At 72.3% G+C, this 226159-nt stretch carries 203 protein-coding genes, 2 pseudogenes and 2 riboswitches (2 of these 207 only partly in view); of the genes and pseudogenes, 105 read left to right on the top strand and 100 right to left on the bottom strand.

Annotated elements, in window-relative coordinates; genetic code table 11:
• Together E6W39_RS04230 and E6W39_RS04235 are read right to left on the bottom strand one after the other, a co-directional pair.
• A protein-coding gene (locus E6W39_RS04230; protein ID WP_141632324.1) for an ABC transporter substrate-binding protein crosses the window boundary here: on the bottom strand, positions 1-950 show its 5' portion. 391 nt of this gene lie to the left of the window's left edge; 950 of the gene's 1341 nt are visible here — the first part of the coding sequence; the start codon lies at positions 948-950; its stop codon lies beyond the left edge, outside the window.
• Positions 938-1471, bottom strand: a complete 534-nt coding sequence (locus tag E6W39_RS04235; RefSeq protein ID WP_141632325.1) for a hypothetical protein — start codon at positions 1469-1471, stop codon at positions 938-940. The genes E6W39_RS04230 and E6W39_RS04235 overlap by 13 nt, the downstream gene beginning before the upstream one ends.
• A 121-nt stretch (positions 1472-1592) precedes the next feature.
• Here E6W39_RS04235 and E6W39_RS04240 point away from each other — a divergent pair, with 121 nt between their 5' ends.
• The 6 genes from E6W39_RS04240 (at position 1593) to E6W39_RS04265 (ending at position 7269) form a co-directional block, all read left to right on the top strand.
• Positions 1593-2102 (top strand): hypothetical protein, encoded by a 510-nt coding sequence (locus E6W39_RS04240; RefSeq protein WP_228717955.1) that lies wholly within the window; start codon positions 1593-1595, stop codon positions 2100-2102.
• The gene (locus tag E6W39_RS04245; protein WP_141632326.1) at positions 2102-3937 is read left to right on the top strand and encodes an ABC transporter permease subunit; all 1836 of its coding nucleotides are present in this window, start codon (positions 2102-2104) and stop codon (positions 3935-3937) included. The genes E6W39_RS04240 and E6W39_RS04245 overlap by 1 nt, the downstream gene beginning before the upstream one ends.
• A gap of 56 nt (positions 3938-3993) precedes the next feature.
• Complete coding sequence (locus E6W39_RS41000) at positions 3994-4671, top strand: ABC transporter ATP-binding protein (RefSeq protein WP_228717956.1); 678 nt, start codon at positions 3994-3996, stop codon at positions 4669-4671.
• Positions 4668-5330 (top strand): ATP-binding cassette domain-containing protein, encoded by a 663-nt coding sequence (locus E6W39_RS04255; protein WP_228717957.1) that lies wholly within the window; start codon positions 4668-4670, stop codon positions 5328-5330. Before E6W39_RS41000 ends, E6W39_RS04255 begins: the two co-directional genes overlap by 4 nt.
• Before the next feature lie 153 nt (positions 5331-5483).
• On the top strand, positions 5484-6707 hold the full coding sequence (locus E6W39_RS04260; protein WP_228717958.1) for a serine hydrolase domain-containing protein: 1224 nt from the start codon (positions 5484-5486) through the stop codon (positions 6705-6707).
• 55 nt (positions 6708-6762) lie between these two features.
• Entirely contained in the window at positions 6763-7269 is a 507-nt protein-coding gene (locus tag E6W39_RS04265) for a hypothetical protein (RefSeq protein WP_141632328.1), read from the top strand.
• Positions 7270-7275: 6 nt separating this feature from the next.
• Here E6W39_RS04265 and E6W39_RS04270 read toward each other — a convergent pair whose 3' ends face one another.
• A complete protein-coding gene (locus E6W39_RS04270) occupies positions 7276-7647 on the bottom strand; it encodes a MerR family transcriptional regulator (protein ID WP_141632329.1) in 372 nt (123 codons plus the stop codon).
• A gap of 117 nt (positions 7648-7764) precedes the next feature.
• Between E6W39_RS04270 and E6W39_RS04275 the strand changes: the two genes are divergently transcribed.
• Positions 7765-8430, top strand: a complete 666-nt coding sequence (locus tag E6W39_RS04275) for a class II aldolase/adducin family protein (protein WP_141632330.1) — start codon at positions 7765-7767, stop codon at positions 8428-8430.
• 43 nt (positions 8431-8473) lie between these two features.
• On the opposite strand, the gene E6W39_RS04280 is transcribed toward E6W39_RS04275, so the two are convergent.
• From E6W39_RS04280 to E6W39_RS04300, 5 genes are all read right to left on the bottom strand, one after another.
• The gene (locus E6W39_RS04280; RefSeq protein WP_141632331.1) at positions 8474-9643 is read right to left on the bottom strand and encodes a wax ester/triacylglycerol synthase domain-containing protein; all 1170 of its coding nucleotides are present in this window, start codon (positions 9641-9643) and stop codon (positions 8474-8476) included.
• A gap of 37 nt (positions 9644-9680) precedes the next feature.
• Positions 9681-10913: a glycosyltransferase gene (locus E6W39_RS04285; protein WP_141632332.1), complete on the bottom strand. Its 1233-nt coding sequence runs from the start codon at positions 10911-10913 to the stop codon at positions 9681-9683.
• 4 nt (positions 10914-10917) lie between these two features.
• A complete protein-coding gene (locus E6W39_RS04290; RefSeq protein WP_181799093.1) occupies positions 10918-11709 on the bottom strand; it encodes an alpha/beta fold hydrolase in 792 nt (263 codons plus the stop codon).
• A 388-nt stretch (positions 11710-12097) separates the two neighbouring features.
• Positions 12098-13015: a phosphotransferase gene (locus E6W39_RS04295; RefSeq protein WP_141632334.1), complete on the bottom strand. Its 918-nt coding sequence runs from the start codon at positions 13013-13015 to the stop codon at positions 12098-12100.
• Positions 13016-13048: 33 nt separating this feature from the next.
• A complete protein-coding gene (locus E6W39_RS04300; RefSeq protein ID WP_228718610.1) occupies positions 13049-14434 on the bottom strand; it encodes a hypothetical protein in 1386 nt (461 codons plus the stop codon).
• 245 nt (positions 14435-14679) lie between these two features.
• Here E6W39_RS04300 and E6W39_RS04305 point away from each other — a divergent pair, with 245 nt between their 5' ends.
• Complete coding sequence (locus E6W39_RS04305) at positions 14680-15177, top strand: ATP-binding protein (RefSeq protein ID WP_141632335.1); 498 nt, start codon at positions 14680-14682, stop codon at positions 15175-15177.
• A 116-nt stretch (positions 15178-15293) separates the two neighbouring features.
• Complete coding sequence (locus E6W39_RS04310) at positions 15294-15842, top strand: carboxymuconolactone decarboxylase family protein (RefSeq protein WP_141632336.1); 549 nt, start codon at positions 15294-15296, stop codon at positions 15840-15842.
• Between the two features lie 69 nt (positions 15843-15911).
• Here E6W39_RS04310 and E6W39_RS04315 read toward each other — a convergent pair whose 3' ends face one another.
• The 5 genes from E6W39_RS04315 to E6W39_RS04335 form a co-directional block, all read right to left on the bottom strand.
• The gene (locus E6W39_RS04315; RefSeq protein ID WP_141632337.1) at positions 15912-18941 is read right to left on the bottom strand and encodes an alpha-mannosidase; all 3030 of its coding nucleotides are present in this window, start codon (positions 18939-18941) and stop codon (positions 15912-15914) included.
• A gap of 133 nt (positions 18942-19074) precedes the next feature.
• Positions 19075-20337, bottom strand: a complete 1263-nt coding sequence (locus tag E6W39_RS04320; RefSeq protein WP_141632338.1) for a glycoside hydrolase 5 family protein — start codon at positions 20335-20337, stop codon at positions 19075-19077.
• Positions 20338-20339: 2 nt separating this feature from the next.
• Positions 20340-21203 (bottom strand): carbohydrate ABC transporter permease, encoded by an 864-nt coding sequence (locus E6W39_RS04325; protein WP_141632339.1) that lies wholly within the window; start codon positions 21201-21203, stop codon positions 20340-20342.
• Positions 21203-22075: a carbohydrate ABC transporter permease gene (locus E6W39_RS04330; protein ID WP_141632340.1), complete on the bottom strand. Its 873-nt coding sequence runs from the start codon at positions 22073-22075 to the stop codon at positions 21203-21205. The genes E6W39_RS04325 and E6W39_RS04330 overlap by 1 nt, the downstream gene beginning before the upstream one ends.
• Positions 22076-22092: 17 nt before the next feature.
• A complete protein-coding gene (locus E6W39_RS04335; RefSeq protein WP_141632341.1) occupies positions 22093-23382 on the bottom strand; it encodes an ABC transporter substrate-binding protein in 1290 nt (429 codons plus the stop codon).
• A 139-nt stretch (positions 23383-23521) separates the two neighbouring features.
• Here E6W39_RS04335 and E6W39_RS04340 point away from each other — a divergent pair, with 139 nt between their 5' ends.
• The 5 genes from E6W39_RS04340 (at position 23522) to E6W39_RS40275 (ending at position 30577) form a co-directional block, all read left to right on the top strand.
• Positions 23522-24541: a LacI family DNA-binding transcriptional regulator gene (locus E6W39_RS04340; protein WP_141632342.1), complete on the top strand. Its 1020-nt coding sequence runs from the start codon at positions 23522-23524 to the stop codon at positions 24539-24541.
• Positions 24542-24715: 174 nt separating this feature from the next.
• Positions 24716-25642 (top strand): glycoside hydrolase family 18 protein, encoded by a 927-nt coding sequence (locus E6W39_RS04345; RefSeq protein ID WP_181799094.1) that lies wholly within the window; start codon positions 24716-24718, stop codon positions 25640-25642.
• Positions 25643-25677: 35 nt separating this feature from the next.
• Complete coding sequence (locus E6W39_RS04350) at positions 25678-29886, top strand: glycoside hydrolase family 38 N-terminal domain-containing protein (protein ID WP_141632344.1); 4209 nt, start codon at positions 25678-25680, stop codon at positions 29884-29886.
• Positions 29886-30281, top strand: a complete 396-nt coding sequence (locus E6W39_RS40270) for a DUF7158 domain-containing protein (RefSeq protein ID WP_456152136.1) — start codon at positions 29886-29888, stop codon at positions 30279-30281. Before E6W39_RS04350 ends, E6W39_RS40270 begins: the two co-directional genes overlap by 1 nt.
• Positions 30282-30376: 95 nt before the next feature.
• Positions 30377-30577: a hypothetical protein gene (locus E6W39_RS40275; protein ID WP_220140160.1), complete on the top strand. Its 201-nt coding sequence runs from the start codon at positions 30377-30379 to the stop codon at positions 30575-30577.
• Between the two features lie 180 nt (positions 30578-30757).
• On the opposite strand, the gene msrA is transcribed toward E6W39_RS40275, so the two are convergent.
• From msrA to E6W39_RS04380, 5 genes are all read right to left on the bottom strand, one after another.
• Entirely contained in the window at positions 30758-31264 is a 507-nt protein-coding gene (gene msrA, locus E6W39_RS04360) for a peptide-methionine (S)-S-oxide reductase MsrA (protein WP_141632345.1), read from the bottom strand.
• A 58-nt stretch (positions 31265-31322) separates the two neighbouring features.
• On the bottom strand, positions 31323-32786 hold the full coding sequence (gene pntB / locus E6W39_RS04365; protein WP_141632346.1) for a Re/Si-specific NAD(P)(+) transhydrogenase subunit beta: 1464 nt from the start codon (positions 32784-32786) through the stop codon (positions 31323-31325).
• A gap of 6 nt (positions 32787-32792) precedes the next feature.
• Positions 32793-34364 carry a Re/Si-specific NAD(P)(+) transhydrogenase subunit alpha gene (locus E6W39_RS04370; RefSeq protein ID WP_141632347.1) on the bottom strand — a complete coding sequence of 524 codons (1572 nt, stop codon included), beginning with the start codon at positions 34362-34364 and terminating at the stop codon, positions 32793-32795.
• A gap of 395 nt (positions 34365-34759) precedes the next feature.
• Positions 34760-35836, bottom strand: coding sequence for an alpha/beta hydrolase family esterase (locus E6W39_RS04375; RefSeq protein WP_141632348.1), 1077 nt, complete (start codon positions 35834-35836; stop codon positions 34760-34762).
• Between the two features lie 31 nt (positions 35837-35867).
• Positions 35868-36590 carry a FadR/GntR family transcriptional regulator gene (locus tag E6W39_RS04380; RefSeq protein ID WP_141632349.1) on the bottom strand — a complete coding sequence of 241 codons (723 nt, stop codon included), beginning with the start codon at positions 36588-36590 and terminating at the stop codon, positions 35868-35870.
• A gap of 30 nt (positions 36591-36620) precedes the next feature.
• On the opposite strand from E6W39_RS04380, the gene E6W39_RS41005 reads away from it, so the two are divergent.
• Positions 36621-37001, top strand: a complete 381-nt coding sequence (locus E6W39_RS41005; RefSeq protein WP_228717959.1) for an ester cyclase — start codon at positions 36621-36623, stop codon at positions 36999-37001.
• Positions 37002-37050: 49 nt separating this feature from the next.
• Positions 37051-37695 carry an NADPH-dependent F420 reductase gene (locus E6W39_RS04390; protein ID WP_141632351.1) on the top strand — a complete coding sequence of 215 codons (645 nt, stop codon included), beginning with the start codon at positions 37051-37053 and terminating at the stop codon, positions 37693-37695.
• 146 nt (positions 37696-37841) lie between these two features.
• Here E6W39_RS04390 and E6W39_RS04395 read toward each other — a convergent pair whose 3' ends face one another.
• The 9 genes from E6W39_RS04395 to E6W39_RS04435 all read right to left on the bottom strand — a co-directional run bounded on the left by E6W39_RS04395 (position 37842) and on the right by E6W39_RS04435 (position 49767).
• The gene (locus E6W39_RS04395) at positions 37842-38936 is read right to left on the bottom strand and encodes a PP2C family protein-serine/threonine phosphatase (RefSeq protein ID WP_141632352.1); all 1095 of its coding nucleotides are present in this window, start codon (positions 38934-38936) and stop codon (positions 37842-37844) included.
• A gap of 121 nt (positions 38937-39057) precedes the next feature.
• Entirely contained in the window at positions 39058-40836 is a 1779-nt protein-coding gene (locus E6W39_RS04400) for an ATP-binding cassette domain-containing protein (protein WP_141632353.1), read from the bottom strand.
• The gene (locus E6W39_RS04405; protein WP_141632354.1) at positions 40833-42578 is read right to left on the bottom strand and encodes an ABC transporter ATP-binding protein/permease; all 1746 of its coding nucleotides are present in this window, start codon (positions 42576-42578) and stop codon (positions 40833-40835) included. The genes E6W39_RS04400 and E6W39_RS04405 overlap by 4 nt, the downstream gene beginning before the upstream one ends.
• Complete coding sequence (locus tag E6W39_RS04410) at positions 42575-43849, bottom strand: cytochrome d ubiquinol oxidase subunit II (protein ID WP_141632355.1); 1275 nt, start codon at positions 43847-43849, stop codon at positions 42575-42577. Before E6W39_RS04410 ends, E6W39_RS04405 begins: the two co-directional genes overlap by 4 nt.
• Positions 43842-45200, bottom strand: coding sequence for a cytochrome ubiquinol oxidase subunit I (locus tag E6W39_RS04415; protein ID WP_141632356.1), 1359 nt, complete (start codon positions 45198-45200; stop codon positions 43842-43844). The genes E6W39_RS04410 and E6W39_RS04415 overlap by 8 nt, the downstream gene beginning before the upstream one ends.
• Positions 45201-45337: 137 nt before the next feature.
• Entirely contained in the window at positions 45338-46051 is a 714-nt protein-coding gene (locus E6W39_RS04420; RefSeq protein ID WP_181799095.1) for a YoaK family protein, read from the bottom strand.
• Between the two features lie 28 nt (positions 46052-46079).
• Positions 46080-47957 (bottom strand): amidohydrolase, encoded by a 1878-nt coding sequence (locus E6W39_RS04425; RefSeq protein WP_181799671.1) that lies wholly within the window; start codon positions 47955-47957, stop codon positions 46080-46082.
• Between the two features lie 73 nt (positions 47958-48030).
• Positions 48031-48666: an FMN reductase gene (locus E6W39_RS04430; protein WP_141632358.1), complete on the bottom strand. Its 636-nt coding sequence runs from the start codon at positions 48664-48666 to the stop codon at positions 48031-48033.
• Positions 48667-48684: 18 nt separating this feature from the next.
• Positions 48685-49767, bottom strand: a complete 1083-nt coding sequence (locus tag E6W39_RS04435; protein WP_141632359.1) for an LLM class flavin-dependent oxidoreductase — start codon at positions 49765-49767, stop codon at positions 48685-48687.
• A gap of 282 nt (positions 49768-50049) precedes the next feature.
• On the opposite strand from E6W39_RS04435, the gene E6W39_RS04440 reads away from it, so the two are divergent.
• From E6W39_RS04440 to E6W39_RS04455, 4 genes are all read left to right on the top strand, one after another.
• Positions 50050-50712, top strand: a complete 663-nt coding sequence (locus E6W39_RS04440; RefSeq protein ID WP_141632360.1) for a hydrolase — start codon at positions 50050-50052, stop codon at positions 50710-50712.
• A 32-nt stretch (positions 50713-50744) separates the two neighbouring features.
• Positions 50745-51227, top strand: a complete 483-nt coding sequence (locus E6W39_RS04445; RefSeq protein WP_141632361.1) for a DoxX family protein — start codon at positions 50745-50747, stop codon at positions 51225-51227.
• A gap of 295 nt (positions 51228-51522) precedes the next feature.
• Positions 51523-52164: an acetate uptake transporter family protein gene (locus tag E6W39_RS04450; RefSeq protein WP_141632362.1), complete on the top strand. Its 642-nt coding sequence runs from the start codon at positions 51523-51525 to the stop codon at positions 52162-52164.
• Positions 52165-52386: 222 nt separating this feature from the next.
• Positions 52387-53223, top strand: coding sequence for an alpha/beta fold hydrolase (locus tag E6W39_RS04455; protein ID WP_141632363.1), 837 nt, complete (start codon positions 52387-52389; stop codon positions 53221-53223).
• A 123-nt stretch (positions 53224-53346) separates the two neighbouring features.
• Here E6W39_RS04455 and E6W39_RS04460 read toward each other — a convergent pair whose 3' ends face one another.
• Both E6W39_RS04460 and E6W39_RS04465 read right to left on the bottom strand, forming a co-directional pair.
• Positions 53347-53922: a Dps family protein gene (locus tag E6W39_RS04460; protein WP_141632364.1), complete on the bottom strand. Its 576-nt coding sequence runs from the start codon at positions 53920-53922 to the stop codon at positions 53347-53349.
• Between the two features lie 36 nt (positions 53923-53958).
• Positions 53959-54681, bottom strand: a complete 723-nt coding sequence (locus tag E6W39_RS04465) for an alpha/beta fold hydrolase (protein WP_141632365.1) — start codon at positions 54679-54681, stop codon at positions 53959-53961.
• A 360-nt stretch (positions 54682-55041) separates the two neighbouring features.
• On the opposite strand from E6W39_RS04465, the gene E6W39_RS04470 reads away from it, so the two are divergent.
• Positions 55042-55959, top strand: coding sequence for a glyoxalase (locus tag E6W39_RS04470; protein ID WP_141632366.1), 918 nt, complete (start codon positions 55042-55044; stop codon positions 55957-55959).
• A 392-nt stretch (positions 55960-56351) separates the two neighbouring features.
• Positions 56352-56693 (top strand): hypothetical protein, encoded by a 342-nt coding sequence (locus tag E6W39_RS04475; RefSeq protein WP_141632367.1) that lies wholly within the window; start codon positions 56352-56354, stop codon positions 56691-56693.
• 102 nt (positions 56694-56795) lie between these two features.
• On the opposite strand, the gene E6W39_RS39075 is transcribed toward E6W39_RS04475, so the two are convergent.
• Positions 56796-56960, bottom strand: coding sequence for a hypothetical protein (locus E6W39_RS39075; RefSeq protein ID WP_181799096.1), 165 nt, complete (start codon positions 56958-56960; stop codon positions 56796-56798).
• 534 nt (positions 56961-57494) lie between these two features.
• Here E6W39_RS39075 and E6W39_RS04480 point away from each other — a divergent pair.
• A complete protein-coding gene (locus E6W39_RS04480) occupies positions 57495-57944 on the top strand; it encodes a hypothetical protein (RefSeq protein ID WP_141632368.1) in 450 nt (149 codons plus the stop codon).
• Positions 57945-58216: 272 nt separating this feature from the next.
• Here the strand turns inward: E6W39_RS04480 and E6W39_RS04485 are convergent, their stop codons facing one another.
• Positions 58217-58573 carry a hypothetical protein gene (locus E6W39_RS04485; RefSeq protein ID WP_141632369.1) on the bottom strand — a complete coding sequence of 119 codons (357 nt, stop codon included), beginning with the start codon at positions 58571-58573 and terminating at the stop codon, positions 58217-58219.
• A gap of 164 nt (positions 58574-58737) precedes the next feature.
• Here E6W39_RS04485 and E6W39_RS04490 point away from each other — a divergent pair, with 164 nt between their 5' ends.
• Positions 58738-61014 (top strand): helix-turn-helix domain-containing protein, encoded by a 2277-nt coding sequence (locus E6W39_RS04490; RefSeq protein ID WP_181799097.1) that lies wholly within the window; start codon positions 58738-58740, stop codon positions 61012-61014.
• A 7-nt stretch (positions 61015-61021) separates the two neighbouring features.
• Here E6W39_RS04490 and E6W39_RS04495 read toward each other — a convergent pair whose 3' ends face one another.
• Entirely contained in the window at positions 61022-62065 is a 1044-nt protein-coding gene (locus E6W39_RS04495; protein WP_141632371.1) for an AraC-like ligand-binding domain-containing protein, read from the bottom strand.
• A 229-nt stretch (positions 62066-62294) separates the two neighbouring features.
• Positions 62295-65027: a helix-turn-helix transcriptional regulator gene (locus tag E6W39_RS04500; protein WP_228717960.1), complete on the bottom strand. Its 2733-nt coding sequence runs from the start codon at positions 65025-65027 to the stop codon at positions 62295-62297.
• A gap of 336 nt (positions 65028-65363) precedes the next feature.
• Between E6W39_RS04500 and E6W39_RS04505 the strand changes: the two genes are divergently transcribed.
• From E6W39_RS04505 to E6W39_RS04535, 7 genes and pseudogenes are all read left to right on the top strand, one after another.
• Entirely contained in the window at positions 65364-65669 is a 306-nt protein-coding gene (locus E6W39_RS04505; protein WP_323808984.1) for a GNAT family N-acetyltransferase, read from the top strand.
• A gap of 162 nt (positions 65670-65831) precedes the next feature.
• A complete protein-coding gene (locus E6W39_RS04510; protein WP_141632373.1) occupies positions 65832-66803 on the top strand; it encodes an AraC-like ligand-binding domain-containing protein in 972 nt (323 codons plus the stop codon).
• 191 nt (positions 66804-66994) lie between these two features.
• Entirely contained in the window at positions 66995-68017 is a 1023-nt protein-coding gene (locus tag E6W39_RS04515; protein ID WP_228717963.1) for an alpha/beta hydrolase, read from the top strand.
• Between the two features lie 205 nt (positions 68018-68222).
• Entirely contained in the window at positions 68223-69197 is a 975-nt protein-coding gene (locus tag E6W39_RS04520; protein WP_141632375.1) for an alpha/beta hydrolase, read from the top strand.
• Positions 69198-69330: 133 nt separating this feature from the next.
• Positions 69331-69612, top strand: a pseudogene (locus tag E6W39_RS04525) (ferritin-like domain-containing protein); the annotation flags it as partial.
• A gap of 100 nt (positions 69613-69712) precedes the next feature.
• Entirely contained in the window at positions 69713-70603 is an 891-nt protein-coding gene (locus E6W39_RS04530; protein ID WP_141632377.1) for an alpha/beta fold hydrolase, read from the top strand.
• Positions 70604-70638: 35 nt separating this feature from the next.
• On the top strand, positions 70639-71100 hold the full coding sequence (locus E6W39_RS04535) for an SsgA family sporulation/cell division regulator (protein ID WP_141632378.1): 462 nt from the start codon (positions 70639-70641) through the stop codon (positions 71098-71100).
• Positions 71101-71260: 160 nt separating this feature from the next.
• Here E6W39_RS04535 and E6W39_RS43970 read toward each other — a convergent pair.
• A pseudogene (locus E6W39_RS43970) lies at positions 71261-71431 on the bottom strand (NAD-binding protein); the annotation flags it as partial.
• 260 nt (positions 71432-71691) lie between these two features.
• Here E6W39_RS43970 and E6W39_RS04545 point away from each other — a divergent pair.
• The gene (locus tag E6W39_RS04545; RefSeq protein WP_141632379.1) at positions 71692-72999 is read left to right on the top strand and encodes a S1C family serine protease; all 1308 of its coding nucleotides are present in this window, start codon (positions 71692-71694) and stop codon (positions 72997-72999) included.
• 453 nt (positions 73000-73452) lie between these two features.
• The gene (gene lnt, locus E6W39_RS04550; protein ID WP_181799098.1) at positions 73453-76620 is read left to right on the top strand and encodes an apolipoprotein N-acyltransferase; all 3168 of its coding nucleotides are present in this window, start codon (positions 73453-73455) and stop codon (positions 76618-76620) included.
• A gap of 89 nt (positions 76621-76709) precedes the next feature.
• On the opposite strand, the gene E6W39_RS04555 is transcribed toward lnt (E6W39_RS04550), so the two are convergent.
• Complete coding sequence (locus E6W39_RS04555; protein WP_101384205.1) at positions 76710-77468, bottom strand: AIM24 family protein; 759 nt, start codon at positions 77466-77468, stop codon at positions 76710-76712.
• A 360-nt stretch (positions 77469-77828) separates the two neighbouring features.
• Here E6W39_RS04555 and E6W39_RS42655 point away from each other — a divergent pair, with 360 nt between their 5' ends.
• Both E6W39_RS42655 and E6W39_RS04565 read left to right on the top strand, forming a co-directional pair.
• On the top strand, positions 77829-79379 hold the full coding sequence (locus tag E6W39_RS42655; protein ID WP_141632381.1) for an alkaline phosphatase family protein: 1551 nt from the start codon (positions 77829-77831) through the stop codon (positions 79377-79379).
• Between the two features lie 222 nt (positions 79380-79601).
• Positions 79602-81059, top strand: coding sequence for an LCP family protein (locus E6W39_RS04565; protein ID WP_141632382.1), 1458 nt, complete (start codon positions 79602-79604; stop codon positions 81057-81059).
• Positions 81060-81102: 43 nt separating this feature from the next.
• Here the strand turns inward: E6W39_RS04565 and E6W39_RS04570 are convergent, their stop codons facing one another.
• Complete coding sequence (locus tag E6W39_RS04570) at positions 81103-81534, bottom strand: HIT family protein (RefSeq protein ID WP_141632383.1); 432 nt, start codon at positions 81532-81534, stop codon at positions 81103-81105.
• Positions 81531-82616 (bottom strand): AI-2E family transporter, encoded by a 1086-nt coding sequence (locus E6W39_RS04575; RefSeq protein WP_228717964.1) that lies wholly within the window; start codon positions 82614-82616, stop codon positions 81531-81533. Before E6W39_RS04575 ends, E6W39_RS04570 begins: the two co-directional genes overlap by 4 nt.
• Positions 82617-82866: 250 nt before the next feature.
• Here E6W39_RS04575 and E6W39_RS04580 point away from each other — a divergent pair, with 250 nt between their 5' ends.
• The 3 genes from E6W39_RS04580 (at position 82867) to E6W39_RS04590 (ending at position 89400) form a co-directional block, all read left to right on the top strand.
• Positions 82867-84624 (top strand): glycosyl hydrolase family 8, encoded by a 1758-nt coding sequence (locus tag E6W39_RS04580; protein ID WP_141632385.1) that lies wholly within the window; start codon positions 82867-82869, stop codon positions 84622-84624.
• A 59-nt stretch (positions 84625-84683) separates the two neighbouring features.
• Positions 84684-87545, top strand: a complete 2862-nt coding sequence (locus E6W39_RS04585; RefSeq protein ID WP_141632386.1) for a glycosyl hydrolase 2 galactose-binding domain-containing protein — start codon at positions 84684-84686, stop codon at positions 87543-87545.
• 142 nt (positions 87546-87687) lie between these two features.
• Positions 87688-89400, top strand: coding sequence for a SpoIIE family protein phosphatase (locus tag E6W39_RS04590; RefSeq protein ID WP_141632387.1), 1713 nt, complete (start codon positions 87688-87690; stop codon positions 89398-89400).
• A 15-nt stretch (positions 89401-89415) separates the two neighbouring features.
• Here E6W39_RS04590 and E6W39_RS04595 read toward each other — a convergent pair whose 3' ends face one another.
• Positions 89416-90012: a TetR/AcrR family transcriptional regulator gene (locus E6W39_RS04595; protein ID WP_141632388.1), complete on the bottom strand. Its 597-nt coding sequence runs from the start codon at positions 90010-90012 to the stop codon at positions 89416-89418.
• A gap of 58 nt (positions 90013-90070) precedes the next feature.
• On the opposite strand from E6W39_RS04595, the gene E6W39_RS04600 reads away from it, so the two are divergent.
• A complete protein-coding gene (locus tag E6W39_RS04600; RefSeq protein WP_141632389.1) occupies positions 90071-90868 on the top strand; it encodes a class I SAM-dependent methyltransferase in 798 nt (265 codons plus the stop codon).
• Here the strand turns inward: E6W39_RS04600 and E6W39_RS04605 are convergent.
• Positions 90853-91524 (bottom strand): response regulator, encoded by a 672-nt coding sequence (locus E6W39_RS04605; protein WP_141632390.1) that lies wholly within the window; start codon positions 91522-91524, stop codon positions 90853-90855. The two genes, E6W39_RS04600 and E6W39_RS04605, sit on opposite strands and share 16 nt — an antisense overlap.
• Positions 91525-91529: 5 nt before the next feature.
• Positions 91530-93158: a sensor histidine kinase gene (locus tag E6W39_RS04610; protein WP_141632391.1), complete on the bottom strand. Its 1629-nt coding sequence runs from the start codon at positions 93156-93158 to the stop codon at positions 91530-91532.
• A 127-nt stretch (positions 93159-93285) separates the two neighbouring features.
• Here E6W39_RS04610 and E6W39_RS04615 point away from each other — a divergent pair, with 127 nt between their 5' ends.
• From E6W39_RS04615 to E6W39_RS04625, 3 genes are all read left to right on the top strand, one after another.
• A complete protein-coding gene (locus E6W39_RS04615) occupies positions 93286-94662 on the top strand; it encodes a cation:dicarboxylate symporter family transporter (RefSeq protein WP_141632392.1) in 1377 nt (458 codons plus the stop codon).
• An 85-nt stretch (positions 94663-94747) separates the two neighbouring features.
• Positions 94748-95188: a helix-turn-helix transcriptional regulator gene (locus tag E6W39_RS04620; protein WP_141632393.1), complete on the top strand. Its 441-nt coding sequence runs from the start codon at positions 94748-94750 to the stop codon at positions 95186-95188.
• A gap of 70 nt (positions 95189-95258) precedes the next feature.
• Complete coding sequence (locus E6W39_RS04625; protein WP_141632394.1) at positions 95259-95690, top strand: VOC family protein; 432 nt, start codon at positions 95259-95261, stop codon at positions 95688-95690.
• Between the two features lie 51 nt (positions 95691-95741).
• On the opposite strand, the gene E6W39_RS04630 is transcribed toward E6W39_RS04625, so the two are convergent.
• The gene (locus E6W39_RS04630) at positions 95742-96404 is read right to left on the bottom strand and encodes an NAD(P)H-binding protein (RefSeq protein WP_141632395.1); all 663 of its coding nucleotides are present in this window, start codon (positions 96402-96404) and stop codon (positions 95742-95744) included.
• Between the two features lie 127 nt (positions 96405-96531).
• On the opposite strand from E6W39_RS04630, the gene E6W39_RS04635 reads away from it, so the two are divergent.
• Both E6W39_RS04635 and E6W39_RS04640 read left to right on the top strand, forming a co-directional pair.
• On the top strand, positions 96532-97251 hold the full coding sequence (locus E6W39_RS04635; protein ID WP_141637539.1) for a Mut7-C RNAse domain-containing protein: 720 nt from the start codon (positions 96532-96534) through the stop codon (positions 97249-97251).
• A 56-nt stretch (positions 97252-97307) separates the two neighbouring features.
• Entirely contained in the window at positions 97308-98207 is a 900-nt protein-coding gene (locus tag E6W39_RS04640) for a S41 family peptidase (RefSeq protein WP_141632396.1), read from the top strand.
• On the opposite strand, the gene E6W39_RS04645 is transcribed toward E6W39_RS04640, so the two are convergent.
• A complete protein-coding gene (locus E6W39_RS04645; protein WP_141632397.1) occupies positions 98204-99466 on the bottom strand; it encodes an SPFH domain-containing protein in 1263 nt (420 codons plus the stop codon). The two genes, E6W39_RS04640 and E6W39_RS04645, sit on opposite strands and share 4 nt — an antisense overlap.
• A gap of 10 nt (positions 99467-99476) precedes the next feature.
• Positions 99477-99710, bottom strand: a complete 234-nt coding sequence (locus tag E6W39_RS04650) for a hypothetical protein (protein ID WP_220140161.1) — start codon at positions 99708-99710, stop codon at positions 99477-99479.
• 207 nt (positions 99711-99917) lie between these two features.
• Here E6W39_RS04650 and E6W39_RS04655 point away from each other — a divergent pair, with 207 nt between their 5' ends.
• Together E6W39_RS04655 and E6W39_RS04660 are read left to right on the top strand one after the other, a co-directional pair.
• The gene (locus E6W39_RS04655) at positions 99918-100388 is read left to right on the top strand and encodes a VOC family protein (protein WP_228717965.1); all 471 of its coding nucleotides are present in this window, start codon (positions 99918-99920) and stop codon (positions 100386-100388) included.
• A 7-nt stretch (positions 100389-100395) separates the two neighbouring features.
• On the top strand, positions 100396-100911 hold the full coding sequence (locus E6W39_RS04660; protein WP_220140162.1) for a pyridoxamine 5'-phosphate oxidase family protein: 516 nt from the start codon (positions 100396-100398) through the stop codon (positions 100909-100911).
• A gap of 252 nt (positions 100912-101163) precedes the next feature.
• Here the strand turns inward: E6W39_RS04660 and E6W39_RS04665 are convergent, their stop codons facing one another.
• Complete coding sequence (locus E6W39_RS04665) at positions 101164-103539, bottom strand: SpoIIE family protein phosphatase (protein ID WP_141632400.1); 2376 nt, start codon at positions 103537-103539, stop codon at positions 101164-101166.
• Between the two features lie 125 nt (positions 103540-103664).
• Positions 103665-105311 (bottom strand): APC family permease, encoded by a 1647-nt coding sequence (locus tag E6W39_RS04670; protein ID WP_228717966.1) that lies wholly within the window; start codon positions 105309-105311, stop codon positions 103665-103667.
• 233 nt (positions 105312-105544) lie between these two features.
• Here E6W39_RS04670 and E6W39_RS42660 point away from each other — a divergent pair, with 233 nt between their 5' ends.
• From E6W39_RS42660 to E6W39_RS04680, 3 genes are all read left to right on the top strand, one after another.
• A complete protein-coding gene (locus E6W39_RS42660; protein ID WP_267286670.1) occupies positions 105545-105670 on the top strand; it encodes a hypothetical protein in 126 nt (41 codons plus the stop codon).
• Positions 105671-105815: 145 nt separating this feature from the next.
• Positions 105816-107291, top strand: a complete 1476-nt coding sequence (locus E6W39_RS04675) for an AMP-binding protein (RefSeq protein ID WP_141632401.1) — start codon at positions 105816-105818, stop codon at positions 107289-107291.
• Entirely contained in the window at positions 107288-108295 is a 1008-nt protein-coding gene (locus E6W39_RS04680; RefSeq protein ID WP_141632402.1) for a hypothetical protein, read from the top strand. The genes E6W39_RS04675 and E6W39_RS04680 overlap by 4 nt, the downstream gene beginning before the upstream one ends.
• 7 nt (positions 108296-108302) lie before the next feature.
• On the opposite strand, the gene E6W39_RS04685 is transcribed toward E6W39_RS04680, so the two are convergent.
• The gene (locus E6W39_RS04685; protein WP_228717967.1) at positions 108303-108725 is read right to left on the bottom strand and encodes a MarR family winged helix-turn-helix transcriptional regulator; all 423 of its coding nucleotides are present in this window, start codon (positions 108723-108725) and stop codon (positions 108303-108305) included.
• A 144-nt stretch (positions 108726-108869) separates the two neighbouring features.
• Between E6W39_RS04685 and E6W39_RS39080 the strand changes: the two genes are divergently transcribed.
• Positions 108870-109316, top strand: coding sequence for an SRPBCC family protein (locus tag E6W39_RS39080; protein ID WP_181799099.1), 447 nt, complete (start codon positions 108870-108872; stop codon positions 109314-109316).
• 165 nt (positions 109317-109481) lie between these two features.
• On the opposite strand, the gene E6W39_RS04695 is transcribed toward E6W39_RS39080, so the two are convergent.
• Complete coding sequence (locus tag E6W39_RS04695; RefSeq protein ID WP_141632404.1) at positions 109482-109907, bottom strand: PPOX class F420-dependent oxidoreductase; 426 nt, start codon at positions 109905-109907, stop codon at positions 109482-109484.
• 274 nt (positions 109908-110181) lie between these two features.
• Positions 110182-110344: riboswitch (cyclic di-AMP (ydaO/yuaA leader) on the top strand.
• Between the two features lie 6 nt (positions 110345-110350).
• On the opposite strand from E6W39_RS04695, the gene E6W39_RS43415 reads away from it, so the two are divergent.
• From E6W39_RS43415 to E6W39_RS04715, 4 genes are all read left to right on the top strand, one after another.
• Complete coding sequence (locus E6W39_RS43415; protein WP_141632405.1) at positions 110351-111391, top strand: LysM peptidoglycan-binding domain-containing protein; 1041 nt, start codon at positions 110351-110353, stop codon at positions 111389-111391.
• A gap of 83 nt (positions 111392-111474) precedes the next feature.
• Positions 111475-111894 (top strand): YchJ family protein, encoded by a 420-nt coding sequence (locus E6W39_RS04705; protein ID WP_141632406.1) that lies wholly within the window; start codon positions 111475-111477, stop codon positions 111892-111894.
• Positions 111895-111923: 29 nt separating this feature from the next.
• A complete protein-coding gene (locus E6W39_RS04710) occupies positions 111924-112427 on the top strand; it encodes an NUDIX domain-containing protein (RefSeq protein WP_141632407.1) in 504 nt (167 codons plus the stop codon).
• Complete coding sequence (locus E6W39_RS04715; protein ID WP_141632408.1) at positions 112309-112683, top strand: YciI family protein; 375 nt, start codon at positions 112309-112311, stop codon at positions 112681-112683. The genes E6W39_RS04710 and E6W39_RS04715 overlap by 119 nt, the downstream gene beginning before the upstream one ends.
• Here E6W39_RS04715 and def read toward each other — a convergent pair.
• On the bottom strand, positions 112680-113402 hold the full coding sequence (def, locus tag E6W39_RS04720; RefSeq protein WP_141632409.1) for a peptide deformylase: 723 nt from the start codon (positions 113400-113402) through the stop codon (positions 112680-112682). The two genes, E6W39_RS04715 and def, sit on opposite strands and share 4 nt — an antisense overlap.
• Positions 113403-113480: 78 nt before the next feature.
• Here def and E6W39_RS04725 point away from each other — a divergent pair, with 78 nt between their 5' ends.
• Positions 113481-114029 carry a winged helix-turn-helix domain-containing protein gene (locus tag E6W39_RS04725; RefSeq protein ID WP_228717969.1) on the top strand — a complete coding sequence of 183 codons (549 nt, stop codon included), beginning with the start codon at positions 113481-113483 and terminating at the stop codon, positions 114027-114029.
• A 71-nt stretch (positions 114030-114100) separates the two neighbouring features.
• Entirely contained in the window at positions 114101-115003 is a 903-nt protein-coding gene (locus E6W39_RS04730) for a DMT family transporter (RefSeq protein WP_141632410.1), read from the top strand.
• Positions 115004-115085: 82 nt separating this feature from the next.
• Here the strand turns inward: E6W39_RS04730 and E6W39_RS41035 are convergent, their stop codons facing one another.
• A complete protein-coding gene (locus E6W39_RS41035; RefSeq protein WP_220140163.1) occupies positions 115086-116432 on the bottom strand; it encodes an ADP-ribosylglycohydrolase family protein in 1347 nt (448 codons plus the stop codon).
• A gap of 41 nt (positions 116433-116473) precedes the next feature.
• Here E6W39_RS41035 and E6W39_RS04740 point away from each other — a divergent pair, with 41 nt between their 5' ends.
• The 3 genes from E6W39_RS04740 (at position 116474) to E6W39_RS04750 (ending at position 118961) form a co-directional block, all read left to right on the top strand.
• A complete protein-coding gene (locus E6W39_RS04740) occupies positions 116474-117331 on the top strand; it encodes an isocitrate lyase/PEP mutase family protein (RefSeq protein WP_141632411.1) in 858 nt (285 codons plus the stop codon).
• Between the two features lie 92 nt (positions 117332-117423).
• The gene (locus tag E6W39_RS04745) at positions 117424-118128 is read left to right on the top strand and encodes a Clp protease N-terminal domain-containing protein (protein WP_141632412.1); all 705 of its coding nucleotides are present in this window, start codon (positions 117424-117426) and stop codon (positions 118126-118128) included.
• A gap of 143 nt (positions 118129-118271) precedes the next feature.
• Complete coding sequence (locus tag E6W39_RS04750; protein ID WP_141632413.1) at positions 118272-118961, top strand: SDR family NAD(P)-dependent oxidoreductase; 690 nt, start codon at positions 118272-118274, stop codon at positions 118959-118961.
• Between the two features lie 195 nt (positions 118962-119156).
• Here the strand turns inward: E6W39_RS04750 and E6W39_RS04755 are convergent, their stop codons facing one another.
• Together E6W39_RS04755 and E6W39_RS04760 are read right to left on the bottom strand one after the other, a co-directional pair.
• Positions 119157-120128 (bottom strand): DMT family transporter, encoded by a 972-nt coding sequence (locus E6W39_RS04755; protein ID WP_141632414.1) that lies wholly within the window; start codon positions 120126-120128, stop codon positions 119157-119159.
• Between the two features lie 94 nt (positions 120129-120222).
• Positions 120223-120474: a hypothetical protein gene (locus E6W39_RS04760; protein WP_141637544.1), complete on the bottom strand. Its 252-nt coding sequence runs from the start codon at positions 120472-120474 to the stop codon at positions 120223-120225.
• Between the two features lie 96 nt (positions 120475-120570).
• On the opposite strand from E6W39_RS04760, the gene E6W39_RS04765 reads away from it, so the two are divergent.
• Together E6W39_RS04765 and E6W39_RS04770 are read left to right on the top strand one after the other, a co-directional pair.
• The gene (locus E6W39_RS04765) at positions 120571-121131 is read left to right on the top strand and encodes a DinB family protein (protein ID WP_141632415.1); all 561 of its coding nucleotides are present in this window, start codon (positions 120571-120573) and stop codon (positions 121129-121131) included.
• A complete protein-coding gene (locus E6W39_RS04770; protein ID WP_228717970.1) occupies positions 121128-121742 on the top strand; it encodes a DUF3885 domain-containing protein in 615 nt (204 codons plus the stop codon). The genes E6W39_RS04765 and E6W39_RS04770 overlap by 4 nt, the downstream gene beginning before the upstream one ends.
• A gap of 53 nt (positions 121743-121795) precedes the next feature.
• On the opposite strand, the gene E6W39_RS04775 is transcribed toward E6W39_RS04770, so the two are convergent.
• The 3 genes from E6W39_RS04775 to helR all read right to left on the bottom strand — a co-directional run bounded on the left by E6W39_RS04775 (position 121796) and on the right by helR (position 127400).
• Complete coding sequence (locus E6W39_RS04775) at positions 121796-123076, bottom strand: threonine synthase (RefSeq protein ID WP_228717971.1); 1281 nt, start codon at positions 123074-123076, stop codon at positions 121796-121798.
• 42 nt (positions 123077-123118) lie between these two features.
• Positions 123119-124804: an NRAMP family divalent metal transporter gene (locus E6W39_RS04780; RefSeq protein ID WP_220140164.1), complete on the bottom strand. Its 1686-nt coding sequence runs from the start codon at positions 124802-124804 to the stop codon at positions 123119-123121.
• Between the two features lie 421 nt (positions 124805-125225).
• On the bottom strand, positions 125226-127400 hold the full coding sequence (gene helR, locus E6W39_RS04785) for an RNA polymerase recycling motor ATPase HelR (protein ID WP_141632416.1): 2175 nt from the start codon (positions 127398-127400) through the stop codon (positions 125226-125228).
• A gap of 486 nt (positions 127401-127886) precedes the next feature.
• Here helR and E6W39_RS04790 point away from each other — a divergent pair, with 486 nt between their 5' ends.
• Positions 127887-128996: a M48 family metallopeptidase gene (locus E6W39_RS04790; RefSeq protein ID WP_141632417.1), complete on the top strand. Its 1110-nt coding sequence runs from the start codon at positions 127887-127889 to the stop codon at positions 128994-128996.
• 7 nt (positions 128997-129003) lie between these two features.
• Here the strand turns inward: E6W39_RS04790 and E6W39_RS04795 are convergent, their stop codons facing one another.
• A complete protein-coding gene (locus E6W39_RS04795) occupies positions 129004-129462 on the bottom strand; it encodes a MarR family winged helix-turn-helix transcriptional regulator (RefSeq protein WP_141632418.1) in 459 nt (152 codons plus the stop codon).
• Between the two features lie 126 nt (positions 129463-129588).
• Between E6W39_RS04795 and E6W39_RS04800 the strand changes: the two genes are divergently transcribed.
• From E6W39_RS04800 to E6W39_RS04810, 3 genes are all read left to right on the top strand, one after another.
• Positions 129589-130476 carry an LLM class flavin-dependent oxidoreductase gene (locus E6W39_RS04800; protein ID WP_141632419.1) on the top strand — a complete coding sequence of 296 codons (888 nt, stop codon included), beginning with the start codon at positions 129589-129591 and terminating at the stop codon, positions 130474-130476.
• A 169-nt stretch (positions 130477-130645) separates the two neighbouring features.
• A complete protein-coding gene (locus E6W39_RS04805; protein WP_141632420.1) occupies positions 130646-131485 on the top strand; it encodes a class I SAM-dependent methyltransferase in 840 nt (279 codons plus the stop codon).
• Positions 131482-132000 (top strand): GNAT family N-acetyltransferase, encoded by a 519-nt coding sequence (locus tag E6W39_RS04810; protein WP_141632421.1) that lies wholly within the window; start codon positions 131482-131484, stop codon positions 131998-132000. The genes E6W39_RS04805 and E6W39_RS04810 overlap by 4 nt, the downstream gene beginning before the upstream one ends.
• A gap of 133 nt (positions 132001-132133) precedes the next feature.
• Here the strand turns inward: E6W39_RS04810 and pqqB are convergent, their stop codons facing one another.
• Positions 132134-133030, bottom strand: a complete 897-nt coding sequence (pqqB, locus tag E6W39_RS04815) for a pyrroloquinoline quinone biosynthesis protein PqqB (protein ID WP_141632422.1) — start codon at positions 133028-133030, stop codon at positions 132134-132136.
• 302 nt (positions 133031-133332) lie between these two features.
• On the opposite strand from pqqB, the gene E6W39_RS04820 reads away from it, so the two are divergent.
• From E6W39_RS04820 to E6W39_RS04830, 3 genes are all read left to right on the top strand, one after another.
• Complete coding sequence (locus E6W39_RS04820; protein WP_141632423.1) at positions 133333-134598, top strand: MFS transporter; 1266 nt, start codon at positions 133333-133335, stop codon at positions 134596-134598.
• Between the two features lie 132 nt (positions 134599-134730).
• Entirely contained in the window at positions 134731-135045 is a 315-nt protein-coding gene (locus E6W39_RS04825) for a DUF6191 domain-containing protein (RefSeq protein WP_141632424.1), read from the top strand.
• Between the two features lie 59 nt (positions 135046-135104).
• Positions 135105-135590 (top strand): GNAT family N-acetyltransferase, encoded by a 486-nt coding sequence (locus tag E6W39_RS04830; protein WP_141632425.1) that lies wholly within the window; start codon positions 135105-135107, stop codon positions 135588-135590.
• 13 nt (positions 135591-135603) lie between these two features.
• Here the strand turns inward: E6W39_RS04830 and E6W39_RS04835 are convergent, their stop codons facing one another.
• Positions 135604-135939, bottom strand: coding sequence for a PqqD family peptide modification chaperone (locus E6W39_RS04835; protein ID WP_141632426.1), 336 nt, complete (start codon positions 135937-135939; stop codon positions 135604-135606).
• A gap of 281 nt (positions 135940-136220) precedes the next feature.
• Here E6W39_RS04835 and E6W39_RS04840 point away from each other — a divergent pair, with 281 nt between their 5' ends.
• Entirely contained in the window at positions 136221-138296 is a 2076-nt protein-coding gene (locus E6W39_RS04840) for an elongation factor G-like protein EF-G2 (protein WP_141632427.1), read from the top strand.
• Here the strand turns inward: E6W39_RS04840 and E6W39_RS04845 are convergent.
• Positions 138293-139930 carry an AMP-binding protein gene (locus tag E6W39_RS04845; RefSeq protein ID WP_141632428.1) on the bottom strand — a complete coding sequence of 546 codons (1638 nt, stop codon included), beginning with the start codon at positions 139928-139930 and terminating at the stop codon, positions 138293-138295. The two genes, E6W39_RS04840 and E6W39_RS04845, sit on opposite strands and share 4 nt — an antisense overlap.
• A gap of 81 nt (positions 139931-140011) precedes the next feature.
• Entirely contained in the window at positions 140012-140878 is an 867-nt protein-coding gene (locus tag E6W39_RS04850; protein WP_141632429.1) for an Fpg/Nei family DNA glycosylase, read from the bottom strand.
• Between the two features lie 79 nt (positions 140879-140957).
• Here E6W39_RS04850 and E6W39_RS04855 point away from each other — a divergent pair, with 79 nt between their 5' ends.
• From E6W39_RS04855 to E6W39_RS04865, 4 genes are all read left to right on the top strand, one after another.
• Positions 140958-141866 carry a glutaminase gene (locus tag E6W39_RS04855; protein ID WP_141637548.1) on the top strand — a complete coding sequence of 303 codons (909 nt, stop codon included), beginning with the start codon at positions 140958-140960 and terminating at the stop codon, positions 141864-141866.
• A 91-nt stretch (positions 141867-141957) separates the two neighbouring features.
• On the top strand, positions 141958-142656 hold the full coding sequence (locus tag E6W39_RS04860; RefSeq protein ID WP_141632430.1) for a transcriptional regulator: 699 nt from the start codon (positions 141958-141960) through the stop codon (positions 142654-142656).
• 108 nt (positions 142657-142764) lie between these two features.
• Positions 142765-142926, top strand: coding sequence for a hypothetical protein (locus E6W39_RS39085; RefSeq protein WP_180356783.1), 162 nt, complete (start codon positions 142765-142767; stop codon positions 142924-142926).
• Positions 142927-142930: 4 nt separating this feature from the next.
• Positions 142931-143380 carry an SRPBCC family protein gene (locus tag E6W39_RS04865; protein ID WP_141632431.1) on the top strand — a complete coding sequence of 150 codons (450 nt, stop codon included), beginning with the start codon at positions 142931-142933 and terminating at the stop codon, positions 143378-143380.
• Between the two features lie 54 nt (positions 143381-143434).
• Here E6W39_RS04865 and E6W39_RS04870 read toward each other — a convergent pair whose 3' ends face one another.
• The 4 genes from E6W39_RS04870 to E6W39_RS04885 form a co-directional block, all read right to left on the bottom strand.
• Positions 143435-144457, bottom strand: coding sequence for an alpha/beta fold hydrolase (locus E6W39_RS04870; protein ID WP_141632432.1), 1023 nt, complete (start codon positions 144455-144457; stop codon positions 143435-143437).
• 14 nt (positions 144458-144471) lie between these two features.
• On the bottom strand, positions 144472-145731 hold the full coding sequence (locus E6W39_RS04875) for an esterase/lipase family protein (RefSeq protein WP_141632433.1): 1260 nt from the start codon (positions 145729-145731) through the stop codon (positions 144472-144474).
• Between the two features lie 128 nt (positions 145732-145859).
• On the bottom strand, positions 145860-146693 hold the full coding sequence (locus E6W39_RS04880) for an SAM-dependent methyltransferase (protein WP_141632434.1): 834 nt from the start codon (positions 146691-146693) through the stop codon (positions 145860-145862).
• A gap of 79 nt (positions 146694-146772) precedes the next feature.
• Positions 146773-148419: an APC family permease gene (locus E6W39_RS04885; protein ID WP_141632435.1), complete on the bottom strand. Its 1647-nt coding sequence runs from the start codon at positions 148417-148419 to the stop codon at positions 146773-146775.
• 518 nt (positions 148420-148937) lie between these two features.
• Between E6W39_RS04885 and E6W39_RS04890 the strand changes: the two genes are divergently transcribed.
• Positions 148938-149822 carry a hypothetical protein gene (locus E6W39_RS04890; RefSeq protein ID WP_220140165.1) on the top strand — a complete coding sequence of 295 codons (885 nt, stop codon included), beginning with the start codon at positions 148938-148940 and terminating at the stop codon, positions 149820-149822.
• Between the two features lie 115 nt (positions 149823-149937).
• Positions 149938-150813 (top strand): SGNH/GDSL hydrolase family protein, encoded by an 876-nt coding sequence (locus tag E6W39_RS04895; protein WP_141632436.1) that lies wholly within the window; start codon positions 149938-149940, stop codon positions 150811-150813.
• A gap of 32 nt (positions 150814-150845) precedes the next feature.
• Here E6W39_RS04895 and E6W39_RS04900 read toward each other — a convergent pair whose 3' ends face one another.
• From E6W39_RS04900 to E6W39_RS04915, 4 genes are all read right to left on the bottom strand, one after another.
• Complete coding sequence (locus E6W39_RS04900) at positions 150846-152099, bottom strand: alanine racemase (protein WP_228717973.1); 1254 nt, start codon at positions 152097-152099, stop codon at positions 150846-150848.
• Positions 152100-152201: 102 nt separating this feature from the next.
• Positions 152202-152837, bottom strand: coding sequence for an acyl-CoA thioesterase (locus E6W39_RS04905; protein ID WP_181799101.1), 636 nt, complete (start codon positions 152835-152837; stop codon positions 152202-152204).
• 29 nt (positions 152838-152866) lie between these two features.
• A complete protein-coding gene (locus E6W39_RS04910) occupies positions 152867-153118 on the bottom strand; it encodes a hypothetical protein (RefSeq protein ID WP_141632438.1) in 252 nt (83 codons plus the stop codon).
• Between the two features lie 233 nt (positions 153119-153351).
• The gene (locus E6W39_RS04915) at positions 153352-153840 is read right to left on the bottom strand and encodes a GNAT family N-acetyltransferase (protein ID WP_141632439.1); all 489 of its coding nucleotides are present in this window, start codon (positions 153838-153840) and stop codon (positions 153352-153354) included.
• 192 nt (positions 153841-154032) lie between these two features.
• Between E6W39_RS04915 and E6W39_RS04920 the strand changes: the two genes are divergently transcribed.
• The 3 genes from E6W39_RS04920 (at position 154033) to E6W39_RS04930 (ending at position 156439) form a co-directional block, all read left to right on the top strand.
• Entirely contained in the window at positions 154033-154227 is a 195-nt protein-coding gene (locus tag E6W39_RS04920; RefSeq protein WP_101384136.1) for a hypothetical protein, read from the top strand.
• A gap of 15 nt (positions 154228-154242) precedes the next feature.
• Positions 154243-155811: a hypothetical protein gene (locus E6W39_RS04925; RefSeq protein ID WP_141632440.1), complete on the top strand. Its 1569-nt coding sequence runs from the start codon at positions 154243-154245 to the stop codon at positions 155809-155811.
• A 253-nt stretch (positions 155812-156064) separates the two neighbouring features.
• Positions 156065-156439: an RNA polymerase-binding protein RbpA gene (locus E6W39_RS04930; RefSeq protein ID WP_101384134.1), complete on the top strand. Its 375-nt coding sequence runs from the start codon at positions 156065-156067 to the stop codon at positions 156437-156439.
• Between the two features lie 182 nt (positions 156440-156621).
• Here the strand turns inward: E6W39_RS04930 and fxsA are convergent, their stop codons facing one another.
• From fxsA to E6W39_RS04950, 4 genes are all read right to left on the bottom strand, one after another.
• Positions 156622-157218 (bottom strand): FxsA family membrane protein, encoded by a 597-nt coding sequence (gene fxsA, locus E6W39_RS04935; RefSeq protein ID WP_228717974.1) that lies wholly within the window; start codon positions 157216-157218, stop codon positions 156622-156624.
• Positions 157219-157366: 148 nt separating this feature from the next.
• Positions 157367-159025 (bottom strand): apolipoprotein N-acyltransferase, encoded by a 1659-nt coding sequence (lnt, locus tag E6W39_RS04940; protein WP_407658365.1) that lies wholly within the window; start codon positions 159023-159025, stop codon positions 157367-157369.
• 111 nt (positions 159026-159136) lie between these two features.
• Positions 159137-160747 (bottom strand): amidohydrolase, encoded by a 1611-nt coding sequence (locus E6W39_RS04945; protein WP_141632442.1) that lies wholly within the window; start codon positions 160745-160747, stop codon positions 159137-159139.
• 66 nt (positions 160748-160813) lie between these two features.
• Positions 160814-161254: an Lrp/AsnC family transcriptional regulator gene (locus E6W39_RS04950; protein ID WP_101384131.1), complete on the bottom strand. Its 441-nt coding sequence runs from the start codon at positions 161252-161254 to the stop codon at positions 160814-160816.
• Positions 161255-161458: 204 nt separating this feature from the next.
• On the opposite strand from E6W39_RS04950, the gene E6W39_RS04955 reads away from it, so the two are divergent.
• The 3 genes from E6W39_RS04955 (at position 161459) to E6W39_RS04965 (ending at position 165005) form a co-directional block, all read left to right on the top strand.
• Positions 161459-161938 (top strand): hypothetical protein, encoded by a 480-nt coding sequence (locus tag E6W39_RS04955; protein ID WP_181799102.1) that lies wholly within the window; start codon positions 161459-161461, stop codon positions 161936-161938.
• 106 nt (positions 161939-162044) lie between these two features.
• The gene (locus E6W39_RS04960; protein ID WP_141632443.1) at positions 162045-162641 is read left to right on the top strand and encodes a uridine kinase family protein; all 597 of its coding nucleotides are present in this window, start codon (positions 162045-162047) and stop codon (positions 162639-162641) included.
• Between the two features lie 384 nt (positions 162642-163025).
• Entirely contained in the window at positions 163026-165005 is a 1980-nt protein-coding gene (locus E6W39_RS04965) for an AAA family ATPase (protein WP_141637552.1), read from the top strand.
• Here the strand turns inward: E6W39_RS04965 and E6W39_RS04970 are convergent.
• The 14 genes from E6W39_RS04970 to E6W39_RS05035 form a co-directional block, all read right to left on the bottom strand.
• Positions 164975-166042, bottom strand: coding sequence for a hemolysin family protein (locus E6W39_RS04970; protein ID WP_228717975.1), 1068 nt, complete (start codon positions 166040-166042; stop codon positions 164975-164977). The genes E6W39_RS04965 and E6W39_RS04970 overlap by 31 nt on opposite strands.
• Positions 166039-167352, bottom strand: coding sequence for a hemolysin family protein (locus E6W39_RS04975; RefSeq protein ID WP_141632444.1), 1314 nt, complete (start codon positions 167350-167352; stop codon positions 166039-166041). Before E6W39_RS04975 ends, E6W39_RS04970 begins: the two co-directional genes overlap by 4 nt.
• Positions 167353-167519: 167 nt before the next feature.
• Positions 167520-167981, bottom strand: coding sequence for a PH domain-containing protein (locus E6W39_RS04980; protein ID WP_141632445.1), 462 nt, complete (start codon positions 167979-167981; stop codon positions 167520-167522).
• A gap of 53 nt (positions 167982-168034) precedes the next feature.
• Positions 168035-168880 (bottom strand): ATP phosphoribosyltransferase, encoded by an 846-nt coding sequence (gene hisG / locus E6W39_RS04985; protein ID WP_101384127.1) that lies wholly within the window; start codon positions 168878-168880, stop codon positions 168035-168037.
• A gap of 57 nt (positions 168881-168937) precedes the next feature.
• Positions 168938-169210 (bottom strand): phosphoribosyl-ATP diphosphatase, encoded by a 273-nt coding sequence (locus E6W39_RS04990; RefSeq protein ID WP_101384126.1) that lies wholly within the window; start codon positions 169208-169210, stop codon positions 168938-168940.
• 116 nt (positions 169211-169326) lie between these two features.
• Positions 169327-169803, bottom strand: coding sequence for a 6,7-dimethyl-8-ribityllumazine synthase (gene ribH, locus E6W39_RS04995; RefSeq protein ID WP_141632446.1), 477 nt, complete (start codon positions 169801-169803; stop codon positions 169327-169329).
• A gap of 48 nt (positions 169804-169851) precedes the next feature.
• A complete protein-coding gene (locus E6W39_RS05000; RefSeq protein WP_141632447.1) occupies positions 169852-171108 on the bottom strand; it encodes a bifunctional 3,4-dihydroxy-2-butanone-4-phosphate synthase/GTP cyclohydrolase II in 1257 nt (418 codons plus the stop codon).
• Positions 171105-171743, bottom strand: coding sequence for a nicotinamide mononucleotide transporter family protein (locus E6W39_RS05005; RefSeq protein WP_141632448.1), 639 nt, complete (start codon positions 171741-171743; stop codon positions 171105-171107). The genes E6W39_RS05000 and E6W39_RS05005 overlap by 4 nt, the downstream gene beginning before the upstream one ends.
• Positions 171740-172387, bottom strand: coding sequence for a riboflavin synthase (locus E6W39_RS05010; RefSeq protein ID WP_141632449.1), 648 nt, complete (start codon positions 172385-172387; stop codon positions 171740-171742). Before E6W39_RS05010 ends, E6W39_RS05005 begins: the two co-directional genes overlap by 4 nt.
• Before the next feature lie 172 nt (positions 172388-172559).
• Positions 172560-172687: riboswitch (FMN riboswitch) on the bottom strand.
• A gap of 248 nt (positions 172688-172935) precedes the next feature.
• Complete coding sequence (locus E6W39_RS05015; protein WP_181799103.1) at positions 172936-174480, bottom strand: FAD-dependent monooxygenase; 1545 nt, start codon at positions 174478-174480, stop codon at positions 172936-172938.
• 1 nt (position 174481) lies between these two features.
• Positions 174482-175675, bottom strand: a complete 1194-nt coding sequence (locus E6W39_RS05020) for a cytochrome P450 (protein WP_141632451.1) — start codon at positions 175673-175675, stop codon at positions 174482-174484.
• A gap of 173 nt (positions 175676-175848) precedes the next feature.
• Positions 175849-177429 carry an FAD-dependent monooxygenase gene (locus tag E6W39_RS05025; protein WP_228717976.1) on the bottom strand — a complete coding sequence of 527 codons (1581 nt, stop codon included), beginning with the start codon at positions 177427-177429 and terminating at the stop codon, positions 175849-175851.
• On the bottom strand, positions 177429-177752 hold the full coding sequence (locus E6W39_RS05030) for an NAD(P)-binding protein (RefSeq protein WP_141632452.1): 324 nt from the start codon (positions 177750-177752) through the stop codon (positions 177429-177431). Before E6W39_RS05030 ends, E6W39_RS05025 begins: the two co-directional genes overlap by 1 nt.
• 116 nt (positions 177753-177868) lie before the next feature.
• Complete coding sequence (locus E6W39_RS05035; RefSeq protein ID WP_141632453.1) at positions 177869-178732, bottom strand: DUF6777 domain-containing protein; 864 nt, start codon at positions 178730-178732, stop codon at positions 177869-177871.
• Positions 178733-179314: 582 nt separating this feature from the next.
• Between E6W39_RS05035 and E6W39_RS05040 the strand changes: the two genes are divergently transcribed.
• Both E6W39_RS05040 and E6W39_RS05045 read left to right on the top strand, forming a co-directional pair.
• The gene (locus E6W39_RS05040; RefSeq protein ID WP_141632454.1) at positions 179315-180958 is read left to right on the top strand and encodes a CoA transferase; all 1644 of its coding nucleotides are present in this window, start codon (positions 179315-179317) and stop codon (positions 180956-180958) included.
• Positions 180959-181054: 96 nt separating this feature from the next.
• Positions 181055-182632: a class I adenylate-forming enzyme family protein gene (locus tag E6W39_RS05045; RefSeq protein WP_141632455.1), complete on the top strand. Its 1578-nt coding sequence runs from the start codon at positions 181055-181057 to the stop codon at positions 182630-182632.
• A gap of 93 nt (positions 182633-182725) precedes the next feature.
• On the opposite strand, the gene E6W39_RS05050 is transcribed toward E6W39_RS05045, so the two are convergent.
• The gene (locus E6W39_RS05050; RefSeq protein ID WP_141632456.1) at positions 182726-183580 is read right to left on the bottom strand and encodes a helix-turn-helix transcriptional regulator; all 855 of its coding nucleotides are present in this window, start codon (positions 183578-183580) and stop codon (positions 182726-182728) included.
• A 175-nt stretch (positions 183581-183755) separates the two neighbouring features.
• Here E6W39_RS05050 and E6W39_RS05055 point away from each other — a divergent pair, with 175 nt between their 5' ends.
• Both E6W39_RS05055 and E6W39_RS05060 read left to right on the top strand, forming a co-directional pair.
• On the top strand, positions 183756-184610 hold the full coding sequence (locus E6W39_RS05055) for an NAD-dependent epimerase/dehydratase family protein (protein WP_141632457.1): 855 nt from the start codon (positions 183756-183758) through the stop codon (positions 184608-184610).
• Between the two features lie 166 nt (positions 184611-184776).
• The gene (locus tag E6W39_RS05060; protein WP_141632458.1) at positions 184777-186408 is read left to right on the top strand and encodes a cellulose binding domain-containing protein; all 1632 of its coding nucleotides are present in this window, start codon (positions 184777-184779) and stop codon (positions 186406-186408) included.
• 49 nt (positions 186409-186457) lie between these two features.
• Here the strand turns inward: E6W39_RS05060 and E6W39_RS05065 are convergent, their stop codons facing one another.
• On the bottom strand, positions 186458-187894 hold the full coding sequence (locus E6W39_RS05065; RefSeq protein ID WP_141632459.1) for a GuaB1 family IMP dehydrogenase-related protein: 1437 nt from the start codon (positions 187892-187894) through the stop codon (positions 186458-186460).
• Between the two features lie 475 nt (positions 187895-188369).
• Here E6W39_RS05065 and E6W39_RS05070 point away from each other — a divergent pair, with 475 nt between their 5' ends.
• From E6W39_RS05070 to E6W39_RS05080, 3 genes are all read left to right on the top strand, one after another.
• Positions 188370-189014, top strand: coding sequence for a dihydrofolate reductase family protein (locus tag E6W39_RS05070; protein ID WP_141637555.1), 645 nt, complete (start codon positions 188370-188372; stop codon positions 189012-189014).
• Between the two features lie 70 nt (positions 189015-189084).
• A complete protein-coding gene (locus E6W39_RS05075; RefSeq protein WP_141632460.1) occupies positions 189085-189870 on the top strand; it encodes an alpha/beta fold hydrolase in 786 nt (261 codons plus the stop codon).
• Between the two features lie 220 nt (positions 189871-190090).
• Complete coding sequence (locus E6W39_RS05080; RefSeq protein WP_181799104.1) at positions 190091-190906, top strand: hypothetical protein; 816 nt, start codon at positions 190091-190093, stop codon at positions 190904-190906.
• Positions 190907-191339: 433 nt separating this feature from the next.
• Here the strand turns inward: E6W39_RS05080 and E6W39_RS05085 are convergent, their stop codons facing one another.
• Both E6W39_RS05085 and E6W39_RS05090 read right to left on the bottom strand, forming a co-directional pair.
• The gene (locus E6W39_RS05085) at positions 191340-192068 is read right to left on the bottom strand and encodes a hypothetical protein (RefSeq protein WP_141632462.1); all 729 of its coding nucleotides are present in this window, start codon (positions 192066-192068) and stop codon (positions 191340-191342) included.
• 119 nt (positions 192069-192187) lie between these two features.
• Positions 192188-193231 (bottom strand): zinc-dependent alcohol dehydrogenase family protein, encoded by a 1044-nt coding sequence (locus E6W39_RS05090; protein ID WP_141632463.1) that lies wholly within the window; start codon positions 193229-193231, stop codon positions 192188-192190.
• A 111-nt stretch (positions 193232-193342) separates the two neighbouring features.
• On the opposite strand from E6W39_RS05090, the gene E6W39_RS05095 reads away from it, so the two are divergent.
• From E6W39_RS05095 to E6W39_RS05115, 5 genes are all read left to right on the top strand, one after another.
• Positions 193343-194254: a LysR family transcriptional regulator gene (locus tag E6W39_RS05095; protein WP_141632464.1), complete on the top strand. Its 912-nt coding sequence runs from the start codon at positions 193343-193345 to the stop codon at positions 194252-194254.
• Between the two features lie 495 nt (positions 194255-194749).
• Positions 194750-194908: a hypothetical protein gene (locus E6W39_RS39090; RefSeq protein WP_181799105.1), complete on the top strand. Its 159-nt coding sequence runs from the start codon at positions 194750-194752 to the stop codon at positions 194906-194908.
• A 162-nt stretch (positions 194909-195070) separates the two neighbouring features.
• On the top strand, positions 195071-196042 hold the full coding sequence (locus E6W39_RS05105; protein ID WP_228717977.1) for a trypsin-like serine peptidase: 972 nt from the start codon (positions 195071-195073) through the stop codon (positions 196040-196042).
• A 236-nt stretch (positions 196043-196278) separates the two neighbouring features.
• Positions 196279-196599, top strand: a complete 321-nt coding sequence (locus tag E6W39_RS05110; RefSeq protein ID WP_141632466.1) for a carboxymuconolactone decarboxylase family protein — start codon at positions 196279-196281, stop codon at positions 196597-196599.
• 320 nt (positions 196600-196919) lie between these two features.
• The gene (locus E6W39_RS05115) at positions 196920-199400 is read left to right on the top strand and encodes an ATP-binding protein (protein WP_181799106.1); all 2481 of its coding nucleotides are present in this window, start codon (positions 196920-196922) and stop codon (positions 199398-199400) included.
• 31 nt (positions 199401-199431) lie between these two features.
• Here the strand turns inward: E6W39_RS05115 and E6W39_RS05120 are convergent, their stop codons facing one another.
• The 3 genes from E6W39_RS05120 to E6W39_RS05130 are packed head-to-tail and all read right to left on the bottom strand — an operon-like array spanning position 199432 to position 201916.
• Positions 199432-200319 carry a glycosyltransferase gene (locus E6W39_RS05120; RefSeq protein WP_141632468.1) on the bottom strand — a complete coding sequence of 296 codons (888 nt, stop codon included), beginning with the start codon at positions 200317-200319 and terminating at the stop codon, positions 199432-199434.
• Positions 200316-201029 carry an HAD family hydrolase gene (locus tag E6W39_RS05125; RefSeq protein WP_181799107.1) on the bottom strand — a complete coding sequence of 238 codons (714 nt, stop codon included), beginning with the start codon at positions 201027-201029 and terminating at the stop codon, positions 200316-200318. The genes E6W39_RS05120 and E6W39_RS05125 overlap by 4 nt, the downstream gene beginning before the upstream one ends.
• On the bottom strand, positions 201026-201916 hold the full coding sequence (locus E6W39_RS05130; RefSeq protein ID WP_181799108.1) for a PfkB family carbohydrate kinase: 891 nt from the start codon (positions 201914-201916) through the stop codon (positions 201026-201028). The genes E6W39_RS05125 and E6W39_RS05130 overlap by 4 nt, the downstream gene beginning before the upstream one ends.
• A gap of 294 nt (positions 201917-202210) precedes the next feature.
• Between E6W39_RS05130 and E6W39_RS05135 the strand changes: the two genes are divergently transcribed.
• The 3 genes from E6W39_RS05135 to E6W39_RS05145 are packed head-to-tail and all read left to right on the top strand — an operon-like array spanning position 202211 to position 206355.
• On the top strand, positions 202211-204187 hold the full coding sequence (locus E6W39_RS05135; RefSeq protein WP_181799109.1) for an aminotransferase class III-fold pyridoxal phosphate-dependent enzyme: 1977 nt from the start codon (positions 202211-202213) through the stop codon (positions 204185-204187).
• Positions 204184-205092, top strand: coding sequence for an inositol monophosphatase family protein (locus tag E6W39_RS05140; RefSeq protein ID WP_141632472.1), 909 nt, complete (start codon positions 204184-204186; stop codon positions 205090-205092). Before E6W39_RS05135 ends, E6W39_RS05140 begins: the two co-directional genes overlap by 4 nt.
• A 9-nt stretch (positions 205093-205101) precedes the next feature.
• Complete coding sequence (locus E6W39_RS05145; protein ID WP_141632473.1) at positions 205102-206355, top strand: phosphotransferase family protein; 1254 nt, start codon at positions 205102-205104, stop codon at positions 206353-206355.
• Between the two features lie 6 nt (positions 206356-206361).
• On the opposite strand, the gene E6W39_RS05150 is transcribed toward E6W39_RS05145, so the two are convergent.
• Positions 206362-207207 carry an SDR family oxidoreductase gene (locus E6W39_RS05150; RefSeq protein ID WP_181799110.1) on the bottom strand — a complete coding sequence of 282 codons (846 nt, stop codon included), beginning with the start codon at positions 207205-207207 and terminating at the stop codon, positions 206362-206364.
• Between the two features lie 82 nt (positions 207208-207289).
• Here E6W39_RS05150 and E6W39_RS05155 point away from each other — a divergent pair, with 82 nt between their 5' ends.
• The 3 genes from E6W39_RS05155 to E6W39_RS05165 are packed head-to-tail and all read left to right on the top strand — an operon-like array spanning position 207290 to position 211529.
• Positions 207290-208315, top strand: a complete 1026-nt coding sequence (locus E6W39_RS05155) for a zinc-dependent alcohol dehydrogenase (RefSeq protein ID WP_141632475.1) — start codon at positions 207290-207292, stop codon at positions 208313-208315.
• A complete protein-coding gene (locus E6W39_RS05160) occupies positions 208312-210501 on the top strand; it encodes a beta-galactosidase (protein ID WP_141632476.1) in 2190 nt (729 codons plus the stop codon). The genes E6W39_RS05155 and E6W39_RS05160 overlap by 4 nt, the downstream gene beginning before the upstream one ends.
• Positions 210498-211529 carry an ROK family protein gene (locus tag E6W39_RS05165; RefSeq protein WP_141632477.1) on the top strand — a complete coding sequence of 344 codons (1032 nt, stop codon included), beginning with the start codon at positions 210498-210500 and terminating at the stop codon, positions 211527-211529. The genes E6W39_RS05160 and E6W39_RS05165 overlap by 4 nt, the downstream gene beginning before the upstream one ends.
• A gap of 42 nt (positions 211530-211571) precedes the next feature.
• Here E6W39_RS05165 and E6W39_RS05170 read toward each other — a convergent pair whose 3' ends face one another.
• Positions 211572-212174, bottom strand: coding sequence for a TetR/AcrR family transcriptional regulator (locus E6W39_RS05170; protein ID WP_141632478.1), 603 nt, complete (start codon positions 212172-212174; stop codon positions 211572-211574).
• A 104-nt stretch (positions 212175-212278) separates the two neighbouring features.
• Here E6W39_RS05170 and E6W39_RS05175 point away from each other — a divergent pair, with 104 nt between their 5' ends.
• Positions 212279-213811 (top strand): FAD-dependent monooxygenase, encoded by a 1533-nt coding sequence (locus tag E6W39_RS05175; protein WP_141632479.1) that lies wholly within the window; start codon positions 212279-212281, stop codon positions 213809-213811.
• A 102-nt stretch (positions 213812-213913) separates the two neighbouring features.
• Here E6W39_RS05175 and E6W39_RS05180 read toward each other — a convergent pair whose 3' ends face one another.
• The 5 genes from E6W39_RS05180 to E6W39_RS41040 all read right to left on the bottom strand — a co-directional run bounded on the left by E6W39_RS05180 (position 213914) and on the right by E6W39_RS41040 (position 217965).
• Positions 213914-215179 carry a copper resistance CopC/CopD family protein gene (locus E6W39_RS05180; RefSeq protein ID WP_181799111.1) on the bottom strand — a complete coding sequence of 422 codons (1266 nt, stop codon included), beginning with the start codon at positions 215177-215179 and terminating at the stop codon, positions 213914-213916.
• Positions 215180-215196: 17 nt separating this feature from the next.
• Positions 215197-215688 carry a hypothetical protein gene (locus tag E6W39_RS05185; RefSeq protein ID WP_141632481.1) on the bottom strand — a complete coding sequence of 164 codons (492 nt, stop codon included), beginning with the start codon at positions 215686-215688 and terminating at the stop codon, positions 215197-215199.
• A 133-nt stretch (positions 215689-215821) separates the two neighbouring features.
• The gene (locus E6W39_RS05190) at positions 215822-216535 is read right to left on the bottom strand and encodes a hypothetical protein (protein ID WP_141632482.1); all 714 of its coding nucleotides are present in this window, start codon (positions 216533-216535) and stop codon (positions 215822-215824) included.
• 271 nt (positions 216536-216806) lie between these two features.
• Entirely contained in the window at positions 216807-217559 is a 753-nt protein-coding gene (locus E6W39_RS05195; RefSeq protein WP_323808985.1) for an amino acid ABC transporter ATP-binding protein, read from the bottom strand.
• Positions 217552-217965, bottom strand: a complete 414-nt coding sequence (locus E6W39_RS41040) for an ABC transporter permease subunit (RefSeq protein WP_228717978.1) — start codon at positions 217963-217965, stop codon at positions 217552-217554. Before E6W39_RS41040 ends, E6W39_RS05195 begins: the two co-directional genes overlap by 8 nt.
• A gap of 225 nt (positions 217966-218190) precedes the next feature.
• Here E6W39_RS41040 and E6W39_RS05205 point away from each other — a divergent pair, with 225 nt between their 5' ends.
• The 4 genes from E6W39_RS05205 to E6W39_RS05220 all read left to right on the top strand — a co-directional run bounded on the left by E6W39_RS05205 (position 218191) and on the right by E6W39_RS05220 (position 223455).
• Positions 218191-219300, top strand: a complete 1110-nt coding sequence (locus tag E6W39_RS05205; RefSeq protein ID WP_141632484.1) for a TetR/AcrR family transcriptional regulator — start codon at positions 218191-218193, stop codon at positions 219298-219300.
• On the top strand, positions 219297-219929 hold the full coding sequence (locus tag E6W39_RS05210; RefSeq protein WP_141632485.1) for a transcriptional regulator: 633 nt from the start codon (positions 219297-219299) through the stop codon (positions 219927-219929). The genes E6W39_RS05205 and E6W39_RS05210 overlap by 4 nt, the downstream gene beginning before the upstream one ends.
• A 21-nt stretch (positions 219930-219950) precedes the next feature.
• A complete protein-coding gene (locus E6W39_RS05215; protein ID WP_141632486.1) occupies positions 219951-221642 on the top strand; it encodes a pyruvate, phosphate dikinase in 1692 nt (563 codons plus the stop codon).
• Between the two features lie 127 nt (positions 221643-221769).
• Positions 221770-223455: an IS1182 family transposase gene (locus tag E6W39_RS05220; RefSeq protein WP_141632487.1), complete on the top strand. Its 1686-nt coding sequence runs from the start codon at positions 221770-221772 to the stop codon at positions 223453-223455.
• A gap of 38 nt (positions 223456-223493) precedes the next feature.
• On the opposite strand, the gene fusA is transcribed toward E6W39_RS05220, so the two are convergent.
• Positions 223494-225536: an elongation factor G gene (gene fusA, locus E6W39_RS05225; RefSeq protein WP_141632488.1), complete on the bottom strand. Its 2043-nt coding sequence runs from the start codon at positions 225534-225536 to the stop codon at positions 223494-223496.
• 483 nt (positions 225537-226019) lie between these two features.
• Here fusA and E6W39_RS05230 point away from each other — a divergent pair, with 483 nt between their 5' ends.
• Positions 226020-226159: the beginning of a hypothetical protein gene (locus E6W39_RS05230; RefSeq protein WP_141632489.1), read on the top strand. It continues 190 nt past the right edge of the window; 140 of the gene's 330 nt are visible here — the first part of the coding sequence; its start codon is at positions 226020-226022; its stop codon lies beyond the right edge, outside the window.

The raw sequence follows: 226159 nt of genomic DNA on the forward strand, positions 1-226159 counted from the left end.
TTGCGGCTGGACGAGGTCGCCCACAGCACGGCGCGGCAGCCGGGCGCCGACTGGTAGTCACGGGCCACCGTCTGGGTCCAGTTCTGCACATTGGTCACCTTGGCGGCCAGCTTCACCCCGGCGGTGTCCAGGGCCTGGCAGAGCGCGGTGTTGCCCCGGGTGTCCATGGCGTCGAAGAGCAGCTGGGTGTGGTCGGCCGACAGTGCCGTGGCCACCGCCTGGAAGGCGGGCAGCGCCAGGTCCACCGTCCGGGTCAGCACGTGGTAGCCCTCGGCGGCGAGGCCCTGCTCGATCTGGTGCGCGTAGGAGAGCGACTCGGCCTGGTTGTAGGCGACCACGGCGGCGCGGTCGGCGTTCAGTCGCTGCTTGAAGAACCGGTAGACCTCGGTGGTCTGGTAGAGCGTGCCGTCCCAGCCGACGCTGCGCCCGTCCCGAGGAGCGTTGTTGCCGTAGATCTCGAACAGGTGCGGCCAGCGGTCGTACTGTGTCCCGATCGGCTGCCCGCCCACGTCCGGCACCGCTTTGCCGCTCACATAGGACGCCCCCGCGTAGTCCAGCGAGCTGCCCGCGGTGAGCGCGAACACCTGGTCGTGGTCGATCAGTTGGTGCACGCAAGTTTGGTTGCCGATGCCGCTGCCGCCGTCGTCGCAGGTGACCACCTGCACGGTTCGCCCGTGCAGCCCGCCGGCGGCGTTCAGCGCCTGGAAGAACGCCAGCGCCCCGTAGCGCGGCCCGGAGAGCACCTCGGCGCCCAGCGGGCTGGTGAGGGAGGTGATGATCCCGACCTTGATCTGGCCGGCCGTCACCCCGGTGTCGCTGGCCGTGTTGCCGCCGCCGGCCGGTGGGCCGGTGGGGGCGGCGAAGTCCTTGGCGGGCAGCCGGGTGCCGCAGCCGACCAGCAGGAGCAGGACGGCCGCGGCGAGGCGGGCGCGACGGGTCAGCTGCTGCAACCGGGCACCGCGCTGGCACCGGCCTGGGCGACCAGGGCGCACAGCGTCGAGTCGGAGACCTTCCAGGTGCCGTTCTCCAGCACCGCCTGCCCGGCCGCGTTGGGCTGCACGGTCTGCCCCTGGAGCGAGAGGTTGTAGGTGACGGTCGCCATGGTCGCCGAGGTGAACTGCACATTGGTCACCTGTGCGCTGATCTGGCCCACCCGGGGGTCGTTGGCGAAGCTCTGCAGCACCGGCAGCAGTTGGGTGCCGTTCTGCAGCAGGCCGGCCTTGGCGGTGATCGGGGTGCTGGGCGAGAAGAAGCTCTGCCAGTTCTGGGTGATCTGCTGGGTGGCCGCCGCGGTGTCGGCGGGTGCGGTCCCGGTGGGGCCGGCGGACGGGCTTGGCGACAGGCCGGCCGACGTCGGGCTCGGCGTGGGGCTCGGCGTCGTCGTGCTCTTGGTGCTGCTGGAGCAGGAGGTCACCAGCAGCGCGGCGCCGAGGACGGCACCGGCCGCTCTGATCACGAGGTCCTTGCGCATGGGGTCTCTCTCCGCCCGGTGGTACCGGTTCTCGGTCGTGGTGACACTGCGTCAGCGTGCGACACGGGTAACACTGACCATGTAGGCCGATCGGCGAACCACACGCAACAGGAGGCAACGGATGGACGACCCCGGCGCGGGCGCCTCCTCGCCGGGCCGGCGGGGACCTGGCCGGTCGGCCGCCGAGCGCCTGTTCACCGGGCCGGGCCCCGGCCTGCTGCTCGCCGTGGTCGGCGGGGCTCTCTGCGTCCTCGGCTGGTACGCGGTCTCCGGCGAGTCCGTGACGGCCCGCCAACTGCCCTACCTGGCGTCGGCCACCGCGCCGGGCGTGGCCCTGCTCACCGGCGGCCTGGTCTGGCTGGCCGTCCACACCGCCGCCGGCGGCACAGCCGACCGGCCCGCGGCGGCCGTCGAGTGGCAGGCACCCGAGGCGGCCGGGGAGCCGGGGGTGCTCGGCGGCGGGCTGGTCGCCGTCCCGGGGGGCACCCTCTGCCACCGGCCGGGCTGCCCGCTGGTGGCCGGCAAGGAGCAGGCCGTACCGGTCGACGCCGCCGCGGTGCGGCAGCGCGGCCTGGCCCCCTGCCCGGTCTGCGAGCCCGACATCCTCCCCTCCCCCGAAACTTCCCCCTGATGGCCGCACCCGGACTGGCGATCGACTTCGCGCTCGCGGGCGTGGCGGTCGGGAGCGCGGCGGCACTCAGCGGGGTCGGGCTGGTGGTCTGCTACCGGCTGACCGGGGTGCTCAACCTGGCGCAGGGCGGGATCGCCGTGTTCATCGCGTACCTGCTGCGCGAGCTGGCCGTGGTGCGCGGCTGGCCGCTGTGGCTCGCGGCGGCCGTCTGCCTGCTGCTGGTCGCGCCCGGGCTCGGGGTGCTGCTGCAATTCGGCGTCTTCGGGCCGCTGCGGCGGCGGGCGGCCGGAGTCGGTGAACAGGTGGTGGCGACCGTCGGGGTACTGGTGCTGCTGATCGGGCTGGTGGCGGCGATCTGGGGCACCGCGCCGCTGGCCGACGTGCCGTCGCTGGTCCCGGCGCGCACCTTCACGCTGCCGGGTGGGCGGCTGCTGCGGCTGGACACGGTGGCCCAGCTGGGCGCGGTGCTGGTGGTGACGTGCGCGGTGTGGGCGGTGGGCCGGTTCACCCGGTTCGGGGTGCGCAGCCGGGCGGTCGCGGACGACCCGGTGCTGGCCGAGCTGGCGGGGGTGAACGCCGAGGCGGTCGGCGCGATCGGCTGGGCGTTCGGGGCGCTGACGGCGGGCCTGGTCGGGGTGCTGCTGGCTCCGCTGGTGCTGCTCGACCCGTACGGTCTGCCGCTGCTGGTGCTGGAGACCCTGGCCGTGGCGGTGGCCGCCCGGTTCCACAGCCTGCCGGTGGCGGTGGCCACCGGGCTGGCGCTCGGCATCGCGCAGGCGGAGCTGGCCTGGCTGCACCCGCCCGGCACGCTGATGGCGGTGGTGGACGCCGCGCAGTCCAACCTGTTCGCGGTGGCCCTGCTGGTGGCGGCCCTGGTGCCGTGGGGTGCGGCGGAACAGGGGCTGGTCGGAGGCGGGGCGCTGCTGGCCGGCACGGGGGCTCGGCGCCATCGGGACGGGTGGACGCCGCTGCTGTGCGCGGTGGTGCTGCTCACCCCGCTGGCGCTGCGCGGTGGCGGGGTGCGCGCGCTGCTGACCGTGCCCGGGATCGCCCTGGTGCTGCTCTCGGTGGTGCTGGTCACCGGGAGCGGCGGGCTGGTCTCGCTGGCCCAGGGCGCGTTCGCCGGCCTGGGCGCGCTCGGCACCGCGCAGCTCGCCTCCGGGCAGGTGCCGGGCGGGGCGGCGCTGGTGGTGACGGTGCTCGGGCTGGCCGCCGCCGGGGTGCTGATCGGCTGGCCGGTGGTGCACCGGCGGGGCCTGGTGCTGGCCCTGGTGACCTTCGCACTGGCCGTCGGACTGAGTCGCTTCGTCTTCCAACAGCCCTATGCCACTGCGGGGTTGACAGCGATCCGACCGTCGTTCCTGCGCAGCGACCGGGCTCTCTACAGTGCCGAGCTGGCGGTGCTGGCGGTGGGCGCGCTGCTGGTGGCGGCCGTGCGCCGGGGGCGGCTGGGCCGGGCCCTGCTGGCCACCCGCGACCATGAGGCGGGCGCCTGGGCCGCCGGGGTGGCGGTGCCGCGGCTCAAACTGCTGGTGTTCGCCCTCGGTGCCGGGCTGGCCGGCGCCGGCGGGGTGCTGCTGGCGCTGGCGGGCGGTGCGTTCGACGCGGCGACGTTCGACCCGGTGCAGGGGCTGCTCTGGTTCGCCACGGTGGTGGTGACCGGGGTGGACAGCGCTGCCGGGGCGGTGCTGGCCCCGTTCGTGCTGGTCGGCCTGGACGCCGCCACGGTCCCTGGCATGTCGGCGGTGGCGGTCGGGGCACTGGCCACCGCCACCGGGCACCTGCCGGGCGGGCTCATCGGGTGGGCGCGCAGCCGGCTGGGGGCGTCGTCGTGACCGCTGCGCCCGCAGGGCCCGTCTTGAGTGCCCGGTCCGTTTTGAGTGTCCGGTCCGTGACCCGCCGGCTCGGCGGTGTCGCGGTGGTGAACGGTGTCGACCTGGACCTGGCGCCCGGTCAGGTCACCGCGCTGGTCGGCCCCAACGGCGCGGGCAAGAGCGTGCTGCTGGACTGCCTCAGCGGGGTGGCCCGGCCCGATGGCGGCCGGATCCTGCTCGGCGCTCGTGACGTCACCCGGGCGCCCTGCCATCGGCGGGCCCGGCTCGGGCTGGCCAGGACCTTCCAGCAGGTGGCCGTCTTCCCGGGGCTGACGGTGGCGCAGAACGTGCTGGTCGGCGCGGAGCACCACGGTGCCACGGGGGCCGTCGGGCGCACCCGGGTCGCGGGGGTGCTGCGGCTGCTCGGGCTGGCCGAGCTGGCCGCGCATCCGGTCGCCGGGCTGCCGCTCGGGGTGCTGCGGCTGGTGGAGCTGGGGCGGGCGCTGGCCGGCGGGCCCCGGGTGCTGCTGGTGGACGAGGTGTCGGTGGGCCTGGATGCGGCCCAAGTCGCCTGGGTGGCCCAGGTGTTGGCGATGACGGCGGAGGAGGGCGCCGCGGTGCTGCTGGTCGAGCACGATCTGGCCCTGGTGGCCCGGCTCGCGCACCGGGCGTATGTGCTGGACACCGGCCGGGTGGTGACCACCGGCACGATCGCCGAGGTGCTGGCCGACGAACGGGTGCGGAGGCTCTGGTGACCACGCCGCTGCGGCTCGCGCTCCTGGGGGTCACCGTGCACCAGGGCTCGGCGGTGCGCCTGGCCGGGGTGGACATCCGCTGCCCGGCCGACCGGCTCGGGTTCCTGATCGGGCGCAACGGCTCCGGTCGCACCGCCGTGCTGGAGACGCTGGCCGGGCTGGTGCGGCCCAGCGGCGGCACGGTGCTGCTCGACGGGCGCGACATCGGCTCCCTGCCCCCGCACCGGCGGGCCGCCCTCGGGGTGGTGCTGGTGCCGGCCCGCCGCGCGGTCTTCCCCGCTCTCACGGTGGCCGAGACCCTGGCCCTGACCGGTCGGCCGCCGCAGCCGATCGTCGACGCCTTCCCCGAGTTGGCTCCGCTGCTCCCCCGCCGGGCCACCGCGCTCTCCGGCGGGCAGCAGCAGCTCCTGGCCCTGGCCCGCGCGTTGCTCACCGACCCGGCCGTGCTGCTGCTGGACGAGCCGGACCGCGGTCTGGCCCCGGCGGTCAGCGCCCGACTGCATGACCAACTCGCCATCCGCACATCCCTGTTGACCGCCCGCACGCTCCCCGCCTGGGCACCGCCGACCGCGCTGGTCCATGTGCTGGAGCGCGGCCGGGTCGTCTGGCAGGGCGAGGCGGGCGAGCTGCGCGCGGGCTCGCGGTTCCGAGCACCCTGACGCCTGGTCAGCCGTTCGTCAGGGAAAGCCCTGATCTTGAAGCCGGGGTCCGATCAGGGCGGATCCCCGATGGCCGGCGCGTCGTTGATCGGCAGACTCTTCGACGAGCCGGAACGCAACCGGCCCTGATCCCTGACTCGGAGAGAATCCGCTGTGAAGAGCCCCGTCAGCCGTACTCGTTGGACCACCGCGGCCGCCGCCGCTGCCCTCACCGCCGCACTCGCCGTCGGCGTGACCTCCCCGGCGAGCGCCGCACCCGTCACCGGCGCGACCGCGTCGGCGAGTGCGTCGAGCACCGCCCTGCCGCCGCTGGACCCGGCGGCGATCCGGCAGGCGCTGGCGAACCGCCCGGCGGCGGATGTCTCCGGCGGGTTCGTCCAAGTCACCGGCAGCGCGGGGAAGTTCACCGGTGCCTCGGGCCCGGGCATCAACCCGGACGGCCGGTTCCGGATCGGCTCGATCTCCAAGGTGTTCACGGCCACCGTGATGCTGCAGCTGGCCGCCGAGGGCAAGGTGGACCTGGACGGCACCGTCCAGCAGTACCTGCCCGGCGTGCTGCCGGCCGGCTTCCCGCCGATCAAGGTGGGTCAACTGCTCAACCACACCAGCGGGTTGCCCGGCGGCTCGGTCGGCTGGGGCAACGGAGGCACCGGCTGGTTCGCCGACCACCGGTTCGACAGCTGGACGCCGCAGCAGATCGTCGCCGGGATGGCCGGTGAGCAGATGAGCTTCCAGCCCGGCACCGCGCAGCAGTACAACGGCATGAACACCTTCGTGGCCGGGATGATCATCGAGAAGGTCACCGGCCACAGCTACGCCCAGGAGGTGCGTCGGCGCATCATCCAGCCCATCGGCCTGCACGACACCTCCGTCCCGAAGGCCGACGACCCGCGCCTGCCGGACGCCGCGGCCCACCCCTACCTGACCGTGCAGGACCCCGACGGCGGCTCGCACCAGGTGGACGTGACCGAGCAGAGCCCGTGGCCGTGGGCCGAGGGCGGCCTGATCTCCAGCGCCCCCGACCTGTCCCGCTTCTACGACGCGCTCTTCCGCGGCCGCCTGCTCCCGCCCGCCCAGGAGCAGCTGCTGTTCACCGTCCCCGACGTCCCCGACTACCAGAGCAGCCACTGCAACACCGGCCCCACCGCCGGCCGCGCCTGCATGAGCATGGGCCTGGAGCGCGCCGAGCTGAACGGCCTGGTGGTCTGGGGCAAGACCGGCTCCCGTCCCGGCTGGACCAGCGGCGTCTTCGCCACCCGCGACCTCAGCCGCACCGTGGTCTACTCGGTCAACCCGACGGTCCTGGACGGCGCCGAGGCGCCGTACTGGTACGGAATCGCCACAGCTGCGTTCGGGATCGGTCAGCAGAAGCCCTGACGTCGCCGCGCTGACCTAGGGTGATCCCGGTCAGTTCACGCAGATGGGGGGACACATGAGGTCGCTCGGGACGGTCCGGATCACCAGATGGCTGACGGTCGGCCAACTGGTGGCCTGGTCAGCCTTCACGGTAGGCATGCTCGCGCTCTACTGCCGGTTGGTCGAGGAGACGTACGCCTACCACGAGGGGGAGGGGCGGTTCGCCGGCGAACTGGCGCTGATCATGTTCTTTCCGCCGCTGCTCGGCAGCATGCTGCCACCTCTCTTCTGGTGGTGGGCGCTGGCATCGTGGCATCACCGTGAGGTCGACGCCAGGATGAAGATCCGAGCCGCCGCGGTCCTCACCGCGGCCGTTCCGGTGCTGCTCACGATCGCCCCCAGGCGGCTGGTGCCGTACTGGGGGTACAGCGTGGTCGCGTTCGCTCTGGTCGGCGCCCTGGCCCTCACCGCCGCCTGGGCCGCACAAACCCCCGAGGTCGCCGCCCGGCTCACCGAGCCACCGAAGAAGGCGGGGCGTCGCGCGCCGATTCCCCAGTGGCCGGCGCCGGCCCGCCGCGACTGACCACGGCTACCAGGTCGCCATCTGCTCCCGGAAGGTCGGGCAGCTGACGATGTCCTGCTCGCCGCACTGGAGGGCGTGCGTCAGCAGCTGGTGCGCGTGCTCGAGGTCGAGCATGCGCTGCTCGACCTCGGCGACCTTGGCGCGGATCATGGCCTGTCGGCGGGGCCGGTCCTGCTGGAACTCGCCGATCTCGGCCAGGGTCAGCCCGGCCTGCTGGAACTTGCGCAGGATCACTATGCGCTCGGCGGCCTCCGGTGGATACCGCCGCTGCCCGCCCTGCCGTTCGGGCGCGGGCAGCAGGCCGTGGCGCTCCCAGAAGCGGATGGCCGACGCGGGCACCTCGGTGATCCCGGCGAGCTGACCGATCGTCATCCGCATCGCGGCGTGCCTCCTCGTGTGTCGCTTGACTTGAACCTTAGTTCAAGTCACACAGTTGCTGGTGCGCACGGCGGCAGCACTGGAGCGGCCGCCGGCCGAGCACGAGGAGATGATGGGATGACCAGCGCAGGCATGGCCCAGGAGCGGGCCGAGCAGGTCGTCGCGGCGGCCGGGCAGCTGTTCGCGGCAGGAGTGATGTCGCACTCCGGGCACGCCAACCTGAGCGCCCGGCTGGACGGCGAGCGCTTCCTGATGAGCCCGGGGTCCGTCCGCGACCTGGCGGCCGACCAGTTGGCGACCATCGGCCTCGACGGGCAGGTCCTGGCCGGAGAGATGAGCCCCTCCGCAGCGGAGGTGATCGCGATGCACGGCGTGGTCTACCGGGCCCGCCCGCAGGTGGGGGCGGTCATCCACACCCACTCGCCCGCCGCGACGGCCTTCGCCGTCGCCCACCGGCCGCTGCCGTGCCGCACCGAGCCGCTGCTGCGGTTCGGCCAGGCCGAGGAGGTGCCGGTGGTGCCGTGGGGGCCGCGCGGGTCGGACGTGTCGGTGCGGGGCATCGCCGCGATCCTGGCCGAGCGGTCGACGACGTCCGCCGTCCTGCTGGCCAACCACGGCCTGCTGGCGTTCGGTCCGGATGCTGCGGCGGCCGCTCACCTGGTGGTCGCGATCGAGGAGAGCGCCGAGGCGGAACTCGCCGCGCGTGCGCTCGGCGGCGCCGTGGACTTCCCCGAGGGTGCCCTGGAGGCCGTCCGGGCCTCGATGGCCCGGGTCACCCGGTGAGCTCCCGGGCCGCCGACTGGTGAGCGCTCCGCCCTGGGCGCCCTCACTTCGCCAGGTGCCGCAGCTGGTCGGTGATCGCGGCGTTGAGCGGGGCGGCCAAGGCGGCGCGGGTGCGGTCGGTGAGGGTGGTCAGGACGGCGCCGGCGGGGTGGTGGGTCAGGGAGACGGCGAATGGGTGGGAGGGGCCGAGGGGTGGGAGGAGGGCGGCGCCGGTGAGGCGGGCGGTGTCGAGGGTCGCGGCGGGGGCGGGCGCGGCGGGGAGGCTGGTACAGAGGAGGGAGAAGTAGTGGGGGGAATCGACATAACGGCCTGCTGCGGTGCCGAGAGCCGTGGTGCGGCGGGGGCGGGCGGCAACCAAGTCAGCCTGGAACAGGGCGCGTTGGCGTAGGTCGGTGCGGCGGATACGGTGATCGAGGGCGGCCAGGCGCTGCCGCGGGTCGGGGTGGGCGGGGAGCGGCAGGCGCACGGTGGCGTAGTGGTTGCCGAGCAGGGTGGGCTGGTCGGCGGTGCGGACGTCCACCGGGACCATGGCGCAGGCGGATGGGCCGGTCAGGCCCGACTCCCGGAGGGCGCCGGCGATCGCGGTGAGGAGCACGGCCGTGTTCGAGGTCTTCCGGGCGCCGAGTGCGTTTCGTGCGGCGGTCAGCAGCTCGCTCGGCAGCCCGGTGAAGGCGAGATGGCGGCCCGGGCCCAGCCGGCCGTGGAACGGAAGCGGCCGGGCCTTGGGGAGGAGGTCGTCCAGCACCCAGGCCACCTTCCGGGCGAGTGAGGGCGGCCAGGCCTGCGGCCGTGGGCGGTGCTCAGGGGCGGGGTCCAGCAGCGCGTTCAGCATGATGCTGAGCGACTGCCCGTCCAGCAGGGCGTGGTGGGCGCGCAGCAGCAGGGCGAACCCATCGGCGTCCGGGAGCAGATGCAGTTGCCATGGCGGCCGTACGGCGGGGAGCGGCTCAGTCAGCAGGGGGCTCAGTTCACCGGAGGCCGTGATGTGGTGGTCGGCCTTGAATGCCGAACCCTCTTGCCAGTGCGGCCACTTGTCGCCATCGGTCACCGGCGTGGCGCGCAACCTCCGGAACCGACCGAGGCGTTGACGGACCCGCGTCCGCAACTGAGCCAGGGTGGGCGGCGGGCCGTCGAACCAAGCCGCGTATCCGACCGTCATGCACGCCGCACCGCTGCTCTGCTGTCGGTGGAACCACGCATCCAGTGGCGGCATCGCTTCCGACTCCGCCGCACCCCTGCCGCCGGCCGGCTCACCCGAGTCGTGCGATGGCGTCCGCGACACTGCCGGCTCCGTCCTCCCGTTGCAGTGCTCGCGCGAGGCCGGCCGCGTTGCGCCGCAGCACCCCGTCCCGGGTCGCAGCCAGCAGCGCGTCGGCCAATCGGCTCTCGGTCAACTCACGGTAGGAGATCGCCTGTTCGCTCACTCCCAGCTCCACCAGCCGTGCCGCCCACCAGGGTTGGTCGGTCATCACGGGCACGGGTACGGCGGGCACCCCGGCGCGCAGGCCGGCGGCCGTGGTGCCCGCGCCGGCATGGTGGACCACGGCGGCGGTGCGGGGCATCAACCAGCCGTGCGGGACGGCATCGACGGTGATGATGTCGTCGTCGATCACGTCCAGACCGGCCCAGCCGGACTGGACGATGCCCCGCAGCCCGGCCCGGCGCAGGGCACCGGCGGCGAGGTGGCTCAGCTGCTCCGGGTCGCCGGGCATCATGCTGCCGAAGCCGATCAGCACGGGTGGCGGGCCGGCCGCCAGGAAGTCGGCGAGCAGGGCGGGTGGTTGCCACTGCGGGCACTCGTGCGGCCACCAGTAGCCCGCCACCCGCAGTCCGGACCGCCAGTCCGAGGGCCGGGCCAGCACGGTGGGGCTGTAGCCGTGCCAGATCGGCCAGTTGTCGCGCTCCCTGGTCGTGCGCAGCCGGTGGCTGCCGGCCGGCGCCAGGCCGAGCCGCTGGTGCACTGCGCGGACGGCCGCGTCGTAGAGGGAGTCGAAGGCGGCGTTCGCTAGCCGCGCCCGCAGCGGGTTGGCGCGGGCGGGCCCTCGCCAGGCCATCGAGCAGGGGGCGAACTCCCGGCTGGGCACGTCTGGTTGAAGGAAGGCTCCGATCGTCGGGATCCGGTGGTAGCGGGCCACCACCGAGCCGATCGGGGCCGCGAGGGTCGACAGCAGGATCAGGTCCGCTTTGGGGTCGACGGCGGTCAGGATCCCGTCGACGAGGTCGAGTGCGGCCCGTTGGCCGGCGCCCCGCAAGGCGCGCAGGGCTGGCAGTCCGCTGCCCCGCCGGCTGTGCGCGCCGAGCAGTGCCTCGAACGGATCCGCGTCGATCGGTCGGATGCGCAGCCCGCAGCAGGACACCAGGCTCTCGAACCGGGCGTGGGTTGCCAGTTCGACGTCATGGCCGTCGGCCAGCAGTCGGTGCGCCAGGCCGGTGTAGGGGGCCACTGAGCCGGTGGTGCCGACCGTGACGAGCTGGATCCTCATCCGGTCAGACCAGCACCAGCGGCGAGATGCGCTCGACGGTTCGGCAGTAGCCGACCTCGCCCATCGGCTCGCCGAGGAGGAACCGCCGGACCAGGTCGGCGAGTTCAACGGGCCGTTCGACCGGGAGCATGTGGTCGGCATCGGCCACCACGGCGAACCGGCTGTCGGGGCAGGTCCGTGCGAGGGCTCGGCAGCGCTCGGGGGTGGTGAAGTTGTCGTGCTCGCCGGCGATCGCGAGTACGGGCATGGTCGGCGGCTGGCGCAGGTCGAGGCCTTCGTGCTGGAGCAGGCGGCGGCTGTTGGCGATGAACTGCTGCTTGTCGCGGGGCGTCATGTTCAGCAGCCGGCGCTGCAGGAACCGCCGCACCCGGGTGCCGGCGACCACCGAGGCGACGGTGTCGGCGTTGATCAGCATGCCGAGCGTCACCTCGGCGAACTCGTCCATCTCCCCCGCCGCCAGCAGTTCGAGGCTGCGGCGGATCGGGGCGTGCGCCTGCTCGGGGATCCGCATCATGGTGCCGGCCAGCACCATCTTGGCCACTCGGTCGGATTGCCGCTGCGCGAGCCGGTAGACGACCGCGCTGCCGTAGGAGCCGCCGAGCAGGTTCACCTCGGTCAGTTCGAGGTCGTCGAGGATCTGACTGAGGGCGTCCGAGAGGAAGTCGGTGCCGTACTGCTCGGGAAGGACGGGGCTGCTCCCCCACCCCGGCAGGTCGACGGCGAGCACATCGGCGAAGGCCAGGAACTCGCGTTCCAGTCGGCCCCAGCCCTCCTTGGTCTGGAATGCGCCACCCACCAGCACCAGGGGTGCGGTCCGCGACGAGGCACCGCGGACATACCGCGCCTCATAGGAATGGCCGCGCCATTGGTGCCGCGTCACCACGACCTCGTGCCGGCCGTCGGCTCGACCGGCAGCGGCGGGTGCTGTCACTGACCTCATGTACCCTTCCCGACTTCAGGATTGGCATCATCATGGCAGCTTCACAAGGTCGGACTCCGTTGAAAATCGGCGTGTTGCACCGGCATGGAAATAATTTCCACGAACACCACCGGGCCAGCCAGAGATATTCAAATGACAGATCGTCAGATTGACTGCCGATATACAGTCATACAATGTGTGAAAGGGCGAGGAATGCCACGGAACCCCGGCCCGAGGGCGGGCGGGGTTCCGGGTGGGGCCGTTGTTAAAGGATCCGCCAGCGGAGCCCGTAGTCGTCGCGCCGCAGCCCGTCGACGCGCCGGATCACCTCCTCCTGGGTGAACGAGCCGATCACCGCCCGCTTGGCGTTGGTGGTGATCATCCGCAGCTCGCGCAGGTCCCGCAGCACCGGGTAGCCGTCCCAATGGGTGACGTTGAAGCCATAGGCCCTGGCGAACGCCTGGTAGTGGGCACGGCCGTAGCCGAAGCGGCGGCAGTGGATCTCGATGGTGACCAGGTCCAGCTCCGGTGTGCCGTAGCAGATGGTGTCCCAGTCGCAGAGGACGGCGCGGCCGCCGTCGTGCAGGGCGTTGCGGTGCTGCGGGTCGCCCTGCAGCAGCCCGGGCGGAAGCACGAACGCCAGGTCGGCGAGCTGCTTTTCAAGATGCCGCAGCCGGCGGGCGAGGAAGTCCACGTCCTCGGCGGGCAGCGCGGTGATCACGTCGAGGGAGCGCCGGATGGCACCGACCGTGTCCAGCTCGGGGATCCGGAAGGGCGGATGCGGGAGTTGGTGGAGCATGCGGAGCGGGGCGGCGAGTTGTTCCGCTTGGACGGGGTGGTCGGGCTGCGGTAGGTGTCTCCAGAAGGTCGTTGCCTGGCCGTCGATCACGACCGGCTGGCGGACCGGATGGAGCGGAACGGTCGGAAAGTCCAAACCGGCCAGCCACTCGACCAGTTGGACGCTTCGTTGGACCTGGGTCGGGCAGGACCCGCGTCGGGCGATCTTCACCACCACCGGAGCCGTGCGCAGCCGGAAGACCGCATTGGTGTGACCACGTAGCAGAGTTGCGCCCGTTGGATCGAGGCCGGCACGGCGACAGGCGGTGTCGAGGATGCGATGGACGTCGAGCTCGGCGAAACCGCCCACCAGGGGCGGTGCGCTCAACGAGGCGAGTGCGCTCATAGGGGTAAGGCTGGCCGATGAGCCACTCCACTGTCACCTCGTACCGGCCGGCAACATCAGGATCTCGCCCAACTCCCGCACCACCCGAACAGATCGGAACTGTAGCGGAACCATCTCGATCACATCGTTGGCTCGCGAGCCGAGGATATCCGTCCGGTGTGCGGCGGGGACCTGCAGATATGTGTGGCTCGCAAGTTCGCACGCCTCGGCCAGACTTCGCTCCTGTGCGAGGCAGATCGCCTCCTCCAGGCGCAGCAGCGCCGGATCGATGCCGGCCTGGCCCGGGTAGAGGCGCAGTGCCTGCTGCTGGGCGGCGCGCGCCTGGGCCGCCGCGCCGAGGTAAGTGTAGGTGCCGCTCAGATAGAGGTAGAGGCGGCGCTCGGGGAAGGCCCAGGCGTCGTCCACCTGACCGTGCCGGCAGCGCTCGAAGAGGTCCTGCGCCTGGCGGATCGCCGCCCGCGCCTCGTCCGCGCTGCCGCGCCGGGCCAGCGCCCGCGCCTCGGCGGCCGCCGCCAGGACACCGGTCGCGGTCGGCCGGTTGCGGTTGAGCAGCCGGGCCTGCCGGGCCAGGTCGACGGCGCTGTCCAACGGACCGTAGTAGTAGGGGAGCATGGCCGCCTGGGCGCGCACGCGGGCGCGCAACTCGCAGTTGCCGGAGTCATCGGCCGCAGTTCGCGCCGTCCCGTACCACCGTTGCGCCTGCTGCACCCGCCCGAGCTTCATCAGGGCGTCCGCGACCAGCGTGGCAACCAGGGCCGTCATCTCCGACAAGCGCACCTGCACGCCGGCCGGTTGGCGCTCCTCGGCGAGCGTCCTGATCTCCTCCAGGTCGCCCAGCAGTTGAGCGAGCATCTCGGTCGGTGGCGTGTACACATAAGCCTGACGCAGTCCGAGCAGGCGTTCGTCCAGCACCTCCAGCTGGGTCGCGCTGACCGTGGTGAGCGCGAGAGTCCGCTCGACCGAGCGGCGGACGGCGTCCACGACCACCTCGATCGAATCACCCGCCGGTGGCGGCGCGGCCGTGACGGGCGGCGGACAGGGCGGCGGGCAGCTGTCGGCCGTGGCTGGCGCGGCCGGACGGTCCTCGGGCCGGTAGTCGCCGATCAGGCCCAGTCCGGCCGGATCCGTGGCGTAGAGCCGGCAGAGCAGATCGACGGTGCGGGCGCGCGGTTGGCGCGCCGACGTCTCCCAGGCCCGGAGCTGCTCCTCGTTGGTGCCGGGCGCGGAGAGGCCGGTCGCGCGGCAGAGCACGCGCAGTTCGCTGATCGTCTCGGTCAGCGTCCACCCCCGGCCGAGCCGGTGCGCACGCAGTCGGCTGATGCCGCAGCACGCGGCGATCGCCTCGACGATCCGTTCGACGCCCCACTCCTCGGCAACCGCGCGACGGCGGATCTCCCGGGAGCAGGACAGGCTGTGCACCAACCCGTCTTCACCACCTTGTGTGACCGAATGACTCTCCAGAGTAGTGAGATGCCCCGAGGGATCATGCTAAATCCCGGGAAAATCGGGGATTTTGACGTCTTACCAGGAGAACCCCCAACTTCGCGGCGAAACCCCCAACTTCTTGCGGTTGCCGAGCAGGCCATGCCGCGGTCAACCTTGCCGAATCCGCAGCGGACCCTGCCCGGGTCAACTGGTACGCCCCTGGGAGGACCGCGATGCCCATGGTGAAGTTCACGACCACTGCTACCAGCTCGGAAGTCCGTGCGATCCGGGCCAGGTTGGCCGCCGATCTGCGCACGGCCGGTGTGCCGCTCTCCGATGACGAGGACTTCACGCTGCGCCTGCTGATCTCCGAGGTGGCGACCAACGGCGTGCTGCACGGCGCCGGCGGCGGGAACCCGGCCCAGTGGCTCACCATCGAGGCCGATCTGCACCACGACACCCACCGCCTGCGGGTCTCCGTCAGCGACCCCGGACTCGGTCGGCCGGTGCTCGGACCGTTCGACACGGACGACGAGCACGGCCGCGGCATGCAACTGGTCGCGGAACTCGCCGCGGCCCATGGGTGCGAGCCGGACCCGTACGGCGGCGGCAAACGCGTCTGGTTCGAGCTGCCGTTGCAGGGGCTCGACCGCCTCCCCGCACGTCACGCGACCCAGGAGCCCCCGCACGGGTGGCCGAGAACGGACACCCTCGCGCCGTTGGCCCTGCGCCCCTGACGGCCCGTCGTCCCTCACTCGAAAAGTTTTTCCGATCGGCTGTCACATCCGGTCGCCGCGGTCCGTCGAGGCAGTGAAGGCCACGACAACCGCACCGAGCGAAGGACATCACCACCATGGCGATCGAGACCACCACCACCGAGACCACCACCACCGAGACCGCCGCTGCCGAGGCCACCACCGCCCGCACCGTGACCGCCTCCCGGCTGTCCAACCCGGTCAAGCTGGTTCCCGAAATGGGCGCGGCGGCCGGCGCGTTGTACAAGGCCGTCGGCAACGGTTCGGTGCCGCAGGGAACCATCGACCTGATCCAGCTGCGGGCCGGCCAGATCGTCGGCAACACCTACCTGACCGCGCTGCACACCAAGAGCCTGCGTGCGGCCGGGGAGCCCGAGGAGCGCATCGACGCCGTCGCCTCCTGGCAGGACGCTCCGTACTTCACCGAGGCCGAGGCCGTCGCGCTCGCCCTGGTGGAGGCCGTGCTGCAGCCCGCCATCCACGGCGAGCGGGTCCCCGACGCGCTCTTCGCCCGCGCGGTCGCGCACTACGACGAGAAGGCCCTGGTCACCCTCGCCCTCGCGATCGGCCAGGTCAACTTCTTCATCCCGCTCGCCCTGATCGGCAAGCCTCTGCCGGGCCTCAAGCCCTCGGAGCAGTGGACCTGAGCCCGACCCGGGCGGCTTTCGCCACCGGCGGCTGCCTGTTGAGCAGGCGCGTGCTCAACAGGCAACCGGTCAACCGGTGGTGGTGCGGGTCAGCCGCAGCGTGACCAGCTCGAACGGGCGCAGGGTCAGTTCGATCCCCTCGCCGTCCAGCGGCAGTTGGTGCTGCGGGCGCTCCAAGAGGTCGCATCCGTCGACCCGGGCGACGGGGAACGAGGTCCGCAGCCGCGCCCGCGACCTGGCGCCGTGCGCTTCGTAGAGCCGTACCACCAGATCGCCGCTCTGGTCGTCGGCCAGCTTCACGGCGCTCACCACTACGGCGTCCTGGTTTACCGTCACCAGCGGCTCCACCGCGTTGGAGCCGCTGACTCGCCGCTCCGGCAGGTTGATCCGGTAGCCCTCGCGCACCGCGTCGGCGATGGTCGCGCCGGGCACCAGGGCGTGGTGGAAGACGTGCCGCCCCTGGTCGGTGTGCGGGTCGGGGAACCGCGGTGCGCGCAGCAGGGACGCGCGCAGCGTGGTCGTGGTGCCGCGGTCGGCGGTGCGCACGGTGCGGGTGACATCGTGACCGTAGGTGGAGGCGGTGACCAGGGCCACGCCCCAGTCGGGTTCGGTGAGATGGACGAAGCGGTGGTTGCAGGCCTCGAACTTGGCGGCCTCCCAGCTGGTGTTGGTGTGGGTGGGCCGGTGCAGATGGCCGAACTGGGTCTCGGCCGCGTACCGGTCGGTGTGCAGGTCGAGCGGGAAGGCGACCTTGAGGAACTTCTCGGTCTCGTGCCAGTCCACCTCGGTGTCCAGGTCCAGCCGCTTGGCGCCGGCGGTGAGCGTGAGGGTCTGCAGCACCGTTGACTTGCCGAACGACCGGGTCACCTGGACGGCGACCGCCTGCGGGCCGTCGGCGGCCAGCACCACCGAGTCGGCGTCCGTGAGGTCGGTGCCGGTGTTGCGGTAGAACTGGTCCACGTCCCAGGCGTCCCACATGTTGGGGAAATCGGGATGCAGTTGGAGCAGGTTCGCGGCTGTGCCCGGGGCCACGGCCTCCCGCCCGGCGGCCACGTCGTACAGCGAGACCACCAGGCCGCGCGCGTCGACCGCCACGCGCACCAGGCCGTTGGAGAGGGTGAAGCCGCCGTCGGGGGACGGCTCGGCGGTGCAACTCCCCGGTGCGGGCGCGACGGTGGCAGCCCCGCCGGCCGGCACTGCGCCGCGGTCGTGCGGGGCCGAGTTGAAGGCGATCTCTGACGATCCGTCACCAGCCAGTGCGCGCTGGGATGCGCCGATCAGCTCTTCCAGTTCCTCCGCGACCCTGGCGTAGGTCGCCTCCGCCTCCCGGTGCACCCAGGCGATGGACGAGCCGGGCAGGATGTCATGGAACTGGTGCAGCAGCACGGTCTTCCAGATCCGGTCCAACTGCTCGTAGGGGTACGGGAGTCCGCACCGCACCGCCGCTGTGGCGGCCCACAGCTCCGCCTCCCGCAGCAGGTTCTCGCTGCGCCGGTTGCCCTGCTTGGTGCGGGCCTGGCTGGTGAGGGTGGCCCGGTGGAGTTCGAGGTACAGCTCGCCGACCCAGACCGGCGGTTCGGGGTACTCCGCCTGGGCCTTGGCGAAGAACTCGGCGGGCCGCTCCCAGCGCACGGTGGCCGAGCCCTCCAGGTCGCGCAGCCGGGCCGCCTTGCCGACCATCTCGCGGGTGGTGCCGCCACCGCCGTCGCCCCACCCGGTCGGGGCGAGCGAGTGCGAAGCCCGTCCCTTCTCCTTGAAGTTGCGGGCGGCATGGGCGATTTCGCTGCCCTTCATGGAGCAGTTGTACGTGTCGATCGGCGGGAAGTGGGTGAAGATCCGGGTGCCGTCGATGCCCTCCCACCAGAAGGTGTGGTGCGGAAAGGTGTTGATCTGGCTCCAGGAGATCTTCTGGGTGAGCAGCCACTTGCTGCCGGCGGCCTTGATGATCTGCGGCAGGCCGGCGGTGAAGCCGAAGGTGTCGGGCAGCCAGGCCTCCTCGTTCTCCACGCCGAACTCGTCGAGGAAGAACCGCTTGCCGTGGATGAACTGCCGGGCCATCGCCTCCGAGCCCGGCATGTTGGTGTCGGACTCCACCCACATGCCGCCGGCGGGCACGAACCGGCCCTCGGCCACGGCCTTCTTGACCTCGGCGTAGACCTCGGGGCGGTGCTCCTTGATCCAGGCGTACTGCTGGGCTTGGGACATGGTGTAGATGAACTCGGGGTGCTCGGCGACCAGCGCGGTCATGTTGGCGCAGGTCCTGGCCACTTTGCGGACGGTCTCGCGGAGCGGCCAGAGCCAGGCGGAGTCGATGTGCGCGTGGCCGACGGCACTGATCCGGTGGGCGGACGGCACGGCGGGGGCGGCCAGCACGCCGGCCAGCTCGGCTCGGGCCGCCGGGGCCGTGCCGTTGACGTCCTGCAGGTCGACCGCGTCGAGGGCGCGTTCGACGGCGCGCAGCAGTTCCCAGCGACGGGCGCCGTCAGCGGGCAGCTCGGCCATCAGCTCGCCGAGCACCTCCAGGTCGAGCACCAGCTCGTACACCACCGGGTCGAAGACTGCGAGGTCCATCCGGGTGATCTTGTACTGCGGGGCGCTGCCGGCGGTCGCCTTGTCACCGAGGTCGGTGGGCAGGAACGGGTGGTAGTCGAGGATCACCGGGTTGGCGGCCGCCTCGATGTGCAGCTCGACCGTCTCGCCGCCTGAGGCCGAATCAACGATCCGCACCCACTGGTTGCGCGGGTTGAGGCCCTTCACCGGGGTGCCGTCCGTGCGGTACACCAGGCCCTCGCACTGGAAGCCGGGCATGTTCTCGTCGAAGCCCAGGTCGAGCAGTGCCTCGACGGTGCGGCCGGCCCAGTCGGCGGGCACGATGCCGCTGACGGTCAGCCAGCTGGTGCCCCAGGGTGCGCCCCAGGCCTGGCCGACGGTGAGCGGCGTGCGCGGGGCGGCCAGGCCCTCGGCGACCGGGACGGGCTCGCCGGGGGCCGTCCAGATGCCGACCTGGAGTGGCACCGACTCGGGGTAGACGGCGGGGCGGATCCGCTCGTCCAGCACCCGCTTGAGGCGGGCCTCGACCAGGGAGCGGTCATCGTGCATGGGCTGGACTCCGAATCCGTGGCTGAGGGATGTGGTCGGGGCGAGCTGGCGGGGCGACGGCTGCGGTGGCGGGGCGAGCTGGCGGGGCGGCAGGGCATCAGCGGTAGGCGGGGCGTCAGCGGTAGGCGGGGCGTCAGCGGTGGGCAGTGTCGACGGTGATCAGGTCGGTGATACCCCGTGCACCGAGGTGGTCGCGGTCCGACGCGCGGTCGGCCAGCACCACGGCGGGTCGCTCGCCGGTGGCGGCCAGGTCCATGAAGGCCTCGAAGAACGCGCCGCCGGGGGCGGTGACCGAGCGCTTGCTCGCCTCCGCCGGCAGGTCGAGCACCAGCGCGACGGCACGCGGGCGCGGGCGCGGCGGCTCGGCCCGCGCCGCCGCGACCAGTTCGGCGAGCACCCGGCCGGCCGGCTTGACCCGGCCCTCGTTGGTGAACAGGCCCAGCCCGTACTCCAACTCCGGGAAGTCGGCCAGCGCGCGGTCCACGTCGTGCGAGCACCACCAGGTGACGCCCCACAGGTCGGGGCAGTCCAGCACCGCCGCCACGGTGGCCTCGGTGAAGCGGCCGGCGTCCTCGGGCGCGATGTGCGGGGCGGGCGCGCCGACCTCCTGCAGCCAGACCTGCCGGTGCGGGTCGACGGCCCAGGCCTTCGCCAGCTCCACCAGGTAGGCGGCGTGCTGGGCGGTGGCCGTGGCGTACGGGCCGTGGCGCTGCGCGGTGCCGTTGAAGACCCAGGAGTGCACGGCGGTCACCGCACCGATCGTGGCGGCGTGCGCGGGCGTGAAGGGATGGTCGTCCTGGTACCAGGCGGCGTCATAGGCGGCGTGCAGGTGCAGCCGGCCCGGTGCGCCCGACTCGCAGGCGGCCAGCAGCCGGTGCAGCCAGTCGGCGGCCTGGCCGGGGGTGATCCGGTCCGGGTCCGGGTGCGGCTCGCCGGAGAACTGGTTGAACTCGTTGCCGATGGTCAGGCCGAGGAAGTTGGGCCGGTCGGCCAGCGCCGCGCCGAGCGCCCACAGGTAGGCGGCCTGGCCGTCCACCACCTCCGGGTCGGTGAAGAGGCTGCGCCGGTGCCAGGTCTGGGTCCAGGCGGGCAGGAAGTCGAAGCTGGAGAGGTGGCCCTGCAGCCCGTCCACCGCGACGGCCAGCCCCCGCTCGCCGGCGGCGTCCACCAGCTCCCCCAGCTGCTCCAGCGCGCGCGGCCGGATCAGCGTGCGGTTGGGCTGGAATAGCGGCCAGAGCGGGAAGACCCGCAGATGGTCCAGGCCGAGCCCGGCGATCGCGTCCAGGTCGGCGCGCACCGAGTCCAGGTCGAAGTCCAGCCAGTGGTGGAACCAGCCCCGGCTGGGCGTGTAGTTGACCCCGAACCTGACCTGGCGAGCCGTAGTAATGCTGTCCATCATTAACCCTTCACCGCCCCTTCGCCGACACCCCGGAAGAAGAACCGCTGCAACGCCGTGAACAGCACCAGCACCGGTACCAGCGCGATCATGGTCCCGGCCGCCATGGTGCGCGGGTCGGCCGAGAAGACACTGTGCAGATAGGACAGGCCGACCGTCAGGGTGAGCTTGTCGGGACTCTGCAGCACCAGCAGCGGCCACAGGAAGTCGTCCCAGGCAGCGATGAAGGTGAGGATCGCGATCACGCTGAGGGTGCCCTTCGCACTGGGCAGCCCCAGATACCGCAGCCGCTGCCAGACGTTGGCACCGTCCAGCACCGCCGCGTCCTCCAACTCGGCCGGAATCGCCAGGAAGGCGTTGCGCATCAGCAGCACGTTCAGCGCACCGATCATCGACGGCAGCGCCACCCCGAGCAGCGAGTTGCCGAAGCCCAGCCGGGTGACCGTCTGGTACTGCGAGATCACGGTGACCTCCCCCGGCAGTACCAGGGTGGCCAGGAACAGCCCGAGCACCAGGCGCCGCCCGCGGAACTCCAGCCGGGCCAGCGCATACCCGGCGGCGGTGGCGCCGACCAGGTTGCCGCCCACGCAGAACACCGCCACGATCAGCGAGTTGAGCGCGAACTTGGCGATCGGCACGGTCCGTGACACCTGGCCGTAGGCGGCCGTGCTGGGGTGGGCGGGGAGCAGCCGCGGGGTGGCGGTGTAGACGTCCTCGGTCGCGCTCTTCAGCGAGGTGGACAGCTCCCAGAGCATGGGCCCCACGGTGATCGCCAGCACCACCAGCAGGGTGAGGTAGCGGGCCGTCAGCCCGAGCGGCGTGACGGAGTCGAACACCGGTGATCTGCGCCTGAGTTGATGCTCCATCAATCCTCCCTGCGGTTCCAGCGGGCGAGCAGCAGCAGCGGGCCGACGGTGAGGAAGAAGAGCAGCACGCTCAGCGCCGAGGCGTAGCCGAGCCGGCCGTCGGCCCCGGAGGCCGCCTGCTGGATCAGCATCACCAACGAGACGTCCTGGCCGCCGATCCCGCCTGTGCGCCCGCCGAGCACATAGAGCTCGGCGAAGACCCGCATGGCGTTGACCGCGATCAGCATCGCCACCAGCGCCATGGTGCCGCGCACCCCGGGCACGGTGACCGACCAGAACCGCCGTACCGTGCCGGCGCCGTCCACCGCGGCCGCCTCGTGCAGCTCGCGGCGGACGTTCCCGAGCGCGGACAGGTAGAGCACCATGTAGTAGCCCAGCCCCTTCCACACCGTCAGCGCGATCGCGCTGAACAGCAGCAGCCAGCGGTCGGTGAGGAAGGGCAGCGCCGAGTGGATCCATCCGGCCTGCTGGGCAAGGCCGTTGACCAGGCCGCGGTCGTCCAGCAGCCACTGCCAGATCATCGCGACCACCACCGCGGAGGCGATCACCGGGAAGTAGAAGACGGTTCGGAAGAAGCCCATGAACGGCAGGGTGCGCTGCACCAGCAGGGCGAGCAGCAGTGGCAGGAAGGTCAGCAGCGGCACGCAGACCGCCATGAACACCAGGGTGTTGAGGATGGCGTCGCGCAGGTGCGGGTCCTGCCACATCAGCGAGTAGTTGCGCAGCCCGATGAAGGACCCACCGCTGAGCGTGTGCACATTGGTGAACGACAACACCGAGGTGTTGAGCGCGGGCCACAGGTTGAACACCGCCAGCCAGAGCAGTGCGGGCGCGACCAACAGCCATGGGGTGTACGAGCGGTGGGATCTCATCGGGCGACCTTCCAGGGCTACTGGGCGAGCAGTTGGTTGGCCTGGTTGACGGCGTTGTCCAGGGCCTGCCTGGAGCTCTCCTTTCCGGTCATGGCGAGCGCGATCTGCTGGTTGAGCGCGGTGTTCATGGCGTCGGTCCACAGCGGCGGGGTGAAGTTCACCGCGTTCTGCATGTCCTGGTACGCGTAGACCGAGGCGTCGCCCTGCGGGGTGCCGTCGCTCTTGCTGTAGGCCGGGTCGCCGGCGGCGGCCGTGGTGCCGGGCAGGTAGCCGGGGGCCAGCTTGATGAAGGCGACCTGGTTGGCGTTGTCGGTGGCGAACTGCGCGAAGGCCAGGGCCAGCGGCAGGTTCTTGCTCTTGGCGGCGACCGAGATGCCCTGGACGTAGAGCGGGGCGGTGTCCAGCGCGGGCGAGGGCACGATCTGCGGTGCCAGACTGGGGTCGGACTGCTGCACGCTCTGGATGTAGTTGCCGCCGGCCGTGGTCCAGGCGACCTGCTGCTTGACGAACAGCGCCGAGTTGCCCTCGTAGGTGCTGGTGAGCACATTGGACGGCAGATAGCCGGCCTTGTAGGCGGCGGTGTACTTGTCGAGCATCGCGGCGGCGCCGCCGGTGTTGAAGGCGAACTTCTTGCCGTCCGGAGTCATCAGCTGGGTACCGGAGTTGACGATGTCGCCGAGGCCCGGCGGGCGGCTCATCAGGTAGTCCTTGCCACCCGACCTGTCGTGCATCACCTTCGCCGCGGCCACCAGTTCGTCGAAGGTCTTCGGCGGCTTGGCCGCATCCAGGCCGTCGCGCTGCATCATGGCCTTGTTCCAGAACGACACGTCGGTGCCCAGGTACCACGGCAGGGCGTAGGTCGCGGTCCCCAAGTCGGCGTAGGTGTAGGCCTTCAGGCCGCTGTGCACGTAATCCTGGTTGAGCGTCGGCACGTTGCGGCCCAGGTCGAGCAGGCCGCCGGCCTTGGCGACGGCGTGCGCGATGTCGGGCGGCAGGTTGACCACGTCGGGCAGCGAGCCGCTGGTCACCTGGCTGGTCACCTTGTCGGCGTAGCCGTCGCCGGGCTGGTCGGTCCAGTTGACCGTGGTGCCGGGGTGCTGGTTCTCGAAGTCCTTGATCAGAGCGGTGAAGTACGGCGTGAACTTGTCGTTCTTCAACGACCAGGTCTGGAAGCTGATCTCGCCCTTGAGCGGGCTGTCGGTGGCGACCGTCTGCTTGGCCGCCTCGCCCGATCCGCCGCCGACTCCGCAGCCGGCGAGGGCGGCGACGGCGGTGGCGAGGGCCAGTAACGTGCGGATTCTGGGCATGGGGGGTCTCCGCTCCTGCACGGCTGGATGAGGGTGGGTCTGGAGCGCTCCGCGAAGCTTGCATCGGTTAGCTAAACCGGTACAGCGATGCGGTGGACTATGCTCGCCGCCGGAACGGGTGTCAAGGGAGGACGCACGAATGGGCAGACCCACGATCGCCGACATCGCCCGCCAGGCGGGCGTCTCCAAGGGCGCGGTGTCGTTCGCGCTGAACGGGCGGCCGGGGGTGAGCGAGCAGACCAGGGAGCGGATCCTGCGGGTCGCCCAGGAGATGAACTGGCGCCCGCACAGCGCGGCGCGGGCACTGGGCGGGGCCCGGGCCGGGGCGGTCGGCCTGGTGCTGGCCCGTCCGGCCCGCACCGTCGGGGTCGAGCCGTTCTTCGCACAGCTGCTCTCCGGCCTGCAGGCCGAACTCTCCACCCGCTCCACGGCACTTCAGCTGCTGGTGGTGGAGGACACCGCCGCCGAAATCGAGGTCTACCGGCGCTGGTCCTCGGAGCACCGGGTGGACGGCTTCGTCCTGGTCGACTTGCAGGTTCGCGACCCGCGGATCGCGGTACTGGAGGAGCTGGCGATGCCCACCGTGGTGCTGGGCGGCCCGCGCCGGCAGGGCAGCCTGCCGACCGTCTGGGCCGACGACCGGGCGGCGATGCTGTCGATCGTCGAGTACCTCGCCGCGCTCGGTCACCGCCGGATCGCCCATCTGGCCGGGCTGCCCGCCTTCCTGCACACCCAGCGGCGGATCCGGGCGCTGCGGGACGCGGCCCGCCGGCTCGACCTGGTCGAGGCGTACTCGGTGCCCACGGACTTCAGCGACGCGGAGGGCGCGGCGGCCACCCGGGCGCTGCTGGCCCGCCGGGAGCGGCCGACGGCGATCGTCTACGACAGCGATGTGATGGCGGTGGCCGGGCTGGGGGTGGCCGCGGAGATGGGCGTGGCGGTGCCCGCCGAGCTGTCGCTGGTCTCCTTCGACGACTCGGTGCTCGCCCGGATCGTCCACCCCCCGCTGACCGCGCTGACCAGGGACACCTTCGCACTGGGCGAGTTGGTGGCCCGCACCCTGCTGGCCGCGATCGAGGATCCGCTCAGCCAGGTGGAGCTGAAGACCGCGACGCCCCGGCTGACCGTCCGGGAGAGCACCGCGATGCCGCGCCGGTGATCAACTCGCGTGAGACGCGCACCTCTTGACGTTGCCGCCGGCACTCCTCGACGCTGCCATCCATATCTTCCGGACGGTGCACGGGCATTGACTCCCGAAGCTAAATCGCTTTAGCGTCCCCTGGCGAAGCGGATGCCGATCGGCGTCCGCTCCCCCAGCACGGAGGTGCCCCTCATGCCCCGGCTCCGCAGCTCCGCCGCACTCGCGTTACTCGCGGTCGGCGCACTGGCCCTGTCCGTCACCCCGGCCGGCGCCCACGCCGCCGACCCCGCCCACCGCGCCACTCCGGCCCACCACGTGGTCGCCTACTACCAGACGCAGTACGACAACGGCAGCTACGTCTCCCCGCTCCCGCTGCGCGGCGCCGCCACCGACGTCGACGTGGCCGCCTTCCACCTCAACGCGGGCTCCACCATCACCCTCAACGACGACCCGCCGTCCGCCGCCAAGTACAACCAGATGTGGCAGGACCTGGCCACCCTGCAGCAGAGCGGCCTGAAGATCGAGGCGATGCTCGGCGGCGCCGCCCAGGGCAGCTACGCCGACCTGCACAACAACTTCGCCACCTACTACCCGCAGCTGCGCGACACCCTGCGCGCCCACCACTTCAACGGTGTCGACCTGGACATCGAGGAGACCTTCTCGCTCGCCGACACCGAACACCTGATCAAGCAGCTGCACGCCGACTTCGGCAGCGGCTTCATCGTCAACCTGGCGCCGGTCGCCAGCGACCTTTCGGGTGGCTCCAGCTTCTCCGGCGGCTTCGACTATTCCCGGCTGGACCGGGACATGGGCAGCCGGATCTCCTGGTACAACGCCCAGTTCTACTGCGGCTGGGGCGATCTGAGCAGCACGACCGACTATGACTCGGTGGTGGCCAACGGTTTCGCCCCGTCCAGGGTGGTGGCCGGCGCGGTGACCAACTCGGCCAACTGCGACGGCTACGTCGACCCGGCCACCCTCGGCTCGACGCTGACCGCGCTGGTCGGCGAGTACCCCGGTTTCGGCGGGGTCGCCGGATGGGAGTACTTCAACGCCGTTCCGGTGAACGGCAGCGGACCGGCTTCCTGGTACGCCGCGGCGCAAAACGCGATGAACTGACGTAGCGTCAGTCCACGGAGAGAGGAGCACCGCCCGTGTCGGTCAAAATCACCGCCGTGGAGTCCACCGACCTGTTCGTGGGCACGGAACAGGACCCGTGCCAGGTGCTGCGGGTGAGGTTGAGCGGCCACCGGTCGACCACCGTCACCGTCAGCGGCCCCGGGGTGCACGGCGAGGCGAGCGGCACGGGCACCGTCGAGGTACCGCTGGAGATCACCGGCGCGGCCCCCGGCACCGAGCTGCCGGTCACCGTCACCGCCCGCCGTTCCCAGGTCGAGGCCACCGTGCTGGTCGCCGAGCCGGGTTGGACCATGTTCCTGGTCTCGCACTTCCACTACGACCCGGTGTGGTGGAACACCCAGGCCGCCTACACCTCCCCGTGGGAGCTGCTCTCCGGCGACGCCACCACCCGGCCGCTCTGGGAGCGCAACGGCTTCGCCCTGGTGGACGCCCACCTGGCGCTCGCGCTCCGCGACCCGGACTACCGGTTCGTGCTGGCCGAAGTCGACTACCTCAAGCCCTACTTCGACCAGCACCCGGAGCGCCGCGCCGACCTGCGCCGACTGCTCGCCGAGGGCCGGGTCGAGCTGGTCGGCGGCACCTACAACGAGCCCAACACCAATCTGACCGGCTCCGAGACCACCATCCGCAATCTGATCCACGGCATCGGCTACCAGCGGGACATCCTGGGCGGCGACCCGCAGACCGCCTGGCAGCTGGACGTGTTCGGCCACGACCCGCAGTTCCCGGGCCTGTTGGCCGCCGCCGGGCTGACCGCCAGCGCCTGGGCCCGCGGCCCGTTCCACCAGTGGGGCCCGATCCAGAAGAACTTCCGCACGGCCAAGGACGACGCCCGGGTGATGCAGTTCCCCAGCGAGTTCGAGTGGCTCTCCCCCTCGGGCGACGGGGTGCTCACGCACTACATGCCGCACCACTACTCGGCCGGCTGGTGGATGGACTCCTCCCCCGACCTGGCCACTGCCGAGCAGGCCGTCTACCAGCTCTACCAGAAGCTGAAGCCGGTCGGCGCCACCCGCAACCTGCTGCTGCCGGTCGGCACCGACTACACCCCGCCCAACAAGTGGGTCACCGGGATCCACCGCTCCTGGGCGGCCAAGTACGTCTGGCCGCGGTTCGTCTGCGGCACCCCTCGCGACTTCCTGACCGCCGTGCGGGCCGAACTCCAGGCCTCGGGGCGCCGCCCCAGCCCGATCAGCCGGGACATGAACCCGATCTACACCGGCAAGGACGTCTCCTACATCGACACCAAGCAGGCCCAGCGGGCGGCGGAGGTGGCCGCGTTGGACGCCGAGAAGCTGGCCACGCTGGCCGCGCTCCAGGGCCTGGGCCGGTATCCGCACAGCGCGCTGGACAAGGTCTGGCGGCACCTGGCCTACGGCGCCCACCATGACGCGATCACCGGCTCCGAGTCGGACCAGGTCTACCTGGACCTGCTCGGCGGCTGGCGGGAGGCGCACGACCTGGCCGCCGAGGTCCGCGACCGCTCGCTGGACGCGCTGGTGGCCCGGATCGACACCAGCGGGGACGGGTCGGCCGTGGTGGTGGCCAACACGCTCTCCTTCGATCGGTCGGGCTTGGTGTCGCTCCGACTTCCCGACCAGCTGACGGATGCCCGAGTCCTCGACGACGACGGCGAACCGGTGCCCTGTGCGGTGGCCGACGGGGTGCTGCACTTCGCCGCCGACCGGGTGCCGTCACTGGGCTGGCGCACCTGGCGGCTGGTTGACGGTGCCTCAGATCCGCTCTGGCGGCGAGCCGATGGGCTGACGGTGGCCAACCAGCGCTACCGGGTCACCGCCGATCCGGCCCGGGGCGGCGCACTGTCCAGTGTGTACGACCGGCGGCACGACAGGGAGTTGCTGCGCGCCGGCCAGCTCGGCAATGAGCTGCGGGTCTACCAGGAGTACCCGCAGCACCCCGACTTCGGCGAGGGCCCCTGGCACCTGCTGCCCAAGGGCCCGGCCATCGGCTCCGGAGGGCACGCCGCCACGGTGCACCGGGAGACCGGGCCGCTGGGTGAACGCCTGGTCGCCACCGGCCAGGTGGACGGCATCACCTACGAGCAGACCGTCACCCTGTGGCACGGCGCCGACCGGGTGGACTGCCGCACCAGGGTCCTCGACTACACGGCCGCCGACCGCCTGGTCCGGGTGCGCTTCCCGGCCGACCTGCCCGGCGCCCTGCCGATCAGCGAGGTCGCCGACGCCGTGGTGGGCCGCGGCTTCGCCCTGCCGGACGTCGATGTCGCCGAGGCCCCCTGGACCTTGGACAACCCCGCCAACACCTGGTTCGGCCTGGGAGCGACGGCACGAGTGCGGGTGTCCTCGCCGGACGGTGACTCCCTGGGTGAACGGGCACTGGGTGTGGCCGAGTTGGTGGTTCCCGAGCTCGACGAGGCCGCTGACGCCCGCGAGTTGGTGGTGGCGCTGGCCCGGGTCGGCGTCACCACGACCACCGCGAGCGCCGACTGGTCGCGGTACGGGTGGCTGGACGTCGACTCCAACCTGCCGGACTTCCGCATCCTGCTCGGCAGCCCGGAACGCAACCCGGCCGTAAGGGAGTTGCTGGCGCGGGCCGGTGAGCCGTACGCGGAGCTGCTCGCCGAGCACGGGCGGGTGTGGGTCCCGGCCGAGCGGCCGCTGCGCGAGGTCTGGCAGCCCAATGCCGACCTGCGCGACCTGCGGGCACTGCCCGCACTGGTGGCGCTGGACCGGGACGCGCTCGCCGCCGACCTGGCTGACGCGGCGGTCGACGCCGTCTGCCCCGAGCCGCTTCACGAGAGCGAGCGGTTGACCGACCACACGGTGGCACTGCTCAGCTACGGCCTGCCCGGCTTCGCGGTCGACCCCACCGGCGCGCTGCACCTGTCCCTGATGCGCTCCTGCACCGGCTGGCCGTCCGGCGTCTGGATCGACCCGCCGCGGCGCACCGCCCCGGACGGCAGCGCGTTCCAACTGCAGCACTGGACACATGAGTTCAGTTACGCCCTGGTGTCGGGGGACGGTGACTGGCGGTCCCTCGAACTGCCCGCGCAGGGGCAGGAGTTCAACCATCCGCTGTACTCGCGGGTAACTCCCGCGCAGTCCGGGCCGCTGCCCGCCGAGCTGTCCTGGCTGCGCGTCGAGCCGGCCCGCGCGGTGCGGCTGGGCGCCCTGAAGCCGCAGGGGAACCCGGTCGCACACGGCTCGGCCGCGGCTGCCGACGCCACCGACGGGGTGACGGTCCGCCTGTTGGAGTCCACCGGGCTCGGCAGCACCGCCCGCCTCGGTGGCGCGCTGGCTCTGGACCGACTGCACTCGGCGGACCTGCTGGAGCGGCCGGGTGCGGCGGTGGCCGACGGCGCGATCGAGCTGACGGGCGCACGGATCGCCACGGTGGTGGGGGTGGCGGCGGCCGTCGTGGTCACGGATGCCATCGAGGTGCTCGGGCCGGTGGCCGAGCGCGCCCAGCCGGTGCACGCCCGCTACTGGCTGCACAACCGGGGCCCGGCACCGCTCGGCTACCTCCCGCTGTCGGTCGGCGTCAGCCCCGGTCTGCGCCACACCAACGGCGAGCCGGTGGAGTTGACCGCCGTGCTCTCCTCCCAGCTGCGCGACACCGAGGTGACGGGCACCCTGGAGATCCTGGCCCCGGACGGCTGGCAGGTGTCCGTCCGCCGCCGCCCCTACCGTCTCGCCGTCGACGGCCACCTGCAACTGCCGATCACCGTCACCCCGGCGCACCGAGCCGAACCGGGCCTCTACTTCGTGGCCGTGCGCACCGAGTACGACGGGCAGGTGATCGAGGACGTCGCCACGGTCGCGGTCGGCAAGGTACCGGGTGGCCAACTCCCCGTCCCCGGCAAGCCGATGGACGAGGGGCGGCAGACCCAGGGCACCAAGTCCGGCAAGGCCCGGGACACCGGTCTGTCGGTCGACGTCACCTCAACCACCGTCCGCCTCACCCCTGGTGACACCACGGCGATCGAGGTGCGGCTGGCCAACCGCACCCGTGGCGAGATCCGCGGCGAACTGCAACTGGTCTCGCCCTGGGGCAGCTGGGAGCTGCTCGCCGAACCGGTGCGGGGCTTCACGGTGGCGCCCGGGGAGCAGACCACGGTCGCGTTCGAGGTGGCCGTACCCACCGACGCCGCACCAGGGCACTCCTGGGCCGTGGCCAAGGTGATGTGGTTCGGCCGCTGCCAGTACGCGCCGACCGTCGAACTGCGGGTGGCGGCACCGTGATGCACACCCACGAGCCGCTACTGGGCCTGCTGGACGGCCGCCCACTCCCCCGCGCCGAGCTGGACGCCCGGCTCGCCGCCCTGCGCGCCGGCCCGCGTGCCTCGGCGCTCCCCGCCCCCGGCACCCAGCAGGACCGCCAACTCACCCGCTGGGTGGCCCAGGTGCTGCTGTCCGAGGAGCTGTGCGCCGCCGAGGCCGCCGCCCGGGGCCTGGACTGCGCGACAGCCTCACCAGTCCATCTGGACCAGCGAGCCGCAGTCGAACTGGGATCGATCGCGGCGGCCGCCTTCGAGGGCAGCGCCGCCGTCCGGGCGGTGTACGAGGCGGTCACGGCGGACGTCCAGGTCACCGAGCAGCCGCCCGCCGCCGACCCGCCCCGCCCGAGTGGCAACTGAGCACCCCCGACGGCGACTTCACCGCCGACCCGGCCACCCTCCCCACCGACCTGGCCGACGCCCTGCGCACCGCAGGCCCCGGTCGGCCGGTCACCGTGGGCCCCTGGACCGCTACCCTGCTCGGCCCGGCACCTCCCGCCCCCGGCCCCGACCCGGCAGCCGAACTCCTGGACTGCGCCCGCCGCCTCGCCTTCGTCCGCTGGCTGGACCAGGCCCGCGCCACCCGCCTCACCCTGGTCCCCGGCCTGGAACACCCGGGCGACCCGGCCCAGCCCGACTACGACCACCGGCACTGACGGACGGCCGCCGCGCCCGGCCCACTGCGCGGGCGCGGCCGACAGCGAGCCCCAAGCGGCACGGAGGCCCACCAGCGCAGCGCTAGCGGGCCCCCAGCGGCGCGAAAACCCGCCGGCGCAGCGCCGCTGCCTGCCGGTGCCCGTCCGGCCCCGTGAAGCTGCCGCCCCAGCGGCGTGCCGTCAGCCCGCCGCCCGGCGCGGCAGCTTCCAGCCCGGGCGCGGGAAGTGGCAGGTGTAGCCGTCGGGGAACTTCTGCAGGTAGTCCTGGTGCTCCGGTTCGGCCTCCCAGAAGGCGCCGGCGGGGCTGACCTCGGTGACGACCTCGCCCGGCCACAGGCGCGAGGCGTCGACGTCGGCGATGGTGTCCTCGGCCGTCTTCTTCTGCTCTTCGCTGGTGTAGAAGATGCCGGAGCGGTAGCTGCTGCCGATGTCGTTGCCCTGCCGGTTCATGGTGCTGGGGTCGTGGATCTGGAAGAAGAACTCCAGCAGCGCCCGGTAGTCGGTCAGGGCCGGGTCGTACACGACCTCGATGGCCTCGGCGTGGCCCTCGTGGTGGCGGTAGGTGGCGTTGGGGACCTCGCCGCCGGTGTAGCCCACCCGGGTGGACAGCACGCCGGGCTGCCGGCGGAAGAGCTCCTCCATGCCCCAGAAGCAGCCGCCGGCGAGGATCGCCTTCTCGATTGCCATCGTCTCTCCGTTTCGGGTCGGGTGTCCCACCAGGACCCGACCCTACAGCGCGGACCGGCTAGCCGGCCGCCGCCGTCTGCTGGGCGGCCGGGCCCGAGGCGTGCGGACCGGCGTCGCCGAGCGCCTGGAGGATCGCGTCGACGCTCTGCTTGGCATCGCCGAAGAGCATGCTGCTGTTCTCCCGGAAGAACAGCGGATTCTGGACTCCCGCATAACCGGAGGCCATCGACCGCTTGAAGACGACGACGTGCTCGGCCTCCCAGACCCGCAGCACCGGCATGCCGGCGATCGGGCTGGACGGGTCGTCGGTGGCGGCGGGGTTGACGGTGTCGTTGGCGCCGATGACGAGCACCACCGAGGTCTCGGCGAAGTCGTCGTTGATCTCGTCCATCTCCAGGACGATGTCGTAGGGCACCTTCGCCTCCGCCAGCAGCACGTTCATGTGCCCGGGCAGGCGCCCGGCGACGGGGTGCACGCCGAAGCGGACCTCGACGCCGCGTTCGCGCAGCCGCCGGGTCAGTTCGGCGACCGGGTGCTGGGCCTGCGCCACCGCCATGCCGTAGCCCGGGGTGATCACCACCGAGCTGGCCTGGGCGAGCAGTTCGGCCGCCTCCCGGGCCCGGATCTCGCGGTGCTCGCCCTGTTCCTCGTCCCCGCGCGCCGGGGATTCGATGCCGAAGCCGCCCGCGATGACCGAGATGAAGGAACGGTTCATCGCCTTGCACATGATGTACGACAGGTAGGCACCCGAGGAGCCGACCAGCGCGCCGGTGACGATCAGCAGGTTGTTGTCGAGCAGGAACCCGGCGGCCGCCGCGGCCCAGCCGGAGTAGCTGTTGAGCATGGAGACCACGACGGGCATGTCACCACCGCCGATCGAGGCGACCAGGTGCCAGCCCAGCGCGAGCGCCAGGACGGTGACCGCGACCATCAGCGCGAGGTCCGGGCTGACGGTGAACCAGATCGTCAGCGCGGCGAAGGCGGCCAGCGCACCGAGGTTGAGCGCGTTCTTGCCGGGCAGCGTCAGCGGGCGGGAGGCGATCCGGGCGGACAGCTTGAGGAAGGCGACGATGGACCCGGTGAAGGTGACCGCGCCGATGAAGATCCCGATGAACACCTCGGCGTGGTGGATGCCCAGCAGGTCGGCGGCGATCCGGGTCTGACCCGAGCCGTGCGACTCGACCTCCAGGTAGCTGTCCCAGCCGACCAGCACCGCCGCCAAGCCGACGAAACTGTGCAGCACGGCGATGAGTTCGGGCATCTGCGTCATCTCGACCTGCCGTGCCCGCCACAGGCCAAGCGCGCCGCCCAGCGCCATCGCGATGATGATCAGGGCGACCGCGCCGGCCGTGATGCTCTGGGCGGCCAGCACGATGGTGGCGACCAGCGCGAGGGCCATGCCGGCGATGCCGTAGCCGACGCCGGCGCGCGAGGTGCGGTGCTGGGACAGCCCGGCCAGGCTGAGGATGAACAGCAGGGCGGCCACCAGGTCCGCGGCGTGCGAGGCTGTGGTGGAAGTCATCGGAGCTCAGCGCCTTTCGGGGGACGTCGAGAACATCGACAGCATGCGGCGGGTGACGGCGAAGCCACCGAAGATGTTCACGCTCGTCAGCAGGATCGCCGCAAAGGACAGCACGGTCACGACCACGCTCTCGTGCCCGATCTGCAGCAGGGCGCCGATCACCACGATCCCGGAGATCGCGTTGGTGACCGACATCAGCGGGGTGTGCAGCGCGTGGTGGACCTTGCCGATCACGTAGTAGCCGATCACCACGGCGAGTGCGAACACCGTGAAGTTCTCCGCCAGTTGGGCCGGGGCGAAACCGACGACGGCGAACATCGCCGCAAGGCCCACGCCGATCAGGCCGAACCGGGCCGCCGGGGTGAGCCGGGACCGTCTCGGCTCCACCGGCACCTCGGCGGCGGCCGGCCCGGCGGCGGGCGCGGCCGAGACGGCCACCGGTGGCGGCGGCCAGGTGAGCTCCCCCGCCCGCACCACGGTCACCGCGCGCTGGACCACGTCGTCGAAGTCCAGGACCAGTTGGCCGTCCTTGCCGGGCGTCAGCAGCTTCAGCAGGTTGAGCAGGTTGGTGCCGAACAGCTGCGAGGCCTGGGCGGGCAGCCGGGATGCGAGATCGGTGTAGCCGATGATGGTGACGCCGTTGTCGGTGACCACCGCACGGCCCGCCACGGTGCCCTCGACGTTGCCGCCCTGCGCGGCGGCCATGTCGACGATGACGCTGCCGGGCTTCATCACCGCCACGTCGGCGGCGGTGAGCAGGCGCGGGGCGGGACGGCCGGGGATCAGCGCGGTGGTGACGACGATGTCCACGTCCTGGGCCTGCTCGTGGTACAGCTCGGCGGCCGCGCGGTCGTAGTCGGCGGAGGTGGCCTTGGCGTAGCCGTCGGTACTGGCCTCCTGGGTGACGTCGACGGCGAGATACTCGCCGCCCAACGAACGGACCTGGTCGGCGACTTCGGGCCGTGGATCGGTCGCGCGGACGATCGCGCCCAGGCTGGAGGCGGCGCCGATGGCGGCGAGGCCGGCCACGCCGGCACCGGCCACCAGGACCTTCGCCGGGGGGACCTTGCCCGCGGCCGTCACCTGGCCGGTGAAGAAACGCCCGAACACGTGGGCCGCCTCGATCACCGCCCGGTAGCCGGCGATGTTCGCCATCGAACTGAGTACGTCCATCGACTGCGCCCGCGAGATCCGCGGCACCGCGTCCAGCGCCAGGGCCGTGAGCGGGCGCAAGGACAGCTCCTCCAGGAGGTCGGGCCGCTGCGCCGGGGCGAGCAAGCCGGCCACGGTCGCGCCATCGGCCAGCCGGGCGATCTCCCCGGTTGACGGCGCGTTGACCTTGAGGACGGTGTCGGCCGCCCAGGCATCGCCGATGCTCGCGCCGGCCTCGGCATAGGCCTCGTCGGTGAAGCCGGAGGCCGAGCCGGCCCCGGACTCGACGACGACCTCATAGCCGAGGGCGAGCAGGCCGCGCACCGTTGACGGGGTGGCCGCGACCCGGGTCTCGCCCGGGGCGGACTCGGTGACCACTCCGATGCGCTGCGGGGGGTGGTGGTGTGCAGAGCCGTGTGCAGACATCTCTCGTGGCTCTCTCTTCGTCGCAGGAGCTGTTGACGGGGATCCGCGATCGGGGGAGTGCTCCCCTTGGCCGCAGGAACCTACACGTCCGGGCGCGGCCGGCGCAGGGGTCTGGACCGTGACATGTTTCACCTCAACGCGGACCGGCTCGGCGGGTTTGGGTCGCCGCAGCTGACGCCGTGTCAGTTCAGTTCACCACGGTGGGCCCGGCAGAGCCGTCTCGGCTCACCGCTTTCGCAGGTCCCGGCCCCGACTCCCGCCACGCGGCCGCCCCTCCCCTGTCACTCCGACGCCGTCTGCGGCACCCTTGCCGATCACCCGTGCCACGCCCGCTCCTGGCTCCGGGATCACCCGGACGGCCCGTTGCGCGGGCCGGTCACGAGCGGTCGGTCCGGCTACGGCTTGGCCCCCGGCAGGGGGTGGGCGGCGAAGAAGGCCGCGATCGTCTGCGCGGAGTCGATCGGGCCGACGGTGGCACCGGGACCGCTCGGTGCGGTGGCAACCGTCCAGGTGTGTCCGCCGCCGGCGATGCGGTCGTTGACGACCACCGACCCGTCGGCACAGCCCGACCACGTGGTCTGGGTGACGTCGGCGCTGAGGGCCTGCTCGACTCCCGCGCCCGTGCACTTGTCGCGCTGACGCCACAACTGGAGCCACGCGTCGGTCCCGTACAGCCTGCGGGCCGGGTTGCCGTCGTAGGGAATGACCCAGTCGCTGCTGCCGTGCAGATTGAGGACCGGCAGCGGGTGCCCACTGGCGGTGCAGTGGTTGCTGTCCTGGTAGAACGCACCGGAGACGGTGGCGACGGCCGCGACACCGCTGATGGTGCAGGCGGCCGACGCGGCGAAGCCGGCGCCGTCCGACTTGCCGGTCAGGTCGATCCGGGTGGCGTCGACACAAGGCGCCTGCGCCAGCCACTGCACCAGGTCATCGGCGAACTCGTAGTCGTGCGCGGAGTCCCCGAGGTAGGGCGTGGCCTCCCAAGTCGACTTCGCACCCTCGCCGTTCAGGCCCTGGGCGTACAGCACGACGGCATTGACCCCGTCGAGCCGCGAGTACGCCTCCAACTCGCTGTCGGTCTCGCCACGTCCGGGGAAGGCGATGATCGCGAGATGCTTCGCGCCGGCGGTGCCAGCGGTGGCGGCGGACGGCAGGTGCTCGATGAACGTCCTTGACTTCCCGCCGACTTGGATCGTGTGGGTGGTCGCGGAGTTCGGGGCACCTGCACAGGCCGACCCACCGCTCACCGCCACCGTCGGGCTTGCCTGGGTCGGGCTGGCGGAGGCCGAGTTGACGGACGTCGGCCTGACGGACGCCGGGTCGGCGGAGGCCGAGTTGGCGGAGGCCGGGCCGGCCGAGCAGCCCGCCGACGAGCCCACCGCCAGCACGGCGACGAGCCCGGCGGCCAGGCCGGACGCCGACCGGCGCAGCGGGAGGTGCCGACGCGCCTCACGTCGAATCTGGTGTCGCAAAAGTGTGCGCCTCTCTTTGGTTGACGGTACGTCAGGCATCCGTCGACGGCTCGTCTTCTCGCGGCCGGCGCAGCAGCGTCGCGGTGCTCGCACGCAGCTCACGCAGGTGCTGTCGGGTGAGTTCCTCGGCCGCGACCGGGTTCCGGTCCCGCACCGCCTCGAAGATCGCCTGGTGCCGGTCGCGGTCGTGGACCCGGTCCTGGATGAGTCCGCGCAGGGTGCGCTGCTCCCCGCGCCGCACCGCGAGCAGCGAGTCGACGACCTCGAACAGCATCGGATTGCCGGACGCGGCGGCCAGGTCCCGGTGGAAGTTGCGGCCTCGGGGCACCCGCGACTGCGTCGCGATCTCCACCGCGGCTGCCAGCTGGGCCAGTTGCTCGTCGGTGCGGTTCCGGGCGGCGAGCGCGGCGATGCTCGGTTCGATCGCCAGTCGCGCCTCGACGAGTTGGAGGATCTGCTCGTCCCGGATGGGCACGGAGTTGGGATTGGGCAGCACCGTCCGCCGCACCCCGGGACCGACGAAGATCCCGGACCCGTGCCGCAGTTGGACGGCATCGGTGGCCTGCAGCCTGCGCAGCGCCTCCCGGATCGTGGGCGGGGTCACCCCGAACCGCTCGGCCATGCCCCGCACCGTGGGCAGGCTGTCGCCGGGGCCGAGCCCCTGCTCGGCGATCAGGTCGAGCAGGCCGACTGCCAGCCGCTCCGCCAGGCCGGCCGGATAGCGCGCCTGGTCATCCGCTCCACCGGTTGCCATGACCGAATCCCCCATTCAGCAATTGACCAAGTGACTATATCAATCCTCGCCGGACGACACCGCGGCCGTGGTGGCGATGCTCGTCGGCGACGACGCCGCCGCGCTGACGGGCCAGGTCGTCACCGTCGACGGCGGCCTGGTGATGCGCTAGGAACACGCGCGGCGATCAGCCGCGGCGCGATGCCCGACGGGCCGGCCCTGCAGACCCACATGGTCGCCGAGAACAACCGGCTCGCCTCCCGCAGCGTCTGGGACGGCACCATCGCCGGGACCGGCCGTGCGGGCGACTTCACCACCCTCGACTTCTTCCGTGTCGAGGACGGGCTGATCGTCGAGCACTGGGAGTCGGTCGACTGGGTGAGGGCCTATCAGGCATTCGGGCTGCTGCCCGACGACATCCGGGACATCTGAGACATCTGCGCTAGACCTGACTCAACGTCAGCGGAAAGGAAGACCGGAGATGACCACCGCAATCGTAGGCGTCGGCAGCATCGGCAGCACCCTCGCCCGGCACCTGGTCGCCGGGGGCGAGAACGTCGTCCTGGCCGGGAAGGGCGCCTCGCGTGCCAACGAGCTCGCAGCCGAGCTCGGGCCGCTCGCCCAGGCGGCCCCCTCCGTGCCGGACGCGATCGCGAGCGCGGACACGGTCGTGCTCGCCATCTGGCTGGACCACATGCGGGAGCTGGTCCCGCAGGTCGCACCCCTGCTGGACGGCAAGGTCGTGATCGACCCGTCGAATCCGATCGCGTTCGACGACAAGGGCCAGATCGTGCGGTCGCTGCCCGAAGGGCAGTCGGCCGGGTCGGTGGCCGCCGCCCTGCTGCCCGAAGGCGCCCACTACGTCAAGGCGTTCGGCACCCTCGCCGCGGAGGCTCTCGCCGCGAGCGCCAACCGCACGCCGCATCGCGCGGTGCTCTTCTACGCCACCGACGACGACAGCGCGGCAAGGGCGGCCGAGCGGCTGATCCGCACGGCCGGGTTCGAGCCCGTCAAGGCCGGCGGCCTGGCCGCCGCCGGACGCATCGAGGCACCCGGCGGCGACCTGCACCAGTTCGGCTTCAACGGCGAGGTCGTCGACCTGGACCGGGCACGAGCTGCTGTGTGATCGTCATGATCCTCGGGAGCAGCTGACCGCTCCGCAGCGGTGGGCAATTCACCGACTCTGGCCGGGCTCGGTGCCGCAGCAGGCCGCCCGCCGCCTTGCCAAGCGCTGCCCCGGCAGGGCTCCCGGCAAGGCGGCCAGCCCGGGGTTCAGGGTTCGCGTCGCAGGGCGAGCACGGCCGCATCGTCGTTCAGCCCGTCGGTGGCCCAGGACTGCACGTCGGCCAGCAGCTGGGCGAGGAGGGCGTCCGGCTCCGCGGCGGTGAGGTCGGTGGCCAGGCGGGCGGCGAGGGGGTAGAAGTCGCCGGCCGCGTTCCTCGCCTCGGCCACCCCGTCGGTGTAGAGGAGCAGCAGGTCGCCGCGGTGGAGGTCGAAGGTGCGGCTGCGGTAGGGCTCGCCGGTCAGTGCGCGCAGTGCCAGCGGTGGTGCGAAGGCGGGCGGCTCCAGCGCCGTCACCACCCGGGAGCGGTGGCGCAGCAGCGGGGGTGGGTGGCCGCAGTTGACGACCTCGGCCGGCCCCGTCGCGGTGGGGATGCCGAGTAGGACGGCGGTGACGAAGCGCTCTCCCTTGGGGCGGTTGGCGAGGGCGGTGTCCAGTCGCTCGGCCAGGCCGGCCAGCTCCGGCTCGGTGCGGGCCGCCTCGCGGAACACCCCGAGCACGTCGGCGGCGGTCTCCACCGCCGCCAGTCCCTTGCCCTGGACGTCGCCGAGCAGGATCCGGATGCCGTGCTCGGTCTCCATGACCTCGTACAGGTCCCCGCCGATGCGGGCCTCGGCCGCGGCGGCCAGGTAGCGCACGGCGATCCGCAGCGCTCCCACCCGCGCGGGCACGGGGCGCAGCAGGGCGCGCTGGGCAGCCTCCGCGACGGTGCGGACCTGGAGGAGCTCGTGCTCGCGCGCCCGGACCAGCAGGGTGGTGGCCGTGCTCGCCAAGGTCACCGCTGCCACCGCCGTCAAGGTGGCCAGCTGGACGGCGAGCGGCACATCCGGGTTGGCCAGCACGAGCAGGGCCACTCCCGCCGCCGCCACGACCCCGGCCGTCGCCGGCACTTTCGGTGAGCGGGTGCCCGCGCTGGCCAGCACCGGGAGGCAGGCCAGGACCGGCGAGAGGGTCGACCCCGGGCCGGTGGCGAGATCCACCAGCACCGCGAGGGCGACCAGTCCGTAGGAGCCGAGCAGCAGGGCCTGCCGGCGGGAGGGCAGGCCCGAGGGGAGCAGCCCTTTCCCGGTGTCCGGTTCAGGCATCGTCGCCTCCAGGTGGGTGCGGACCGGCTTCCTCTCCTCACTGTCGTTCGCGAGCCGGGCTGCGGCCACCGGACCGGGATGCCGCCGGGCCGCCGCAGCCCCGGCATCGCCAGACCGTGGATCAGTACCAGGGCGGCGGGTCAGCCCGCACTGAACCGTCGTCCCCGGTGCCGCAGGCCGGCCGAGGAGTCGTCGGGCCGGTCAAGTCGACGGCCACGTCCGGGCGCCACGGGAGCAGCGCGAGGTCCTGCTCCTGCAGGGCGAGGACCAGGGCCGAGTCGGGCAGCGCCCGCCGCAGTTCGCGCAGCAGCGCCTCGGCGGTCGGCCGGTCGAGTCCGGCGGTGGGTTCGTCGAGCAGCAGGATGCGCGGCCGGCGCAGGACGGCGCGGGCGACGGCGAGGCGGCGCCGCTGTCCTTGGGACAGCGCGCGACCACCCTGGCCCACCGGCGTGTCCGGGTGCAGGGCATCGAGTCCGACCACCGCAAGCGCGGCGCGCAACTGCTCGGGGGCGGCGAGCGGTGCGGCCAGGCACAGGTTCGCGGCGACGGTCGCATCGGCGAGCCAGTCGTCGGCCTCGACCAGGGTGAGCACGTCGGCGACGGCCTCGGCGGGCAGGTCCGCGACGGGGGCGGCGCCCAGCCGCACCCGGCCTGCGGCGGCCGGCACCCGGCCGGCCAACTGCCCCAGGAGCGTGGACTTCCCGCTGCCGTTGGGGCCGGTGACCACGACCAGCCGGGGAGCACGGACAGTGAACGTCAGTGGCCGCCCGCCGTTTCCGGCGGGCAGGTCCGCCACCGTGAGCACCGGGCCACCCGGCGTCAGGGCGGGCGGCTGCCGGTCGGCGACGGTCGCATCGGCCAGCCAGCCGTCGGCGACCACCTCGACGGGCAGGTCCACCACCGTGAGCACCGGGCCACCCCGCGTCAGGGCGGGCCGCTGCCGGTCGGCGACGGCTGCGGCGAGCGGGCCGAGGCGCTCGGCCGCGTCCTGGGCGGCGGCCAGCTCCTGGAGCAGTTGCGGAAGGCGGTCCAGCAGCTCCCACGCCGCCGCGAGCAGCAGCACCTCGCCGACGGCGTCGGCCACCGGCTGCGACCAGATGCCTGCCTGCAGGGCGAGCAGCAGGGCGAGCCCCTGGCCGAGGGCGGCGAGCAGCCGCAGGCCCAGGCGTCCCGTGCGCTGCTCGGCCGCCACTGCGGCGGCGGCCGCCTCCTCGCGCTCCAGCGCCGCCGCGACGACCGCGCGGACCTGCGGCACCGCGTCCAGGCAGCGCAGTTCGTTGCGGGCGGCCCGGGCGGCGATCAGGTCCGTCTGTGCGCCGGTCCGCGCAGCGGCGGCGTCGGCGAGGTGCCGCCGGGCCCGGCGGCCGCTGCGGATCGCCCACCAGCCGCCGCCCGCGAACACGGCGAACTCGGCGGCGCCGAGCATCGGGCTCGCCCGCAGCAGCAGCGCCTCCACCAGCACAACGGTGACCGCGCACCCGGCGAGTGGGGCGACGGCCTGGGCCGGCAGGCCGGCCACGGCCTCGACGTCGGTGGTCAGGCGGGCGAGCAGGGTTCCGTCGCGTTGGGCGCGGAGCTCGCGCGCACTCAGTTCGCCGGTGCCCTTCACCAGGCGGCCGCGCAGGGTCACGGTCGTGGCGAGGACGACTCGGTGGCTGACCAACCGTTCGAGGTAGCGCAGCGAGGTGCGCAGCAGGGCGAGGGCGCGGACGGTCCCCGACGGGTACATCCACGACCAGGTCGTGTTGGCCAGCAGCGTCACCACCGCACAGGCCGTCAGGAACCAACCGGACAGGCCCAGCAGGGCCGCCGCGCTCAGTTCCGCCGCCGCGGCCAGTGTGAGGCCGGCGGCCAGGTCGCGGCGGGGCACGGTGTGGCGCAGTAGTCGCCAGGCGTTCAATGAGGCCGTCCCCGGTCCAGGCGGATCGTCCGGTCCGCGAGTGGGAGCAGTGCGGGGCTGTGGGTGGCGAGCAGCACGCTCCGGCCGTGCGTCAGCGTGCGCACGGCCGCCACCACACGAGCCTCCGCCACCGGGTCGAGGTGGGCGGTGGGCTCGTCCAGGCAGAGCAGCGGTGCGTCCCGCAACAAGGCTCGTACCAGGGCGAGTTGCTGGGACTGGCCGGAGGAGAGCCCGCTCCCCCGCTCGCCGACCGCGGTGTCCAGCCCGCCGGGCAGGTCGGAGAGCAGGTCGCCGAAGCCGAGCGTGCCGAAGGCGGCGGCGAGTTCCGCGTCGGTGGCGTCCGGCCGGGCCAGCAGCAGGTTGTCACGGACCGTGCCGGGCAGCAGGTGTGCGGGTTGGCCGACCCAGGCGACCGCGGCGGGTGACGGCGGCTGGGAGGTGCCGTCCCACTCGTGGGTGACGGTTCCGGCGGTCGGTTCGGCGAGTCCCGCCGCGACGGCGAGCAGGGTCGACTTGCCCGCGCCGCTCGGCCCGGTGACGGCGAGGAAGGCACCCGGGGCGAGCTGGAGCCGCACGCCCTCCAAGGCGGGATCCACCCGGCCGGGGTGACGGACCGTCACCCCCTCCAGCTGCACGCCGACCGTGCCGCCGCTGCGTCGGGCCGGCGCGGGCTGGTCCGGGTCCTCGCCCGCGGTGCCGGCGCTGCCGAGGGTCTTCTCGATCAGCTCCGCCGCGGCGCGGGCCTCGGCGCGGGCATGGTAGCCGCGGGCCAGGTCGCGGGCGGGGGCGAAGTAGGCGGGGGTGAGCACCAGCACGAAGAGCGCGGTGGCCAGGCTCATATGGCCTGGTACCAGCGGGAGTTGGAGGTAGTTGAGGAGCGCAAGACCGCAGTAGGTCGCCACCACGGCGAGGCTGCCGGTGATCAGCAGCTCGATCCAGGCGGTGGAGAGGAAGGCGACCCGCAGCACCGTCTGGGTGCGGTGGGCCAGTTCCTCGTCGTCCTCGCGCAGCGAGAGCGCGGCGGCCTCCCGGGCGCCCAGTCCGATCAGCGTGGGCAGTCCGCGCAGCTGGTCGAGCAGGCGGGCGCTGTGGTGGCGCACCGCCGTGAGCTGCGCGTGGACGGCGGCCTGGGTGCCGAGGCCGATGACCTTGAGGTTGGCGGGCAGCAGCGGTGTGGCGGCGACCAGGATCAGTGCCACGAACCAGCCGCGGGTGGCGATGGCCGCCAGGGTCAGGCCGCTGCCCAGCAGCATCGTGGTGCGGGCGGGGACGTACTCGGTGAGCCATTCCGACAGCCGGGCCACCTCGCCGGTCAGGGACTCGGCGAGGGCGGCGTCACCGAGTCCGGTGCGGGTGGGCCCGTGCGCAGGCAGGGTCGCGGCGAGCAGGCGCTCGCGCAGTGCCGCGCGCACCCGGCGGGCGCCGCGCGCGGCAGCCGCGTCGGCGGTGCACAGCAGCACGGACCGGACCGCCAGTCCCGCGAGGACGAGGCCCGCGCCGGGCAGGACGCGTACCGGGATCCGTGCACCGTTCTGGCTGGTGAGCCCGCGCTGGGCGGCCCAGGCCAGGCCTGCCGCCCAGAGCACCGTGCCCAGCGGTGCCAGCCCGCGCAGCAGGCCCGCCCGCCGCAGCTCCCCGCGTCCGGGCTCGGCCCACGCTTGCAGCCGGGCCGACACCTCGTCGTCCTGGCCCCTGGCCCGCTCGTCGCCGAGTTCGGTCAGCAGGGCGGTCGAAGTGCTCACGTCCGAACCCTCGCGGAGTCCGCGTCTTGCGGGTCGAGATCGAAGACCCCGTCCCGCTGGTCGCGCCGGTCGCTGAGGAGCCAGGCGAGCAGGGCCGTCGCCGAGAGGAGGGCGACGCCCACCGGGTCGATCCAGCTGGCGATGCCGCCGAAGACGTCCTGGGACACGGCCGCCAGCCCGATGCCCGGCACGGTGAGCAGCACGCGCCGGGCGACGACCACGAGGCCGCCCGGCTCGGGCCGGGCCTGACGGGCTTCTCGCGCCCGCACCCGCAGCGGGGCGAGCGGCGCCTCGGGGGTTTGGGTGAACTTGCCGCGGAAGGCCCACCACGCGTACGCGTTGTAGGCGAACACCACCGGCATGCACAGTCCCACGCCGACCACCAGGAAGGTCTGCGAGCTGTGCGGACTGGAGGCCTGATGCAGCGTCAGCTCAGGTGGCACGATCACCGGGGCGGTGGCGGCCACCAGTGCCAGCAGACCGCAGACCTGGGCCGCGACCACGCCCGCGAAGGGCCGCCAGTCCGGCCGCCGCCCGAATCCGTGCCAGGCCACGGCCCCCGCGGCCACCGCCCCGGCGACCGCGGTCCAGTACAGCGCCGCGCGCACGGGCTCGTCGAAGCGGAACTTCTCCGGATCGGCGATCTCCAGGCCGAAGCCGAGGATCAGCGCGGCCACGGTGGTGCCCACCAGCAGCGGGCGCCCGGCCCGGCCCGCCCGCTCGCGGGCCGCGCCCTCGGTCTTGTCCTGCAGCCAGGCGGCACCGGCCAGCAGGTACAGCACCACCAGGCCGAGCGCGCACAGCACGCTGTAGGGGGTGAGCCAGTCGAAGGCGCCGCCGCTGAACGAACCGCCGTGCTGCCGCAGGCCGCTGAGCACGCCGCCGAGCACCAGGCCCTGGCAGAGGGTCGCGGCGACCGAGGCCCAGCCGAACAGCAGGGCCCAGCCGCGCCGGTAGCCGGCTGCGGCGCTCTGGAACTCAAGTCCCATGCCGCGCAGGATGATTGCGAGGAGCATGCCGATCAGCGGCAGGTAGACCCCGGGCAGCACGGTCGCGTAGACGCCGGGTAGCCCGGCCCACAGGGCGACGCCGGCCAGCACGAGCCAGCTCTCGTTGGCGTCCCAGGCGGTGGCGATCAGCTCGCCGTGCTCGCGCCGGCCCTCCCCCTTCGCGAACAGGCTGAGCATGCCGACGCCCAGGTCGTAGCCGTCCAGGACGACGTACATGCCGAGCGAGAGCAGGACGAGGGCGTAGGTGGCGTACTCAAGCAACGGGGGCCTCCTTTCCGAGGATCGGCGCCGCGGGCGCCTCTGGGCCGGCCTTGACGGTACGGACGATGTAGCGGACCCAGATGGCCAGCAGGGTCGCGTAGAGGAGCACGAAGGCGGTCAGGGTGGTGGCGGCCTCGGCGGTGGTCAGGTGCGACAGCGCGTCGGCGGTGCGCAGCTTGCCGTAGACCACCCAGGGCTGCCTACCGGTCTCGGCGGTGATCCAGCCGCCGGTGATGGCGATGACGCCGGCGGGTGTCATCCAGACCATCCAGCGCAGGAAGCGGCGGGAGTCGAACAGCCGCCTGCGCAGGCGCAGCACCAGACCCGCGAGGGCGGTGGCGAACATGGCCAGGGCGATGAAGTACATGGCCCGGAAGCCGTAGAAGACGCTCCACATGTTGGGCCGCTCGTCGGGCGGGCTCTGCAGCAGACCGGGCACGTGGGCCTCGCCGGTGAGGTCGTGGCCGATCACCGCGCCCAGGTGCGGGACGGTGATGCGCAGGTCGTTCTTGCCCTGGCCGGTGTCGGGGATGACGACCAGGTTGTATCCGTTGTTGTCGGTCTGCCAGTTCCCCTCGAGCGCTTGCAGTTTGGCGGGCTGGTGCTGGGCCATGAAGCCGGCGGTGGCGTCACCGTAGTAGAACTGGATCGGCATCAGGATGGCGAGCACCCCGAGGGCGATGGACAGGCAGCGGCGGGCGAACGGGAACGCGGCCCGGCGCTGCTTGACCAGGTACCAGGCGGAGATGCCGCCGACGAACCAGCTCGCGCTGATCAGTACGGCCAGCAGCATGTGCGGGAACCGGTAGGTGAAGGCCGGGTTGAGCAGGATCGTCATCCAGTCGCCGGGGTGGAACTGGCCGGCCGTCTCGGTGTAGCCGGCCGGGTCCTGCATCCAGCTGTTGGCGGACAGGATCCAGGTGGTGGACAGCAGGGTGCCGGAGGCGACCATCCAGGAGGCGAGCGCCATGGTGCGCGGTTTGACCCGGCCCTCGCCGTAGAGCATGACGCCGATGAAGCCGGCCTCCAGGAAGAAGGCCGTGATGACCTCCATGCCGATGGTGACCCCGATGACGGGTCCGACGGCGTGGGCGAAGACACCCCAGTTGAGGCCGAACTCGAAGGTCATCACGGTGCCCGCGACGACACCGAGGCCGAAGCCGACCGCGAAGATCTTCTTCCAGAAGCGGAAGATCTGCTGGTAGAGCGGGTTGCCCGTGCGTACGTAGGCGGTCTGCACGACGGCGAGCAGCACGGAGAGGCCGACCGTGAGGGCCGGGAAGGACATGTGGAAGATCGCCGTGATGGCGAACTGCCACCGGGACAGTTCTATGGCGGCCGGTGAGGCCATGAGGTCTCCGGAGGGTGGGCGGAACGGGGTTGGCGCGGCGGGAGCCGGAGGCAGCGGAGCTGAGGCGGCAGCAGCTCACTCCCGGCGGAGCTGAGGCGGCAGCACCTCACTGCCGGTGGACCTGATGAGGCGACACCTCACTCCCGGTAGAGCAGCGCGGTGGCGCCGGCCAGCACCGCGGCGGCCACCAGCGCCCAGGCGGTCTGCCCGTGCAGCACCAGGACCGCGCCGGGGGCCGCGCCGGCCAGCATGGTGGCGACCGCGAGGACCCTGCGCCGCTGGCGCGGCGCGGTGCCGCCGGCCAGGCGGGAGTCGGCCGCCAGGCCGGTCAGGGTGAGGGTGAGCACGGTGGTGGTGAGGTCCGGCACGCCGAGGCCGCGCACGGTGCCGTTGCGGATGCCCATCGCCACGGCCACCAGGGCGATCACGGCGTACCGCGCGGATCCGTTCGCGCTCCAGGCGAAGACGACGGCGGCGGACACCGCGAGCAGTGCGATCTCCAGGGCCAGGGCCGTGCGCACCCGGCGGTCGCGCCGCGTGTCGGCGTTCCGCGCCACCAGGCGGCCGGCCAGGACCGCGCCGAGCAGGAAGGCGGCGAGTGAGGTCAGCGAGCCCGTGACGGAGAACCCGGGTGCTCCGGCCAGGGCGAAGGCGATGACGACGACGTTGCCGGTCATGTTCGCCGTGAAGACATGGCCGAGGCCGAGGTAGCTCACGGCGTCGATCAGGCCGCTGACCGCGGTGAGGGCGAACAGGGCCAGCGCCAGCGGATGGCGGTCGTGGACCTGTGGCCCGGGAACCGGCGACTGCGGTCGGGCGGCGGTTCCGGGATCGTCTGCGGGCGTGGTCACGGTGTGTCCTCTACGAGTTGACGTTCCATCAGAAGAAGCACGGGTCCAGCGGCGCTGCACTCTGACCGGGGACGGCGAGGCCGCGGGCTTCGCGCCAGGCGAGCTGCTCGCCGGAGGCCGCGGCGGCCTCCACCACCCGATCGGCCTGCCGGACGCCGGCCAGGCTGGGCGCGGGGGTGGCGTGGTAGCCGCCGAACCGCGTGACCGGGCTCCAGGACGGCGCCACCGCGGGCAGCTCGGGGGCCAGCCCCTGGTGCTCCTGGGCGCCGTGGACGATCCGGCCGCCGACCACGGTGAGGACCGACTCGATGTGCGGGATGTCCGGCTCCGGCACGGTGAAGTAGTCGGCGCTGAGCACCGCGAGGTCCGCGTAACTCCCCACGGTCAGACGTCCCTTGACGTCATCCTCGCCGGTGAGGCGGGCGCCGCCCAGGGTGTAGAGCTCCAGGGCCTGCTCGCGGCTGAGCCGGTTGTGCTCGGCTGCCAGGCGCCGCCCACTGATCGCGCGGCCGGAGACCAGCCAGTGCAGCGCGACCCAGGGGTTGTAGGAGGAGACCCGGGTGGCGTCGGTGCCCCCCGCGACGGTGAGGCCGCGGTCCAGCATGGCGCGCAGCGGCGGCGCCTCGGCGGCGGCCGGGGCGCCGTAGCGCGAGACGAATGCCTCGCCCTGGAAGGACATCCGGTTCTGCACCGAGACGGCGCCGCCCAGGGCCGCGATCCGGTCGAGGCTGTCCGGGCTCACCGTCTCCGCGTGGTCGAAGAGCCAGCGGTTGCCGTGCGGGAAGAGGCCGTCGGCGGCGAGCTTCTCGAAGACGGCGAGGTCGCGGCGGATGGTCTCGTCGTAGCTGGCGTGCAGCCGAAAGCCCCAGCCGTGCTCCATGAGCAGGCGGACGGCCTTCTCGAACTCGCTCTCGTAGGCGCCCAATTGCGGTCGCGGTTCGGTGAAGTTCTCGAAGTCGGCCGCCGCCCAGGTGAGGTTCTCCCCGGCGCCGTTGAGGCGCAGCCAGGCGTCGCCGTCGCCGGGGCGCACGGTTGCGACCCAGCGGGCGAGGTCGTCCAGTTCCTGTCCGGCGGTCTGCGGGAAGAGGTGGTAGGCGATCCGCAGCGTCAACTGCCCTTGCCGGGCCAGCTCCATGACGGTGGCGTAGTTCTCCGGGAAGCTCTGGAACCCGCCGGCGGCGTCGATCGCGGAGGTGAGGCCGAAGCGGTTCAGCTCGCGCAGGAAGTGCCGGGTGGAGCCGGCCTGGTGGGCCTCGTCCAGCATCGGCGCCTTGGCCAGGGTGGAGTAGAGCAGCAGCGCGCCGGGCGCGGCGATCAGCAGGCCCGTCGGTTCGCCGTCGTGGCCGCGGACGATCTGCCCACCGCGCGGGTTCGGGGTGTCACGGGTGAATCCGGCGGCCCGCAGCGCGGCCCGGTTCAGCAGCGCCGACTGGTAGAGGTGCAGCACGAAGACGGGGGTGTCGGGCGCCGCGGCGTTGAGTTCGTCCAGGGTGGGCAGCCGCCGTTCGGCGAACTGGTCGGCGGACCAGCCGCCGACCACCCGCACCCACTGGCCGGGCGGGGTGGCTTCCGCCTGGACCCGGAGCATGGCGAGCGCCTGACGCAGCGTCGGCACACCGTCCCAGCGCAGCTCCAGCACGTAGTTGAGGCCGCCGCGGATGACGTGCAGGTGCGCGTCGTTGAGTCCGGGGACGGCCCGGCGGCCGAGCGCGTCGACCACCCGGGTGTCCGGGCCGACCAGCGGGACGACGTCCGCGTCGGCACCGACCGCCGTGATCAGTCCGTCCCGGACGGCCACGGCACTCGCATGCGGACGGCGCGGGTCATTGGTGTGCACCTTGGCGTTGCGGACGACCAGGTCGGCGGGCTGGTCCGGGGCACCGGGACGGATCCCGGCAACGGGCATGCTGGACAACGGAGTTCCCCTTCGGGCGATGGCAGCTGACGGGTTGGCGTGGGTGGTCGACGTGGATGCCGGGTCAGTGAGGGCTGAGCGCGGCGGGCGGCGGGGTGAACGGCAGCGCCGGGCTGGCGGCGGGCCGTGGAGCCGCGGCGGCCGCGAGGGCCAGCGCCGCGAGTTCTCCGCCGGCCCGCTCGATCCGCACCGGCAGGGTGTCGGTGAGGGCGTCGCCGGTCCCGCCCCAGTCCTCGGCGGCCGCGAAGACCGCGGTCGGGGCGATGAGAGCGCGCTGGTAGGCGAAGAGCGGGCGCATCGCGTGCTCGAGGGCCAGGGAGTGGCGCGCGGTGCCGCCCGTGGCGGCGATCAGCACCGGCGTGCCCGTCAGTGCTCCGGGGTCGAGCAGGTCGAAGAACGACTTGAACAGGCCGCTGTAGGAGGCCGAGAAGATCGGCGACACGGCGATGAGCGCGTCGGCCGTGCTCACCTCCTCCAGCGCACTGGCCAGTGCGGGCGCGGGAAAGCCGGTGACCAGGTGGTTCGCGATGGGGGTGGCCAGCGGGCGCAACTCGTGTAGCTGCAACCGGACTTCGCGGCCGGCCCGGGTGAGGTGCGCGGTGCTGGCGTCGGCGAGCCGGTCGGCGAGCAGGCGGGTGGAGGAGGGCTGGCTGAGCCCGGCCGAGACCACGGCCAGGGTGATCGGAGAGGTCGTTTCCATGGTGGAGCTCCGTCGGGGTCAGGAGGCGGCGGGGGTGCGGTCCCGGAGCGCGGCGTGGGTGGGTGCGTCGGGCACGGTCGCGGGCCGGCCGGCGGCGAACTCCTTGCGGAGCACGGGCACCACCTCCTCGCCGAGGATGTCGAGCTGCTCCAGCACGGTCTTCAGCGGCAGGCCGGCGTGGTCCATCAGGAACAGTTGGCGCTGGTAGTCCCCGACCAACTCGCGGAAGCCCAGCGTGCGTTCGATGACCTGCTGGGGACTGCCCACGGTCAGCGGCGTCTGCTCCGTGAACTCCTCCAGTGAGGGTCCGTGGCCGTAGACCGGCGCGTTGTCGAAGTACGGACGGAACTCGCGGACCGCGTCCTGGGAGTTGCGGCGCATGAAGACCTGCCCGCCCAGCCCGACGATCGCCTGCTCCGGCGTCCCGTGGCCGTGGTGGGCGAAGCGGGTGCGGTACAGCTCGACCATCCGCCGGGTGTGCTCCTGCGGCCAGAAGATGTTGTTGTGGAAGAAGCCGTCGCCGTAGTAGGCGGCTTGTTCGGCGATCTCCGGGGACCGGATCGAGCCGTGCCAGACGAAGGGCGGCACGCCGTCCAGCGGGCGCGGGACGGCGGTGAAGGACTGCAGCGGGGTGCGGAAGCGGCCCTCCCAGTCCACCACGTCCTCGCGCCACAACCGGTGCAGCAGCCCGTAGTTCTCCACCGCGAGTGGGATGCCCTGGCGGATGTCCTGGCCGAACCACGGGTAGACCGGGCCGGTGTTGCCGCGCCCGAGCATCAGGTCGACCCGACCGTCGGCGACGTGCTGCAGCATCGCGAAGTCCTCGGCGATCTTCACCGGGTCGCTGGTGGTGATCAGGGTGGTCGCGGTCGAGAGGACGATCCGCTCGGTCCGCGCGGCGATCCAGCCGAGCATGGTGGTGGGCGAGGACGGCACGAACGGTGGGTTGTGGTGCTCGCCGGTGGCGAAGACGTCGAGTCCCACCTCCTCGGCCTTGAGCGCGATGGCCAGGATGGCCTTGATCCGCTCGTGCTCGGACGGCTCCCGTCCCGTGGTGGGGTCGACCGTCACGTCGCCGACGCTGAATATCCCGAACTGCAAGGGGTGCCGCCTCTCCGTCTTCAGAACAGCCCGATGGGGCCGCCGCGGCGAGCCTAGGCAGCCGCCTGCACCCGGAGTGCTTTCGCAGCGCATCGTCGGTTGCCCCACAGCGCACAGTGCAAGCGGCTGACCTGGGGTTCCTCGTCGGTGCAGTGTCGGAACAGTCCAGGGCACGGAGCGAGCAGCCACGTCGGGTGGCGCGCACTAGCGTCGTCGAACGTGGCGCCCCGACGGCCTTCCGGGGCACCTGACTCAGCTCAACTACCCAATGGGAGAGGAACCATGGTGGACTTCGCCAACGTCCAGGCCGCCCCCAGCCCCGACCTGCTCACGCCCGACAACTCGATGATGCTGTTCGTCGACCACCAGCCGCAGATGTTCTTCGGCACCGGCAGCGGAGACCGCACCTCCATCATCAACTCGACCGTCGGCCTGGCGAAGGCCGCGAAGATCTTCGACGTGCCGGTGGTGTTGTCCACCGTGGCGGCGGAGTCCTTCTCCGGGCCGATCCTCCCGCAGCTGCGGGACGTCTTCCCCGACCACGGGATCGTCGACCGGACCAGCATGAACGCCTGGGAGGACGAGGCGCTGGTCGAGGCGGTCAAGGCCACCGGCCGTAGCAAGATCATCCTCTCTGGCCTGTGGACCGAGGTCTGCCTGGTCCTGCCGGCGCTGTCGGCGCTCCAGCAGGGCTACGAGGTGTACGTGGTCGCCGACGCCTCCGGTGGCGTCAGCCCGCGGGCCCATGAGCACGCCCTGCAGCGCATGACCGCCGCCGGCGCCGTGCCGGTCACCTGGCTCCAGGTGCTGCTGGAGCTCCAGCGCGACTGGGCCCGCACCGAGACCTACGTCCAGGTGACCGACCTGGTCAAGGAGCACGGCGGCGCCTACGGCATGGGCGTCGTCTACGCCCAGTCCATGATCGACCCGCACGCCGCCGGCTGACGGGCCGTCACCGAACAGATCCGGAGCCCATCATGAACACGGGTCTACTCCTGCTGCGGGTGGTCGCCGGCCTGCTGATCGCCGGCCATGGCGTCCAGAAGGTCAGCTTCCGCCTCGGCGGCAGCGGACTGGCCGGCGGCACCGCGGAGTTCCGCGGCGACGGCTTCCGCGGCGGGCAGCTCACCGCACTCGCCGCGGGCGGCACCCAGATCGGCGCCGGCCTGATGCTGGCGCTCGGCCTGCTCACTCCGCTGGCCGGCGCGGGTGTGATGGGCGTGATGACCGTCGCCCTCACCGTCAAGTGGCCGCACGGGCTGTGGGTGCAGCACGACGGGTACGAGTACCCCCTCGTGCTGATCGTCACCGGTGCGGCGCTGGCCGCCACCGGCCCCGGCCAGTGGTCGCTCGACGGCGCCCTGGGCCTGGCGCACTGGCCGCTGTGGTGGCTGCCGGTGGCAGTGGTCGCCGGCGTCGGCGGCGGCCTGGCCACGCGGCTCGCCCTGCACCGAGCCTGACCGCGGGCACCCCCCTGATCGCGCGGGCCCCGAGGCACCTCCCTGCCTCGGGGCCCGCGCCATGACAGCCTCCTGGCGATCTTCCGGCACTCCGGAAGGAGCATCGGGAGGCAGGCGGCCACGCTGCTCGTGGCCGATCCCACGACGCGATACCCCAAGAGCAGGAAGCGAGACGGTGGTGGCAGTGAGGGAAGATGCGCCCACGCGCGAACCGAGCCCGGCGGAGGCCGAACGCCAGACACCCACGAGCTCGGATCCGGCCCCCGGGCCCGAACCCGAGCCGGACGTGCACTCCATGACACGGATCACCCTGCGGCCCATCGCCTCGCCCTTGCCACTGGGCTTCTACACCGTGGCCATCGCCTCCGCCGTCACCAGCAGCCTGCAGCTCGGCCTGATCGACAGCGCGGACCGGCAGGCCGTGGCGCTCACGGTCTTCCCCGCCTTCGTGCTCCAACTGCTGGTCAGCGTCCTCGCTTTCGGCGCCCGGGACGTGATCGCGGCAACACTGATGGCCGGCTTCGCAGGCGCCTGGCTGGCCAACGGACTGGTCACGGCGACGGATGCCCGCGGCGGTGCGCAGGTGCTGGGCGTGTTGAACCTGGTGTTCACGGTCTTCTCGGCGCTGATGGCCTCGGTGGCGAGGCCGAAGAAGGCGCTGTGGCTGCTCCTGCTGATCGCCGTGCCCCGCTATCTCGCCGCCGGCCTCTTCGGCGTCTCGGGCGCGGCCTGGCTGGGCCACACCGCCGGAGCGCTCGGCATGGTCCTGGCGGTGGTTGCGATGTACGCGGGCTACGCGCTGATGCTGGAGGAGCTGCAGGGCAGGGAGATCCTGCCGATCGGGCGCAGCGGTCCCGCGCACCACGCCATGCACGCGGGGCTGGCCAGCCAGCTGCGCCGGCTGGAGCGGCAGGCGGGGGTGCGCCGGACCCTTTAGCCGGTGCCCCGCCCGACCACCGGAATTCCATGACGTGCTGTGCGACCACTCGGCCGTGCGCGTACCCCGCCCCGGGTACGCGCACGGCCGAGTCGCGATCGGCGGGCCCTCCCGTAGCGCTCTCGGACGACAGGCAGTGCTCCCAGAGGCAACCAGCCTCCGTCCACCGACCGTAACGTCTGACCCATCGCAGCCACATGCTGCTCGAAAGGAAGAAATCCCATGCCGTTCATCACCGTTGGCCAGGAGAACTCCACCTCCATCGACCTCTACTACGAGGACCACGGCTCCGGGCAGCCGGTCGTCCTCATCCACGGGTTCCCTCTGAACGGGCACTCCTGGGAGCGGCAGAGCGCCGCGCTGCTCGACGCCGGCTACCGGGTGATCACCTACGACCGCCGCGGCTTCGGCCAGTCCTCGCAGCCGACCACCGGCTACGACTACGACACCTTCGCCGCCGATCTCAACACCGTGCTGGAGACGCTCGACGTCCAGAACGCCGTGCTGGTCGGCTTCTCCATGGGCACCGGCGAGGTCGCCCGGTACGTGTCCGCCCACGGCTCCGCCCGGGTCGCCAAGGTCGCCTTCCTGGCCTCCCTGGAGCCCTGCTTGCTGAAGAGCGACGACAACCCGGACGGGGTCGCCCCGAAGGAGTTCTTCGACGGCATCGTCGCGGCGGTGAAGGCCGACCGCTACGCCTACTACCGCGACTTCTTCCAGGACTTCTACAACCTCGACGAGAACCTGGGGACCAGGATCAGCGAGGAGGCCGTCCGCAACAGTTGGAACGTCGCGGCCGGCGGGGGCGCCTACGCCGCCTCGGCCGCGCCGTCCACCTGGTACACCGACTTCCGGGACGACATCCCGCGCATCGACGTGCCGGCCCTGATCCTGCACGGGACCGGCGACCGCATCCTGCCCGTCGACAACACCGGCCGGCCGTTCCACCGGGCACTGCCCTCCGCCGAGTACGTGGAGATCGAGGGCGCCCCGCACGGCCTCCTGTGGACCCACGCCGAGGAGGTCAACGAGGCCCTGCTGTCCTTCCTGGCGAAGTGACCCTGCGCGGCTGCGGCGACCGACCTCGCCGCAGCCGCGTACCTCGCCGTCACGGCACGAAGCCTCCGGCCCTCGCATTCCGCAGGATGCGAGGGCCGGAGGCTTCGTGCCGTCAGGCGGCGGTCAGGCGCGGACCAGCGGCGTGTCCACCAGGTGCTCGGCCAGGAACCAGGCCTGCTGCTCCCCCGTGCGGATCACCTGGGAGACCAGCAGGTCGTTGGTCCCGTCGTCCCCCAGCTCGGCGACCCGGGCGGCCGCGTCATGGGCGTCGATGAGGATCGTCTCGTGGGCCTCCAGCAGCCGCGACAGCATGGCCGGCACCTCCTCGACACCGTTCGGCGGCCGCTTCACGGAGGTGAGTTCGGCGACGTGGCGGGGGTCGCCCACCGCCACTCCGCCCAGGCTCTGGACCCGCTCCGCTAGGGCGTCGACCAGCGCCAACTGCTCCTCGGCGTGCTTGTCCAGCACCAGGTGCAACTGGTAGAAGGTCGCGCCGCGGACCAGCCAGTGGTGCTTCTTGTAGAGCCCGTACAGGATCTGGGTGTCCGCCAGCACCCGGTTGAGCCGCTGGCAGGCGTACATGCGGGCGTCGTGCGTCAGGCCGAGCGGGAACAGCTTCACCGTCCCGAACTCCTGGATGACCTCGCCCTTCTGGTGCAGCCAGGGCTGGCCGCCGCCCACGGTGGGTTGTGCGCTCATGTTCCTCGTCCTTTCGTTGGTGTGTGTTGGGCCGGGTCAGCCGACCGCGCGAACTGCCTCGACGATCAGGTCCGCGACGAACTTCGGCCGGGACACCGCCACGGCGTGCGAGGCCCCGTCGGCCTCGACGACGGTCGCGCCCGCCCGCCGTGCGCCGAACCGCTCCACCTCGGGATTGATCGCGTTGTCCGCACCGGCCACCAGCGCCCACGAGCGCTTGCTCCGCCAGGCTGCTGCCGCGGCCGGCTCGGTGAAGGCCGCGGCGGCGAGCGGACGCTGCGCCACCGCCAGCACCCTGGTCACCTCTTCGGGGACGTCGGCGGCGAAGACCGAGGGGAACGCCTCGGGCACCACCGAGACCTCGACCGCCGAGCCGCCCCCGTCCACGGGGTACGTCGCGGTCCGCAGGCTCGACGCGAGCGGGGAGTCGGGGAAGCGCCCCTGCAGCTCGCCGAGGCTCTCGCCCTCCTCCAGTGCGTAGGCGGCGATGTACACCAGCCCGACGACGTTCTCGGCCGTGCCGGCAACGGTGATGACCGCGCCGCCGTAGGAGTGGCCGACCAGCACGACCGGCCCGTCGATCCCGGCCACCACGGAGGCGGTGTACGCGGCGTCGCTCGCCAGACCGCGCAGCGGGTTGGGCGGCGCCACCACGGGCACGCCGTGGCCCTGGAGTTCGGCGATGACACCGGCCCAACTGGAGGCGTCGGCGAAGGCGCCGTGGACCAGAACGACCGTGGGAGGGCTGTTCGACGTCACAGGGGGTCCTTTCTTGTGCGCTCGCGGAGCGCACTGCGGATCGGAATGCGGATCGGAATGCGCCGACCGTAGGGCGGTTCGGCCGGTGTCTGTTGTCCATCGACGCACCGCGCTCGGCCCCGCAGCGCATCGCTTGACGGCACGCCGCCCCGGTGCACTGCCGGAACGGAGGCGGTGCGCTGCGGGCCAAGTACGGACGGGTGAGCCGCCTACCGTCCTGTCAGGTAGTCGAGCGGGCGGGTCCCGTCGGCTCCGCACCGGGCCCATGGCACCGGTCAACCCTCCGACCAGCAGCAGACCCGCGCCCGCTGCCCGGCTACAGCGGCCACCGGGCGTGAACGACGACCGGGAGGTCCCCCCATGACGAAGGGCTTCGCTCGACGGGCGATCCCGTTGGTGGCCGCGATCGCCGCACTGACGGCGATCCCCACCGCCTCGATGGCCCAGGCCAGCACGACGCCGGACTCGCACCGGCAGCTCGCCGTCGGGCCGCAGTACGACACCACCCATGTGTACGTCGCGCCGGGCACCGAGCAGGCGTTCGCGGCCAGTTGGGTGGCCACCTTCGGCGGCAGCACGCTCGGGCCGGTCGCCACCCAGGTGACCCCGACGCCCAGCAGGACGATGTCCGAGCTGGTGCTGTCCCCGGTGGGCACGCTGTCGCTCTTCGACTACACCACGCCCGTCCCGTACCCGTTCGGCACCGAGCGCACCGGCTGGCTGGTCACCGACCTCGACCGGGCCGTCCGGACCGCCAAGGCCGACGGCGCGGGCGTCACCGTGTCGCCGTTCGCCGACCCGATCGGCCGGGACACCATCGTCCAGTTCCCCGGCGGGATCAGCGCTCAGCTCTACGTGCACACCACCGCGCCGTCCTACCCCGCGCTGGCCAGCGTGCCGGAGAACCGGCTCTACCTGTCGCCGGACGCGGTCGGCGACTTCCTGCACAGCTACCTGCGCTTCACCGGCGGCCGGATCGTTTCCGACGACCGCCACGCCGACGGCGCCGCGATCGGCCTGCCCGGCACGACGTACCGCCTGCTGCACCTCACCTCGGGCTTCGGTGCCACGACGATCACGGTGACGGACGGCCACCTGCCCTACCCGTTCGGCCGGGACCTGACCGGCTACGGCGTGTCCGACCTGGGCGCCACCCTGGCCAAGGCGAAGGCCGCCGGCGCCTCGGTGCTGTGGGGGCCGGTCTCGGTGGGCAACCGGGACAGCGCGATGGTGCAGTTCCCGGGCGGCTACATCGCGGAGCTCCACGCCGACCGGTGACAGGGGCGAAGGCGCGGGTGGACCCTGGCGGGAAGCTTCCAGCCAGGGCCCACCCTCGTCTTGACGTAGCCTCAGATCGCGCCGTCGGAGATGCGAAGTTTGGCCATGTTTCCCAGTTCTCAACCCACTCGAGTGTTGCGATTCCCATTCGACCCCCAGTGGACCCAGTTCGTCCCCGTTCGGTGGCAAACCACGATCGGTGGTGATGGACCGTCACATTCGGTCGACAGTCCGGCGGTCAGCGGGATCGATCTTGCGGAGGGCTGTCCCGAGCCCACATAATGACTCCCGGCTTCAGCCAGATTTTCAGATCATCCAGGGGGAAGATAGTGCTCGCCAAGCGCATTGCCGCCGTTGCCGGTACGTTGTCACTCGCTGCTGGTGGCTTCCTGATGGGGACTGCGGCGCCTGCCAGCGCCTCGGACCCGGCCTCCATCTGCGGACCCGGCTACTACAATGTTTGGACCGACAATCTCCCCGCATCCACCGTCTACGTCGAATTCAACGGCTCGACGGACTGCGCGGTGAACATCAAGACCCAGAACATCGGCACCCCGAGCGCGGTCAGCGTCTACATCATGGGGCCGAACGGCGCCTCCCCCAACAACGGTGAGGACTACGGTAAGTACTCCTACTACGCCGGCCCGGTGTACGCGTACGCTCCGCACTCGTGCATAACCTGGGGCGCGGGCGATGGCTACATCAACCGGGACTACTCGGGGCTCTGCGGCTAGCACTCTCACGGGCCGACTCCAGGGGTGGGTCCCGACACCTCCTCCCGGTCGCTCAAGGGGGCCTGATCAGGCCCAAGAACACACCAACGTGGTGGAACGCGGCTACGCTACGCCGCCGCGTTCCACCACGTTCCACGGCGTCCACGGGCATCTGGCGATCCCGGTCGCGCAGAAGCTGGACGGGTACAGCGTGGTGCCGTGGATGCGCCGGCAGCGCTGGACCGGGCGCCCGTCCGCCGAGCAGGTGGCGAAGAACGCGCCGACCACCTGTTCATGGTCAATGAATCGCCTTCCGTGTGGCCGAGTTGGCCCTTGCTGGACGCATGCCACGCGATCTCGGCAGCGGCGCCGGGCCGACCCGGGCACTCGACGATGCCGTCGCCGCGCGGGATGACGTCAGGTTCGCGCCGGACCAGGGACAGGAACCCGTGGACACTGCGCTGTGCTGGCATGCCGTCAGCCCAGGCGGCGGCCAGGGTGTCCGCGACGGTCCGGAGTGAATCTCCGACAATTGCGCCATCAGGCAATGACAAGGTCAAGCCTGGTCATTGGGAGCATCTCTGACTGGTCGTCACTGTTGGTAGACGGATTGTCAGGTGGGCCGGACGATCTTGACGGTCGAAATCATTGGCTGACAGTATGATCACTCATTACGACTGCCAAGCTGTTCCTGTTCGAACAGCCAATCCTGCCAGGCATGTTGTCCTTTTGCGCACCGCAGCGGGCCGCCGGAGCGGCGGCCCGTCGTGCGCCTGGCGAGCACGGGGGGTTGTTGGTGGCAGCAAGCTCGATGGAGGAAGCATGAAGCTCATGAACAAGCTCGGTCGCACCGCGGCCTCGCTGGCCGTGGTGGCCGCCGCCACGACCGGTGTGACCGTCTCCGGCGTCGGCACGGCCAGCGCCGGCGCCTACGGCTGCGCCGGCAGCGAGGTGTCCGGTTCGCCCCGCGCCTTCTACGGCGAGGGTGACTACCTGAACACCGTTGTGGCCTACGTCCACACCTACTGGGACGGCACCAACAACTGCGAGGTCGCGGTCAAGCAGGTCTTCGCCGGCCAGTCGACCCGGACGGCCATCACCCTCTACACGAACTGGGGCGAGAAGACCGACTCCGACTACTACTCCTGGTACGCCGGGCCCGTGGTCGTCAAGGGCGTGGGTTCCTGCGTCTGGGAAGAGGTCGACATGTGGGATGACAACGGCCGGGAGATCGCCCAGTCGTTCAACGGCGACAAGCACAACTGCGGCTGACCCAGCGCGACTCGCAGCGGCGCCCCCGGGCGCCGGAGCAGGAGGGGCAGCCCTCGCTCCCGCGCTCGTCGGGGTGCCTTTCCGCGTGGCTCCGACTCGATTCCCGAGGCACCGGCGAGCTCAACGCACCCGGCACAGCTTCGGCTTGCGCGCCCGGCGTACACATCGGGCCGCCCGCACCCGGCTGTTCCTGCCTGAAGTTCCACCCTGCGGTTGGATACCGCAGGGTGCAGCTTCAGCCGGCAGCCGGCCCGCCGGTCGGGGGGTGCCCCCTACTCGGCGTCGAAGTTCTGGAGCTGGGCCTGCGCGTCGTCCAGGGTGGTCTGCGGAACCCCGATCAGCACCTGCGGGGAGCCGATGTCCCCGCTGGGGCAGAAGCGGGCGTCCTTGACGGGAACCTTCACGAGCAAGGCTTCCTCGCTGCGGGCTATGACGAGGAGAGAGCCGGTCGTGCAGCTCGCATCGGGAGCTATCGGCGGAGAGGAAAGCCAGGTGACGGGCTGGAAGACCTCGCCTCCCGCCTCCAGTACCGTTCCGTGCGCCTTGTCGGCGGAGAACGTTCCATCACCCAGGACGCCGGTGGTGAGGCGGAGATGACGCTTGCTCAAAGTGTGCTCCCAGTCGACCATTTAGGTGATCCACTCGGTAGAGCGGCTCACTTACTAAAATGTCGCCGGGGCTCGGTTGTGTTGCACCCCAGCCGAACTTTTTCCCGGTCCGGGCAGCCGGTGGCCCGCCCGCCCACTGACGTCCCATCCCCCCTTGTAGGATGATGTTTCAACTACCAGGGAGAATGATGGACCCGCAGGAGCCCCAAGCGTTCGGGCCGCTGCTCCGCGCACACCGGCACACGGCCGATCTGACCCTGGAGGAGCTGTCCGAGCACTCGGGCGTCAGCGGGCGCGCCATCGGCGACATGGAGCGCGGCCACAGCCGCGGTCCGCAGCCCCGCACGGTCGCCGCGCTCGCCGAGGCCCTTGCCCTGTCCTCCGAGGACACCGCGGCGCTGCTCGCCGCCGCCCGCTCGGGCCGTCGCCGGCAGCGTCCGGTCGCCGCCCGCCCATGTGAACTCCCCTCCCCGGTTCCGGATTTCACCGGGCGCGAGGCAGAGGTCGACTGGCTCGGCCGAGCCATCGCCAACCCGCGGCTGCCCCGGGTGTCGATCGTCTCCGGAGCACCCGGCCTGGGCAAGACCGCGCTGGTCCTGCACGCCGGCGAACGTCTGACCGAGCGGTTCGCCGACGGCTGCCTCTTCCTTGACCTGCGCGGTCTGGACTCCGAACCGCTCACCCCCCACGAGGCCCTCGGCCGCCTACTCCGGGCCCTGGGCCTGCGCGAACGCGACCTCCCGACCGAGACGGACGAGCGACAGGCGCTCTACCGCCGCCTCCTCAAGGACCAGGACGTCCTCGTCGTCCTCGACAACGCCGCTCATGAGGGCCAGTTGCGCGCACTGCTGCCGGGCCCCGGACACGGCACCGTCTGGGTCACCAGCCGCCGCACCCTCACCGGGATCGAACATGCCCGGCGCCTGGTCCTGAAGCCCCTGCCCGCCGCGGCCGCCACCACCCTGCTCGGGGCGATCCTCGCGCTGCGCGATGACGAACCGCAGGACGGGTCGGCCGCGGCCGATCCGTCGGCGCTGGCGCGGATCGCCGACCTGTGCGGGAATCTGCCGCTGGCGCTGCGCATCGCGGGCAACCGGCTGCTGAGCCGCCCCGCCTGGAGTGCGCGCAGTCTCGCCGACCGCCTCGGCGACGAGGAGCTGCGCCTTGGGCGCCTCGCCGCCGGAGACCTGCGCATCCGGTCGGCCTTCCAGCTCTCCTACGAGCAACTCGCCAAGCCCACCCGGCGGTTGTTCCGCCGACTCGCGCTCGTGCCGGGCCCCGACTTCGATGCCGGGCTGGGCTCGGCCCTCACCGGCCTCGCGCGCGGACCCGTCGAGGAGATGCTCGACGAGCTGCTGGAACTCGGCCTGCTCAGCACCACCACCGCCGACCGGATGCTGTTCCACGACCTCATCCGCCTCTTCGCCCGGGAGCGCCTGGACGAGGAGGAGTCCCCGCAGGACCGCCGGGCCGCGGAGACCGCCATGCACAGCTGGCTGCTCCACAGCGCCGAGGCCGGCGGCTGCTGCTTCCAGCCGGAAGGCCCGTGCAGCGACCCCGTGTTCGACACGCCCCGGGCCGCCCAGGCGTGGCTGGAAGCCGAGAGTGCCAACTGGCTCGCCGCCCTGCGGACGGCGGCCGAGGACGGTCGCCACACCGAGGTGGTGCGCGTCGCCGAGTCCATGCACTGGTTCTCCGACCGCTGGATGTACTGGGGGCACTGGCACGAGGTGTTCGGCCTGTCCCGGGCGGCCGCGCACGCGCTCGGCGACCGGGCACTGGAGGCGGCCCACGCGAGCTACCTCGCCTGGGCGCAGTACTACTGCATGAACCGCCCCCACGAGGCACTCGCCATCGCCGAGGAGGCCATCGAGTTGGCCCACTTGGGCGGCGACCGCCTCCAGGAGGCATGGGCGGCCTTCTACGCGGCCGCGGCCGCCGTCGGGCTCCGCAGGCTCAGCGCGGCGATCGACTTGGCGCGGCGATCGGCGGAGCTGTTCGCCGCGGCCGGCGACCGCGAGGGACGCCCACAGGCACTGCTGGCGCTGGCCGGTGCCGAGTACTACCAGGGCGAGGCCACGGCCGCGGTCGCCACCCTGGACACTGTGATCGGGCTGCTCACCGACCCGGCCACCGCCCCCGCCACGCCCCACATCGTCGACTTCACCATGGCCAACGCGCTTTCCCAGAAGGCCGAGTCACTGCTCGCCCTGGACCGTCCCGATGACGCGGAGCGGGCCTACTCCGACGCCCGCAGCTTGGGCACGCGGCTCGGGGTTCCCATGCTGCAGGCCATCGCCGCGCTCGGCCAGGCCCGGGCCCTGAACGCCCTGGGGGACCGGGAGCGGGCGCTCGCGACCGTCCGCGAGGCGATCGCACTCGCCGAGGCCGCCGGCGACACCGCCCGGAAGACGGAAGCCGTCGAGCTGCTGGGCAACTGGACGGGCACGCCTGCTGGTTGATGTCACGTCACCCGGTGGCAGCCAGTGCCGCCGGGCGGCGCGGGCCCTGCCCTGCCGCGCTGCCGGCAGCAGCAGGACGCACGGCCCGCGACGTGGCGAAGCCGCTCCCCGGACCCGCCTGCCACTCGCTCGGTGAGACCCCGTAGGCGGCGCGGAACGCCCGGCTGAAGTGACTGGCGCTCACGAACCCCCAGCGGCCCGCGACCGCCGCCACGGTCACGCGACCCGCCGACCGGGCCAGCTCCCGCCGGCACATCTCCAGGCGCCGGCGCTGGATCCAGCGGGCGACCGTCGCGTCCTCGTGCCGGAAGAGCTTGTGCAGGTACCGCACCGACACGTGGTGGGCGGCCGCGATCCGCTCCGGCGACAGGTCCGGGTCGCCGAGGTTGCGCAGGATGTGGTCCTTCACCCGCGCCAGGGTGGCCCGGGCCGGCTCGGGCGGCTCCGACACCGACCGACCGCGGAGCTCACCGGCGAGCACCGCCAGCAGGTCCAGCGCCGTGGTCGCGAGCCGACCGGCGACGTCAGGCTCCAGCGAGTCGGCGGCCCGCGCCAGGCGCTCCAGATAGGCCGCCACCAGCCGTGCGGTGCCTTCCCCGGCGTCGAACGACGTCGCGGTGAGCATCCGAAGGTCCTCCTCCGAGACTCCCACCGCCGACCGCGGCCAGTGGAAGGCCGTGAAGTCGAACGGCTCCTCCAACTCCTTGGCGAACGGCCGCCCGGCGTCGGAGATCGCGAACGCACCCGGTCGCAGCAGCACCTGGCAGTCGTCCTGGACCAGCCGAGCGGTTCCGCGGTGCTGGAGCGCCAACGTCAGGTGGTCCTCGCCGCCGCGCGCGATCAGGCCCGCACTGCGCACGACCCGCTGCGGCCCGGACCGCACCCGGGAGATCTGGAGGTCGCCCAGCCGGTGGCTGCTGATGCGTGCCGGGGCCGGCGAGCCTTCGAGCAGCGACACGTCCAGCGGGATGAACGTGCGGGAGACCGCCTCGTGCCAGTACTCGGCGCGGTCGGCGGTCGGTATCGCGGTGGTGTCGAGAACGACGGACATCAGCGCTCCTCGGACGATTGCGGGCGCGCCGAACTCACGGTCCGGCGTCGCGGCTGTCGGGCGGGCGCGGGACCGGCGCCTGCCGCCAACTCCATCCCACCGTCGGCCGCCGCCGTGAACCAGGAAGAACAACAGGAGGAACTTCGCCACCGGTGCCGTGCCGTCCGTCCTCACCACGGGCGGCGGCGGTGCGCCCCACGAGGGGACCTTGCGCGGGACACCCGGCAGGTCAGCGGGTGTCGAGGGCGCGGGCGAGCGCGGCCCGCGAGGTGATGCCGAGTTTGGGGAAGACCTTGTAGAGGTGGGCGGCGACGGTGCGGGGCGACAACTGGAGCCGCTGCCCGATCTCCTTGTTGGTCAGGCCGGTCGCGGCCAGCCGGGCGATGCGCAGTTCCTGGCCGGTCAGGGCGGACTGCGGATCGGCCGGTCCGTCCGGCAGCGGGGCCACCGCGTCGCCGGCGGCCCGCAGCTCCTCCTCGCAGCGCTGCGCCCAGACGGCCGCTCGGAGCCGGCGGAACACGTGGTGCGCCACGCGCAGCACCTCCCGAGCCCCGGGGCGGTGGCGCCGCCGCAGCCAGGAACCGTGGGCGAGCCGCAGCCGGGCCAGGTCGAACGGCCAGCGCTCGGCCCCCGGCACGGCGTACGCGGCCTGGTAGGCGGCCTCGGCACCGTCGTCCTCGGCGGCCACGGCGACGGCCGCCGCGAACAGGAAGGCGTGCCGGCCGGAGATCTCCGCGGAGCCTGCCGCGCGCGCCGCCTCGATGTGAGACCGTGCCTGAGCGTGCCGACCGGTGTGCACGGCTGCCGTCACCAGGTCGAAGACCAGCGCGTGGTGCCAGGGCGGCCCGCTGGGCAGGTGCCCGGGCGGGGTGATCTCGCAGAAGTGCGCGTACGCCTCCTCGTAGCGCTGGTGGGCGAGCGCGACCAGGCCGTGCAGCTGGGTCAGGCGGTCGAGGACGTACCGCATCCGGGCCCGCGTGGCGGTGGGCCTGATGGCCTGGTCGATCTCCCGCAGGCCCGCCTCGTCGCCCCGCCCGGCCAGGTAGTGGGCGTAGTAGTGGCGGAACATCAAGGCGTTGCAGTGGTAGCCGAGCTCGTCCGCGATCTCGGCCTCGCGCAGGCAGACGGCCGCCTGGTCCCAGTGGCCGAGCAGGAAGTCCTGGTAGCACTTGGCCTTGGCCACGGAGCCCTGGGTGGCGTAGCCGGACAGCCCGCTGAAGCGCTGCCACAGGTCGCCCTCGGGGCAGTCGAGCGCCGAGGCGGTCCACAGCAGCAGCCAGGCCGAACCGGCCCCCTGCTCCTCCGTCATGCCGTCGGCCAGCGCCCGCAGTGCGTCGGCCGCGTGTGCTCCCGGGTCGGTCCAGGCGCGCAGGCAGAGCCGGCCCGCTTCGGACACGTTCTTCCGGTGCCGCTCCAGCGCCCGCCAGGCCCAGGGGTCGTCGGTGTAGGTGGCGGCCAGCAGCAGTTTGAAGTAGGCCTGTTCCGCCAGCCCGCCGAGGGTGTCGGCACCCGGCGCCGTCAGCCTGTCCAGGACCGCGGGCAGCAGCGCGGCGGAGGACTCGAAGTCGACGTGGTGGCTCTGGTCCGCGTAGACCGCCGCGTACGCGAACAGCGGGGCGACGTCCTCCGGAACGGTGCTGGCCCTCAGTTGCTCCACCAGGGCCGCGGTGCGGCGCAGTTGCCCGCCTCGGGCCGCCATCACGGCGGCCCAGGTGAGCCGGCGGACCCGGTCGCAGGAGCTGGTGCTGAGGGCGGCCGCGCGTTCGAGCAGCAGGGCGCCCTCCGCGTCGCCGCCGCAGCGGGAGAGGTCGCGGCCGACCTCGTGCAGGCGGTGCGCCAGGTCCTGGTCCGGTAGCAGCGCCGCCGCCGCCTCGTGGAGCAGCCGCCGGGGGTCGTCCGGTGCGAGGGGTTCGGCCAGGGCCCGGTGGGCCTCGCGGCGGGCGCTGTCGGAGGCCGCGGCGACCACCGCGGTGCGGACCAGCGGATGCCGGAAGACCAGCTGTCCGGCCTCGTCGATCCGGGCCAGGCCGTCCGCCTCGATCCGGTCCAGGGTCTCCCGGTCCTCCTCGTCCGCCACGGCCCGCAACCACACCCCGCTGCTGAAGTCCGAGCCGGTGGCCAGGGCTCCGAGCAGGAGCAGGTGGCCGACCTCCGGCGTCATCGCGTCGAGCCGCTCGGCGAACATCTGCTCCAGCTTGCGTCCCAGGGGCAACCGCTCCGGCAGCGGCTCGGCCCCCCGCTGCTGGGCCGCTGCCAGCTGCCGCGGCAGCTCGACCAGCGCCAGCGGGTTGCCCGCCGCCTCCGCCAGGACCCGGTCCCTGGTGGTCGCGGCCAGTTCGGGGTGGCAACGTGCCAGCAGGAGGGCCGCCTCCGGCTGAGCGAGGGCCCGTACCTCGACGGCTTCGGCCGACCAGGCCTGCGCGGACGGACCGTCCGCCCGGCTGGCACCGACGATCACCAGCGGCAGCTCCGCAGAGCGCCGCTGGAGGAACGCGAAGACGGTCGCGCTGGACGAATCGATCCAGTGCATGTCGTCCAGGAGCAGCAGCACGGGGGCGGTGCGTGCCGCATCGGCCAGGAGCGCGAGGGCCGCGGCACCGACGGCGAACCCGCTCGGGGCACCGGACCGCACGCCGAACGCGCTGTCCAGGGCGTCCCGCTGATGCGCCGACAGCGCCCCGGACAGCTGGAGCGGCGACCAGAGGGCCTGATGGAGGGCCCCGAACGCGAAGTCGGTCTCCGCCTCGGCGCCGACCGCCCGCAGAACGCCGAATCCGCGCTCGCGCGCGGCCCGCTCCACCCAGCCCAGCAGTGTGCTCTTGCCGACGCCCGGGTCACCGCGCAGCAGCACCGTGGAACCACTCGCCCGGTCCTCGGCCTGGACCAGGGCCGCGGTCAGCAGCTCCGTCTCCCGCTTCCGCCCGACCAGCGCCTGGACCGGGTCCTGCCTGTCTTCCACCACCACTGCCGCCTCTGGATCAGCCGGTCCGCGCTCCCGGCCGCTCAAGGTTACCGTCCGTCACGACCTTCGGTTCCGGCCCTGGCAGCGGCTCCTGGTTCCCGACCGGACCGACGTGGCTGAACGGCGGTGCGCCGAGGGTCAATGGCGGATGCGCGCGGAGTCCATCGCCCGGCCCGGGGCCTGGCTAGTTTGAGCCTCCCGCACGCCGGGCGACACCTCGCGGCCCCTTCCCCTGACCAACCGCCAGGACAAATGTTGATTCTTCAACTATGCTCTCTCGTGCAGCCACCAACGGCCCGCCCGCCGAGGCGATCAGCCGAAACCCGAGGAGGAACCATGGAGCAGTCCGTCCACGACAACGCCGAGAAGTCCCGCTTCGAGATCCAGGATGACGGCCGACTCGCCGGTTTCGCCGAGTACCACCGCTCCGGCAACGAGATCGCCTTCATCCACACCGAGATCGACCCCAGGTTCGAGGGCCGCGGCCTGGGCGGCCGACTGGCGCGGGCCGCGCTGGACGCGGCCCGCGAGCAGGACCTCGCCGTCCTGCCGTACTGCCCCTTCATCCGCGGCTGGATCACCAAGCACCCCGAGTACGCCGACCTGGTCCCCGCCTCGCACCGCGCGCGGTTCGGCCTCTGAACCATCGCCCGCCGCGCCTGCGGCACCGGCCGGCATCTGTGCCCCCAGTGCACCGGGCTGGTCCCGCAGCGCACCACCGCAGCCCGACAGTCAGATGACCTAACAGACCTCCCGACCCGCCGACCATTCTGACGTCGCAGGTTCCGGCGAAAGGGCAGTCAGGTGGGTTTGGAGGTGACGACCGCATCCGTCCCGGACGACGAGAAGGCGGCGTTCTGGGGCGGTGCGGTGTCGCGGACGCTGGTGCCGGTGGAGGTGGCCCCACTCGCCGGGCAGCCGTTCGAGGGGCTCCTGGCTTCGCATCGGCTCGGGTACGTGCGGATCTCGACACTGGAGGCGGACGCGGCGCGCGTCTTCCGCACGGCGGCCCTGATCGCGCGGACCCCGGAGCTCGAACCCCAGGTCGGCGTCGGCGTTCAGGTGTCGGGGCGGGCCGTGCTGGAGCAGGACGGGCGCCGGGCGGAGGTGCCGGCCGGCGGGCTGGTCCTCTACGACACCGCGCGGCCCTACTCCGTCGACTACCCGGAGCGCTTCCGCACCCATCTGTTCCACCTGCCGCGCCGGCTGCTGGGCGTACCCGAGCGCGAGCTGCGGCAGGTCGCCGGGACGACCGTCACACCGGTCGAGGGCTGCGGATCCGTGCTGCTGCCCTTCCTCAACTGCCTCGCCGCGTCCGCGCACTCGTACTCCGCACCGGTCGGCGACCGACTGGCCGGCAGTGTCGCCGACCTGCTGAGCACGTTCGTCACCCAGCTGACCGCCGCGCGGACGGCCGACGGGCCGCGCACCCGGAACGACCACCTGGTCCGCCGGGTGCGGGAGCACATCGACCGCCACCTGGGCGATCCGGAACTATCGCCCGAGACGATCGCACTGGCCCACCACATCTCCGTGCGCTACCTCCACCGGCTCTTCGAGAGCGAGGGGGTGACGGTGAGCCGGCTCATCCAGCAGCGCCGACTGGACGCCTGCGCCCGGGAGTTGGGCCGCCGCGGCCGGACCGCGCCGACGGTGTCGGCGGTCGCCCAGCGGTGGGGGTTCGTCAACCCGGCCCATTTCAGCCGGGCCTTCCGGGCCGCCTACGGAGTCTCTCCGCGCGAATGGCGCGCGCTCCGGACCGCCGACGCCGGCTGACGGGCGCCCGCCGGGTGGCCGGAATCCGTGCACGGACAGGCCACCCGCGGCCGCTGTCCGGGCAGTACCGTCGAACGGCGTGTGCGCGGAGCGGAAAGGCGCGCCGGCGTTCCGCCCCGGCGCTGCGCGCGGCGCGCATCGAGTGCCGCCACGCGCGGCAGTACCCGTCCGATCACGCCAGGAGCCAAGAGTTGTCCGACACCACCCCCTCGCACGGCCGACGACCGGTGCTGGACCAGGCGCTCCAGGAGTTCCTGGACGCATCTGCCGGCAACGCGGTGACGGACCTCCCGGAACTCCTCCTCCTCACCGCGGCCGACGCCTGGGACGCCACCCCGGCCGACGGGCGGGACGGCGCCACGCCGGCCGACCGGGATCCTGACGACCCGTACGGCACCGCGGCGGAGTGGCTCGCCCTGCCCTGCGGACCGACCGGGCGGGTGCACGTCCAGGTGACCAGGCCAGTCGGCGCCGCCCGACCGAGCCCCGTGGTGCTGTTCCTCCCCGGCCTCGGCTGGTCGCTCGGTGACGCGGCCTCCTACGGCCGGCTGATCCGGGAGTTCGCCCTGGGCACCGACGCCGCCGTGGTGTACGTGGACTACGCCCGGGCACCCGCGGCCCGCTACCCGCTGGCCGTCGAGCAGTGCTACGCGGCGGCCCGGTGGATCCAGGCGCACGGCCGGGAGATCGGGCTGGAGGGCGGGCGGATGGCCGCCGTCGGCGACTCCGCGGGAGCCAACCTCGTGGCGGCCCTGACGCTGCTGGCCCGCCAGCGCGGGGACGTACGGCTGGTGCACCAGGTGCTGCTGTGCCCGGTGACCGACGCGGACTTCGACACCCCGTCCTACCACCGGTACGCCACCGGGTACTTCCTGCACCGCGACCACATGCGCCGGTTCTGGGACGCCTACCTGCCCGAGGTCCGGCAGCGGCGGGAGGCGACCGCCGCGCCGCTGCGGGCCGGCACGGACCAACTCGCCGGGCTGCCCCCGGCGCTGGTGGTCACCGCCGAGGCCGACGTGCTGAGGGACGAGGGCGAGGCCTACGCGGCCAAGCTCCGCGCCGCGGGCGTCCCGGTGGTGGCGACGCGCTACCAGGGTGCCGTGCACGGCTTCCTGCTCCTCGACGCGCTCTTCCCCACCAGCACGGCACGGGCCGCCCTGATCCAGGCCGTCGACACCGTGCACATCGCCCTGCACCGCCGTTCCTGGTGAGGCCCGGGGCCGCTGCCGTCGGCGACGCGGGACGCGGCGACGCGGCGACGGCCAGGCATTGGCCAGGCATTGGGCAGGCGTTAGCCCGCGCGGGTCAGGATGCGCGGATCGACTGGAGGGCGTGCGCCGTCGGGACAGCCATCCCGGCCTCGCGTTCCTAGCCTGATGACTACCGCAGGACGAACCAATCCGAGAGGTGATCATCATGTCCGAGCAGAACGCCGCCGGCACCGGGCCGACCCTGGAGCCCGAGGCCCGGGCCTTCGCCGAGGCCACGGCGAACCCGCCTTACCTCTTCGACCTGGGCCCGGCCAAGGGCCGCGCGGCGGTCGACGAGGTGCAGTCCGGCGAGATCGCCAAGCCGGAGGTCGACGAGGAGTGGATCGAGGTGGCCGGCGGCCCGACCGGCCAGGTCCGGGCCCGCATCGTGCGCCCCGCCGGGGCCACCGGCCCGCTCCCCGTCATCCTCTACATCCACGGCGCCGGCTGGGTGTTCGGCAACGCCCGCACCCACGACCGGCTGGTGCGCGAGCTGGCCGTCGGCGCGGAGGCCGCCGTCGTCTTCCCCGAGTACGACCTGTCGCCCGAGGCCCGCTACCCGGTCGCGATCGAGCAGAACTACGCCGTCGCCCGCTGGGTCGTGACCGACGGGGCCGCCAAGGGCCTGGACGCCACCCGGCTCGCCGTCGCCGGCGACTCGGTGGGCGGCAACATGAGCGCGGCGCTCACGCTCATGGCCAAGGAGCGCGGCGACGTCCCGCTGGTGCAGCAGGTGCTGTTCTACCCGGTCACCGACGCCGCCTTCGACACCGACTCCTACCACCGGTTCGCGACCGGCTACTTCCTGCGCCGCGACGCCATGCAGTGGTTCTGGGACCAGTACACCACCGACCCCGCCCAGCGCGCCGAGATCACCGCCTCCCCGCTGCGCGCCACCGTCGAGCAGCTCACCGGGCTGCCGCCGGCGCTGGTCATCACCGGCGAGGCCGACGTGCTGCGCGACGAGGGCGAGGCGTACGCCATGAAGCTGCGTCAGGCCGGCGTTCCCGTCACCGCCGTCCGGTTCCTCGGCACGATCCACGACTTCGTGATGCTCAACGCGCTGCGTCCCTCGAAGTCCGCGCAGGGCGCCATCGTCCTCGCGATCCAGACCCTGCGTGAGGCGCTGCACCAGGGCTGACCCCCGTCGGCACCCCCGCATCCGCCGCGCCGGACCCCAGCGCGGCGGAGGCCCCGCAGATGTGCTCGCCCCGAGCGGGTCGCCGACCTGATCCGCGCCGCCGTACGCCCCGTCACCAGCTGACCAGGAGAATCAGGGCCTGGGCGGCGTCGCGGTGGGCGACCCCCGCCACGCCGCCCAGATCACCGGCGTGCCGCGGCCACCGGGCGGGGTCGAGGACGCGCTGGCGATGGTCTCGCGGCTCCTCGAAGCCCACGAGACCATCCTCGCCGAAGCCCGCGACGCGGCCACCCGAACCACCCAGCTCGGCGACGGCGGCACCCACGACCTCCTCTCCCAGCTCATCCGCACCGGTGAGGACCAGGTCCGGTTCCTCGCCGAGCAGCTCGTGGTCACCCTCAGGACCGGGGCGTGACCAGTGGGCGGAGGCCGTCCGATGTCGGCTCCGCCCTCCCCGCCCTGCCATCCGATCCGCTCCGCTCCGCCCCGCCCCGCCCCGCGCCAAGGAGATCCGTATGCATTCCACTTCCTCCCGCTACCGCCTCGCGGGCCGCGCCGTCCCGGTGGCGCTTCTGCTCGCCACCGCCACGGCCACGTTGGCCCCGGCGCCACCCGTCATGGCCGACGCCCGGCCGACGTTCACTGCCGCCGACCCGCAGTCGGCAGCCGACAAGCCCACCATCGTGCTGGTCCACGGCGCCTGGGCCGACGCCTCGAGTTGGAACCCCGTGATCAGCCGGCTGGAGAAGGCCGGCTACCCGGTCGTCGCGCCGCCGAACCCGCTGCGCGGAGTCGCGGCCGACGCCGAGACCATCGCCGACTTCGTCGCGACCATCCCCGGCCCTGTCGTCCTGGTCGGCCACTCCTACGGCGGCATGGTCATCACCAACGCCGCGACCAAGACCCCGAACGTACGGGCTCTCGTCTACGACGACGCGTACATCCCCGACCAGGGCGACACCGTCTTCGCGATCAACGCGGCCCAACCCGGCTCCTGCGTCACGGCCGCGCCGACGACGTTCCTGAACCTGGTGCCGTATCCCGGCGGTCCGGCCGGTGATGTCGACGCCTACCTCAAGTACGCCCCCAACGGCCAGTACCAGGGCTTCGACCAGTGCTTCGCGAACCGTGTCCCCGCGGCGCGGTCCCGGCTCCTGGCTGCGGGCCAGCGACCGTTCGCCGTCAGTGCCGGCACCGAGCCGTCCGGGCCGCCCGCCTGGAAGACCCTCCCCTCGTGGGCGGTCGTCGGCACCCAGGACCACGTGATCCCGCCGACGGAGCAGTTGTTCATGGCGCACCGGGCCGGCTCGCACGTCGTGCAGGTGCCCGCCGGCCACCTCTCCCTGCTGACCGACCCCGACACGGTCGCCCACACGATCACCGAAGCCGCGAAGGCGGTCGGCTGAGAGGCCGCGCCGTCCGTCACCATCTTGGAGGTACCGTGCCCGGACGCCACCCGATGCACGACCAGGGTCCCGCCGCGGGAGGGGACTCCACCGCGCTCCCCTTGGAGGCGCAACTCTTCATCGGAGAAGGACAGTTCATCGACATACCGGTGCGCTTCGGGTACCGCAGCGACGCCCCCTTCGCCGTCGTCCTGGAGTTCCCCGACTCCGACGAGGCCGTCGGGACCTGGGAGTTCTCCCGCGACCTGCTGTGGGAAGGCCTGCGCAAACCGTCGGGGCTCGGCGACGTGCGGATCTGGCCGCCGTGCCACTGCCATGGCCGCCGAGAGCTGCGCATCATGCTCAAGGGGCGTGACGGCACGGCCCTGCTCGACGTTCCCGCCAAGCCGCTGCGCAGTTGGCTCCGCAAGCAGAGTTTCGCCCTCGTGCCCCGCGGCGCCGAGGCCGAACTCATCGACTGGGAGGCCGAACTGAGCCGCCTGGTGAGTGACCGGTGACGCGGCACACCACCGCCCTTCCCGCACCCGTCGAAGCTTGAGTGAAAGTGCTCGGGCGGCCGGAAGGAACGCTTCCGGCCACCCGAGCACCGCACAACGGACCGAACGGGCCGGCCGAGGAGGTCCAGCGGCTCCCTCGGTACCCGTCGGCATGGAGCGCTTCGCCCGCGAAGGGCTCCAGCCGGGGCAGCAGTGCCGCTCGCCGGACCAGCAGGGTCACCCGGCTGCCGAGCGCCTGCCAGGCGGTGGCGAGCTCCACGGCGGCGACTCCGCTCGTTCCCCGGATCGGCCGGCCTGCTAGCGCAGCTCGGCTACTCCGGGTTGTCTCCCGTCACACCCTCCCTCCGCGGCCACTGGGTACCGGTTCCGCCTCTACCGGCCGTGAGCAGCTCGCCCGGAATCAAAGGGTGCGGCACACCCCGGAGCCGGTCCGTGCAAGCCCGTTCAGGCCCTTGAGGAACAACTCATCCAGCTCTTACGCGCGTGCTACCAGTTGCTGCGCATGATGGAAGGGAGGTCGCCCCGCCCGGTGGGTCAGGGCCGGGACGGTTCCCCATCGGCTTCTCGGCACGCACCACATGTGGGACTGTCATGAGCACTCACCAGGACCCCGGGGCCCCGACCCCCTCCGACAAGTCAGACAGCGGTGGCCAGGTCGGCCCGCCCGGCGGCTGGGGGCCGCCGCCCCCGGACGCTCCCCCGGCCGGGCCGTACGGGTCGGCGCCGCCGCCGATACCCCCGTACCCGCCGAGCCCGCCGTACCCGCCGAGCCCGCCGGCTCCCGGCTACGGCGACGGTGCGGTGCCGCCGCGGCGGCACCGGGTCAGCAGGTACCTGGTACCGCTGGCGGTGGCGGCCGTGGCCGCGGCGGTGGGGATCGGTGTCAGCCGGGCGTACTGGCAGTCGCAGGCGCCCCAGACACCGGGCAGCGCGTCGGCACCGGCCGGCCCGTCCAGCGGCAGCGGAGCAGGAACGACGGACGCGTCCGCGAAGGCCGATCCGGCGCTGGTGGTCATCAACACCGTCCTCGGCTACCAGGGCGCCGGGGCGGCCGGCACCGGAATCGTGCTCAGCTCGAACGGCGAGATCCTCACCAACAACCACGTCATCGACGGCGCGACCTCGATCACCGCGACCGACCTCGGCAACGGCCGCACCTACACGGCGAGCGTCGTCGGCTACGACAGCACCGGCGACCTGGCGGTCCTCCAACTGCAGAGCGCCTCCGGCCTGCCGACCGCCAGGACCGCCGACTCCTCGAAGGTCGCGGTCGGCGACCCGGTGACCGCGATCGGCAACGCGGGCGGCACGGGCAGCGCGACGGCGGCCAACGGCACTGTGACCGCGCTCGACCAATCCGTCATCGCGAACGACCCCGGCAGCGCGACGGCCGAGCAGCTGACCGGGATGATCCAGGTCGACGCGGACGTCCAGCCCGGCGACTCGGGCGGCGCACTCGTCGACGCCACCGGCGCCGTGATCGGCATCGACACCGCCGGGTCCGACACCAGCGCCGGCGCGCCGCAGCAGGGGTTCGCGATCCCTATCGACACCGCACTGCCGCTGGCCCGGCAGATCATGGCGGGCAAGGCCGGCCCGGAGATCCACATCGGGCCGACCGCCTTCCTAGGGGTGCAGATCGCGACGGCATCGGGCGCCGGGGCGGGCTCGGGCGCGCCGGTCGCGGGCGTGATCACCGGTTCCCCGGCCGCACAGGCGGGGCTCGCCGCTGGCGACGTGATCACCGCCGTGAACGGCCGGACGGTCGACTCCCCCGCCGGGCTGACCACGATCATGGCGAGCAGCACCGTCGGCAAGCCGCTCACCGTCCAGTGGACCGACGCCACCGGAGCCTCGCACAGCGCCACAGTCACCCCGACCACCGGGCCGGCCGGCTGACGGCCGCCAACTCCGACGGACCGCACTGACCGCCGCCGGCACGCCACCGCGCGCCGCAGCAGGCGAGCGCCGTGCGCGGCGTGCAGCGGCTCCTGTGGCCAGGCCGATCGGGCGCGCCGCCACACCGCACCGGCGCACACCGCAGCAGCCAAGCGCCGTACACGGCGTGCAGCGACTCTCCCGGCCAGCCCGAGCGAGCGCACCGACCGCCACCGCACGCCGCACCGCACCGCACCGCCGCACAACTCGTGCGCGGCGTGCGGCGGGTTCCCGCAGCCGGCTTTCGCCTACCGGCGCACCGGCCGCCGCCCCTGCCCGCACCCGATGGGCACCACCCGCCATCCACGCGAGAAGCGCGCCACCCGCACACCGCACAGCCCGCCCTCCTCGCCGGCGAAGCCGCGGCGATGCGCGCACCCCCTCCACCCGCCGGCGCGGGGCGAGGATGGGGGTATGGACGAGCGAGCGGGGCTCGCCGCGAACGGACCGGTGCCCGAGGTTGCGGCCGGATCGACGCGAGGGTCCCTGCGTCGGGATCTGGCCGGCCCGTTGCGCGGGCTGCTGGCCGGCCAGTGCCTCGGGCAGTGCGGTGACGGGCTGGCGCAGATCGCCTTCGCGCAGTTCGTCCTCTTCGACGTGGGCCGGGGCGCCACACCGGGACGGATCGCCGCGGTGCTCGCGGCGACGCTGCTGCCGTTCAGCCTGGTGGGCCCCTTCGCCGGGGTGCTGCTGGACCGCTTGGACCGGCGGCGCACGCTCGTCGCGGTCTCGGTGCTGCGCGGGCTGCTGGTCGCCGTCGGGGCGGTGGTCGTGGCGGCGCGGTTGACGGCGCCGGCCTATCTCGCGGTCATCCTGCTGCTCTCCTCGTCCCGCCTGGTGCTGACCGCGAAGGGCGCCGCGCTGCCGCGCACGGTGCCTCGGGAGCGGCTGGTCCCGGCCAACGCGCTCTCGGCGCTGGCCGGATCGTCGGCTGCGTTCCTCGGCGCGGTGGGCGGCTCACTCTTCGTCGGCCGGTCGGTGGTGGCCGGCTTCTTCGCCGCGGGCGTGCTCTACGCGGGGGCGGCGACGGTCTTCGCCACCCTGCCCTCCCTGGGACCTGATCGACCGATCCCACCAACCGGCCACCCAGAACCACCCGCCACCCCGCGCCCCCAGCCGCACAGCCCGGGCCCACCGAACCCGGAGCGACAGCCGAGCGACGCGCCCTTCACAACCCTGCCCTCCCTGCGACCTGATCGACCGATCCCACCAACCGGCCACCCAGAACCACCCGCCACCCCGCGCCCCCAGCCGCACAGCTCCGGCCCACCGAACCCGGAGCGACAGCCGAGCGACGCGCCCTTCACCACCCTGCCCTCCCTGCGACCTGATCGACCGATCCCACCAACCGGCCACCCAGAACCACCCGCCACCCCGCGCCCCCAGCCGCACAGCCCGGGCCCACCGAACCCGGAGCGACAGCCGAGCGACGCGGTCTTCCCCCGCGTGCTGCGCACGGTCGCCGACCTCGTCGAGGGCGTGCGGGTGGTCACCCGCACGCCGGCGATCCGGCGGCCGCTGCTCGCCGTGGGGGCGCACCGGCTGCTGCTCGGCGCGGGGTTCGTGGTGCTGGTGCTGGTCGCGGACTCGCAGTACCGGCTGAAGGCGTCCGGTTACGGAATCGCCCTGGCCGCCACCGGCATCGCCACCTTCGCGGCGAGTGCGGCCGCGCCGGCGCTGGCGTCGCGGTACGGGGCCCGTGCGCTGTTGCCCGCCGCGTTCCTGCCGGCCGCCGCGGCGGCGTACGTCGGCGGGCTGTTCCCCTCGCTCTGGGTGCTGGTGGCGTGCGTGGCGGTGGCGGCGTTCGCTTTCCAGGTGCTCAAGGTGTGCGCGGACGCCCTGATCGGCGGGGCCACGCCGGATGCCGCACGCGGGCGGGTGTTCGCGCTGTACGACCTGCTCTACAACCTCGCCTTCGTCTTCGCCGGGCTGGCGATGGTCCCGTGGTGGCACGCAGGGCGGGAGCGGGCGCTGCTGTGGTGGGTGGCGGCGGGGTTCACGGCGGGGTGGGCGGTCATCGAGCTGGCCGACCACGGGAAGCTGCGGTGGCGGCGCAGCCGCCGCGCAAGGCGGCGCCGCCGTCCGCGTCCGCGTCCGCGTCTGCGCCTCGGCGCCCGCCCCCAGCTGCGCGGCCGCTGTGCCGCCCTCCTCGCGGGCGGGCTGCCCGCGCTCGCGTTCCCCGCGCCGGCGTGGTGGTGGCTGGCGTGGGTGGCTCTGGTCCCGTTGCTGCTGCTGGTCCGGGCGGCGCCGACTCGGCGGGAGGGCGTGATCCGGGCCTGGTGGGGCCTCGGCGGTTTCGAAGTGGCCACGCAATACTGGCTGTTGCCCAGCATCGGGCCCGCGCTCGGGCTGCTGGCCGTGCTGCTGGGGGCGCTCTGGCTGCCGTGGGGCTGGGCGGTGCACCGGCTGCTGGCGGCCCCGCTCACCGGTCGGCGGGCCGCCGCCGCGCTGCTGGTCGTGCCGAGCGCGTGGACGTGCGCGGAGGCCGTGCGCTCGTGGCAGAGCCTCGGCGGCCCGTGGGTGCTGCTCGGCGCGACCCAGTGGAACCAGCCGAGCCTGCTCGCCTCGGCCTCGCTGGGCGGGGTGTGGCTGACGGGCTTCCTGATCGCGCTCGTGAACACCGCGGTGGTCATCGTGCTGATCAACCGTCAGCGCGTCAGGCTAGTAGCCGTGGTGATCCTGCTGGCGGTCGCGGTGGGCCCCGTCTGGTCCGCCGTGCGCCCCGCGCTCCCCGCCGCCGGGAGCGTGCGGATCGCGGTGGTACAACCCGGGGTGCTGACCTCGCCGACGGGCCGCCAGTCCTGGGAGGAGACCACGACCGCGCAGCTGAGCAGCCAGCATCCGGACCTGGTGATCTGGGGCGAGAGCAGCCTCGGCTACGACCTCACCGCCGACCCTGCCCTGATCGCCGGCCTCCAGGGCCTCGCCCAGCAGGTCAACGCGGACCTGCTGGTGAACGGCGACGCCACGGTGCCGGGAACCTCGAGCGCCTACAACACGTCCGCCCTGATCGCGCCCGACGGGCTGGTCGGCGAATACCACAAGATCCGCCTGGTGCCGTTCGGCGAGTACATCCCGCTGCGACCAGTCCTCGGCTGGGTCGCCGACTTCAGCAAGGCGGCGCCCACCAATCGCGTGCGCGGCGACCAGACCACCGTGATGCACAGCGGCTCGCTCGCGTTCGGCCCGCTGATCTGCTTCGAGTCCGCCTTCCCCGACCTGGCCAGGACCGAAGTCGCCCACGGCGCGCAGCTGTTGGTGTACCAGACCTCCACCTCCACCTTCCAGGGCAGCTGGGCGCAGCCCCAGCACGCCTCGCTGGCGGCGGTGCGGGCCGCCGAGACCGGGCGGCCCGCGGTGCAGGTCGGGCTCACCGGTGTCAGCGCGGTGTTCGACGCCCACGGACGGCAGCTGGCCTGGCACGGGGCGGGCTACCGCGGCGCGTTCACCACGGACGTGCCGCTGGTCTCCGGGAGCACGCCGTACCAGCGCAGCGGTGACTGGATGCTGGCGGTGGCCTTCACAACGCTGGCGGCCGGGGCGACCTCGGCGGTGTTCCGGGCGCGGCCGGACGAACGCTGACACTCGGCGGTGTTCCGGGCGCGGCCGGACGAACGCTGACACTCGGCACCTCCCGACCGGCCAGCGAGACATGCAAGCTGCGCGTCCGGTCAGCCCCGCAGCAGCCCGCCCACGATGCCGCCGATCGCGCCGCCCTCCCCGGCGGCCACCGCGCCCTCGCGTGCCAGGTAGGGCTCCAGCGCGTGCGCCAGGTTGGGCAGCGGCATGCTCTGCAGCCAGATCTGGCCCGGTCCGGTGAGCGCGACCAGGTGGTAGCCGTCGCCGCCGAAGATCTTGTTGGCGATGCCGGGCACCCTGGTGATGGTGAACTGCACCTGCTGCTCGAACATCCCGACGTGGCCGGGGTGGACCAGCATGGTCTGCCCGGGGCCCAGGGTGTACTGGCTGAGCTCGCCGGAGAGTTCGATCCAGGCCCGCCCCTGGCCCTCCAGGCGCTGCAGCACGAATCCTTCGCCGCCCCACAGTCCGCCCCGGAACGACTGCTGCAGGGCGATCGTCGGCGTGATGCCCGGGGTGCCGCAGATCCACCCGTGCCGGTGCACCAGCACCCCGCGCCCGGGCGCCACGTCCACCGGGACGATGTGCCCGGGCACCTTTGCCGCGAACGCCACCAACCCGGCGCTGCCCTGCGCCTGGTAGCGCGTCAGGAAGAGCCCGCCACCCCCGACCGCCCGCTTCAGCGTCCCCAGCAGGCCGCGCCCGCCCGGCCCCCCGGTGTTGGTGGTCTGCGACATCTGCACATTGGCGGTCATCCACGACAGCTCGCCGTGCGCCGAGATGACCTCCTCCCCCGGTCCGAGCTGGATCTCCAGCACCGGCATGGTGCTGCCCTTGATGTCCGCCTGCATTCCGTCCGCCCCCTGCTGTCGGCCAACTGCCCCCGCTGCCCGTCATTCTGCCCACTTCGCGGGCGGGTGCAGCCGTTTGGGACAAGACCGGTACAGAGTGCGGAAGCTGCTATGACCTGATGCCCGGCCGACATGGTTGCCAGTGCCCGCCCGACACGGGTGCTGATGCGCGGCCGACATGGGTGTTCAGGTGAACTGAGCAAAGTTGTACAGCCATCTTCACGTTTGCCAGCCACCTTTTCGTCATATCCCCGTTGTTTGAGGGCTGTTGGCGCGTCAGCTTTTGTCCCCATCATGTCAACGACCCGGGCCATGCCCCGCCGTTTCCGTTCCCCACCCCTGTGTCGAGAGGCCCCCCAAATGCCCCTGACCCGTTCGCCCCGCCGCACCCGCGCCCTCGCCGTGGCCTCAGTGCTCTCCTGCCTGGTCCCGCTGGCCACCGCAGTCGCAACCGCCGCCCCCGCCACCGCTGTTGGAGCCAAGAGCAGCACCGCCACCAGCACCAGCGGCAACCTGCTGACCGACCCGGACGCGGAGTCGGTGGCGATCTGCTCCACCACCGGCGAGGACGGCATGACGGTGCCGGGCTGGACCATCACCAAGGGCGAGCCCAACATGGTCTGCTACGGCGCCCCCGGCGGCTACCCCACCAGCAGCACCCCGGGGCCGACCGGCCGCGGCACCGCCTTCTTCAACGGCGGCGCCACCGGTGACTCCAGCCTGTCGCAGACGGCCGACGTGTCGGCGGCCGCCACCGCGATCGACGGTGGCGGCGTGACCTTCAACCTCTCGGGCTGGCTGGGCGGCTACGCCTCGCAGAACGACCGGGTCGGCATGGTCGCCACCTTCCAGGGCGCCAACGGCGCGGCGCTGGGCAGCACCCAGATCGCCCCGGTGACCAACACCGACCGCCACAACACCACCGAGCTGCTGAAGCGCTCCAGCACCGGCACCCTGCCGGTCGGCACCCGCTCGATCAAGGTGGACCTCAACTTCACCTGGACGGCGGGGAGCACCACCGACGGCTACGCCGACAACCTCTCGCTGACGCTCTCCACCCCGCTGCCGACCCCGCAGCTGACCGCCCCGCCGGTCTCGGTGCCGGGCTACGACCACGTCTTCCTGGTCTACATGGAGAACCAGGACTACTCCGGCATCGTCGGCAACACCTCGCAGGCTCCGTACATCAACAGCCTGCTCTCCCAGGGCACTTCGCTGACCCAGTCGTACGCCACCACGCACCCCAGCGACCCCAACTACGTGGCCCTGGCGGGTGGCGGCCTGTACGGGCTGACCGGCAACAGCGTCTCCACCACCACGATCGACGCCCCGCACCTGGGCAACTCGACCGAGGCGGCCGGCAAGACCTGGAAGGAGTACCTGGACGGCGCCAACGGCAACTGCGACACCGGCAGCCACGGCTACTACGCGCCGGACGACGCGCCGTTCTACTACTTCAAGGACATGAAGACCGACGCCGGCTACTGCGCGGCCCACATGCAGCCGCTCACCCAGATGGCGACCGATCTGCAGTCCACCGCGACCACCCCGAACTTCGCCTGGTTCGCGGCCGACGACTGCAACGACATGGAGGCCTGCGGCGTCACGGCCGGCGACAACTGGCTGCAGCAGACCCTGCCGACCATCCTCAACTCGCCCGCCTGGACGACCCAGCGCTCGCTGCTGATCGTCACCTGGGACGAGGGCGCGACGAAGGCGTTCGGCCCCAACTACCCCAACCAGGTGCCGACCCTGCTGCTCGGCTCGCAGAACTCCGTCAAGCAGGGCTACCAGAGCGACGGCCGGGTCGACCAGTACGGCCTGCTGCGCACCATCGACACCGCCCTGGGCCTCGCCCCGCTGACCAACAACGACCGCTACGCGGCCGCAGTCAACGACGCCTGGCAGTAGTGCGTCCCATCGACGGCCCGGCAGCCTCCCACGGCTACCGGGCCGTCGAATGACGACATTTCGCCCTTGGTCCGACACTCTCGGCAACGAAGACCTGACGGTACGAATTGTTTGCCGTCCGCATGCACCCAATCCGTCCCCCAAAGCGTCTGAGGGTTGTTGGAGGGAACCCGTCGAGCGCAACCGACCGCCCGGGGCCCGAACCGGCACCCTGGAGGATGGATGAACGCGCAGGACCCGAACGCCCCCCAGAGCGGGCACGAGGGCGGTAGCCACCGCCGGCCACCGCGACGGCCGACACCGCTGGCCGTGGCCGGCCGGACCGCGGCCATCGGGGTCTCCCTCGCGGTCTTCGGCACCTGCGGCTTCACCTGGTACACCTACCACTCACTGACCACCGGCATGACGACCTCCAGTGCACTGGACACGGTCAAGCAGGCCGCGCCACCGCGCCCCACCGACACGGCGGGCCACCTGGACACCTCGGTCAACGTGCTCCTGATCGGCCTGGACAGCCGCCGCGACCAGGACGGCAACCCGGTGCCGCAGGACATCCTGGAGAACGAGCTGCACGCCGGCTCCAGCGCCGACATCGGCGGCTACAACACCAACACCCTGATCCTGATGCACATCCCGGCCAACGGCGGCAAGGTCGAGGCCTTCTCCATCCCCCGTGACGACTACGTCGACCTGATCAACGCCCCGGGACAGCGCCCGCTCGGCAAGCACAAGATCAAGGAGGCCTACGACCGCGCGAAGTACTACGCCGGGGAGGAGTTGAGCAAGCAGGGCATCACCGATCCGGTGGAGCTGGAGCACCGCAGCCGCGAGGCCGGGCGGCAGGCCACCCTGCTCACGGTGCAGAACATGCTCCAGGTGCCGATCGACCACTTCGCCGAGGTCAACCTGCTCGGCTTCTACCACGTGGCCCAGGCGCTCAACGGGATCGACGTCTGCCTGAAGAAGCCGGCCCACGACCCGATCGTGGCCCGTACCGCGACTCACCCCGGCCATGGCTCCGGGGCGGACTTCCCGGCCGGCCCGCAGCATCTGAACGCCTCCCAGGCGCTCTCCTTCGTCCGGCAGCGCTACAACCTCCCCAACGGCGACCTCGACCGCACCAAGCGCCAGCAGGCGTTCCTCGCCGGGGCCACCAAGCAGCTGAAGGACCAGGGCGTCTTCGGCGACCTCGGCAAGCTGCAGCAGCTGATCGACGTGGCGAAGAAGGACGTGGTCATCGACAACGGCTGGAACGTCCTCGACTTCGCCCAGCAAGTGCCGAACCTGACGGGTGGGAACGTGGAGTTCCACACGCTGGGTGCGATCACCGACCAGCCGAACCTGGGCGGTGACGACGGCGATGTGAACATCGTCGACGTGCCGAAGGCCCGCGCCCAGGTGCACCAGACGATCGGGTACACCGACGCCTCGCCGTCGGCCGCTGCCAGTGCCAGTGCCGCCGCCACGTCGACCGACGCCCCATCAGGCTCGTCGTCAGGTTCGTCGCCGTCGGGCGCGACCTCGCCGGCGTCGCCGTCCGCGACCGACGCCCCGAGTGACGGCGCAACCGCCACCGACGCGCCGAGCGCCACGGCCACCGACAGCCCCAGCGGCGGCTCGATCGCGGACGACTTCGCCGGGGACTCGGTGGAGGGCGGCCAGATCCCCTGCGTGTACTGACCGGCGCCGAGCAAGCACCGCACCCGCCGGCCCCGGTGGCGCCCTAGCCCGCCGGGTCCAGCGCGGCGCGGATCGCCGCCGCCACCCGCTGGGCCGCGTCCTGGTCCGGATAGCGGGTGCGCGGCCAGAAGAAGCCGCGCAGCCCGTCCTTGGGGTTGCGCGGCACCACGTGGACGTGCAGGTGCGGCACCGACTGACTGATCCGGTTGTTCATCGCGACGAACGACCCGCGGGCGCCGGTGCCGCGCTCGACCGCCCCCGTCAGTTGCCGCACCCGCTCGAAGAACGGCCCGACCAGCTCGGCGGGCAGCTCGGGCAGGGTCGGCACATGGGCGATCGGGATCACCAGCAGATGGCCCGGGAAGAGCGGCCGGTGGTCCAGGAAGGCCATCGCCACCTCGTCGCGGAAGACCTGGTGTACCACGGCTCCCGGGTCGGCCACCATGGCGCAGAAGGCGCACTCACTGCTGTTCATGACGCTTCGTCAGCTGGTGCGCTGCGCAACTCGCTGACCACCGCCCAGATCACCGAGACCACCGGAAGGGCGACCACCGCACCGATCACCCCGGCCAGGATGCCCCCGGCGATCACCGAGAGCGCCACGGCCACCGGGTGGATCCGCACCGCCCAGCTCATCACCACCGGATGCAGCAGATGGCCCTCGATCTGCCCGATCACCACGATCATCCCTAGCACGATCACGGCGGTCACCGGCCCGCGCGCGGCCAGCGCCACCACGGCGGCGATCACCATCGCGATCGGTGAGCCGATCAGCGGGATCAGGGTGGCGAAGAACTCCAGCACCACCAGCGGCACCACCAGCGGCACCTGCAGCACGGCCAGACCGATGCCCACCAGCACGGCGTTGGTGCCCGCCACGATGAAGATGCCCCGGGTGTAGCCGGCCAAGGTGCGCCAGGCGGTCCGCCCGGCCCGGTCCCAGGTCTCCCGGGCTCCGGGCGGCAGTTGGCGCAGTAGCCAGCCCCACATCCGATCGCCCGAATGGATGAAGAAGATGGCGCAGAAGAGCGCGAGAAAGGCGCCCGTCGCCGCCTCCACCACCCGCCCGGCCTGGCTGACCGCGGTGTTGATCAGGGTCGCTTTGTGGCTGGCGAGGAAGGAGCCGAGCTTGTTCTGCAGCTTGGTCGCGGTCTCCGCGCGGACGTGGAACGGGGCGCCCTCCAGCCAGCGTTCGATCCGCCCGACGCCGCCGCGGAACTCGTTGACCAGGGTGTTCCACTGGTCCGCGACCGAGGCCCCGATGCCCGCCAGCAGCCCCGCGAGGAGGAGCAGCGCGCCCAGTACGCTGACGGCCACCGCGAGCGAGCGCGGCATCCGGCGGCCCAGCAGGTCCGCCGCCGGGCGCAGCACCGAGGTGATCACCAGCGCGACGAAGACCGCGATCACGGGCAGCACCAGGCGCCCGAGCACCTGCACCAGCAGGTAGACGGCCAGCGCCAGCACCAGCAGCCGCCAGGTGTACCCCGCGGCCCGTTGCAGGCCGGGCGCCACCTGGCGCACGGGCCGCTGCCGCGGTCCCCTGACCTTCGGTGTCACCGGCCGCCCCTGCTCACTGGCTCCATGGGTGACAGTCTGCGGGCCGGGGCGCGCCGATGATCTCCGGCACGCCGACACGACGGCCCCGGGCGTGCCCGCGCTCTCGGCACGCCGACGCGACGGCCCCGGGCGTACCCGCCGTACCGGCATCACGCAAAGCCGCCCGCCCTCTTGACGGGCCACGCTCAGCCGTAGACCCTAAGGTCCCATCAGGTTAGGAAGCTTTACTAATTGGAGCTCAGGAGCCTGCATGCGCCCCCACGGCAAGAAGATCCGCCTGCTCGCCTCGACGGTGGTGTCAGCCCTGCTGACCCTCCCGCTCACCGCCCTGGCCACCGCCCCGGCCGGCGCGGCCACCGTCAGCCACCCGTTCCCCAGCCACACCACCTACAAGACCGGCGTGCTGCCGTCCGCCTCCCAGGCCAGCCGCGACGCCGCCGTCCAGAAGCAGTACGACTCCTGGAAGGCGAACTACCTGGTCCACGGCTGCGCCTCCAACGAGTACTACGTCTCGACCAAGGGAGACGGCGACGCCACCAACAACGGCCCGGTCTCCGAGGGCCAGGGCTACGGCATGAACATCGTGCCCCTGATGGCCGGCTACGACACCAACGCCCAGACCGAGTTCAACGGCCTCTGGCAGCTCGTCAAGGACCACAAGGACCAGTGGGGCCTGATGGAGTGGCAGCTCGACGGCAAGACCTGCACGTACTACAGCTCGGGCACCCCCGACGCCGCCACCGACGGCGACCTGGACATCGGCTACGGCCTGGTCCTGGCCGACGCCCAGTGGGGCGGCTACACCGCCGACGCCAAGGCCTGGCTGGCCGGCATCTACGCCCATGACGTGGCCCCGGACGGCCACCTCAAGTGCGAGGACGACGGCCCCAACACCGACACCCGCCCCAGCGACCACATGCTGGACCACCTGCGGGCGTTCGCCGCCTATGACACCGCGCACGACTGGAACAAGGTGATCACCCGCACCGAGGCCGTGATCAACGAGTTCACCGCCAAGTACTCCGCCGGCGCGGGCCTGCTCTCCGACTTCGTGGTCAACGCCGACACCACCAGCCCGCAGCCGGCGCCCGCCAACTACCAGGAGAGCCAGCCGGACAACATCGTCGGCTACAACTCGATCCGGGTCCCCTGGCACCTGGGCACCGACGCGCTGCTCTACGGCGGCGCCACCGCGCTGGCGACCGCCAAGAAGGAAGAGGCCTGCGCCAAGCAGGAGTCCGGCGGCAACCCGCAGAAGGTCTACCCGCACACCAAGCTCGACTGCACGCCGTACTCCACCAGCGACCAGGCCGAGGAGGCCGGTGACGCGGTGGGTCCGGCGGCGATGGCGGCCGGTGACCAGGCCTGGACCGACACCATCTGGAACTACCTCGCCACCAACCCGTTCGGCGACGGCTACTACGGCGAGACCATCAAGACGCTGGTCTACCTGGTGATGGCCGGCGACTACTGGTCGCCCTCGGCCACCGGGAGCACCGGCGGCGGCGGTTGCACGGCCGGCCAGCTGCTGGGCAACCAGGGCTTCGAGAACGGCGCCAACAACGCGCCCTGGAGCACCAGTTCAACCCTCGGCTTCAACCCGATCACCAGCGGCACCAGCGCCGAGCCGGCCCACTCCGGCAGCTGGATCGCCTGGTTCAACGGCAACAGCACGGCCGACACCGACACCGCCGCCCAGACCGTCACCATCCCCCCGGGCTGCACCGCCACCCTCTCCTACTGGCTCCACACCGAGACCACCGAGAACACCAGCACCGCCAAGCCCGACACCTTCAAGGTCCAACTCCTCAGCACCGGCGGCACGGTGCTGACCACCCTGGCCACCTACTCCAACCTGGACCACAACACCGGCTACACCCAGCACACGGTGGACGTCTCCGGGTACGCCGGCCAGACCGTCACGGTCAAGTTCACCGGCACCGAGACCGACACCAGCGGCGGCACCACCGACTTCGTCATCGACGACACCGCCCTCGCCACCAAGTGACCCCAACCCCAAGCGGCTCCCGGCCCAGGCCGGGAGCCGTCCGCTATCCAGGAGCACACATGGCCCATCGCGGTAGGAAACTGACCACCGCCGCCGTCGCCCTCGGGCTGGCGCTACTCGGCCTGAACCCACCCGGCGCCGCCGCCGGCAGTGCGGCCGCACCGGCGCCGCCCGTGACCGTCCAGCCGCACCTCCCCGACCCGCCCACCGGTTCCTCCGCCGTGGTCAACCTCGGTGCGGGCAACGGCTGGAAGGTGCAGAGCAGTGCCACCGCCACCCAGTCGGGCAGCCGGATATCCACCCCGGGTTTCGCCACCACCGGCTGGCTCAGCGTCGCGAACGACGGCGGCGGCGCCCCCGGCACCGAGATCAACGCCCTGCTACAGAACGGCAGTTGCCCTGAGGTCTTCTACTCGGCCAACATGAAGAACTGCTACGGCCAGATGACCGCGGTCGGCCCGGAGACCATCGCCCGGTTCAAGTCGCCCTGGTGGTACCGCACGGACTTCGCCTCCCCGCCCGCCGGGCAGAGCGCCCGCCTGGTGCTGAACGGCGTGGTGGGCGCGGCCGACGTCTGGGTCAACGGCACCCGGGTGGCGGATGCGGCGACCGCCACCGGCGCATACGCGGAGCACGTCTTCGACATCACCGCGCTGCTGCGCAAGGGCGGCAACTCGCTTGCCATCGACCTGCATCCGAACGATCCGACCGGCATGCTCAGCGTCGACGACGTCGACTGGACCCAGATCCCCCCGGACAACAACACCGGCATCCAGTTCCCGGTGCAGCTGGAGACCGGCGGCCCGCTGGTCGACGGGAACGCCCATGTGGTGCAGAACACCGCAGCCGATCTGAGCAGTTCGGCGCTGACGGTGAAGACCGACATCACCAACACCTCGGCCGCCGCCCAGACCGGCACCGTCACGGCCACCGTCACGCCACCCGGCGGCGGGGCGGACATCACGGTCAGTCAGAACGTCACGGTGGCGGCCCACAGCACCCGCAGGGTGGCCTTGCCGACGCTCACCATCGCCAAGCCGCAGATCTGGTGGCCCTACCAGCTGGGCGGCCAGCCGCTCTACCGGCTCGCCACCTCGGTCGCGCAGGGCGGGGCCGTCCTCAACTCCACCGGCTCCAGCTTCGGCATCCGCACCGTGGATTCGGCCCTGGTCGGCCCATCGGCCGGCGCGCCCGGCGGAGTGCGGCAGTTCACGGTGAACGGCACCCCGCTGGTGATCCGCGGCGGCGGCTGGGACCCGGACCTCTTCCTGCACTACGACCCCGCCGACACCGCCCGGCAGATCGGCCTGTTGAAGTCGCTGGGCGTCAACACGGTACGGCTGGAAGGCCACTTCATGCCCGCCGACTGGTTCCAGCAGATGGACGCGGCCGGGATCCTGGTCAACGCCGGCTACCAGTGCTGCGACTTCTGGGAGAACACCAGCTACACCAGCGCCCAGCAGTCGCTCTACCAGCTGACCGCGCAGACCCTAGGCCGGGAACTGCGCAACCACCCGTCGGTCTTCAGCTTCCAGTGGAGCGACAACGCACCCACCGCCACCCAGGAGACCCTGGCACTGAACGGCTTCAAGGCGGCCGACTTCGACGTGCCGTTCGTCTCCTCCGCCGAGTACAACACCAGCCCCAAGCTTGGTACTTCGGGTGAGAAGGAGGGGCCCTACGACTGGGTGCCGCCAAGCTACTGGTACGACACCTCGCACTACAGCACCAGCGACCCCACCCAGACCAACGCGGGCGGCTCCTGGGGCTTCGACAGCGAGCAGAGCTCGGGCGACACCATCCCGACGCTCGACTCGATCAACCGCTTCCTCTCCCCCGCCGAGCAGAGCGCGCTCTGGAGGACCCCGACGTACAACCAGTACCACGACAACTACGAGGGCACCGGCCACACCGGCTACGCCTTCGGCACCAACGCCAACCTGGACGCCGCCATCACCAAGCGCTACGGCGCCCCCACCAGCCTGACCCAGTACGTCGAGGAGGCCCAGCTGCAGAACTACGAGTCCACCCGGGCCCAGTTCGAGGCCTTCATCGACCACTCCACCAACAGCACCGCCCCGGCCACCGGCACCATCTACTGGCAGCTGAACAAGGGGTGGCCGACCATGCTCTGGGCGCTCTACAACAACGACGGCGACCAGGCCGGCGCCTACTTCGGCGCCCAGCAGGCCAATCGCCCGCTGCACGCCCTCTACGCCCTGGACACCGGCACGGTGGCCGTCGACAACCTCGGCAGCGGCACCCGATCCGGCGTGACCGTCGAGGCCAAGGTCTACGACACCGCGGGCAGGCTGCTGGACGACCGCGACTCCCCCGCCCTGTCGCTGACTTCGCAGCAGGTGGTGACCGACGTGCTGAAGCCGTCGGTGCCGACGGCCGCGGGCACCGTGTACTTCGTGGAGCTGCTGCTCCGTCAGAACGGCGCACTGCTGGACCGCAACGTCTACTGGAACTCCACGACCCCCGACGTCGTCAACTGGCCCAAGACGCTGGGCCAGCCGCAGGCCGTGATGAGCTCCTACGCCGACCTCAAGGCGCTGCGGAGCCTGCCGACCGCGACCGTGTCGGCATCGGCCCGGATCACCGACCAACCGGGGCCGGACAACGCGGACCGGCTGCTCACGGTGACGGTGACCAACACCTCCAGCACCCCGACGGTCGGCTTCTTCCTCCGCGCGGATCTGCGCCGGGGCACCGCCACCGGGGCCGAACTGCCCGGTGACAACCAGGTCCGGTCGGCGATCTGGGGTGACAACGACGTCACCCTGTGGCCGGGCGAGTCCGAGACCCTGACGGCGAGCTTCTCCTCGGCCGACCTGCGGGGCGCGACCCCGGTGGTCAGCGTCCTCGGTTCCAATACCGCCGGGCCGGACGTGGTGGCCGACTCGGCTGCCGGGTGACCGCACGACCGACGGCTCCCGGATGACTCCGGGAGCCGTCGGACCCTCCATACTTGTCCTCTACGTGGATGCGGGCCACGTCCGCTAACGTGATCATGGATTTCGTGCGGATCGCGGTGACCGGCGGCGGAGGAGGTGGCGGGTGGACCCGGCGGATCCGGAGCGGCACGTCGCCGAAGGGTTGCTGGAGGCGGCCGCCGCCGAGCTCGGCGTCGACGGCGCGGAGCTGCTGGCCGCGGTGACCGACCAGGCCCCGACCGGGCTCGCACTGCTGGACCGCCGACTGCGCTGGTGCTACCTCAACCCGGCCCTCGCCCGGCTGACCGGCCACCCCGAGGCGCAGCTGCTCGGCAGCGCGGTGCACGGGCGGGCCGCCGAGACCCTGCGGCGGGTGCTCTCCGACGGCCGGGCCCGCACGGTGGCGGCGAACAGTCTGCTGCCGCCGCGCGGCTCGTGGCAGCGCCCGCTCGCCGTGCTGGCCCGGCGCCTGGAGCTGAACGGGCGGGCCCTCGGCGTGGTGCTGGCCGTGACCACCGCCGACCTGGCCCCGGACCGGCACGATCTGGAGCACGCCCGGGCCCGGCTGACCCTGCTGGACGCCGCCGCCGAGCGGATCGGCACCACCCTGGACATCGGCACCACCTGCACCGAGCTCGCCGAGTTCGCCGTCCCCCGATTGGCCGACCTCGCCACCATCGACGTGCTGCCGCCGGACGCCGCGGTGCGCGACAGCGGGAGCGGCGGCAGCGTGCCCCGGCTGCGCCGCACGGCGATGGCCCAGGCGCCGCAGCTGAGCGGCACGCCCACCGAGCTGGCCCGGCCAGGCGAAACGATTCGCTACCGGCCCGGCTCGGCCGCCGCCCGCTGCCTGACCACCGGAAAGCCGGTGGCCGCCAACCAGCTCTCCCCCGAGGAGCTGGCCACGGCCGCCGCCGATCCCGCGACCCTGGCCGCCTACCAGGCGCTCGGCGTGGACTCGCTGCTCGAAGTGCCGCTGACCGCCCGCGGCCAGCTGATCGGGATGCTCTCGCTGGCCCGCACCGCCGACACCTCGGCCGGTTTCTTGGACGACGACGTGGTGCTGGTCGAGGACCTGGCCGGGCGAGCGGCGCTGAGCATCGACAACGCCCGCCGCTACACCCGCTCCCAGGGAATCGCGCTGGAGCTGCAGCGGGCGCTGCTCGCCGAGCCCGGCAGTCCGCACCCCAATCTGGAGCTGGCCTCCCGCTACCTGCCGTCCGGCACCAGCTCGGTGGTGGGCGGCGACTGGTACGAGTCGGTGCGGCTGCCGTTCGGGCGCACGCTGCTGGTGATGGGCGATGTGATGGGGCACGGCGTGGAGGCGGCCGTGGACATGAGCAGCTACCGCTCGATGCTGCGCTACGTCGCCTCGATGGACCTGCCGCCGCACCGGATCCTGCGCCAACTGGACACGCTGATCTCGGAGAACGAGTCCTCCCGCCCGGCCACCTGCCTGCTGGCCCTGGCCGATCCGGCCCGGCAGCGCTGGACGCTCTCCAGCGCCGGCCACCTGCCGCCCGCCCTGCTCGGTGAGGACCGGCCGATCGAGCTGCTGGACGTGCCCACCGGGCCGCCGCTCGGCACCGGCCTGGGCGGGTACCAGCAGACCAGCCGGGAGCTGCAGCCTGGCCAGGTGCTGCTGCTCTACACCGACGGGCTGGTGGAGCGGCGCGGCGAGGACATCGACACCTCGCTGGCCCGGCTGGCCGCGCTGCGGCTGCCGGTCGGCGGCGCGCTGGACGAACTGCTCGACGCCACCCTGCACGGCCTCACCCCGCAGGCCGCCGAGGACGACATCGCGCTGCTCGCGGCCCGGGCCCGGGTGCGCTCCTGAGCTTGCGCCTCTGAGCTACGGCTCGACCAGCACGCCCGCCAGCACCGCGGCCACCATGCGCCGTACCGCCTCGGCGTCCGGGGGCGCGGCGGTGCGGTCGGCGAACAGCAGGTGGCCGGCGCCGATCAGGGTGGGGGCGAGGGTGGCCAGGTCGGCGTCCGCCGCGATCCGGCCCAGGGTGCGTTCGGCCTCCAGGTAGCCGGCGAGCACCGCGGTGGCCTCCACCAGCAGCGGCACGCCGGTGGTCGGCCCGGACTGCCGCAGTCGGGCGCGCAGTTCGTCGCGGAAGGTGATCAGTGCGACCACGGCGACGGCGACCGACTGGAAGAGCGCGGTCAGCGCCTCGGCGAGGTTGCCGATGACGGAACCGGTGCCGGCGGCCTCGGCCAACTCGGCGGCCTGGCCGTCCAGTCGGGCGATCCGGTCCCGTACCAGCGCGGCCAGGAAGTCGTCGAAGTCCGCGAAGTGCCGGTGCAGCACGCCCTTCGCGCAGCCGGCCTCCTCGGTGACCGCGCGGCTGGTGAGCGCGCTCGGCCCGTCCCGCAGCAGGATCCGCTCGGCGGCGCCGAACAGTTGCTCGCGTACATCACGGATGGCCACGCCGGTCGGCATCGGGCTCCTCGCTGGCTGACAGTTGACGAGTGGGCATGTGCCCACTCATAGTGGGCGCATGCCCACTTTACCGTCAGAACCCCATCGGCAGCGCGCGATGGCCGAGTCCTTCGGCGTCGACGCCGCCCGCTACGACCGCACCCGCCCCGCCTACCCCGATGCCATGGTGCAGCGGATCATCGAGGCCGGCCCCGGGCCTGAGGTGCTCGACGTCGGCTGCGGCACCGGTACGGCGGCCCGCCAGTTCCGGGCGGCCGGCTGCACCGTGCTCGGCGTCGAACCCGATCCACGGATGGCCGAGTTCGCGCGACGCGACGGACTGACCGTCGAGGAGGCCACCTTCGAGGCCTGGGACCCGGCGGGCCGTCGGTTCGACGCCGTCATCGCCGGGACCGCCTGGCACTGGGTGGACCCGGTGGCGGGCGCCGCGAAGGCGGCGCGAGTACTGCGCCCGGGCGGGAGGTTGGCGGCGTTCTGGCATGCGTTCGCCCTGCCCCCGGAGTTGGCGCAGGCCGTCACCGCGATCTACCGGCAGGCGGTGCCCGAAGTGCCGTTCCCCGCCGCCGGCGCGCAGCCCCTGCAGCACTACCAGGCGATCTTCGCCAAGGCCGTCGACGGCATCCACGCGTCGGGCGCCTTCGAGGTGCCCGAGCAGTGGCGGTTCGACTGGGAGCACCGCTACACCCGCGACGAGTGGCTGGACCAACTGCCCACCCACGGCACCCTCACCCGCCTGCCGGCGGACCGGCTGGCCCCCGTGCTGGCGGGCGTCGGCGCCGCGATCGACGAGCTGGGCGGCTCCTTCACGGCGAGCTACGCCACCGTCGCGGTCACGGCTGCTCAGCGCGCCCGGTAGCACAACTCCGGCCGCCCGACCTGCCCGTAGCGCGGCTCCCGGACGGCCTGGCCGGTGTCCACCAGGTGCTCCAGGTAGCGGCGCGCGGTGATCCGGGAGACCCCGGCCGCCGTGCCCGCCGCCGCGGCCGTCAGGCTCCCGTCGGCCGCCCTCAGCACCCGGGCGACCGCGTCCAGGGTCTCGGCGCTCAGGCCCTTGGGGAGCGTGCTGCGCTCGGTGCTGCGCAGTGCGGCGAAGGCGCGGTCCACCTCGTCCTGCCCGGACGCCTCCCCGGTCCGGGCCAGCGAGGCCCGGTAGCGGGCGTAACGCTCCAACCGGTCCTGGATGGTGGCCGCGCTGAACGGCTTGAGCAGGTACTGCACCACACCGATCGCGACGGCCTGCCGCACGGTGGCCAGTTCGCGGGCGGAGGTGACGGCGATGACGTCCACCTCGTTCCCGGCGGCGCGCAGCCGCTGGCAGAGCTGGAGGCCGTGCCCGTCGGGCAGGTGCAGGTCGAGCAGCACCAGGTCGATCCTGTTCCGCTCCAGGAAGCGCAGCGCGTCCCGCGCCGAGTGCACGGTGCCCGCCGTGCGGAAGCCGGGCGCCCGGTTCACGTAGAGGGTGTGCGCGTCCGCCGCGACCCGGTCGTCCTCCACCACCAGGACCTCGATCATCCCGCTCACCCCGCCACCACGGCCTGGCGCAGCGGCAGTCGGACGGTCAGCACCGCGCCGCGCTCCCGCCCGACCTCGACGGTGCCGCCGTTGCGCCGGGCGGCCTGGGCGACCAGGGCCAGGCCGAGGCCGCGCCCGGTGCGCTGCTTGGTGGACCAGCCGCGCCGGAAGACCTCACCGACCGCGTCCGGGGCGATCCCGGGCCCGGTGTCCGCGACCCGCAGCAGCAGTTCACCGTCCTCGGCGCGGGCGGTGACCACCACCTCGGGCGCGGCGCCGTCCGCCGCGGCGCCCTCGACGGCGGCGTCCAGGGCGTTGTCGATCAGGTTGCCGAGGATGGTCACCAGGTCGCGGGCCGGCAGCCGGGGCGGCAGCACGCCGTCGTCGATCCGGCTGTCCGGGGTCAGGCGGAACTCCACGCCGCTCTCGGCCGCTTGTGCCGCCTTGCCCAGCAGGAGGGCTGAGAGCACCGGTTCACCGACCGCGGCCACCACCTGGTCGGTGAGCCGCTGGGCGAGCGCGAGTTCGGTGGTGGCAAACTCCACGGCCTCGCGGTGGCGGCCCAGTTCGACCAGCGAGACCACGGCGTGCAGCCGGTTCGCGGCCTCGTGCGCCTGCGCGCCGAGGGCCTCGCCGAAGCCGCGCACGGTGTCCAGTTCGCCCACCAGTGCCTGGAGTTCGGTGTGGTCGCGCAAGGTCACCACGGTGCCGAGTGCGGCCTGGTCGCCGATCGCCGAGGTGTTGACCAGCACCACCCGGTCAGCTGTCAGATGCACCTCGTCGTGCACCGGCTCGGGCCCGAGCACTGCGGCCACCAGCGACTGCGGCAGGCCGAGTGAGCCGAACTCCGCGCCCGCGTCTGCGCTCTGACACCCCAGCAGGTCCCGGGCGGCGTCGTTGCAGAGCACCACCCGCCCGGCCGGGTCGAGGAGGATCAGCCCCTCGCGCACCGAGTGCAGGGTGGCCTGGTGGTACTCGTAGAGGTGGCTGAGTTCGGCGGCGCCCATGCCGTGGGTGTGCCGGCGCAGCCGGGCGTTGGCCAGGTAGGTGCCGACGCCGCCGACCAGCAGCGCGCCGCCCGCGACGCCGAGCAGCGCGAGCAGCGGCCCCTGGAGCCGGTGGCTGATCTCCTGCACCGTGATGCCGGCGCTGACCAGCGCGACGACCCGCCCCTGGTCGTCCAGCACCGGCGTGACCGCCCGCACCGAGGGGCCGAGCGTGCCGGTGTAGGTCTCGGTGAAGGTCTGGCCGCGCAGCGCGGGGCCGATGGTGCCCAGGAAGGGCTTGCCGATCTGGGCCGGGTCGCGGTGCGCCCAGCGGATGCCGTGGGTGTCCATCACGGTCACGAAGTCCACGCCGGTGTCGGTCCACACCTGCTCCGCGTAGGGCTCCAGCGCGGCCGTCGGGTCCGGGCCGAGCACGGCCTGACGGACCGAGGGGGCGTCCGCGACCGACCGGGCCACGGCGGTGGCCTGCCCGCGCGCGGTCTTCCGCGCCTGGTCGGCGGTGGCCAGGTAGGCCGGCAGCGCGCCGCCGGCCACCACCACCGCGACGATCACCACCTGGACCGCGAACAGCTGCCCGGCCAGGCTGCGCAGCACCCGGCGCGGTGCGGACGAGAGACGAACTGGCATGTCGGACAGTGTGCCGCACCGCGCGTGAACTCTATGAACGCAAGGGTGACGGGCATCACCATGACCCCGATAGTCGGATCACCCTCATCCCCAAGGGCAGCCCCCACCCAGGCAAAGGAGCCGACCCATGTCCGCCTCTCCCACCGCCGCCGGCAGACCGGCCGGACGCGGCGACCGCACTCAGTACCTGTACCTGGCAGTGCTGGCCGCCGTGGTGCTCGGTGTGGTGCTGGGCTTCGCGGCGCCCGGGTTCGCGGTGCAGCTGAAGCCGATCGGCACCGCGTTCGTCAACCTGATCAAGATGATGATCAGCCCGGTGATCTTCTGCACCATCGTGCTGGGGGTCGGCTCGGTCAGCAAGGCCGCCAAGGTGGGCAAGGTCGGCGGTCTGGCGCTCGGCTACTTCCTGGTGACCTCGACCATCGCGCTGGCGCTCGGCCTACTGGTCGGCAACCTGCTGGAGCCGGGCTCCGGGCTGCACCTCACCCAGGCCCTGGCCAAGGCCGGCCACGCCCAGGCGGCGCAGGGCGCCACCCACACCGCCGACTTCCTGCTGGGGATCATCCCGACCACCCTGGTCTCGGCGCTGACCGAGGGCCAGGTGCTGCAGACCCTGCTGGTGGCGCTGCTCACCGGCTTCGCCCTGCAGGCGATGGGCGCGGCCGGCGCCCCGGTGCTGCGCGGCGTCGAGCACCTGCAGCGGCTGGTCTTCAGGATCATGTCGATGATCATGTGGGTGGCCCCGATCGGCGCCTTCGGCGCGATGGCCGCCCTGGTCGGCGCGACCGGTGTGGCCGCCCTGAAGAGCCTCGCTGTGATCATGGTCGGCTTCTACCTGACCTGCATCGTCTTCGTGGTCGTGGTGCTCGGCCTGCTGCTGCGCCTGGTGGCCGGCGTCAATGTGCTGGCCCTGCTGCGCTACCTGGGCCGCGAGTTCCTGCTGATCCTCTCCACCTCCTCCTCGGAGAGCGCGCTGCCGCGCCTGATCGCCAAGATGGAGCACCTGGGCGTGAGCCGCCCGGTGGTCGGCATCACCGTCCCGACCGGCTACAGCTTCAACCTGGACGGCACCGCGATCTACCTCACCATGGCCTCGATCTTCATCTCCCAGGCGATGGACAAGCCGCTCTCGCTCGGCCAGCAGGTCTCGCTGCTGGTGTTCATGGTGATCGCCAGCAAGGGCGCGGCGGGCGTCACCGGCGCGGGCCTGGCCACACTGGCCGGCGGTCTGCAGTCGCACCGGCCCGAGCTGGTCGACGGGGTCGGTCTGATCGTCGGCATCGACCGCTTCATGTCCGAGGCGCGCGCCCTCACCAACTTCGCCGGCAACGCGGTCGCCACCGTGCTGATCGGGCACTGGACCAAGGAGCTCGACCACGACCGGGCCCACCGCGTGCTCGGCGGCGACCTGCCGTTCGACGAGAGCGCGCTCGCCGACGCCACGGCCGCCGGTGCGGACCTGCCGCCGCAGGGCGGCGCCGCGCCCGAGCTCGCCAACGCCTGACCTGCGACGCTCCGCCGGGCCCGCACCGCGTCGTATCCGCGGTGCGGGCCCGGCGCTGTCGGTGCGGCGACCTAGCCTGGGCCCCATGGCAGCTCTCCCGCCCGCCCGCCATCTGCTGCGGGCCAAGGACCTCGCCGACGCCAGGTACGCCGAGCCGCTCGCGGTGGCCGATCTGGCGGCGGCGGCCGGCCTGTCCCGCGCGCATTTCAGCCGGGCGTTCCGGCAGGCCTTCGGCGAGTCCCCGCACGTCTACCTGCTCACCAGGCGCCTGGAGCGGGCCGCCAGCCTGCTGCGCACCACCGACCGGCCGATCGCCCGGATCTGCTTCGACGTGGGCCTGAACAGCCTGGGCTCCTTCACCACCAGCTTCACCAGGATGTACGGGCGCTCGCCGGCCGCCTACCGCGCCGCCTATCCGCCGGCCGCCGACTACGCCCTGGTCCCGGGCTGTGTGCTGCGCGCCTACGGCCGCCCGCAACACCGCACGTTTCGAGAAGACGGCGCCGACGGCCCGGTCATAGGTTGACGGTACGTCGTCCGGGCGGAGCGCAGCCCGAAACGCCCGGAGGAATCCCTAGGAAAGGTGGAGAGGACCCATGACCATCAAGATCGCCACCGCCCAGCTGTGGGTGCACGACCAGGAGGTCGCCCTGGACTTCTGGACCAACAAGGTGGGCTTCGAGGTCCGCGCCGACGTCACCCTGCCCGAGCTCGGAAACTTCCGCTGGCTCACCGTCGGCCCGGTCGGCCAGGACGACATCTCGGTCTGCCTGATGGCCGTGCCCGGCCAACCGGTCATGGACGACCAGACCCGCGAGCAGGTGCTCGACGTGGTGGGCAAGGGCTTCGCCAACGCGGTCTTCCTCAGCACCGACGACTGCGACGCCGCCTACGCCGAACTGTCCGGCCGTGGCGTCGACTTCGTCGACAAGCCGGAGGACCGCCCGTACGGCCGCGACTGCGGGTTCCGCGATCCGTCGGGCAACCAGATCCGGCTGACCCAGCTGTTCGAGCTGCCCAACCAGTAGGCGCCGCACCGCGGGCCGCCGGGAGTGCCGTCAACTCCCGGTGGCCCGGCGTCAGTTGCCTGCCGCCTGGCGCGCCGCGCCGGCCACCGGGACGGCGCCGCCGATCAGCTCCAGGGTCCGCCCGGCCGTCCCCGGCTCGTCCAGCAGCGCGAGCAGCACCGCGGCCACGTCGTCACGCGAGACCGCGCCCCGCCCGGTCCGCTCGGCGAGGGTCACCTGACCGGTGCCGGGCGCATCGGTCAGCATGCCGGGGCGCAGGATCGTCCAGTCCAACCGCTCGCGGGCCCGCACGTCGTCGTCCGCCGCGCCCTTGGCCCGCAGGTAGGCGCCGAAGACCGGGTCGGCACCGTCCGGCGCGGCCGCGTCGGCGCCCATCGAGGAGACCACCAGGAAGCGCCGCACCCCGGCGGCCTCGGCGGCGTCCGCGAACAGCGCGCAGGCGCCCCGGTCGACCGTGTCCTTGCGGGCCACGCCGCTGCCCGCGCCGGCGCCGGCCGCGAACACCGCGGCGTCCGCACCGCGCAGGATGCCCGCGACCTCGTCGACCGAGGCCGCCTCCAGGTCGCAGAGCACCGGCTCGGCGCCCGCCGCCTCCAAGTCCCCGGACTGCTCCGGCTTCCGGATGATCCCGGCGACCTCGTCTCCCCGCGCGCTCAGCAGCCGCTCCAGGCGCCGCGCGATCTGACCGTGTCCACCCGCGATGACAATGCGCATGGTCCGGAGCCTACGCCGCACCCTCCGCACCCCAGAGCTGACACCCCGTCAGGAGCGGCAGCTCGGAAACCGTTGGCCGCGCACCGGCCCGCCCTGGCATGCTGGCGGCGTGGAGAAACCGGAGCTCTTGGAGAAGCCGCAGATCACCATCGGCTTCGCGGCCGACCTGCAGGTGTTCCTCGCCGCCGCCCAGCGCCGCGAACAGTCGGTGGTCCGGGTGGACGGCGTGTCCACGCTCGGCCATGTGGTCGAGTCGCTGGGCGTCCCGCTGACCGAGGTCGGCGAGCTGCTGGTGGACGACCGGCCGGTCCGCCCGGGGCACATCCCGGCGCAGGGCGAGCGGGTCGCCGTGCGCGGCGTCGAGCGGCCGCAGCGGCTGCCCGGCCCGGCCCGCTTCCTGCTCGACGTGCACTTGGGCACGCTGGCCCGCCGGCTGCGCCTGCTCGGCGTGGACGCTGCCTACGAGAACCTCGACATCGGCGACGCCGCGCTGGCCACCCGGTCGGCCGCCGAGCAGCGGGTGATGCTCTCCCGCGACCGGGGGCTGCTGCGCCGCCGCGAGCTGTGGGCCGGTGCGTACATCTACAGCCACCGCCCGGCCGAGCAGCTGCGCGATGTGCTGTCCCGCTTCACGCCCGCCCTCGCGCCGTGGACCAGGTGCACGGCCTGCAACGGCCTGCTGGAGCAGACCGCCAAGGCGGCGGTGCAGGAGCGGCTGGCGCACGGCACCGAGCGCAACTACGACGCCTTCGCCCAGTGCACCGACTGCGGCCAGGTCTACTGGCGCGGCGCCCACCACGCCCGGCTGGACGCGATCGTCGAGGAAGCCCTGCGCGAGTACGCCTGATCCGGCAGGGCTCACGGGGTTCTCCCCGAAGTGGATCATCGCTACCATCGCCCGCCATGGGGATCACCACTGATCAGATCATCGAAGCCGCGCTGGGCCGGCTGACCGCCGAGTACATCTTCGAGGACCAGGCCGAACAGATCGCGGCCCTGGTGCGCGGCCGGCTGGCCGAGGGGGCGTACGAGCGGCTGGCCGGCGAAGCGCTGTGCGAGGCGGTGACCGCGGACCTCCAGCGGACCAACGGCGACAAACACCTGCGCCTGCTGTGGAGCGACGAGGCGCAGGAGCTCGACGACGCGGGCGAGGAGGACGAGGACTTCTTCGCCGAGCTGGCCCGTGCCGAGAACCAGGGCATCCGCCGGGTGGAGCGGCTCGCGGGCGACATCGGCTACATCGAGACCACGCTGGTGGCCGAGCCCGGCGACGGCGCGCCGATGATCTCCGCGGCGATGGCGCTGATCGCCAACACCAAGGCGCTCATCCTCGACCTGCGGGCCAACCGCGGCGGCTCGACCTACGGCATGGCGTACTGGTGCAGCTACCTGTTCCCGGGCGGCGAGGCCGTGCACCTGACCGACGTGCACCGGCGCACCACCGGGCTCACCCAGCAGTTCTGGACCACGCCCTACCTGCCGGGCGAGCGCTACCTCGACCGCCCGGTGTACGTGCTGACCGGCCCGGTCACCTTCTCGGGCGCCGAGGACCTGGCGTACAACCTCAAGGCCAGGGGCCGTGCCGTGCTGGTCGGCGAGAGCACCAGGGGCGGGGCGCACCCGACCGGTTACTACCCCCTCAGCGAGCACATCAGCGTGACCGTGCCGTACGCCCGGTCGATCAACCCGGTGACCGGCGGCGACTGGGAGGGCACCGGCGTGACCCCGGACATCGCCGTGTCCGCCGAGCAGGCGTTCGAGGTGGCCTACCAGGACGCGCTCGAGAAGGTCGCGGACTCCTAACCCGGCTCACCCTCACCCTTGCTCGCATCCGGCCTGGCCACCTCGCCGCCGCGCGGGGTGACCTGCTTGAGGGCGTCGAAGATCGCCAGGCCCTGGCCGACGATCCCGGTCGCCACCTGGGCCAGGCCTTCGCTGCCGTTGAGCACCGTCAGGTTGGCGCCCGCCAGGCCGCGGGCGGCGGCGTCCACCAGCGCGGGCAGGTTCTCCACCACCCGGTTGGCCGCGATCAGCTCCTGGGCGCCGCCCCGCAGCGATTCGGCCCGCGCGTTGTTCGCGGCGGCCTGCGCATCGGCGGTGGTCCGCTCGGCGTAGGCAGCGCCGTCCGCCTGCACCCGCACCGCCTGGGCCTCCGCCGTGGCCAGTGTGGTGCGCCGGTAGGCATCACCCTCGGCCTCGAACTTGGCCCGGTCGCGCTGCGCCTCGGCGAGGGTGCGCTGCTTGTAGGCCTCGGCGTCAGCCGGCCGGCGCACCTCGGCCTCCAGCCGCTGGGCGGCCAAGTCGGCCTGACGGCGGGCCAGTTGGGTCTGCTCCTCGATGACCTCCTGGGTGGCCCTGGCCTGGGCCAGCGGCCCGGCCTGCGATGCCGCCGCGTTGGCCTGCTCGGTCTCGGCCACGAAGCCGGCCCGCTTGATCGCGGTGTCCCGCTCGTACTGCGCCTTGAGCGCGGCCGCCTCCTGCTCCCGCTGGGCGGCCTCCTGGTCGGCCCGGGCCTGGGCGATCCGCGCCTGGCTGGCGACGGCTGCGGCATGCGGGGCGGCCAGGTTGGTGATGTAGCCGGTGGCGTCCTCGATCTCCTGGATCTGCAGGGCGTCCACCACGATGCCGAGCTTCTCCATCTCGGTGTGGCTGCCGGCCTTGACCTCCTGCGCCACCCGGTCCCGCTCCCGGATGATCTGCTCCACCGTCAACCCGCCGATGATGGACCGCAGATGGCCCGCGAAGATCCGGCCGACCAGCTCCTCCATCCGGGCCTGCTCGGCGAGGAAGCGCCGCGCCGCGTTGGCGATGGAGAGGTGGTCGTCACCCACCTTGAACACCGTCACGGCCCGCACCGTCAGCCGGATGCCCTGCTGGGTGACGCAGTCCTCGGCGATCTCCGCCTCGCGCAGCGCCAGCGACAGCATCCGCGCCTTCTGCTTGACGGGCATCACGAAACTGCCGTGTCCGGTGACGATCCGGAACTGGGTGTCCTGGGCCTGCCGTTTGGACCCGGAGATCAGCAACGCCTCATTGGGCGCCGGAACGTGCCAGAACAACATCACGGGCTCCTCACGACTCGGGGAACGGTACGACCACGACGGAGCGCGCCGAGGTGTGCTCCACCACCATCACCAGCGCGTGCCGGGCGATCGGCCGGTCCGCCCAGGCCGCGAACGCCTCGCTGCCGCCGCGCACCGGCACCAGCACCTCGCCGGGCCCGTCCGGCGGGATCGGAACCGTGACCCGGCCGACCGCGCCGACCGGGCTCTCGTCCGCCTCCCTCGGCACACCCATCAGGCTCACCCGCTCTCCGGCCGGCCGCGCTAGCAGGGTCGGTCGTACCTCTGCTGTCCAATCTAACGAGCCCACGGCGCAAAGGAGCCGGTCAAAGCCCCGGCCCCTCACCCGCCCGGCCCAGCCTGCGGCATGCCGCCCGCCCGGGGCACCCCGCGCCGTGCCACGCTGACCGCGATCACCCGACCGCGCCGCCGAGCGAACCCAGGAGCCCCCGTGTCCAAGGTCCAGCCGATCCCGGACGGCTACCCGCGCCTGTGCCCCTACGTCTTCGTCCGGCGCGCCGCCGAGGCCATCGAGTTCTACACCTCGGTGCTCGGGTTCGAGCAGCGCGGCGACCGGCTGACCGGCCCGGACGGGCGGATCGGGCACGCAGAGCTGGCGGCCGGCGACTCGGTGCTCATGATCGCCGACGAGCACCCGGAGGTGGGCGCGCGCAGCCCGCAGACGGTCGGCGGCTCACCGGTGCTGCTGAACCTCTACGTGGCGGACGTCGACGCGGTGTGGGCCGCCGCGCTGGCCGCCGGCGCGCTCGAACTGCGGCCGCTGAAGAACCAGTTCTACGGCGACCGGTCCGGCACCTTCGAGGACCCGTGGGGTCACCGCTGGACCGTGGCCAGCCATGTCGAGGACGTCTCGCCGCAGCAGATGGCAGCCCGCGCCAAAGCCGCGATGGGCGGTAACTGAGGCTGTGGTGAACGATTCTGACATCACGTCAGCACGTCCCTGGATGCCCGGCTACGGCATCCTGCCGGCCGACCAGGGCACCGGCCTGCTGCCGTGGTTCTGGGCGGAGCGCCGGCTCGCGGACTCGCACGAGTACTGGGTCTGCACGGTGCGCCCTGACCGGCGGCCCCACGCGATGCCGGTCTGGGGCGTCTGGCTGCGGCGGGCCCTCTGGTTCAGCAGCGCCCGCGCGTCCCGCAAGTACCGCAATCTGGCGGCCAACCCGGCGTGCACGGTGACCACCGACGATCCGCACCAGCCGGTCGTGCTGGACGGCGACGCGAGCGTGGTGACCGACCTCGACGAGATCGCCGACTTCCTGGCCGCGCTCAACGCCAAGTACGCGACCAGCTTCGGTCCGGACTTCCTCGATCCGGCCCTGAACGCGACTTTCCGGGTCACCCCGGCCTCCGTCTTCGCCCTCGACGACAGCGACTTCACGGGCAGCCCGACCCGCTGGACGTTCCCGTCCCGTGATTCGTAAATTGGCCTCAACTCGCCCGCTCCAAAACGCTCGCGCGGGTCTAGAATGGTTCGTACACCAGACAGCTGGAGAGAGCCGCACCGCCCTCGAAGACGTTCGTAGGCCGTCCGAGCGACTCCTTGTCTAGGGCCTGGCTAGGCCCCCGGCAGGTCCCATTGACAGCGATGCCCTGAGCGACGGCTAGGACGCGCGAAGTCGAAAGAGGATCTACCGGGGACTGTCATGTCTCCGGGCACCTCTCTGCCGCGAGGCTCAGTGCGGCAGCTCCTGCTCCGTCCAGATGGTCTTGCCCGACGCGGTGTACCGGCTCCCCCACCGGCTGGTCAGCTGCGCCACCAGGTAGAGCCCGCGCCCGCCCTCGTCGGTGAGCCGGGCGCGCCGCATCCGCGGCTGGGTGGCGCTGCCGTCGGAGACCTCGCAGGTCAGCGTGTCGGCCCGGATCAGCCGCACCACCACGGGCCCGCCGCCGTACCGGATCGCGTTGGTGACCAGCTCACTCAGCACCAGCTCGGTGGTGAAGGCGAGTTCGGCCAGTCCCCAGGAGGTCAGCACGGCGGTGGCGTCCTCGCGCACCCGGGCCACCGCGGCCGGGTCCAGCTCGACCGTCCAGACCGCGGTGTCGGCGGGCGGCACCGCCTTGGTGCGGGCCAGCAGCAGCGTCACGTCGTCGCGCAGCCGGGTCGGCGGCAGCCCGGCGATCAGCCGCTCCCCGGCCTCGGGCAGCGGGCAGTCCAGGCCGCGCACGCCGCGCAGCCGGTGCAGCAACTCGACCATCCCGGCGTCGATGTCGCCGTCCCCGCGCTCGATCAGGCCGTCGGTGTAGAGGGCCAGCATGCTGCCTTCGGGCAGCTCGACCCGGGCCGACTCGAAGGGCAGCCCGCCGACCCCGAGCGGCGGTCCCGGCGACACGGGCAGCATCTCGGCGCTGCCGTCGGGGTAGGCGACGGCGGGCGGCGGGTGTCCGGCGCTGGCCACGGTGCAGACCCGGGAGACCGGGTCGTAGACGGCGTAGAGGCAGGTGCCGCCGAACGAGCCGGGCTCCGCGGTCTCGTCCTGGCTCCCCGCATCCCGCCCGGGGTGTCCCTCGCCGGTCCCGGAGCTCTCCGCGTCCACGTCCGCGACCAGCGCCGATTCCACCAGCAATTGGGCCACCAGGTCGTCCAGGTGCACCAGCAGCTCGTCCGGTTCCAGGTCCAGGTCGGCCAGGGTCCGCACGGCGGTGCGCAGCCGGCCCATGGTGGCGGAGGCGTGCAGGCCGTGCCCGGTGACGTCGCCGACCACCAGGGCGACCCGGGCCGAGGAGAGCGGGATGACGTCGAACCAGTCGCCTCCCACCCCGCCGACGGTGTCGGTGGGCAGGTAGACGCTGGCGGTGGAGACGGCGGCCACCGAGCGGACGGCCGGCGGCAGCAGGCTGCGTTGCAGGCCGATCGCGGCCCGGTGCTCCCGGGTGTAGCGGCGGGCGTTGTCCAGTGCCAGGGCGACCCGCCCGGCGATCTCCCGCATCAGCGCGCGGTCCTCCGCCTCGTAGCGGTCCTGCCGGCGCTCCCGGCGCAGCGTGATGCGGCCGAGCAGCACCCTGCGGGCCACCAGCGGCGCCGTGATCGCCCAGGTCTGGCCGGCGGGGTCGGACAGTCCGGTCCGCCCCTCCTCGTCGACCAGCACGGTCTCCCCGATGGCCGGGCGGGACCCGGGCGGTCCGGCGACCGCGACCCGGCGCAGCAGCAGCCTCCCGTCGGGACCGGGTACCGGCTCCTCGCCGGTGGAGATGGGGGTGGCGAGTTCGACGGCGGCGACCTCGGCGAAGTCGGGCACCAGGGCGTCGGCGATCTGCTGCGCGCTGTCCAGGATGGAGAGCGAGTGGGCGGCCGCGGCGGTCACCCGGTGGAGCAGGGCGAGGCGGCGGCGCGACCGGTACTGCTCGGTGATGTCGGTGAAGAGCGCCGTGACGCCGATGACGGTGCCGTCGGTGGCCTGCAGGCGGAAGGCGGAGAGCGCCATCATCCGGCCGCTGCGCGGGTCGACCAGGGTGCGGGCGAGCTCCTCGCCGAACGCCAGCGGCTGCCCGGTCGCCAGCACCTCGCGCAGGTGGACCTCCATGGCGGCGGCGTCCTCGGGCTGCAGGAAGTCGGCGAGCCGGCGGCCCGGCAGGGTGCTGGGCACGCCGGTGTAGGGCAGCAGATGGGTGTTGGTGCGGACGATCCGCAGGTCGGTGTCGAACACGGCCAGGCCGACCCGGTCCTGCAGGAAGAGTTCGCGGGTGAAGGCCTGGTCCTGGCGCCAGCGGTCGGCCTCCTGGGCCGGCGCGCCGATCACCATGTAGCGGGCCTCATCGCGCTGCTCGGGGGCCGCGCCACGCAGCGTGAGCACCCGGACCTCCAGCGGCACCGGGCGGCCGTCGCCGGTGCGCACGGTGACGCGCCCGGCCCAGCTGCTGGGGTTGCCACCCTCCGGGGGCAGGGTTTCGCCGCGCTCCACCACGAGGTCGCGCAGTTTGCGGCCGCGCAGTGCGCGCACCGGCACCACGAGGAGCTGTTCGGCGGCGGCGGTGCAGTCCAGCACCAGGCCGCTGCCGTCGACCAGCACCCCTGCCACGCCGTCGAGGAACGGGAAGCGGGAGTCGTCCAAATCGTCACCTCTCCCGGGACTGCCCTGTCCTCCATCCTGGACCGGGGCGTGGTCGGCGGCACAGCGGCGCTCCGAGCCGGGCTCAACTTCACGGCTGACCGTGACGCCCAGTGACCACCCCGGGGTCAGTGGCCGCCCGCATCGATCACCTCGACGTCGAGGAAGTTGCGCTCGATCTCCTCCGCGGGCAGGGCGACGGCCAGCGCCCAGTAGTAGATGACCAGGGAGAAGCCGGTGATCAGGGCGATGTCCCACCAGAGCGGCAGGCGGCCGGTGGCCCCCTTGCCGAACTGGCCCTGCCAGGACATCAGGCCCATGCCCACCAGGTAGACGGGGAGCCACTGGCCGGCCCGGAAGTCCATCCGCGGCGCGCCCGGCAGGTGCTTGGCGCGCGCCCAGGCCGCGTAGCCGCCGAGCAGCAGATAGCCGATCAGGATCGAGGCGCCCAGCCGCCACAGGGTGTCCCAGCCGGACCAGTAGATGACCAGGCTGGCGATCACGAAGGCGACCGGCGAGATGATCTCGCCGGCCGGCAGGTGGTAGGAGCGCTCCAGGTCGGGGAAGCGCCGGCGCAGGACGCCGAAGGCGAGCGGCGCGCCCGCGTACATCAGCACCACGGCGGAGGTGATGAAGCCGACCAGCCGCTGCCAGCTGGGGAACGGCAGGAAGCACAGCACGCCGGCGACCCAGGCGACCACCAGGCCGAGCCACGGCACCGCGCGACGGTCGGTGGCCTGGAGCGCCTGCGGGGCATAGCCGTTGCGGCTGAGGCCGTAGCTGATCCGGGAGCTGGAGGTGACGTAGACCAGACCGGTGCCGGCGGGCGAGATGACCGCGTCGATGTAGAGGATGGTGGCCATCCAGCCGAGTCCGATCAGGGCGGCCAGCCCGGCGAACGGGCCGCTGATGCCCTTGTAGTCGAGGTTGGCCCAGCCGCCGGCGAAGGTGGCGGCGGGCAGCGATCCGATGAAGACCACCTGGAGCATGATGTAGACGACCGAGCCGATCAGCACCGAGCCGATCACGGCACGCGGGATGTCGCGGCGCGGGTTGCTGGACTCCCCGGCCCACTGGATCGCCTGCTCGAAGCCGAGCAGCGCGAAGATCACGCCGCTGCCGCTGATCGCGCTGAGCACACCGCGTGCGCCGTAGGGCGCGAAGCCGTGGCTGTGGAAGTTGGCGCCGTGGAACTCGGCGCCGGCGAAGACCAGGATGGTCAGCACCGGGACGGCGACCTTCCAGTAGGTGGCCGCGCTGTTGGTGTTGGCCAGCCATTTGACGCCGAGGAAGTTGATCGCGACGAAGATGGCGAGCAGCGCGGCGGCGACCACGAAGCCGGAGGCGGTGAGGGTCTGGTTGCTCTTCTTGAGCAGACCGTCGGCCCAAGTCCAGTGCTGGGCATAGCCGATCATCGCCTGGACCTCGATGGGCGCGGTGGCGGCGGACTGCAGCCAGGTGAACCAGCCGAAGCTCATGCCGGCGAAGCCGCCGAAGGCGTAGTGCGGATAGCGGGCGGTGCCGCCGGCCACCGGGAACAGGCCGCCGAGCTCGGCGTGCACCAGGGCGAGCAGCACGATGGCGACCGTTCCGACGCCCCAGGAGATCAGGGAAGCGGGCCCGGCTGCCCGGACCGCCTTCTCGGCGCCGAACAGCCAGCCGGATCCGATGATCGCCCCGACCGAGGCCCAGAGCAGGCCGATCATCCCGACCTCGCGGCGCAGGGCGTGGCGCCCGCCGGTCCGTCGGACCGCTCCGGGCATGGATGACGCCATGGCTTCCTCCCCGACTGACGACAGATCGAATCAGACGCTGCCGCAGATCACCGGCCGGGCGAGGGGTGCGCGCCGCTCACGGGCGGCGACTGTCAGTCGTCCGGCTCAGCATCATGTGCTGAGATAAATATGAGTCAGTTTTCCGTCCACATCCGTTGCTTTGATCGGGCCGCCCGTGCCAGGCTCGTCCTGCTCGTTCCTGCCAGGCCACGCCGTCCGCGGCCCGCTGGGCCGTGGCCGGCCGCTCGCACACCGCAGGGAGCCCGCTCACCACAGGGAAGGAGACCGCCGTGGTCAAGCACTACCTGAAGTACGCCCTGAGCACCCTCAGCGCCGCGATGTTCCTGCACATGACCTGACCCGGTCGCCGTGCCAGGCCCGGTCGGGCCGCGCGCCACCGCAGGGCACCGGCCCGACCGCTCGGACCGGCCTGGACCGGGTCCCCCGCCCGGCCCAGGCCATCCCGCGCCCGCAGGCGAAGAGCATCTCTGTGGAGAGGACACCGTGTTCGCCAGCGCACTGAGTCAACTGCGGTATGCCACCGCCGTGTTGCGAAACGGTCCGATCCGACCGCGGGACCTCGACCGGATCGCCCGCGAACTGCTAGCCACCCTCGCCGAGTTCGGCGAACCGGGCGACGACACCGCGCTGCTGCCCGGCCAGCGGGCGGCCGTCGACCCGGCGGTGCGCCGCACCATCACCACCCGCAGCCTGCGGGCCACCGCCCGGGCCGCGGTCCGGCACACCGCCTACTACCGCCAGGTCTTCGACCAGTTGGGGCTCAACCCGGCCGCCCTCGACCTGGCCGGCTGGTCCCAGGTGCCGGTGACGCCCAAGCGCGCGCTCCGCTCGCTGCCCGCCGCCTTCGTCTCCACCGCGGCCCGGCCCGCGCTGCTGGCGCTCACCACCGGGACCACCGGCACACCCACCGGAGTCTGGTTCTCCCGCACCGAGTTGGAGCTGCTCTCCGCCCTGAGCACCATCTCGGCGGCCATCGGACTCGGTCTGCGGCCCGAGCACACCGTGGCCTACGCGGGCTGCTCGCGCGCCACCCTGGCCCTGCTGAACTCCGAGGAGTCGGTCACCCGGATCGGCGCCGGCTTCGTCCAACTGGGCACCATCGACCCGGAGTCCGCGCTCGACCGGCTGGCCACCCCGCTCGGCCTGCCCGGCAAGGCCCCGCAGATCACCCATCTCACCACCTCCGCCTCCTACTTGGCCGCCCTGGTGGCGCAAGCCGAGCGCGGCGGCTGGCGCAGTGAGGACTTCGGGCTGCGGCTGATCAGCATCGGCGGCGAAGTGCTCTCCACGCCGCTGCGGGAGCGGGCCGCCGCCACCCTGGGCGGCCAGGTGGCCAACTCCTACTTGATGACCGAGCTGGTGCCCGCCGGCGCGGCCCCGTGCTCGCAGGGGCATCTGCACCACGGCACCGAGTTCGGCCACCTGGAGGTGCTGGATCCGCAGAGCTGGGAGCCGACCGCGCCCGGCGCCGTCGGCATGCTGGTGCACACGCCGTATGTGCCGTACCGGGAGTGCACCCTGCTGCTGCGCTACGCCACCGGCGACCTGGTCCGGCTGCCCGCCGGGCCGCTCGACTGCGAGCTGGCCGAGCTGCCGGCCACCTCGGACATCGTCGGCCGCTGGAGTGGCCCGCTCAGTGCCGTCCTGCCCACCCGGGACCTGCTCGACCTGCTGGAGGCCGAACCCGACGTGCCGCTGCCCACCAGATACGCACTGACCGACGAGCCCGGTGGCGCGGTGCTGCACGTGCTGGTCCGCCGGCTGCCGTCGGCCGCCCTGCTCGGGCGCCTGGAGGACGGCGCCACCGCCGCCGGCCTGCCGCTGGCCGCGATCCGGCTGTACGACGACCGCGAGTCCATGCCGCCCACCGTCCCGCTCCGCGCCGATCTGCGCGAGCACGGCTTCGCGGACCTCGGCCCGTCGCCGAGCCGCCCGACCCGCCTGGCCGGCCGCTCATGAACACCACCGCCCTGGCCGCGCTCAGCGGCGTCACCGCCGTCGCTATCGCCCTCGCGCTCGGCTACCTGGCCCGGATCCGGATCCCCCGACCGCCCGTCGGCGTCCACACGGCCGGGGACGTCGCCGTGGTCTGCGTCGGTGTGGTGCTGGCCCCGCTGCTGGATCTCGCGCTGCCGACTCCCGTGGTGGTGACGGTCTTCGGCGTGGTGCTGGGCACCGCCGCGCAGTTCACCCTCGCCCCGCTGCTCGGCGGCCGCTGGGCGTGGCTGCTGGCCGCCGCCGCGGTCGGCACCACCCTCGCCCTGCACGCTTCCCCCACCGGGGTGCTCGCCGCCACCGACGCGCTGCTGCTGATCGCGGTCGTCGGGGTGGCCAACCTGTGGGTGCAGAGCGGCATGCGGGCCGCCCATGTCGCCGCGCTCGCCGCCGTGTTGGCGGTCTACGACCTGGTGGCCACCACGCTCACCCCGGTCACCCTGCGGTTCGCCGCCGAGGTGCAGGGGCAGCCGTTCGCCCCGCAACTGGCGCTCACCCGCGGCGCGCTGCCGGTCTCGCTGGGCCTGGGAGACCTGCTGCTCCTGGTGCTCTTCCCGCTCGCCGCCGCCAAGGCGTACGGCCGCCGGGCCGCACTGCTGGCCGCCGCGGTGGGGCTGGCCGTGGTCAGCGCGGTCAGCGCGCTCTTCGCAACCCACGTCCTGACCACCGGCTTTCCGCTGCTCGCCGCGCTCGGCCCGCTGATCGTGGCGCAGCAGCTGTACTGGCGGCAGCGCTGCGGGCGGGAGCGCAGCTGGGCCGAGTGGCACTCCGGCGCCCGCGAGCCCGCCCCGCCGCCGGTCAACCCGGCCGAGGCGGCGCTGCGGGCCACCGCGGCGCCCGGCCTGCCCGACGACTGCTGGCTGGCGGTGCACGACGACCGGGTGGTGGGCGTCGGCGCGACCCCGGGCCGGGCCCGCCGCGACGCCCGCCGCCTCGGTCGGACGCCGACGGCGGTGCGCCAGCGGTGAGTCGACGTCACGTCAGATTGTGCTCCACCAGGCTCAACAGACGCGCCAGCTCCCCCTGTTCGGCTGCCGAGAGGCCCGCCAGGGTCACCCCCTCCAGCTCGCCCCAGATCTCGCCGACCTGCTCGCGCAACGCCTGCGCCGCCGCCGTCGGCGCCACGATGACGGCGCGGCGATCGGTCGCGCTGCGGCTGCGGCGCACGAAGCCGGACTGCTCAAGCCGCTGCACCATCCTGGTCACCGTGGAGGCGTCCAGGCCCAGCTGCTCGATCAACTCGCCCTGCGGCAGCGGCCCGTGATCCCAGAGCAGCATCATCAGCAGCTCCTGCCCGGCATGCAGACCGGAGCGGCGCAGCAACCGCTCCGCCGCGGCGCGATGCAGGCGGGAGACCCGGGCGATCGCATGACTTGTGGTGTCTCGTATGGCAGGCACCCGTTGATTGTACGCCCAATCGCCTGGCGCTCTTATTCGATACCCCCTTGTTCTGAGGGCGGTTTGGGGATTTACTTGGCCGTACAAGCAATCGGCCACGAGAGGCCACAAGCCGGGTTCCGGCAGACGAAGGGGGAGCCAGTCATGCGCGCCATCAGTGCGAGTGTGCGAGCCAACGACCCGCAGCGCGGCGACCGGACCGCGTTGGACCGTGCGGCGATCTGGGCCGGCCTGGTCCGCAAGGCGGAGAACGCCGTGCCGTTCGTGGCCGCGATGGACGAGTGCCGGGTGCTGGAGCGGACGGCGAACGGTCTGGTCCGCGAGGTGGTCTTCCACGGCGAGCGGGTGCGCGAGACGGTGGTCTTCGAGCCCATGACCCGGGTCAGCTTCTACCGCGACGACGAGCGGGCCCGCTGGGTGATCCACAACGACATCGAGGAGGGCGCCGACGGCGAGCTGCTGCTCACCTTCCGGGCCGAGGTGGACCTCGGCGGCGGCCCCGATGAGGACGCCGTGGCGGACCGGATGCACGCGGGTTATGTGAAGGCCATCGAGACCACGCTCGCCCTCAGCCGCGAGGCGCTGGGCTGAGGGCGGGGGCGCACGTGGCGCACGGTTGAGCCAGGGAGCATGGGGCGCTGGGGCAGGTGGCGCTCGATTGAGCCCCGGGGCACGAGGCGCTCGGCTGCCAGGGCCGCGCGCCGGGGCGCCGCCGTCTGCGCTTGGCGCAGTCGGCGGCACCCCGGTTCGTCAGCGTCAGGGCGTCTGCCCGTAGAACCGCTCGACCCGCAGCGTCAGCAGCTGGCGGCGCTCCTCGACCATCGCTGCGCGGAACTCCGCCCAGTCGGGGTGCTCACCGACCCCGGCCCGGTAGTAGTCGACCAGCTGCGCCACCGTGTCGTCATCCGGCGCCTGGGCGACGGGCGTCAGCTCGGCCGTGCCCTCGGCGACCGCCCAGGTGAAGAAGTCCGGGCTGGCCACATGGAGGCTGACGCGCGGGTCACGGGCCGCGTTCTTGGCCTTGGCGCGATCCGCGGTGACCGAGACCCGGATCAAGCCCTGCTCCTGATCGTAGACATAGAAGACATTGGACATCTGCGGGCGCCCGTCCCGCTTGATGGTGACCAGCACACCGCGCTTCCCCGATGCGAACAGCTCACGCATCCTGGCTTCGTCGGCCATCAGACCTCTCCTCCGCTCCTCGACATGAACTCGACACAGTCTCGACACGAACTGGACGGCAACCAGCGGGTCGACCTCGGGCATCAACGATCCACGCGGCCTCCGCTGTCCCAGTACATCCTGCACAGCATGTCCAAGACTCCACGTGATGAGCGTGTGATGTCCACGATGCGGGGTTGTTACCACGATGATGATCCGTCTAGTCTGCCTGCCAGCCGGCATCTGCCGGCACCCGAGCGCGGCACGCCTAGTCCTGCCCACCGCGCCCGGGATCCAGACCACCACACCACGTCAGGGCAGGAGCGGGGGACCCAGGTTCAGTGCCGTCCCGCGCGGCTAGGGGTGAAGCCGCCCACCGGATCCGTCCGGTCGGGCGGCCGGGCCAACCTCCCGGCCCGAACCCGACAGCTCACCTCGCAGGCGTGCGGAGAGGAAACAGACCCATGGTCTTCACCGGCCCTGGCCGCCATCGCCGCCCGACCCAGACCGAACGGGCCGTCGCGGCGGCCACCGTGGCGGGCGCCGGGCTGGCGCTGCCGCTGCTCGCCGCCACCGGCGCGCACGCCGCCCCGGCCAGCACCTGGGACGCCGTCGCCCAGTGCGAGACCGGCAGCACCTGGACCATGGACACCGGCAACGGCTACTACGGCGGGCTCCACCTCACCCAGCGCCAGTGGGACCACTACGGCGGCGACGAGTACGGCGCCGAGCCCTCGCACGCCACCCGCCAGCAGCAGATCGAGGTGGCCGAGGCGCTGTTCGAGGACCGGGGGCCGGGTACCTGGGGGCAGTGCGCGGTCACGGCCGGTCTGACGGCGCCGGGCAACTCGCAGGGCGGCCCCGGTACGCCCAGCACGCCGGGTGCTCCGGCGACTCCTCCGGTGAGCGCGCCGAACGCGCCGAGCGCCGCACCGAGCACGCCCGCCACGCCGGGCACACCGACCTCCCCGGGCACGCCCAGCCTGCCCGGCGCGCCCGGCCTGCCCGGCGCTTCGGCGGCCCCGCCCGCGTGGACGAACCCCGCAGCGCCCGCGAGCCCGGCCACCCCGGCGCCCGCCGCACCCGGCAACGCCGCCCCGAGCGCCCCGGCAACCCCGAGCACCCCCGCCACTGCGGGCGCCCCGACGGCCACCACCGCCCCCAGCACCCCGGCCCAGGCCGGCACCCCCGCCCCGGCAGCCCCCAGCACCGCCGCGGCGCCCACCGGGCCGTCCGCCGCCGTACCGGCGCCCGCTGCACCCGCCGCGCCCCCGCAGCAGACCGGCACGCCGCAGCCCGCGCCGCCCGGCACCCAGGCGCCCGGCACGCCCACCACCGCGCTGCCCACCACCGGCGGCTACACGGTGCAGCCCGGCGACTGCCTCTCGGAGATCGCCTACACCCACCACCTGGACGGCTGGCAGCAGTTCTACCAGCACAACGCCGACGTGGTCGGTGCCGACCCGAACCTGATCCTCCCGGGCCAGCACCTCCAGTTCCCCTGATCAGCCTCCTCCTCTGATCATCTGACGGGCTGTGGGCCATGGGCTGTGCGAGTGCACTCCCCACGGCCCGTCACAATGGAGTCATGTCCCGACGCACCGCCGCCAAGCCAGCCGCCCAGCCCACCACCTGCCCCTGCGGTCTGTCCGCCGCCTACGCCGACTGCTGCGGCAAGCTGCACCGCGGCCTCGCCCAGGCCGCCACCGCCGAGCAGCTGATGCGCTCGCGCTACAGCGCCTTCGCGGTCCGGGACATCGCCTATCTGCTGCGCAGTTGGCACCCCGACACCCGCCCGGCCGAGCTCGACCTCGACCCCGGGCTCAGCTGGGAGCGGCTGGAGATCCTGGGCAGCACCGAGGGCGGCCCGTTCCACACCGCCGGCACGGTGGAGTTCCGCGCCCACTTCCGCGAGCGCGGCCGGTCCGGCAGTCTGCACGAGAACAGCCGCTTCGTCCGCCACGACGGCGCCTGGGTCTACCTGGACGGCGACCACTCCGAGGACTGAGCACAGACCACCCGCCGAAAGGATCCGCGATGGCCCAACTGCCGCTCGCCGACCATCTGCGCACCCTGCCGCACGGCATCGTGTTCGCTGCCGTGCACTTCACCGACGGCGACGGACACCCACTGCTGCTGAAGTCCGTCTACGACCCGGACGTGTGGCAATTCGCCGGGGGCAACCTGGAGTTCGGCAGCGACCCGTGGGACAGCGCCCGCCGGGAGGTCCGCGAGGAGACCGGTCTGCTGCTGCCGACCCAGCCTGCCCCGCCGCTGCTCGCCCTGCTCTTCGTGGCGGCCGCGGGCGAGTGGCCGTTCAAGGTCGGGGTGGTCTTCGACGGCGGCACCCTCACGGCCGAGCAGTTGGCCGGCCTCGCCCTCGACCCGGCCGAGCACACCGAGTTCGCCGTCCGCCCACTCAGTGAGTGGCGCACCGTGCTCACCCCACCCCGACTCGCCCTGGTCGAGGCCGTGGCCCGCGCCCGGGACACCGGCCGGGCCGCCTACCTGCACCTCCCGCCGCAGCGGACCGGCGACTAGGGCGTTCCCCGGGGGCCGCCACACGAGCCGGCCCACGCACCGGGAGTACCTGGCCGAACTGGCCGACGATGGCCGGATCGCCTTGTGCGGGCCGTTGACCAGTGACACCGGCGGGCTGCTCGTCTTCCGGGCCAAGGACGAAGCCGAGGTACGGGAGATGGTGGATCACGACCCGTACGCGGAGGCGGGCGTGCTCAGCCACGTCCGGATCGAGCAGTGGAGTCCGGTGCTCGGCTGTCTCGCCGCACGGCTCTAGTCCACCGGGCGGGCCGCCCGGTCCCGGCTGCCCATCAGCTTCGCGGTCAGCGCCTGCCGCTTGGCGAACACCTCGGTCCGGCGCTCGGTCATCTGCCGCAGCGCGTCCTTGCGATCCCGCTTGGCGAGCCGGTCGACGTAGAGCCGGCCGTCGAGGTGGTCGGCCTCGTGCTGCAGGCAGCGCGCGAAGTATCCGAACCCCTCGATGGTGAGCGGCTTTCCGTCCTTGTCGTAGCCGTGCATCACGGTGTGCGCCGGCCTGGCGACGTCCATCGTCGCACCGGGGACGGAGAGGCAGCCCTCGACGTCCTCGATCAGGCGGCGCCCGCGTGCCGCCGTGTCCTCCTCGATCACCGGGTTGAGGATGTGGCCGACGTGCCGGACGCCGTCCTCGTCCAGGCAGTCGTAGACGAACAGCCGGAGGTCGACGTCCACTTGGTTGGCCGCCAGGCCCGCGCCGGCGGCGATGTACATGGTGGCGAACATGTCGTCGATCAGCCGGGCCAGCTCCGGGGTGCCGAACTCGGCGTCCGCCGGGCGGCACGGCCGGTGCAGGATCTCCTCCCCGAGCTCGGTGATCCGCAGCACCGAACCCCGCGCGGCCTCCGGCGGCAACACCGGGTATCCGTCCACCGGTTGGCCTTGCAGGTGCACTCGCACTCCGCCGCCGGGCCGCTCGAACTCCTCCAACACCTGCACGTCCTCGGGCGATTCGGACATCGGCGACTCCCTCTCCTCGGCCAACCATCGTGCTGGCGTGCTTGCCAACGGGCTTTGCAAAGTAGCAGACTTTGCAAAGTGACTGAAGATCTCGCAGCTCCCGCCCCCGGCACGGCCTCTGACGGACTGCCGGACCACGAGGTGCGCACCGCGCTGCTCCGGCTGCTGGCGGCCGAGGGCGCCGTGACCGCCACCCTGGCGGCCCAGCGGCTCGGCTACAGCTCCGGCCTCTGCTCGTTCCACCTGCGCCAACTGGCCCGCCACGGCCGGATCGAGCCGGTGCCCACCAGCGGTGGCCGGGCCCGCCCCTGGCGCCTGCGGCAGGCCGCCGGCGACGAGCCGCCGACGGCTCAGTTCGACCAGCTGGCACGGCGCCTGGAGGACGAGAGCTACCAGCGCTGGCTGGCCCGCCGCGAGCAGGCGGAGCCGCAGTGGCGGCAGGACGAGGCCTTCAGCTCGGTCGTCTATCTGACCCCCGAGGAGCTCGGCCGGGTCGCCGACTCGGTGCGCCGACTGCTCGCCGAGTTCCAGCACCGCGAGGCCGACCCGGCCAACCGGCCCGCCACCGCCCGCCCGGTCGCCGCCATCACCCGGCTCTTCCCACTGCTGCCCGAACCAGCGGAGTGAGCGAGTTGGCCGGACCAGGGTCCGCCGAAAACCCCTGTTCAAACGCGCTGCCACTGGCTAGCTTCGCAGCCATGGACCTCCCAACCACCCCCGCAGGCAGCCGATTCGACGGACTCGACACCAAGGCGGTGGCCGCGGCCGCCGTCGCCGTGCTGCTCTGGGCCTCCGCCTTCGTGGCGATCCGCACCGCCGCCAAACACTTCGGCCCCGGTGAACTGGCGCTCGGCCGACTGGTGGTGGGGTCCGTGGCGCTGCTCGCCGTCTGGGCGTTACGCCGGGAGGGGCTGCCCCGACGCGGCGCCTGGCCGGGCATCGTGGTGTCGGGGCTGCTCTGGTTCGGGCTCTACATGGTGGCGCTCAACTGGGGTGAGCAGAAGGTCGATGCGGGCACCGCCGCGATGGTGGTCAACATCGGCCCGCTGGCGATCGCGCTGCTCGGCGGGCTGGTGCTCAAGGAGGGCTTCCCGCGCGGCCTGCTCGCCGGGATGGCGGTCTCGTTCGCCGGGGCGGTGGTGGTGGGCGTATCCAGCAGCGGCAGCGGGCATGGCTCGTCCGTCCTCGGAGTGCTGCTCTGCCTGCTGGCCGCGCTGCTCTACGCGGGCGGTGTGGTGGCCCAGAAGCCCGCGCTCCGGCACGGCACCGCCCTCCAGGTGACCGCCTTCGGCTGCCTGATCGGCACCGTCGCCTGCCTGCCGTTCACCCCCTCGCTGCTCCACCAGTTGCACCGCGCCCCGCTCTCCGCCGACCTGGACCTGGTCTACCTGGGCCTGTTCCCGACCGCGCTGGCCTTCGGCGTCTGGGCCTACGCCCTGTCCCGGAGCACCGCCGGACGGATGGGCGCGACCACCTACGCCGTGCCGGCCCTGGTGGTCCTGATGTCCTGGGCCGCCCTCGGCGAGGTGCCCGGCTGGCTCACCCTGCTGGGCGGCTGCCTCTGCCTGGGCGGCGTCGCCCTGTCGCGACGCCGCAGTTGAGGCCGTGGCAGGTCAACTCCCGAAACGCGAGTTGAGGCCGTGGCAGGTCAACTCCCGAAACGCGAGTTGAGGCCGTGACAGGTCAACTCCCGTAGCGCAGCCGCTGATAGCGATCCCAGAGATCCCGCCGGTTGCGGTGCCCGAAGAACTGCTCCAGCAGGACCTCCAGGAAGACGGCCTCCGCCTCCGCCGTCCCGCCCCGGTAGCGGTCGCGGGCCGACTCCACCCACGCCGCCACCGGCCGGGCGCCGCTCCCGACCGGCTCGATGTCCACCGTGAAGATGCAATTGCCCGTCCAGCTACGGAAGATCAGGAGTCGGTTGCCGTCGAGGACCGCCTGCCACTTCTCCTCCATGCCCGACGGCTGCACGCCGTGCCGGACTCGCTGCCACTGGCCGGGCGTCCACGCCAAGTCCGGCACCGCGAGCGGCTTCGGGTTCAGTATCGGCCTCACCGGGGTCACATCGCCGGGCCCGGCGTCGGCGCCGAGGTTCTCGGGCTCGACCCAGTCGGGCAGTTGCTCGACGGCGGCCAGCCACTCCCCGGGGATGCCCGCAACTCCCAACCGGGCCGCCAGGATTCCGCCGACGATCGCGCAGGTGGTGTCCACATCGCCGCCGGCCGAGGCGGTCGCCCGCAGCCCGGCGGCGAAGTCGTCCAGGTGCCGGGCGGCGCACCAGAGCGTGAACGGCACGGTGTCGAACGCGCTGACGTTGCGCCCGTTGCCCAACTTGTGTTCGGCCAGCTCCTCATGGGGCTGCGCGGTCAGCTCCAGGGCCTCGCAGATCGCGTCCCGGATCCGGCCCGCCGGGGTCAGCTCGATCACCGGGCGCAGCAGCTCCTCGGGGGCCGGCAGGCGCCCTCGGCTGCCGGCCGCCACCGCCGCCGCGACCGCCACGGCCACCGTGCCGGCGACCGCCTCGGGGTGGGTGTGCGTCACCTCCGCCGAGCGTGCGGCCTGCCAGGCCGCCTCCGCCGGGTCGACCGCGAACCAGGCGCCGAGCGGTGCGACCCGCATCGCCGCGCCGTTCCCCCAGGAACCCTGTCCGTCGAACAGCTTGGCGGCCCGCTCCTGCTGCCACCCGCTCTCCCGGCTCTCGCGGAGCAGCTGGTTCATCGCCGCGCCATAGCCGCGGTCGAAGTCGTGGTGCTCGGCGAAGGAGTGGTCTAGTTCCCGCTGGTCGACGGTGCCGCGCAGCCGGAGCGCGGCGAAGACCGAGCAGGCCATCTCGGCGTCGTCGGTCCAGGGCCAGGGGGCGGCGGGCAGGTCACCCGCGCGGAGCACGGCCAGGGTCTCGGGGACGAAGTGCTGGGCGCCGTACGCATCGCCCACGGCCACGCCGTACAGCGAGTCGCGCGCGGCGGCACGGTGATTGAAGGAGCTCCAGGAAGTGGTCGAATCGGTCGAAGAAGAGAAGTGATCAGACATCAGCAGACATAATCTCACCGTCACCTGCGAGAGGAACCACCGTGTCGCTCAACCCCGATGACCAGCTCCAGCGCGCGCTCGCCTTCCGTGATCTGCATGCCGCGCCGGGTGCCTTCGTCATGCCCAATGTGTGGGACGCCGGCACGGCCAGCCTGCTGACCGGGCTCGGCTACCAGGCGCTGGCCGGCACCAGCGGCGGGCTGGCCAGCAGCCTCGGGCGGCCCGACGGGGCCAACCTGGTGCGGCGCGAGGAGACCCTCGCCAACGCGCGGGCGCTGGTGGGCGCCACCCATCTGCCGGTCTCCGCCGACCTGGAGGGCGGCTTCGGGGCCGGGCCCGAGCACGTCGCCGAGACCATCCGGCTCGCCGCCGATGCCGGGCTGGTCGGCGGCTCGATCGAGGACGCGACGGGCGATCCGCAGGCGCCGCTGTACCCGTTCGCCGAGGCGGTGGCGCGGGTGCGGGCGGCGGTGCTGGCGGCGCGTGAGCTCGACTTCCCGTTCACGCTGACCGCGCGGGCCGAGAACTTCCTCTACGGGCAGCCCGATCTGGACGACACCATCCGCCGCCTGCAGGCCTTCGAAGAGGCGGGCGCGGATGTGCTCTTCGCCCCCGGACTGCCCGACGCGGAGTCGGTGCGGGCCGTCTGCGCCGCCGTGTCCCGCCCGGTCAGTGTCCTGGCCGCCGGGCCGCTGCTGACGTTGACGGTGGATCAGCTCGGTGAGCTGGGCGCGCGCCGGATCAGCCTGGGCTCCGGCCTCTCCCGGGTGGCCCTCACCGCCACCCTGCACGCGGCCCGGGACATCCAGCACACCGGCTCCTTCGCCGCCCTCACCGACGCCCTGCCCTACGCCACCGTCAACGCCCTCCTCAGCGCCCCGGGCCCGGACTGGCCCTGAGCCGCCGCATCGGGCCCTACCCCCGGGAGCACATCTGGAACAGGCGTCAAGAACAGGTTGACGATGGGCGATCGTCAACTTACTCTTGACGCATGAGCCCACTCGACATCAACCTCGCCGACCTGATCGCCCGCCTCGACGAGGAGCTCCCCGACGCCAACGAACTGGCCCGCATCAGCGAGGCGCGCCTGCGCGCTCAGACGCTGTCCGACCTCGGTGACCAACTCATCGACCACTACGTCACCAAGGCCAAGCAGACCGGCGCGTCCTGGACCGAGATCGGCGACGCCATCGGCGTGTCCAAGCAGGCCGCTCAGCAACGCCACACGCCCGCCGCCTTCGAGCGGTTCACCGACCTGAACCGGCACAGCATCGTGCTGGCCCAGGAGGCCGCCCGAACGCACAAGCACGACTTCATCGGCACCGAGCACATGCTGCTCGGCCTGCTCCGCGAACCGCGGGGCCTGGCGTACCAGGTGCTGGTGGCGAAAGCCGGGTCGGAGCAGCGCGTCCGCGACGCGATCGAGGAGGCGCTGCCGCCGGCCGGGGAGAAGGCGCTGCGCGGTCACATCGCGTTCCGGCCGGAGAGCAAGGAGGCCATCACGCAGGCACGCCGTTCATCGGTCGACCTCGGCCACGACTGGGTCGGCACGGAACACACGCTGCTGGGCCTGATCCGCACCGAGGAGAGCCCGGCCGCGCAGATCCTGCGCAACCTCGGCTTCACGTCGGACGAGCTGCACGAGACGGTCAGGACCGAGATCGCCAAGCGGCTCGCCGCACGCGACAAGGAGTAGCGGAACGGTCAGCCGACGGGCGGAGCGGTTCGAGACTGGTGAAGCGATACCACGCTGGGCCTCGGCGCGCTGGTAGAGCAATGTCGCGAACCGCCTCGTAAACCACTGGCCGATCGCATCATCCCGGAGGGAAGCTGTGCCCCATGACGACCACTTTGATCACCGGGGCCAACAAGGGCCTCGGCCACGAGACCGCCCGCCGCCTGATTGCCGCGGGCCACACCGTCTACCTGGGAGCGCGCAGCATCGAGCGGGGCGCGGCGGCCGCAGCCGAGCTCGGCGCCCGGTTAGTGCAACTCGATGTCACCGACGATGCGTCAGTCGCCGCCGCAGTGGCCACCATTGAGGCCGACGGCAACCTGGACGTGCTGGTCAACAACGCCGGAATCGAGGTGCGGTCACCGGAGGGCGACATCATCGGCGCCGCGGAGCTGACCGCCGATGTGATGCGCGAGGTGTTCGAGACCAACGTCTTCGGCCTGGTCCGGGTGACCCACGCCTTCCTGCCGCTGCTGGAACGCTCCGCCGCCCCGGTCGTGGTCAATGTCAGCAGCGGCACGGCGTCGCTGGCCCTGGCCGGCAAGGGGTACCCGGGAGTGGCCTACCCGGCCTCCAAGACCGCGGTCAACATGCTCACCGTGCAGTTCGCCAAGGCGTTCCCACTGATGCGGATCAACGCCGTGGAGCCCGGCTACACCGCGACGGACCTGAACCGGCACGAGGGCACACAGACCGTCGAGCAGGGCGCCGAGATCATCGTTCGGATGGCTCAGCTGGGGCCGGACGGCCCGACCGGCGGCTACTTCGGCGCGGCGGGCCCTCTGGCCTGGTAGGCGACGAGGTTTACGATGCGGTCCAGGATGTCACCGGCCAGGGCCGTGACGTGACAACGGCCGCACGGGTTCTTCGGATGTGACCAAGAAGTAGGCCCGTACGGCCTTGAGTCAGGAACCCTGGCGGACGGGAGCCCGATCCGTAACAGCAGGTACTGATACTGCCGCCGGAGCCCTCGGAGCGGCCGCCACCGGTCAGGCAGGTTGCGCTGCCGCCTGGTCCTCCGGCGCCTCGCTCACCACCGGCGGCTGACCCTGCCGGCCTTCGCGGTGCCGGCGCTCGATGCGCTGCCCCCATCCGGCGCCGACCACGATCAGGACCGCGCCGATGGCGCCGTACAGCCCGAGGTGGTCGCCGCCGAGGAGTACGCCGACCAGCAGCGCCCAGACGGGTTCGGTCCCGAGCAGCAGGCTTACCCGGGAGGGCGAGGTGGTGCGTACGGCCCACGTCTGGACGACGAACGCGAAGACCGTGCAGATCAGCGCGAGGTAGAGCAGATCGGCCCACTGCACCGGCCCGAGCCGGGAGACGAGGGTGGCGAGGGACACGGCGGAGCCTCGGACCAGTGGGCCGGCCAGGCAGAACAGCACGGCCGCCGTGGTGAGTTGGATGAAGGTGAGGCTGAGCGAGTCGTACGCCTTCCCGGCGGACCGTCGGTGCATCACGGTCACGTGCACGGCGCGGATGGCCGCGGCGGCCAGGATCAGCCAGTCGCCGAGGGTCGGGGCGTGCAGACCGGAGCGGGAGGCCAGCAGGCCGACGCCGACCACGGCCATCACCGCGGCGAGGAAGAACCGGGCGGGGAGCCAGGAACGGCTCACGCTGCTCTCCAGCAGCGGGGTCATGACGATGGTGAGGCTGATGATGAGCCCGGCGTTGGTCGCGGTGGTGTGGGCGACGCCGAAGGTCTCGAACGCGAAGATCACAGCGAGGATCAGGCCGAGCAGCGCCCCGGTGACGATCTCACCCCGGCCGGCTCCCCGCAGCCTGCGCAGGGCGAGCGGCAGCATCGCCGCCGCGGTGACCACGAACCGCAGGGCGAGGACGGCGACGACGGTGGCGGGCGTGACGAGCTCCTTGACGGCCAGGTAGGTGGAGCCCCAGACGGCTGCCACGAGCAGCAGCAGGACGTCGATCAGGCCGGCGCGTGACTGGTTCTCCCGCAAGGGTTGTTCTCTCCTCCGTGCCGATGGGTGTTGCTCCGCCGCGGATGAACGTACCAGTGCGGATCAGCAAGAGGATCTTCGTCTCGCTCCCGGCTCACAACCCCCGGATGGCCTCGCCCAGTTCGGTCCCGTAGGAGGCCCAGCAGATGATCGAGCCATCGTCGCCGAGCTGGCCCATGCACCACTCCCCGTCCGCTCGCACCAGGCACAGCCCATGGAACGAGAGGATGACGTCAGGCTGGAGTGGGAGGTAGTCGTGCCGGCCGAACTCCTCGATGACGACGAACCGTTCGAGGGACAGCAGGACCGCTTCCGAGTCCCCTGATTCGGAGCGCACCCGCTCCATCGTCCACCCGTCGGGAAGGCCTGTTTCCACCACCCCATGGTCGCATGCGATAACTCGGTGGCGCGACCGGCTCATTGCGTAGCAGCATGGCGCAGCATGAGTGACCGACCCGCGCGCTGGACCCAGGCAACCGTCTACCCCGACATGTGGGCCGATCCGGACGACGACCCCCGCAACAGCGAAGGTCCGGACCCGGAAGGCGAATTGGCCACGCTGCTGGACTACCTGACCAACTACCGGCTGACCCTGCGGATGAAGTGCGCGGGCCTGAACGCGGAGCAGTTGGCCCGTCGCTCGGTTCCGCCGTCGACGATGTCGCTGCTCGGACTGGTCCGGCACCTCGCCGAGGTGGAACGGGACTGGCGCAACTGGCTCACCGATGCCGACCCGCTGCCGAAGCTGTACGGCAAGCGCGACGCGGACTTCGACGGAGCCGTCGCCGAGCAGGCCGTGGTCGACGCCGCGTACGCCGATCTGGAGCGCGAGCAGGCCGCGACCGACGCCGCGCTGGCCGAGTTCCCGGACCTGGGCGAGCGGGCGGGCAAGGACGGGGTCTCCATTCGGTCACTGATGGTGCACAGGATCGAGGAGTACGCCCGTCACTGCGGGCAGGCCGACCTGTTGCGCGAGTGCGTCGACGGGCGGGTGGGCCAGTGACGGTCGAATCGCACCGGGGCGAACCGGCGCCGGGATCCGGGCGCGGGCAGGCCGCGTTGACGCGGTTGTGGGAGCGGCGCTGGCCCGACTGCCTGCCTGTCTCGTACCGACTGCGCGGCCCCTACCGGGATGTCTGGGTGCGGTTCCACAGCCTCCCGGAGTCGAAGCGGTATCCGGAGGACGAGGGCGAGTACGCCATCGTGCTGGGGCGCTACAACACCGTTCTCGACGAACTGTTCGCCGGGACGGACGTCTACGTGGTCACGCCGGTCTGGACGAACGGCTCCGACGTCCCGCCGCAGCAGCCGCACCAGCCGGAGGACGGCTACTGGCGGAGCGTGCTGGCCGAGGACGACGACGATCCGGAGTTCCGCGTCTACTGCCATCTCTTCGCCATCCGCCGCCGCTGGCAGCGGGGTTGCCTCGACGAGCTGCTGCGCGACGTCGCCGACGACAAGGTGGCGGGCGTGCTGATCACCGACACCGAGTTGCGGCGCATCCACGCCCCCTACGACGGCGGGGCCGATGTGCTCCTCACCACGCCCGAGGAACGCGACCGACTCCGCAACCGGCACGGCGACTGGCTCTCAAGCCACCCGGCCGGCCTCTGACTGCCGCGTCCACGACCGCAGTCCCGGATGCGGCCGCGTTCCCGAATGCGTCCTCAGTCCCGGATCCCGGCCGCTCGCAGCCTGCGGCAGACAACCTCCCACTCCGGCGTGATGACCTCCGTGGTGCGGGCGCCCACCCCGCGGTCCTTGAATCCGCTGGAGGTGGCCAGGCACACCACCGGCCCGTCGAAGTCCGCGGCATCCGCGACGACCTCCGCTTCGGCCTGCGCTCCGGCCCCCACTCCGAGAGCGCGCAGGCCCGCGAGTCCGGCGGCGCTGGAGAGTTCCGTCCACAGGCCGGCGCGGGCCAGTTCACCGTGCGCGGCCGCGAGTTGATCGTCGGTGAGTTCGAGGGCCCGGCCGCCGCTGTCCCGGACGGCGACCACGCCGCGGTAGCCGCTGACCGGGGAGACGATGGAGTAGGCCTCGGTCGGCTCCACGGTGACCTGTGCTGCCGGGAGGCCCTTGCGCACCGCCTGGGCGAGCGGCGCGGCGGCGGCCGGCTCGCAGGCGACCATGCGCGGTAGGCGGTCGGTCAGGCCGAGGCGGCGCAGTTCGGTGAAGCCCTTCCAGACGCCGTAGAGGAGTTCGCCGTAGCCGGTGGGCACGAACACGGCTGCCGGCACGCCGAGTTCCAGGTGGATCTCGTAGGCGATGCTCTTGTACCCCTCGGGGCCGAAGGCGTGCCCGGTGTGTGTGGTGGTGAGGTTGCTGACCGGGTGCAGGCCGGTCCGCTCGACCACCTGCCGCATCAGCGGCCAGCGCGCCTCCCAGGGCACCGGCAGCACCACCGCGCCGTAGGCGTTGAGGAACGTGTCGACCGCTGGGGGCAGCTCCGGGCCCGCGATCACGACGCACCGCAGGCCGGCGCGGGCCGCGTAGGCGGCCGCTGATGCCCCGTGGTTGCCGGAGGAGGCCACCACGATGCCCGGCGCCCCGACCGCCACGGCCGCGCTGGTGGTGCAGCGGTTGAGGCGGTCCTTGTGGCTCCAGGTGGGGTTGCGGGACTCGTCCTTGATGAAGACCCCGGGTTCGAGCTCGATGAGCGGTGTGCCGCCTTCGGCGAGGCCCGGTGCGGCCAGCGGCGGGAGCAGCGGTGCCCAGCGGTCCAGCCCGCTGCCCCGCCCCACGCCTCCGCCCGTGGAGAACAGCGCGGGGTCGGCCCGGTCGTAGGCGTAGTCGACCTCGACCGGGTAGGAGACGTCATCCGTGCTGGTACGCGGGCAGCCGGCGGTCAGCGGGGGCCAGAGCGGATAGCTGATGCCCGGATCCCCCAGCGATCGCTGCGCGGTTGCCAGAGATGCTTCTGCTGCCAACGAGGTGTCTGTAGCCACCCGTTGAGCCTATCCCCCGCCCGCCACGGGCACCTGCGACAGTCATCCGCTCACCAGCTGTACCAGCCTGATCACCAGCACGGCGACGGAGAAGACCAGGTAGCCGCGCAGAGTCAGGAGGCCGACGCGGCGGCCCGGGCTCATCTCGGGGCGCTTGAGAGTGTCGAGGGGCGGGGTGCGCCAGGCGGCGCGGCGTTCGGCGAGTTGTTCGCGCCGCTGGCGCCTGTCGACCCCGGCGGGGCGGTGCTCGGCGGACGGGCGGGGTCGACGCCACCACAGCACGGCGGCGGTCAGCACGCCCAGGATCGAGCAGCCCGCAATTCCCAGCAGGATCTGATGGGTTGTGATGTCGGGGTAGAAGGTGGTGACGACGGGGGCCAGCGAGAAGGTGGTGACCGCCCAGACGATCAGCCCGGCCACCGCGTTCTGCCGCGCGGTGTTGACCCAGGGCCCCAGCACCGCCTTGTCATTGGCGAGCAGCAGCAGGAAGACCACGGCGGATGGCAGTAGCACGCCGTTGAGGGCCTCGATGTAGTCGATGAACGTGCCCATCGCGTCGCCGGCGGTGAGCACCAGCGCGGCGCAGCCGGCGAGCAGGACGGCGTAGCTGCCGTAGAACAGCGGGGCCTGGCGAGGCTTCCAGTGCAGCGAGTGCCGCATGCTCGGGAAGACGTCGCCGAGGGTGTAACTGGTCGTCAGTCCGACCAGATTGGCGCCGATCAGCGAGCCGTCGAGGGTGGCCAGGGCGACCAGGGCGCCGATGCCGTGGCCGACGTAGCGGTCCAGGGCGTGGGCGGTGCTGCCGATGGTGTCGAAGTTGCCGAAGGCGTCGGTGTGGCCGAGTCCGAACGCCGTGGCCACCAGCAGGGCGAGGGCGGCGGCGAGTTCGATCAGGATGCCGGCGCCCAGGTCGATGCGCGCGTAGCGGATCCAGCGCGGGGTGATGCGCTTGTCGACGATGCTGGACTGCTGGAAGAAGAGTTGCCAGGGCTCGACGGTGGTGCCCACGATGGCGATGATGATCAGCAGCAGGGTGCTGTTCACTCCCCCGGGCAGGTTGGGCACGAACCCGGCGGCGGTGGTGGCGGCCGAGGGGTTGACCAGGAACGCCATGGGGAGAGCCGCCAGGTTGACGACCACCAGGAACACCATGAAGCGTTCCCAGATGCGGAAGGTGCCGCCGGCGATGGCCAGCGACAGCAGCACCACGGACGCCGGGACGGCGATGTAGTCCGGTACGCCGAAGTAGCCGAGCGCCAGGGAGAGTCCGAGGAAGTCGGCCATCACGGTGGCGGCGTTGATGATCAGCAGGTCGATGACCGAGAAGGTGCCCCAGAACCTGCCGAACCTGGCGAAGATCAGCCTGGCATGGCCGACACCGGAGACCGCACCGAGCCGGATCACCATCTCCTGGTTGACGTACAGGATCGGGAAGAGCAGCACCAGGACCCAGAGCAGGCCCATGCCGTAGTTCTGGCCCATCTGCAGGTAGACCTGCACGCCGCCGGCGTCGTTGCCGCCGCCCATCACGATGAGGCCGGGGCCGAGCACGGCCAGCAGCATCCGCAACCGCTTGCGCCGCGAGGGAGTCCGCCCGGTCTCGGCCGACGGGATGCTCCCGAGTGCTCCGATGATGTCGCGGTTCTGGCCGCCGTCCGGGGCCGAGGAGTCGAGGGTTCCGGCCGGTGCGCCGGAAGCGGGCAGTCGGCCGGGATCGTCTGTCGTCACGTTGCTCCACTCCAAGGTCAGCGCGACACAAGCTGATTGGGCCCGCGATCGGTGCCGGTCGGCGGATCGGTCGCGGCGGAGCCGGGTCTCCGGGAGGGTCGGCCCTACTCGGGAGGACGAGAAGGGTGCCCCTGCCTGGGAGGACGAGAACCGGCCTGGGTGAAGTCGTCAGCGGCAGGCAGCACCGGCTTGCGGAAGCGTGCTGCACTCACTCGTGGCGGGGATGGAGTTCATGGTAGGGGCGGGAGAAAACGGCGGTCAACGATGGGGGATTCAGTTGCTTCCCATTGGAATTGGAACTCGGCGCTCCAAGCTGCGAACCTGCCGCAAGGGTCAGGTGGGTCAGGCCAGCGGTGTCAAAGCGCCATAGCAGTCCGCGAGATGGGCCGTGCAGTCGGGGTGGCGCTTGAGCCGGCAGACGTCAGCTGGTGAGGATGACCAGTTGCCGGGTCGCCCGGGTCATCGCGACATAGCGGTCGACGGCCCCTTCGATGCCCGCGCCGAAGGTCTCCGGGTCGATGAGGACGACCAGGTCGAACTCCAGCCCCTTCGACAGCTCCGGGGACAGCGACCGGACCCGGGAGGTCTCCTGGAACGCACCGACTCCGTTGTCACCGGTGCCGATCACGCAGGCGACGCCTTCGGCGTGCTCGGCGAGCCAGCTGTCGAGGATCGCGTCCAGCTCCGCAATGGAGCCGTGCCGCACGGGAATTCCGCTGCGTCGGATCGAGGTCGGCACATTGGCGTCCGGGAGGGCCGCCCGGATGACCGGCTCGGCCTCCGTCATCACTTCTTCCGGCGTCCGGTAGTTGACGCTCAGGGTCGCCACGTCGACCCGGTCGAGCCCGATCCGCTCCAGCCGGTCCTGCCACGACTCGGCGAACCCGTGCCTGGCCTGGGCGCGGTCCCCGACGATGGTGAAGCTCCGGGACGGGCAGCGGATCAGCAGCATCTGCCACTCCGCGTCGGTCAGTTCCTGCGCCTCGTCGACGACGATGTGCCCGAACGGGCCGGCCAGCCGGTCCGGGTCGGCGGTGGGCAGCGCGGTCTCGTCGATCAGCGTGCTCTGCAGGTCGGCCCCGCGCAGCATGGTCACCGCGCCCTCACCGTCGTCATCGGCCTGGACGATGTGCTCGATGACATCGGCCATCCGTGCGCGTTCGGCGGCGACCGCGGCCTCCTGGCGGCGCTTGCGCCGGACGTCCGCGGGGTCGCCGAGCCGCTGCCGGGCGGCGTCCAGGAGCGGCAGGTCGGACACCGTCCAGGCCTGGCCGTCCGCGCGCCGCAGCTTGCGCACCTCGTCCGGGCTCAGCCAGGGGGCGCACATCCGCAGGTAGGCGGGCACCGTCCACAAGTCCCCGACCAGGTCGGCGGCTTCGAGCAGCGGCCAGGCGCGGTTGAGGGTCGTGACCAGCTCCGCGTCGTGCAGCAGCGACCTGCGGAACGCGTTGCGCGAGATGTCGCCGTCGTCGTCACCGTGCTTGTCCAGCAGGATCGTGACCAGGGCCTCCCAGATCAGGTCACGCGCTTCGTTGTGCGGGATGCCCGGTTCCGCCGCCTCGAACGCCTCGGCCCAGTCGTCGGGGCCGAGCCAGAGGTCGGACCAGTCGGTGCTGACCGTCATGCCCTCGCTGGGCGGCTCCTCGTAGAACCTGACGGCCTTCTCGATCGCCTTCACCAGGTCGGCGAACGCCTTCAGGCGGGCCACCTCCGGGTCGGACTCGATCGCCGCCTTCGCTCCCTCGGTGACCAGGTCGCGCACGGTGCAGGTCTGCACGCCCTCCTCGCCGAGGCTGGGCAGGACGTCGGCCACGTAGGCCAGGTAGGGCTGGTGCGGGCCGACGAACAGCACGCCGCCGCCGCGGTGCTGGTGGCCGAGGCGCGGGTCTGCGTACAGCAGGTAGGCGGAGCGGTGCAGGGCGACGACGGTCTTGCCGGTGCCCGGTCCGCCGTCGACGACCAGGGCGCCCCGGGAGCCGGCCCGGATGATGGCGTCCTGGTCGGCCTGGATGGTGGCGAGCACATCCCGCATCCGGGCCGAACGGTTGGTGCCCAGGCTGGCGATGAAGGCGGACTGGTCGTCGAGTGCGGCGCGCCCTTCGAGCCCTTCGGCGGTGAACACCTCGTCCCAGTAGTCCGTGATCCGGCCGCGGGTCCAGCGGTAGCGCCGGCGGCTCGCCAGGCCCGTCGGGTTGGCGTGGGTCGCCGCGAAGAACGGCTCGGCCGCCGGCGAGCGCCAGTCGAGCAGCAGCCGCCGGCCGTCGCTGTCGGTGAGGCCGAGTCGCCCGATGTACACGGGCTCGGGGTCGTCCGCGCTGACGATGTGGCCGAGGCACAGGTCCAGGCCGAAGCGGCGCAGGGCGCGCAGACGGCCGGTCAGCCGGTGGATCTCGGTGTCCCGGTCCATCGCCTCCCGGCCGACGCCGCCGGGCGCCTTGCGCAGCGCGTCAAGGCGGTCGGACAGTTCGGCGATGGCCTGCTCAAGGCTTTCCGCGATGGCGGCGAAGTGCTTCTCATCGGCGGCGATCAGCGCCGGGTCGGCCTTGGCGGCGAGCCGCTGGGGCAGCCCGAACGCGCTGGTGGTCAGGGGATTCATCGCTGCAGCTCCGCTCATCGGCCGACAAAAGCACAGGTATTCCGTGAACCTCGCATTTCTGCAGGTCCCGGCTTGGATCAGCGATTGTGCGCCATGACCGGGGCCTTGTCGCAAGGCCCCCCACACGGTATAAATTAAGAGTGGCGAGGAGTGGGTCGAGCTTTTTTCTATAGCCCCCGCTCTGTTCGCTGGTACCGATGTTCGCAAAGCGGGGGCTCACAGCGCGAGCCGGTGGCATGATCTCTCGCCGTGACGGAATCCGTGTCAACGCGCAGCTGCCCACAGTGCGGCGTCGCTTTCGAGTCTGATCCCAGGTACAGCGACTGGTGCCCGAGTTGCGAGTGGAACCTCGCCGAGCCGCCCGTCAGCGGGCGCACGGCCCACCGTCGTGCGCGGGAACTGGCGCAAGCCGAGGCGTGGTACGCGCGGTTGGCCAAGTCCGGCTCAGCGGGCCGGACTTCGGGCAGTCACTTGGCCGCGGCGGTGTTGGCGTCACTCGTTCACCTGGTCACGCTGGCGGTCGCGGCCGGCTCGATCTGGCTGCTGCTGACCGGGCAGATCATCCTGATGGCGCTGGGCGTCGTCGGCGCGGGCCTGGTCTGGCTGCTGCGCCCGCGGTTCGGCGGCCGCCGGGAGGACGCCGCCCAGGTGACCCGCGAAGAAGCGCCGCAGCTGCATGAGTTGATCGAGCGGATCGCCGGCGAGTTGGGCGTCCGGCGACCCGACCGGCTCCAGGTGCAGGCCGGCTACCTGACCGCGTACGCCCGCCGGGGAATCCGTCAAGAGGTGGAGCTCACCATCGGGTTGGCGCTCTGGACGGCACTCACTCCGCAGCAGCGCATCGCCATGCTGGCCCGGGAGCTCGGCCACGGCGCGGTCGGCAGTCCGCGACACGGGCTGTGGCTGCGGTTGGCGCTGGACACCCTGGACGCCTGGTACGGGTTGCTGACGCCGGGCCATGGCGACGAGTTGATGCACGCCGGACTGCGGAGCGCAGGAGTGGCCGGCTATCGGGACGACGTCATGAGCGCCGCCGCCGTGCAGGTTCAGATCCGCGGCAGTGCGCAGCGCGCCCTGATGGACGGGCTGGCCAATCGGCTGCTGCTGCTCGTGGCGCTGCCGGTGCGGTTGGCTCGGTACTGCTTGCACTGGCTGCTGGTGCGCGGTAGCCAACAGGCGGAGTACGCGGCGGACGACCTGGCGGTCCGCGTCGCCTCCCCCTCGGCCGCCACCGCGATGCTGGACGCGCTGTTCCTGGGGGAGCTCGCGGCCGCGTACCTGCTCCGGCAGCGCGCGCTCGTCGGGCACGGCGGGGTGCCGCGCCCGGCGGACATCGCGGAGGCGCTGTGGAGTGGGCTGGCCGACTCGGTGGCGTCCGTCCCGGAGCTGGAACGTGAGCGCCGCCGTCGGCTCGCCATCCGCCAGGCGGCCGCGGTCGATGCCTGGCATCCGCCGACGCACCTGCGGGTCCGGCGGCAGAGCGAGCGCCCCGAGCAGGCGGCGACCATCCTCGCCGACACGGTCGACTGGACGGTCATCCACGCCGAGCTGGAGGACTCGCGCTGGCGGACGGCCATCCTGGTGCTGGGCATCTGACGCTACGTCAGCTCTCAATTGCGGTGAGTATCCGCAGTGCTCGCAGCAGAGCCTCGGCCTCTTCCTCCGGCAGCGGCGCCAGAAAGCGGCGCTCGGCTGCCAGCCGCACGTGTTCCGCGTCGTTCAGCAGCGTCCGCCCCTGCTCGGTGAGTTGGACGACGTTCTTGCGGCGGTCCAGCGGGCTGCGGCGGCGCTCCGCCAGGCCCTTGGCCTCCAGGGTGTCCACCAGCGCGACCATGGTGGTGCGATCGACGCCGAGCCGGCCGGCGGCCTCCAGCTGGGAGAGCGGGACGTCCTCGGCCAGCACGGCGAGAGCGGCGAGTTCTCGGCCGTTGAGCCCGAGTGGCGCCAGTGCCTCGGCCGACGTCTCGGCGTACCGCAGGTGGGCGTGCTTGAGGAGGTAGCCGAGGCGGGTCGAGAGCTGGTCGATGCCGTTCGCGGTGGTTTGGGGCGTCTCGCTGGTCATGACGGCAAGGGTATCGAGTTCTGATCCGCCCGACAGATAGTCAGGAGCACTGACGATTGGCTAAGCTGACGAACCATGAGCCATTCTTCCCACCAGCCATTAATGTTCGGCATTAAGACCACCCCCATGCGGGTCCCCTACCAGGAGATCCTCCGCGTCTGGCAGGAGGCCGACGAGCTTCCCGAGATCGCGGATGCCTGGCTGTGGGACCACCTGATGCCCATCGTCGGCCCCAAGGACGGAGACATCCTTGAGGGTTGGACCCTGCTCAGCGCCCTCGCCGCGCGAACCGACCGACTCCGTCTGGGGCACCTGGTCACCAGCAACCGGCTCCGGCACCCCGCCCTGCTCGGCAAGATGGCGACCACCCTCGATGTCATCTCCGGCGGACGCCTGGTCATGGGCCTCGGTGTCGGCGGCACCCAGCAGCCGCCCGGAGCCGGCGGCATCGCGGGCGAGAACCCCGCAGCCGCGGAGTACGCGGGCTACGGCCTGAGCCTGGTGCCACCCGGCGAGGGCATCGCCCGGCTGGCGGAGACCCTCGCGATCCTGCGCGGCATGTGGAGCCAGGACGTCTTCGACTTCGACGGCCGCTACAACTCCCTCTCCGGCAACCGCAACCAGCCCAAGCCGGTGCAGCACCCCGGCCCGCCCGTCCTGATCGGCGGCTGGGGAACCCGCCTGCTGCGGCTGGTCGCCGAGCACGCCGACATCTGGAACATCCCCGGGCCGCCGCACAACAGCGTCGAACACCTTCGCGAGCGCAGCCGAGTCCTCGACGCCCACTGCGCCGCCATCGGCCGCGACCCGGGCACCATCACCCGGTCCGTGCAGTACATCGTCTCCTACGACGACCCGGCCGGGGACCGCGCCGTCCTCGCCCAGCTGATCGCCGCCGGCTTCACCCACCTGGTGCTCAGCCTGCGCAGCCCCTATCCCCCGGGCATCGCTCGCCGGCTGGTCGATGAGCTGATCACCCCGCTTCAAGCAGCAACGGCCGCCCGCCGCCGGTAGGCAGGACCGCGCCGCTGCCAACTGGCCAATCATTTCGCACTGTTCCACGGGCCGCCCACCAGGGCATCCGCACCAAGAGCGAGCCCCAGTCCGCCCTGCCGGGGAGGCCCGGACCGGTGCGCAGCGAATCCTCTTGCCGAATCCGCACACCGTCCGTCAGGGTTCGATCATGATGAACCTCGATCAGGGAGCCGGCGCCGCTCCGGCCCTCGCACCGGAGATCCTCGGCTACTACCAGGAGGGCCGGGAGGATGGGCGGCTGCGGGCCGGCGCGGGCCTGCTGGAACTGCTGCGCACCCAGGACGTGCTGCGGCGACTGCTGCCGCCCGCGCCGGTGCGGGTGCTGGACGTGGGCGGGGGCAGCGGGGTCCACGCGGAGTGGCTGGCCGCCGCCGGGTACCAGGTGGAGCTGGTCGACCCGGTGCCGCTCCATGTCGAGCAGGCCGGCGAGCTCGCGGGGGTGCGCGCACGGCTCGGCGACGCCCGGGCGCTGGCGGCGGCGGACGACTCCTTCGACGTGGTGCTGCTGCTCGGGCCGCTCTACCACCTCACGGACGCCGCCGAGCGCGCTCAGGCGCTGGCCGAGGCCCGCCGGGTGCTGCGCCCCGGGGGCCTGCTGGTGGCGGCGACCATCAACCGGTTCGCCGGCCTCCATGACACCCTCAACCAGGGCCGCTGGTTCGACCCGGAGCGCCGTCCCTACATCGAGGCCGCGACCCGGGACGGCCGAGTGCGCAGCGAGAATCCGCAGTCCGGCTTCACCACCGCCTACTTCCACCAACCCGCCGAGATCGTCGGCGAGTTCACCGCCGCCGGCCTCACCCCGCTCGGTCAGTACGGCGTGGAGGGCGCCGGCTGGCTGATGGGCGCGCTCACCGACTGGCTGGACGACCCCGCCCAGCGGAAGTCGCTCCTGGACGCACTGCGGCTCACCGAGTCGGACCCGGCCCTGCTGGGCGTCAGCGGCCATCTGCTCACGGCCGGCCGCAAGCCCGAGGCCGCCCGATGACCCTGCTCAGCCTCGAACCCATCCACACCGAGCGGCTGACACTGCTGCCGCTGCGCGTCGAGCACGCCGAGGAGATGGCCGCAGTGCTGTCCGATCCGGCGCTGCACACCTTCATCGGCGGCGAGCCGGCCACCCCGGCGGCGCTGCGGGCCCGCTATGAACGCCTGGTGGCCGGCTCGCCGGATCCGGCCGTCGTCTGGTGCAACTGGGTCGTCCAACTGCGGGGCCAGGCCTGCCTGGTGGGTACCGTGCAAGCGACGGTCACGGTGGACGACCGCCAGGAACTCCACGCGGAGGTCGCCTGGGTGGTGGGAACTCCCTGGCAGGGTCAGGGCTTTGCGGGCGAGGCCGCCCGGGGCCTGGTCAACTGGCTTGGTGAGCAGGCCGTGCGGACCGTCATCGCCCACATCCATCCGGATCACCAGGCCTCCGCCCAGGTCGCCGCCTCGGCCGGGCTCGCCCCCACCGACCAGTGGCACGACGGCGAGATCCGGTGGCAACTGGCGCGCGGTTGACGCAGTGCCGGGCCGGCCAGCGCTGAAAGTCGACCAGAGCGACTTCCGGGCCGGCCGCCACCGACCTCGGGCCATGCCGGCCGCCGACGCCCCCGCCAGGCGCTCCAGCTGAACCGGCCTCGGCGCGGCCGCCTCAGATGACGATCTCCTGGCCGTCCTCCGCCACTTCGGCGCCACCGGCCGCCAGGGCCGCCCGCGCCGGGGAGTCGGGGTCGCTCAGCGGGTTGGTGTTGTTGAGGTGGGTGTAGAGCACCCGAGTGCCGGGGCGCAGCCGGGCCAGGGTGCCGCCGGGGCCGCTGATCGGCAGGTGGCCCATGGCGGTTGCGGTGCGGCTGCCAGGGTGGATGGCGGCCATCTCGTCCTCGGTCCAGAAGGTGCCGTCGAGTAGGGCGCAGTGCGCCTCGTCCAGCAGGGCGTCGAGCTCGTCGGGCCAGCGGGCCAGTGACGGCACGTAGAGCAGAGTGGCGCCGGTGGCGGTCTCCCGGAGGCGGTAGCCGACCACCCACGGGCCGGCCGCCGTCGACTGCTCGGCGTAGCGCGGCCGCTTGTCGCTGATCGGCACGGCACTGACGGCCAACCGGCCCTCGTCCAGCAGGAGTTCACCGCCAGCACTCGGCACCGGGTGCCAGCGCACCGTGCCGTACGGGGCGAGCAGCCCGCGCAGCGGGAAGGCGTCGGTGAGGGCCGCGAGCACCGCTTGGGGCGCGTGGATGTCCAGCGCGGCGCCCTCGCGGAGCGCGAACAGGCCCACGGTGTGGTCGAGTTCGCCGTCGGTGAGGAGGACGCCGCGCACCGGGGTCCGCCTGGTGCCGGCGGGTGGGGCGAGGTCGGGGACGGCGAGCAGCTGGCCGCGGGTGTCGGGTGAGGCGTTCACCAGGTACCAGGCGTCGTCGGAGACACTGACCGCCAGCGCCTCCTGGCTCCGCCAGGCACCGGGCCCCGTCGCCCGCGCCCGCTCGCACGGGCCGCACCCGCAGTTCCACTGCGGCAGCCCGCCGCCCGCCGCCGTCCCCAGCACCCGAACCCGCACCGTCTACTCCTCCCGCACCGTTCCCTCCCGCCTACCCGGCGCCACGGCACCCCATGCTCCCCAGCCGGACCATGTCACGGTTCGCCCCGATTCAGGCGTGTTGGAGCGCCTTCCGCCCGCGCCCTTCACACCGAGTCCAACGGTTGCGGGCCACCGCCCTGTTCCCGTCCGCGATGTGACGTTTTCCCAGCTCGCAACTGGTTCACCCGGCCGTCCTCGCCCCGCCATACTCGCCGCTCGGCAGCCACCTTCAGCTGCTACTCCCCCTGCTCACTCTCCCGCGCGAGGACGGTCGCTTCAGCATGCCTGCCGCACAGACAGCCGCATCATCGACTCACCCGGATCCTCCCACCCCTTGGCTGGTCGCCCGCGGCGTCCTGCTACCGCCCGGACCGCGCCGGACGCTGGCGAGCGCGACCTTCGTCAACCAGGTCGGCAGCACCGTCTTCACGTTGAGTTCCACGCTCTTCTTCACCCGCTCGGTCGGGCTGTCCGTGGTGCAGGTGGGGCTCGGCATGGGGATCGGCGCGCTGGTCGGGCTGCTGTCGGGAATACCGGTCGGGCGGCTGGCGGACCGGCGCGGGCCGCGCGAGGTGTACCTGCTGACCCTGCTGGTCCAGGCGGTCGCGATGGCCGCCCTGGTGCTGGCCCGCTCGTTCTGGCTGTTCGTGCTGCTGGTCTGCCTCACCCAGTTGGCGACGTCGGCCAGTTCGGCCGCGCGGGCGCCGCTGGTGCGGGGGCTCGCGGGCGAACGGCCGGCCAGGTTCCGGGCCTACCTGCGTGCCACCGTGAACCTCGCGGGCAGCGTCGGCGCGCTGCTCGCCGGTCTGGTCGTGCAGATCGACAGCCGGACCGCCTATCTCTGCCTGGTGCTGGGCAATGCCGTGAGCTTCCTCGCCAGCGCGGCGGTCGTCAGGTGGCTGCCGTCGGTGCCGCCGGTGCCGGGGCCGGCGGGCGCCGGTCGGCGTACGGCGCTCACCGACCGCCCCTACCTGGCGTTCACCGTGCTGGACGCGATCACCTCGCTGCAGGGCGATGTGCTGCTCTTCGCGACCCCGCTGTGGATCGTCGGGCACACCCACGCACCGCGCTGGTTCGTCGGCGCCGTCGCGCTGCTCAACACCGCCCTGGTGGTGGTCCTGCAGGTCAGGGTGGGGCGCGGGGTCGAGAACAGCGCGGCGGCCGCTCGCTCCTGGCGGCGCTCGGGATGGGCGTTCTTCGTCGGGCTGGCACTGGTCGGTCTGGCCACCGGGCTGCCCGGCCGGCTCGCCGCGCTGCTGCTCCTGCTCGGCGCGCTCGCCCACACCATCGGCGAACTCTGGCTGGCGGCAGGCGCCTTCGAGCTCCGCTACCACCTGGCTCCCGCGCACGCGCAGGGCCAGTACGCGGGCGTCTCCCGCCTCGCCAACGGCCTCGTCGACGTGCTGGCCCCCACCATCCTGAGCCTGCTGTGCATCAGTTGGGGCACGCCCGGCTGGCTGCTGCTGGGCGGCGTCTTCGTCACCACCGGGCTGCTGATGCCGCCGCTGGTCCGCTGGGCCGACCGCAGCCGGGCCGCCCAGGGATAGGGGGCGCGGCATCCCACTCGCCTCCCTCGCGGACGAGGCGGACCGCGCCCGGGCCGCCGACTGACCTGCGGTCAACCTGGAACATCGGGGCCGACCTGGAACATCAGGTCCCCGTGCGACGTTGGCCCTGTCATGAGCGCTCTGTTCGGTGTCGCCGGGGGCCTGCTCCTGCCGGCTTTGGTAACCGTGCTGTTCTTCGTCTCCGCCATCGCCCGAAAAGCCCTGATCAGAGCGCACCCGTCGCCGGGCGGCCCGCAGCCGGGCCGGGGTGCCGGGGCTGTCGCGACCGAGGAGCTGCATGCCCTGCTCTACCCGGGCAAGCGGGCCCAACTGGAGCAGCGCCGTGTTGAGTTGGTGCTGCGGGACGATGAGCAGGACGGTGCTCCGCCGCGCACCGGGATCGACCTCGCGGCCGGCCGGGCCGTCATCCGCAAGCCCCGCGCCTGAGGCAGCCGGCGCGGCAAATGGGGTGCCGCACCCGGCCTGACCTGGCTACGGTGGCCCGCATGGAGATCCGTGTTGCGTCCCCCGAGGACTGGCCCAGCATCTACCCGTTCTACGCCCTGACCATGGCGGAGGGCCGGACGTATGCCTTCCCCGAGGGCCAGAGCCTGGAGGAGGCGCGGCCGTGGTGGATGGAGCAGGCGCCGGGGCAGACCGTGGTGGCGGTCGAGGACGGCGTGGTGGTGGGCTCGGCGAAGATGGGGCCGAACCGGCCGGGCCGCGGCTCGCACATCGGCACCGCCTCGTTCCTGGTCGATCCGGCGCACCGGGGCAAGGGCGTGGGCCGGGCGCTCGGTGAGTACGTCGTCGAGTGGTGCCGGGCGCAGGGGTTCCACGGGATCCAGTTCAACGCGGTGGTGGAGGTCAACGCACCGGCGGTGCACCTCTGGAAGTCACTGGGGTTCGAGGTGATCGGTACGGTGCCGGGGGCCTTCGACCACCCCGATCACGGCCTGGTCGGCCTGCATGTGATGTTCCATCGGCTCTGAGAGCCGCAAGGAGTCAGCAGGAGCCGCCCGGCCCGAGGCAGGTGCCCTCGATCAGGCCCTGTTCGGCCAGGCCGGACAGGAAGGCCAGCACCTGCTCGCCGGCCACCGAGTGGTGCTCGGCGAGCAGCGCGGCGGTGATGTCGGCGGCGCCCCGGCTGCCGTCGCACAGGCGCAGCACGGCGGCGGCGGTCTCGTTGAGCGGCAGGGCGCCCTCGGAGAGGAGCAGGGTGGGCAGCCCTCGCGCCTCGTCGCGCCCCAGTCGCACGCCGACCCCGAGCCGCCAGCCCACCGGGTGGGCCAACGCCCCGCGTCCCACCCAGCCGTCTGCCTGGCCGCACCATTCGCCCATGGGCTACTGCCACCGTTCTCAGGGTGATGAGGATGGAAGAGCTCGCCCCCAAGCCTGAGCCAGGCACCGGGTCGCTCGCAATCGCCGGATCGAGTGAACCCCGGTCATCTGATCAGCGAATCGGACTGACTCGACGAACCTCACCTCTGCTCGTCGGATCCCACCTGCGGCGCGCTCCGGATCCCACCTGCGGCGCGCCCCGATGGCCGCCTCCCGGTGGCGGTGGAAAGCTCGGCGGTGGAACGCCCCACCAACGCCCAGCGCCACCCCGAGGAGCCGCGATGTCCGAGCGCGCCACGTCCCGCACCGGAGCCGCCGCTCAGGCACCGGCCGTGTCGGGGCCGCAGGAGCTGCGCAACGTGGTGCTGGTCGGGGTGAGCGGCTCCGGCAAGACCACGCTCACCGAGTCGCTGGCCCTGGCCGCGGGTGCGCTCACCAGAGCGGGCAAGGTCAGCGAGGGCAGCACCGTCTCGGACTTCGAGGAGATCGAGCACCAGCAGCAGCGCTCGGTGCGGCTCTCGCTGGTCCCGGTCGAGTGGCGGGGCGTCAAGATCAACCTGCTGGACCCGCCCGGCCACGCCGATTTCGCCGGTGAGCTGCGGGCCGCGCTGCGGGCCGCCGACGCGGCGGTCTTCACCATCTCCGCGACCGACCCGGTGACCGGCCCGGTGCTGGCGCTCTGGCAGGAGTGCGCGCGGGCCGGGCTGCCCCGCGCCATCGCCGTCACCCATATGGATGCGGCCAGGGCCGACTTCGACGAGGTGCTGGCGGCGTGTCAGCAGGCCTTCGCCGACGGCAACCCGGACGCCGTGCAGCCCATGGACCTGCCGGTGCGCAGCGACGGCCGGATGCGCGGCACGGTCGAACTGCTCTCCGGCGAGACGCACGGCCAGGCCGACCCGCTGCCGCCGACCGAGCCGGCCCGGGAGCGGCTGGTGGAGGCGATCGCCGGTGAGGACGACGAGCTGCTGGAGGCCTACCTCGGCGGCGAGCAGCTGGACTCCGGCGCGCTGACCCGGGGCCTGCGCGGGGCGGTGCTGCACGACTCGATCCACCCCGTGCTGCCGCTGACCGAGGACGGCACCGGCGCGGTGGACCTGCTGGACCTGATCGTCTCGACCTTCCCGGCGCCGCCGGACCGCCCGCTGCCCGAACCCCTGCCCGCCGACCAGCGCCCCGACCCTGACGCCCCGCTGGTCGCCCAGGTGATCCAGAACACCGGCGACCCCTATGTCGGCCGGCTCAGCCTGCTCCGGATCTTCACCGGCACCCTGCACCCGGACGAGGCGCTGCTGGTGGCCGGGCCGGACGGCGAGCCGGTGGAGGAGCGTGCCGCCGGGCTGACCTCCCCGTTCGGCAAGCAGCAGCGCACCATGGACCGGGCGGTGGCGGGTGATCTGGTCTGCGTCGGCAAGCTGGCCTCGGCCCGGGTGGGTGACACCGTGTCGGATCCGGCGGCGCCGCAGCGGCTGGAGCCGTGGAGCCTGCCGGAGCCGCTGCTGCCGATCGCGATCGAGGCGCACAGCCGCAGCGACGAGGACAAGCTGTCCCAGGGGCTGGCCCGGCTGTCCGCGCAGGATCCGACCGTACGGGTCGAGCAGAACCCGGCAACCGGTCAACTGGTCCTCTGGTGCACCGGCGAGGCGCACGCCGGTGTGGTGCTGCACCAGCTGGCCGAGCAGCACGGGGTGCAGGTGGCGCAGGTACCGTACAGGGTGGCGCTGCGGGAGACCTTCGGCGGCACGGCGACCGGGCACGGCCGGCTGGTCAAGCAGTCCGGCGGGCACGGGCAGTACGCGATCTGCGAGCTGCGGGTGGAACCGCTGCCGGGCGGCACCGGGTTCGAGTTCGTCGACCAGGTGGTGGGCGGCGCGGTGCCGAAGCACTTCATCCCCTCGGTGGAGAAGGGGGTGCGGGCCCAGCTGGAGAAGGGCGTGGGCGACGGCCATCCGCTGGTGGACGTGCGGGTGACGCTGGTGGACGGCAAGGCCCACTCGGTGGATTCCTCGGACGCGGCCTTCCAGTCGGCGGGGGCGCTGGCGCTGCGGGACGCCGCCTCCCGGACCGCGATCCGACTGCTGGAGCCGGTGGCCGAGGTGGCGGTGCTGCTGCCGGACGAGTACCAGGGGCCGGTCTTCAGTGACCTGTCGGTCCGCCGGGCCCGTGTTCTGGGCACCGAGCCGGCCGGCCCGGGCCAGAGCCTGCTGCGGGCCGAGGTGCCCGAGCTGGAGCTGACCCGGTACGCGGTCGATCTGCGGGCGCTGACCCATGGCACCGGCTCGTTCACCCGGAGCCCGCTGCGCTACGAGCCGATGCCGGCCGCGCTGGCCGCCAAGCTGGCGAAGGCCGACGACTAGTCGCTCTGCTCGGCCAGCAGTCGTACCGCCGCCTCGCGCATCTCCACCTTGCGGACCTTGCCGCTGACGGTCATCGGGAAGGCGTCGACCAGGTGCAGATGGCGCGGGATCTTGTAGTGCGCCAACTTGCCGGTGCAGAAGGCGCGCAGGGCGTCCGGGGTGAGCTCGGCGGCACCGGGGCGCAGCCGTACCCAGGCCATCAGCTCCTCGCCGTACTTCTCGTCGGGCACGCCGATCACCTGGGCGTCCAGGATGTCGGGGTGGGTGAGCAGGAACTCCTCGATCTCCCGGGGGTAGATGTTCTCACCGCCGCGGATCACCATGTCCTTGATCCGCCCGGTGACGGTGAGGAAGCCGTCCTGGTCCATCACCGCGAGGTCGCCGGTGTGCATCCAGCCCTGCGCGTCGACGGCCTCGGCGGTCCGCTCCGGCTCGTTCCAGTAGCCGCGCATCACCGAGTAGCCGCGGGTGCAGAGTTCGCCGACGGTGCCGCGCGGCACGGTGGCGCCGCTGACCGGGTCGACGACCTTGACCTCCAGGTGCGGGCCGACCCGTCCGACGGTGTGGATCCGCTGCTCGAAGCTGTCGCCGCTGCGGGTCTGGGTGGAGACCGGGGAGGTCTCCGTCATGCCGTAGCAGATCGACACGGCGCGCATGTGCATCCGCTCGATGACCTGCTTCATCACCTCGGCGGGGCAGGGTGAGCCGGCCATGATGCCGGTGCGCAGGGTGGTCAGGTCGTGCTCGGCGAAGCTCGGGTCGTTGAGCTCGGCGATGAACATGGTGGGCACGCCGTAGAGCGAGGTGCAGCGTTCGGCGGCGACGGCGGCCAGGGTGGCGGCCGGGTCGAACGCGGGGGCCGGGATGACCACGCAGGCGCCGTGCGAGGTGGCGGCCAGGTTGGCCATCACCATGCCGAAGCAGTGGTAGAACGGGACCGGTGCGCAGATCCGGTCGGCCTCGGTGTATTCGCACAACTCCCCGACGAAATAACCGTTGTTGAGGATGTTGCGGTGCGACAGGGTGGCGCCCTTCGGAAAGCCGGTGGTGCCCGAGGTGTACTGGATGTTGATCGGGTCGTCGGCGGTCAACTGCTCGGCGATCGCCGCGAGTTCGGCCGGGTCACCCTGTCGGCCCGCCGTCAGCAGCCGCTCCCAGGAGTCCTCGCCGATCAGCAGCACATCGCGCAGCTCGGGGCAGCCGGGCTGGGCCTCGGCGAGCATCGCGGCGTAGTCGGAGGTCTTGAAGGCGGGCATCGCCACCACCGTGCGCACCCCGGACTGTCGCAGTACGTACTCCAGTTCATGGGTGCGGTAGCTGGGGTTGATGGTGACCAGGACGGCGCCGATCCGCGCGGTGGCGTACTGCAGCAGCACCCACTCGGGGCAGTTGGGCGACCAGATGCCGACCCGGTCGCCGGTCCGCAAGCCGAGCGCCAGCAGGCCCAGGGCGACCGTCTCGGTGTCGGCGCTGAACTGGCGGTAGGTCCAGCGCCGGCCGCTGGGGACGTCGACCAGCACCTCCCGATCGCCGAACGCGGCCACCGTGCGGGCCAGGTCGGCACCGATGGTGCCGGTCAGCAGGGGCGGTTCGACGGGGCCGCGGGCGTGGCTGGGCTGGGCGGCGACGGGCATGGTGCTGCTCCGGGGGTGAGGGCTGCTGCTGGCGGTTGCGAGGCTGCCACACCTGACGGACCGTGACCAGTCCCCCACGGATTACTTCAACAGCTTGGAGAACCTCCGGTCGGCCAGCGGTTTGCCGCCGGTCTGGCAGGTCGGGCAGTACTGCAGGGAGGAGTCGGCGAAGGAGACCTCGCGGATGGTGTCGCCGCAGACCGGGCAGGGCTGTCCGGTGCGGCCGTGCACCCGCAGCCCGGTCTTCTTCTCGGCCTTCAGTTCACCGGCGGCCAGGCCCCGGGAGCGTTCCACCGCGTCCCGCAGGGTGTCGCCGATCGCCGCGTGGAGGGTGGCGGTCTCCGCCTCGCTGAGCCGGGCGGCCAGTTTGAACGGGGACATCTTGGCGGCGTGCAGGATCTCGTCGGAGTAGGCGTTGCCGATGCCGGCCAACACGCTCTGGTCCCGCAGCACGCCCTTGAGCTGGCGCTTCTCCCCGGCCAGCAGCTGGTGCAACTCGGTTGCGGTGAACGCCGGGTCGAGGGGGTCGGGGCCGAGCCGGGCGATGCCGGGCACCTGCTCGGGGTCGGTGACGCAGTAGACGGCCAGCCGCTTCTGGGTGCCCGCCTCGGTGAGGTCGAAGCCGGTCGCGGGATCGTCGGCCAGCTGTACCCGCAGGGCCAGCGGGCCCTTGCCCGGGCGGGGCGGGGCGGCGGGCAGCTTCTGCTGCCAGCGCAGCCAGCCGGCCCGGGCCAGGTGCACCACCAGGTGCAGGTCGCCCGCGCTGATCACCAGGAACTTGCCGCGCCGCCCCACCGCGTCGACGGTGCGCCCCTGGAGCGCGGTGACGGGCGGGTCGTAGGTCTTCAGCACGTTGATCGCCACCGGGTGGATCCGCCCGATCTCCCGGCCGACCAGGTGCTCGGTGAGGAAGGCGCTCAGCGCCTCGACTTCTGGCAGCTCCGGCACGCCAGCCAGTCTGCCGGGCCATCGCCGCTGGTCAGCGACGCCACGCCATGAAAGGGTCGGCCATATGTCAGATCAGCAGATGGACTTCTCGCTTGAGCTCGAGCTGGCCGTGGAGGCGGCCCGCCCGATGCTGGCCACCGGCCGGGTGGCCGACTACATACCCGCCCTGGGCGCGGCGGATCCGAACGCCTTCGGGCTGGCGCTGGCCACCGTGGACGGCGAGGTGTACGGCGCCGGGGACTGGCAGACCCCGTTCTCCATCCAGTCCATCTCCAAACTGTTCGCCCTGGCCCTGACCCTGGCCACCGGCGACGCCATCTGGCACCGGGTCGGCCGGGAGCCGTCCGGCACGCCGTTCAACTCCCTGGTGCAGCTGGAGTCCGAGCACGGCATTCCGCGCAACCCGTTCATCAATGCGGGCGCCATCGTGGTGACCGACCGGCTGCTCAGCCTGACCGGCAACGCGGGTGCCGCGATCCGCGAGTTCCTGCGCGACGAGTCCGGCAATCCGCACCTGGACACCGACCACCTGGTGGCCGCCTCCGAGGCCGAGCACGGCCACCGCAACGCGGCACTCACCCACTTCATCGCCAGCTACGGCAATCTGGAGAACCCGGTCGAGTCCGTGCTCCAGCACTACTACGAGCACTGCGCGATCGCCGCCAGCTGCCGCGACCTGGCCCTGGCCGGCCTCTTCCTGGCCCGGCACGGCGTGCGCGCCGACGGCAGCCGGCTGCTCTCCGCCAGCGACGCCAAGAGGGTGAACGCGGTGCTGCTGACCTGCGGAACGTACGACGCGGCCGGGGACTTCGCCTACCGGGTCGGCCTGCCGGGCAAGAGCGGCGTCGGCGGCGGCATCCTGGCCGTCGTCCCGGGCCGCGGCACGCTCTGCGCCTGGGGCCCGGCCCTCGACCGAGCCGGCAACTCGGTGGGCTCGGTGGCCGCCCTCGAAGCCTTCACCACGGCCACCGGCTGGTCCGTCTTCTGAGCCGCCGCCGACACGCCGGGCGTTCGCACTGACGCACCGCGACCGGACGGATACCCTGGGTCGGAACGCGCCGACCCAGGAGCTCCCGACGATGATCCAGACGCCCCGCGAGGCCCTGCTGACGATCCGCCAGGAGCTGGCCCCCGCCGAATCGGAGAACCGGCTGGTGCCGCGGATCGACCAGGGCCTGGTGCCGGTCTCGCTGATCGCCGAGCTGGCCGCCCAGGAGTACCGGATCATCCGCAGCGACCGCCGCAGCCTGCTGGTGCTCGCCGCCCGCTGCGCGGACACCCCCGCCGGGGCGTACTTCGCCACGCTGGCGGCCGGCGAGGCCCAGGCCCTGGCGGAGCTGCCGCCGCTCGCCGCCGCCTGCGGCCTGGACGAGCCGCAGCTGGCCGACCGCGAGCCGCTGGCCGGCTGCCAGGCCTACCCGGCGCAGCTGGCCTGGCTGGCGCTGAACGGCGAGCCGGTCGCCACGGTGCTCGCGCTCACCGCCAACTTCGACGCCTGGGGCCGCTACTGCGCGATCACCGCGGCGGCGCTGCGCCGGCATTACGGCTTCTCCGACCAGGCCTGCGCGTTCTTCGACTTCTTCGCCTCCCCGGCGCCGGAGCTGGAGGAGGAGGCGATCGCGGTGGTGGCCGCGGGCGGGCTGGACGCCGGCAAGCTCGCCGAGGGCCGCCGCTACGGCCGCCTGCTGCAGTCCTATGAGCTGCTCTTCTGGAACACCCTGGCCAGCCTCTCCCCCACAGCCGAACCGACGGTCGACTCCGGACTGGGCCTGGCCTGAGGTCGCGCCCGGGTGGCGGCTCTGGTTGCCCGGGTCGCGTCACCGGGCGCAGGCTGGAGGTGTCGCGGCGGACCGTCCCGGTCGGCCGCCGGAACCGCGGAGGTTCTGATGCCCACCGTCAGTCCGGAGCGGCCTGGTGAGGACGCCACTCCGGCGAAGGAGAAGGAGCAGGAGGACACCACTCTGCTGGAGGGTGTCACCTCCGAACAGGTGAAGCACGCGCAGGACGAGTCCCGCGCGGAAGGCGACCCCTTCGAGTACCCGGAGTGATCGGATGCACACGCTGGAAGAGCAGATCGACCTAGACGTCCCGATGCAGGTGGCCTGGGAGCAGCTGCACCGGGTGCACCAGTACCCGGACTTCGTCGACGGCGTGAAGCACGCCCACGCCCACGGCAACCACCGGGCCCACCTCGAAACCGAGGTGCGCGGCCAGGAGCGGGTCTTCGAGACCGAGATCACCGACCGCGGCGGCGACCAGGTGATGAACTGGCGCACCATGGACGGCGCCCATCTGAACGGCACGGTGGTGCTGCGGCAGCTGGACGCCGGCTCGACCCAGATGCAGGTGCGGCTCGAGTACGAGCCGGATGCCGTGCACCAGACCTATGGCGGCCCGCGCGGCTTCGCCCAGTCCGGGGCGATCGAGCGGACCGTGCGCGGCGACCTCGAACACTTCAAGCAGCTGGTCGAGTCCGACCGCCCCGTCCCGGGCGGCCCCTGACCGACGCCGGCCACCAGGTCGAGCGGTCCCCCGCCGGGGACCGCTCGACGTGTGTCAGCCCAGGTGGTCCAGCAGCGCGGCCAGGAACTCCGCGGGCCGCTCCAGTTGCACGCTGTGCCCGGCGCCCGCCACCACCAGCTCGCGCACCCGGCCGCCGGCCGCGGCGTAGCGCTCCAGCACCGCCCGGGTCTGCGTGACCATCGGCTGGGCCGGGCACCGCTCGGCGCCGGGCCAGCCGGGGAGCACGCCGAGCGCGCCCAGGTGGGCCGGGTCGAAGAGCGAGGTGTCGGAGACGATTACGTCGTCCGCGCCGCGCACCCAGAGCAGCGGCGGCTTCGGGTCGACCAGGTGCAGGTCGTCGAGCCGGAAGTGGGTCGGGGCCATCGAGTTGAGCACCCCGCGGTCACCCGGTGCGAAGCCCGGCCAGGCCTCGCTGGGTCGGCTGTCGCCCGGGTAGTGGTCGTCCCCGCAGCGGGTGGTGAGCATGGCGGCGACGTACCTGTCGGGGTCGGCCAGCGGCTGCTTGACGTAGGCCGAGTCCAGCACGGAGCGCGGGGCGAGCGGCGAGTCGGCGCCGGGCTCCCCGGCTGCCAGCAGCCGGACGAACTCGGGGTTGGCGCCACCGCCGCCCGCACCCGCGCCGTCGGGCGAGTTGAGCACGCCGTCCGGACCGTGGGTGCCGCCGAAGCCGTACGGCGAGACCGGGTTGAGCAGCGTCACCGAGCGGACCGACGCCGGGTGGTCGCGCAGCAGTTGGAGCACCACACCGCCGCCCATGCTCCAGCCGACCAGGTGGACCGGGCCGAGCGCCAGGGTCTGGATCAGGGCGAGCAGGTCGTCGCTGTAGTCGCGGACTCCCCGGGTGGCGTCCACCGGCAGCGGCTCGGTGGCGCCGAAGCCGCGCAGGTCGGGGGCCAACGGGCGGTAGCGGTCCGGTAGTTCGCGCATGGTGGCGTGCCAGAAGGCGGCGGCGGAGACGTTGCCGTGCACGAAGAGCACGGGTTCGCCCGAACGGCCGTCGATTTCGGCGCAGTTGACGGTCAGCCTGGGTGTGGTGACCAGCCGGTCTGTTATCACGTGTGGCTTGTCCTTCAGTTGAGCCAGCCGGCGACCTGCGCGTTGGCCGCGCTGTCCCAGCCCAGTTCCAGGTGGTTGGCGCCGGCGATCAGCGCGGTGCCGGCGACGGTGCCGATGCCGGTGGTGTCCAGGGCACTCGCCTCGAAGACCACGCCGTCGCTGGGGCCGCGGTTCTCGTTGTAGATGCCCAGCACGCTGGGGGTGCCGCCGGCCAGCAGGTAGGTCTGCACGCTCGCGGGCACACCGGCGGCCTGCAGCGGGGCGACCAGCGAGCCGGCGTCGATCGCGGCCTGGATGCCGCCGCCGTCGGTGTAGAAGCCCTGGCCGCCGTAGTAGGTGGTGTACCAGTCCTGCTGGGTCTGGTCGATGCCGAAGGTGCCGTCCCAGCGGGCCAGCATCTGCCGCTGGCCCGGGTAGTCGTCATGGCCGCCGCTGGGTGTGAAGGAGAACTCGGGGTGCGCGGTGTACGTCCCGTAGCAGGTCATGTGCAGGTGCGGGGAAGGGGCGTTGATCTGGCCGCCGCACTCCGGCCAGATCGAGAAGTCATGGGCCCAGCCGTGCGCGAACGGGTAGTCGTAGCCGGCGTTGGGTCCGCCCAGGGTGATCAGCTTGCGCACGTCACCCGCGTAGGGGCGGCCCCAGGAGGGCTTGAGCGAGGAGACGTAGGCCCGGGCGGACATCTCGCCCTTGCTCCAGCCGATCAGGTCGACCTGCGGGACCGAGAGCTTGGCCTTGATCAGCGCGATGGCGTCGCCGACCTCCTGGGCCTGCATCAGGTTGTCACCCTGCTTGTGGGCGAAGCCGATCGCGAACACCCGGTAGCCCCGGGCCGCCAGGTACTGCATCAGGCCGGTGCTGGGGCAGCCGGCGGCGCCGCAGCCGTAGCCGCCGGACTCGCCGGGGTTGGCCCAGGCGCGGTCCGGGTTGTCGTTGGCGCCGTGCACCAGCAGCACCGGCACCTGGTGCGATCCGGTGTTCCAGCCGGGCGCGGAGTAGAGCAGGAACCGCCCGGAGTAGGGCTCCTTGACGCCGCCGAAGAAGGTGAGGCGCTGGCCGTCCTGGTCGCCGTGGCCGTCCGGAGGGTACTGCTCCTGGTGGAAGCCGGTGGTGGTGTCGAGGTAGCGCTCGACATGGTCCCAACCGTTGGCCACCGTCGTGTAGTTGGCCTCCATCGTCAGGTAGGAGGGGGTGGCGGCCGCTGCCGGGCGGGCCAGCCCGACCGCACCGAGCAGCACCGCCACCACCACCGTGAGCACTCGCTGTCGTACCCGCACGCCGCGTCAACTCCCTTCGCCCCGGGGCCCCGTCGGCCCGCGCCCCGACACGTTAGGCGCGCGCCGCTCGGGCCTCCATGTGGGCGGGCCACACCGGGCGGGCGGCTCGCTGTGTGCCCGGCCGCCACCTACCTCTCGGCGGTGACGAAGCTGCGCTGCGAGGTGACGTAGTCGGCGCCGCGGCCCACGGCGACCGCGATCTCGGCGCGGTCGTTGCGCCTGGCCCGCCAGCCGTGCCAGTCCAGCCAGGCGACCGGGTCCTCGTTCAGGCCGCCGCGCCAGAGGGCCACCACGTCGGTGAGTTCAGCGGCCGCGTGCTCGGGGGCGTGCGATTCGGGGGCCTGCCGCCGGTTGCCGAGGCCGTGGGTGAGGGCCAGCCGGCTGCCCGGGGCGCTGAGCTCGGTGACGGTGGTCAGGATCGCCTCGACGTCGTCGGAGTCCAGGTAGACCAGCAGACCCTCCAGCAGCCAGACGGTCGGCGCGGTCGGATCGAAGCCGGCCCTGGTCAGCGCGGTGGCCCAGTCCTCGCGCAGGTCGACGGCGATCACGGTGCGCGGGCCGGCCGGCTGGGCGCCCTGCTCGGCGAGCACCCGCTCCTTGAAGGCCAGCACGGCGGGCATGTCGAGTTCGTAGAACCGGGTGCCGGCGGGCCAGTCGAGCCGGAAGGCCCGGGTGTCCAGGCCGGCCGCCGGCACCACCACCTGGCGGCAGCCGGACTCGGCCGCGGCCACCAGGTAGTCGTCGAAGAAACGGGTGCGCAGCACCAGATGGCGGACCATCGCGATCAGCCCCGGCGACGGCTTGGCGGTGACGGCCAGGTCGCGGCGGCCGTCGGCGACGACGAAGGCGGCCGCGTAGGGGTCGTTGAAGAGGCGGTCGCGGCGGGTGCTCTCGTGGGCCCGCACCCGGGCCACACCGATCGCGGTGCGACCGACCCCGTCGGGGATCTGTTCCTTACTCATGCGGCGGATGCTAACGCGGCCGGCGCCGAACTCGGACAGGAGTTCGGCGCCGGCGGCGATCAGCTGAGCGGACGGTGTGTCAGTGGCCGCCCTCGTCGACCACCTCGACGTCGGAGATGTTGCGGTCGATCTCCTCGGCGGGCAGCGCCACGGCGCGGGCCCAGTAGTAGATGCCCACGGAGAAGGCCGTGACGATCGCCATGTCCCACCAGAGCGGGATGACGTTCTTGGCGGTGTCGCCGAAGCCGCCCAGGTAGGAGATGACACCCAGGCCGATCAGGTAGACCGGCAGCCACTGCGCGGCCTTGAAGGCCAGGCGCGGCGCGTTCGGCAGCTTCTTGACGGTCGCGTACCAGGCGTAGCCGCCGAGCAGCAGGTAGCCGAAGACGATGGCCACGCCCAGGCGCCACAGGGTGTCCCAGCCGGACCAGTAGATGATGAGGCTGGCGACCACGAAGGACACGGGGGCGATGACCTCACCGGCCGGCAGGCGGTACGGGCGGTGCATCTCCGGCTTGCGGACGCGCAGGGCGCCGAAGGCCAGCGGGGCACCCGCGTACATCAGCACGCTGGCCGAGGTGATGAAGCTGACCAGCTGCTGCCAGCTCGGGAAGGGCGCGAAGCAGACGACGCCGGTGACGAAGGAGATCGCCAGGCCGAACCACGGCACACCGCGGCTGTCGGTGCGCTGGAAGAGCTCCGGGGCGTAGCCGTTCTTGCTGAGGCCGTAGGAGATCCGGGAGGTGGAGGTGGTGTAGATCAGGCCGGTTCCACCGGGCGAGATCACCGCGTCGGCGTACAGCACCCAGGCCAGCCAGCCGAGACCGATCACGGTGGCCAGGCCGGCGAACGGGCCGCTGATGCCGGCGTAGTCCAGGTTGGCCCAGCCCTTGACGATGCTGGCGCCGGGGATCGCGCCGATGTAGACGACCTGCAGCAGGGTGTAGATCACGGCGCCGATGGCGACCGAGCCGAGCACGGCACGGGGGATGTCGCGCTTGGGGTTCTTGCTCTCACCGGAGAGCTGGATGGCCTGCTCGAAGCCGAGCAGCGCGAAGATGATGCCGCTGGTGCTGATCGCGCCGAGCACGCCCTTCGCACCGAACGGCATGAAGCCGTGCGAGGTGAAGTTGGACGCGTGGAAGTGGGTGAACGCCAGCACGAAGATGGCCAGCAGCGGGATGAAGATCTTCCACCAGGTGGCGGCGCTGTTGGTGTGGGCGAGTACCCGCACGCCGAGGAAGTTGACGGCGACGAAGACTGCCATCAGCAGGGCGGCGACGACGAAGCCAGTGGCCGTCAGCGTGCCGTTGGTGTTCTGGAGGTCCTGGAAGAACTTCCCGAAGTGGCTGGAGTAGCCGATCATGGCTTCGACCTCGATCGGCGCCACGGTGGCCGCCTGCAGCCAGGAGAACCAGCCGAAGCTCATGCCGGCCAGGCCGCCGAAGGTGTAGTGCGGGTAGCGCGCGGTGCCACCGGCGACCGGGAACATGCCGCCCAGCTCGGCGTGGACCAGCGCGAGCAGCACGATGGCGACGGCCCCGATCCCCCACGAGATGACGGCCGCGGGACCGGCGACCACCACTGCGTTCTTCGCGCCGTACAGCCAGCCGGAGCCGATGATCGAGCCGACCGAGGCCCAGAGCAGCCCGATCAGGCCGATGTCCCGGCGGAGCTTGTTACCGGTGCCAGTACCGGACGACGCTATTTTGTCAACAACTGCCATGTGTGGGGACCCTCTTCAATGATGGCGGGTGAGAGTGCGGTGAACGCTAGCGGTCGATTAGGGATCTGCAAAGACCCGTGTTCCGAATAGTTATGTTCCGAGGGCAGCTAGCACGGGAATTGGCTAATCGCATCAGCTGTCCAGCTGCTGAGATCACCGCAGGTCAGCGCCGCCAAGGCAGTTGACCACTTACACACCCGCAGAATCCGCCTGAATATCTGAGGATCCCCTGAGGATCCTCTCAGCTAACGGTTGAGCTTCTTTTGAGCTTTCCGCTCCCCCCGGTCGCGATGCGTTCTCCGAAGGCGCCGTCCCCTTCATATCGTCTGCTTACTGAGGCGTAGGCCTTCGAATATCGGACACCGGTGTCCGGATGGCACTGGTCGGATCGTCACCCGAACGGCGGCGTGTCCGGCCCCGCAGCGGTGCCCCTCTTGCCCCGGCCCGCCGGGCTGCGGCAGGCTCAGGCCGAGGGGGCACATCGGCGTGCCCCCGTGAGCGGAGAAGGACGAGCCCCGATGACGACCCCTCAGGCCTCCCCGAGCGTGATCCAGCCGCTCTTCGCGGGGCTCTGCGACGACGCGGCGATCTTCCCGCCCGGCGACCTCCCGCTCTCCGAGGCCGTGCCCGCCCACCGGGCCCACCGCACCGCGTGGTACGCCGACCTGGTGGGCCCGTTCCTGTGCGGCGCGGGGCGGATCGGGGCGCTCGGCGCGGAGCTGGGAGACGGCGAGCTGGCCGTCGGGCTGATCGTGCCGGACGGCAGCGCGGGCCTGGAGCCGGCGCTGCGGGCCGTGGCGGGCGACCCGCGGCTGCGGATCGCCGGCATCGAGGTGCTGGCCGACCGGGACGTACCGGCCCCCGAAGGGGTGCGCCGGGTGCGCGCCGCGCTCGAACAGCTGCTGCCCGAGTACGCGCCCGCCGCGCCGACCGCGATCGAGCTCCCCCGGGGCGACGAACTGCTGCTGGCGCTGGACGAGCTGGAGGGCGGCCCGTACCGGGCCAAGTTCCGCACCGGCGGCGCTGCGGCGGCCGCCTTCCCCGGCGAGCTGGAGCTGGCCTCCTTCCTCTACGGCGCCGTCTACCGCAAGGTGGCCGTCAAGTTCACCGCCGGCCTGCACCACGCGCTGCGGCACGACGACCCGGCCACCGGCTTCGCGCACCACGGCTTCCTCAACCTGCTGCTGGCCACCCACGCGGCGCTCGGCGGCGCCGAGCACCCGGAGCTGGCGGCGCTCCTGGCGCGGCGGGACGGGGACGGCATCGCGGCCGAGCTGACCAAGCTGACCGGCGACCAGGTGGCGGCGGTCCGCGCCGTGTTCACCTCCTTCGGCACCTGCAGCATCGCCGAGCCGCTGGCCGACCTGGCGGCGCTCGGGCTGGTGGCCATCCCGCAGAGCTGACCGCCGCGACCACTGGTGCCCCGACTGTTCACATGACCTCTACCAGTTAGTAACCTCACCGGGTCCCACTCGCGCGCGACCACCCGGGTCACGCGCGGGTGCCCTGGGAGGGTCCATGCGCATATCCGCAGTCAGCCGCCGCCTGCGCGCGGCAACCGGCGTCGCCGTCCTCGGCGCCACCCTGCTCGGCCTGGCGGCCGGGCCGGCCTCGGCGAACGAGGCCAAGCACACCTACTACCTGGCGCTCGGCGACTCGCTGGCCGCCGGCTACCAGACGCTGCCCGGCGGCGGCAACGAGGTCGGCCACGGCTACGCCCAGGACATCGCCCGCACCCTGCAGCAGCGGGCCACCGCCGCGGGCCGCGACTTCTCGTTCACCGACCTGGGCTGCCCGGGCGAGACCACCGGTTCGATGCTGAACGGCGGCTGCCCCTACCCGCACACCTTCCAGGGCGCCCAGATCGACGCCGCCGTCAGCTACCTGAAGGCCCACCACGGCGACGACCTGGTGGTCACGCTGGACATCGGCGCCAACAACGTGGACGGCTGCGCCGAGGGCGGCTCGCTGAACGCCGGCTGCGCCGCCACCGGCATCGCCACCGCCGGCCGCGACCTGGGCACCATCCTGAACCGCCTCAAGGCCGCCGCCGGCCCGCACACCCGGCTCGTCGGGATGAACCTCTACGACCCGTTCCTGGCCGCCTGGATGACCGGTGACCAGGGCAAGGTGCTGGCCACCGTGTCGGTGCCGCTGGCCGACACCCTCAACGCCGCCCTGGAGTTCCAGGACTGGGCGCACGGGGTGCCGACCGCGGACGTGGCGGGGGCGTTCAGCACCAACTCCTTCCTGCCGCCGGTCGACCTGGGCGGACAGCAGGTGCCGCTGAACGTGGCCCGGATCATGGAGTGGACCAACATGTCGCGCGGCGACATCCACGCCAACGACACCGGCTACCAGGTGATGGCGGACGCCTTCCTGGCGAAGTTCTGACCCGCTGGCCCCGCACCGCGCGGGGCCGGCCCTCAGAAGAACGTCCGCACCAGGTCGACCACGCGCGGGTTCGGTGCGTCGGCGTCATCGACGACCGGGATCATGGTCCACCGGTCGAAGGCGGTGCAGGGGTGCGACAGGCCCAGCCGGACCACCTCGCCGATCCGGGCGGTGCTGCCGCGCAGATAGGCGTGCTGGTCGTTGAGCCCGGTCACGGTACCGGTCAACGGCCGCCCGGCGCGGGTGCGTTGCACGGTCGGCAGGCCCTCGTCGAACGGGAAGTCCCGCTTGCCGCCGTCCAGCAGGACCAGCTCGGGCTCGGGATGCGAGAGCACCCTGGCCCAGCCGTGCATCGCGGCTCGCAGCGGCCTGCCGCCGGCGCCCCGGGCGAGCGGCGACAGGCCGTGGTAGAGGCCGTCGTCGTGGATCAGGTAGGCCCCGGAGCGCAGCACCAGGCGGGTGCCGGGGACGGCACCGAGCAGCTCCACCACCTGGTCGAAGTAGCTGCTGCCGCCGGCGCTCAGCAGCACCTGCTCGGCCTGGTCGAGGAGTTGCTCGTCGCGCAGCCGGGCGTGCAGCTCCCGCACGGCCAGCAGGTAGCGCTCCACCTTTGCCAGCGCGGCCGGTCCGGCGTCATGGGCGAGCACCCCCTCGTAACCGCCCAGTCCGGTCAGCCGCAGCGTCGGGGCGGCTGCCGCGGCACGCGCGACGGCGGCCCCGGTGTCCAGGTCGCGGACGCCGGTGCGGCCACCCGGTCCGCCGACCTCGACCAGGACGTCCACCGGGCGCTGCGCTCCGGCGGCCCGCAGCGCCCGGTCCATCTGCTCGACGGCGGCCACCGAGTCCACCCAGCAGACGAACCAGAACTCCGGATCGCTGTCCAACTCCCTTGCCAGCCAGGCGAGTCCGTGCGGATCCAGCAGGGTGTTGGCGAGCACCAGCCGGCGGACGCCGAAGGCTCGGGCAACGTGCAGCTGGGAGAGGTTGGCCAGGGTGATGGCCCAGGCGCCGGCGTCCAGTTGGGCCTGCCAGAGAGCCGGGGCCATGGTGGTCTTGCCGTGCGGGGCCAGCCATGCGCCGGCCTGGGCGCTCCAGTCGGCCATGGTCCGCAGGTTGTGGTCGAGCGCGCCCTGGTCCAGGGTCAGCAGCGGGGTGCCGAAGTCGTCCAGGGTCGGCCCGCCGGCCAGGTACTCCGCGACCGTGCGGCCCCAGGCGGAGGAGGGCAGCGCCTTGAAGCGCCAGTCGATCCGCTCTGCCGCCAGCTCCGCCACTTTCGCCCGGTCCACCCCGACACCTCCCGCTCTGCCCGCATCTTGAAGCCACAGTTGTAGCATGCGGCGGCCGGCCGGGTCGGGGGCACCGAGGCCGGCACCCCCCGGGGGCACGGGTCAGATCCGGCAGAGCCCGCGACTGCCCGAACGGGGAGCCGGCACCTTGCGCGACTGGCCGCGCGGCTGGCCGCCGCTCTGATGAGCGGTCAGCTGACGGTCCGTCGGCTGGTCGGGCTGGCGCTGCGGCATCGCGTTGGGCGTGATCCTGGGCGGTGCGTTCCGCTCGATCGCGGCGAGGTGAACCTCCGTCATGTACTGGGCCAGGAACAGGCGTTCGGCCGGGGTGAGCCGGCGCGACCGCCCGGAGTCGCGGTCCCGGGCCACCACGACGGTACGGGCCGTCATGTAGGTGAACGGGTCGCGGCACACGTCCACCCGCACGTGTGCCGAGCTGCGGCCGAGCCGCTCCACCGTGAGCCGCACCAGCAGCGGTTCGGGCCGGTGGTGCAGCTGCTCCAGGTAGTCGATCTCATGCCGGGCGATCAGGAAGCCGGCCGGGAAGAGCGACTCCCGAACGGCCGCAGCATGGTGGTGGAAGAGGTCGTAGATGCCCTCCTGGATGTAGCCGACCAGCCGGGCGTTGTTGATGTGCCCGTTCTCGTCGACGTCGCTCCACCGGGTAGGGCAGCACAGCACATGGGCGTTGCGGCGGGCCGTCCCGGCGGGCCGCTGCTCCGCGGTCATCGTGGTCATCGTGGTCATCGTGGTCATCGCGGTCGCCACTAGGCCAGGGCGAGGGCGCGCTGCAGCCGGGCGTGGTAGGCGGGGGCGGCCTCACGCATGTGGCCGCTGGTCCAGCCCTCCTCGGCCGCCTCGGCCGCCATCCGGACCACCAGCGAGTCCAGTGCCCGGTCCACCGCCTCGCACAGCTCGACCACCACGCTGATCCGCCCGGCCACGTTCGCCGCGCCGGCGCAGGCGGAGAAAGCGTCGAGCGCGCCGACCGCGAGCCGCAGACTGTCGGCTGCGACCACGCTGCATTCCGGCGGGCAATTGTCGTGCACAGGGTTCTCCTGGGGGGAATAGCGGTTAGCAGGGAAGGGCGGCGCCCGAATGCCCGGGTGCCGCCAGCGGGCACGACGCTAACCCAGCCCGAGTGCCCGATTCGCCGTTCATCCACCCAGGGGTGACATGACCCCACGTCCGGAGTACGGATAATTCACCGTCGTCAGTCAAGTGACCAGCCGATCGGCGGACTGTCAGCATTTCAGTGTTGACTTGGGTCCCCGAGTTCCTTGCCGAGGTGAATGCTCTCGGGCGCGTCCCGGTAGACGCCGAACTTGGTGATCGGGAGATAGCCCTCGGAGTGGTAGAGGGCCACCGCCTCCGGCTGCTCGGTGCCGGTCTCCAGCACCACCCGGCGCCGGCCGGCCGCGACCGCGCTCTCCTCCAGGTGCCGCAGCAGCGCTCGGGCCAGGCCCCGGCCGCGCGCCCCGGGGACCACGAACATCCGCTTGAGCTCGGCATCGCCGTCCCGCAGATACGGGTAGTCGCCGTCCTTCGCCCGCCAACCGCCGCAGGCGACCGGCGCGCCGTCCAGATATCCGACCACGAAGACGCCGAGCGGTGCGGTGAAGTGCTCGGCCTTCATCTCGGTGGTGTCGATCCCGCCGTAACGGGCGATGTACTCCTGCTGGACCGCCTCCGTCAGGGTGATGGCGTCGGGGTGGTCGTAGCCGGTTATACGAAGCTCCATGGCCGCCAAGCATACGGTGAGCAGGTCATCTGATGATCAGTTTCATGCGGCCCCCGCCCTCGGCGGATAGAGCGGGCCAGAATCACCCGTTTGCCTCATTCCGTCATCTATTACTTTTTGTCACGATGTTGGAACGATCCGTCACATCATCACCACAGTGACGCCCGGCCCGCCGCACCGAGGAGCAGTCCCGTGATCCTGAACATCTCCAGCATCGTCCTGTTCGGCACCATCGCCGTCGTCTTCTTCAGACGGGGCGGGCTCAAGGTCTCGCACGCCTTGGTCTGCTCGCTCTTCGGCTTCTACCTGGCGGGCACCGCGATCGCGCCGAGCATCCAGGCCGGCGGCGCCAGCCTGGCGGGCCTGCTCGGCGGCATCAAGTTCTGAGGGCCCCGTCCGACCATGTCCGTCACCCGTCATCTGACCCGCGGTCGGGACTTCGCCCGCACCGCCGGGGACCACGCCGCCGACATGTTCTCCCCGCTCACCCTGATCGGGCGGGGCCTGCGGCGGCACGCCGGCTGGACCGCCGCCCGCTGGCAGGCCACCCCCAGGGACAAGCGCGGGCCCACCGCGCTGCTCGCCGTCGCGGCGCTGGTCGGCGTCGTGCTGCTGCCGCACGGGCCGATCCTGGCGGTGGCCGCGCTGATCGGCAGTGCCGCCTGGATCGGCCGGCATCCCAAGGCGCCGGCCGAACCGGCACCGGACCCGGCCGAGGTCAAGCTGCCCGCGCTCTACGCCGCGCTCACCCCGTACCTGGCCGCCCCCGACGACCTCTCCCCGCTCTACCGCCCCGACGGCGGCTTCCGGGACGCCTTCGACGGCTGGTCCTTCGACCCCGACGGCCGGCTCAGCACCCTGGAGATCGGCTACCCCGCCTACTTCACCGACACCGAGTCCGCCGCCCGGTCCCGGATCGAACAAGTGGTGCAGGGCAAGGCCGGACGGGCCCGGGAGTACCGCTTCGACTGGGACCAGGAGTGCAGCACCCTGCGGGTCACCGCGCTGGCCCCGCTGCCGGTCGAGGTGCCGGCCCAGTCCTGGGTGACCGCACCCGGCGAGATCGTGCTGGGCTTCACCGACCCGGACGCCACCCAGCGCCGGATCCCGGTCGCCCACGGCGGCCAGCCCGGCCACCGGCCGCCGGTGGTCTGGCGCACCGGCCCGCGCTCCGCCGAGCCGCACCTGCTGGCGCTCGGCAGCGCCCGCTCCGGGACCTCCACGCTGCTGCGCACCATCGCCCTGCAGGCGCTGACCCACGGCGAGCTGCTGGTGATCGACGGCGCCGGCACCGGGGACCACGCCTGCCTGGTCAACCGGCCCGGCGTGCACACCGTGGAGACCAGCCTGCACGGGGCGGTGGCCGCATTGGAGTGGGCGGCCCAGGAGACCGAGTGGCGGCTGGCCGTGCTGAGCGCCGCCCGCCACCGCGGCGACCCGGCCCCCGAGGAGGCACTGCGCCCGTTGTGGCTGCTGCTCGACCACCCCACCGAGCTGTCCGAGCTGGCCCAGGCGGAGGGCCGACCGGATCCGCAGGGGCTGCTGGAGGTGCCGCTGCGGCACGGCCGGGCCGCCCGGGTCACGGTGGTGACCGTCGAGGCGGTCGAGGCCGCCGCCCGGCTGTCGCCGACGCTGCGGGCCATCAGCCGGGCCCGGGTGGTGCTGGGCGACCACCCGGCGTCCGAGCTGGCCGCGGCGCTCGGCATGCCGCTGGACATCGCGCCCGCCGCGCAGGCCCCGCCCGGCCGCGGGTACGCCCGGGTCGGCGGCCAGGCCCCGGTCCGGTTGCAGGTTCCCGCGACGGTGGACCCGCTGGACGAGGAGGCGCCGGCCCGGCTGCGGGACGCGGTGATCGCCCTGCTGCCGTACCACGACAGCCGGATCGAGGCGGCCGCCCCGCCGCTGCCCGAGCACCGGTCGGCCGCGCCGGTGGATCTGCGGAAGGCGGCCCGTCCTGCCCCGCTGCGGTGAACGCACGCTCAGCACTCGGACAAATGGGCAGCGCGAAAAGCCGATTCCGTCACGCGGTGCGAATTTCACAACACTGAGGGTGATATCCCACTCTAGATGTGACAAATCGGACGGAGATGGGTACAAACAGGGGCGGCACGACAGACGAGCACGTCCCGGACGGGAATCTTCGTCGACGGCCGAGCGTTGACCGAACGACGAAGACAGCGACCCCAACTAGTCCTGTGGGCCATAAGCCCTGGAGGCACGATTCATGAGCGAGCGAGCTCTCCGAGGCACGCGACTCGGCGCCACTAGCTACGAGACCGACCGTGGCATTGATCTGGCCCCGCGCCAGACCGTCGAGTACGCATGTCAGAACGGACACCGGTTCGAGGTGCCCTTCTCCGTCGAGGCGGAGATCCCCTCGGTGTGGGAGTGCCGCTTCTGCGGCACCGAGGCCGTCCTGCTCGACGGCGACGAGCCGGAAGAGAAGAAGACCAAGCCGACCCGGACCCATTGGGACATGCTGATGGAGCGCCGGACGCGGGAGGAGCTGGAGGAGGTGCTGGCCGAGCGGCTGGCCGTGCTCCGCTCCGGTGGTATGAACCTCGCGGTGCACCCGCGGGACACGCGCAAGAGCGCCTGACCCAGGCCAACCACGAAGCCCTGGGGCCCGATCCGGTGATCGGGCCCCAGGGCTTCGTGCTGCTCGGCTTCGGCTTGGTGCTGCTCGGCTTCGCTACCCGACACCGCTCGGCTGCGCTTGGCGCTGCCTCGGTGCGCCTGGCGCTGCCTCGGCTGTGCGTGCGCTGCCGAACTGACGGTGGTTCAGCGGGACAGCGGCGGGCGCGGCCCCTGGTCGTCGGAACGGCGGTCGGGACCGGGCTCGGCCGGATCGACCACCTCGCCCTGCACCACCTTGCCGTCCGGCCGGTGGATCCGGAACTGCTGCTGCATCCGCAGCGCGTCCGCCAGCGGATCGCCGGCGGGGCCGGTGCGGACCAGGCTGCGGGCGGCCCGGCGGCCGACCATCCGCCACAGGGCCCGGGTCGGCGGGAAGAGCAGGGTGAGCGCCACCGCGTCGGACAGGAAGCCGGGCAGGATCAGCAGCAGGCCGGCCAACACGGTCAGGCTGGTGCCGGTCTCGGCGGAGCCGGGCTCCGGCAGCCGGCCCTGCTCGAAAGCGGTGGAGGCGTTGCGCAGCGCGCGCAGCCCGGCGCGCTTGATCAGCCGGGAGCCCACCACCGCGCCCGCGATCAGCAGCAGCACCACCAGCAGCCCGCCGATGACGTCGGCCACCTGGATCATCAGCCAGATCTCCAGCACCAGCCAGACGACCAGCAGCAGCGGGAGCACCCGGCGCAGCCGGCTGCGACGGCCGGACGGGCGGCCGGGGGCACGGGTCGGGTCAACGTGCTGGGTCACGGTACGAATCCACTCCATGGCGGGCGCCGATCGGCGCCGTCCGGGCCTGCCCCGCACGGTCGCGGGCGCCACCGTGGACAACGGTTCGGCCCGGCCGGGTGTTCCGGGCCGGGCCGAACCGTTGCCAGGTCAGAGCGGTGCGCCAGGTTCAGGCGGCGCTGCGGTCGCGGCGGCGGCCGATCAGCACCGCTCCCCCGCAGGCCAGCAGCCCCACCCCGGCGAGCGCCCACTCCGGGGCGGCGCCGACCTTGTCGGCCAGGGTGCGCCCGTCGCGCAGCGGCACGTTCGCGCTCAGCTCGGCGGGGACGAGCTCCTGGGTGCGGCTCTCGATGGTGCCGTCGGGTCGGATCACGGCGCTGATCCCGCTGGTGGCCGCGATCAGCACGGCCCGGCCGTGCTCGACGGCGCGCAGCCTGGACATCGCCAGCTGCTGCTCGGGCTGGCCGCTCTTGGCGTAGGTGGCGTTGTTGGTCTGCACCACCAGCACCCGGCCGCCGGCGTTGACGGTGTCGCGCGGGATCTCGTCGTAGGCGACCTCGAAGCAGATCACGTCGCCGATCCGGGCCGGGCCGAGCTGCATCACACCGTTGCCCTTGCCCGGGTAGAAGTCGTGGGCGACCCGCTGCAACCGGGTGATCACCTTCATCAGCACCGAACGGAACGGCACGTACTCGCCGAACGGCACCGGGTGCTGCTTGGTGTAGTGGGCGCCCGGGCCGCTGATCGGGTCCCAGACGATGCCCTCGTTCTGCACGTGTTGCGCGTCCGGGCCGTTGACCAGCGCGCCGACCAGGGTGGGCACGCCGATCGAGCGGACCGCCTCGGTGATCTTGGCGTAGGCGGCCGGGTCGCTGTACGGGTCCAGGTCGGAGGAGTTCTCCGGCCAGATCACCACATCGGGCTGCTGCTCCTGGCCGGCCGCGATCCGCTGGGCCAGGGCCTCGGTCTCGGCGGCGTGGTTCTTCAGCACCTGCATCGGGCGGCCCAGGAAGTCGATCCCTGGCTGCTGCACATTGCCCTGGACCAGGGCGACGCGCACCGTGGAGTCGCCCTTGGTGGGGATCGGGACCAGCAGCCCGCCGCTGGTGGCCAGCGCCGCGCAGAGCACGGCGGCGGTCGGCTTCAGCCAGCCCGTCGCCCCGGCCGGCGCCTTGCCACGGCGGGCGAAGCGCAGCACCAGGTAGCCCAGCAGCGAGCCGGTGAGCGCCACCGCGAAGGTGACCAGCGGGGCGCCGCCGAGCGCGGCCAGCGGGGTGAACGGGCTGGCGGTGTTGGCGAACGCCAGCCGGCCCCACGGGAATCCGCCCAGTGGCTGCCGGTCGCGGACCAGTTCCTCGGCCACCCAGAGGCAGGCCCCCCAGAGCGGCCAGCCGCGCAGCCGGGAGGTCAGTGCCAGGGCGCCGCCGAGCGCCCAGAGGAAGAGCGCCTCGGCCAGCGAAAGGCCGAGCCAGGCGTCCCAGCCGATCACCCGGATCCAGTCCAGCAGCCAGAGGAAGAACGGCAGGCCGAAGGCGAAGCCCGTCCAGGCGCCCTGCCGGACCGTGCGGCCGTGGGTGAGCAGCGCCAGCGCCGCCACCGCGACGATGGACAGCGGCCACAGGTCGTACGGCGGGAACGCGGCGGCCAGCGCCAGCCCGGCGGTGGCGGCCAGCGCCGTTTGCTTCCCCCAGCCTCCGGCCGGGGGGACCCCCATGCCGGCCCTGGCCCTGGCGCGCAGCCGGGCCAGCCGGCCGGTGCGCCCCTTGCCCGGCGGGACCTCGGGGGTCGGTTCGTCGGCTCGGGGCGCCGCGTCGACGGGCACTGCCACCTGGCCACCAGCTTTCTAGGCATAGCTCACCTGCCCGTCGGCAGGTGTCGCCCGACGGTACCTCTGCGGGGCGGTCCGTTGAAAACGAATCCCGCAGGAGAACCCCGCAGGTCAGCCGGTGGTCGTAGCCTGGAAGACCGTCCGGCCGCGGACCACGGTGCGCAGGCAGCCGGGCAGTTCGCTGCCGGGGGTGAGGTCGGGCAGGCCGGGGGTGCCGGAGCGGGGGTCGGTGGACCAGCCGGCCACCCGGGAGTCGGGGGCCTGGACCACCAGCTCGCCGGTCTGCCAGACGGCGTACGTGGCGGTGGCGCCCGGGATCAGCACGCCCTCCTGGTCGCGGCCCAGGGCCCGCCAGCCGCCGCGGGTGTGCGCGGCGAACGCGGCGCGCACCGAGATCCGGTGCTCGGGCGTCCGGTGGAAGGCGGCAGCGCGCACCGTGCCCCACGGGTCCAGCGGGGTGACCGGGGCGTCCGAGCCGAAGGCCAGCGGGACGCCGGCGCGCAGCAGCGCGGCGAACGGGTTGAGCGCGCCGGCCCGTTCGGTGCCCAGCCGGGCCACGTACATGCCGTCCGGGCCGCCCCAGGCGGCGTCGAAGGCGGGCTGCACGGAGGCCACCAGGCCCAGTTCGGCGAAGCCGGCGATCGCCTTGTCGTCCAGGGCCTCAGCGTGCTCCACGCGGTGGCGCAGCGCCTTGACGGCGGCCAGGCCGACCCGGTCGGCGGCTGCCCGGACGCCGGTGAGCACGGCGTCGACCGCGGCGTCGCCGATCGCGTGGAAGCCCGCCTGCAGGCCGGCCTCGGTGCACGCCGCGACGTGGTCGGCGATCTGCTCGGCCGTCAGATAGGCGGTACCGGTGTGGTCGGCATCTTCGTAGGCGCGGTGCAGGCAGGCGGTGTGCGAGCCGAGCGCGCCGTCCACGAAGAGGTCGCCGCCGACGCCGACCGCGCCGAGCTCGCGAGCGGTGGCCACGCCGCCGAGCTCGCCCCAGTAGCCGTAGACCTCGGGGCCGTCCTCGGTGGCGGCCAGCTCCAGGAGCTGGGCCAGGTCGTGCGCGGAGGAGATCTCCGGGCCCGCGCACTCATGCAGCGCGCCGATGCCGAGCGACGCGGCCCGCTGCCGGGTGGCGCGCTGGGCGGCGCGGCGCTGCTCGTCGGTGAGGTGGGCGAGGGCGGCCTGGCGGACCGCGTGGTGGGCGTCGCGGGTGAGCGGCGCGGTGGGGTGGTGGCCGGGCAGCTCGGCGAGGTGCGGGGTGAGGTCGCGCAGGGCGGTGGTGGCCAGCGCGGAGTGCACGTCGGTGCGGGAGAGGTAGAGCGGGGCGCCGCCGGCCGCCTGGTCGAGCTCGGCGAGGGTGGGCGGGCGGCCCTCGGGCCAGCCGGTCTCGTCCCAGCCGTGGCCGATCAGCACGCCGGACCGCCCGGCCGCGTGGGCACCGATCCGGATCAGTGCTTCGGTGAGTGAGCCGCAGCCGGTCAGGTCGAGGCCGGTGAGCGCCAGGCCGGTGGCGGTGGCGTGCACATGGGCGTCGACGAAGGCGGGGGTGACCAGCGCACCGTCCAGCTGGACCACCTCGTCGGCGACGCTCGCGTAGGCGTCGGCGGCACCTTCGCTGCCGACCCAGGCGATCTGCTCGCCCTCGATCAGCATCGCGGTGGCGAAGGGGTCGGCCGGGCTGTAGACGTTGCCGCCGCGCAGCAGCACGGTGCGGGAGGTGCGTTCGGTCATGAGGGACAGTCTGCACCCGGGTTGTCCCGGTATGTGAACGCACCCCTTGATCTGGGGCGTACGGGCCTAGAGCTTGGGCGGGCGGGCCTCGTAGGGAGTGGAGAGGACTACCGTGGTGCGGGTGGAGACACCGGCGGCGCTGCGGATCCGGGCGAGCAGGTCCTCCAGGTCGCCGGGGGCGCCGACCCGCACCTTGAGGATGTAGTTCTCGTCGCCGGCGACGCTGTGGCAGGCCTCGATCTCCGGCAGCGGGGCGAGCCGCTCGGGCACGTCGTCGGGCGCGCTGGGGTCGAACGGCTTGACCGAGATGAAGGCCGTCAGGGCCAGGTTGACGGCGTCCGGGTCGACGATCGCCGAGTAGCCCCGGATCACCCCGCGCTGCTCCAGCCGTCGAACCCGCTGGTGGACGGCCGAGGTGGACAGGCCGGTGGCCTTGCCCAGGTCGGTGTAGCTCATCCGCCCGTCCTGGACGAGCAGCTGGACGATGCGCTGGTCGAGATCCTCCACAGCAGAAACCTACCCGACCGGCGGAGTGGCGGATGCCGCACGGTTGGCGGAGCTCGCCATCGGCATATGCCTCGGGAATGTGGCGAAGGACACACTCGACCGCATCACCCTGCCGCGACCTGCAGGGTTATGAGGCCGCGTCAGCGGGAAGTGCTGGTGATGGCCCCGGCCGAGTTGGCCCGGCCCGATCCATAGGGGGATCACATGCCTTCAGCTGAGGAGCGCGCCCTGCGCGCCGATGCCGCCCTGCCCGCCACGGAGGACTTCGACGGCGACTCGCCGGCCTTCGACCTCGCGCCCGGCGCCGACCCGGGCGAGCCGGAGAGCTGGGAGATCGTCCGGGTGCTCTGCCCGGAGTGCCAGCGTGCCATCGCCCTGATCGGCGACGAGGAGCAGCTGCCGCAGCACGCGGTGGTGCAGCAGCCCTGGCACCCGTTCGAGCCGGCGCTCTGCACCGGCTCGGGGCTGGCCACCGAGCAACTGCCGGTGGTGGCACCGGAGCCCGGCGAGGAGCACGCCGACACGGTGGCCGCGCTGCTCACCCTGCCGGCCGAACTGGACTGGCGCACCCAGCCGTTCTCGCACGCGCAGGGCGTCCGGGCGGCTGCGGCGGGCACCGCGGCCGGCGCGCACCGGGTGCCGCCGATGCGGCAGGCGCCGCGCGGGCGGCTGGTCCGCCGCTAGCCAGCGGGAGTTGAGGAAGCGTCAGCAGCGCGCTGCCCGGCAGTCGGGCGGCGCGCTGCTCGCCGCCGGGCGGCGCCGCCGGCCGCGCCGCGTAGAGTTACCGGCCATGCTCCGCCCCGACGATCCCAGCCAGTCCGACGAGCTCAGCCGACTGGCCGCGCGCCTGCGCGCGCTGCCGCCGTCCCTCGGCCCGGTGCGGCTGGTGGCGGTGGACGGACACGCCGGCTCGGGCAAGACCACCTTCACCGAACGGCTGGCCGCCGCGCTGGGCGGCGCACCCGTGGTGCACCTGGACGACCTGGCGACCCATCAGGAGTTCTTCGAGTGGGTCGACCGGCTGCGCGCCTGGGTCCTGGAGCCGCTGGGGCGGGGTGAGACGGCCGACTTCTCCGGTTACGACTGGGTCGCCCGGGATTTTCGGGGGGCGCGCAAGATCGCACCCGCGCCGGTAGTTCTCCTGGAGGGCGTCGGTGCCGGCCGGCGGGCACTGCGGCCGCTGCTGGCCACCCTGATCTGGATGGAGCTGCCGGCCGCCGAGGCCCGCGCTCGCGGCCTGCGCCGGGACGGTCCGGAGCTGGCCGCCTTCTGGGAGCACTGGTCGGCGGCCGAGGCCGCACACTTCGCCGCCGACCCCAGCCGCCCGTTCGCCCAGCTCAGAGTGGACGGCCGCACCGGTCGCGTGGTTGCGAACCGAGGCAACTAAGCGGTCGCTTGACCGGGAGGCGGACAGGAACTAAATTTTCCTCTTAGCGGGAGTAGTTGAGCCCGCAACTAGACGCGGCGCCTCCGGCTCGTTCCCCCGTGAGCCGGAGGCGCCGTTTTTCGCGGGAAAGCTCGCCGAGCAGGCCGTCAGCATGCCAACGGTCTTGAGGCGATGGCGATTTGGCACCGCCCGGCACGCTTCCGGATCAGCCACACCCGGGTACGATTCCGAGCAGGCGCGAAGGCGTCCCGGGTGCACGGCGCTGACCGTCCCCAACCTCCGGCCGGGTGGGGGCACCTCCCGGTCGAAGGCTGGGGGCGTACCCCCAGCAAGCGGCGGCCTCGGTGCACATCACGGGGGGCGTGAGTGATCATCGGTGACAACATGGGCACCGGCCCGCACGGGCCGGCCGACCGCGCCTGGCTGCGCGCCATGGACGCCTACACGGCCGGCGCCTATGCCCGGGCCGAGGAGGAGTTCCGCACCGCGGTGCGCCTCGACCCCGGCATGGCCGACGCCTGGCTGGGTCTGCACGCGCTGCGCTGCGACACCTCCGGCGCACTGCTGGCCATGCACCGCAGCAAGAAACGTTTCGGCGAGCAGCGCCGCCGGCACGGCCGCCCGCTCAGCTCCTGGTACTGGCTGGGCTGGTGGGTCCAGCCGGTACTGGAGGACGAGCGCGACCTCGCACTGGCGCACGCCTCGCACTGGCTGGACGGCCGCCACCTCGCCGAGCTGGACCGGGCGATGGCCCAGTGCCCGCCCCCCGAGCAGGACCCGTCGGTGCGCTTCCTGCGCGCCTGCCGCTCCTACCTGCTGAAGGACTGGGAGCAGCTGATCCGGGACACCGACGTGCTGCTGGACGACGCACTGCTCGGCATCGAGGCGGGCCTGTTCGGCGGCATGGCCCGGGTCCGGCTGGACATGTGCGCCCAGGCCCAGGCCCCGCTGGCCGCATCCCTGGCCCGCTGCCGCTCCGAGCAGCCGCAGCGCAAGGAGCTGCGCTACTGGCTGGCCCGCGCCTACGAGGGCGCCGGGCGCAGCGCCGCCGCCCTCCCGCTCTACCGCTCGGTGCACCGGGCCGACCCGGCGTTCATGGACACCGCCGCCCGGCTCGCCGCGATCGCCGCCGAAGACGGCCTGGGCCTGCTGGAGGAGCTGCCGCCCTTCATGGAGAGCATCATCGGCCCGACGGAGTCGGCCGACGCCGTCGCCCTGGATCTGATCAGCGGCCTCGGGCCGGTGCTGGCCGGGGACGCCGGCCCGCCGGGTGCCGACGCGCAGCCCGTCGGTGAGCCCAGTCCGCTGCCGCAGGCCGAGCGCTCCAGCGGCGGTCCGCGGGACGGTGACACCGGCGGCCCGCGGGACGCCGACCCGAGCGAGGGCGGTCCGCGCGACGGTGACGCCAACCGGGGCGCGCTCGGTGAACCGACCGGCACCACTCCCCCGCCGGCGACCGTCCGCCGGCAGCCGGACGCCCCGCGCGCCGCCTCCGAACCGACCGCCGCCCAGCAGCGTTTGGACGCCGCCCTGGAAGCCTTGGAGCAGATGGTCGGCCTGGACCCGGTCAAGCGCCAAGTCCGCGCGCTCTCCGCGCAGTTGCGGATGGCCGGGTTGCGTGCCGAGCAGGGCCTGCCGGTGCAGCCGCCCAAGCGGCACTTCGTCTTCTCCGGCCCGTCCGGGACCGGCAAGACCACCGTCGCCCGGATCCTCGGCCAGGTCTTCCACGCCCTCGGCCTGCTCTCCGGCGACCATCTGGTGGAGGCCCAACGGGCTGACCTGGTCGGCGAGTTCCTCGGCCAGACCGCGGTCAAGGCCAATGAGCTGATCGACTCGGCCCTGGACGGCGTGCTCTTCATCGACGAGGCGTACAGCCTGGCCAACTCCGGCTACAGCAAGGGCGATGCCTACGGTGACGAGGCGCTGCAGGTGCTGCTGAAGCGGGCCGAGGACAACCGGGACCGCCTGGTGGTGATCCTGGCCGGCTACCCGGAGGGGATGAACCGGCTGCTGGCCGCGAACCCGGGCCTCAACTCCCGCTTCACCACCCGGGTCGACTTCCCCAGCTACCGCCCCGCCGAACTGACCGCGATCGGCAGCGCGCTGGCCGCCCGGGACGGCGACGCCTGGGACGAGGACGCCGCCGACGAGCTGGCCAGCATCTGCGCGCACGTGGTCGCCGAGGGCTGGATCGACGAGCTGGGCAACGGCCGGTTCATCCGGACCCTCTACGAGAAGTCCTGCGCCTACCGGGACCTGCGGCTCACCCAGTCCCGCGAACTGCCCAACCGGGAGGACCTGGCCACGCTGCGGCTGCCCGACCTGGTCCAGGCCTACGGCGAACTGATCGACGGCCGGGGCTGAACCCGTTCCCGGTGGTCCGGGTCGTGCATCTCGCCGACCAGCTCCTCCAGGACGTCCTCCAGGGTGACCACGCCCAGCGCGCGGCCGTCCGCGTCGGTGACCGCCGCCAGGTGTGCGGTGGCCCGGCGCATCGCGGTGAGCGCGTCGTCCATCGGCAGCGACTCGGCGACCGCGATGACCTTGCGCCACAGCCGCATCGGCAGCGGGGCGTCCGGGTCCTCGACCTCCAGCACGTCCTTGAGGTGCAGGTAGCCGACGATCGCGCCGGTGGCGTCGGCCACCGGGAAGCGGGAGTAGCCGGTGGCCGCCGCCCGCTCCTCCACCTCGCGGGCGGTCACCGAGGCGTCCACCGTGACCAGGCCGGCCATCGGCAGCAGCACTTCGCGGACCGGTCGGCGGCCCAGTTCGAGGGCGTCCTCCAGCCGCTCCTGCTCGGCCTCGGCCAGCAGCCCGGCGGCCCTGGACTCGGCCAGGATCCACAGGAGTTGCTCGGCGTCGAAGACCGACTCCACCTCGTCCTTGGGCGCCACCTTGAACAGCCGCAGCACCAGGTTGGCGAAGGCGTTCAGGAACCGGATCACCGGGCGCAGCCAGCGGGCCAGCCGGTCCAGTGGCGGGCCGAGCCAGAGCGCGGCCCGCAGCGGCGAGGCCAGCGACATGTTCTTGGGCACCATCTCGCCGATCACCATGTGCAGCACCACCACCAGGGCCAGTGCCAGCAGGTAGGAGGTCAGATGGCTGGCCGCGCCGGACAGCCCGATCGCGTGGAACGGGCCGGACAGCAGTTCGGCCACGGTCGGCTCGGCCAGCGCGCCGAGCAGCAGCGAGCAGACCGTGATGCCCAGTTGGGCGGCGGCCAGCAGCGCCGAGACCTCGCCCATGGCACGCAGCATGGTGGCGGCCCGGCGGTTGCCCTCCTCGGCCAGCGGCTCGACCTGGCTGCGGCGCACCGAGATCACCGCGAACTCGGCGGCGACGAAGAAGGCGTTCCCGAGCAGCAGCAGGAGCGCGGCGAAGAGTTGGACGACGACGATCATGCCGACGCCCCCAGGTGCAGCAGCCGGACCCGGGTGGTGCGGTGCCGGTCGACGCCCTGCACGGTCAGCTCCCAGCCGGGCAGTCCGGCGGTGTCACCGCGCACCGGGATCCGGCCGAGCAGGTCGGCGAGCAGACCGGCGAGCGTCTCGTACGGTCCGTGCGGGGCGTGCAGGCCGATCTCCTCCAACTGGTCGAGCCGGGCCCGGCCGTCGGCCAGCCAGGCCGGGTGCCCGGCGACCGGCGGGATCGCGAGCAGGTCCGGGGTCTCGCCCGGATCGTGCTCGTCGCGCACCTCGCCCACGATCTCCTCGACGATGTCCTCCAGGGTGGCCACGCCGGCCGTGCCGCCGTACTCGTCGATCACGATGGCCATCGGCTGCCGGTGGCGCAGCTGCTCCAGCAGGCGCTCGGCGGGCAGTGTCTCGGGGACCAGCAGCGGGGCGCCCGCCAGTTGATCCACCGTCACCTCGGTGCGGCGCTCGGGGCGGACCGCTATGGCGTCCTTGAGGGTGACGGTGCCGGTGATGTCGTCCAGGCTGTCCCGGTAGACCGGGAAGCGGGAGAAGCCGGTGGCCCTGGTCAGGTTGACCACGTCGGCGGCGGTGGCGTCGTGCCGCAGCGCCGAGACGTCGACCCGGGGGGTCATCACGCTCTCGGCGGTCAGCTCGCCCAGGCCCAGGGTGCGCACGAAGAGCTGCGCGGCGTCCTCCTCCAGGGCGCCGGCCCGGGCCGAGTGCTGGGCCAGCACAGCGAGTTCGCCGGGGGTGCGGGCGTGCGCCAGCTCCTCGGCCGGCTCCATCCCGAGCGCTCGCACCAGCCGGTTGGCGCCGCCGTTGAGGGCGCTGATCAGCGGGCGGCAGGCGGCGCTGAACAGCCGCTGCGGCGCGGCGACCGCGCGGGCCACCTGGAGCGGGCGGGAGATCGCCCAGTTCTTCGGCACCAGTTCGCCGATCACCATCTGCAGCACGGTGGCCAGCACCATGCCGATCACCGTGGCCGCGCCCCTGGCGACACCGGAGGGCAGGCCGAGGCCGGTGAGCGGCGGGCCGAGCAGGGTGGAGAGCGCCGGCTCGGCGAGCATGCCGACCACCAGCGAGGTGACGGTGATGCCCAGCTGGGCGCCGGAGAGTTCGAACGAGAGCGTGTGCAGGGCCTTGCGCAGGCCCTCCGCGCGCCGGTCGCCGGCCTGCGCGGCCCGGTCCACCGCACCGCGGTCCACGGTGACGAAGGAGAACTCGGCGGCGACGAAGAGGCCGTTGGCGAGAATCAGCAGGAAGGCGGCTGCCAGCAGCAGCCAGGCGGTGATCACAGCGCCGCCCGCCCGTTGGTCGAAGGGGGCAGGGCGGCGTCGGTACTACCGGACGGATCGTCCATCGCGGGGAGGTGTCACTCCTCAGGTCACGGGTCGGATGGCGCGGGGCTTTGCCCGAGCTTTACCAGCCTAGCCGATCCCCGCACGCGGGTATGTGGTGGCGGTTACGCGTTGGCGGGCTCGGGGGCGGCGCCGCGGGACTCGACCAGATCGCGCAGCTGGAGCGCGGCCCGCACCGCCTGGTCGCGGCCGCCGCTGGGCTGGATGCCCATGGCGGCCAGCGAGGTGCCGTCGGCCAGGTCCAGGGTGACCCACGGGTCGCCCTGCTTGAGGTTGACCCGCAGGATCTCGGCCCAGTGCAGGCGGCGCGAGCGGACCAGGTTCACCACCAGCACGCCGTCGGCGTCGGCGTCCACCCGGGGGCGGGCCAGCATCAGGCCGACCCCGGAGAAGACCAGCCCGAGGAAGACCAGCATGACCCGGTCGTTCAGCTGCCAGCTGGGCGGGAGGATCAGCGCCATGACCACGAACACCGTCGCCAGCACCCCGCTCGCCGTCAGCAGCACCGCGCGGGTGCGGCGGGGCAGCCAGGTGACGGGCAGGTCGGGCAGGTCGGTGCTGGTCATGGCGCTGGTACTCCGGAGGGGAACGGGTCGTCAGAGGGTGCCGGGCCCTCTACCTACAGACGGCAGGCGTGGATGTTGGTCACCAGGACGCCGCGGGCGCCGATGGCCCACAGGTCGTCCATGATCCGCTGGGCCTCCTTGCGCAGCACCATGGCCCGGACCGCGACCCAGCCCTCGGTGTGCAGCGGGGAGACGGTGGGCGACTCCAGGCCCGGGGTCAGGGCGACCGCGTCGGCGACCTTCTCGGCCCTGATGTCGTAGTCCATCAGGACGTAGCGGCGGGCCACCAGGACGCCCTGCAGTCGGCGCAGGAACTGCTCGACCCCGGCGGCCTCGCCGGCGCCCTTGGGCCGGATCACCACGGCGTCGGAGATCAGGATCGGCTCGCCGAAGACCTCCAGGCCCGCGTTGCGCAGGCTGGTGCCGGTCTCCACCACGTCGGCGATCACGTCGGCGACGCCCAGCTGGACCGCGGTCTCCACCGCGCCGTCCAGCTTGGTGACGGTGGCCTGCACACCGTGCTCGGCGAGGTGCTGGGAGACCAGGCCGGTGTAGGAGGTGGCGATCCGCAGGCCCTGCAGGCCCTGCACGTCCTTGGGCGAGCCGGCCGGGCCGGCGAACCGGAAGGTCGAGCCGGCGAAGCCGAGCGCGAGCACCTCCTCGGCGTCGGCGCCGGAGTCCAGCAGCAGGTCACGGCCGGTGATGCCGATGTCGAGCCGGCCGGAGCCGACGTAGACCGCGATGTCACGCGGGCGCAGGAAGAAGAACTCCACCTGGTTCTCGGGGTCGACCAGGACCAGTTCCTTGGGGTCCTTGCGCTGGCGGTAGCCGGCCTCATGGAGCATCTCCGCCGCGGGACCCGAGAGCGAACCCTTGTTGGGGAGGGCGATGCGCAGCATGAACGGATGTTCCTTCGTTACTAGCCGATACGGGGGCGTGGAGCTGAGGACCGGTGGTCAGAGGTAGGCGTAGACGTCGTCGAGGGTCAGCCCGCGGGCGACCATCATCACCTGGAGGTGGTAGAGCAGCTGGGAGATCTCCTCGGCCGTCTGCTCCTTGGTCTGGAACTCGGCGGCCATCCAGACCTCGGCCGCCTCCTCGACCACCTTCTTGCCGATGGCATGGACGCCCTGCTGGACGAGCTGCGCGGTACGGGAGGTCTCGGGGTCGCCGGTGGCGGCCTTCTGCTGGAGCTCGGTGAAGAGCTCCTCGAATGTCTTGGAAGCCATGATGGGAACCACCTTACGGGGTCCGGGCATCGGCTTGGCCAACGGCTCGACCTATGGACGGCCCGCTGGATTTCCCGGGGCCGGCTGTCCGGAGTCCGGCCCCGGGCGGCAGGGTGTCAGGCCGCCAGCGCGCGAAGCGTGACGGCGGTGGCGACGGCGGCACTGACCGCCTCGTGGCCCTTGTCCTCGGCGGAGCCGGGCAGGCCCGCGCGGTCGATCGCCTGCTCCTCGTTGTCGCAGGTGAGCACGCCGAAGCCGACCGGCACGCCGGTGCGCACGCTGACCTCGGTGAGGCCGGCGGTGGCCGCCTGGCAGACGTAGTCGAAGTGCGGGGTGCCGCCGCGGATGACGACCCCGAGGGCCACCACCGCGTCATAGCCGAGCTCCGCCAACCGCTGGGCGGCGACCGGCAGTTCGAAGGTTCCGGGGACTCGCACCACGGTCGGCTCGGCGATCCCGAGCTCCTTGAGGGCGCGCTCGGCGCCGTTCAGCAGGCCGTCCATCACCTGGGTGTGCCACTGGGCCGCGACCACCGCGACCCGCAGGTCGGCGGCGTTCTCGACGGTCAGTACGGGGGCTCCGTGACCAGCCACAATCGTTCTCCTAAGGTTCGTGCGGGGTTCAGTCGACGGCGGACGGCTTCAGCCGACCAGCCACGGCAGGTCGTGGCCCATCCGGTCGCGCTTGGTGAGCAGGTAGGCCAGGTTGTGCCGACCCGCCTGCACCGGTATCGGCGCCCGGTCCTTGACCTTGAGTCCGTGGTCCAGCAGCGCGGTCTGCTTGTCCGGGTTGTTGGTGAGCAGGGTGAGCGAGCGCACCCCGAGGTCGGTGAGCATCTGGGCGCCGAGGCTGTAGTCGCGGGCGTCGGCGGGCAGGCCGAGCTCCAGGTTGGCGTCCACGGTGTCCCGGCCCTGCTCCTGCAGCTGGTAGGCGCGCAGCTTGTGGCCCAGGCCGATGCCGCGCCCCTCGTGGCCGCGCAGGTAGAGCACCACGCCACGGCCGGCCTCGGCGACCCTGGCCAGCGAGGCCTCCAGCTGCGGGCCGCAGTCGCAGCGCAGCGAGCCGAAGACGTCTCCGGTCAGGCACTCGGAGTGGACCCGGACCAGCACGTCCTCGCCGTCCGGCAGCCGCCCGTCGGCGTCCAGGCCGCCGGCGACCAGGGCGATGTGCTCGGTGCCGTCCATGGTGCCGCGGTAGCCGACCGCGGTGAATTCGCCGTGCACGGTGGGCAGGGCGGTCACGGCGACCCGCTCGACCTGGGACTCGGTGCGGCGGCGGTAGGCGATCAGGTCCTCGATGGAGATGATCGACAGGCCGTGCTCGCGGGCGAAGGCCACCAGTTCGGGCAGTCGGGCCATGGTGCCGTCGTCGTTGACCACCTCGCAGATGGCGGCCGCCGGGGGCAGCCCGGCCAGCCGGGCCAGGTCCACGCCGGCCTCGGTGTGGCCGGGCCGGGCCAGCACCCCGCCGTCCACCGCGCGCAGCGGGAAGACGTGGCCGGGGCGGGTGAAGTCGCGGGCGGTGGAGGCCGGTTCACCGAGCAGGCGGATGGTCAGCGCCCGGTCCACCGCGGAGATCCCGGTGGCCTCCACCTCGCGGGCGTCCACCGAGACGGTGTAGGCGGTGCCCTTGCGGTCCTCGTTGACCCGGGTCATCGGAGGCAGGCCGAGCCGGTCGGCGTCCGTCTGGGTGACGGGGACGCAGATCACTCCGGAGGTGTAGCGGATGGTGAAGGCGAGCAGCTCCGGGGTGGCGGCGGTGGCGGCGAAGATCAGGTCGCCCTCGTTCTCCCGGTCCTCGTCGTCCACCACGATCACGGCGCGGCCGGCCGCGATGTCGGCGATGGCCCGCTCCACCGGGTCGAGGGTCAGGTCGAGGTCGTGCGCGTGGGCGTTCATGCCGGGACTCCCTGCAGGGTGGGGGCGGGCTGCGGCAGCCGGGTGCGCAGCCACCAGGAGCGCAGGCCCAGCATCACCAGGACGAAGTAGACGAGGTAGACCAGGCCGGAGAAGGGCAGGCCGCTGGAGAAGGCGAGCGGGACGCCGACCACGTCGACCGCTATCCAGGCGAACCAGAACTCCACCCAGCCGCGGGCCTGGGCGACCATCGCCGCCAGCGTGCCGGTGAAGATGTAGGCGTCCGCCCACGGGGACCAGGAGAGGTTCCAGTGCTGGAACACCAGCGCCACCGCGACGGTGGCCACGGCGGTGCCGGCGACCAGCAGGGCGCGTTCGGTCCAGGTCGCGAACCGGATCCGGATGTCGCCGTCCTGGCTGCGGCCGCGCTGCCACTGGTACCAGCCCCAGATCGAGGTGGCGATCACGACCAGCTGCTTGCCCACCCCGCCGGACAGGTGCGCGGAGAGGTTGGCGCTGATCAGCACCAGGCCGGAGAGCAGCTGCACCGGCCAGCTCAGCACCGAGCGGCGCCAGCCGTAGGCCAGCCCGACCAGGCCGAGCGTGTTGCCGACCACGTCGTTCCACTTGAAGTGCTCGCCGAACAGGGTGAAGGCGACGGTGTTGAGCGAGTTCACGACGCGTCCCCCAGCGCGCGGGAGGCGAGCAGCCGCTCGACGTACTTGGCGAGGACGTCCACCTCGAGGTTGACCGGCTCGCCGACGGCCCTGGCACCCAGCGTGGTCAGCGCCAGGGTGGCGGGGATCAGGCTCACCGTGAACCAGTCGTCGCCCGCCTCGACCACGGTCAGGCTGATGCCGTCCACCGTGATCGAGCCCTTGTCCACCAGGTAGCGGGCGATGCTCTGCGGCAGCGAGAAGCGCAGCACCTCCCAGCGGGGCTTGCCGCTCGCGTCCAGCTCGCCCGGGGAGCGGTCCAGCAGGGTGCCGGTGGCGTCCACATGGCCCTGGACGAGGTGGCCGCCGAGCCGGGCGCCGAGCGCCATGGCGCGCTCCAGGTTCACCCGGGAGCCGGGGACGAGCGCCCCCAGGCTGGTGCGGTGCAGCGTCTCGGCCATCACGTCGGCACTGAACTCGCCGCTGCCGTCAGCCAGTTGTTCGGGGGTGTCGACCACGGTCAGGCAGACGCCGTTGACCGCGATGGAGTCGCCGTGCCGGGCCCCCTCGATCACCTGGGGACCGCGCAGGCGGATGCGCGAGGAATCTCCGTACTCCTCGATGGAGACGACCTCGCCGAGCTCTTCGATGATGCCGGTGAACACCCGGGTTCTCCTCGCGCTTTGAGCGCGGACTCCGGGGCGGCAGACATTGGGAAGCCGACTACGGGCCCGTCAAGCAGCGATACTCAAGGGACGACGGGTAGGCAGAGCCCTACCGCCGAACCGGACGCGGCTCCCCGGGAGGAGGCCGCGGTATCGCCGTGACAAAACCCGTCGCGCACGCCTCCCATCCGGACTTTAACCGTCGGTCCAGGAGTTTCACCTGGTCAACCGGCCGCTGGCTGCGGACGGGTCGCGGACTGTAACCGCCGGTTCGGAGTTTCACCGACCCCGGAGTGCGCTGAACGTCACTGCTTACTGCATTGCGGTCATTGTGCCATGATCCGCAACCGGCACGGGAGGGGGTGCGACTGTGCTCTCTTTCACGCCGGGGGCGGGAATGTCCGCGCCTGCGCGGGGGGCGCGGGAGGCCAGAGCACGAGGCGCGGGACGGCGCGAGGCCACGGGACGGTGTGAGGGCGCGGGACGGCGTGAGGGCGCGGGACGGCGCGAGGCCACGGGACGGTGTGAGGGCGCGGGACGACTGACTGTCAGGTCCTGCGGAACCAACGGCCGAGGTATGCGGCGACCTCCTCCGGGTGGCGGGCGGTCAGCGCGATGTGGCGGTCGGGGCGGAGCAGCAGCAGCGCGCCCGGCGGCAGCAGGCGCTCCTCCCCCGGGGCGGGCTCGACGGCGCGCACCTCGATCGGCAGCGGGTAGCGGGCCAGCAGGCGGGCCAGGTGCGGATCGCCGAGCGCCGAGCCGGACACCCGCAGCAGGGTCCAGTGCCGGTAGTCGAGCAGCTCGTGCAGCGGCCGCCAGTGGCCCTCGGTCCAGACCGGCAGGTCCGGTATCCGGTCCCCGGCCCGTTCCCCCACTGACAGGGCGCTCTCCCGGTGGTGCATGTCGAGGTCGCTCAGTCGGCTGCGGATCCGATCGGTGGCCCGCCGGCTACGCAGCAGACGCGGACCGAGCAGCCGCATGGAGAGCAGGGTGAGAGCGGTGCCGGGCAGTTCCATCCGGTCCCGGGCGGTCTTCCGCATCACCCGGAGCGCGGTCAGCCGCTGCTCGCTTGAGTAGGTGTCCAGCAACTCCGGTTCGGACCAACCGAGTTGCACGCTGGCCAGCTTCCAGGCCAGGTTGTGCGCGCCGCGCAGCGCGGTGTTGAGGCCGTGCGCGGCCACCGGCGCCCAGACGTGGGCACTGTCGCCGGCGAGCAGTCCCCGCCCGGAGCGCAGGGTGCGGGTGAACCGATCCTGGAACCTGGCCCGGTTGGTCCAGAGCGGGTCGGTGGCGGAGAGCTTCACGCTGGGGTCGTGCGCCGCCCTGGCGAGGAACGCGCTCATCTCGTCCAGGCTGGGCGGGGTGAGTTCGCGCTGGTCCGGGTCTGCGGTGAAGCCGTAGAAGCGGTAGCCGCCGCCGGGTCGGGGCGCAGCACCGGCCGAGATGCCGTGCGACAGGAACATGTAGGTGTGCCCGGGGCGGGCCGGGTACGACCAGTCGGCGATCGCATTGAACTGCACCACCTGCAGGTTCTCCCGCGGCCCGCCCTCGAAGGGCAGCCCGAGCGCCTTGCGGACCGTACTGTGCGCGCCCTCGCAGCCGACCACCCAGGCGCATCGCAGGGTGCGCTGCCGCCCGTCCGGCCCGCGGACGTCGACCTCGGCGGCGCCGGCTCCGACGCGGACCGCCACCGCCTCGCTGGACCACTCGACCTTGCCGCCGACCTCCAGCAGCCGCTCACCCAGCAGCCGTTCCATGGCGTCCTGCTCGATGCAGAGCGGATGCGGGAACCGGGTGCCGGGGGCGGCCATCGCGACCTCGCCGAGTGAGCGGCCCGCCACCACCAGCTCGGAGGTGCGCAGCGCCACGCCGTTGGCCAGGAACCGCTCGGCGCAGCCGAGATCGTCCAGCACCTCCAGCGCCCGCTGCCAGACCACCCCGGCCCGAGCCTGCCGCTTGCCGCTGTCCGCCTTCTCCAGCACCGCGACCTCCAGGCCGTACTGCCGCAGCCCGATCGCCAGGGCCAGACCGGTGGGCCCGGCGCCGACCACCACCACGTCGACCATGGCGGGTGGCTCCTCCTCTGACGTCATGTCAGCCTCCTTGGACCAGCAGCTGGGACGGGCCATGGAAGACCAAGTCCTGGGTGTAGCGCACCGGTTCGGCCGCTTGCTCGGCAACTGCCAAGTGGGGGAACCTGGTGAGCAGCATGGTGAGCCCGATCTCCGCCTCGGCCCGGGCCAGCGGCGCGCCCACGCAGTAGTGGATGCCGGTTCCGAAGCCGCAGTGGCGGTGGGTGTCGCGGCTCAGGTCGAGCCGGTCCGGCTGCCGGAACCGGGCAGGGTCGCGGTTGGCGGAGCCGAGCACCAGCACCACCTTGCTGCCGGCCGGCACGATGCGGTCGCCGAACCGGTCGTCCTGCCGCGCCAGGCGGCTGATCATCTGGACGGGCGCGTCATAGCGGATCAGCTCGTCGACGGCGGCCGCGGCGAGCAGCGGGCCCGAGCGGAGGGCGGCCAGTTGGTCGGGGTGGGCGAGCAGCGCGAGCAGGCCCTTGGCCAGCAGATTGGTGGTGGTCTCATGGCCGGCCGTCAGCAGATGGATACAGGTGCCGACCAGGGTGTCCTCGGACAACGCGGAGCCGTGTCGGAGCATCAGCCCGATCAGGTCGTCGCGCTCCCAGCGGCCGGGGCGGCGCAGTTCGGCCCGGAAGTAGGCGTCCAGCTCGCCGGCGGCCGCCTCGGCCAACTGGAAGGCACCGGCCCGGCGGCCGGTGCGTGCGCTGGTGGCCAGCTCCAGGTCCAGGGCCTGGGCGCGGAACCAGGCGCGATCGTGCTCCGGCACACCGAGCAGTTCGCTGATCACCAGCACCGGGAGCGGCGCGGCGAATCGCTCGACCAGGTCGGCCACGCCGTGCGCGGCCAGTTCGTCGGCCAGGCCGTCGGTCAGCCGGGCGGTGATCCGGCGGATCCGCGGCCGCAGCGCCTGCACCACCCGCGGCGTGAAGCTGCGGGCCACCAGGGCCCGCACCCGGGTGTGTTCGGGCGGGTCCATGAAGACCATCCAGTTGGCCACGGTGCGTTGCAGGTGCGGGCAACCCGACGGGAACCGGGCCGGCGCGGGGCCGCGGCAGTAGTCCCGGCGGCCGGAGAGCACCTGGGCGACGGCCGCGTGCCCGAACAGGTACCAACTGCCGTCGTCGGCCAGGTGGACCGGGTCGCTCTCGCGGTAGCGGCGGTAGAGCGGGTAGGGGTCGGGCAGGTGAACTTCGGCCGGGCGGAAGCTCATTGGTCCACCTCGCAACGCTCGGAGCGGCGTTTGGTCATCGGCCACCGCCCGCTATGGCGCGGCGCACGGCAGGTCGGAGCGTCGTAGGCCCACCCGCAACGGCGCGGCCTATCGCACGTCGGAGCGTCATCGGCCACCACCCGCAACGGCGCGGCCGATGGCAGGTCGGAGCGTCATCGGGCACCACCGCGCACGGTGTCGGCGAGCGCCCCGGGGTCGGCGGGCAACTCATCGGCGTGCCAGGCGACATGGCCGTCCGGGCGGACCAGCACGAAGCGGCTCCGGTAGACGTCCGCCCCGACCACCCCGAACGGGATCCTCCGATCGCTGAACGCCCGCTCCACACCGTCGAGTTCGGTGGCTGCCGTGACCAGCCGGAAGCCCGGCCCGTAGCTGTCGAGAACGCTGGCGCCGCCGGGCAGCCAGGCGTGCGGGGCGCGGTGGCCGGCCGCCGGTTCGGTGCGCCAGTCGGGCTCGGTCAGGCCGTCCGGGACGATCAGCGGCGACTGGTAGCGGTAGCCGAAGTGCACCTCGGGGGCCTCGAATTCGCGGCGCACCCCGCCGTTCCGCAGGCCGCGTGCAAGCTCCTGCCGAGCCCGCTCGCCGACCGGCGAGTCGAGCATCAGCTCCATCGGCAGCTGCCGGCCCAGGGCACGCTGGAGGTTGCGGTTGGCCTCGGTGAGACTCAGCTCGGCGACCGGCCGCCGCTCGGTGTCATAGCAGTCCAGCAGCCCGGGACCGGCCCAGCCGGCCAGCTCGGCGGCGAGCTTCCAGCCGAGGTCGGCGGCGTCTGCCAGCCCGGTGTTCATCCCGAAGCCGCCGGACGGCGAGAGGGTGTGAGCAGCGTCGCCGAGCAGCAGCACCCGGCCCTGGCGGAAGTGCTCGGCGACCCGGTGGGTGAGGTGCCAGACGTTCTCGGAGAGCAGCTCCACCGGTGTGTCCAGCGCGATCGCCGAGCGGATCAGGCCGAGCGCGTCCTGCTCGCTGTCCTGGGCCACCGTCAGCCGGTAGAGCTCGCGGCCGTCCATCGAACGCAGCGGGTAGCGCAGGCCGGGCGGCTGGGTGAGGAAGTACACCAGGGCGTTGCGGGAGCCGAGTTGCTCGCGCAGCCGGGGCGCCCGGAACAGGATGTTGCGGAACACCCGGGTGTCGAAGTACTGCGGTGCGTCGACGCCGAGGAGCTTGCGCACCGTGGAGGAGGCGCCGTCGCTGCCGACCAGGTAGCGGGCGGTGAACTCCAGGGTGCTGCCGTCGCGCAGGTCGGTGGCGGTGGCGCGGACCTGGTCGCCGTCCTGGGTGAAGGACTCCAACCGGGTCTGGCGGTGCAGCGGGCCGTCCGGGTGGACGCCGACGGCCTCGCCGAGCAGCGGCATCAGCCAGTGTTGCGGGCAGACCTGCTCCAGCTCGGGGGTGTAGCTGAGCGACGGCCGGGTGTCGGCGGTACCGAAGGCCAGCCGGTGGATCTCGTGGCCGCCGAGCGCGGTGACCCAGGCGATGTCCAGCGGGTGGTCACCGGGCCAGCCGGCCGCACGGACCCGGTCGGCCAGGCCCCAGTGGCGCATCAGCTCCATGGAGCGCGGCCCGACGGTGCCGACCTTGGGATGCTCCACCACACCGTCGGAGGCGTCCAGGACGACGCAGCGGACGCCGCGGGAGTCGAGGTCCAGCGCCAGCGCCAGCCCCACCGGGCCGCCACCGACGATCAGCACATCGGTCTCGTGGGTCTGGGCCTTGTTCGTCATCTGATTGGTCATCACACCACCCGGGTTCGGCGGAAGGAGTCGGCACGGCACGTCATCGGCACGGGCGCTGCGTCCGGATCGGGCGCTACGTCCGGATCGGGCGGGCATTCGATACGCGCCAGGGTTTGACGGTGATGTTCGGAAATACGCATCGCACCGCGCTTCACCGACGGAGTGTCGTACCCGGAATGGAAGCGGCAGGCCGGAATGCCTCCGCCAATACGATGATCTGCTTCGAGGATTTCCACCTGACAGCCGTGACACTCCAGCTCAGCGACTGTGACCAGACCGGCCGTTCCGGTGCCGATCACGGTGACCTGGCGGCCAGCGCGCATGACGGCACCCTCCTGGGAATCGACTCCAATAGATCCTGGAGTTCGGATGCAGTGGAATTGCCGACAGTATTTCAGGGGTCGGGTCTGATAAAACCTGATGGCCCGCGAACACCGGTTCACGGGGTCCTGGCGTCCGCCCCCGAATGCTCGGGGGCGCCGGGGGCGGACGCCGGGGGTGGCGGAGGCGCAGTCGATCGGTCGTCGGCACCTGCGGTACCCACCGGACGGGTGAATCGCCCACCGCCGGCCGGGTCCACCAGCACCAGCGCGCTGATCGCGGTCGGCGCCGGGCTCACCGACACCACCCGGTCCGCACGGAACCCGGGCCAGGAGTCGCCGTCGAACTGCGGTGCGCTGGTGTCCGCCACGGGCGGGGTCAACGGATTGCCGCAGGCACACCGCGCCCTGGGCACCCCGCGGTCGTCGACCAGCACGGCGCTGCCCGCCTGCAGGACGGACTGGAACGTCGTCGGCAGCCCGTCTGCGAAGCCGTGGTTGGTCACCCTGGTATCCGCCCGCAGCAGGACGGACGTGAGCGAATGCAGATAGTCCGGGAGCGCGCTCTGTTCGACTCCTGCCGTGTCGGCCCACGCCTTTCCCCGGTCGGCGTGCGCGGCGAGGAAGCCGGCCAGCTGCCCGACGTCGCAGCTGGCGGAGTGCTCGGTACCGCCGTAGAGGCCGGGGGTGTCGCCGTTCACCGTTCCGGTGGGCGGGGTGGCCACGCTGCCGGCGGGGGTCCGAGACGGGGTGACCGTGCTGCCGGCCGGGGTCGGAGACGGGGTGACCGTGCTGCCGGCCGGGGTCGGAGACGGGGTGACGACCACCGAGGGGGTGTAGGGGTCGCGGCCGAAGGAGCCGGCTGCCTGCCGGGTGATGTCGGTGGATCCGGTGTTGACGGCGGCGGTGCCTTGGGACGGCTGGCGCTCGATCAGGAGTGCGGCCAGTCCAGCGGCCACCACCACCCCGGCTCCCGCCGCCACCAGGGCACGCGAACGCTGCCACCAGGGTCGACGGGGGCCACCACCAGCGGGGCCGACCGTGGTGCGCGGGGGCGACGGCGGGGTGGGCGCTTCCCCGAGGGGCGCGGCCTCTGCGGCGGCCGGCTGACCGGGCGCTTGCTCGGGGCCCGCCGCCGGCCCACTCGATGACTCGGTGGGCTGCTCCGAATCTGACGGCTCTTCAGCGCTCACGCCCCATTCTCCCCGTGCGTTCCGACGCCCTCGCAACCGCTGCTGCGATGAACGGGCCACCGAGCGCTCTCACGCAGGCGCGAAGGGCGTCAGCCCTCCTCGCGTCTTCGTGGCGATCACCCGGCGCGATGACTGCGTCGATTGCGTCCCTTGCAGTCATCGCATTCATCGCGCCTGCATCCATGGCGTCGATCGGCTGCGGCGATCAGCTGCTGCGATGAGCTGAGTCGCTCAGCTGCGTCGATTGCGTCGATCAAGGTCGTCACCTGTCGTGATAGTGTCGTCACACAGAGCACAGGGGCCACTTCTGCCCCGTGTGCCTCAGGCTTTCTGCCACCCAAGACACACCTTCAGTCGCCAGGACGAGAATCGATGCGCGAGGACACGCTGCTCCGCCCCGCCACGACCGACACCACCGCACCGCTGACCGGAGTCGCCCTGACGGCCACCGGTCGCGGCTTCCCCCTCCGGCTGGCGATCCACCAGCTCCGGCTGCTCGGTGCCGAGTTGACTGAACATCATAAGTCCTCCGCACCAGCCAGATTGACCTTGGGCGTCGGCTCGGGCGCCGTCACCTGTGCGCTCGACTGGGCCGGGCCGGTGGCGATGCCGCTGGCGAGTGAGGCGGACGTGCAGGCAGCCTGCGGGTTGGCCGCCGTGCACGGGCGACGGTACGGCACGCCGCAGCCGCTGGGCATCGAGTACGCGAGTGCGGTGGCCGGAGTGCTGGCCGTGCAGGGCCTGTTGGCCGCTCGCCTCACTGTACTGCGCGGCGGCTCGGCACGCCGGGTGCGCACCTCGGTGGCGGGTGCGGCGTTACTCGCGGTCGGCCAGTACCTGGCGGCGGCGACGGCGGACGATCCGCCCGAGCCGACCCGGGCCGACACCGGACCTCCGCCGTTCACCAGCGCCGACGGGGTGCGGTTCGAGATCGAGGCGCTGGACCCCGGGCAGTGGCTGGCGTTCTGGAGCGGCCTCGGGGTGGCCCGTCCGGTGGTCGGACAGGGCTGGCCGCCGTTCCAACTCCGTTTCGCCACCGGGAGTTGCGCACTTCCGGCGGAACTCGACCTGGCCACCCGGCAGCTGAGCTACCGCCAACTGACCGATGCGGCCGTGTCGGTCGGGGTGTCGATCGTCCCCGTCCGTGCCCAGGGGCCGAGCGGCTACCGGCTGCCGCCGTGGCGGATCGAGAGCGTCCCCGGGCCCGGTTCACCACTGCCGCCTGCGCCGGCCGGTGCGGGCCCGCTCGCCGGGCTGGTGGTGGTCGAGATGACCCGTCGGCTTCAAGGTCCGTTGGCCGGGCACCTGTTGGCACTGCTCGGTGCCGAGGTGATCCGGGTCGAGCCGCTCGGCGGGGACCCTCTGCGCGGGGTACCGCCGATGGTGGGCGAGGTATCGGCCCGGTTCCATGCGCTCAACCGGAACAAGCGGGTGTTCGAGGCCGACCCGCGCTCCCCCGCCGGTCGCCGGGCGATCCGTGAACTGATCGGTGGCGCCGAGGTGTTCCTGCACAACCTGGCTCCTGGCAAGGCGGAGTCCTTCGGGCTCGACCCCGGGCAGCTACTGGCCGAGCAGCCGGGCCTGGTGCACGCCTGGGCATCAGGCTGGGGTGAACTCTTCAACCCCGACGGCAACGCCTTTGGTAGCGGCTTGCCCGTGGGCACCGACTACCTGGTGCAGGCGCACAGCGGACTGGCCGCGCTGGTGACGCCGCCCGGGCGGCCGGTGGCCCCCGCGCTGCTGACCATCACCGACGTCTTCGGCGGCCTGGTCAGCGCGACCGGGGTGCTGGCCGCCCTGGTGGCCCGGGCCGGCAGCGGCTTCGGGCAGCGGGTCGACTCCTCCCTGTTCTCCGCCGCCGTCGCCCTGCTGGACATGGCGTCCCCGCCCGACGCTCCCCCGGCCCGCTTCCCTGCCGCCACCCCCGAGGAGTTGGCCGCCGACCCCCGGTTCGCCGCCGCCCTCCAGCACGACAGCTGCGTACTGCCCCGGGCGCCCTGGCAGTTCGACGCCTGACGGGCCTGCCACGGCACTTCGCGGCACTTCGACACCTGGCAGGTCCGGCAGTTCGACGACTGACCGGGTCCCGCACATCCGACCCACGGAGCCCCCATGAGCTGGACCTCCCGCCAAGGCCTCACCCTCGCCGACCGCGTCCCGACCGCCCTGCGCCGCGCCTGGTCGGCGGACGGCCACTACCTGGACAGCGACATCTACCGGCTGTTCCGGCAGCGCGTTCTCGCCCACCCCGACCGGGATGCGGTGATCCACGGCGACACTGCGGTCAGCTATGCCCAACTCGACTACTGTGTCGGACGGTTCGCCGGCGCGCTGGCAGCGGCCGGGGTGCGTGACCGGGAGATCGTGGCCGTCCGGCTGCCGAACGGGTGGCCGGCACTGGCCGCTGAACTGGCCGCCGCCCGCCTCGGATCGGTGGCGCTGACCTTCCCGGACGGCCCCGGCAGCAGCGAGGCCCGCTCCCTGCTGGCTCGCTCCCGGGCCACCGCGCTGGTCACCACCAGGCCGCTCGACACCACCGATCTGCCCCACCTCAAGGCAGTTCTGACACCCGAGCAGCTCATCGCATGCCAGGAGAGCGCCGATCCCGCAGCGCCGGCCGGCCCCGATGCGCCGGCCCGCATCCTGGTCTCCTCCGGTTCCGAGGCCGAACCGAAGATGATCGCCTACTCGCACAATGCCATGGGCGGCGGCCGAGGCAACTACCTGCGGGCCATCTACGACGGCGAACCGGCGCCCCGCTCCCTGATCCTGGTGCCGCTGTCGGCCTCCTACGGCTCGCTAGGTACCGTCTCGCTCTACCGCCACGGCGCCACCCTGGTGCTGCTCGACCGCTTCGACCCGGTCGCCGCGCTGCGGGCGATCGCCGAGCACCGGGTGACCCATCTCTTCGCGGTGGCCACCATCCTGCGCCGCATGACCGCCCAACCATCGTTGACCGGAGAGGACTTGAGCAGTCTGCAGGCCGTGATCGCCAGCTGCGACGGGCTACCGGCCGGGGTGCTCGCCGCAGCCCTGGAGCGGTTCGGCCGCCCGGTGAGCAACGTCTACGGCTCCTCGGACGGCGTCAACTGCCGTGGCGAATACCGCATCACGGGCGCCGAGACCACTGTGCTGGACCGCCCGGACCCGGCCGTCTGCGACTTCGAGGTCCGCGACGAGCAGGGCTGCCCGCTCCCGGCCGGCACCGCCGGGGAGTTGTGGGCGCGCGGGCCGATGACCCCGCTCTGCTATGTCGGCGCTCCGGAGCTGGACGCCCGCAGCCGGGACGCAGTCGGCTGGGTGCGGACCGGCGACCACGGGCTGATCGACCAGCACGGCAGACTTCAACTGCTACGGCGCAACAGCCAGTTGATCAAGCGCGGCGGGTACTCGATCAGCCCGGCCGAGGTGGAGCGGCACGCCGGTGCGCACCCCGCGCTGGCCGAGGCGATCTGCGTGCCGGTGCCGGACGCCGACCTGGGCGAGCGGCTCTGCGTCTGCGTGGTGCCGCACCAGGACCACCCCACCCCGACCCTCGCCGAGCTCAACCACTTCCTGGAGGAGCAGCGCGGGCTGGAGCGCCGCAAACTGCCCGAGCAGCTCGTGGCGCTGACCGCCCTGCCGCTGGGCAGCACCGGCAAGCTCTCCCGCACCGAACTCTCCCGGATGGCACGGGAGATCCTCGCGTAGCGGCGGCTGCCGGAGCCGGCCCCACAACCAAGGATCCGCTTCACCCCACCTGCTGCCCACGGCACCTACTGACCTGGTCACCTGCTGCCCAGGTCACCTACTGGGAGTCTCCGTCATCTGCTGCGAGCCCAGCACCCGCAGCAGTTCCATGCGGCCGGCCGACTCGCTGCCCGGTCGGGCCGTGTAGACCAGAAGCAGTTGGCCGTCCCGAGCGCCGCACAACACCTCGCAGTCCACTTCGATCGGCCCGACCACCGGGTGCAGCACGGTCTTGCGCCCGCTGCGCCGGGTGGCCACGTCGTGCCGGGCCCACAGCTCGGCGAACTCCTCGCTGGTGGCCAGCAGTTCGTCGACCAGTTCGGCGGCCTCGGCGTCGTCCGGCTGAGCCGCGCGCACCGCCCGCAGGTTGGCCACATGGCTGCGGGCCAGCTCCTCGTGCTCGGCCGCCGGGAACCGCTCGCGGCTGGCCGGGTCGGTGAACCACGCCCACATCACGCTGCGTTCACGCGGCGGCAGTTGGGAGCGGTCGCCGAGCAGCGCGATCGCCATCCGGTTCTGCGCCAGCACATCGCCGAGCTTGGAGACCACCTGCGCCGGGGTGTCGTGCAGGCGGTCCAGGATCAGCAGCAGGGCCGGCTGGAGGTGGGTCAGCGTGCGCCGGGTGCGGGGCGGTTCATGGCCGGCCAGGTGGAACAGGTGGTTGCGCTCGTCCTCGGTGAGCCGCAGCGCGCGGGCCAGCGAGACGAGCAGCTGCGGTGAGGGCTGCGGGCCGCGGGCCTGCTCCAGGCGGGCGTAGTAGTCCACCGAGAGGCCGGCCAGTTGGGCCACCTCCTCGCGGCGCAGTCCGGGGGTGCGGCGCCGGGCGCCGGGCGGCAGCCCCACGTCGGCGGGCGCCAGCCGGGCGCGGCAGCGGCTGAGGAAGTCGGCGAGTTCCGTGCGGTCCGTCATGATCCCAGGATGCCGGTCGGCCGGCCGGCTGATCCAGGGCGGGTCTATCCAGGGATTGCCAGTCCCTGGTTGGGCAAGCCGCTGCTCAAGAGGTCTCTCCCGCTCCCCGGGCGGCGTCGGCAGGCTGGTTGTCGAGCCCGGCGGACGGCGCCGGACGACGATTCAGGGAGAGACCATGGCGAGGATTCTGGTGACCGGTGCGACGGGTCAGGTCGGTCAGCGGTTCGTGCCGCGGCTGGTGCACTGGGCCGGCACCGACACGGTGCGGGTCCTGGTGCGCGACGCCGCCCGGGCCGAGGCGCTGGCCCGGCTGGGCGTCGAGGTGGTGGAGGGCGACCTGCGGGACGCCGACGACCGGGCGAAGGCGCTGGTCGGGGCCGACTCGGTGGTGAACGTGGCCGCCGCCTTCCGTGATGTGCCGGACGAGGAAGCCTTCGAGGTGAACCGTGACGCGGCCGTGGAGCTGGCCCGGCAGGCGCTGGCGGCGGGGGTGACCCGGTTCGTGCAGACCAGCACCAACCTGGTGTACGCCGGGGGCCTGGGCCGGCCCGCACACGAGGATGACGAGCTGGCGCCCGGTCCGCTGTTCGGCGCCTACGCCGTGTCCAAGGCGCAGGCCGAGCTGGCGATGCGGGAGTTGGACCCAGCGTTGGGCCTGACCATGGTGCGGCTGGCCTTCGTCTACGGCGAGGGCGACAGCCACCTGCGGGACGTGGTGCAGCGGGTGGCGAGCTGGCCGGCGCACAAGCGGCTGGCCGTGGTGCACCACGCCGATGCGAGCCTGGCGCTCTGGCGGGCGCTGAGCACGCCGGGTGCGGCCGGCCGGGCCTACAACGTGATGGGCGACGCGCCGATTTCGGCCGTCGAGCTGCACCAGCTGCACGGCGTGCCGCTGCCGGCGGACACGGCCGGCCGGGTGGACGAGGACCCGTGGCACGGCTTGGTCTCTACCGCCCGGATCCGGGCGGAGCTCGGCTGGCGCCCGCTCTTCCCGTCGGTCTGGACGGCCCAGGACGCCGGGGCGCTCTGAACCTGCCACGCTGTCGGGCGCGGTGACGGGAAATCAGGCCTGCTTAAGGATCGCCTTATTGACTCACCACATTGGTCTCGACCAATGTGGTGCTGTCGCCGGCACGCCCCCACCGTCCCCGGCAGCGCACCCCCGTGCCCTGCCCCGCCCCGAGGAGGACCCGCCCATGAGGCGCGTCACCCTGCCCGCCTTCGTGACCACCGCCCTGCTGGCCGGAGCCGTACTGCCGCTCTCCCTGCCGGCAGCCGCCGCCCAGGCCGACGCCGGCGTCTCCGGGCTGGTCGCCACCGCCTCGTCGCCGCAAAGCTGGTCGAGCGGCTTCGAGTTGGACTTCACCGTCACCAACCACACCAACACCACGGTGAATTCCTGGTCCATCACCTTCGACCTGCCAAGCGGTGAGAGCATCGGCGGCAGCGCCTGGAACGGCACGCTGACCAGCAGCAACGGCCACTACACCATCACCTCGCCGAGTTGGGCCTCGCCGCTCGCCCCGGGCGCCTCGGCACCCGTGGTCGGAATGGACGTGAGCGGCAGCGGCACCCCCGCGCTGCCGGTCAACTGCCTGATCAACAACCAGCCCTGTGCCGGCGGCCCGGTGGACACCACCCCGCCCAGCGTGCCGACCGGCGTCACGGTCTCCGCCACCGGCCCGGGTGCCGTCACCTTGAGCTGGCAGCCCTCGACCGACAACGTCGCAGTGGCCGGCTACCGGGTCCACGAGGGCAGCGCCGTGGTCGCGTCGACCACGACGGGCACCGGCGCCACGGTGTACGGGTTGCTGGCGGGCAGCAGCCACACCTTCACCGTCACCGCCTATGACGCGGCCGGCAACGAGTCCGCGCAGTCCGCCGCCGTCACCGGGGTGGCCGGCAGCGGCAGCACGGCCGGCGTGGCCGCGCCCTTCGTCGACCTGGGCGCCTACCCGACGCCCAGCCTCACCCAGATCGCGGCCACCACCGGCCTCAAGCAGTTCTCGCTGGGCTTCATCGTCAACGGCACCAGCGCCTGCACGGCCAGCTGGTTCAACGCCTACGATCCCGGAACCGCCTGGGACAAGGCCGACTTCGACGCCTTCCGGGCCACCGGCGGCGACATCCGCCCGTCCTTCGGCGGCGCCAACGGCACCGAACTGGCCCAGTCCTGCACCGATGTGGCGAGCCTGACCGCCCAGTACCAGAAGGTCGTCGACGCCTACGGGTTGGACCGGATCGACTTCGACATCGAGGGCGCGGCGGTGTCCGACCATGCCTCGATCGACCGCCGCTCGGCCGCGATCGCCGCCGTGCAGGCCGCCCAGCGGGCCAAGGGCCGCGACCTCAAGGTCTCATTGACCCTGCCGGTCCTGCCCAGCGGCCTGACCAGCGACGGTGTCTACGTGCTGCAGTCCGCCAAGGCGGCCGGCGTGGCGGTGGACGCGGTCAATGTGATGGCAATGGACTTCGGCGACACCGAGGCCCCCAACCCGGCTGGCCAGATGGGTAGTTACGCGATCCAGTCGGCCCAGTCGGCCCGGGCCCAGATCGCCCGGGTCTGGCCGGCCCTGACCACTGCGCAGACCTGGGCGATGGTCGGTGTCACCCCGATGCTGGGCCAGAACGACAACGCGGACGAGGTGTTCGGCACCGCCGACGCACAGCAGCTGCTGACCTTCGCGCAGCAGAACCACCTCGGCGAGCTCTCCTTCTGGGAGGTCACCCGGGACGGCAACGCCTGCACCGGTGCGCTGTTCAAGTGCACCAACATCCCGCAGACGCCGTACCAGTTCTCCAAGCTGTGGGCGGGCTACACCGGTTGAGGCCCGCTTCGCCGGTCGGCCCCGGCTCTTCGCCGGGGCCGACCCCGTCTCACCAGCTGGAGTGCAGCGGCTTGCCCTCGGCGTAGCCGGCCGCGCTCTGCACGCCGATGATCGCCTTCTCGTGGAACTCCTCGAGGGATCCGGCACCGGCGTAGGTGCAGGAGCTGCGCACACCGGCCACGATCGAGTCGATCAGGTCCTCGACGCCCGGGCGGGCCGGGTCGAGGAACATCCGCGAGGTGGAGATGCCCTCCTCGAAGAGCGCCTTGCGCGCCCGGTCGTAGGCGGACTCGTCGGCCGTCCGGTTGCGCACCGCGCGGGCCGAGGCCATGCCGAAGCTCTCCTTGTACTGCCGGCCGTCGGGCGCGGTCTGCAGGTCGCCCGGCGACTCGTAGGTCCCGGCGAACCAGGAGCCGATCATCACATTGGAGGCGCCGGCGGCCAGCGCCATCGCCACGTCACGCGGGTGCCGCACCCCGCCGTCCGCCCAGACGTGCTTGCCGAGCTTGCGCGCCTCGTCGGCGCACTCCAGCACCGCGGAGAACTGCGGCCGACCGACGCCGGTCATCATACGGGTGGTGCACATCGCGCCCGGGCCGACGCCGACCTTGAGGATGTCCGCGCCCGCCTCGACCAGGTCGCGCACACCTGCCGCCGACACCACGTTGCCGGCCACGATCGGCACCTGCGGGTCCAGCGCCCGCACCGAGCGCAGCGCGTTGATCATCGTCTCCTGGTGCCCGTGCGCGGTGTCCACCACCAGCACGTCCGCACCCGCCTCGATCAGCGCCTTGGCCTTGCCGGCCACATCGCCGTTGATCCCGACGGTGGCGGCGATCCGCAGCTTGCCGGCCGCGTCCACGGCCGGGGTGTAGAGGGTGGCACGCAGCGCACCCTTGCGGGTCAGGATCCCGACCAGCTGCCCGTCCCCGTCCACCACCGGAGCCAGCTTGCGGTGGCCCTCGCCGAGCGCCTCGAAGGCAGCGCGCGGGTCCACGCTCTCCTCGAGCACCGTCAGGTCGCGCGACATCACCTCGGACAGGCTGGTGAACCGGTCCACCCCCTGGCAGTCACCCTCGGTCACCACGCCGACCGGCCTGCCGTCCTCGACCACCACCAGCGCCCCGTGCGCCCGCTTGGGCAGCAGCGCCAGCGCATCCGCCACGGTGGCCCCCGGGGTCAGCGTGACCGGCGTGTCGAACACCAGGTGCCGCTGCTTCACCCACCCGATGACCTCCGCGATCACCTCGGTCGGCAGATCCTGCGGAATCGCCACCAGCCCACCCCGCCGGGCCACCGTCTCGGCCATCCGCCGCCCCGCAATGGCGGTCATATTGGCCACCACCAGCGGAATCGTGGTCCCCGTCCCATCGTGCGAAGCCAGATCCACCCCCTGCCGGGACCTCACCGCAGAGCGGCTGGGGACCATGAAGACGTCGTCGTACGTCAGGTCGTGCGAGGGCTTGAGGTCGTTCAGGAAGCGCATGGAAGAGGGCTCTCCGAGTAGGCGGAAGGTACACCTGGGGCGCTGTTGCGGCTCTGCCGCCGGGCGCTCACGGGCGCCCGGCACCCAACCGTCGAGTCTCATCCATACCCGGGTCGAAAGCCAGTTCACACGCAAACGTTGAAGATCCACACAGGGATGCCCAGGCCTTACCCACGCAGTCCTGTAGGAAGCCACAAGGAGCCAGGGGCCGTGGCCGCCCCGCGTGCGAATCAACGCACCCCTGGGACCCGCTGACGGGCCAGTCGTGCCTCACACCGCTGCAGGTGTCGAATCGCCCTACTGGTCTTCTTCGGAAGATTCGGGCGGGAGATGTCAAGACGGCGGTGTCGGCTCCGACCGAGGGGTGAAGGGGCCCAGCCGGGCTCGCGAACCACGAGGAGGACGGGATGCAGTGCCCCATCGGCCCGCAGCCGCAATCCGCAACCGCATCGTTTCGAGGTCAGGAGACCGCGCCATGTCCCGTGTGAGGGTCCACAACTTCTCCGTATCCATCGACGGCTTCGGCACAGGTGAAGGGCAAAGTCTCGACGCGCCGTTCGGCCACGCCGGCGGACGGCTCCACGAGTGGTTCTTCCAGACCCGGACCTTCCAGGACATGCGCGGCGGCGCCGGTGGCAGTGCCGGTGTCGACGACGCCGTCGCCCGCACCTGGAACGCGGGCGTCGGCGCAGAGATCATGGGACGCGGCAAGTTCGGGCCGCAGCACGGTCCGTGGGAGGACCACGGGTGGTCCGGGTGGTGGGGAGCCGATCCGCCGTTCCACACGCCGGTGTTCGTCCTGACCCACCACCCCCGCCCCTCGGTGGAGATGGCAGGGGGCACCACGTTCCACTTCATCGACGCCAGCCCGCAGGAGGCGCTCCGTCAGGCACGCGAGGCCTCGGGCGGCCTGGACGTGCGGATCGGCGGCGGGCCGTCCACGATCCGCGCGTTCCTCGCGGAAGACCTCATCGATCACCTGCACATCGTCGTCGTCCCGATCGTCCTCGGCCGCGGCACGCGGTTGTGGGACGACCTCGAGGGGATGGAGCAGCGGTTCCACATCGAATCCGTGACCACTCCGAGCGGTGTCACGCACATGACCTTCACCCGGCCGTAGCGATCACCGGAACCGGCGACGACGAGCCGGCCCGCACCCGGTGCATTCCGAAGACCGACAGGACAGGACCATGAACATCACTTCCAAGGACGGCACCACACTCGCCGTCGACACGACCGGCCAGGGCACCCCGCTGATCCTGATCGGCGGCGCCTTCAACGACCGCTCGACCGTGGCCGGGCTCGCCGCCGAACTCGCAACCGGCTTCCGCGTGGTGACCTATGACCGACGCGGCCGGAGCGCGAGCGACGACAAGAGCGACGACTACCTGGTCGCCAACGAGATCGCCGACCTGGCGGCGGTCGTCGAGTACTTCGGCGGCCACGCCTCGGTGTTCGGCCATTCCTCTGGCGCCGCCCTCGCGATGGAGGCGGTCGTGCGCGGGCTGCCGATCGACCGGCTCGCCGTGTACGAGCCGCCCTACCGCGTGGACGACAACCTGCCGACCTCCCGGACTGATGTCAATGAGCGGCTCAAGTCCCTGGTAGCCGCCGGAGACGGTCCCGGTGCCGTGGAGCTGTTCATGGCGGAGGTGATCGGCGTCCCGGCCGAGGGGATCGCCGGGATGCGGGCCGGGGAGGTCTGGCCGTTCCTGGTCGGACAGGCACCGAGCCTGCCGTACGACGTACTGGTCATGCAGCCCTGGCGGCCGATGCCGGTCGAACGGATCGCCGGAATCGGTGTGCCGCTGCTGGCGGTCTACGGCGACCGCACCGAGCCGGGCCTGGCGGCAGCGACGAAGGCGGTCGCGGCAGCGGTACCGGGCGCCCGACTCGAAGCCCTGGCTGGAGAGGACCACGCGGTGCTCCAACGGCCCGCGGCGCTGGCGCCACTACTGGCGGAGTTCTTCGGCTGATCGCCCGCCCGGGCCTGCCATTCGAGTGGCCGCCGGCGGTCCGGCTGTCACGCGCGGATCGTCGTTGACTCCCCTCGCGTCCGACCGCAGCTCGACCGTGAAATCGGGCGTCACCGGCCCCGACCCCGGACGCGGCGACTGCGGTGCAGGCAGGCAGGCAGGCAGCACTCTCGCCGTGGTGGCCGGACGAGAGCCGATGGCGCTGATCTACCATCACGGCATGCCAGGAGTCCGTGACTACCCCCAGCAACTCGACCGTCCGGTCAGAGACGTTCAGGCCTACCTTTCCAGTCAGGGTGGAGTGCGCCCCTACGCCTTCGCCGCGGCCGACTTCGAGGCCCTCCCACTCGGCCGGGACCCGGCCCCGCCGTTCGAGTTCGTGAACGAGGTACCCGACACCGAACTGCCTGCGGAACTCGGAGCCGCCTTCGGCGAGGGGGTGCTCGCCCGACTGCGGGCCTGGTCCTATCACGGCGTTCTGCCCTACGCACTGCGGGTCCGGCTACGCCGGGCGCACTGGCGTGAGGGGCAGTCGACGGAGACCGGGTTCGCAGCGGCCGGGCAGCAAGCGGTCCGCGAGTTCTCCGACTGCTTCCATGACGGATCGGGCCCACGTCGGCTGGTCGTCGGCCGACCCGGCGCGCGGCAGCATGCAACCGGCGAGGTGTCGGCCATCCGGGACGTGCACGTTCGCCTGGTCAAGCCCACCGTGTGCGGACACTTCGCGATCGCCACCGCCGACTTCGAGCCGCTGCCCGCCGACGGGGAGCTGCTGTTCGAGTTCGCCCTGGAACTCTCCGAGGAACGTCTGCCCCTGGATCTCGCCGAGGCGTTCGAGCGTGGTCTGCGGGAGGAGCTCTATGCTGCGGGTGACGGTCGGCTACCCGTCCGAGCCTTCCGTGTCCGCTTGCACGACGCGCGGTGGAGCGCGGTGGACTCCAACGAGATGATCTTCCAGGCCGCCGGCCGCAAGGCTGCGGCCGAAGCCCTACGCCGCTCCCACGAGGGCGGCGGGCTCGGGACAGCCGGCAGATGACACACCCTGCGTTCCTCGAAGGTCCGCTGCGAGGCAAGCCAGGCAGCGGCGCCGACCACGGCGCCGCTGGCGATGGTGATGGCGGACCGTCAGGTGCGCCGCGGGCGGCCTCCGCTGCACGAAGTCACATAGTTGACGGTCACGTTGCCGCTTCCGCTGTTCACCGCCCTGCGTGTTCCTAAGACTTCCGCGAAGAAGGAGTCGCTCATCGGTCGCAGTCCCAGCGCCGAGGCGAGCCCCGAAGCGTTGAAAGAGCCACGACGAGTCGGGAGCGCTGCCAGTGCCTCAACGACAACCGGCTCGTACAGCCCCAGGTACCAGGGCGGCGTCGTTCAGGGGAACTGTCCGGTGGTCACGTGATGCCAAGTAAGTCACCCGGACCTGGCGGTACCCGATCTCCGAAACCAGGGCCGGAACGCCCCGTTGGAGCTCCTCAACTGCCGGCTCGCTCCGTCTCCTCGACGGTGGTCGGGCCGTTGACCTGAACCGGCAGAGACGACCAGGCGGAGCCGTGCTCTCGGGAGAGTTCGCCGGAGACGCGGCTGTACGCTGCGTCCAGTTCGGCCAGTTTTCCGCGCAGACCCTTCAGGCCCTCATCGACGATCTGGACTCCAAGATCGTGCCGGAACGCGAGCCGCAACAGGTAGACGCCGTCGGACAGCGAGTCGTCGAACCAGTTCTTCGCCCGATCGTATGCGACTTCGGGGTCCGGGCTGCCGGGTAGGTCTTTGACGATCCGGTAGCCGAGCCCAAGGGCGGCGTTGAGCTCGGAGGCGATGTCGAGGACCAGCTTCGGGATCACCATCTGGGCCTGCGCGTACTGGTCGTTCCACTCGTCCCGTGCACCGTCCAGGCGCGCCGAGTCGACGCTCTCACCGCGTTCCAGAGCGAGCACCGCGTCGCGGGCGGCCACCCGGTAGGCCCGGGCGGCCGCGTTGAGCGCGGCGTAGATCTCGCGCTTCATTTGCAGGGCCCGTTCGCGTTGCTCCGCCTCGCGCTCGGTGTCGCGCCGGCGCTGGTCCTCAGCGCGTTCTCGCTCGGCCCGACGGTTCTGCTCTGCGACCTCGGCACCATGGGCACGCTGCGTGAGCAGCGTGGCGCACAAGGTGCCACCTACGCCGACGAGCGCGACGGCGAGCGTGGTCCAGTCCGATGCAGACATCCCCGGTCCCCCTGAACTTCCGTGTACGGCCTGCGGGCCTCCAGGTCCGCACTGTAGTCCGCTGGCGAGGTGCGCAAGAAGCAGATGAGCGGGACTGTGTTCTGCGGCTGGGCGGAGCATCAGAAGGCGATGCGGACCTTGAGGGCCGAGCGGTCGTGCATGGCGCGGTAGCCGTCCGGGACACCGGCGAGGCCGACGGTGCGGTCGAAGACCAGACCGGGGTCGATGGCGCCGGACAGCACGTCCGGTAGCAGCTCGGGGATGTACGCACGGGCCGGAGCGACACCGCCGGCCAGCGCCACGTTCCGGTTGAACATCTGGGCGATGTCGACACCGGCGCTGCCACCGTGCGGGACGCCGACGTAACCGACCGTGCCGCCGTCGCGGGCGATCGAGATGGCGGTGCGGATGGACTCCTCGGTGCCGACGGCCTCCAGGACGGCGTGCGCGCCCCGACCGCCGGTCAGCTCCTTGACCGCCTCGATCGCGGCCTCACCACGCTCGGCGACCACATCGGTGGCGCCGAACCTGCGGGCGATCGCGGTGCGCTGCTCGTGCCGGCCGAGCGCGATGATCCGGCCGGCGCCGAGCCGCTGCGCGGCGAGTACCCCGCACAGGCCGACCGCGCCGTCGCCGACCACGGCGACCGTGGCACCCGGCCGGACCTTGGCGGCGACCGCGGCGTGGTGGCCGGTGCTCATGACATCCGAGAGGGCGAGCAGGCCGGGCAGCAACTTCTCCTCGCCGGCCGCCTCCCTGGGCAGCTTGACCAGGGTGCCGTCGGCGAACGGCACGCGGACGGCCTCGCCCTGACCGCCGTCCGAGCCGACCTCACCCCAAAAACCGCCCTCGGGGCAGGAGGTGTGCAGGCCCTCGCGGCAGAAGTCGCAGGTACCGTCCGACCAGACGAAGGGCGCCACCACGAAGTCGCCACGGGTGAAACCGGTCACCTCGGAGCCGACCTCCTCGACGATGCCGAGGAACTCGTGCCCGATCCGCTGCCCCGCCTCCCGGGCGGCGACGCCGCGATAGGCCCACAGGTCACTGCCGCAGATACAGGCGTTGACCACCCGCACTACGGCGTCGGTCGGCCGCCGGACCACCGGGTCGGGCACCTCCTCGATCCGGATGTCGTTGGGGCCGTGGATCACGGTGGCACGCACAGAACACTCCTGGCACTACTCAAAGACGTGGGGCTGTCAGCAGCCAGGGTCACCGTGCAGGTGTTCTCGTGTCCAGCTACATCTTCTACAACACACCTTTAAGGTGGGCTAATGCTCGATGTCCGACGACTCGTTCTCCTCCGTGACCTGGAGGTGCACGGCACGGTAACTGCCGTGGCCGATCTCCATGGCGTCACTCCCTCCGCGGTCTCGCAGCAACTGCGGCTGCTGGAAGAGGAGACCCGCATCCGCCTCCTGGAGCGCACAGGCCGTTCCATCCACCTCACGGCCGCGGGTCGTCGGCTGAGCATGGACACCGAGCACGTGCTCGCCGCTCTCGAACATGCCCGCATCCGCCTGCACACCGAAGCCGAAAGCCCCGCAGGCCCCCTCCGTCTCGCCTGCTTCCCCAGCGCCCTCGTTCCCCTGGCCGCCCCTCTCGGCAAGGCTCTGGAAGAGACCTGTCCGGATGTGCAGCTCCACATCACCGAGGCCGAACCCGACGCCGCTGTACGGCTGCTGCTCCAGCGCCGTGCCGACCTCGCCCTCACCTACCGGTACGACAACCTGGCCACGCCCCCACCCTCGGGCGTGGAGACCCGGACACTGCGAGCTGACCCCCTTGTCGCCATCCTGCCCTGCGACCACCCGGCAGCCCGGTCGGCCCACGCTCCCATCGAACTGCGGGAGCTGGCAGACACACTGTGGATCACCGCCCCGGCGCAGACCGCATGCGGAGATGCCGTCCTCCAAGCCTGCCGGTCAGCCGGGTTCACTCCCGAGGTGAGGAACATCTGCACCGACTTCTCCGCCATGATCGCTCTCGCCGAAAGCGCCGGCCACACGGCCCTGATCCCCCGCATGGCCGCCACCCACCTACCGCCCGCACTGATCGCGCGACCGGTGACGGACGGCACCCTCGCCCGCACGATCGAGATCGCCATCCGCCACGACACGGCACACGAACCCGCGATCGCCGCCTGCCTCAACACGCTGCACACGCTCCTGAAGGGACCAGCGTGAGGCGAGCGATTCCCCTGCTCGGCCATCAGCCCCCGCCACCTGGCCCGCCTCTTCCGTGCCGGGCCGGGCACCACGCCCGCGCGCGCTGGCTCGAGCAGTACGACCATCGATACGAGAATGAAACGCCCTTTACAGCAATCTGCTGCTACCGATGAAAGGGTGCAACGCTCTGCAAACAGGATTCTGACACCCTGTCACTACAGTGCCGCACATGCCGCATACCTACCGCCCAACTCACGTTCCCCACAACCGGACCCGCAGCCGAGCGCGCACCCAAGTCGCCCTGACCGCAGTGGCGTTGGCCGCAGGCCTCGCGCTCGCTGCACCCGCAGGGGCCGCACCCGAGGACGGGGCCGCCGCACGCCAGGTGGCCGTCCATCCGGAGGCGGTCACGGCCGCGCAGCAGCAGGCGGCGCCCCCTGTGTGATGGGCGGCGGCTCCAGTGGCGGTCCCCGTGTCGCCGACTTCGACCCGTCCTTTGGGATCGGCACCGTCGTGGGCGACAACACCCAGGGCGCCTTCTTCGACTCGTCGGGCCGGGTCTGCGACGCCGGCACCGCCTCCTGCGCCCGGCACCTGGTCGGCCCGCAGTTCACCTCCGCGATCACCAAGCCGCTGTACAAGGCCGCCGAAAGCGCCTGGAGCGTCGGCTGAGGCGTGCGTAACTCCTCGGCCTCACCCACCGCTTGACCGCAACCATCCCTCGAAACGGACTGGACCCCACCAAGAATGGCAACGATGTCAGCCGGACACCGAACGTTCCCCCGCAACCTCGCCGCTGCGGGAGCCCTCCTGCTGGGTGCGACCACGGCGGCAGTGCTGCTGCCGACCGCGGCCTTCGCTGCGGAACCGGAGTCCATCACCACGCATTCCGGCGCCACGACCGACCAGGAGCGCAGCCGGATCGATGCCTACTGGACGCCCGCGCGGATGAAGCTGGCGGGTGCCTTGGTCCCTGAGGCCACCCCCGTGCCCGGGGACGACAACACGCCTGACGATCCGCGCCCGCTTCCCCCGAACACGCTTGATCCCGGGGCCGTTTGGACGCACGGCGGCGCGGTGAACGAGAGCGTCGGCCGTCTCTTCTTCACCTTCTCCGACGGCTACGACGGCAGTTGCACCGCAACGGTCGTCAACAGCGCGAACCGCAGCACCATCATCACGGCAGCGCACTGTCTGCGGGGCGTCGGGGCTCCCGCCATCGACAAGACGTGGAACCACAACCTCTATTTCGTGCCCGGCTACCGCAACGGCACGAAACCGCTCGGCGGCTTCAGCATCAAGAACGCGGCCACGTCCTCCCGTTGGGACGCCGATCCGAGCAAGACGACCTCGAGCGATGTCGCTGTCGCCGGTTACGACACCGGAATCCTGGTAGCGAACCGTTCTGCCCAGGGACGGCGGATCGCGGAGGTCACGGGAAGCCAGCGGATCGCGTTCACCAAGCCCGTCGAGGACGAGTTCATCCACACCTTCGGGTACCCGAAGGACCAACTCAACAACCCCAGCGCCAAGTACAACGGATCACGCATGATCCACTGCGCCGGACCGGCCCAGCCCGGCCCCAAAGCCCCCCTCCTGTGGGGTGAGCCCTGCGACATGTCACACGGGGCGAGCGGTGGTCCCCACCTCGCACGGTTCGACACCCGGACCGGCGTCGGCACCGTCGTCGGCGTCACCACCACCAGCGGCGACCTCGCGGGCGGCCAGGCCAACACGCTCTACGCCACCCGCCTGGGCGACAGCGCCCACCGCCTCTACGACTGGGCGCAGACGCGACCGGCCTGACCTCTTGCCCAGTCCCTGCCCGGCCGGCGCCTTCTCCCGGCCGGGCAGGACCCGTGCTCTACCAACGGCACCGCATCTCGCATGCGGGGTGCAGTGAGCTCAGGTAGCGGCAGAACTCCAGGAACTACGGCCGGTTCTTGGAACGGGGTATATCGTCGAAGAGAGGAAATCGACGTGGCAAGACCTGTTTTCCCAACGGCTGCATCGATTCTCGACATCTCCAGGAGATGAATTCGATGACGACAGCGTCCGAAACCCCCGTCCTCGACACCCTCGCTGCCATGACCCTCGACTCGGTCGAACGGTGCGGCTTGCCGGCGGGCAATCTCGTCCTCACCCGGATCGCGGCTCTCGTCGCCATGGACGCGCCGGAGGTCTCGTACCTCGCCCACATCGGCGCCGCCGTGGAGTCCGGCCTCACCGCCGACCAGGTGCAGGACGTCCTCGTGGCCATCGCGCCGATCGTCGGCACGGCTCGGGTGATGTCGGCGGCGACCCGCATCGCCGATGCGCTCGGATTCGCCATAGCCGTGGCCGAGGCCGAGGCGGGAGGGTAGCCACTGGAACCATCCCCACCCGGCACGGCGCTTGAGGATGACCGGAGTCAGCGGACGGCACCGGCAGCCCACACGATCTCGGAATGGCGGGGTACCTGCTGGGCACCGAAGCCGCGCGCCGAGGCGGGTGGCGGTGCGCGTCCGGATCATCCGTCTCTCTTGGTGCGTGTCCCTGGCCAACTCTGCCTGCCAGCACGGCTGGAAGCCCGTTTCCCGGACAAGTCCGGTCACCCCCGGCTAGGGTGAGCGGCAACTGCACGGGATGACGGGGGTCTGACGTGAGCCAGTTCGCCATGCCCGATCCCTCACGGGCTCGGGATGTGTCGGAATTCGTGCGGCTGCTGGACGAGGCGCGGATCAACGCCGGCCGCCCTTCCTACCGGACCATCGCCAAGCGCGTCGGCCCGCTCATGCGGCCGCCGCGCGTGGTGGCGTACTCGACGGTCAGTGACCTGTTCAAGGTCGGACGCCGCCGACTGGACCTCGATCTGGTCGTCGCGATCGTCCGGTCTCTGGGCGTTGCGGAGTCAGAGGTGGCCCGCTGGCGCGAGGCGTGCGTGCGGGTGCATGCCGATGCGAAGTCCGGCGGACCGACCGGCGTGTTCCGGCAGTTGCCGCACGACTTGTCGACCTTCGTCGGGCATGAGCGGCTGCTCGCCGAGTTGGTGGCGGCGCTGACACCACGTGTCGCGCCGAGTGTGCCGGCGACAGCCGTCGCAGTGGTCGAGGGCATGGCCGGAGTGGGGAAGACCCAGCTGGCCGTCCACGCCGCGCACGCTTTGGTCCGCGACGGCTGGTATCCGGACGGCCAGTTGTACGTGAACCTGCGCGGCTTCGATCCGGTGGACCGGCCGACCGACGCGGCGACGGTCCTGGAGTCGTTCCTGCGGGCCCTGGAGGTCCCGGCCACGCAGATCCCGGCCGATCCGGGCGAGCGCGCGGCGATGTTCCGCGACCGGGTGCACGACCGCAGGATGCTGATCCTGCTCGACAACGCCGCTGACGAGGACCAGGTGCGGGACTTGATTCCGGCAGGCCCGGCGTGCCGGGTGCTGATCACGAGCCGCCGCTGCCTGCTCCGGCTGGACGGGGCCGGGCGATACGTGGTCGAGCCGTTCAGCGCGGCGGAGGCGGTCGGGCTGCTGGCTCGGATCGCCGGGGACGGGCGTGTCGCCGCCGAGCCGGAGGCGGCGCGCTCGGTCGCGGCGAGGTGCGGCGGTCTGCCACTGGCGGTGGCGTTGTCCGCCGCGCGCTTGCGGAGCCGGCCGTTGTGGACGGTGGCCGATCTGGACTCCAGGCTGCGCGACGGCGGACTGCAGAAGCTCGGCAGCGATGCCGTCCACCACACCGTTGACCTGTCCTACCGTCACCTCGCCGCCGACACGCAGAGCCTGTTCCGCGCGCTGGCCGCTGTTCCAGGGCCCGACTTCGACGTCTTCGTCGCCGCCGCGGTCGCGGATCTGGCGGCTTCCGAGGCGGAGGCGCTGATCGAGGACCTTGTCGACGTCCACCTGGTGCAGCAGCATCTGCCGGGCCGCTACCGCATGCACGACCTGGTGGCCGCCCACTCCCGGGCGGTCGCGGTCGGCCGGGCCGAGGAGCACGACCGAGCTGTGGAGCGCGGCTTGGACTACTACCTGCATCTGGCCATCCGCGCCGCGGAATGCCTAGCGCCCGGAACCGCGGTCACCCACCCGCCGGTGGCGTGGCCGCCGCGATCCGGTCCGCCGTTGGCCGGCTTCGCCGAGGCGATGGCGTGGCTGGAGGACGAAAGGCCCAGCCTGTGCGCGGCGATCGAACTGGCCGCCCGGACCGGCCGGAACCAGCACGCTTGGCGACTCCCCCAGGCGCTGTGGTGGTTCCTCTGCACCCGCGGATACATGGACGACTGGGATGCGGCGAACCGGCTCGCGGACGCCGCAGCCCACGCGCTCCAGGACGCGCGCGCCCGCGCCCACATGGCCAAGTGCATCGGGACCGCGAGTTGGCGCACCGGCCGAGGCAGCGCCATCGAGGAGCTGACGGTGGCACGGACGCTCTTCCACGAGCTGGGCGACGTCGACGCCGAGGCCGCCGCGGAGAATCTCGTCGGCAACGCGTACAACTCGCTGGGCAACCTGCGCGAAGCCGTCGAGCACTATCGGCGGTCCGTGGAGCTGTATCGCTCCTCCGGCCGCACCGACGAGCTCTACAAGCCCCTCGGGAACATCGGCAACAGCCTGCTGGATCTCGGTCGCTATGCTGAGGCGCTGCCCATGCTGGAAGAGATCCTGGACATCGTCGTGGCCCGCGGCATCGTGGGCCAGGACGCCCGCGCCCGCTCCCATCTGGGCAGAGCCCTGGCGGGCGTCGGGCGCTTCGCCGAGGCGGCGACCGCCTTTCGCACCTCCGCCGACGCCGCGCACCGCCACGGTGACAGCGTCGTCGAAGCCCTGAGCCTGAGCGGTTGGGCGCTGTACCGGCCGGGCGACCACGGCATGGCTGAGGATCGCGCCATCTTCCTCGCCGCCCTGGACCTGACGCCCGTCGCCGAGCATCCGGAGACCAGGACCACCGTTCTCAACCGGTATGCGGTGGCGCTCCGCAAGTCCGGGGATGACAGCGAAACCGACGAGATCCTGCGCACCGCGCTGGAGTTGGCCATCCGCTACGGCGTCCGGCGTGATGAGGAGATCTCCCGCAGCGAGCTGGCCGAGTTGCACCGGGCCACCGATCCGGCGTTCGCCGACGCTCAACTCGAGCAAGTGCGCGCGATCCGAGCCGAGATGGGCATGAGCGCCGACGCTCGGATCGTCGTCTGAGCAGGCCAGCGGCTCTGAGCAGCAGGCAGCGCTACAGATAGCACCGCCGGTATCTGGCGCTGCCCACGATCCGGCCGGTGCGCATGGCGAGTTGGGCCAGCAGGGCGGCGCGGCGGTCGGCGGGGCCGACCAGGTCGGGCAGGCGGATCAGGAGGCTCCCCCAGGCCGCGGCGGCCTCCGGTAGCCGGGAGGGGGGCATGCCATGGTCGGCGAAGTCCCGGTAGAGCTGGGGGTGCGAGCGGCCGTAGCGGTACAACTGGCGTTCGATCGCTCGTGGTTCGGCGCGGAGTCGGTAGTGCACGACGGCGCCGGGTGCGAAAGCCAGCCGGTGGCCGGCCAGTTGGGCGCGCCAGAAGAACTCGACGTCGTCGCTGCCGTAGCGGTAGCTCTCGTCGAAGCCGCCCAGGCGGCGCCAGAGCTCCTTGTGGAAGCCGCAGTTGGCACCCGCCGGGTAGGGCAGGAAGGCGAAGGTGTCGAGTAGCGCATCGGACTCCTTCGGCGGGCGCGCGGCGAGGGCCACCCGGGCGTTGAGCTTGCGGCGTTCGAGCGCGCCCCCGACGGCGGGCGTGGTGCCCAGGACGTCGACCAGGCCCGCCATCCAGCCGGGGGCCACCACGTCGTCCGCGTCGCAGCAGAGCACGAATTCGCCGCGCGCGTGGTGGCAGCCGATGTTGCGCGCGCGGTTGACACCGCAGCCGTCGGCGGCGTCGACCACCCTCAGCTGCGGCATCCGCTGCTGCCAGGACCGCAGCAGCGCGCGGGTGCCGTCGCTCGATCCGTTCTCGACGGCGATGACCTCCCAAGCGCCCGGGTAGGTCTGGCAGCCCAGGGCCGCCAGCTGCGTGGCGATCGTCGCCTCGGCGTTGCGCGCGGGCATGACGACCGAGACCAGGCTCACCGGATGGACCTGGTCGCTCATCCGCTGCTCCGTGCGGCCGGGCGCAGCGCCTGGACGGTGCGGAGCAGCGCGGCGGTGTCGCGCAGATCGGCCAGCACCGCATCGGCCCCCGCGTCCGTCAGCACGGCGGCGCTGCTCGCACCCGAGGCGACGGCGATCACCCGGGCGCCGCCGATGCGTGCCGCCCGCACGTCGCGCGGGGTGTCGCCGATCAGGACGGTGCTGTCGGCGTCGAAGTCGTGCCCGTACGCGGCCGCGGCGCGCCGCCGGGCCACCGGGACGAGGGCTGCCCGGTCGTGTGCGTCGTCGCCGTAGCCGCCGACGCCGAGGTCCAGGAACTCCGCCAGCCCGAACAGCCGCAGCTTCAGGATGGCGTTGGGCTTCAGGTTCCCGGTCAGGACGGACTGCGCCACCTCCCGCTGCTCCGCCATCGCCCGCAGCGCCTCGACGGCACCGGGCAGGACCCGTCCGGCGGCCCGGAACTCAGAGGCCAGCCGCCGCAGTTGGGCGGCCAGCTCGGCGGTGACCAGGCTCTGCACGACCGGGCTGACGCCGTGCCGGGCGAACAGCTCGGCCATGATGTCCAGTTCGGTGCGGCCCGCGATGGCGACCGGGTGGCGGGCGGGCCGGCCGGTGAGCCGTTCGAAGGCGCGCGGGTAGATCACCTGGCAGAGGCCGCCGTCGTCGATCAGCGTGCCGTCGATGTCCCACAGCACCAGGAGCCGCTTCACACCCGGGCCGCCCGTCGGCGCGGCGCTGGCTCGACCGTGAACGGGCCCCGCCGCGCGGTGCAGGCCGCGCCGTGCCGGGCGGCGAGGGCCAGCGCATCGGCCGTGGTCGCCCCGGCGGCGAGCGCATAGGTGAGGACGGCTGCGAAGTTGTCCCCGACCCCGTAGGTGTCCACCAGGGGCCCCGGCGCCCGGGCGGGCCGGTAGCGGCGCGGGGCCTGGCCGCAGCGGGTGAACACGCCGCCGCGGCGGCCTTCGGTGCTGACCACCAGGTCGGGCAGCGTTCGCAGCAGTGCGAGGTCGCAGCTCTCGGCCGGGTCGCAGCCGCTGCCCACCAGCGCGTCGACCCTGACGCCGGAGTCCAGCACGGTGCCGAACTCGCGCGCCGTCACCACCAGCACCCCGGCCCGTCGGGCCCGGCGCAGCAGGGCGGCGTCCCCTGCGGTGAAGAACACCGCCTCGTAGGAGGTCAGCTGATCCCAGTCGAGAGGATCCGCCGCAGCGGGTTGCAGCCGCCTCCCCAGGGTGATGGTGGTGCGCTCGCCGGAGCGGTCGACCAGGCTCACCGCCTCACGGGTCGGGTCGGCCCGGGAGGCGGCCAGCACCCGCACACCTCGGCGTTCGAGCTCGGTTCGCGAGCGGCGCCCGGCTCGGTCGTCGCCGAGGGCGGTGAAGAAGGCGCAGTCGCCTGCCAGTTCGGCGAGCCGGACGGCCGCGACCGCGCCGCCGCCTGCGGGGCCCTGCCAGAGCGGTTCCGCATGGATCACCTCGCCGGCGGTGGGCAGTTGGTCGAGACCGGCGATCGTCGTCCATTCGACGTGTCCCACCACGGCCACCCGCGGCCGGCCGCAGGGAGCCGTCGCACCGGCGAGGCGGAGGTCTTCGTCCATCACTCCTCGACTCTCGCGGTCCATCGCTCCTCGACTCTCGCGCCGGCCCGTCGCCGGCGCCGACTCCAAGACGATCACCGCTACCGGGACGATCACCGCTTCCAGAACACCACCGCATGCCCGTACCCGCACTGCCCCCTACGCCGATCGAGGGCATGTTGACGAACCGTGAATGGCGGCCCCGGGCGGGCTCCGTGATGATGGGCCCCTGGGCATTTCGGATCCGTGCACGAACCAGTGGCCGTGCGGCCACCCGGCCGCTCGACGGAGGCGCGTGTGAGGACGGAGGTGTGCGTGAAGGACGTGGATGCGGTCCTCTTCGATTTCGACGGAACCCTGTGGGATCCGGAGTCCGAGATATTCCGCGCCCATGCGGAGATCTTCCTGGAATTCGGCCACCCGCTCCCGAGGGAGGTGTGGTCGTCCGTCGTCGGCACCATCGGCTTCGACCTGTGGACGCACCTCGAACGGCTCACCGGGCGTCCGGTGGACCGCCGTCAGGCGCAGGAGCGGGTCCGGGTCCGGCAGCGGGAGCTGCTCGGCGGGCTGTCCAGCCGCCCAGGGGTGCATCGGGTCCTGGGGGCGGTGGACGCGTTGGGGATCTCCCGTGGCATCGTCAGCAACTCGACCAGGGAGTGGATCGCCCGGTACACGCGGCAGTGCGGCATCGCCGATGGCTGGCGCACGGTGCAGTGCGCAGACGGGGACCGCAGTGGCGCGAAACCCGAGCCGAACCTGTATGTCGCGGCGCTGGCCTCGCTGGGGGTTCCCCCCGAGCGGGCGGTGGCGTTCGAGGATTCGCCCAGCGGCGTCCGCGCGGCGAAGCGGGCCGGAATCCGGTGCGTCGTCATACCGAACTCGATGACCGCCTCGCTCGATCTCCATGAGGCGGATCTGCGGTTCGAATCATTCGAGCAGATCGATCTGCCCGGAGTCCTCAGCAGGAAGACGCGAAGAGGGAAACCGATGAATCAGGCCGTCAGCGCGAAACCGGATCCGGTGTCCGAGCAGGACGTCGCGGGTGCACTCCAGCACTACTACTACCTCCCGGACGAACTCCGGGTGGTCAAGGGCGAGGGTGTCCACCTCTATTCCGAGGACGGTCGGCGCTATTTCGACTGCTCCTCGGGGACCTTCAATCTGAGCCTGGGATATGCCCACCCCGAGATCGTGGAGACGGTCCGTGAACAGGCCGGCCGGCTCATCCACGTCACCTCCAAGTTCCAGACCGAGCCGCTGAACGCGCTGGTGTCGAAGCTGGCCGAGGTCTCACCGCCGAACCTCACCCGGGTGCACCTGAAGTCGGCGAGCGGCTCCGACGCCAACGAGAGCGCCGTCAAGATCGCCCAGGTGCACACCGGGAAGTCCGATGTGATCACGCTCTTCCGCGGCCACCTCGGCCAGACCCTCGGCATGATCGGTGCCTCCGGCGCCGCGTTCCGGCGGGCTCCCTTCCCCTCGCACCTACCCGGCGTGGTGCACGTCCCCGATCCGCACTGCCTGCGCTGCTTCTACCGGCAGGAGCGGGACACCTGCGGCCTGCTGTGCGTCGAGCGGATCAACGACTTCATCGACTACGCGAGCACCGGCCGGGTGGCCTGCCTGGTACTGGAGCCGATCAGCGGCAACGGCGGCAACGTCGTTCCGCCCGACGGCTATCTGCAGGCGCTCAAGAAGCTGTGCGAGGAGCGCGGGATCGTGCTGGTCTTCGACGAGATCCAGACCGGGTTCGGACGCACCGGCCGGATGTTCGCTGCCGACCACTTCGGTGTCGCCCCGCACATGCTGACCTTCGGCAAGGGCCTCGGCGGCGCCGGGATGCCCATCGCCGGCATCCTGACCGAGGAGCGGCTGGCCGGCGTGGAGGGGCACCACATCAACTCGACCTTCGGCGGCAATGTGCTGGCCGCCGCGGCCGCGCTGAAGACCCTTGAGGTCATCGGCCGTCCGGGCTTCCTGGAGAACGTGCGGACCATCGGCGCGTACGTGCTGGACCGGTTGCGCGATCTGGCCTCGAAGGTGTCGTTCGTGCGGGAGGTGCGCGGCGTCGGGCTGATGATCGGCATCGACATCGTGGACGGCGCCGGTCGTCCCGACCCGCGACTCACCAACCACCTGGCCGAACTCGGCTTGGAGCACGGGCTGTTGCTGCGAACCTCGCTGTACGGGCACGGCAATGTGCTGAAGGTCCGACCGGCACTGATCATCACCCGTCAGGAGGCGGACGAGATGTGCGACCTGTTGGAGCGACTCTTCCTCTCGGTCTCATGAAGGGCCTGGTCCAGGAGCTGTCCCGGCAGATCCGGACGGCCGTCCGCACCGGCCTCCACGAGGTCGGCAGCCGCTATGTGCAGGGCACGGCGAAGGGCGGGGACGCCGAGTTCCCCGTCGACCTGCTCGCCGAACGCGCCGCCTGGGACTTCCTGACGGAACGGGAGGAGCCCATCGCCGTCTACACCGAGAGCGAGGGGCTGCGCACGATCGGCCGGAACCCCGAGTGCGTGCTGATCATCGACCCGATCGACGGGACCCGAGGCGCCGCCGCCGACCTGGAGATGGCCTGCGTCTCCATCGCGGCGGCGCCCTTCGGCGAGGCGCCCACCATCGGGGACATCCGGTACGCGATGCTCCAGGAGATCAAGTCCGGCAACTGGCTCTACGCCGACGCCGACGGGGGCGGGCTCGAATCCGGCGGCTTTGCGGCGCCGGTACCCCGCCTGTCCGCCACCGTCGATCCCGACCGGATGTTCTGGTCGCTCGAATTCAACGGCCACCCCGCGGAGTTGATGATCGGAGCCTACGGCCATCTGATCGACGCCTCGGCCAACACCGGTGGCGTGTACGTCTTCAACAGCGCCTCCTTCTCCATCTCACGGATCATCACCGGACAGATGGACGCCTACGTCGACATCGGCAACCGGCTGCTTCGCGATCGCCCCGCCACCGAACCGGACTTCCGCCGGGTCGGCCACGGGAGCATCCTGCACCTGTTCCCGTATGACATCGCGGCCTCGGTCTTCCTGGCGGAGCGGGCCGGGGTCACCATCACCGACGCCTACGGCAAGCCGCTGCACGACACCCTGCTGCTGGACATCGGCCCGCTGAACCAGCGCTCCTGCGTCGCCGCCTGCACACCGCAGTTGCACGCGGCGCTGATCGATTCGATCCGCTGGTAGGAGGCACCCGTGGTGACCGATCGCCGGCACCTCACGGTCACGGCCACCCGCCCGGCCGGCGGGTGGACCGACGAGGCGGCCCTGTCGGCCGTCGCCGACGCCCTCGGCCTCGCGGTCGAGTACGAGATCCTGGACGGCGGATCCCCGGCCCGGGTCTACCGGGCCACCGCCTCGACCGGGGAGGACCTGGCGGTCAAGATCCTGGTGCCCGCACCGGGCGCCGTGGACGGCCACGATCTGGAGTCGTTCCGCCACAAGCTTCGCCAGATCGACCACCTGCGCACTCTGGCACCACGGTTGGCGGCACACTATCTGCCGATCGGGCACTTCCTCGACGGCGACGGCTGGTCGGCCTGTACGACGCCCTTCTACGAATCGGCGGACCTGGCGGCACCGCTGCGGAAATCCGCCCAGGGGACGCGGGAGTTCTTCCGCCGGTACACGGCAGTCGTCCAGACGCTGGTCCTGGACGGGTACGCCGTGCAGGCCCACCCCACCCCGGCCGGCCATGTCGCGGAGGTCGTCGTGGGCCGGTTCCTGCGGCGGCTGCCCGTGCTGCACCGAGTGCTGCCCGCCGAGCTGATGACCGCCGAGCGCCTCACCGTCAACGGCGTGCCGTGCCGGGCCCCGCACTTGGTGCTGGAGCGGCTGGCGGGCCGGCTGGCCCGGCTGGCACCCGCCCGGCTGGGGGCTCCCGCCCACGGCGACTTCAACACGCGCAACGTGCTGCTGTCGACCCGCCCCGGCGCGACCGTCGAGGACTTCCGGCTGATCGATCCGCGCGGCTCCACCGCGCCGTGGGATCCGGTCTACGACCTGGCGAAGACGCTCTTCAGCCTCAGCGTGTGGGATCCCGCGCTCCGAACGGGCTTCTCGGTGAGCCGGTCGAGGCGGCACGGCTATGAAGTGGGTTTCCGGCAGCCGGTGTTCCCGGGCTACCGCGGGGCGATTCACCGGTTCCTGCCCCAACTGGCCTCGTCCGAAGGGCTGTCCGGGTTGTTCCGTGACGATCCGGGCTGGCTGGAGCGGCTGCTGCTCACCCACGACCTGCATGTCCTGGCCGAGGCACCGTGCCGGCTCTCGGACCGCAAGCCCAAGCCCGACGTGCGGGGGAACGACTCCGCGCCCATGGAACTCGCGCTCGGGCACTATCTGCTCGGCACACTGCTGATCAACGATCTCGCCGCGCAACTCGGCCGCACCGGGCACCTGGACGCCGAACGCCACCTGGCACTGGTGGCCGACCATCTCCCCCAGGGCTGACCGGTGTCAGGCGAGCGGCCGGCCCGCCAGATGGGCGAGCGCGGCATCCAGGCCGGGGCCCAGCAGACGGTGCCGGGTGCTGCGCAGCACCAGCCGGGGCGGGCGCCGGCAGCCGGCGCGGGCCTCGTCGCCCTGGACGGCCACCACCCGGGTGGGCAGCTCCAGGGCCTGCTGGACCTTGGACATCAGCTCGAACCGGGTCACCACGTCACGTCCGCCGTAGTGCACGACGCCGGTGCGCCCCCAGAGCTCGGCCACGGCCGGGCCGAGACCGGGCAGGTAGACGGGAGCGCAGACCAGATCCGTGCGGGCCGGGGTCGTCGACCCCGCCAGGCGGGCCAGGAAGGTGTTCGCCCAGGGACCGCGCCCGTAGACGAGCGGGATCCGCACCACCAGGTGTCCGCCGTCGGCGCGCAGCAGGTCCTCGGCCGCCGCCTTGGTCCGACCGTAGACATTGACCGGGGACCGGTGGTCGTCCTCGGTGTACTGGTGACGGGTGCCGTCGAAGACGTTGTCGCTGGACAGGAAGACCAGTTTGGCCGCCGAGCCGCGCACGGCGTCCAGGAGGACTTCGATGGGACGGACGTTGAGGCGGTGGGCCAGCTCGGGGTCGGCTTCGGCCACCTCCAGCGGGACCAGGCCGGCCGCGTGGATGACGAGGTCGAAGCCGTCGGCCGCGAGCGCCGACAACCGGCGCTCGTCGCGCAGGTCCAGCTGGACCAGCCCCGGGACCGGCCGGGTGGCGAAGGTGCCGACGACCTCGTGACGCGCCCTCAGATGGCTCCACAGGCCGCCGCCCACGAACCCTGAGGCACCGAGCAGCAGGATCCGCAGGCGCGATTCCGACGGCAAGTCACCTACGCCCGGCGGCCAATATCGGCTCATATCAGACATTTTATGGCACTGTTGGTGAGAGATCCGGTGGGAGGCAGCAATGAAGGCCGTCGTGTTCGAGGATGTGGGCCGGGCGGGGATCCATGACCGCGCGGTGCCCTCGTTCGATGCCCACGACGTCCTGGTCAAGGTGGCGGCCACCGGCATCTGCGGCACGGACCGGGCGATCCTGCTGGGCGAGTTCCCCGCGCGGCGGGGCGTGGTGCTGGGGCACGAGGCGGTCGGCGCGGTGACCGCGGTCGGGGCCGCGGTCGCCTCGGTGGCGCCGGGCGACCGGGTGGTGATCAACCCGACGTACCACTGCGACCGGTGCCGCCCCTGCCGCCGGGGCATGCCGGCCCACTGCGGGGCGAAGGCGGGCCGGGAGGTCGGCGTCGACCGGGACGGCACGATGGCCGACTTCGCCGTGGTGCCCGAGCGCTTCGTCCACCGGCTGCCCGCCGAAGTGCCCTACCGGCGAGGGGCCCTGGTGGAGCCGCTCGCCTGCGTGCTGAACAACCTGACGGCGGCCCGACTGCGCTGGGACGACCGGGTGCTCGTGGTCGGCGCCGGTCCGATCGGTGCGCTGTGCGCGCTGGTCCTGGCCTGGCGCGGCGCCAGGGTGACACTGGCCGAGCGTGATCCGGGGCGGCTGGACATCGCCCGCCGACTGCTGCCACACGCGGTACGGGTGCTGGCCGCCGAGGAGGCGGCCGCGGCGGGCGCACCCGATGCGGTCATCGACACCACGGGCGCGCTGCCGGGTGACCTCCTGGGCACGGTGACGGCCGGGGGCACCGTCGTGGTGATGGGCGAACGGGAGGCCGCCGTCGCCGCCGTCCCGCTGCGGGCCCTGGTGACCAGGGGGATCCGCCTGGTGGGGGCCGGGCCGTACCGGCCGGCGGACTTCGAGCTGGCGGTGGAGCTCGCGTGCGAACTGCCGCTGGAAGGGCTGGTGACCCATGTGCTGCCGCTCGAACGGTACGCCGAGGCCCTGACCCTGCTGGCCGCCACACCGGCCTCGGAGCCCGAGGGGTACAGCGCGATGAAGATCCTGCTCACCACGGACGAAGGCGTTGCGCCATGAGTCCCGGGCGGCGGCCGTCCTTCGTTGACGGGACGCTGTGGCTGGACGGGCGCCCCCGGTTCCTCATCGCGGGCGAGTACCCCTACTACCGGGATCACCACGGACGTTGGGCGGCCAAGCTGGGCGCCATGCGCGACGCCGGCATCGAGGTGGTCACCTGCTACGTCCCCTGGCGGCACCACGAGGTCGGCCGGGGCGGCGACCGGCGGTTGTGCTTCGCCGGGGACGGCAACCGGGATCTGGTCGGCTTCCTGGAGCTGATCGCGGCGACCGGGCTGCTCGCGGTGCTGAAGCCGGGCCCCTTCGTCCATGCCGAGCTGCCCTTCGGCGGGCTGCCCGACCGGATCAGCCCGACGCTCGATCCGGGGCGGCACGCCGCCCGGTCGGCCGACGGCCGGCTATTGCCCTACCAGCAGTTCGTACTGCCCTCGGCTCTCGACCCGGCGTACCTCGCGGACGCGACCGGTTGGCTGCGCGCCGTCGGCCTGCTCCTGCGGCCGTTCCTGCATCCGCGCGGGCCGGTCGTCGCCGTCCAGATCGGCAACGAGGGGAACTACGGGGAGACTTCCCTTCCGCTCGACGCCCTCGACTACTCGCAGCCGGGTGCCCAGGCCTTCGCCCGCTTCGCGCCCGGCGTGGCCGCGCCCACCCTGGCGGGGTTTCCTTGTTCCGCCAATGGGGTTATCTCGCTAGCCAGTTGGGCGAGCTGGTCGGCCGAGGTGCTCGCCACCGGGATGGCGGCGCTGGCCGACGCAGTCGGGCCGGACGTCCCCGTGTTCACCACGTACTCGCCGCCGGCCAGAACCGACCGCGACCCCGGCAGGGCAGCCGGACGGTACGACGCCTGGCTGGCCAGGAACAGAGTCGGCGCGGTCACCGAACTTCCCCGCGCCTATACGAGTTGGACCGGCAATGTGATCTCCGATGACGAGGCGCTGGTCAACTACGTCCTGGCGGCAAAGGGCGGGCGAGGTCCCAACATCGAGGAGAACTGGGGCCTTAGCTGGGCGGATTCGAGCTGCGCCTTCCCGGTGGTGCCGATTCATCACACCCTGCTCGGCGTGGCGTGCGGGGCGACCGGCGTCGCCGTCTATCCGGCCTGCGCGACCGCGGGTTGGGGCGAGCACCTTGCGGTGGCGCAGACCGCCGGCGATCCCGGGCAGTTCGAGCCGCCGTACGGGGATGCCGCCCCGATCCTGCTGGATGCGAGACCCGGCGCGGCCTTCGCCGCGGTGCGGGTGCTGACCCACTTCCTGGCCGGGCGCCAGCACGAGCTGGCCGTCTCCCGCCCGGAGAGCGGCGTGCGGTGGGGCGTCCATCCGACGTACGCGGCAGTCGGTGCCTGGGACTGGGCGATGAACTTTGCTGCCGGACACGGGGATTGGCGGGTTCCATCGGCCGAGCGGACGCTGGTGCCGTTCGTCGCCCACTGCCTGCGACGCAACCTGCCCTTCCAGTTGGAGGAGTTGACCGGCCGCGCGGCGCTCGATCCCGCCGCCGGTCCCCTGGTCGCCGCGTCGGGCCGCTTCATGGAGCGGGCCCTGCAGCAGCGGCTCGCACGGTTCGCCGAGCACGGCGGGTCGCTGCTGGTGATCGGCGAACTGCCCACGTTGGACGAAGACTTGCGCCCCTGCGCCGAGCTTGCCGATGCGGTGGCGGGCCGGGTGCGCGTGGCGTCCGGCGACGGGCAGCCCATCGGGGCGGCCGTCGAGGAGTGGCTGAACGAGAGCTGCGACGTGCCCGTGCGTGCCCGGCCGGGGGCGTGGCTCGAACTGCGCAGGACCACCGCGGATCCGCAGGATGTGCTCGTCTTCCTCTTCAACCGCACGGGCGAACCCCTGCGGGCCCGGAGCGCGTGCGGGGAGCACGTCGTCACGGCGGACCTGGTCGGGGGCGGGTGCGCCGTCGTCCAGGTGTCGCACGGACGGCTCGGGGCCTGCTACGTGAAGGGGCTGAACGAGCAGACCGGCGACGGGGTACCGGTCCGGGTGCGGGTGGGAGGCGATGTGTTGAGCACGGACCGGCCGTGCGACCTGTCCGCCCTGCGCGGGCCGGGCAGCGACCCGCGTGGTGGCGGTGGTGAGCGGGGCGAGGACCTGGCTGCCGGGCGCGGGCCGGGCGGCTTCGAGGTGCGTACCGCCGCGGTGCGGGGCGAGGCCCGCGTAGTGCTGCCGGAGGTCCCATGACCCAGTCACCCCAGGCTGAGGCGGTCGGCCTCGATGTCGGCGCGAGCAAGATCGCGGCGGTCCGGCTGACGGCTGACGGCACGGTGTCGGCCCGGGCACGCCAGTCCACCCCGCGCCACACCGCGGCCGAACTGGTAGCCGCCATCGGCGAGTTGATGGCGGAAGTGGGCGGCGATCGGGTCACCGCTGTCGGCGTCGGGCTGCCCGGGATGGTCGACGCGGCTACCGGGGCGCTGGCCTTCGCGCCCGGCCTGCACTTCGCGCGAGCCCCGCTGCGGGCGATGATCGCAGATGCCGTGGGACTGCCCGTGGTCGCGGACAACGACGCCAATGCCGCCGCGTGGGCCGAGTACCGGCTCGGCGCGGGGCGGGGCCACGAGCACCAGGTGCTGGTGACACTGGGCACCGGTCTGGGGTGCGGCGTGGTCGTCGCCGGGCGGCTGCTGCGCGGCGCGCACGGTTTCGCTGCCGAGGCCAGCCATCTGACGGTCGATCCGCTGGGGCCGCTGTGCGAATGCGGGAAGCGCGGGTGCTGGGGCGTGTCGGCGTCCGGCGCCGCCATAGCGCGCCTGGGGCGACAGGCCGCTGCGGCCCGCCCGGCGTCGCTGCTGGCCCACCTGCTCGGCGAGGGCGCGCGGGGTGGGGGTGCGCGGGGTGCGGAGGAAGGCTCGGGGGATGCGGGCGAGGGCGCGCGGGGCGGGGGCGAGGGATCGTGGGATGCGGGTGAGGCGGTCACCGAGGCCGCTCGTGGCGGCGATGCCGAGGCCCTGGACATCCTGGAGCGGGTGGGGACGCTCACCGGCACCGGGCTGGCCGCCCTGGCCAATGTGTTCGACCCCGCCGTGCTGATCGTGGGCGGCGGACCGGTCGCCGCGGGAGATCTGCTGCTCGCGCCCGCGCGGGCCTCGTTCGCCCGGCAGCTGTACTCCCCCGGCGACCGCCCGGCCGTGCCCGTGCTGCCGGCGCACTTCGGGGCCGATGCCGGTGCGATCGGCGCGGCACTGCTGGCGATCGAGACGACGACGTGAGCCGTGAGGGGTCGCGCCACGGCGCGTTGAGCAATGGCCCCGCTACGGCGCCTTGAGCAGCGGCAGGACCACCTCGTCGAGGATCTCGGCGATCACCGCCTCGCCCGGGACCTCGCCGCTCACCAGGAATGCGTCGCGGAGCAGGCTCAGCGGCAGGGAGACGGCGCGCCTGGTCAGGCGGGCCGGGTTGACCTCACCGCGGTCCGCGGCGCGGCGCATCATCGCCTCCAGGGTGTCCACCGGGCCGAAGGCCAGCATTCCGGCGCGGAAGCGGGCGCGCAGCTCGGGAACGCGCAGCATGTCGACCATCAGGCCGTGGACGGTCGCCAGCGGCAGGTCGTCGAAGCGGTGCAGCAGCCGGCCCAGGAAGGTCTCCAGGTCGGATCTCAACTCGCCGGTGTCGGGCGGCTCCTGGTAGTCGGGAGCATTGCGGTCGAGTGCCGCCATGACCAGTTCGGCCCGGTTCGACCAGCGGCGGTACAGCACCGGTTTGCTGGTCCGGGCCCGCAGCGCGACGCCGTCCATGGTGAGCGTGTCGTAGCCGTGTTCGGCGAGCTCGGCCCAGACGGCGTCGAGGATCGCCCGCTCCAGTTCGTCGCCGCGTCGGCGTGACGCCTTGCCGCCCTCAGTCGTGTCGGTCGCCATGGATCCCGCACCAGGTTCAGTAGATACGTTGCGTTTCTTATCGAGGTCAGTCTACAGTCGAAGACAGGAAACGCGCCGTATCTTATTCGCAAAGGGGTACAGCCATGCGCACCAGTCGATCGACCGAGGTCCTCATCGTCGGCGCCGGCCCGGTAGGCCTCGCGCTCGCGGTCACACTCGCCCGGAGCGGCGTCAACTGCCGTGTGATCGAACGGGATCCGAGGTTCCGTGAGCACAGCCTCCGAGCCCGGGGCATCAACCCGCGCACCCTGGAGGTCTTCGACGACCTCGGCATCGTCGACGAGATCTACGCCCGCGGCGAGCTCAACCTCAAGATCCGCAGCTATCAGGGTCCCCGGATCGTCAGTGAGGTCGACCCGGCCGCGGCCAACTCCCCCACCCCCGACCGCCCGCACCTGGGCATGATGATGCTCGCCCAGCACCACACCGAGGCCGTGCTGCGCGGCCGACTGGCCGACTACGGCGTCAAGGTGGAGCTGGACACCGCACTGGTCGACTACACCCAGGACGCGGACCAGGTCACCGCCACCGTCCAACACGGCGAGCACAGCGAGCAGATCACCGCCCGCTACCTGATCGGCTGCGACGGTGGACGCAGCACCGTCCGCAAGCTGACCGGCATCCCGTTCCTCGGCGAGACCTGGGACGAGGAACGGTACCTGATGGCCGCCGTGCAGATCGACGGCCTGGACCTGGACTACCTGCACCTCTGGGAGGACGCTGAATTCGGTGTCGGCGCCCTGGCGTTGATCCCCCTTCGGTCCGACGGCAACTGGGCCGTCAACGCCGCGGTACGCCCGGACCGGCACGGCGAGGTGCCCGAGCCCACGCTCCCCGTCTTCCGCCGGCTCTTCGCCGAACGGGCCGGCCTGCCCGGGGTCGAGCTGCGCGACCTGGTGTGGTCGACGGTCTGGCGGCCGACCGTCCGCATGGTCGAGCGGTACCGCAGCGGCCGGGTGTTCCTCGCCGGCGACGCCGCGCACTGCCACTCCGCGGCCGGCGGTCAAGGCATGAACACCGGGATCCAGGACGCGCACAATCTGGGCTGGAAGCTGGCGGCCGTGCTGCGCGGCGCCCCGGACGCGCTGCTCGACAGCTACCAGGCCGAGCGGCTGCCGGTGGCCCGGGCGGTGCTCGACGCCACCACGGTCCAGCACCGGGCGCTGTTCAAGGAAGGCGGCGCGAACGCCCTGGCCGATCAGTTCCGCAACCGGACCAGCGCGGCGGGCTCCGACTTCAGCGGCCTGTCCATCGCCTACCGGGGCGGACCGCTCAGCCGCGACCTCGACGGCTCCACCGGCATCCGGGCCGGCGACCGCGCCCCGGACGCCCCCTGCCGCACCGCGAACGGGCATCCGGTCCGCCTCTTCGACCTCTTCCGCGGCGCGCACTTCACCCTGCTCCACTTCAGCGACCGGCCGCCGCTGCCCGGCCTGCCGAGCCTCCCCCTGCTGCGCCAGGAGACCGTTCACGACCCCGCCGGCCACGCCCGCCGCGCCTACGGCATCACCGGCGACGCGATGGTACTGGTCCGCCCGGACGGCTACGTCGCACTGACGGGCGGGGCGGCGGACCTGGGACGGTTCAGTGACTGCGTCCACGAGTTGGTCCGCTGACCGGCAACAGCCAGGCCCGCCGCCCGGCCGGCGCGCCACCGGGCGGCGCACCGGACCAGTGCCTACGTCCACGAGTTGGTCCGCCGACCGGCAACACCCGGGCTACCGCCCAGCGGGCGCGCTGCCGATCAGCAGCACCGTGATGACCAACAGGACGGTCGCTCCCGCGAGTTCGAGCAAGACGGCGCGGCTTGGCAGGGTGTCACGCCGGGACAGGCGGCTGCGGCCCACGGCGGCGACGGCGAGCACCGCCAGCAGCACGCCGGCCTTGGCGAGCAGCAGTCGGCCGTACGGCGTGCCGGTCAGGGCGGCTGGGCTGCCGAGTTCACGGAAGGCCTGGTAGAGGCCGGTGACGACAAGCAGCCCCACCGCGCCGAAGGCCAGCCGGGAGAAGCGCGCGGTGGTGGTCAACAGCGGTGCGCTGGAGCCTCGTTGCAGCAGTACGGCCAGGGTGAGCAGCCCGCCGGCCCAGACAGCCATCGCGGCGACGTGCAGGGTGGTGACCAGCAGGGCGATCGGCACCAGGGTGCCTTCGGCCGCGTGGCTGGTCTCGCTCCAGGTGAGCGCCAGCAGCAGGGTCAGGGCCACGGCCGCGATGCCGCCCGGGACGCTTCGGCGCAGTAGCGGCCCGCCGGCCGCGGCGGTCAGGGCCAGCAGCAGGATGCGGGCGACCAGCACCTTCCCCTCGTCGGTGGGAAGGGTCGCCGCCAGCAGATTCCGGTCCGCGAGGTGGGCGAGCGACTCGCCCTGGGTGGCCGGCCCGTAGCTGAAGAGTTGGAGCAGCGTGCCGGCCAGCAGCGCTGTCCAGCCCAGTGTGGCGGGCCAGCGGAGCTCGGTCGGCGCGCCGGGCGGCAGGCAGTAGAGGCGGATCGCGGCGTAGCCGACCAGTGCGGCCAGCCCGGCGAAGCCCAGCCAGACGGCCAGGTTGAGGACGGCGTCGGTGACCGGGTCGCTGCGCTCTGCCCCGCCCGCCGCGATGGTCCGGCTGGGCGCACCGACCGAGAAGGTCAGCGTGCCGGTGGTGGTGTGGCCGTCATCGGCCGCCGTGGCACGCCAGTTGAGCACGAAGGTGCCCGGCCGCTCCTCGGCGCTGAGTGCCATGGCCACGGTGGCGGCGCCGCCACCGGAGTCCGCGCCGCGCAGCGGTCCGCTGTCGACCCGGCGCCCGTCCGGTCCGATGACCCGCACCGAGCTCAGCGCCAGGGTCACCGGCTCGGAGAAGCGCAGCGTCAGTTGGCGCGGTTCGGCGGCAAGCACCGCACCGTTCGGCGGAGTTGCGCAGACCAGGCTCGCATGCGCGGCAGCGGGGCCGGCGAGCGCCAGCAGAGCCCCGAGCGCCAACCCGGCGGCCACCACGATTCTGCGCAACTGCGCGGTAATGGAGGTCAGTTGCATGCACCTGCGGCCCGTCGCCGGCGGAGCAGCTGGTCGGCCCCGAGGCGGTAGTCCGCCAACGCGCCCTGATCCGGCACGAAGTGCCACCGGCCCGCCTGGTAGACCATGGTATTGCTGCCGGCGGTGGTGGCGCGGTGCCAGTCCACCCGGACCGTGGTCGGATCCACGGTGGTGCTCCTGTCGATCGCATAGGGTGCGCCGACGGCCGGTCGGCACTCGGTGTTGAGGCGGACGAAGTCGGCCTGGCTGATGGCCTGCTGTCCGCTCTCGTCCCACAGGCTCCAGGCCTGGGCCCAACCGCCGCCGGCCAGTAGCCCGAACTCCTGGGAGGCGACCGAGTCGGCCTGCAGGGACTGGGGTTGCGGTGGTGTGGCCGGGATGCTCGGCCGGGACGGGCTCGACGAGCAGCCGGTGGCCGCCAGGCCGAGGAGCAGCGCGGCCGTTGCTCCGACCGCCGACCGCCGACGTGCTGCGCGGTGCATCGTCGACTCCGCTCTGCGGTGGCGGGACCGGGCTCGGGGCGGGGGTCCGTGGTCGCCGCCCTGGGCCCGGTTGATCTGACCCGGGGCAGGGGTCCGTGGTCGCCGCCCTGGCCCGGTTGATCTGATCCGGCCGTCAGTTGGTGAGCCGGTTGGTGCCGTAGTGCTCGACGGTGGCCTGGTTGGCCGTCAGGTCGAGGTCGGCGGTGAACTTCAGCGAGTCGCGGATCTGTTCGAGCGTGGTCGCGGAGTTGGGGATGCCGCCGAGGGTGTAGGTGAAGGACTGCCCGGGGGCCACCTGGCGCTGCGCCAGCGGCACGTCGTGGAAGCCGAGTCGGGCGATGTAGAAGGACGTCCCGTCGCCTCGCGGCACCTCCAGGTAGTCCTGCTGGGGGTGGCCGTACTGCTGGGTGGCAGTGTAGCCGTGGTTGTCCGAGCCGGACGGCGCCCGGAAGACCAGGAGCGCGCAGTCCGTCGACAGTGTCTCGGAGGAGGTGTTGGTGAAGACGAACTGCCAGTCGCCGTAGTACTGGTTGCCGCTGAAGGTGACGTACTCGGACAGTCCGACATTGCTGCCGAACTGCGTGTTCAACGGCTCAGCGAGGATCGGGTTCGGGCCGCTGATCGGGTGGTTGACTCCGTTGGCGCACCGCTCCAGCGGCGAACTGTACTGCGACGGCTGCCCGGTGGGCGCCGCCTGGGTGTAGCCGGCCGGCCCGGCGCTCACCGCGGTGGTGGTGTTCGGGTCGGCGGCGGCCGGGCTGCCGCCGGCGAATGCCGCCACACCGGCGAGCAGCAGGACGGTGGCGAGTCCGGCACCCAACCCGCGCTTGTTGGATGGCACGTGCATGGGGGATCGATCCCTTCGGTCGCGAACGAGCGAACGACCCACGGCGGGTGTGCCAAGTGCCCGGAGGGTGTCGCGGGAGCGGCGGCGCACGCCGCTGCCCGGCACCTTGCTGTACGCCGGCTCGGAGCAGTGGGGGAACGCGGAGACGGCGCTTCTCAGGACACCCCGCAGAGGGCTCGCTGGTACGTTCGCACCGCCCGCTGCCCCCGTCAAGGGTCTGGACCATTCTGGTCTAGGCCATTGGGTCTAGACCATTCCTCCGCACTGGGCCTCAGAGCACGTCCGCCAGGAACTGCCGCAACCGCGGGCTTCGCGGGTCGCCGAACACCGCCTCCGGCGCACCCGCCTCCACCACCACACCGCGGTCCATGAAGGCGATCCGGTCGGCCGCCTCGCGGGCGAAGCCCATCTCATGGGTGACCACCACCATGGTCATGCCCTGGCGGCCCAGGTCCGCCATCAACCCCAGGACACCCTTGACCAGTTCGGGATCGAGCGCCGAGGTGGCCTCGTCGAAGAGCATCACCCGGGGCGCCATCACCAGCGCCCGGGCGATCGCGACCCGCTGCTGCTGGCCGCCGGAGAGCCTCCCCGGGCGCACCCCGGCCTTGTGGCGCAAACCGACCAGGTCGAGCTGGCGCCGGGCGGTCTCGACCGCCTCCTCCTGGGAGAAGCCGCGCAGCTTGCGCAGCGGCAGGGTCAGATTGCGCTCCACGCTGAGGTGCGGAAACAGGTTGAACTGCTGGAAAACCATGCCGACTTGGCGGCGCAGCTGGTCCGGATCGCGCCGCAGCACGCTCTCGCCGTCCAGCAGGATGTCGCCGCGATCGGGCTCCAGCAGCCGGTTGACGGCCCGCAGCAGCGTGGACTTGCCGGACCCGGACGGGCCGATCACGCAGAGGGTGTCACCGCTCGGCACATCGATGTCCACACCGCGCAGGATCGGGTTGCCGCCGAGCGACAGGTGCAGGTCGCGGATGGTCAGGCTGACCGGGGTGAAGTCGGTGGCTCGCGGATCAGGCACGGGTGGCTCCCTCGGGGGCGGCGGTGGGCTCGGCCGGATCGACGGGTCCGACCAGCCCAGTCGGAACGACCGGCTCGGCCGGCTCGGCGAGTGCGACCGACCCAGTCCGATCGACGGGCCCGACCGACCCGGGCAGCTCGGCCGCCGGGTCCTCGGCCACTCGCCGCCCGTGCCGAAGCCGCCGGTCGACCACATTGACCAGGTGCGTCAGCGGCACGGTCAGCAGCAGGTAGAACAGCCCGGCCAGGACCAGCGCGGACTCGTTGCCGGTGTTGGCGGCAGAGTCCTGGCCGATCCGGAACAGGTCGCGCTGGCCTGCCGTCAGCCCCAGGAAGTAGATCAGGCTGGAGTCCTTGACCAGCGCGATCAGCTGGTTGACATGCGGGCTGATCAGCGGCGGAGTCAAGTCCGTGCACGTCAGCGGCCGTCCAGCCCCGATCTGACGATCTGTCAATCAGCTGACGTGGCAGGACATGGTGCCGCAGGATCGGATGGCACGCGCAGAGGGCCTCGTTGCTCTGCGATCCGACGGCAGTGCCGCATCGAGGCACTTCGGATGGCCTCATCATCTGGATGTTCCGTGTATCTTCTAGCTCAAGCGAGCTAGCTCAAGCGAGGGAGGGAGCCGCACATGGTCCGATTGACTCGGGCTCAGCAGCAGGTGCGCACCCGGGAGGCCGTGCTGGCCGCGGCGAAGGCGGAGTTCACCGAGCACGGGTATGCCGAGGCGAAGGTCGACCGGATCGCCGAGCGCGCCGACTTGACCCGTGGTGCGGTGTACTCCAACTTCCCGAGCAAGCGCGCGCTCTATCTGGCGGTCCTGATCGACGCGGTCGAGCGCACCCCGAGCCAAGTCCCGACGACCTCGCCGCCGTCGATTGCCGCGGCGCTGGGCGGATTCGCCCGCACCTGGCTGCACCGGCTCCCCCTGACCGCCGCCGATCCCATGGCCCGCCAGGTGCAACTATCGGCACTGGCCCCCGTGTTCGACGATGAGCCGGGACGTGGGGCGCTCGCGCAGGTCTCCCGACTGGAGGCGCTGCTGCTCGCCCTCACACTGGAGTCGCGAGCATTGGCCGCAGCTGAAGTGACGGTGCGTCAAGTCCGCCGGGCCGAGCTGGTCCTGCGGTTGCTGAACGGACCGGGTGCACTGGTCGAACCTGCACTAGAGCTCGGCGATCCATTCGACGTGGCGGATGCCTGCGAGCATCTGGGCGAGCTCCGGCTCGCCGACACCTGGGCCCCGCCGCACCTGCCCCATGTGCGGCCGGCGCGAGCCTGCCGCGATCCGTGGACGCCGCCGGCCCGATTGCCCGATCTGCTCAGCGGCCGGCCGGTCGGATTCGCCGACGACGGTGTGATCGCCGTACTCGGCACCAGCCGGTTGGCCGCGGCCGAGGAAGTCGTCCGCGCCGCCCGCCAGGGCGACCAGGTCACCATCGCCGTGGTGACCGGCGACCCCGCCGAGACCGGACGCCTGGTGCGGCTCAGGATCAGCGACTTCACCCACTGCCTGCGGCACACGTTCGCCCCGGACGCCTGGCCGCACCTCCAACTCGTCCTGGACGACCGCGCCCTGGTCGCTGCGGCCGTTGGTGCACCGCAGGCTGACGACGCCACGGAGTATGCCGTTCGCGTCAGCAGCGGCCAACTCGTCGCCCGCGCCGAGGGACGGGGCGCCGCGCATGCCGCAGCCAGCGCCGATGCCCACCACACCACACCACGTGAGGCCGCGAAATGACCCAATCCGTCTCGCCCCATGCCACCGCTTCCGACCTGCTGGTGCTTCACGCCCTTCGCTGCATCGGCTTCTCGGGCCTCTCCGGGGTCGCCGCAGCCACCGGACTCCCGGAGTCCGAGGTCGAGTCGGAGCTGATCGACCTCGCCGTGGCCGGACTGGTGACGCACCTGGCCGGCCCGTTCGGCGGGTGGGGCATCACGGATGCCGGTCGGGCCGAGGACGCCCGGCGGATCACCGAGGAGTTGGACGCGGCCGATGCCCGGGCCCTGGTGACCGAGGCGTTCAGCGGCTTCCTGGTGCTCAACCCCGAACTGCTCGACCTCTGCACGGCCTGGCAGACCCGCTCGATCGACGGTTCGACGATCCTCAACGACCACTCCGACCAGGCTTACGACGCCCGGGTGTTGGAGCGGCTCGCAGATCTCGACCGCCGTGCCGACGCCGTCTGCGCCGAACTGTCCGCGGTGATGCTGCGGTTCCAGCGCTACCGCACCCGGCTCGCCGATGCGCTCACTCGTGCCAAGGCCGGTGAGCTGGACTATGTCACGGACGGCACTGCCTCGTACCACACCGTGTGGTTCCACCTGCATGAGGACCTGCTCGCCACCCTGGGCCGGCCCCGGCACTGATGTCACCGGGAAGGCGGACCGATGTCCTGGATTCACCCCATCTCAGCGGAAGTTGAGGAGACGGCCGAGACCCTTGGCGGCAAGGGACACGGGCTGGTCGTGCTGCGGCGCCTCGGCCTTCCCGTGCCACCGGGTTTCGTCATCGGTACCGCGGCGTGCCGCGCCTTCCTGCGCGACGGGCGGCTCCCGGAGGGTCTCGACGCCGAACTGGCGGACGCGCTCTCCGGTTTGGAGGCCGCCACCGGGCGCAAGCTCGGCGGTACCGAGCGCCCGCTCGCGGTTTCGGTGCGGTCAGGGAGCAGCGTGTCGATGCCCGGCATGATGAGCACCGTCCTCAACCTCGGTCTCACCGGGGCGGCCACCAGCGCGCTGGCGGTGGAGACGGCAGACCCTCGGTTCGCGCTCGACTCCCGTCTGCGGTTCCTGTCGAGCTATGCGACGGAGGTGCTCGGTCTGGAGCAGGAGACTCTGGCAGCCATCGCGCAGCGGGCAGGAACCGCCGTAGTGGTCAGGGACGTTGAGGACGCCATCCGCGCACGCACCGGTGAGCCGGTCGGGGAGGACGCTGCGCGGCACCTGGAGCGCGCCATCGCGGCCGTCTTCTCGTCCTGGGACGCTCCGCGCGCGATCACCTACCGTGCGCTGCACGACATTCCGGCCGACCTCGGCACCGCCGTGACCGTCCAGGCGATGGTGTTCGGCAACCGCGGCGACCACAGCGGGACGGGGGTCGCGTTCAGCCGCGACCCCAACACCGGCGAACCGGTGCCGTTCGGCGAGGTCCTGTTCGGCCACCAGGGCGAGGACGTCGTCTCGGGCCGGTCACTGACCTCGCTGCTGCGGGAGCTGGCCGAGCGGGAGCCGGCCGTGTGGGCGAGCCTGCTGGACGCCCTGGAGCGGATCGAAGCGCACTACCGCGATGCTTGCTATGTGGAATTCACCTTCGAGGCTGGTCAGTTGTGGCTGCTTCAGGTGCGGCCCGGGCGGCTGGTCGGACGAGCTGCGGTCCGGGTCGCGGTCGACCTCGCCGATGCGGGCACGATCGAGCGCTCCGAGGCACTGCTGCGGATCACCCCGCAGCAGCTGCGCCAGGTGCGCACGCCCCGGATCGCGCCGGACGACGCGGCCGACCTTCTCGCTCGCGGACTGGGCGCCTCGCCCGGCGTCGCAGTGGGCCGAGTGGCCACCAGCGCCGACAGCGCGGCCCGGATGGCCGCGCAGGGCCCGGTGGTGCTGGTGCGACCGGAGACCTCGCCGCTGGACATGCACGGCCTGGCCGCCGCCGTGGGCATCGTGACCAGTCGGGGCGGGCCGACCAGCCACGCCGCCGTCGTCGCACGGTCGTTGGGCAAGCCCGCGGTCGTCGGGGCCGCCGGTCTCACGGTGGATGCGGCGGCCGGCGCACTCCGGGTCGCCGGCCGGACGCTCCCCGAGGGCACCCTGATCGCCCTCGACGGCACCAGCGGGGAGGTCGTCGTCGGCCGGCCCCGCGTCGTCGACGCCGGCCCCGACCCTCGGCTGCACCGGCTGCTCGCCTGGGCCGACGAAGTCGTCGGCGAGGGCGGTGACTTCGAGCGTGGCAAGCCCGAGAGCGGCGAGTTCGGTCGCGACGACTTCGAGCGCGGCGAGACCGGTCCCGACGACTTCGAGCGCGACGAAGCCGCCCGACTCACTGCGGCTCAGGCCGTGCTCCGCCGGTCGACGACCGGCTAGCTGGCGCCGCGGTGGGGCCCGCTCCCAGGCGGGACGCTGTTGGTTAATTCGGGCCCGTGCGTGACGTCGGCCTTCAAGACCCGGTTGTGGTCTTGAAGGCCGACGTTGTCGTTTGGGGTGGGTGTGGGTGTCGATGCAACCGAGTGGGCCGGGCGGGATTCCGGCGGAGACGGTGCGGGTGGCGCGGGCCGCGTTCCCGAAGGGGAGTCTGGCGATCCGGGTCCGTGACGAGCTGGGGCCGATGTTCCGCGACGAGGAGTTCGCGGATCTCTTCGCTTCCCGGGGCCGGCCTGCCTGGTCCCCTGCGGGACTGGTGCTGGTGCTGGTGCTGCAGTTCGTTGAGGGGCTGACCGACCGGCAGGCCGCGGAGGCGGTGCGGGCGAGGATCGACTTCAAGTACGCCCTCGGTCTTGAGCTGGACGATCCGGGCTTCGATTTCTCGGTGCTGTCGGAGTTCCGGGACCGTCTGGCTGGCGCGGACGGCGGGCGGTGGGTGCTGGACCTGGTCCTGACAGCGGCCCGGGAGAGAGGGCTACTCAAGAGCTCGGGCCGGGCCCGCACGGACTCCACGCATGTGCTGTCCGTGACGCGTGCACTGTGCCGGCTGGAGCTGGTCACGGAGACCCTGCGCTCGGCGTTGAACGCTCTCGCCCTGGCCGCCCCGGCCTGGCTGGCCGAGACCGCCGAACCGGACTGGTTCCGGCACTACACCACCCGGGCGGAGGATTCCCGGTTCCCCAAAGCTCGCGCGAAGCGGGACGAGGTGGGCGTTCGGGTTGGCCGGGACGGAATGCGGCTGCTGGAAGCGGTCTTCGCCGTCGACGCCCCTGACGTCCTGCGCGGGGTCAGGGAAGTGGAGACCCTGCGCCAGGTGTGGGTCCAGCACTACCACCTGGTCGCAGGCGAGGTGATGACCAGGGACCCAAAAGACCGTCCTCCAGGCGCCACGCGCCTGGTCAGCCCCTATGACACCGATGCACGCGGCAGCGTCAAGCGGGACACCATGTGGGACGGATACAAGGTCCACCTCACCGAGACCTGCGAGCCGGACGCGCCGAACCTGGTCACCAACGTGGTCACCACCCTGGCGACCGTCCCGGACAGTGTGATGAGCGAGGAGATCCACACGTCCCTCACCGCACGGGAGTGCCTGCCCGGCGAGCACTGGGTGGACGCCGGCTACCCCACCGCCGCCGCGATCGTCACCGCCTGGCGTGAACACGGCGTTGCCCTGCACGGCCCGGTCGCGGCCAGCACCAGTGCCCAGAGCGCCGCGGCGGGCGGCTTTGACCAGGAAGCGTTCACCATCGACTGGGAGAACAAACAGGTCACCTGCCCGGGAGGCCACACCACCAGCAGCTGGCACGAACGTCGCTCCCAGGAAGGGCTGCACGTGATCCGGGTGCGATTCTCCATGACCGACTGCAAGCCCTGTCCCGTCCGCCGACAGTGCATCAACTCACCCACCGCCGAACGCCGCGAGCTTCGACTACGCCGCCACGACGAACATCACGCCCTGCGCGTGGCCAGAGCAGAGCAGCAGACCGAGGCCTGGAAGGACCGCTACAAGATCCGCGCCGGAGTCGAAGGCACCATCTCCCAAGGCGTCGGGCGCTGCGGCCTGCGCAGATCCCGCTACCACGGCCTGGCGAAGACCAGCCTCCAGCACCAGCTCACCGGCGCGGCGATCAACCTCGCCCGCATCGACGCCCACCTCACCGAAACGCCCCGGGCCCGCACCCGAACCAGCCACTTCGCAGCACTTCGCCCCGCCGACCGACCGGTCGGCGGGGCGAAGCAGGGCCCGAATTAACCAACAGCGTCCCAGGCGGGAGCGGGCCCTTGGCGCGGCTACCTACCGAGCCCCGCCGGTGCCGGGGCGTACCCGGCCGGACGGGTGGTGAAGGTGCCGCGGCCCTGGGTACGGCTGCGCAACCGCGAGGCGTAGCCGAACAGTTCGGCCAGCGGCACGATCGCCGTCAGCACCGCGGTGCCGGCCCGGCCGACCTGGCCGAGGATCCGGCCGCGCCGCGCCGCAAGGTCGCCGAGCACCCCGCCCACCGCGTCCTCCGGCACCGAGACGGTGACCTCGACCACCGGTTCGAGGACCGCCATCGTGCAGCGCCGCAACGCCTCACGCAGCGCCAGCCGGCCCGCCGTGCGGAACGCCAGCTCCGAGGAGTCCTTCGGGTGCGTCGCCCCATCGGTGAGCACCACCCGCAGGCCCGTCACCGGATGACCGCCGAGCGGCCCCTCGACCAGTGCGTCCCGGCAGCCGGCCTCGACCGCCCGGACGTACTCCTGCGGCACCCGCCCGCCGGTCACCGTCGATGCGAACTCGAATCCCTCCACCTCTTCGGACGACGCCACATCGAGCACCAGGTGCGCGAACTGCCCGGCGCCGCCGTCCTGTTTGACGTGCCGGTACACCGACCCGCTGACTCCCCGCACGACAGTCTCCCGGTAGGCCACCTGCGGGCGGCCGACCCCGACCTCCAGCCCGAGGTCCCGGCGGATCTTCTCCACCGCGACCTCCAGGTGCAGTTCGCCCATCCCGGAGAGCAGCGTCTGCCCGGTCTCCGGATCGGTGCGCACCTTGAGCGACGGGTCCTCCTCCGCCAGCCGGGCCAGCGCGGTGGCCAGCCGGTCGGTGTCGGTGCCGCGGCGGGCTTCGACGGCGACGGAGACCACCGGCTCGGCGGTGCTGGGCGGTTCGAGGACCAGCGGCGCGCCCGGCACGGTCAGCGTCGCCCCGGGCCGGGCCGCCTTGACCCCGATCACCGCGACGATGTCGCCCGCCACCGCCTGCGCCACCTCCTCATGGCGGTCTGCCTGCACCCGCAGGATCCGGCTGATCCGCTCGGTGCGCCCGGCGCCCGCGTCCCACACGGTCTCCCCCTTCCGGATCGTGCCCGAGTACACCCGCACGAAGGTCAGTCGCCCGGTGGCCGTGGAGTTGACCTTGAACACCAGCGCGGCGAACGGTGCCGCCGGGTCGGCCGGCCGCTCCTGCTCGGCGCCGTTCACCGTGCCGCGCACCGGCGGCAGTTCGGTCGGTGCGGGCAGATATGCGACCGCCGCGTCCAGCAGCGGTTCGATGCCCCGATTGCGGTAGGCGGAGCCGCACAGCACCACCAGGCCGGCACCGCTGCGGGTCACCGTGCGCAGCGCCGCCGCGAGTGTCTCGGCAGTGAGCGTGCCGGTGTCGCAGTACTCCTCCAGAGCGGTCGGGTCGAGTTCGGCGACCGCCTCGGTGAGCTGCCGCCTGCGCTCCTGGGCCGTCGTCAACAGGGCATCGGATACCGGTGTTTCGGTGCGTTCGCCGTTTCCGGACCAGCACAGGGCGCGCATCCGGACGAGGTCGACGACGCCGGTGAAGCCGTCCTCGGCGCCGATCGGCAACTGGACCACCAGCGGCGTCGGGTGCAGCCGCTCCCGGATCGAGGCGACCGCCCGGTCCAGGTCGGCGCCGGCCCGATCGAGCTTGTTGACGAAGGCGATCCGGGGCACGCCGTGCCGATCGGCCTGGCGCCACACCGACTCGCTCTGCGGCTCGACTCCGGCCACGGCGTCGAAGACCGCGATCGCGCCGTCGAGCACCCGCAGCGACCGCTCCACCTCGTCGGCGAAGTCCACGTGGCCAGGGGTGTCGATGAGGTTGATCCGGTGACCGTCCCAGTCGCAACTGACCGCCGCCGCGAAGATGGTGATGCCGCGGTCGCGCTCCTGCGAGTCGAAGTCGGTGACGGTGGTGCCGTCGTGGACCTCGCCTCGCTTGTAGGTGGCGCCGGTGGTGTAGAGGATCCGCTCGGTGACGGTGGTCTTACCCGCGTCGACATGGGCCAGGATGCCCAGATTGCGAACGGTGGTCAGGGAGTTGGCGGTGGTGCGCACGGCCGTGCCTTTCAGCGGTGAGGTGGAACGGGGTGGCGCGATGTGCCGGGACGAAGCCGTGTTCGGGCACGCGGTGCGTCCGTTGACGCGTGCTGCCCGTACGTGGACGCGTACTTGACGCGGTCGACGCGAAGTTGACGCGGTCGACGCGTGCTTGACGCGTCAGGCACGTACGTGACGCGGCGGGCGCGTGGTTGACGCGCCGGGCGCGCCGGTCAGGCGTTCGTCAGGCCCTGCGGTGCCGGGCGCGCAGCCGGCACCGGGCCCCCGAGGACACCAGGATCACCTCGTACCGGCCCCGGGGAACGACGACAGCGCAGCGGTCACGCATGGCTGGTCTCCCCTCGCTCGGCACGGCACGCGCCAACTCACGGTCGTGGCGCGTTCTTGGAGGCGAAGGTAGCGCGCAAGACCGTCAGGACGACAGCAGTTTTTCGACCACCACCCGGAACCCCGGATGGTTCGTTCGCTATCGTTGACGTCATGTCAGAGTCAGCTGCACAGCTCGTGGTCACCGTGCGTCCGTCGATGCCCGCGGCCTGGTTCCACCACCTGCTCACCCGTCCGGTCATCGAATTGGACGGCACCGAGCACCCGGCTCGCTGGGGCGCCAACGCCCTGCC

The sequence above is a fragment of the Kitasatospora acidiphila genome (genome assembly GCF_006636205.1).
GTDB classification, from domain to species: Bacteria; Actinomycetota; Actinomycetes; order Streptomycetales; family Streptomycetaceae; genus Kitasatospora; species Kitasatospora acidiphila.

What these genes read in the sequence shown, in the direction of transcription:
- E6W39_RS05070 (WP_141637555.1), top strand. Translation starts at nt 188,370, where the DNA reads ATGTCCCGTGTGAGGGTCCACAACTTCTCCGTATCCATCGACGGCTTC.
- E6W39_RS04460 (WP_141632364.1), bottom strand. Translation starts at nt 53,922, where the DNA reads ATGAGCGCACAACCCACCGTGGGCGGCGGCCAGCCCTGGCTGCACCAG.
- helR (WP_141632416.1), bottom strand. Translation starts at nt 127,400, where the DNA reads ATGAATCCCCTGACCACCAGCGCGTTCGGGCTGCCCCAGCGGCTCGCC.
- E6W39_RS04955 (WP_181799102.1), top strand. Translation starts at nt 161,459, where the DNA reads ATGCCTTCAGCTGAGGAGCGCGCCCTGCGCGCCGATGCCGCCCTGCCC.
- E6W39_RS04520 (WP_141632375.1), top strand. Translation starts at nt 68,223, where the DNA reads ATGTCCGAGCAGAACGCCGCCGGCACCGGGCCGACCCTGGAGCCCGAG.
- def (WP_141632409.1), bottom strand. Translation starts at nt 113,402, where the DNA reads ATGTCCGAATCGCCCGAGGACGTGCAGGTGTTGGAGGAGTTCGAGCGG.
- E6W39_RS04800 (WP_141632419.1), top strand. Translation starts at nt 129,589, where the DNA reads ATGCGGGTCCCCTACCAGGAGATCCTCCGCGTCTGGCAGGAGGCCGAC.
- E6W39_RS05140 (WP_141632472.1), top strand. Translation starts at nt 204,184, where the DNA reads ATGAAGGGCCTGGTCCAGGAGCTGTCCCGGCAGATCCGGACGGCCGTC.
- E6W39_RS05095 (WP_141632464.1), top strand. Translation starts at nt 193,343, where the DNA reads ATGCTCGATGTCCGACGACTCGTTCTCCTCCGTGACCTGGAGGTGCAC.
- E6W39_RS04960 (WP_141632443.1), top strand. Translation starts at nt 162,045, where the DNA reads ATGCTCCGCCCCGACGATCCCAGCCAGTCCGACGAGCTCAGCCGACTG.
- E6W39_RS04425 (WP_181799671.1), bottom strand. Translation starts at nt 47,957, where the DNA reads ATGCCCGTTGCCGGGATCCGTCCCGGTGCCCCGGACCAGCCCGCCGAC.
- E6W39_RS04265 (WP_141632328.1), top strand. Translation starts at nt 6,763, where the DNA reads ATGAGGTCGCTCGGGACGGTCCGGATCACCAGATGGCTGACGGTCGGC.
- E6W39_RS41035 (WP_220140163.1), bottom strand. Translation starts at nt 116,432, where the DNA reads ATGTCTGATCACTTCTCTTCTTCGACCGATTCGACCACTTCCTGGAGC.
- E6W39_RS05205 (WP_141632484.1), top strand. Translation starts at nt 218,191, where the DNA reads ATGGTCCGATTGACTCGGGCTCAGCAGCAGGTGCGCACCCGGGAGGCC.
- E6W39_RS05185 (WP_141632481.1), bottom strand. Translation starts at nt 215,688, where the DNA reads ATGCACCGCGCAGCACGTCGGCGGTCGGCGGTCGGAGCAACGGCCGCG.
- E6W39_RS04245 (WP_141632326.1), top strand. Translation starts at nt 2,102, where the DNA reads ATGGCCGCACCCGGACTGGCGATCGACTTCGCGCTCGCGGGCGTGGCG.
- E6W39_RS04345 (WP_181799094.1), top strand. Translation starts at nt 24,716, where the DNA reads ATGCCCCGGCTCCGCAGCTCCGCCGCACTCGCGTTACTCGCGGTCGGC.
- E6W39_RS04240 (WP_228717955.1), top strand. Translation starts at nt 1,593, where the DNA reads ATGGACGACCCCGGCGCGGGCGCCTCCTCGCCGGGCCGGCGGGGACCT.
- E6W39_RS05075 (WP_141632460.1), top strand. Translation starts at nt 189,085, where the DNA reads ATGAACATCACTTCCAAGGACGGCACCACACTCGCCGTCGACACGACC.
- E6W39_RS43415 (WP_141632405.1), top strand. Translation starts at nt 110,351, where the DNA reads ATGGTCTTCACCGGCCCTGGCCGCCATCGCCGCCCGACCCAGACCGAA.
- E6W39_RS04270 (WP_141632329.1), bottom strand. Translation starts at nt 7,647, where the DNA reads ATGCGGATGACGATCGGTCAGCTCGCCGGGATCACCGAGGTGCCCGCG.
- E6W39_RS04475 (WP_141632367.1), top strand. Translation starts at nt 56,352, where the DNA reads ATGGGGACTGCGGCGCCTGCCAGCGCCTCGGACCCGGCCTCCATCTGC.
- E6W39_RS04600 (WP_141632389.1), top strand. Translation starts at nt 90,071, where the DNA reads ATGCCCACTTTACCGTCAGAACCCCATCGGCAGCGCGCGATGGCCGAG.
- E6W39_RS04885 (WP_141632435.1), bottom strand. Translation starts at nt 148,419, where the DNA reads ATGGCAGTTGTTGACAAAATAGCGTCGTCCGGTACTGGCACCGGTAAC.
- E6W39_RS05045 (WP_141632455.1), top strand. Translation starts at nt 181,055, where the DNA reads ATGAGCTGGACCTCCCGCCAAGGCCTCACCCTCGCCGACCGCGTCCCG.
- hisG (WP_101384127.1), bottom strand. Translation starts at nt 168,880, where the DNA reads ATGCTGCGCATCGCCCTCCCCAACAAGGGTTCGCTCTCGGGTCCCGCG.
- E6W39_RS04430 (WP_141632358.1), bottom strand. Translation starts at nt 48,666, where the DNA reads ATGGAAACGACCTCTCCGATCACCCTGGCCGTGGTCTCGGCCGGGCTC.
- E6W39_RS04450 (WP_141632362.1), top strand. Translation starts at nt 51,523, where the DNA reads ATGACACGGATCACCCTGCGGCCCATCGCCTCGCCCTTGCCACTGGGC.
- E6W39_RS04595 (WP_141632388.1), bottom strand. Translation starts at nt 90,012, where the DNA reads ATGCCGACCGGCGTGGCCATCCGTGATGTACGCGAGCAACTGTTCGGC.
- E6W39_RS04990 (WP_101384126.1), bottom strand. Translation starts at nt 169,210, where the DNA reads ATGGCTTCCAAGACATTCGAGGAGCTCTTCACCGAGCTCCAGCAGAAG.
- E6W39_RS05015 (WP_181799103.1), bottom strand. Translation starts at nt 174,480, where the DNA reads ATGACGTCAGAGGAGGAGCCACCCGCCATGGTCGACGTGGTGGTGGTC.
- E6W39_RS04395 (WP_141632352.1), bottom strand. Translation starts at nt 38,936, where the DNA reads ATGCCTGAACCGGACACCGGGAAAGGGCTGCTCCCCTCGGGCCTGCCC.
- E6W39_RS04865 (WP_141632431.1), top strand. Translation starts at nt 142,931, where the DNA reads ATGCACACGCTGGAAGAGCAGATCGACCTAGACGTCCCGATGCAGGTG.
- E6W39_RS04680 (WP_141632402.1), top strand. Translation starts at nt 107,288, where the DNA reads ATGAACACCACCGCCCTGGCCGCGCTCAGCGGCGTCACCGCCGTCGCT.
- E6W39_RS04840 (WP_141632427.1), top strand. Translation starts at nt 136,221, where the DNA reads ATGTCCGAGCGCGCCACGTCCCGCACCGGAGCCGCCGCTCAGGCACCG.
- E6W39_RS04545 (WP_141632379.1), top strand. Translation starts at nt 71,692, where the DNA reads ATGAGCACTCACCAGGACCCCGGGGCCCCGACCCCCTCCGACAAGTCA.
- E6W39_RS04855 (WP_141637548.1), top strand. Translation starts at nt 140,958, where the DNA reads ATGGACTTCTCGCTTGAGCTCGAGCTGGCCGTGGAGGCGGCCCGCCCG.
- E6W39_RS04330 (WP_141632340.1), bottom strand. Translation starts at nt 22,075, where the DNA reads ATGAGATCCCACCGCTCGTACACCCCATGGCTGTTGGTCGCGCCCGCA.
- E6W39_RS04495 (WP_141632371.1), bottom strand. Translation starts at nt 62,065, where the DNA reads ATGTCCGTCGTTCTCGACACCACCGCGATACCGACCGCCGACCGCGCC.
- E6W39_RS04625 (WP_141632394.1), top strand. Translation starts at nt 95,259, where the DNA reads ATGACCATCAAGATCGCCACCGCCCAGCTGTGGGTGCACGACCAGGAG.
- E6W39_RS04820 (WP_141632423.1), top strand. Translation starts at nt 133,333, where the DNA reads ATGCCTGCCGCACAGACAGCCGCATCATCGACTCACCCGGATCCTCCC.
- E6W39_RS04860 (WP_141632430.1), top strand. Translation starts at nt 141,958, where the DNA reads ATGATCCAGACGCCCCGCGAGGCCCTGCTGACGATCCGCCAGGAGCTG.
- E6W39_RS04810 (WP_141632421.1), top strand. Translation starts at nt 131,482, where the DNA reads ATGACCCTGCTCAGCCTCGAACCCATCCACACCGAGCGGCTGACACTG.
- E6W39_RS05025 (WP_228717976.1), bottom strand. Translation starts at nt 177,429, where the DNA reads ATGACCAATCAGATGACGAACAAGGCCCAGACCCACGAGACCGATGTG.
- E6W39_RS04570 (WP_141632383.1), bottom strand. Translation starts at nt 81,534, where the DNA reads ATGAACAGCAGTGAGTGCGCCTTCTGCGCCATGGTGGCCGACCCGGGA.
- msrA (WP_141632345.1), bottom strand. Translation starts at nt 31,264, where the DNA reads ATGGCAATCGAGAAGGCGATCCTCGCCGGCGGCTGCTTCTGGGGCATG.
- E6W39_RS05215 (WP_141632486.1), top strand. Translation starts at nt 219,951, where the DNA reads ATGTCCTGGATTCACCCCATCTCAGCGGAAGTTGAGGAGACGGCCGAG.
- E6W39_RS04445 (WP_141632361.1), top strand. Translation starts at nt 50,745, where the DNA reads ATGAACACGGGTCTACTCCTGCTGCGGGTGGTCGCCGGCCTGCTGATC.
- E6W39_RS04480 (WP_141632368.1), top strand. Translation starts at nt 57,495, where the DNA reads ATGAAGCTCATGAACAAGCTCGGTCGCACCGCGGCCTCGCTGGCCGTG.
- E6W39_RS04315 (WP_141632337.1), bottom strand. Translation starts at nt 18,941, where the DNA reads ATGCACGATGACCGCTCCCTGGTCGAGGCCCGCCTCAAGCGGGTGCTG.
- pntB (WP_141632346.1), bottom strand. Translation starts at nt 32,786, where the DNA reads ATGACTTCCACCACAGCCTCGCACGCCGCGGACCTGGTGGCCGCCCTG.
- E6W39_RS05050 (WP_141632456.1), bottom strand. Translation starts at nt 183,580, where the DNA reads ATGACGGACCGCACGGAACTCGCCGACTTCCTCAGCCGCTGCCGCGCC.
- E6W39_RS04565 (WP_141632382.1), top strand. Translation starts at nt 79,602, where the DNA reads ATGAACGCGCAGGACCCGAACGCCCCCCAGAGCGGGCACGAGGGCGGT.
- E6W39_RS04415 (WP_141632356.1), bottom strand. Translation starts at nt 45,200, where the DNA reads ATGGCCTCACCGGCCGCCATAGAACTGTCCCGGTGGCAGTTCGCCATC.
- E6W39_RS04930 (WP_101384134.1), top strand. Translation starts at nt 156,065, where the DNA reads ATGAGCGAGCGAGCTCTCCGAGGCACGCGACTCGGCGCCACTAGCTAC.
- E6W39_RS04610 (WP_141632391.1), bottom strand. Translation starts at nt 93,158, where the DNA reads ATGCCAGTTCGTCTCTCGTCCGCACCGCGCCGGGTGCTGCGCAGCCTG.
- E6W39_RS04630 (WP_141632395.1), bottom strand. Translation starts at nt 96,404, where the DNA reads ATGCGCATTGTCATCGCGGGTGGACACGGTCAGATCGCGCGGCGCCTG.
- E6W39_RS04760 (WP_141637544.1), bottom strand. Translation starts at nt 120,474, where the DNA reads ATGGAGCGGGTGCGCTCCGAATCAGGGGACTCGGAAGCGGTCCTGCTG.
- E6W39_RS04765 (WP_141632415.1), top strand. Translation starts at nt 120,571, where the DNA reads ATGAGTGACCGACCCGCGCGCTGGACCCAGGCAACCGTCTACCCCGAC.
- E6W39_RS04945 (WP_141632442.1), bottom strand. Translation starts at nt 160,747, where the DNA reads ATGACCGAACGCACCTCCCGCACCGTGCTGCTGCGCGGCGGCAACGTC.
- E6W39_RS40270 (WP_456152136.1), top strand. Translation starts at nt 29,886, where the DNA reads ATGCACACCCACGAGCCGCTACTGGGCCTGCTGGACGGCCGCCCACTC.
- E6W39_RS04615 (WP_141632392.1), top strand. Translation starts at nt 93,286, where the DNA reads ATGTCCGCCTCTCCCACCGCCGCCGGCAGACCGGCCGGACGCGGCGAC.
- E6W39_RS04980 (WP_141632445.1), bottom strand. Translation starts at nt 167,981, where the DNA reads ATGACCAGCACCGACCTGCCCGACCTGCCCGTCACCTGGCTGCCCCGC.
- E6W39_RS05175 (WP_141632479.1), top strand. Translation starts at nt 212,279, where the DNA reads ATGCGCACCAGTCGATCGACCGAGGTCCTCATCGTCGGCGCCGGCCCG.
- E6W39_RS04485 (WP_141632369.1), bottom strand. Translation starts at nt 58,573, where the DNA reads ATGGTCGACTGGGAGCACACTTTGAGCAAGCGTCATCTCCGCCTCACC.
- lnt (WP_181799098.1), top strand. Translation starts at nt 73,453, where the DNA reads ATGGACGAGCGAGCGGGGCTCGCCGCGAACGGACCGGTGCCCGAGGTT.
- E6W39_RS04805 (WP_141632420.1), top strand. Translation starts at nt 130,646, where the DNA reads ATGATGAACCTCGATCAGGGAGCCGGCGCCGCTCCGGCCCTCGCACCG.
- E6W39_RS42655 (WP_141632381.1), top strand. Translation starts at nt 77,829, where the DNA reads ATGCCCCTGACCCGTTCGCCCCGCCGCACCCGCGCCCTCGCCGTGGCC.
- E6W39_RS04580 (WP_141632385.1), top strand. Translation starts at nt 82,867, where the DNA reads ATGCGCCCCCACGGCAAGAAGATCCGCCTGCTCGCCTCGACGGTGGTG.
- E6W39_RS05130 (WP_181799108.1), bottom strand. Translation starts at nt 201,916, where the DNA reads ATGGACGAAGACCTCCGCCTCGCCGGTGCGACGGCTCCCTGCGGCCGG.
- E6W39_RS39080 (WP_181799099.1), top strand. Translation starts at nt 108,870, where the DNA reads ATGCGCGCCATCAGTGCGAGTGTGCGAGCCAACGACCCGCAGCGCGGC.
- E6W39_RS05155 (WP_141632475.1), top strand. Translation starts at nt 207,290, where the DNA reads ATGAAGGCCGTCGTGTTCGAGGATGTGGGCCGGGCGGGGATCCATGAC.
- E6W39_RS04825 (WP_141632424.1), top strand. Translation starts at nt 134,731, where the DNA reads ATGAGCGCTCTGTTCGGTGTCGCCGGGGGCCTGCTCCTGCCGGCTTTG.
- E6W39_RS05020 (WP_141632451.1), bottom strand. Translation starts at nt 175,675, where the DNA reads ATGAGCTTCCGCCCGGCCGAAGTTCACCTGCCCGACCCCTACCCGCTC.
- E6W39_RS04390 (WP_141632351.1), top strand. Translation starts at nt 37,051, where the DNA reads ATGACCACCGCAATCGTAGGCGTCGGCAGCATCGGCAGCACCCTCGCC.
- E6W39_RS04235 (WP_141632325.1), bottom strand. Translation starts at nt 1,471, where the DNA reads ATGCGCAAGGACCTCGTGATCAGAGCGGCCGGTGCCGTCCTCGGCGCC.
- E6W39_RS05110 (WP_141632466.1), top strand. Translation starts at nt 196,279, where the DNA reads ATGACGACAGCGTCCGAAACCCCCGTCCTCGACACCCTCGCTGCCATG.
- E6W39_RS04835 (WP_141632426.1), bottom strand. Translation starts at nt 135,939, where the DNA reads ATGGGCGAATGGTGCGGCCAGGCAGACGGCTGGGTGGGACGCGGGGCG.
- E6W39_RS04505 (WP_323808984.1), top strand. Translation starts at nt 65,364, where the DNA reads ATGGAGCAGTCCGTCCACGACAACGCCGAGAAGTCCCGCTTCGAGATC.
- E6W39_RS04925 (WP_141632440.1), top strand. Translation starts at nt 154,243, where the DNA reads ATGTCCGTCACCCGTCATCTGACCCGCGGTCGGGACTTCGCCCGCACC.
- E6W39_RS05170 (WP_141632478.1), bottom strand. Translation starts at nt 212,174, where the DNA reads ATGGCGACCGACACGACTGAGGGCGGCAAGGCGTCACGCCGACGCGGC.
- E6W39_RS04640 (WP_141632396.1), top strand. Translation starts at nt 97,308, where the DNA reads ATGGGGATCACCACTGATCAGATCATCGAAGCCGCGCTGGGCCGGCTG.
- E6W39_RS04750 (WP_141632413.1), top strand. Translation starts at nt 118,272, where the DNA reads ATGACGACCACTTTGATCACCGGGGCCAACAAGGGCCTCGGCCACGAG.
- E6W39_RS04965 (WP_141637552.1), top strand. Translation starts at nt 163,026, where the DNA reads ATGGGCACCGGCCCGCACGGGCCGGCCGACCGCGCCTGGCTGCGCGCC.
- E6W39_RS04325 (WP_141632339.1), bottom strand. Translation starts at nt 21,203, where the DNA reads ATGGAGCATCAACTCAGGCGCAGATCACCGGTGTTCGACTCCGTCACG.
- E6W39_RS04275 (WP_141632330.1), top strand. Translation starts at nt 7,765, where the DNA reads ATGACCAGCGCAGGCATGGCCCAGGAGCGGGCCGAGCAGGTCGTCGCG.
- E6W39_RS04380 (WP_141632349.1), bottom strand. Translation starts at nt 36,590, where the DNA reads ATGGCAACCGGTGGAGCGGATGACCAGGCGCGCTATCCGGCCGGCCTG.
- E6W39_RS04340 (WP_141632342.1), top strand. Translation starts at nt 23,522, where the DNA reads ATGGGCAGACCCACGATCGCCGACATCGCCCGCCAGGCGGGCGTCTCC.
- E6W39_RS39085 (WP_180356783.1), top strand. Translation starts at nt 142,765, where the DNA reads ATGCCCACCGTCAGTCCGGAGCGGCCTGGTGAGGACGCCACTCCGGCG.
- E6W39_RS05160 (WP_141632476.1), top strand. Translation starts at nt 208,312, where the DNA reads ATGAGTCCCGGGCGGCGGCCGTCCTTCGTTGACGGGACGCTGTGGCTG.
- E6W39_RS04730 (WP_141632410.1), top strand. Translation starts at nt 114,101, where the DNA reads ATGGACCTCCCAACCACCCCCGCAGGCAGCCGATTCGACGGACTCGAC.
- E6W39_RS05210 (WP_141632485.1), top strand. Translation starts at nt 219,297, where the DNA reads ATGACCCAATCCGTCTCGCCCCATGCCACCGCTTCCGACCTGCTGGTG.
- E6W39_RS04695 (WP_141632404.1), bottom strand. Translation starts at nt 109,907, where the DNA reads ATGGCCGACGAAGCCAGGATGCGTGAGCTGTTCGCATCGGGGAAGCGC.
- E6W39_RS05085 (WP_141632462.1), bottom strand. Translation starts at nt 192,068, where the DNA reads ATGTCTGCATCGGACTGGACCACGCTCGCCGTCGCGCTCGTCGGCGTA.
- E6W39_RS04620 (WP_141632393.1), top strand. Translation starts at nt 94,748, where the DNA reads ATGGCAGCTCTCCCGCCCGCCCGCCATCTGCTGCGGGCCAAGGACCTC.
- E6W39_RS04710 (WP_141632407.1), top strand. Translation starts at nt 111,924, where the DNA reads ATGGCCCAACTGCCGCTCGCCGACCATCTGCGCACCCTGCCGCACGGC.
- E6W39_RS04585 (WP_141632386.1), top strand. Translation starts at nt 84,684, where the DNA reads ATGGCCCATCGCGGTAGGAAACTGACCACCGCCGCCGTCGCCCTCGGG.
- E6W39_RS05030 (WP_141632452.1), bottom strand. Translation starts at nt 177,752, where the DNA reads ATGCGCGCTGGCCGCCAGGTCACCGTGATCGGCACCGGAACGGCCGGT.
- E6W39_RS04305 (WP_141632335.1), top strand. Translation starts at nt 14,680, where the DNA reads ATGGTGAAGTTCACGACCACTGCTACCAGCTCGGAAGTCCGTGCGATC.
- E6W39_RS04280 (WP_141632331.1), bottom strand. Translation starts at nt 9,643, where the DNA reads ATGCCGCCACTGGATGCGTGGTTCCACCGACAGCAGAGCAGCGGTGCG.
- E6W39_RS04440 (WP_141632360.1), top strand. Translation starts at nt 50,050, where the DNA reads ATGGTGGACTTCGCCAACGTCCAGGCCGCCCCCAGCCCCGACCTGCTC.
- E6W39_RS04455 (WP_141632363.1), top strand. Translation starts at nt 52,387, where the DNA reads ATGCCGTTCATCACCGTTGGCCAGGAGAACTCCACCTCCATCGACCTC.
- E6W39_RS05065 (WP_141632459.1), bottom strand. Translation starts at nt 187,894, where the DNA reads ATGCGCTTCCTGAACGACCTCAAGCCCTCGCACGACCTGACGTACGAC.
- E6W39_RS05040 (WP_141632454.1), top strand. Translation starts at nt 179,315, where the DNA reads ATGCGCGAGGACACGCTGCTCCGCCCCGCCACGACCGACACCACCGCA.
- E6W39_RS04895 (WP_141632436.1), top strand. Translation starts at nt 149,938, where the DNA reads ATGCGCATATCCGCAGTCAGCCGCCGCCTGCGCGCGGCAACCGGCGTC.
- E6W39_RS04845 (WP_141632428.1), bottom strand. Translation starts at nt 139,930, where the DNA reads ATGCCCGTCGCCGCCCAGCCCAGCCACGCCCGCGGCCCCGTCGAACCG.
- E6W39_RS04490 (WP_181799097.1), top strand. Translation starts at nt 58,738, where the DNA reads ATGATGGACCCGCAGGAGCCCCAAGCGTTCGGGCCGCTGCTCCGCGCA.
- E6W39_RS04795 (WP_141632418.1), bottom strand. Translation starts at nt 129,462, where the DNA reads ATGACCAGCGAGACGCCCCAAACCACCGCGAACGGCATCGACCAGCTC.
- E6W39_RS04335 (WP_141632341.1), bottom strand. Translation starts at nt 23,382, where the DNA reads ATGCCCAGAATCCGCACGTTACTGGCCCTCGCCACCGCCGTCGCCGCC.
- E6W39_RS04370 (WP_141632347.1), bottom strand. Translation starts at nt 34,364, where the DNA reads ATGTCTGCACACGGCTCTGCACACCACCACCCCCCGCAGCGCATCGGA.
- E6W39_RS04890 (WP_220140165.1), top strand. Translation starts at nt 148,938, where the DNA reads ATGACGACCCCTCAGGCCTCCCCGAGCGTGATCCAGCCGCTCTTCGCG.
- E6W39_RS05055 (WP_141632457.1), top strand. Translation starts at nt 183,756, where the DNA reads ATGGCGAGGATTCTGGTGACCGGTGCGACGGGTCAGGTCGGTCAGCGG.
- E6W39_RS04705 (WP_141632406.1), top strand. Translation starts at nt 111,475, where the DNA reads ATGTCCCGACGCACCGCCGCCAAGCCAGCCGCCCAGCCCACCACCTGC.
- E6W39_RS04285 (WP_141632332.1), bottom strand. Translation starts at nt 10,913, where the DNA reads ATGAGGATCCAGCTCGTCACGGTCGGCACCACCGGCTCAGTGGCCCCC.
- E6W39_RS04905 (WP_181799101.1), bottom strand. Translation starts at nt 152,837, where the DNA reads ATGACCACGATGACCGCGGAGCAGCGGCCCGCCGGGACGGCCCGCCGC.
- E6W39_RS05000 (WP_141632447.1), bottom strand. Translation starts at nt 171,108, where the DNA reads ATGAACGCCCACGCGCACGACCTCGACCTGACCCTCGACCCGGTGGAG.
- E6W39_RS04830 (WP_141632425.1), top strand. Translation starts at nt 135,105, where the DNA reads ATGGAGATCCGTGTTGCGTCCCCCGAGGACTGGCCCAGCATCTACCCG.
- E6W39_RS04555 (WP_101384205.1), bottom strand. Translation starts at nt 77,468, where the DNA reads ATGCAGGCGGACATCAAGGGCAGCACCATGCCGGTGCTGGAGATCCAG.
- E6W39_RS04310 (WP_141632336.1), top strand. Translation starts at nt 15,294, where the DNA reads ATGGCGATCGAGACCACCACCACCGAGACCACCACCACCGAGACCGCC.
- E6W39_RS05120 (WP_141632468.1), bottom strand. Translation starts at nt 200,319, where the DNA reads ATGAGCGACCAGGTCCATCCGGTGAGCCTGGTCTCGGTCGTCATGCCC.
- E6W39_RS04605 (WP_141632390.1), bottom strand. Translation starts at nt 91,524, where the DNA reads ATGATCGAGGTCCTGGTGGTGGAGGACGACCGGGTCGCGGCGGACGCG.
- E6W39_RS05190 (WP_141632482.1), bottom strand. Translation starts at nt 216,535, where the DNA reads ATGCACGTGCCATCCAACAAGCGCGGGTTGGGTGCCGGACTCGCCACC.
- E6W39_RS04970 (WP_228717975.1), bottom strand. Translation starts at nt 166,042, where the DNA reads ATGATCGTCGTCGTCCAACTCTTCGCCGCGCTCCTGCTGCTGCTCGGG.
- E6W39_RS04645 (WP_141632397.1), bottom strand. Translation starts at nt 99,466, where the DNA reads ATGTTGTTCTGGCACGTTCCGGCGCCCAATGAGGCGTTGCTGATCTCC.
- E6W39_RS05060 (WP_141632458.1), top strand. Translation starts at nt 184,777, where the DNA reads ATGAGGCGCGTCACCCTGCCCGCCTTCGTGACCACCGCCCTGCTGGCC.
- E6W39_RS04915 (WP_141632439.1), bottom strand. Translation starts at nt 153,840, where the DNA reads ATGGAGCTTCGTATAACCGGCTACGACCACCCCGACGCCATCACCCTG.
- E6W39_RS05165 (WP_141632477.1), top strand. Translation starts at nt 210,498, where the DNA reads ATGACCCAGTCACCCCAGGCTGAGGCGGTCGGCCTCGATGTCGGCGCG.
- E6W39_RS05080 (WP_181799104.1), top strand. Translation starts at nt 190,091, where the DNA reads ATGCCAGGAGTCCGTGACTACCCCCAGCAACTCGACCGTCCGGTCAGA.
- E6W39_RS04295 (WP_141632334.1), bottom strand. Translation starts at nt 13,015, where the DNA reads ATGAGCGCACTCGCCTCGTTGAGCGCACCGCCCCTGGTGGGCGGTTTC.
- E6W39_RS04530 (WP_141632377.1), top strand. Translation starts at nt 69,713, where the DNA reads ATGCATTCCACTTCCTCCCGCTACCGCCTCGCGGGCCGCGCCGTCCCG.
- E6W39_RS04670 (WP_228717966.1), bottom strand. Translation starts at nt 105,311, where the DNA reads ATGGCGTCATCCATGCCCGGAGCGGTCCGACGGACCGGCGGGCGCCAC.
- E6W39_RS04320 (WP_141632338.1), bottom strand. Translation starts at nt 20,337, where the DNA reads ATGGACAGCATTACTACGGCTCGCCAGGTCAGGTTCGGGGTCAACTAC.
- E6W39_RS04745 (WP_141632412.1), top strand. Translation starts at nt 117,424, where the DNA reads ATGAGCCCACTCGACATCAACCTCGCCGACCTGATCGCCCGCCTCGAC.
- E6W39_RS04470 (WP_141632366.1), top strand. Translation starts at nt 55,042, where the DNA reads ATGACGAAGGGCTTCGCTCGACGGGCGATCCCGTTGGTGGCCGCGATC.
- E6W39_RS04880 (WP_141632434.1), bottom strand. Translation starts at nt 146,693, where the DNA reads ATGAGTAAGGAACAGATCCCCGACGGGGTCGGTCGCACCGCGATCGGT.